We start from the raw sequence: 177,450 nt of genomic DNA on the forward strand, positions 1-177,450 counted from the left end.
GTACTGGATTATTGGGTTTGTGGTTATTCTCATTATACCAGATTTGGTGGTTTCCTTGTTGTATTTAACCATACTTTCAAAGACTTTCAAGGTTTCAACCTACCCGACAGGGTGGGAAAGTTGAGTTATTGAATTATTTCTTTTCTTTCCCTATTCTCCTAGTTTGAAGCATTTCTTCTAAGACCGCTTTTGTATTTTGTTCATCTCCGGCAGTGGCAAGAGAAGCTTCCTGATTCTGTTTCTCGATTTCTTCCAGCACTTCACTGCGCAGAATCTTGACATCCTTCGGTGCGTTGATACCAATGCGTACCTGATCACCGGAGACAGACACAATCGTGATTTCAATGTTATCGTTAATGATGATCTTTTCATCGATTTTCCTGGACAATACGAGCATTCAGCCAACAACCCCTTCCATGGTACCTTCATTACAATCAGTCTCGAGTTCAGAAAATAAAGGTTGTCTGGATAATAAGCTGTCCTTACTCAGGATAAACTGCGCGCCTTTACCGGTTCGGCGATTAATAACGATTGGCGCGCGCAGATTGATGGTTGTCTTTTGCATATCCTGTTGACACAGCGTCAGGATCGCCCAGACTTCGAGCTTGTCGTCCGGAGTAACTTCCAGAAGCTCTGCCTCTTCTTGCCCCAAATCAACGGTCGAAAGATAATCCGGAAAGAAAATTTGCGGTCTGACAATGATGAAACGGGCATGGACATCCTCGGCTGACAGCAATTGTGTTAGCAGGGAATTCTCTTCTTCCATCAGGTGGTATTGGAAATATCCTTCAAATCCCGGAATTCCTTTGGGAAAACGGATCAGCGTCCGGCTCATATCGTTCACTCCTTCATGATTTATCTGGCGTTCTTCATTACTTATTTTTTCACATCAAACATTTGACCAACGGCCTTAATCTTCAAGTAAGGCTCTTGTTCCCAATAGACTTTCATCAGCGGCAGGGAAAAATCCTCTATCCTGACGCCGCCCCAATCCTCGAGCTGTGTATCCGTTCCTCCGAGCTGCGCCCGAAGTTCTAAAGTCCCAGGCTGGCCGATCATTTGGATGGAGGGAAGCGGAACCACAGCGAGTTGTTTCTCCGGCGGTTCCATGGAGCGGATGACAATCTCGGGGATGGTCGCTTGATTGGAGGTATCGGCGAAAGCATAGCCTGTCTGAACCGTTCTCTCAAGATTCGCCAGATAGCTGCTTTCTGCTTCATCGGCAAACGCAAAGGCCCGGAATTCCGGACCGCCATAACCCAAAGACTGCCGTACGGCAGAAGTATCCACCTGCACATCCGGATAGGTGCGCTGCAGATCGATTTCCGCTTCTTTTTGCTGAACGGAGACTTCTGCTTTTCTGATATTCAAGTCGTAACTCGCTTTTTTCAGATCCAGCCCGAGCTGGGCAGGCTGCCGGTGAATCTGCAAATCAATCATTTCGGCACATCCTTACGTCACTTACCGCATGAAATCAACCAGGGAAGGCTGAATGATCTGAGCGCCGACCGACAAAGCCGCCTTGTAGGTATTATTAACCGAGTTGAATTCCATGATCGTTTCAGCCATATCGGCATCTTGAAGGTCGGAAAGGTTCTGCTTCAGGTTAATCGTATTATTGACAAGCTGATCGCTGATCGTGCTCATACGGTTGGTTCTGGCCCCTAATTCGGACCGCAGAGCCAGGAAGTTATCCAAATGGCCGTCGATCTCATCCAAAGCTTCATTGATCTGGGTCTCATTGCCGCTGCTAAGCGAGGTACTTAATTTGTTCAAGGTATTGAAAAAGGAAGAATTTTCTGTATTGTCGGCATTGTAGGTAATCCCAAAAAGTTTCGTTCCTTCAATAGCGACCCCAATATTTACATTGGGTCCAACCTCAAATTCAATCACTTTATCGTTTCCGTCCCATTGCGTCAAAGTAAAAGGTACGGTTGCACTGCCGGGAATCGGCGGCGTATCAATCTTGCTGCCGGAAAAAATATATTTCGAGTTCACCTGGCTGTTCGCCATGACCTGGAACTGCATATTAAGCTGATCGACTTCTTTGGCAATCTGGGAGCGGTCCGTATTGGAAAGGGAACCATTGGCACCCTGTACCGTCAGCTCCCTGATCCGCTGTAGCATGGCCGTCATACCGCTCAGTACACTTTCACTGGATTCCAGGTAGGAAGTCGCTTCACTGGCGTTATTCTTCCATTGTTCCATCGAGGATATCGTGCTGTTGATGCGAATGACAGTTTCTGTCCCTACAGGATCATCCGATGGTTTCGTAATTGTATTACCGCTAGAAAGCTGATTCTGCAGCAATACCATTTTCTTATTCGATTGCTCCAAATTTCTTAATAGATTATGCGATAGAATATTATTGCTCACCCGCATCTTTACTCACCTGCTCCTGAATTATTTGGTGGTTCCCATGGCAATAAGATTATCAAACATGCTGTCCAGCATGGTTACAAATCGGGCTGCTGAACTGTAAGTTTTTTGGTATTTGATGATGTTGGTCATTTCTTCATCAAGGGAAACGCCGGAAAGGATTTCTCTCTGGGTATACATCTGTTCCACAAGGACCGATTGTCCTTCCGTCATTCTTTCGGCCTGCTGCGCATTGACTCCCAGATCCGTGATCATCGCACCGTAGAAATCCCCGAAAGAAGTAGCGTCGACAGGATTTGCTCCATTTTGACCAAAGACATTCTGTCCGATAGCGGTCTTCAAACCCGTCCAGCTGTTGGCAAGCGAAGAAATCGCCAAGGCAACACTGCTGTCTCCGATTTCCAAAGGATTGGTTTTTATCCCGGTGGCAATTCGATTGTAATTAGCTTGCAGCACTGCATTAATTTCAATGTTGGCAGCCGTAATATCCGAGCCGTCGCTTGACGTAAAAAAGTCAATTCCCGTGGTCTCCAGCTCAAGCCCTTGGCCGGTGCGATGGAGAACATTAACGGCATTGGCGATGCCTTTCGCCAGGGTATCTAAGCGCGAGCGGACGCTTTCTATGTAATGATCGCGCATGTCCAGGTTGGCAGCAAGCTGCCCCATATTCGTACCGAGGTCTACCCAGTTGCTGGCGACGTTGGTCGAAAAGCCTAAGCTCGTCATGCTGTCATTTACCGTTAGGTCAAGGGTAAATGTGTCGCCATCGGCAGGTGCTCCGGCAACCGTTAAGGTGATTCCGGCCATAGAAAGGCCGGTAGTGGCGCCTGCAGGAATCCCATTATCCGATAATTCCCAGGTACTGGTCGTTCCATTATACGTAGCCGTCAGCGTATTCCCTTTACCTGTATACGTTCCCAAGGCCGTCATACTCGTTACAGATCCAGTATTGGCGGGATCAGCCGTCAGAGCGGCCGGATCATGAAATGAGCGGCCCAGGCTGCCGGTGACATTCTCCAACGCGATAAGCGAAGTGCCGCCGGACGTGCCCGAGGTAATGGTCAAATGCCCCCCGGTGTAGGCGATTGAGACATCGGGCTGTCCCGAAACATTGTTAATAGCGGTTTGCAAATTAGCGGCCAAATCTGTCAAGGTATAACCGGCTGTTCCGTCATAGGTTCCGCGTATACTTGACAGATCGACTGTATAGCTGGTTCCGTCAATATTGATTGCAATCTGGTCGCCATCGCTGATCGTTAGCGGCGTACCAATCGCTGAACCGGTATCAACCACTGCAGAAGCTGAATCAGCCCAGACGACCCTGCTGAATCCATCCACGGTCGGAGGCGGATTCTGAAGATAGCGTATCGCCTGAAAGTCAACCAAGACATTATTAGGATCGTTTTCATTGCCGATGATCACTTTATAATTATTGACCTGGCGGTCTGTAAAAGCAGGATCCCTCGATTCGATGACCCGTACCGGCACAATTTTTGATAGGTTATCGACAAGACTGTCCCGTTGATCTTTCAAATCATTGGGATTATCCCCTGCAACCTCGGAATTTTTAATCTGGATATTCAGCGATCGGATCTGCTCGGCAAGGGTATTAATTTGCGTTACTGCCGCTTTGACACTGCTGTCCAGATCATTCTGAGTTTCAGAAATCTGTATCTCCATATGGTGGAACGTATCCACCAGCGTCTTGGTCTGTTCAATTAAAGATGTGCGTACTCCGGCATTTTGCGGATTATTGGCCAATACGCTCCATGAATTCCAGAATTTGTTCATGTCGTTGCTAAGACTGTAGCTTGACGGCTCGTTCACCATACTTTCCACTAAGCTTAACGTGCTCTGCCTCCCCGACCAATATTCATATTTGGATGTTTCAGACCTGAACTGAAGATCCAAATATGAATCCCGGGCGCGGGTCACCGTATCCATGGCTGATCCCGTCCCCAATGTCAGAAATTTCCCTCCGGCCATAACGGTCAACGGGATTGCTGTCTTGAGATCCGCGATCTGACGGGAGTAACCGCTGGTACTCGCATTGGAAATATTATGTCCGGCAACGCCAAGGGCGGCCTGCTGGGAACTGAGTGTCCTGTTCGCTAATTCTAAGCCAAAAAAGGTTGAATACATAACGATTTCTCCTCTGCACTGTATTCAATCGCGTTTCATTTTACGGATATCTTACGGATAGCTAATTATCGTTAAGACCGTTAAACAACTTTAGCCGGCCAATCAGTTATTTTAAGTTAAATACTTTTATCGATGATTTTTACACCGGTTTGATGGCTCTTATTGGCTTTGTCACCGGGATTGCTGTAAGTCGCCTGTCGATCGTTCGTCAGCAGCCGGACCGTGAAATTAACAAGTTTGACAGCGTTCTCCAACAGTTGGGTATTCACTTCATGCAAACTCTTTAATTCACCGATAACGGACTCCAGTTCCAGTCTTACCGATTGTAAGGCCGGAAAACTGGAGGATAAATCCGCTAGGGTAATATCTTCAATGTTTTTGTTGGTTTCTCTGCCAAAAAAATCTGCCCAGTAAAGTCTTTCCTCTTCCAACTGTCCGACTTCGAGCAGAATTTTTTCTTCCTGAGCGGTGATGCTTTCTATTTTCTCAATCACATTGTCTACGAGCGCTTTCTGCTTTTCTTGTTCTAATTCGGTCAACTGGCGATAGAAAGCAATTTGCTGCCGTAGGTTATTTTCCAGACCTGCCACATATTCCGCCACTTATTTCCCCTCCATCCCGTTTGGAGAAAGAATTCCTTCGGCAATAGAAGCCGCATCAAGATTAAATTCACAATTTGCAATTTGTTCCGAAATTGCCGTGACCTTGTCTTCCCTGATGTCCGGCATATCTTTTATTTTTTGCAACAGCTTTTGAAAAACCTGCGCATTTTCGGATACGGCCAACTGATCCTGTTGCGAAACCGTATTGACCTTACTTATCTGAGATACCCGGGTAGCAGCCTGGACACTGCCAACGGGGGAAATCGAAGCACTATCTATTTTCATTACATTCACCAACCTGACTGTTTTATCTTTTTTTAATGATATACAGTTTTCTTATCGTCCAGCAGCTCAGCAATCTGAATACCTTTTAGGGTTGATTATGGTCAATTATCTCCGAGTAACTCTTAATATATCTAAATATCAAGCTATTATACCCAATAATAAAAATTGGTATAATCTTTCTCGTGTCATTATCCGGCAGAATGCTGTATAATATTGGTTGGCTTGATAAATGACGATCAAAAACCCTAATGTTTTCGGTTAAGAATTACGTTATTAATAGTATATAAACGTATATGAAGAATTATCTGCAAAGCAGTTATTAATGAAGATTGCACAGGAGGAACATCGGTCAATGGATATAACTACCATCTTGGGGCTTGTCCTGGGATTTTTCGGTATCTTATTCGGTTTTGTCTTAGAAGGCGGGCATCTTGGTTCTTTGTTTGCTGTATCTCCCATATTTATTGTTGTTTTCGGCACACTGGGCGCTACGGTAATCGGTATCCCTTTAGACGAGCTTAAGAAATTGCCCAAATGGTTAAAAATTGCTTTTATGAATCAATCCTTCGGTGTGGAGAAAGCCTATTTCACCCTAGTGCATTTTTCCGAGAAAGCCCGTCAGGAAGGACTTTTAAGCCTTGAGCAGGAATTGGAAACCGTCGATGACAAATTCACCAAACAGGGCATGCAGCTGGTTATTGACGGTACAGACCCGGAGATCACCAGAAGCATCCTGGAATCAAATATTGCTGTTTTGGAAAACAGACATAAGGTTGGGATCACCTTTTTCGAGTCTGCAGGCGGCTACAGCCCGACTTTGGGGATTATCGGAACAGTCATGGGGCTAGTTCACGTTCTTGGTAATCTGACGGACCCCGACAGTCTTTCCGGTTCGATTGCCGCAGCCTTTATTGCTACCCTCTACGGTGTTTGTCTGGCTAACCTGGTCTATCTGCCGATCGCAGCCAAGCTGAAAATAAAAAACCAAATGGAAGTGCAGACCATGGAAATGATTCTTGACGGGATTATTTCGATTCAATCCGGGGAGAACCCCGCGATCCTGAAAGAAAAACTCAAAACTCACCTCGGTTATATGCCCGAAAAAGAAACCAAATTTGAAGGTGCATTTGAAGCCAGTGAAGTGAATTATTAATAAAGTACTAAAAGCATTAGAACAGAAGCGGTGATAAAATGAGAAGGCATAAAACACAAGATGGCCACCCCCCTGGTCAGGAACGGTGGCTTGTCACCTACTCGGACCTCATTACGCTATTAATGATTTTTTTTATTGTGATGTATTCAATGAGTCAGGTTGACGCCAACAAATTCAGGGCAATGGCCCAATCCCTGAGCATAACGCTTGGCGGTGCGGCACCTTCTGCGGTTAACCTGTCGGAAACACAGGCCGGGGATTCTTTCATTGAAAGCGGGAGTACTGAAAGTTCAACTTCGACAGGCCAGGACGACCAGCAAGGAGTAGAGCAGGAGACCACCCCTTCAGAAGGAACTGGTCAAGGAGATACGGATTATCAGGAAAGCCTTACAATAGAGGGGATCAAAGCCAAATTGGACCAGTTTGCGAAAGAAAATGGAATTGAAAATAAACTCGTATCATCCATTGAGGAACGAGGCCTGGTCATCAGTATTCAGGACACCTTGCTGTTTAACAGCGGCTCGGCAGAAATATCAACGAATTCGCGGGCCATCCTGAAAAAAATCAGCACGGTCCTGTCCGCCTCACCGAATTATATAAAAGTGGAAGGACACACCTGCAACCTGCCAATCCATACCGCAGAATTTCGAAGCAATTGGGAACTGTCCGTACTCAGGGCGACCAATGTCGTCCATATTCTTGTCGATGACGGTGAGATCGATCCCCTTCGGCTGTCAGCAGCAGGGTACGGTGAATACCGCCCGATTGCCGATAACAGCACAGAACAGGGAAGAATCACCAACCGCAGAGTCGACCTGATTATCCTGCGTTCCAAGTATGATCTGCTCGAACCGGGCAGCAGCAGTAGCAATACGACCACAGGTGCCGACAGCAACGGAAACAGCAGCAACTAGCTGTTACAGGACTCCGAATCGTTCTACTAGCACACTTACCGCTTTAGTAAGCCAGGCTTTTGATGGCTCTATAGATAATATTGCACGTCATTTCCAGTTTCTCTTCGTTGACTGCGGATATTTTGTCTTCCGTCGTATGATTGTTCACCAGCCACTCCTTGCCCAGAATGGTTACCGCAGGAATGCCGGTGCCTGTAAAGGATATTTCATCGCTGTGATGGCTACCGCCAGAAACGTGCTCAAGGACCGCCCCATTTACTCTACCGGCTTCTTTCATGGTCTCAATCAAAGTCTGAGAGCTTTCACTGGCTGACCAGAGAATATACTCGCCCACGGCCCCATTGGCAACTGTATCAGCGTTAATCACAGCTATGATTTCGGAGAGCGGGATCAAAGGGTTCTGTACAAAATATTTGGAGCCCAGAAAGCCCATTTCCTCAGCACTCCAAAAAGCCACTGCAATATTGATTTTAGGCGCAAAACCGTCCTGTGCTTCCTTCACCAGTTGACGCATGACTTGAAGAATGCAGCCTACACCAGAAGCATTGTCATTCGCACCCGGATAGACTTCCCCGTTATAAATACCGAGATGGTCAAAATGGGCAGAGAGGATAAGTGTCTGTTCCGGGTTATTCCCGGTAATACCAGCTAAGATATTAGCCGCTGGGACCCGAAGTGTGTCCGTTTCATCCGGTCGAAAGAGCGCTCTGCCGTCAATCATCTTTTCTTTCATCGAAGGAATTGAAAAGAGCTGCCAGTAGTTGTCCGCGCTAAAAGACTCCAGCAGCAAGGCCTTGAATTGTTCTTCCAGGTAAACAAGCGCTTTGGTCTCTCCCGCAGTTCCCGCCCGGCGGCCTTCGAGATTGGCATGAGACAAGTACTGGACATCTTCGATGGCTTTTCTGGAAATCGCTTTGGTTGAAGGCACCCAAACAGTACCTTCGCCTGAAGCAAATTCAATACTGGAAGACGGAATTCCCAGAAGGCTTCCGAGTTTCTGCCCCCAGGCCCCAGGCAGGACCGTCCAGGGGATAACAAATGCCGCCATTCCGGCTGCAATTTTTAGAAAAGTCCGGCGTGATTTCATATTTTATAATCCTTTCACGGAGGGAGTAACATGTCACTAAAAATCAACAGTTCCACCCAAAAAAATAACTTTGGGATTGACCTTCATCAAACTTCAGAAAAAAAGGAAAGCAGCTTCAGCAATATTTTATCACATTCCCGTCAACTTCAAAGCCAGGAAATGCAACTTTTTCTGGAACGCCTTGAAAAGCAGGGGCAAAAGCTCTCCGAGAACAGATCGTTGGAAAATCTGACGGAATTTAAAACCATGGTCAAAAGTTTTCTTCAGTCAACCTTTGGAAAAAGCAGAAATATGCAGGAGGAAACCTTTTGGGATTACCGAGGTCAGCCGAAAGTCATGGCCAGGGTAACGAAGATCAACAAGGCACTGGAAGAATTGGGTGAACAAGTACTCTCTTCTCAGTCTGAACCTTTAAAAATCCTGGAAAAAATCCATGAGATTAAAGGACTTATTATCGATCTATTCACCTGATATTAAAAACGAGTTGGTCTTTACAATATTTTGAAAAGTATTTAAAATGTTGTACCAGCGAAAGGAGTAATAAAAAGAATGATGAACAGCACTGGCATGATTACGGATTATCCTAGATTCGTTAAATCCTTCCAAAATGTCAGCGGTCTTGACTTGAACTATTATAAAGAAAACCAGATGAAAAGGCGAATCCTGAACTTCATGAGCACCAGGGGGTACCAGGAAGATTATACGGACTTCCTGAAAGATCTCAGTCTTAAACCTGACCTCTACGATGCGTTTTTTAAACATCTAACCATCAATGTCACGCAGTTTTTCCGCGATGTCAAGCAATGGGATGTCTTTAGGGAAAAAATTATCCCCGACCTGTTAAAGACCAGATCTTCCTTAAAAATATGGAGCGCGGGCTGCTCAGCAGGCCAGGAAGCGTGCACCATGGCGATCGTCATGGCAGAATATTTTCCTGGAATAAACTTCAGTATCCTAGGAACAGATATTGACATCAACGTCTTAAAACAGGCCCAGTCGGGTATTTATGACGAGCGTGATTTTGCCAGCACTCCCCCCCATCTTCTCGATAAGTACTTCAACAAGTCTGAAAAGAAGTTCCAAATCAAAAACACGCTGACCAGGAATCTGACTTTCAAGGCGCAGAACCTGCTTACCGACAAGTTTGACCGAGGCTTTGATCTGATTGCCTGCCGCAATGTCGTCATCTATTTTACCGATGAAGCGAAGGATGTGCTGTACAAAAAATTTGCAGACTCGTTGAACCCGAAAGGGATACTTTTCACAGGCTGTACAGAGCATTTATTCGGCCAAAGCCAGCACGGCCTTAAATCCGTTTCCTCGTTCTTTTATCAGAAATTATAAAAAAGCTGCTCCCCTCTAAAATCTTACTAAACCTTAAACGAGAGCACAAACCGAATAAGATGCTGCTAATAGTTTACAAACTCTTGGCAGCATCTTTTTGAATTCATCCCAGCGGGTTTTTGCTGTCAGATTTATCCCACCAGGCTCGGTTGTCCCGATACCATTGAATCGTATCCCCAATTCCCTCGTTAAGATGATACCTGCATTGCCAACCCAGCTTTGTTTTCAGCTTCGTGCTATCCAGCGCGTATCTCCAGTCGTGTCCGGCCCTGTCGGCAACCTGAACCAGTGCATCCACCGGTTTACCCAGCATGTTCAGTATGGTCCGGGCCATCTCTAGGTTCGATGTTTCCTCCCCGCTCCCAATATTATACACCTCTCCTGGTTCCCCGTCCGAAAGTATCTCCGCAAGCGCCGCACAATGGTCCAGTACGTGGATCCATTCACGTTTATGCGACCCATCCCCATAGACAGTCAGCGGCATATTCTGTAAAACCTGAATAATACTATGCGGAATAAATTTTTCTTTATCCTGATTGGGTCCGTAGTTATTGCAGCACCGGGTCACGATCACCGGAAAACCGTAAGTTCTGGCAAAAGACCTGGCCATTAAATCAGCAGCTGCTTTGGAAGCCGAATATGGGCTGTTTGGACGAATCATGGAATGCTCCGAAAACTGTTCTGCCTCATTATCAAGACTTCCGTATACTTCATCGGTGGAAACCTGAATAAAGCGTTTTCCCGTAAAGCCGTTCTTCTCCCAATGTTCCTTGAAACAATGAAGCAGCGTTAAAGTCCCCATCAAATTGCTTCGGCCGAAAACCAGAGGATCGGTAATACTTCTGTCCACATGCGATTCGGCAGCAAAATTAATCACATCATCGGGGTCACATTCCTGAAGAATGCGTTTAACTTCTTTCGCAGTACTGATATCCCCTTGCGTAAAATAATACCTTGGATGAGCTGCCAGGTCTTGAAGATTTTCCACCTTTCCTGCGTAAGTCAGTTTATCAAAATTAATGACGATAACATCCTGATTGCGCTGCAAAATATATTTAATAAAATTGCTTCCGATAAAGCCTGCGCCACCGGTAACCATAAGAACTCTCATATTCTACACCTCAAATTATATTCTTTCGGCCAGCTCAACTGGCAAACTAGAGATCGATCTGACAGTGGTCCCCAAGAAAAAAAGTACTGGCTGAAGAGCTGTTTTCGGGGCTGCCTTGAATGGAAACCTGGTTTCCGATTAAGCTTCCGCTGATTTTCTTGGAGACATTGGCAAGTTGCGTATCCTCTAGGATAATACAATTTTCGATCTCACATTCTGTAATCCGGGTTCTCCTGCCCACTGTCGTATACGGTCCGATAAAGCTGTCCGTAATGATAGCATCATCGTCCAGATGAACTGGCCCCTGAATAATACTGTTCCGAATGGTCACATTGTTTCCCATTTGGATTTTTTGGGCCAGCGCTGCATCAAACATCAAGCGATTTGCTTCAAGAATGTCGTCTAATTTTCCGGTATCCTTCCACCATCCCCGGACCAGATCGCAAGTGACCCTGGCCCCGTTTTCCAATTGATTTTGGATTGCATCGGTAATCTCAAGTTCTCCCCGACGGGACGGTTTGATTTTGTCAATCGCTGCAAAAATGCTGTGGTCAAAGGCATAGACCCCTGTGATGATCAAGTTGCTGATATACTTCTCAGGCTTTTCGTAAAGCGCTGTTACAAATCCGTCTTTCACCACCGCAACCCCGAATTGGGAAGGATTGCTGACCGTATGAAGCAATACGCTGGTGTTGGCCTTTTGCTGGTAGAAATTTTGAATGAAGCTATCCAGCTCCATATTGAAGATGTTGTCTCCAAGGATCATCACAAAATCATCGCGGCCAAGAAAGTCGGCCGCAGTCCGAACAGCATGGGCAAGCCCCAGGGATTTATGCTGATGAATATAGGTGATTGCCGTGCCCCACGTTTCTCCGCTGCCGACCGTTTTTTTTACTTGTTCCTGCGTATCCCCAACGATAATTCCAATATCATGGATACCTGCCCTGGCTATCTTTTCAATAAGATAGATCAGAACTGGTTTGTTGACCAAGGGAAGAAGCTGTTTCGCCTTGGAATAGGTCAGCGGTCTGAGCCTTGTTCCGGTTCCTCCGCTTAAAATCAGAGCTTTCAAATTATTCTCCTGCCTTTAGCCGGTAAGATTTTCTATAAAGAGAGGGTTGTCTTTCTAATATAATATTGCGCAAGAACCGCAATGGTGTAACCACGGACAACTCCTCCCATATAATAAAGTGATAGTTGCCCTAACAGAACCTGAAGGGATGATCAAGTAAAAAGACGATTAAGTGGAGGGAGATATAGAAATGGTAGCGCCACTCCTAAGTTATGTAACCTTTAACCGCCTGGGCCAGACAATCAGGAGCCTTTCAAGTGTCCTTGAAACGCCGGAAAACTTTGAATTAGCAATCGTTGATAATAATTCCACAGATGGTACCTGGAAATATATCCAAAGTCTGAAGGACAGGCGGATCAAATTCAAAACAAGGCTCCCTGTCAATCTAGGACAGGTCTACGCCTCAAATCTAAATCTGTCCAAGAGAAGAGATGATCAATATTTTATTGCTGTCGATCAGGATGTTGTGATTGAAAGCAAAAATTGGCTGACCTACATCCTAAGGGTGTTTAAAAATACTCCGAATATCGGTTTACTCAGTATTCATGCCGGGTTTCCGCCCCGAAATATGCCTCCGACTACCCCAGTCATCAAAAATGATTTGGTTTATCTGGAATTAACCAAGAACAGGTCTGATTATTCGCAGGATTATATGCCCGGTAGCATCCTGGCCTTGAGCCCTGATCTTATCTCTAAAATTGGCTTTTGGAGTGAAGAAAATAATTTTGGCAGCAGGGAGTTGTTTCTAAGGGCTAATCATTTTACAGCGTTTAAAACAGGAATTCTGATGAACGTGAACATTTCTATCCCGCAACAAATAGTTTGCGGCAAATGTCCCGGTCAATCCTTCTGCCGTCTGTCAAAAAACGGAGAGACCAAAACCGGAGAAACCTGTTTTACCATCTACGAGAAATTAAACCAGAATAAATTATTCCGAGAACAATACCACTGGAAATTTGACGAAACAGTTAAGGATCTGCAGAGCGGTGCCCGTTCCCCATACTGCACTTCATTATTCAGTTGTAACTCCACTGCGGAGGAAACCTACAATCTTGACTGGGCAACCGAAAACTTTCAATTCTATGCATCCAAAGCCAACTGAATATTTGCCAGGGGAGAAAAAAATGATAAACAATGATGGTTTTTCTGAACCGGTCTATGTTACCGAACCTTTGCTGCCAGACTTGGCGGAGACTTACAGCATGCTCGAAATAATATGGCAAAGCAGGCAGCTCAGCAATAACGGAAAGATGGTCCAAGAACTGGAAAGAAAACTGGCTGCTTTCCTGGGCACCCGATATTTATCGGTTTTTGCAAATGGCACGAATGCCTTGCAAATTGCATGCAAAACCCTGGATCTGTCCGGGGAAGTCATCACCACCCCGTTTACCTTTGCCGCTACGGCCAACGCGCTGGCCTGGAATCATCTTACGCCGGTCTTCTGCGACATTGAAGAAGCCACGTTCAATATTGATGCCGACCGTATCGAGTCCCTGATTACGAATAAAACCACTGCCATCCTGCCGGTACACGTTTTCGGCCATCCGTGCGAGGTCGAAAAGATTGACCGGATTGCAGCAAGGCATAACCTGAAAGTACTTTATGACGGGGCCCACGCTTTTGGTGTGAAAATAAAGGATAAACCGGTCGGCTCCTATGGAGATATCACCATGTTCAGCTTTCATGCCACCAAAATCTTTCACACCGTCGAAGGCGGTGCACTTATCTTTCGGGATCAGGACCTCCAGCAGAAAGCCAAGTGTTTGAGAAATTTTGGTCTAAAAGAAGACTACAGTGTGGACGAACCGGGTATAAACGGCAAACTGAACGAATTGCAGGCTGCTGTCGGCATTTTGCTCTTAAAAGAAGTGGAAGCTGAAATAGCCCAAAGGAAATATCTTACCAACCTGTACCGGCAAGTGCTGGCTGATGTCCCTGGGATAACCGTCTCCCAGGAGGCTGAAGAAATTACAGCCAATTATCCGTATTTTGTTATCCGGGTTGATCCGACCGCATACGGTATCTCCCGGGACGAGCTCTATAGCCGATTGTTAAGCTTCAATATTTTTTGCCGAAAATATTTTTACCCGCTCTGCAGCAATTTTAAGTGTTTTAAAGGTCTTCCTTCCTCCTCCGCAGACAATCTACCCACAGCCAACAAAGTCGCAGAAAGTGTTCTGGCTCTGCCGCTTCACGGCAGAATGTCAGCGTCCGACGTTCAAAAAATAGGCGGCATCATCAGGGAAATAAAAATTAAAAATAAAAAGCAAATCAACGAAATTTTCAATTGAATTGGGCGTGTGATCATTGGCTATAAAAGATCTCATCATTTTTGGAGCCGGCGGCTTTGGCCGGGAAGCTACCGAGCTCGTTGAAGATATCAATACAGAAAAAAAGCAGTGGAACCTGTTGGGCTATATCGACCAAACTCCGGCCAAACAAGGAAAGGTTATTAATGACTATCCTGTTCTGGGCAACCTGGACTGGCTCGAAAAAAACACAGGGCACCCTCTCTGGATTGTATGTGCGATCGCGAGACCGACGGATAAATACCGTCTGATCGCCAGCCTGTCCTGTTTTCAGCTATATTTTGCCAACCTGATTCATCCCGCTGCCCGAATAAGCCACTCCGTTCAATTGGGCTGCGGCAATATCATCTGCTGGAACAGTTTTCTGTCGACGGATGTCAGGATAGGTAGTCACGTAGCCTTAAATCCGGGCTGCAGGATTGGCCACGATACGGCTGTCCGGGATTACTCCTCTTTATACTGGGACGTCACCCTGGCCGGAAACGTGCAGGTCCATGAAGGTTGTGAAATCGGTTCCAAAACTGTGGTGATCCCCGAAAAAGAGATTGGCAGGTGGAGCATCATCGGGGCTGGTGCTGCCGTCACTCGCAACATCCCGGAATACTGCACGGCCGTCGGTGTCCCTGCCCGACCGGTTAAACATTTAAAAGAATTGGTTGAAACCCATTCCCCTAAAGGACTGATGATATGAAGGAACTTTCTTCTATTTTGATCAAAACTGCGATACAGCTTGTTCTTGAAGCCATTAATCAGGCTCAAGCCTCTGCCCTGCAAAAACGCGTCAGCCCCTTCCCTGTTCAGGAAGCCGCTGACACCCCTACTGCGGAAATTTCTCAACAAGCGGTTCCAAAAAACATTGACTGGGAAGAATTAGACGACGCCACCATCCTTCAACAGATTCTAGATCCTGGGATCCTGGAAGAAATCATTGAACCTTCTGTACAGAACCCGACAGACAGCACCTCCCCTCCTCCTTTTATCAGCTATGTTACCTTCAACCGTCTCGGGCTTACCATGCAGAACCTAAACAAGATTTTGGATTCAGACGAAGATTTTGAAATGCATATCATCGACTGCAACTCCAAAGATGATACCTGGAATTATATCAAAAGCCTTCAGGACAAAAGAATTAAATCCAAAACACGCTTGAAGGTTAACCGGGGGCCGATCTATGTCCTGAACTACAACCTCAGAAAGAGAAAGCCCAACCAGTATTTCTTCACGATTGACAGCGATGTCTATATCAAGACCAAAAACTGGCTGACCAGGTATATGGAAATATTTGAAGCTTTTCCGGAAGTGGGTCTCTTAGGAACCATGCGGGATAACCCTTATCCGAGATTTCTCCCTCCCGTCATTCCTCAGGTCAAGAATGATCTATCCTATCTTCAGCTGAGAAATGCCGGCATTGATGTAATCATGGATTTTATTCCGGGATGTCTTCAGGGGTTACGGCCTGAGCTCATTGACCGGATCGGTTATTGGAATGAGGAATGCGGGTATGGCGATGCTGAATTATCACCAAGGATTGTGCATTATACTCCTTTCAAAGTCGGCTTTGTCACGACCGTGGAAATTGATATGACCCAGTTCATCGGCTGTGACAAGTGTCAGGCCCAAAGCCTCTGCACGCTGAACAGAAGCATAAAAACCTGCTTTATGCTGGCCAAGCAAGCCAACAGTAACGAAAGCTTTGCCAAAAAGGCCAAATGGAAATACCTCGAAATATTTCAAGAGCTAGCCGATGGAAAAAGAACAGCCTATTGCACTTCACTTTTGGACCCTGCATCCCGGGAAGGGAATTTGTACCATGATGCCTGGGCACTCGAGAATTTTGAATATTATTTGAGAAGATCGAACTGATCTTTACAAAATATGAACGGAGATGCTATACTTCTTTTCTGGACACAATCCAGTTGATCAGGATTTTTCAGATTTGCAAATAAAATATAATATGATTTTTAATGTGTTGGGGCAAACTTCACGAAAGTGAAGGACGCTAAAGTTATGGGTCTAAATCAGGGAATTTGAAATGCATGCAATACAAAATGAATGGAATCCAAATGCATTTCCAGGATATTCTGACAGGATTGCCAGACTACAAGGATTTTGAACTTCTCAGGGAAGAGCAGTTCCTTTTATGGATCTGCTCTTTTTTATTTCAACTATTTTGGTATATTCTAACCGGTTAGGCCAATAAAAATTGACCACACTAATGATGGAGGTGCACGATTCATGACCTTGATTCTGACCCTTGTTATTTTTGTAGCTACGTATGCACTGATCGTAACGGAGAAAATCCCGCGGGCTGTCGCCGCGGCCCTCGGTGCCTGTCTCCTGATTCTTTTGGGTGTATTCCCGCAGGAAACTGCTGTGGAACACATCGACTGGAATACGCTGGGCTTACTTATCGGCATGATGATCATTGTCGATCTGACCAGACGTTCCGGTGTCTTCGGCTTTCTGGCTATTTGGGTCGCCAAGAAAGTCAAAGGCAATCCAATCAGACTGCTGATCTCTTTGGCTATACTGACTGCCGTTTTATCGGCTTTTCTGGATAACGTGACGACTGTTTTGCTGGTCGTTCCGGTTTCCATTGTGATTGCCGAAACCTTGAAATTAAACCCAATACCTTTTTTGATTACCCAGATTCTAGCCAGCAACATCGGGGGAACCGCGACCCTGATCGGTGATCCGCCGAATATCATGATTGCCGGACCGGCAGAGCTTACTTTTATGGATTTCATGGTGAACCTGGCACCTGTGACGATTGTGATCTTGGCTGTTACCCTATTGGGCTTTTATTTTCTTTATCGCCAAAAGCTAAAGACCGATAAGGAATCCATCGCCCTGCTGCTGTCGCAAAATGAATACGACTATATTAAAGACTGGGCCCAGCTCAAAAGAAGCCTGGCCGTGCTCGCTCTGACCATTGTCGGTTTTATGCTGCACGCCGTCATCCATGTTGAGACCGCTACGATTGCGCTGGCCGGAGGCATGCTGCTCATGGTGCTGAGCCGTGAGGAACCGGAAGAGGTATTTCTGGCGATTGAATGGCCGACGATCTTCTTCTTTACCGGATTATTCGTTTTAGTCGGAGGATTGGTCGAAGTTGGCGTCCTGGACAAGGTTGCTGAATGGAGCCTTGGGCTTACCGGCGGTGTGCCGGTCGTCATGGCGATGCTGATTGTCTGGCTTTCCGCTATTTTTTCAGCTTTCGTCGATAATATTCCGTTCGTGGCCACCATGATTCCGTTGATTCAAAAAATCGGGGTCCTCGGCGGGCTGACCCCAGAACAGCTCCAGCCGCTCTGGTGGTCTCTGGCTCTGGGCGCCTGCCTGGGCGGAAACGGTACCATTGTCGGTGCCTCGGCCAACGTCATTGTCTCAGGGATTGCCGAAAAAAACGGCTATACGATCAGCTACAAAAAATACTTCCTGATCGGATTTCCGTTCATGATTCTATCCATTGTGATCGCCTCGGCGTATATTTTGCTGCGGTACTATTAGATTCTTTCTCTCTCTTCAAAATGAGTATGAAGCAATCTATGGGCAGTGTCACTGAAAGGCTGGCCCAGATATTCCTGATAAAGTTTCTGGATTTCTGAATTCTCATGAGATTTTCTGATCTTTTTATTTTTATCTTCCTGATAGATCGCTTCCTGACGCTTGCGGACAATTTCAAAATTGCCGTGATGGTAGGGCTGCCCACCTCCGGCAACACAGCCTCCGGGACAAGCCATAATTTCAATGGCTTCGTATTGATTCTTACCGTCCCTGATTTCCTCAAGCAGAGTCCGGGCGTTTCCGAGCCCGCTGGCAATGCCTATCCGTAGCATCTTGTCGCCAATTTGAACTGTGGCCTTTCGCAAGCCTCCATCTCCCCGGAGCTGCTCGAACTCAACTTTCTGTAATTCTTTACCGGTCAGCCACTCATAAGCTGTCCGGAGCGCAGCTTCGATAACCCCGCCGCTGGTTCCGAAGATCACTGAGGCACCTGTGGTTTCACCCAATGGTCTGTCATATTCACTCGAAGGCAGATTGATAAAATCCAGACCGGCTTCTTTGATCATTAGGCCAAGTTCCCGGGTCGTGACGACAATATCGACGTTATTATGCTCATCCTTAGTTAGTTCCGGACGCTTGGCCTCGGCTTTCTTGGCAATACAGGGCATGACGGAGACCACTACAATATTGTCCGGGTCAATGCCATTCTTCTCGGCATAATAAGTTTTAACGATTGTACCAAACATAATATGCGGTGACTTGCAGGTGGAAGGCACTTCCAACAATTCAGGGAACTGATGCTCAATAAATTTGACCCAGGCCGGACAGCAGCTCGTGAGTATCGGAAGTGTTTTATTGTTCTGCAGACGGTAGATCAGTTCTGAGGCTTCTTCCATAATTGTCAAGTCCGCTCCAAAATCCGTATCGAAAACTGCGTTAAATCCGATACGCTTTAAGGCGGTTACAAGCTGGCCGGTTGCAATCGTCCCCGGTTCCATATCAAATATTTCTCCGATGGCTACGCGGATAGCCGGAGCAGTTTGGACAATCACATATTTATCCGGATCATTTAAAGCTTCCCATACTTTATCGGTATGATTAATTTCCGTAAGCGCTGCTGTAGGGCATACCTGAACACATTGCCCGCAGTAAGTACAAGAAGACTCTACCATCGGAATATTAAAGGCAGGGCCAACAAAGGCTTCAAATCCGCGGCCGATCCCTGACAGGATACCGCAGGTTTGGACCTTATTGCACATCGTTTCACAACGCCGGCAGTAAATGCACTTGTTGGCGTCTTTGACGATCGCCTCACTGGATACGTCCTTCGGATAATTCATCCGTTCACCTTCCCAGCGGATATGCCGGACCCCTAATTCTGCGGCTAAGGCCTGAAGCTCACATTCTCCGTTTTTGGGACAGGTAAAGCATTCATTGGGATGATTCGATAACAGGAGTTCAACCGCCATTCTTCTGGCTGTAATTGCTGTAAGCGTATGCGTGAGTACTTCCATTCCATCCGTAATGGTGGTTACGCACGCCGGGACAAGTTTATTCCGGTTTGTCTTCTCATCGATTAGCTCAACCATGCAGACCCTGCAGGAAGCCGTCTGATTGACCATTTTGATATCATGCAAATCCAGATGACATAAAGTTGGAATCCGAACTCTTGCTTTATGGGCGGCTTCCAAAATGGTGATGCCTTCAGGGACCCGTAGATATTGATGATTAATTTTAAAATCAATCATTTTTTTAGCAGGATGCGTTTGTTGAACGTCGGTCATGGTTAGCCTCCTTATGATTTCAGACCAATTTTATTCTTTGCTTGATAATGGCCTTCCCCTCGAGGATGGTCAATGTCTTTGATCAGGGCCAGGTATTCGTCCCAAAAATATTTCATGGTACTGATGACCGGGCTGGGCGCAGTCTGACCAAGCCCGCAGAGCGAACTACCTTTAACCATGTAAGCGAGCTGTTTGATGGCATCTAAATCCGCCATCGTTCCTTTGCGGCGGGTAATTAGATTCAGCTTTTCATATAACCGCTTGGTACCGATCCGGCAGGGGGTGCAGCGGCCACAGGATTCATCCATCGTAAACTCCAGGTAAAACTTAGCGATATTGACCATATTATCGGTTTCATCCATGATGATCATGCCCCCTGATCCCATCATGGACCCGATACTGAGCAGGTTATCATAGTCTAAAGGAATGTCCAGGTGTTTCTCCGGGATCACGCCTCCGGACGGTCCCCCTGTTTGAACGGCTTTGAATTTGTGGCCGTTGGGGATACCTCCGCCAATTTGAAAGATAATTTCTCGTAAGGTTGTTCCCATGGGGACTTCGACCAGGCCAACATTTTTGACTTTACCGACCAGCGCAAAAACCTTGGTCCCTTTACTTTTCTCAGTGCCAATGGAAGCGAACCAATTGCTCCCTTTAAGGATAATCGGAGAAATATTGGCAAACGTCTCCACATTGTTTACACAGGTCGGACAGCCCCAATATCCTTCTTCCGCAGGATAAGGCGGTTTAAAATTTGGCTCACCGCGTTTTCCTTCACAGGAGTTAATGAGCGCTGTTTCTTCCCCGCAGACAAAAGCCCCCGCTCCATATTTCAACTGGATATCAAAGGAAAAAGACGTGTTGAAAATATTTTCTCCCAGAAAGCCCAATTCTCGAGCCTGCCGCAAAGCAGTTTGCAGTCTGAAAATTGCCAGCGGGTATTCGGCTCGGATGTAAATGAATCCGTTGGTGGCGCCAATTGCATAGCCGCCGATCACCATGGCCTCTAAAACGGAATGAGGATCGCCCTCCAGGATGCTCCGGTCCATGAAAGCCCCCGGGTCACCTTCGTCTGCATTGCAAATGATATATTTGTCCTTGCTTTTTTGATTTTTTGTAATTTCCCATTTCTGACCTGTGGGGAATCCCCCCCCGCCACGGCCCCGCAGCCCGGATTTTTTTATTTCGTCTATGACCTGATCCTGGGACATCGTTGTCAGTACCCTTCCCAAGGCTTCATAGCCTCCGACTTCAATATAATCCGAGATATTTTCCGGGTTAATCAGCCCGCAATTGCGCAGGGCGATCCGGTACTGTTTCGGATTTTTTGTTGTTTCTGACATCATAGCCTCCAAACAAATTACGTACTTTGTGATCTGCGCCCGATTCTACACCCGGTCAAACTTCATTTCTAATGAGAGATTTTCAACTGCTTTCCCGTTTTTAATATGCTGCTCAATAATTTCCTGGACCTTGTCTTTGGTTACATTACCATAGAGAACCGGTTGTTCGCCCGGTTTATTTACCTGAACAGTTGGTTCCGAGTGACAACAGCCAATACAGCCGACCGGAACAACTTGGGCATTCGTTATGTTCTGGGCAGTGATTTCATCCGAAAAAGCATTGTAGGTCTCCCTTGAACCTGATGAGATGCCGCAGGTACCCATCCCCACAAGAATTTTGATTTGTTCTTCCGGCGTTTGTCCGCCTTGTTTTCTATTTACATTCTTTTGATATTCTTCTTTGATTTTTTTTAATTCCTCCAGCGAACCAATCTTCATACCAGTATCTCCTTCCGACGGTATGATTCGAGGATGGTATCCAGGTCCTCTTCTCTCACCCTGCCAAATACTTTATCATCAATCATCATAACGGGAGCCATGCCGCAAGTGCCGATGCAGCGGACATCTTTCAGTCCGAAAAGACCGTCAGGTGTGATTTCATTGGATTCAATGCCAAGCTTTTCTTTCAGTCTTTCCATAATTTTATCCGACCCTTTGACAAAGCAAGCAGTCCCCATACAGATACTGATCGTATGTTTTCCCCTTGGCTTGGTTGTGAAGTAGGAATAAAAGCTGACGACCCCAAATACTTCTGCTCCCGGAATTCCTAATTTTCGGGCAATAAAAAGTTGTACATCCCTCGGTAAATAGCCAAAAATATTCTGGGCCTTATGTAAGATTTCAATCAGAGCGCTTTTCGTTGTTGGCAAACTCTTAATAAAAGCTTCCAGTTCCTCAAATTTTTCTCTGGGCAGATTTTCATTGGTTGGTTCCATAACATCGATTGCCTGTGGCTTGGTCATAGCAAGTACACAATCCTTTCCGAAAACAACAATAATTTTTCATGGCAAAGAGCTATTCAGTAATAGTTTGGAAAAATAGCATAGATTTATTCAGACAAGAGCTCGGGCATAAAATAATGCAATGAACTTTTGCATGTTCATTGCATTTCTGGTTAGCCGTTATCTTGTTTTCTTCATTATTCATATCGTCATTCTCAAATTATTTACATTATAATAGAACGTATTACTCATATACTATCCATATTCCGTCTATTTTCCATTATACTGACACAGCGGATAGAAAGATCTGCTCTCCAAAGATCATTACAGTAAATATCCCAAGGGACAGAAACGGTCCGTAAGGGATCTCAGATTTCAGGGATCTCTTACGCACTGTGATCAGTAACACCGCAGTAAGACCTGCATACAACGAACCAAGGAACAAAGCCAGAAGCACCGGCGGGCCCATAAAAAGCCCTGCTGCAGCCATCAGCTTGATATCTCCTCCGCCTAGCCCATCGGGGAAAAATAAGCTCAGAAAAAAAAGCGGTACGGAAGCCGCAAAAAAACCAATAACCCAAGTATACCACGCAGCTCCAAAACACACGCTCTGATAGACGCCGTGCAAAACACTCAAGCCCAGCAGAAAAACGACCAGCTTATCCGGAATCACCTTTTTCTGCCAGTCAATAAACGACACGACGATCAGCACAGACAAAAGCATTACCAGAAAAACACTTTCCAGGCTCAGTCCATAGGTAAACCAGACAATCAGGTACAAGACCCCGTTCAGCAGTTCGACTGCGGGATAGATCGGCGAGATCGGGCCCCGGCAGTTTTTGCAGCGTCCCCGCAGAAAGAGGTAGCTGAAAACAGGGATGTTCAGATACCACGGAATCAGCGTATCACAGTGCGGGCAATAGGATCTCCCGCCAACAACGCTTTTCCCGATCGGAATCCGGTAAATGCACACATTCAGGAAACTGCCGATGACCAACCCATACAGTAGGACGATGACAGAGATCATAATATTTTCGATCAAGACAGTACCACCTTTTTAATGTTGGAATTAATTAAAGGCCTAATGCGGATAAATAATCTCAGCCGCAATCCAGAAGATAATCAGCAATCCTACGAGTATTGGCAGAAATATCAGGATCGCCTTTTCCTTTTTGCCAATGATTGCCGCAATTCCGGCAATAAAGCCTGCTAATCCCAATGCAGCTACTGCAAACGTCGGAAAAGGCAGTGCGCCCATCATTTTCAGCACGATCAATACAATAAAAGCAATACTCAGTCCAGCCGACCATCGGCCGGAACGGGATTGGGGCCATAACTTTGCCTTCATATAATCATCCCTTCCTGTCACTTAACACCTTCAACCTTATTATTGTATATACTCAAAAATTATTTTGATCGTTTCTATCATTGATAAATAGGCTGCGCAGCAAAAGAAATAGAATTCACTGAGATATTTAGCTAAAAAACACGTCCACAGCGACGCCGCAAAAACTCAGAATATAATACACGCCGATCAGAATCACCAGAAAAACCAGAACCGACCGCTCTTTCTTCCTGATAACAGCTTTCAGTCCAATAATGGCCGCTGCAATGCCTGCGGCAAAGATCAGAACGGTAATGACAACCTGCAGGGGATTATGCGAGATCAGTTCTAAGCCGGAGTACCCTTCCTTGTATGGAAGTACGGAACCCACGACAAACAAAATCCAGCTGACAATCACCAGGATGAAGGATTTTCTGCCGGACTTGCTTTTGGGTAAAATCGTGATTCTCATGACATTCACCCCTTTTTATAAAGAAAACTTGGCTGGTGCCAAGTCTTTGGCGGCTGCTTAGTTGCACTTAGATATACCAGAAAATAATTATACTTTCTGATATACCCATAAAACCGACCTTGTTAAGCGTTTAGACTGGTTGTTTCAATATTAATATGCCATGGCTTACTGATATGCCTATAGGCTTATCAGTTTCTATTCCCACTCAATCGTTCCGGGGGGTTTAGAGGTAATGTCATAAACCACGCGGTTCACACCGTGGACTTCATTGACGATCCTGTTTGAGATGACTTCGAGCAGTTCGTACGGCAGCTTTGCCCAGTCGGCCGTCATCGCATCGTCACTCGTGACCGCCCTTAAGACGATGGGATAACCGTACGTGCGTCCATCTCCCATCACGCCGACACTACGGATAGAGGGCAACACCGCAAAGTATTGCCATACCTCCATGTGGAGTCCGGCTTTAATAATCTCTTCCCTGACAATTGCATCCGCTTCTCTTAAATAATCCAGCTTTTCCGGCGTGATTTCGCCGATGATACGGATTGCAAGCCCCGGTCCTGGGAATGGCTGGCGCCAGACAATCTCTTCCGGCAAGCCAAGTTCCAGTCCGACTTCCCGGACTTCATCCTTGAAAAGCATCCGTAAAGGTTCGATCAGTTCAAACTGCATATCTTCAGGCAGCCCGCCAACATTGTGGTGCGTTTTAATGGTTTCAGCTGTTTCGGTGCCGCTTTCTACAATATCCGGATAAAGCGTACCCTGTACCAGAAAATCAATCTGGCCTAACTTACGGGCTTCATCTTCGAACAGCCTGATGAATTCATTGCCAATCCGTTTGCGTTTTTCTTCCGGTTCGGAAATTCCTTTCACCTTAGCCATAAAACGTTCCGAAGCATCGACAAAATCCAGATTCAGGTGAAACTTTCCAATAAACGTATCCTTGACCTGCTCCGATTCATTCTTGCGCATAAATCCATGATCGACATAAATACAGGTTAGCTGATCCCCGATCGCTCTATAAACAAGTACTGCGGCGACAGAAGAATCGACCCCGCCGCTTAACGCGCATAAGACCTTTTTATCTCCGACTCTCTTCCTGATCTCCTGTACCTGGGATTCAATAAAGGATTCCATGGTCCAGTTGCCTTGGCAGCCGCATACCCTGTACAGGAAGTTTTCAAGCATTGCCTGTCCTTCCGGGGTATGTTTGACTTCCGGATGAAATTGAACGCCATAAAAGTTCTTTTCCGGACAGTAGATTCCCGCAACCGGCGTATTGGCAGTAAAGGCAGCCCGGATGAAACCGGCAGGCAGTTCCAGCACTGAGTCCCCATGACTCATCCAACACTGACGAGCACCTTTGAGTCCGTGCCAGACCCCTTCATTATATTCAATCGTGATTTCTGTTTTCCCATATTCATGGGCCTGCGGTCTCTCCACACGTCCGCCTAGCTGTACGGTCATCAGCTGCATGCCATAACAGATACCGAGGATCGGTACCCCCAGTTCATAGATTGCCTGGTCAATGAAAGGCGCGCCCTCCTGATTGACACTGGCAGGACCTCCCGAGAAAATGATTCCTTTCGGGGCCATGGCTTTAATCTTCTCTACAGGGGTCTTATATGAAATCATCTCTGAATATACTTTTGCTTCTCTGACCCGGCGCGCAATCAGCTGATTATACTGTCCACCAAAGTCAAGAACCAACACCAGTTCACGTTCCACTTGCATCATCCTTTCAACATTTCAGTACTGAGACTTATGATATGATTTTCTTAACTGGCAGTAAAATGGAGTAATCTCTTTTGATATCATTTCTCATAAACCTCGGGCTTCAAAACGCCAATATACGTGAGGTTCCTGTACATTTCGTCATAATCAAGCCCATAGCCGACTGCAAACTCATTTGGTATCACAAAGCCATTGTAATCAGGCTGAATATCGACCTGTCTCCGCTCCGGCTTGTCCAGAAGCGTGACAATCTTCAGGCTTAAGGGTTGTCTCCCGAGAAGGTTTTCCTTCAAGTATTTCAGCGTAAGCCCTGTATCAACAATATCCTCAACAATCAGGACGTGTTTGTCTTCGACACTGGTTTCCAGATCCTTCAGTAGTCTGACGGCTCCTGAAGAACGGTTGGAGCTCCCATAGCTTGAAACGGCCATAAAATCATATCTCAACGGAATTCTTATTTGCCGGATCAAATCTGCAAAAAAAGGCACAGCCCCTTTAAAAATACCAATGGTCAGAAGATCCTTGCCAAAATATTCGTTGGTAATCTGTTCACCCAGTTCGGCCACCCTTTTTTTTAGCTGTTCCTCGGTTATCAGCACCTTCGCAATCTTTCTTTCCATTCCTACCACTCCATTAAGCTATTACCACTGAATTATATCACAAGTTGAACAGGATAAAAAAGAAGATACTGCAAAAACTGCATTCGAACAGCGTTTTTGCAGTACCTTCTTTTATGAAGCCAGACATTTACTCTGCCGTTTCAGGCGGCTGGATTGAAATCTTTCTTCCGATATCCTTAAATTCCAGGATCAGGGTCATCGGTTCTCCGGTTTCTTTGTTTTGCGCTCTCACTTCAACCTGCGTTACAGTTTTGGTGCTTCTGGTGATATAGAGCGTGTACTCAAAACCGGTCCATAGAGTTTCCATCATCTGATTCTGTACACTTGGTTTTAGCGTGCATACCCAGCATTTCTTGCTGTTTAGTTCTTTCTCTCCTTTAAGCATCACCTCACCGATCTCTTTCAACTGCAGACTGGCCAAAGGGTTAAGCTCCACCAGAAAGACTTTTTGGGCAACTGATACATCGCTGAATTTTACCCACGCTTTGCTGAAAGGGTCCTTGTTGTAGAGAACATCACCCACCTTAATCATTTCAACTTTGCTTCCCGCCAGCTGACCCTGAATCTGAATGTTTTCACCGCTCTTATAGCCGGTAATCCTCGTCAGTAACCGCGCTTTGCCATCCACTGTCTGCTGCTGCGTTAAAGCATAAGAAAATGAATTGGCTTTGTTCAGGTTTTCCAGGCCCAAGATAACCAGCTGCTGCGGATCGGGCTGACGCATTATGGTAATCATTCCTCCAATGACGAACAAAAAAATGATGATGGAACCGACAATGATTTTCTTTTTCATACCTTGCCCTCCTGGCGGAGTTCTTACTTAATATTATGACCGGCTAAATCAAGGTATTACTGGTAATTCCTGTTTGGGCTGAATTATCGATTATACGATTGCCTATTGGCAAATCCGAAATCAATGGATCAAAAGCCGGGAGTCGCCATATCCACACCGGAAATTCGATGTCGGTGGCCGTTGTCTACGGTCGTGTAGAAATCCCAATTATGCGCATGCCATCCATTCTTCAGCGGAATTGAAGGGCTCGAAACAGCTTTGTAGTAATGCGTATGTCCATGCTCATACAAAACGAAATTTTCTGAATGATGAACATGACTATCACCGGTTGAAATAGCTATTCCCGAAATATCCAAGCATTGATGAGAATGCCCGTAATCGCAGGATGTATGCGTTGAACTTCCATGATTATGGTTTGGCGGGCTTTTCGCAGTTTGCACCATAAAAGATAACCTCCTCTTTCTATAAAATATTTTCAGAGGAGATTTTTTGAGCATATTCTATTCTTCCATCTTTAACCAAATAAGTATTTAAGGTGCCATCCCGCTTTTTATATGACTAAATTAGTAGGCCAAGTTCCTCTGCAAAGTTTTTTTGCGAGGAAAGATATTTGGCCATTCCTAACCTGTCCCCGAAAACAACGGAGATACCCAAAGACGTTCACCGAACTCTCTAAAAAGACCATCCATCTCGGACAGTCTACTTAATTCTTAAGACAAACATTTTAAGTCTAAACTTGTATAACTAGCATATATACTACTACAAATATATTTAGAATAATAAATTTCCAAAGGTAAAGCAACCAATTCTTCTTGAGAGGAGGAATTGGACTATGACAAAACTCTATCAGACAATGATGATCATTTTTGGTTCCTGTTCCCTTCTTGTAAGCCTGATCGCTTTGATTATCCAAATAATTAAACTATGTATTTAATTAAAAACTTGCCTAGATCTAGCCTTATGTGTAAAAAGTAGCCGCCTACAAATTGAACTACTTTTTACACCAAGCAATATGGTTGCTTTGCCCATCTATAAGGGAAATTCCTTATAGATTTTTTGTTCACAATTTTATTTTATGAGATTGATTAACCATTTATGATAAGACAAAAAAAAGAAAGAGGCTTCCCAAAAGTTCAGCAAACTAATGAGAAACCTCTAACCGAAGGATTTATTATAACCCCTATACCAGGAGATTATTTTTATCACCTTCACGCTACCCCGTAGGGGATATTTTTTATCAGCGCATGATATATCAATGGGTTTGGTCTTTTCCTACATCATGCCGCCCATTCCGCCCATGCCACCCATGCCGCCCATGGCAGCTGCTGGATTTTCTTTCTCAGGCAGGTCGCAAACGAGGCACTCTGTGGTTAAGAGCATAGCGGAGATCGAAGCTGCGTGCTGCAGAGCCGAACGGGTTACTTTCGCCGGGTCAACGATACCGGCTGCAATCATATCCTCATAAACTTCAGTCATCGCGTTGAAGCCTACGCCTCTAGAGCTGTTGCGGACTTTTTCCACAACGACGGAACCTTCGAGACCAGCATTATTAGCAATCTGTCTGACAGGCTCTTCCAGTGCTTTACGGATAATAGCCACTCCGGTTTTCTGATCGCCGGATACGTCAACGTTATCAAGTGCAGCAATTGCATCAAGATAAGTTGTGCCGCCACCGGCAACAATGCCTTCTTCGACTGCGGCGCGAGTAGCTGCCAGAGCGTCCTCAATGCGCAGTTTCTTTTCTTTCATTTCAGTTTCGGTAGCTGCTCCAACCTGGATGACGGCAACGCCGCCGGCCAGTTTAGCCAGACGTTCCTGGAGTTTTTCTTTGTCATAGTCGGAGGTTGTTTCTTCAATCATTTTCTTGATGGATTCAACACGGGCACTGATAGCCTGTTGGTCGCCGTTGCCATCAACGATGGTCGTTTCTTCCTTGGTTATTTTGACCTGTCGGCAGCGTCCGAGCATATCCAGCGAAGTATTTTCCAGTTTGAGGCCGAGGTCTTCAGTGATGACCTGTCCGCCGGTCAGAACAGCAATGTCTTCGAGCATCGCTTTGCGGCGGTCTCCAAAACCGGGAGCCTTAACGCCTACGGCCGTAAAGGTTCCGCGGAGTTTATTGACAATCAGGGTAGCCATAGCTTCGCCTTCCAGATCTTCAGCGATGATCAGGAGCGGTCTGCCAGCCTGAACTACTTTTTCCAGAACAGGAAGGATATCTGCAATCGCACTGATCTTCTTGTCGGTGATCAGAATGAATGGATCGTTTAAGATAGCTTCCATTTTATCGGTATCGGTGATCATATAGGCGGAAACATACCCACGGTCAAACTGCATTCCTTCAACAACTTCCAGTTCAGTGGTCATGCCTTTGGCTTCTTCAACAGTGATAACACCGTCTTTGCCGACCTTTTCCATAGCCTCGGCAATCAGACTGCCGATCGTTGTATCAGAAGCGGAAATCGAAGCAACCTGAGCTATGGCTTCTTTGCTTTCTACAGTCTTGGCATTTGCTTTAACGTCAGCAACAATCGCTTCTACAGCTTTTTCAATACCGCGTTTGATTTCCATCGGATTAGCGCCGGCAGCAACGTTCTTCAGACCTTCACGAATAATGGCCTGAGCCAGAACGGTCGCTGTGGTCGTGCCGTCACCGGCTACATCGTTTGTCTTGGTAGCAACTTCTTTTACAAGCTGTGCTCCCATATTTTCAAACGGGTCTTCCAGATCAATATCTCTGGCGATCGTCACACCATCATTGGTGATTAGCGGGGAACCAAATTTTTTATCCAAAACAACATTGCGGCCTTTGGGTCCCAATGTAACGCGGACAGCTTCCGCAAGCTTATTGACACCACGCTCCATGGCATGGCGGGCATCTTCGTTAAAAATGATTTGTTTAGCCACCTAAATGTTCCTCCTTTAATTCTATCAAAAAATACTTTGGAATGTTATCTGATAAGTAATACTGGGCTGTTACTTAACCAATGACTGCCTGAATATCGGCTTCTCTTAAAATCAAATATTCGTTTCCGTCATATTTAACTTCTGTGCCGGCATATTTAGAATAAATCACGCGGTCGCCGACGTTAACTTCCATTGGGATTCTTTCCCCTTTTTCAACTTTTCCAGGACCTACGGCAATCACTTCGCCTTCCTGAGGCTTTTCTTTTGCGGTGTCGGGCATAATGATCCCGCTCTTAGTTCTTTCCTCAGACGGGACCGCTTTAATAATTACCCTGTCAGCCAACGGTTTGAGTTTCATAAAATAATTTCCCTCCTTGAAACCTTTATATTTTTATATTTCGCTTTATTGTTAGCACTCAATCAAGATGAGTGCTAATACCTAGGTATAATAATATGCAACGTCTGGTAGTATTGCAACCCCATCCACGCATAACTACGGACGATTAGAATTGATTATCACTTATTTTCTTCATCAATCTTTAAATTGCTATAACGCTTAATAAATACGTTATATAGAATAACCGTAATTTTCCTTATTTATTCATTACTGTTAGCAGATTTTAATCAAGAAAATTTTCTCCGGTACGGATCCGGCGAAAGTCCTCAACAGCGGTCACCCAGATGACGCCGTCGCCAAATTTACCGGTTAGGGCATTCTCCCTGATGGTTTCCTGAACGCTTTCACTTTCCGAATCATTGACAATGATTTCGAGTTTGACTTTGGGCAGCAGCCGGACGGATACTTCCGTTCCGCGGTAAACCTCGGTGATATTCCCTTTCTGCCTTCCCCAGCCAAGTACCTGAGATACGGTAATCCCGCTGATTCCCAAATTACTAAGCGCCTTTTCCACTTGGTCAAGTTTATTGCTGCGAATTACTGCCTCAATCTTTTTCATTCCAGCCTCCCCAAAGCATTATTGGATTTTTTGTAAAATGAGTTCCCACTCCTGAGGCGTATTGACATTCAGGAAACTTTCCTCGATCATTTCCTTCAGCATGCTGCCTTCCATCTCCTCAGAAATATTCACGATCTTATGCCTGCATTCATCAGCAATATCAAATAGACGCAGTTTGTCCTCTTTAATCCGTTTCTCGACAACTTTAAGCACTTTTTTGTGGTAAAAGGCGTGCAGCGGATGTAGTCTGTCCCGAACATACGGGAGAACCAACTTATAATCCTCAATCCGTTCATAAATATAGGCAATGGCTTCACTGTTTAAGAACGGCATATCACAGGCAGCCACGAAGACATAGTCATACTTAGCCACCGGAAGGACGGAATACAGCCCGCCCATCGGCCCTTTACCTTTGATTTGGTCGGCAACCGCCTGATAACCGTATCCAGAATATTGTTCAGGCTCCCTGCAGCTGATAAGGACTTCACTACAGATACTGTCCAGCACTTCCAGATTTCTTTCCAGAAGCGGTTTTCCGCCTATCTCAAGGAATGCCTTGTTCTGGCCCATTCTTTTGCTTTCTCCTCCGGCAAATAGCACTCCTGTGATCTCCAGCTTTTTCTTTTCCACGCCCATCTACCTTCAAACATATTCAGACGTTACTATTTAGACGTGCCCTGCGAAATACCTTCTAATACTTGTAAACCCTAAAATAATTATAATGGTATATCAGGTACTAAGTCTGTACTTAATAATCTACCATATTTTCAGTGGAAATTACATAAATTATTTTCCTCAATAAAGCTGGAAGATCTTAAAAATTAACTATTTTATGTCTTAGAAAAATAGATTCAAGTTTGATTCCTCAGACTTGGCAAGCATTGTGGCAACACCGCCGATTTCTACGCCATCGATCAGTTCTTCCTTCTTGATGCCCATCACATCCATCGACATGGAGCAGGCTACGATCTTAATACCCATTTTCATCGCATTGTGCAGCAGTTCTTCTAAACTATCAACATTTTTCTTTTTCATGACATACTTGATCATTCTCGCACCCATACCACCCATATTCATATTGGAGATAGGCAGTTTTCTTGGTCCGCGGGGCATCATGATGCCAAAGGCTTTCTCCAGGGAATCCTTGCTTACCTTAGGCGCGTCATGTTTCTTAAGAATATTCAGCCCCCAAAATGTGAAAAACATCGTCACTTCTTTACCCATGGATGCCGCACCGGTTGCAATGATAAATGAGGCCAAGGCTTTATCCATATTCTGCTCGAATACAATCAGCGTCGCGCTCTTGGGTTTTTCCTCCACCACAACGTTTACCTGCGGCTGGTCGGCGGGCTTCACGCTTCCTTTGCGCAGATAGGCTTTCAGATAATCCCCGTTTAATTCTGTTTTAAGCAGCGTATTGCCGGTCTTGCTGCACCAGGCCTCAATATCCCTCGCAAAGCCGGGATCCGTAACCAAGATTTCCAGGACCTGGCCTCCTTCTAGGAGTTTCATATTTTCAAATACCTGTTTGATCGGTCCAGGACACTGTAGACCACAACAGTCGATCACTTTATCCGCTGCGATTTTGGCCTCCGGGGATTCGGTAAAAGCTTTTCCGGTATCATCAACTTTTACCGCTCCTTTATCCTTCTTTTCAACCGCCCAGTAAACACTGGTATACGTCCGGAAACCTCCGTCAAGGTTGATCGGGTCATAACCATGCTGTTGAAGGATCCTAGCCGCAATATATCCCCTAAGGCCAATCTGGCACGTCAGGTAAACCGGCTTATCTTTCGGCAACTCCCCAAGCCTCTTTCTGAGCTCCGGAAGCGGGATATTGATTGACCCGTTGATCTTGCCCAGTTCTACTTCTTCAGGTTGCCTGACGTCAACCAAAATGTTTCCAGCAGCGACAATATCGTCGATTTCATGGTATTGAACAGTCTTGACCATATGATCCAGCAAATTGGCCGCGGCATACCCAATCATATTGACCGGGTCTTTCCCTGAGGAATAAGGCGGTGCATAGGCCAATTCCAGATCCTGAAGGTCATAAACCGTTAAATTGCCTTTGATAGCCGTTGCAATTACATCAATTCTCTTTTCTGCACCCTTGCGCCCGACGGCCTGCGCACCAAGTATTTTGCCGTCTTCAGTAAAGACCATCTTCATATCGAGCACTGTCGAACCTGGATAGTATCCGGCATGGGAATTGGGGTGAATATGAATGACCCTATACGGTATTCCCATTTTAGCTGCTGTTTTTTCATTGATGCCCGTGGAAGCGGCCGTCAAATCAAATACTTTGGCAACAGAAGTTCCTAGAGTCCCCCGGTAAGGCTTACGGTTGCCATACAAATTGTCGGCCAGAAGCCTGCCCTGTCTGTTTGCCGGCCAGGCCAGAGGTATGTTTGTCGGAAGTCCTGTGACATAGTTTTTTACTTCAATCGCATCACCGATTGCATAGATGTTTTCATCACTGGTCTGCAGATATCCATTGACCCGGATAGCTCCTCTTTCGCCGGTCTCCAGGCCGGCCTGAACAGCGAGCATGTTTTCCGGACGAACGCCGATAGCCATCACGATCATATCTGCTTCAATCTCCTGGCTGCTCTGAAGATAGACCTTTGATCCTTCAAGCTTCACGACACTGTCCTTAAGAATCATCCTGACACCTTTTTCGCGGAGATGGGTGTGCAGAAGACTCGCTATTTCATAATCCAGTGAGGGCTGTACCTGATCGGTAGCTTCAACCAGATAGACATCAAGGTTACGTTCTTTCAGGTTTTCGGCCATTTCCAGGCCGATAAATCCGCCGCCTACAACGACCGCTGTTTTGGCCTGATTTTGATCAATATAACTGTCAATGGCTTCGGCATCGGGAATTGTTCGAAGCGAGAATACCCTCGGGTTTCCGGTGCTGCCCTCAATCCCCGGAACGATAGGACTCGCTCCGGGCGAAAGAATTAGAATATCATAGCTTTCCTCATAGACGACACCCGTGTCGAGGTTTTTTACCTGGATCTTTTTATCCTGCCGATTAATCGCGATTACTTCTGATTTTGTCCGGATGTCCAGATTGAATCTGTTTGTCATTCCTTTAACGGTCTGGACAAGAAGTTTATCCCGTCCTTTAATCACGCCTCCAATAAAATAGGGCAGTCCGCAATTCGCAAAAGAAATATGTTCCCCTCTTTCGAATATAACAATTTCCGATTTTTCATCGAGTCTTCTTAATCTTGCAGCAGTGGTTGCTCCTCCAGCCACCCCACCGACAATCACAATTTTTTTACGCATTAGATAACGACCTCCTCGACCCTATATTATTTTCAATAATTTATTTTTTAGTTTAATTGGCTTAATATTCAAATTCAAATATTTAGCATCATTCGAAAAACATCAGATGGATCAGCTTTTTCACTAGCGGATTCTGAACCGAGTAAAAAACCTCGAGTCCTTCGCGTCTACCCCTTATGATCCCCTTATTTCTCAACGCAGATAGGTGCTGAGAAATTGTCGACTGCGGAATACTCAGACAATTCTGCATGCTCATTACATTGTTTTCCCCATTTTCCATCAGGCCTTTGACAATGCAAAGCCGGACAGGGTGGGAAAGTACTTTTAATATATCCGCCTTTTCTTCGAAATAAACCAGATTATCCTTATAAGTCAACAAGCAAATCCCCTCCATATTCTTATATTTGAATATTAAGATATATAAATATATTTGTCAATTCTATCATTACCGTTATTCATTCTTTTCTTTCCTCTATCCGTAAATTCTATTTTTGTGATGCTAAAAAACCGCACCTCCTACTGAAGATGCGGGGCGAATCATCATAAACGGGTCTGCTTCCCTATCCGAAACAGCTTATTCCTATGCAGCCTGCGCCAGCGTGAGTTCCAATCACAGGGCCCAGCGAAAATACCACAATTTCTTTTGGCACATATTCTTTGAGAATGATCTGTCTAAATTCCTCCAGACTCTCAGGTGCTGCAGCCTGCGCAATACAAATTCTCTTATTATTTAAATCCACATGGTTGTTTTTTAGGTTCTCCAGAATCCAAAAGAAGGCTTTCTTTCTTCCTCTGGCTTTTCCTACGACAATGACCGCTCCGTCTTTGATAGAAATAATTGGCTTTATACCCAGGATACTGCCGGCAAATGCACTGGTCGCTGATAGTCTTCCGCCTTTTTTCAGATTCTCTAGATTGTCAATAACGCCATAGAATTGAACCTGATCTTTCAGAATCTCAATTGTTTGAACAATATCCTCCGCACTTTTACCTGCAGCAGCCATCTCGGCTGCCTCAACGACCAATAGTCCAAGTCCGAAAGTAGCGCTATTAGAGTCGATTACATAGATTCTGCCCTTATTTATGATCTCCCTGGCCATTACAGCGGAATTATACGTTCCGCTCAGCTTGGAAGAAATAAAAATACCGATGATTTCATCGCCTTGGTCTACATGTTTGGTAAATTCCTCGACAAACTCACCCGGATTCACCTGGGCTGTCGTCGGTAGTTCTTTATGTCTTGCCATTTTGGCATAAAACTCTTCGTTGGTAATATCAACGCCGTCTCTATATTCCTCTTCCCCAAACAGGACTTTCAACGACACGACAATAATGTTATATTTCTCTATCAAATAGCCGGGGAGATCACTTGTACTGTCCGTAATAATTCTAACTGACATTCTTTCCAACCTCCCGTGTCTGTGCAGCTTGCTCTGTTATTTTTCTCTTTTTTTCAAATTGTACTTGACCTTAAAATACCCGTTAATATTTTCGAGAGCCGAGACAAGTACTTCCATTTCCTCATCCGAAAGTCGGGAAATGGTTGTTTGGATCATTTCATCATGAAACCCGGCGTGATGCTTATAAGCCTGTACACCTTTGTCGGTAAGAGAAACTAGCACAATCCGTCGGTCATCATCACTTCTGATCCGGTTCACATAGCCTTTCTGCACAAGGTTGTTAACCGAAAAGGTAAGAGTCCCGATCGTAATATCCAAGTCTCTGGCTACAGAAGACATGTTGCGCTTTGTGAGGCCAATTGCTTCAATTACATGTATTTCTGTAATAGAGAGGTCGCTAAATTCATTCTCCTTAAGGGACAGTTCTTCGATTTGGAGAATGTCGTTGAATAGTTTTACCAGGAGTTCATTTAAAGTCCCATAAAGATTATTCATAAAGCACCACTTACCATCATACTTCTTTGTTTTGACGCTCAAACTAAATTAGTTTTACTATATGTCAGGCCAATGTTTTTGTCAATTCGAAATATATTTTTTAGAAATAATTTTTAAAAAATACCATAAAACCCCTTGGATTATGAACATACCTCAGACAAGCCGAATAATATAAAAAGACAAGTCGATGCTGTGACACAAGAAGAAAGGGGACCATACAATGCTTCAACAGGTTATCCGTACGCAGGAAGTAGATTCGTCAGAGTCTTTCCCTGTCCTCAGATTGATTGGTGCAATTGCTGCCGCTGGTCTGGGGTTATTTTTAGTTGCCTGGCCTTCAATCGTTAACCCAATCGCGATTCTGGCCGGTCTGATCTTGCTGCTTCTCGGAGTCGTCATTTTCCGTTTGAGTTTCTAAAGGGATATGCAGTTTGCGGCTGTCCAAATATTTTTGGGGCAGCCCATGTTCCTCTTATCTTATTAAAGCCCTCTGGGCCCTATCTTCATCTTAAGAGGAGGAATTTCAATGTCATTGCTTTTTGATCAACGGTTGGGCGGCTGTTGCTGTAATCGTTACCCTTTCCCCCCTGGACCACCTTTGCCCCCTATTCCGCCTGTTCCGCCACATCCACCTGTTCCACCGATTCCGCCAGTCCCCCCACCGCCTGTTATTGGTTTTATCCCGGGATTGATAGCCGGAGTTGTTTTAGCAAGTTTATTCCTTATTATTAACTTTTTTATCTTTTCTCCGGTATTAATCATCGCCTTTGTCATCTTGCTTATTGCATTGATCATTTTAGCCCTCAGATAAGCGCAGTTTCGGAATAGGGAACACAAACAGCAACGTCTGGTCTTACGGAGGATTCCTTGCCAGGAACCCTCCTCTTTTAATATACACAAACCATGCCAAAGAAAGTCCATTTCAAAAAGCGCCGGATTTGCGAGCAATTCAATAAATGCCGGTTCATTCGCGGCAGTCAAAAAACTCTGGTATGTACGTCAGGTACAAAACCAGAGTTTGAATAACTGCGCTAGAACTTTACTTGAAGTGTTTCGAGAACCTGATTAATCGGATTAATAATTGTACTTTGATTTGAGCCGGCAAATAGCAGACCTACAGCCCTGTTTCTGTGATCCACAACCAAGGATCCACTGTCGCCCGGTTCAGACATTTTGGAAGCAATGATCTGTTTTTCAAATAACAGAATTCTACCTTCTCCATAATTGACTTTTACTGTTGAATTAATTGCTCTGATTTTGCCAATCGTTAGTCCTGTAGTTCTCCCTGATTTTTTTACCGTCATGCCGGATGCGGCCTCAGTCACACCCGTAACTTTACCGATCTCCAATATTTCCGGACTCACAGCGGCGGCACTTACCGGTTTGGCCACAGCGCAGTCCACGCAATTCGGATTAGGGTAAACATTTAATGCCGCATACCTTGCAAGATAACCGATAGCCTCATTTGAACCATCTATTCCTGCCGGTTGAGTAATTAGATCGTTGATTGAGGCCCGGGCATTGCTCATCATCGATGTGTTCGCCAAGACATGATTATTGGATAAGATCAGGGGCTGGCTGCTTTTTTGATCATAGACTAACGCTCCAAAGGTTCCGGCTCTTCCCTGATAATGACCAATACTGACACCCGGGACTGCAGGTCTGATCAAAGAAGTCCTGCTGACCGCCGAAGAACCTCCCCGTTCTTTAATTAGCCATCTCCAGAGGCTCAGGAAGTCACCAGCATTTATTCTTTCTTTGGTTGTAGCTCTTGCATTAAAATTGGAGGTCAGGTTTTTGTGCAGGGTTTTGGGGAAATTTTTCGCGGGATTCCCCACGAGGTTTCGAAGGAAAACAATGAACCCTTGTGCTGCTGCGCGCCTGCCACTGGCTTCATTGTGAGCAAAAATTTCCCCAATTTCGATGACATCGGTGAGTATATTGTTAATCAAATTTGGTACACATTCATTGTCCCTGAGTTCCGAGCGGGGAATCTTTTTCTCGACAAAAACAAGTAATGCTTCCGTTCCCGTCGGATGACCATTGGTTTCTTTAATCCCGTTACCAAAGCCTATGACTCCGGGCATTGCCAACATTTCTTGCAGCTGATCGTTCATTGGACACCTTTCCTTTTTTCCATATCCTATGAGAAAAAAGGACAATCGGTGACAGGCTTCCGTTACTTCTCAACAATCTCTGAACTCAATCTTGCATAACGGGCTGCAAGCTGTTCTGTCAGATTACTGCCCAGGATTTCTGTGATCAATGGGTTGACCAGGTTTAACAAATAGATCTTGGTCTTTTTGATGACAAGGTTTGGATCACGGAATTCTTTTTCTATCAGGCAGTTCTCCGTCAAAAGGTACTGGATAAAATCTTTGACTTCAGAGGCCGTTCTTCCTAGCTTGGTACTTAAATACGACCGAGCCCTGGTGGAAGCAACATAGGGCAGTCTCATCTGCATCTCAGCAATTAATTCGATTCCTATCGGAAAATCATCAACCGGCATATACTTGGCAGAATCCTTATTGAGAAGATTAAAGAAAACATCCAGACTTTCACAGTAAGGAATCAGCAAGTGATTGATTTTGTCTTTAACACCGATGATTCGGACTTCTTTCCCCCAGGCACGGATTCTTCGGATAATAGGCAGGAAATCGCCATCACTTGTAAATAAAAGAAATAGTTCTGCAGATTTCGGTCTGGTCACCAGAATTTCCTGAACCTCCAGCATCAGTTCCGTATCCGCCGCATTTGCACGGATTTCGGTGTTCACATAGTTATTTTTCCCATAGACATGACGCGTGAAGATGTTTTTCTTTTCAAAGGCAGTTTGGGTCCTCCAGAATTCTTCCTTGTCAAAATTCGCATACAAATAGACGGCTTTTAGATCCACTCCAATATGATCCGCATAGTCCTCCAGGAGCTGAATAAACTCCTCGGGCATCAGCCTGTAGCCGTATTCGTGAAGGCCTTCCCAGATATTTTCGTAATCAACAAATGCTATTGCCTTCAATGAAGATACCCCTTTTGCTCATTGTTCCTCTATCAATATATGTCTGCCTCGGACAAGGAGTGACAGGCTTATGTTTATCAAAAGTCTATGATTTTCTTTCTAGAAAAAATAAAGTCTTCCCTCAGATTTAAACTCTGAAGGAAGACTTTTTTAGTCGGTGACAAATTTTTGTATTTTTTGCCTTTCAAGCATATTCTTTAAATTTACCTTGATGATACAATAATTAGCAACTGCCCGTATTGTTTTACTTCGAAATTCTAACTGCACACACCTTGTATTCGTACGTACCCGAGACCTTATCGCAAGCTGCGTTCGTCAGAACGTTGACCGGGGAGTCCACATAGTGGAACGTCATGAAGATCATTCCGGGCGGAACTTTGTCCGTTACCCTGACCTTTGTATCCACTTCACCCCGGCGTGAGGAGACCCTGACCTTCTCACCGTCACAGACATTTAGGTTCCTGGCATCTTCAGGGTTGACCTCGGCGAATTCTTCTGCCGAATAAGCACTTAACACGTCTGAATAGCGCGTCGAGATGTTATAGTGGCTCAGTTTGCGTCCGGTACTGAGCAGGAAAGGATAATCCTTATCCGGCAGCTCATCCGAAACTCTGGCTTCAATTGGCATAAACAGCCCATTGCCCCGCGTGCAGCCATCCATATGCAGGATTGGAGTACCCGGATGAGTCTCACAGGTAACCGGCCACTGCAGGCCATGCGTTCCGAGACGTTCGTGCGAAATACCCGCGTACTGCGGTGCCAGTGAAGAAACCTCATTCATGATATCTGCCGTCGAATGATAGTTGAAATCAGAACCCATTCTATTGGCAATGGCACTGATAATCTGCCAGTCTGGTTTGGCGCCTTCAGCAGGCTCAACCGCTTTATTGACCATTTGCACGCGGCGTTCGGTATTCGTAAATGTTCCGGTTTTTTCCGCGTAGCTCACGCCGGGAAGCACGACATCGGCCAGTTTGGCTGTCTCGGTAAGGAAGATATCCTGGACAACCAGAAAGTCAAGTGCCTGTAGTCCCTTGCGTACATGGTGGGCATCCGCATCCGTTGAAACCGGGTCCTCACCCATGATATACATTGCTTTCAGCTTCCCTTTAAGAGAGGCTTCAAACATATCCGGGATCATGTACCCTTTGTTCGGGTTTAAAGGTACTCCCCAGACCTTTTCAAATTTGTCTCTTGCTTTTTCGTCTTCCACTTTCTGATATCCCGGGAAGAAGTTCGGCAGCGCGCCCATATCACAGGCTCCCTGGACATTGTTTTGTCCCCGCAGCGGATTGACGCCGGAATTTTCTTTGCCAAGATTGCCGGTCAGCATGGCAAGGTTGGCCAGGGACATCACATTGTCCGTACCGGTGATATGCTCGGTAATGCCCAGTGTATAGAAGATCTGGGCACTTTCGGCTGTAGCATAGATCTCCGCAGCCTGATAAAGAAGTTCCTCCTGAACCCCGGTAACCCTGCTGACATACTCGGGCGTATATTTGGGAAGGATCACCTTCAGTCCTTCATATCCTTCCGTTCTTTTTTCAATAAAGGAACGATCTTCCCATCCCTGATTCAGAATGATATGCATCAGCCCGTTGACCAGCGTGATGTCTGTTCCGGGCCGCAGCCGCATCCAGACTTCGGCGAACCCGGTCAGCTCGATTCCCCTCGGATCGGCCACAATCAGTCTGCAGCCGTTGCGTACTGCCTGCTTAATCTTGCCGCCGATGACGGGATGAGCTTCAGTCGTATTGGAACCGATCACAAAAATAACCTTAGAATGCGGTATTTCACCAATTGAGTTCGTCATAGCTCCCGAGCCAAATGAAGTGGCCAGACCGGCCACAGAGGGAGCGTGTCAGGTCCGGGCGCAATGATCGATGTTATTAGTTCCGATCACTGCGCGCATCAGTTTTTGCATCAGGTAATTGTCTTCATTGATACAGCGTGCTGAGCTTAAAGCACCCAGCGAATCAGGGCCATTTTCGGCCTTGATTGCCGTGAATTTCTCTGCGATAAGATCAAGGGCTTCATCCCAGTCCGCTTCGACCAGTTCACCGTCTTTTCTGATCAACGGAGCTTGCAGGCGGTTCGGACTGTGGATCGTATCATATCCAAACCGTCCTTTCACACACAGTGCCCTGCCATTAACCGGTGCATCGGAACTGGAGGTTACTCCGATCACTTTGCCGTCCTTGACGTTCAGGTCAAAATTGCAACCTGTTCCGCAGTAAGGACACGTGGTCCGAACTTTTTTGATTTCCCAGGGACGTCCTTTGCCGATCATTTGTTTTTCAGTCAGTGCGCCAACCGGACAAACGGCCAGACATGAGCCGCAGAATACACAATCCGAGTCACCGTACGGCAGGTTAAAAGCAGGTGAGACCTGAGTTTCAAAACCGCGTTTGGAATAGTCTAGAACATTATTGACCTGAATCTCGGCACAAGCCCTTACGCATTTGCCGCATAAAATGCATTTATTCATATCCCGAAAAATGAACGGATTGCTGTCGTCCGGGTCAGAGCAGCGTTTCTCTCCCTGAAAAGTATTTCCTTTAACCTGATATTCATAAGCATAACGGGAAAGATCGCAGTTGCCCATCTTTTCGCAGGTTAGGCAGTCAATATCATGGTTCGCTAAAATCAATTCCAGGATAGTTCTGCGGGCTTCCCTAATTTCCGGTGTTGAAGTCCTTACGACCATCCCCTGTTGTACTTCCATCGTACATGCTGTAGCCAGGTTTCGCATGCCTTCTACTTCGACCATGCACAACCTGCAAGCGCCCCAGTTGGTCAGTTCGGGAGCATGGCACAGTGTCGGAACAGAAATCCCGTTTTTCCGGCAAGCTTCCAAAATCGTAGATTTTGCTGAGGCCAATACAGTTTTTCCGTCAATTTGGAGTTGAACCTTTTCCACACTCTCACTCCTTTTTCACTTTTCATCCAAGCAAACAATACAAATCACTCGACATTCAAATAAACGAATACCAGATCAGCCATTCTTAGGCTTATCTGGATAGCCATTTGAAATACTAAGCTAAGCTAATTGCATTAAATTTGCATTTTTTCAGACAAGCCCCGCATTTAATGCATTTCTGCGTATCGATCACATAGGGTGTCTCTTTATCCCCGGTGATGCAGCCGACCGGACAAACTTTGGAACATTGCCCGCAGCGCTTGCATTTTTCATTGTCGACCGTATATTCCATCAGCGCGGTACAGGCATGTGCCGGACACCGTTTCTCAAAGATATGGGCTTCATATTCGTGACGGAAATAGCGCAGTGTCGCGAGCAGCGGATTCGGGGCTGTCTGACCAAGACCACACAGTGATGTCCGTTTGATAACTTTGGCCAGATTTTCCAGCGTATTCAGGTCCTCAGCTTGCCCCTCACCCTTGGTGATCCGAACCAAGATTTCCAGAAGCCGCTTCGTTCCTTCCCGGCAGGGTGTACACTTGCCGCAGGATTCCTTCTGGGTAAAGCTTAAGAAAAAACGGGCAATATCGACCATACATGTTGTATTATCAAGGATAACCAGTCCGCCTGAGCCAACCATTGCTCCTGCGGCGGTCAGATTATCATAGTCGACTTCAATATCCAGCATTTCCTCGGGCAGACAGCCTCCGGAGGGCCCCCCGATCTGAACAGCCTTAAATTGGTTCCCGTCCTTGATCCCGCCACCGATATCAAAGATGATGTCCCTCAGCGTGATCCCCATCGGCACTTCCACCAGGCCGGTGTTATTGACCTTGCCGGTCAGAGCAAATATCTTGGTGCCTTTGCTTTTTTCAGTGCCGAATTGCGTATACCAGTCTGTGCCATTCCGTAAAATATACGGTACATTGGCCCAAGTCTCGACGTTGTTGATATTGGTCGGTTTCCCCCAGAGACCTTTGACGGCAGGGTAAGGAGGCCTGACCGTCGGCATCCCGCGCTTGCCTTCGATGGAAACAATCAGGGCCGTCTCCTCGCCGCAGACAAAAGCGCCTGCACCGGCTTTGATCTTTAGTTTGAAGTTAAATCCGGAATTCAGGATGTTATTGCCCAGTAATCCGTTTTCCTCAGCCTGGGCAATCGCGGTTTTAAGCCTGTCGATCGCGAGCGGATACTCGGCCCGGCAGTAGATATAACCCTCGTCAGCGCCAATCGCGTAAGCTCCGATCAGCATTCCTTCAATCACCGCATGCGGGTCTCCTTCAAGAACGCCCCTGTCCATGAACGCACCGGGGTCTCCCTCATCGGCGTTGCAGATCACATATTTTTTGGTGCCCTCTGACTGGCGGCATAGACTCCATTTAAGCCCTGTCGGAAAACCTGCACCTCCGCGGCCTCTCAATCCTGATTTTTTGACTTCCTCCACAACCTCGTCCGGGCTCATGGTTTGAATCGCTTTGGCCAAACCCTTGTAGCCGTCTTTAGCGAGATAATGGCTGATTTCCTCCGGGTCGATCTTGCCGCAGTTATCAAGGATGATCCGTTTCTGTTTGGCAAATAAATTCACGGTCTCAAAATTTGCCGCGAGTTTCCCCGATACCGGATCCTCGTAAAGAAGTCTTTCAACTTTTTCATCACGTATAATATCTTTTTCGATGATTTCGGAAATGTCCTCCGCTTTAACCTTCGTATAAAAAGTCTTGTCCGGTTCAATGATCACGGTTGGCCCTTGTTCGCAAAAACCATGACAGCCCGTAGAGCGGACGTCAGCCGTATGAATGCCCCTTTCAGCCAATCCTTCCCTGAGTAGATCGATTAATGTCTGGGAACCCGAAGAAAAGCATCCTGTTCCATTGCAGACCAGAACCTGCTTATTTTTTCTGTCTGGTTCCAGGATCAAAGACATCAGTTTCTGCCTCTGCTGTTTGCAGGAAACATCGTCATGGCACAACGGCCCTTCCGCCCTGCATTGAACATAATCGGAACAGGGAGTGGATGCTGTATGATGACATTTTTCACAACACGGGTTCGCTAAAACCTTCATCGTTTCCCCTCCCTTATTTAAATCTTTTCAGAATATCCGACACCAGGCCGGAATTCATATTCCCAAAAACCTGACCGTTGATGGTCATGACAGGAGCCAGGCCACAGGCTCCAATACAAGCAACGGTTTCCAACGTGAATCTTTGATCAGCGGTAGTCTCTCCGGCAACAATTGCGAGTTCACGTTCAATCTCAGAAAGTACTTTCTGAGCGCCCCTGACGTGACAGGCCGTTCCCATACAAACCCGGATCAAATTACGGCCTGTTGGTTTCAGTCTGAACTGAGCATAGAAAGTAACGACGCCAAATACTTTTGCCTCAGGAATCTTCAGTCCTTTGGCAATGGCCCGCATGACGGCCTCAGGAAGATAACCATACACTTCCTGAGCTTCCTGGAGAACCGGAATAAGAGCACCATCATGACCCTGATAAGCAGAGAGGATCTCATTCAGCCTGTGTTGGTTGGAATCAGCAAATACTGCCTCTTGTTTGGAGTCACAACACTTACACATATTCACTCTCCTTAAATTGTCATAATCTTCGCAAATATGATTATGGAACATAGATTACACCATTTTCTGTAAGCAGTAAAGACATTTTAAAATCGTGATCGTCTGCTGCAATTTTTTCAACCAGCTGACAATCGTACGCCAAACCGACGATGCAGACGTCTTTCCTTAATTGAGGCAGAAAACGGTCATAAAAGCCTTTGCCAAAACCAATCCTTTCGCCTTGCCTGTCGAATACGACACCCGGAACTAGAATCAGATCAATTTCTTCTGGGGATACCGGATGCAAGCGGTCGGGACGCGGCTCTCTGATCCCAAAATTCCCTGACTGCACATCATTTTTAACATTTCTGATCTCACACGGAATGATGGTTTCCCCCTGACATAACGGAATGATCAGCTTTTTTCGTGCTTTGAGCGTTTCTTCGGCAACCTCGGTAGTTTCTGCTTCATCCCAATAATTTAAGTACATCATAATTATCTCAGCGTTCTGATAATCTGGCAAAGACATTATATTCCTCTGAATCCGATCATTTTTTTGCCTACGTTCATCAGCTGTCATGACCCTCCTGATTTGAAGAACTTTTTTTCGAAATAAATCTTTTTCTTTTTCGTTCACGTTCTGCTTCCTCCTGGTCATATGTCTGCATTATAGAGCAAAATTAATCAAATTTTCGACATTAATCACTTCTAAAATTGCAATTTCCTAACAATGATGTTCGTTTAGCATTTTTCTCCTAAGAAATTATCCCCATCCGCAGTAGCCAAAGAACAAGTTTTTTCATGGTTTATCCACATTATCCACAATCGTTGTGGATAAATATTGCATCCTATGTTTTTCTAATACCTATTCTTTTTTGTCGATTTTTTTACCATAATAAATAAAAAATATAAAGTTTTTGATAATTTTGATAATTATTAATGAATAATTGAATATAAACTGATGTAACTGCGTCCTCCAATTTTACAGATTTAAGCCAGGAACTGCATTTAACTTCCATGAAGCATAATCATCATTCATAAAGCGATAATAACCGGCCAGTGCAATCATCGCACCATTGTCGGTACAGTATATCGGCGAAGGATAAACAAAAGAGATCCCGCGGTGATCCAGTTCCTGCTGCAGCGCTTGCCGCAAATTGCTGTTTGCTGCAACCCCGCCGGCCAGGGCCAAGGTCTTAACCGGATATTTTTCCAAGGCCCGGAGGGTTTTCTGCACAAGCACCTCCACAACGGCAGCCTGGAAAGAAGCTGCCAGGTCGGCAGTATTCAAAACTTCGCCCTTCATCCGGGCACTGTTTAAGGTATTAAGAACTGAGGACTTTAACCCGCTGAAACTAAAATCAAAGCTCCCGGTCTCCAGCATCGCTCTGGGAAAATCAAAAGCTGCTGCGTTTCCTTCGAAAGCAGCTTTCTGGATATTCGGACCGCCCGGATATCCAAATCCGAGCGCCCGGGCTACTTTGTCAAAGGCTTCCCCGGCAGCATCATCCCTGGTTCTGCCGATCACTTCATAGTCTAGATGCCCCCTAAAAATAATCAGATTGGTATGTCCGCCGGATGCCAAAAGCGCCAGCAGCGGGAAACGTAAGTCCGGATGCTCCAAGAAATTGGCATAAACATGCCCCTCCAGATGGTTGACGCCGATTAAAGGAATGTCTGCTGCATAGGCCATGGCTTTGGCAGCAGATACTCCCACCAGGAGAGACCCTACCAGCCCCGGGCCGTACGTCACTGCAACCGCAGAAAGATCTTTGAATCCCATACCTGCTTGTCCGAGGGCCTCTGCAACTACCTGGCTGATATGCAGACAGTGTTCCCGTGATGCTATTTCCGGGACAACGCCGCCATACTTTTGATGGGTCCCAATCTGAGATGAGATGATGTGGCTTTTTAAATCCGTGCCGTTGGCTAGGACTGCCGCCGACGTCTCATCACAACTCGTTTCAATACCTAAAATTATTACATTCTTGTTATTGTCCACAATACTCCTCCAACGAGACCAGTTAAGTTCTACTAGAGACTGGCCCACATAATCAGTGCATCCTCCTGGTTGTCGGAATAGTACCCTTTGCGTACTCCGGCGGCCTTAAAACCTAATTTCTCATACAGATTCCGCGCCGCCTGATTGGATACCCGGACTTCCAGTGTAAACCGCAGCACGCCTTTGGCAATCATCTGATAAATCACGTTTTTCATAAGGTATTCACCCCAGCCCTTACCGCGGCATCCTGGCCAGATTGCAACATTTGTAATATGGCCCTCTCCCATGACGATCCAAAGCCCTATATAGCCAATAACCTTGTGATCCAGCTCTAGGCAAAAATAATTGGCTAAAACATTATTTTTCAGTTCTGATGTAAAGGACTCCGTTGTCCATGGCGTGGCAAACGATACTTCCTCAATCGCCACAATGGATGGGATATCCTCAAGCTGCATAGGACGAACGATAACCTCCGCCTCAGGTTCCCTATTCTGTTCGGCCTGACCTCTTTTTAACATTTTTATCACCTGAATATCAGTATTCTTTTTAATGATGGTTCAGAATTATAGTATGTTGAGAATACCAATATGACTACTGCATTATACCTTGTTTCTTAAGATAATTGGTTTCAGCTTCTGAGAGACGAATATAAATGGGTTCCAGGGCCTGAAAATTCCCGTCAAAGCATCTTGCCTTCCACTGTTCCCAAACCTCACATGCTGCATAGGCTCCTCTGGGCAGGTACTGGTATTCGGACAGCAGAACGGCCTGGCTGCCGAGTTGTTCCTCCAGAAATTGTCTGGCTCCGGTAACCGCATCCCCAACAAAAAAACAAGGTTTTTGAAGTTCCTTCAACTTCACTGTGAGCGCCTCCGGCGTAACAGCCTTCGGCCCGTCCAGGCACTCTCTACCTTCCCGCCAAATATAGCGGGCATAATACCATTCATTTTTACGGGCGTCAAGGATCACAACGGTTTCTTCCGGCCTGCCCTTTCCGGCCCAGGCTAGCGTATCCAACGAAGTAATTCCGACCAAAGGGATATTAAGGACCTGTGCAAGTCCCTGGGCTGTGGCGATTCCGATCCTGATGCCGGTAAATGACCCCGGACCCCGAACTGCTCCGATAAAATCAAGATCCATGGGTTTCCAGTCGGCAGCATTCAGCAGCTGATCCAGCATCGGGATTAGTCTTTCAGAATGGGTTTTTCCAGTGTTCAGAAATCCCTCTCCGACCAGCCTGCCATCCTGACCCAGGGCCAGTGCAGTCATCTTTGTCGTTGTATCGATTGTCAGATATTTCATAAGCCTCACTGCTCTTAATTATTTTTTCTTAGGACCACAGATTTATTCTAAAGCTTTTTAGCAAGTATGATGTCAAAAATTGAGCATAATTAAACGGGTTTGGTCACCGCTTCCCTGAATTCTGATTTCGAGTCTGTCTTCCGGCAGTAAATCCACAATGATTTCCGGCCATTCCAGCAAACAGACACAGTCATCCCGGAAATAATCGGCAACACCAATGATTTCTGCTTCTTCCGGGTAGCGGAGCCTGTATAAATCCATATGAATTAGTTTCAGTCCATCAATTTTAGTGCTATATTCCTGAATCAGGGTAAATGTCGGACTTGTCATGGTGTCTGTAACCCCGAGTCCTTCACCGAGCCCTTTGGCCAGGACGGTTTTGCCCGAGCCCAGATCTCCATAAAGACAGATGACCGTGCCTTCCCGGATACTTTGTCCGAGCTGTTTCCCGAGAAGAAAGGTCTCCTCAGAACTTCCCGATTCAATCAGCCGTTCCATATTTTCACGCTCCCGTCTCACTCGGGCTTTACGATCAGACCGTTGATCAGTACTGTATGGGGCGTGGCCTCAAAATTGAGCGGTTTGCCCTCCCATACGACAATATCTGCATCTTTTCCTACTTCCAAAGATCCGACTCTGTCAGCTACTCCGAGTATTTCAGCCGGCCAGATCGTGATTGCTTTCAGCGCGTCTTCTTCCTCAAGTCCGTTGCGGACAGCCATCGCTGCACACAGCGGCAGATGCTCGATAGGGGTGACGGAATGATCAGTGATGATCGCTATTTTAAGTCCCGCTTTGTTCAATACTCCCGGCGTGCTGAATGTTTTATCTTTAAGCTCTACTTTAGCCCTGTTTGTGAAAGAAGGACCGACAGCCGCTGGATAGCCATACTGCTGAAGAACATCGGCAATTTTATGCCCTTCAGTACAGTGATCCAGAACAAGGTCCACGTCAAACTCGCGGGCTATACGGATAGCAGTCATGATATCATCTGTCCTGTGGGCATGCGCTCTGAGCGGTATTTTTTTGTCCAGTACAAGATTGATGGTTTCGAGTCCAAGGTCCCGTTCAGGAAGTTTGTCCAAATCCTTTTGGCCTTGTTCCAGTTTCTCCCGATAGTTTTGAGCATCTACCAACGCCTGCCGGAGCAAGGCTGCGGTTCCCATCCGCGTCATCGGCATTTTTTTCTGTTCTCCGTATACAAATTTGGGGTTTTCACCGAACGCAATCTTGAGTCCTGCAGGATCTCTCAGAATCATTTCTTCGACCACACGGCCCGCCGTTTTGACAACAACACCTGTACCCCCAATGACATTTGCGCTTCCGGGGCAGGTAAACGCAGCGGTGACTCCTCCGAGCCGTGCATCCCTGAAGCCTTCATCTTCAGGATGGATTCCGTCAATCGCGCGAAGTTCCGGGGTCAGGGGATCCGTCATTTCATTCAGATCGTCACCTTCATGCTGATAGATTTCTTCTCCAATCCCGACGTGGCAGTGCGCATCAATGAAACCAGGCAAAACCCATTTTCCCCTGGCAGACACAATATGTACCGGCTCTTCTGTACTTAGGCCGAACATTTCTCTGAACGCACTTTCTTCGTCTTCATCTACCTCCGCAGCCGAATGCTTCATAATTTTTGCGATTTTACTGTCTTTGACCAAAATACTCCCTGTAAATTCGGGTTCTCCGGTCATCGGCTTGATATTTCCGCCGGCAATAATGATCTGTTGATTGCTCATATGAAATATTTCCTCACTTTAAGGTATTATCGTATCAAATACATTTATAATGGCTATTTAAACGCCTTCACGCTTCCTGTGCCGTCGTCCATGCTGCGCTCACAGTGTGGCCGCCAGACTGATTTATAGAGTTTTTTTCAGAAGATCTGCATGCCTGAATGTTACTCTTTGTATCAAGTTATTTCAAGAATGATTTATTAAATATCCTTCATCGAGAGGCTGACTCGACCTCTGGCGTGATCGATACTGAGGACTCTGACCTTCACGATATCGCCGACCGAGATAACTTCCATCGGATGTCTGACATAACTGTTGCTGAGTTCCGAGATATGAACCAATCCGTCATTCTTGACGCCAATATCGACGAATGCGCCAAAGTCAACAATGTTCCTGACCGTCCCTTCCAGACTTATTCCTACCTGCAGGTCCTCCAATTTGGTGATATCCCGACGCAGCAGTGGGCGCGGCAGGTCCTCACGCGGATCCCTCCCGGGTCTCAGCAAAGCCTCAAGAATATCTTTAACGGTCGGTACGCCTGCCTGAAGTTCTGCAGCCAACCCCTCAGCGCTGAAACCTCCCAGCGCAGCGCGCACCTGCTCCGGATTCGTTTTGAGGTCCATCGCTGTCAAATTGGCTTTCTTCAGGATTGCCGAGGCGACATCATAAGACTCTGGATGAACCGGTGTGTTCTCCAGACAATTATTTCCATCCGGCAGTCGGATAAAACCAGCACATTGAATATAGGTCTGCTCCCCGAGCCGGGATACCTTCTTCAGTTCTTCCCTGCAACGAAATTTGCCGTTCTTCTCCCTGTAGGAAACAATATTTTTGGCGACTGTATAATTCAATCCGGAGACAAATTTCAGAATAGACGGAGAAGCCGTATTTAAGTTGACTCCGACTGTATTGACGCAGGATTCGACGACACCACCCAGCGAGCTTTCCAAAACCTTAGGCTGGATATCGTGCTGGTACTGACCAACACCGATTGCTTTCGGTTCAATCTTGACAAGCTCAGCCAAAGGATCCTGCAGTCTGCGGGCGATGGATACCGCGCTTCTCAGCGAAAGATCAAAATCCGGGAATTCCTCTTTGGCCAGTGGCGAAGCCGAATAAACCGAAGCCCCTGCCTCGCTGACAATAATATATTCCAACGGACGTCCGCTTTCCCGGATGAATTCGGTGACGAGCTCCTCCGTTTCGCGGGAAGCTGTTCCATTGCCGATTGCAATAATCTGGACGCCATACTGCTCCACCACTTTGGCAATGAGCTGTTTGGCTTCTTGCTTTTTATTGTGTGGAGGGTTTGGATAGATCACCCCTACCTCTCCAAGTTTTCCTGTATCATCGATCAGCGCCCACTTGCAGCCTGTCCTGTAACCGGGATCGAGCCCCATGATCACTTTATCTCTTACCGGCGGCTGCAGCAGAAGCTGCCGCAAGTTGGCGGAAAACACCTTGACAGCTTGTTCTCCTGCCCTGCTGGTAATCTCGGCCCGGATCTCCCTTTCAATCGATGGGTAGATCAGCCGCTTATAGCTATCCTGCAAGGCCTCTTTCATCAACTCCTGGCAGGGGCCTCCCTGCAGGTATTTCTTTTCCAGTAATTGCAGAATCTTATCCGCTTCAATCTCAAGCCCTACGGAAAGGAATTCTTCCTTTTCTCCTCTGTTCAAAGCCAGAACCCGGTGCGGCGGAATTTTACGGACAGGTTCCTTATATTCATAGTACATCTCATACGGCGAACGCTCTTCTTTTTTCGCTTTAGCTGTAATTTCTGCCCATTCATAGATCCTGGCCCGAACTAGTTTTCTTGTTTCCGCATCATCGGAAACGTTCTCGGCAATTATATCCCGGGCTCCGCTCAAGGCCTCAGCAGCATCATGGACATTCAAATCGGGATTAAGATACTTAGCGGCCTCTTCCTGCAGGCTTCCTTTGGCAGGCTGGTTAAATAACCAATCCGCCAGAGGCTCCAGGCCCTTTTCTCTGGCTATCGAGGCTCTGGTTCTTTTTTTCTGCTTGTACGGCCGGTACAAGTCTTCGACTTCCTGCAGTTTGGCGGCAGCTTCTATTTTGGATCTTAAACCGTCATCTAGCTTGCCCTGTTCGTTAATCAAGCGGATGACTTCCTCTTTTCTGAGCTCCAGGTTCCGGATATATTCCAGCCGATCTGCCATGGTTCTGAGTACAGTTTCATCCAATTCTCCGGTTGCTTCTTTGCGGTAGCGTGCAATAAACGGAATGGTATTCCCCTGGTCCAGGAGCTTTACCGTTTCCCCGACCTGCCAGGTTTTCAATCCTAACTCCCTCGAAATGACGCTAATAAAGTCCATTATTTTTTTCCTCCAATCATGGGAACATGGGGACGTTTCTTTTGCCCCCTCGAGGGGATAAAAGAAACGTCCCCATGTCTCCCCTCCGTATAAAAAACAGCGTCAGGTGTTAGAAGCCTGTACGCTGCGTTATTCCGTACTATGTAATTTGGCCTCATCCATTGAAATCCTTCAGATCTCCGTCAGCCCAAGGCTTATTTCAATAGCTTCATCAACCCTGAGCATTACTTCCTCGTCGAGCACTGCGACTTTTTCCTTCAACCGGCTCTTATCGATCGTTCTGATTTGTTCAGTCAAAATAACAGAATCTCTTTCCAAACCGCTTCGTTTAGCTTTGACTTCCACATGGGTCGGCAGTTTGGCTTTTGAAATCTGGGATGTAATTGCTGCGATAATTGTTGTCGGGCTATACTGGTTTCCAATATCATTCTGAATAACCAAGACCGGCCTGGTGCCGCCTTGTTCAGAACCTACAACGGGGTTTAGTTCCGCATAAAAAATCTCCCCGCGTTTAATACTCATACCCGACACTCCAAGCTAGTTTCCCTTCATAACGCATGGTTGCCTCTTCTTCAGCCTGGCATAAATCTACTGCCATCGACAGGTTGATTTGAGCCATTTCAACATATCCCTGCCGCATCTGCTCTCGTATTCCTGCTTTTCGCCGTTCAATCAATACACTGTAAACAGCTTCTTTGATAAAATCACTCCGGTTTAACTTCTCTGACGATACGATTTCGTCTACTTCCTCAATAATGCTTTCCGGCAAACATACAACAATACGCCTAGTCTCTGCCAAGCAAGGCACCCCCTTCATGGCCACGGAAGGCCCCATTAAGCAATCCTATTTTATTATAGCGACTCACCCTCTAAAGTGTCAACGAAGACACGGCCGGGTACAAGTAATATTCAATAATTCTTCCTGGTTTTAATCATGTAATTTTTTCCTGTTTTGATCCTATTTGGGTCCTGCCCTGAATCCTGCTGTAAGAAAACGCTCAATAACCGCATGATGCGCTGCTTTTTCCAGAGAATCTCCCAGGATTTCCAGCTGATAAGCCGGATTCTTTCTTTTTGTCGCCAGTCCCAGCAACAGGTCGGTAATATGGGGATTTTTCGGCAGCAACGGTCCATGGAGATAAGTCCCGAAAACATTTTTATACCATACACCCTCCTGTAAATCCTCTCCGTTATTGCCATAACCCCTCAGCGCTCTTCCCAAGGAATTCAGCTCTGATCCAAGATAGGTCTTCCCAGAATGGTTCTCAAATCCGACCATGGTATTGAACACCTCAACGCCATCGGTCTGCCGGAGAATGTTTCCCGACACGGAACTCAGAAGTTCAGGTGCCATTTCAACAATGACATTGCCAATCAGTCGTTTGTTTCCGGCAATGGTATAGAAGTCCAGGATACCCAGGCCCGGAATTTTTTTTCCGTCTCCGGTCTGATAATACAGCCCCAAAAGCTGGTAACCGCCGCAAATGGTCAGCATGACAAGTCCATCGTCGATCGCTGCTTTAAGTTCTGAGGATCTGGTGCTCAAATCCTGAACCAAAAGGCTTTGCTCCCGGTCTGAACCGCCCCCCAGAAAAAGAATATCCGCCTCGGAGAAATCCATTTCTTCCCCCAAAGATATTCTGCGTATCTCGACATCAATGCCGCGCCACCTGCATCTGGCAGCCAGCGCCAGAACATTTCCCCTGTCGCCGTATAAATCAAGCAAATCCGGATAAAGATGAAAAATGGTGAGCTTCATATATTTACCACCTTACGCTGTTTTTCTCCGGTTTTTCTTCTCACCAGAATATCCCGCATCGGGAAAAGGGCAGTGTAGGTTGGCAAAATAAATACGGCTTCTCCATCTGCTATGCTTGCAGCCGCCTCAACCGCTGACACCGTGTTGGCGCTTGGCTGTTCCAGCATCTCCACCGCTTTTTCCAGAGAATGTTCCATTGTAATTCTGTCTTCCTTAATTCCGGCATACTTCAGCCGCAAAGCCATGTCCTCAGCTCTTAAACCGGAGCATATGATTTGTTTCACGTCATCCTGACGCGAAGTCAAAATTTCAAAGTCGACATCCCATAACCAAGATATATCCCGGCCATCGGCCGCTAGATCGTTAATCGCAATCAGCAAGCGGACAGACCGAGGCAGTTCTGCAATGGTATGGATGACCTGATTAAAACCTGTTGGATTTTTCACCAGGGTCAACGTTGCCTCACATCCGGGAAGCGAAAACTGTTCCATTCGCCCGGCATCGGAAACATACCGGTTCAGTCCGGCACCAATATCCTCTCTGGATATCTGCAGACGGTCCGCAGCACAGAAAGCTGCCAGCGCGTTATACAGATTATAATACCCTTGCAAAGGTACCTGATAGACGCGGTCGTCATGGTCATCATCTATCCTGAACGAGATCTCCCTGCTTTCCACTTTGACTTCTTTCGCTTCAATATAAGGATCAGGCCGGCTGAAACCGCAGCCAGGGCACCTATAGTACCCTAACTGACCGTAATGAAACAGCGTGTAAGACAATTCCTGACCGCAGTGCGAACAGTATCGCCCTTCCCGCGTTTCCGTGCTGTCGGCAGAGCTTGTGGGCAGTGTACTTACCCCAAAGTAAAATACACCTTTCCGGTCGGTTCCGATCTGAGCAACTAGCGGATCATCCGCATTCAGCACCAGTTCTGTTGCGGCAGGCAGCGACTCTTTTACCAGCTTGATCGTCGTATCCAATTCGCCATACCTATCCAACTGATCCCGAAAGAAATTCGTAATCACAGCAAGCCGTGGAGTCAGCTGCCTGCATAGCCCCGGCAGTGTAGCTTCATCCACTTCGAGCAGCAGGACAGAAGCTTGTGGCATGCCGGCAAATGTAGTATTCTGCAGCAATGCTCCTGTAATCCCCGTAAGCATATTGGCCCCTTCCCGGTTAAAAGCAATCTTTTTTCCGGCTGTCTTCAGGATAGAAGCGAGTAGGTTGTTCGTTGTCGTTTTGCCGTTGGTTCCCGTAATAATCACTGCGCCTTCCGGAAAACTGGAAGCCAAGAGGCCAATAATATTGGGGCAAATCTTAAGCGCAATAAATCCAGGGAACGTTGTGCCTTTCTTCCCCAAAAGCCGCATCAATATCAATACGATTTTTCCTGTCCAAAGCGCCAGGTAGAAACGGATTTTCATCAGGAGCTGCTCCTTATTTTTTAGTTGTTGTAACAACATACTTCTTTGTTATTTCCAAACATTCTTAAACATCCTTATTAATATAACCTAACTTACACCTAAAATAAACAGCAACTTAAGGGTTTACTTGTTTTCCAAGAATATTTGACTGGTGCCAAGCTTTTAGCGGCAGGCCCTTCTCGACAAAAGCTGTCCTGGAATCTATAATATTTTTAAAGATAAAAAGCAGGGAGCAAGCAATCCTATGATCATTCCCTATCAGGGCGTTAGGCCGTCGGTGGCAGAAACTGTCTATGTGGCGGACGGCGCAAAAATCATTGGCAACGTAACCATCGGGGACCACGCAAGTATCTGGTTCAATTGTGTTCTGCGCGGAGATATTGCCCCGATTACCATCGGTCAAAGAACAAACATTCAGGACTTAAGTGTTATCCATGTGAATACCGATCTGCCGACACTTATTGAAGATGAGGTTTCTGTCTGGCCATGGTTGTATCCTCCACAGTTGTACGATTCGTAAAGGCTTTCTGATCGGGATGGGTGCAATCATCATGAACGAAGCTGTCATTGGTGAAAATTCGATTGTGGGCGCTGGCTCCCTGGTCCCGGATAGAAAGATATTCCCTTCAAACTCTCTGATCCTTGGCTCTCCCGCCAGGGTAATCAGAGAAATTACGCCGGAAGAATTGATATACATTCGCCAAATAGCAGAGAGGTACGTGGCCAAAGGCCAGGAATATCTTGTTCAAGGATACTCGATATCATCACTGTCTTTTCCCTCTGAATTTTGGTGATTTAAAAAAGATAGTTGAAATACTTTATCAACTATCTTTTTCATTTAGTTTGTTTGTAAAATATGGTTTACTGTTCCACGATCTCAATGCTGTCCCCTGGTTTAATCCATCCCGGCGACAAGACTTTGGTAAAAATTCCTTCACGCGGCATCACGCAGTCCCCGGCAAGCCGTTTGATGGCGCATCCGCTGTTATGGCATTGTTTGCCTATCTGGGTCACTTCCATCAGCGTCTCACCGATTTTAAGCTTTGTACCAATGGGAAGCTCATACAGAATAATGCCTTCGGTCGTGAGGTTTTCCGCAAATCTACCGTTATCCAGCCCGGTGAGTCCGGCCTGTCTTAATTTTTCAACACTTTCTGTCCCAAGCAAGCTGACCTGTCTGTGCCAGTTGGCAGCATGCGCATCCCCTACTAAACCATGATCCACTTTAAAATAGCCTTTTTCAATTTCTTGCTTCGGAACCCCTGTTGTTTCACTAATATTGACAGCAATTATTTTCGGCATTCGGGTACCCCTTCCTTTAAGACAAATATTTCTCAACGATAAGATCCGCTACAGCTTGATAATCGTTGATATCGATCACCGGAACCGGAACTGCAAGATCATTGATATCAGTGATAACGCCAATTAAATTCTCCAAAGGTGAAACAATATCGGTACCTACTTCTCTTCGTACAACTTCAAACCGTGGTCTTTGGGACATTTTGAACCCTTCGACCAGGATGATATCGACGCCTTCAATCATTGCAATCACATCTTCAATATCTTTCTTCATCTCGGTTTTCTGAATGACAGCATATTGGTCGGGCCCGATAATCGCCGTAGATCTTGCACCGGCCTCAGCAAATCGCCAGCTGTCTTTACCTGGTTTATCAATATCGAAACGGTGGGCGTCGCTCTTGATCACGCCGACCCTAAAACCGCATTCCGTCATTTCCCTGATTAGTTTTTCCAAGAAAGTTGTCTTTCCGGTGCCTGATTTCGCGGCAACGAAACATATGACTGGAACATCATTCACAGTGTTCTCCTCCTGGCTGTTTTGTTTGTCAAGATATTTCTGTTAAGATTCCTTTTTTATCACGGTGACTTCATCGCCGACTTTCACTTTTCCACCCTTGACTGCTTTGCCGAAGCGGCCTTCTCTGCTGACAATGTATGGACGTCCGTACTCTTTATGCTCCTTGCCGACCTTGACGATATAAATTTCAGATTCGCCAATTTTGACGGTCGTTCCAGCCATAAGGTCATCAAGTTCGATCCCGGAAATTGTAAAGTTCTCGGTATAACCTGCTGTCATGACTTCTTCTCTTTTATGCTCAGGAACCTTGATCAGTGCTTCTTCCGGGAATATGCTGACCTGGCGTTCCCAGTCCCCGGCGTGGGCATCTCCTTCCAGTCCCCAGTTTTCAAGTACATTGACTTCGGGTATGCTTGTTTTCACAATTCCACGTACATCACTGATATTGATGGACAATACTTTTCCAACCATTATTTCTCCACTTCCCGTTTAAAAAAGTCTTATTTTATTGGCTGTGCGCACTCTCCGGCAGTCCCCTTTAAAATTTCTATGCCGTGCTCCAGGGACTGCAGAACAACTGTCAGACATTCTTTAACACCTTTTGGGCTTCCCGGTAAATTGATAATCACAGTTTTGCCTCTGATTCCGGCGGCTGCTCTGGAAAGCATCGCTCTTGGCGTGACCTTCAGACTCTCTAGTCTCATCGCCTCGGGAATTCCCGGAGTAAGCCTTTCGACGACAGCCAACGTAGCTTCCGGGGTCACATCCCTCGGTGAGAACCCGGTTCCTCCGGTCGTGAATATCACATCAACTTTATGTTCATCGGCATATTCAATTAACTTGGCCTCAATGATCTTCTGTTCATCCGGAACAATTTCCAGAATTTTAACTTCCCAGCCGAGCTCTTCGACCATATTTTTAATGACCTGTCCGCTTAAGTCCTCGCGTTCTCCTCTGGACCCTTTGTCACTCGCTGTGATAACGCCTACAGTGATCATCGTTCTTCACCTCTCCGAAGAGTTTTTTTGAATAGTACGTCCGTCATTTTTGTTCTGGATATCTTGTTCATTTCTTGTTCGTAATTTGTTATTTATGAGTCTCTCGGATATTTTATTTTGTTTTATCCGCTCGGATATAATTGCCGCTTTTGCCGCCGGATTTACTGACCAGACAGATATCCCCGATCACCATATCCTTTTCTGCAGCCTTGCACATGTCATAGATGGTAAGCGCTGCGACAGAAACTCCCGTAAGTGCTTCCATTTCGACGCCGGTCTGGCCGGAGTTATTAACTGTTACCTGAATTTCAATCTTGCTTTCCTGGTCGTTGATTTTAAAAGAAACATCTATTCCCGACAACAGCAACGGGTGGCACATCGGAATAATATCAGAAGTTTTTTTGGCACCCATGATACCTGCAACCTGCGACACCGCCAGCACATCCCCTTTAGCCATGAGTCCCTCCTTGACTAGCGTCAGGGTTTCAGGCTTCATCCGGATCTCGCCGCGTGCTACCGCCACGCGAGTGGTTTCAGCCTTCGTGCTTACGTCAACCATTCTGGCCCGTCCCTCTTCATTGAAATGTGTCAGTTCATTCATGTTATTTTTCACCCGCCTATTTCATGCATATTTCTTATTACCGGCTCAAAGTCACTGTTCTGGATACAATGCCGGGTAGGTTTTGCCATGATTCCATCCATCAGAAACTTCTCAAGTCCGTTTTCACCATAATTTCGGATATCGATCTCGATATTGGAATGAAGACATGGTTTCAGTTTGCCGTCGGGCGTAATCCTGATCCGGTTACAGTAATTACAGAAATGACTGCTTAACGAGCTGATCAGACCAACCTTGCCTTTGCTATTCGGAAGTTTGTAGAGACGTGCTACGCTGCCATGTCCTTTAAATGGCATCGGGATCAACGTCGGTACTCTTTTTAGTATTTCTTCGTTGGACAAGAAATGCTCCCGGCCCCATGCTCCAGCTTCCCCAATCGGCATAAGCTCAATAAAACGAACTTCGATATCATCATCCATCGTCATCGCGACAAAATCTTCGATTTCATTGTCGTTGAATCCGCCAATAAGAACGACATTAATCTTTAATGGGAATAGTTTTGCTTCTTTTGCCGCCCTGACCCCTTCCAGAACATCCTGAACATTACCGCAGCGGGTAATTTCCTTATATTTGGCCGGATCCATGCTGTCAATACTAATATTTACCCGCGTCAGCCCAGCTTTTTTCAGGTCATCCGCATATTTTTCCAGAAGCAGCCCGTTGGTCGTGAGTCCCAGTTCCTTAAGTCCTTTGTTTTTCAGCAAGGCAATATTTTGGACCAGATCCAGGATCCCTCTCCTTACCAACGGCTCTCCGCCAGTGAGCCTGATCTTGGTGATCCCGAGTTTAACGGCTGTCTCAGCAATTTTCTCCATAGTTTCCAGGCTTAAGATATCGCAGCGTTCTTTTTTCTCAATACCTTTTTCCGGCATACAGTACGTACATTTTAAATTGCATAAATCCGTTACAGATATTCTTAAATAATTGATATCCCTGCCATATGCATCGATCATTATTCCAACTCCCCACTTACACTCGTATACCCGTACACTGAATGAAAATTTTTATCTGCAGAAATAGCAGCTTGGATATTGACACATCTGACAGTTCAAACATAAACCGCCTTCCCCCATGCGGATAAAATCATTTTTGTTCAGTGTCTCTCCAGCAAAGATCTTCGGGAGTACCGCATCCAGGACAGTGGTCTTGTAATAGGCGGCCGCTCCAGGTACGCCTAAGATAGGTATCCCATTCAAATAAGCCAGCATAAACATATTGCCGGGCTGAACAGGAACACCATATGTTACAACATCTGCACCGGTACTCCTGATCGCCCCAGGAGTAAGATCATCGGGATCTACGGACATCCCCCCGGTCATAATAATCATGTCGGCTTTTTGCTCCATATAACCTGTGATCTTCGCTTGAATCAATTCCAATTCATCAGGGCAATATTCCAGACCGATGATTTCCGCGCCAAAATACTCAAGTTTCTTCCTGATCACAGGCCCAAATTTATCTTTGATCCTTCCCTTATACACTTCACTTCCGGTAATTACAATCCCAACCCTGAGCTTTATATACGGCTCAACATGAAATACCGGACCATAAAGGGTGCATAATTCTTCTACTTTGCGAATATTTTCTTCTTTGGTAACAAGCGGTATAATCCTGGTTGCTGCAACTTTCTGATTAACTTCAACCTTGAAATTATTCGGTAAGGACGGTATCGTAACATGTTCGATCGAATTGATTTCGTGCAGCAATGAGCTTTTGATCCTCAGCAAACCTTTTTGAGTCGAAATCAACGTAGTTTTACCTTCCTGAGGTTCCGAAAAACTGATGTTCTGACCCATGACAGCTTGTGCCATTCTGATCGCCGCATCGTCTTCATGGATTTCATCGGCATTTTCTTCCCAGACGTAGATGTGCTCTTTACCAAGACTCAACAGTTCCTCGATATCTTCCTGCTTGATCACATAATTTCTTTTAAAAGCGGGGCCTTTAAATTCCCCAGGAATCACTTTCGTTATATCGTGGCAAATGGTCATGCCGACTGCATCCTGGACTGCTATTTTTTTCACTTTTATTCATCTCCTTAGGCCATAAAATCGTATAACAGCTTCTTATTTGATTCCCATTCTTATTAAATTCCAACTTTTTCATTTTGCTTCTATTCAATGATATAAGCGGTTAATTTTTCACCGGCTTTGACTGGTCCGCTCTTTTCCGGAATTTCCGCCAGGATATCACAGCCGAGCATGGAGCGCAGTACACCATTGCCTTGTTCTCCGGTCGATTCCATGATGACCATGCTATTCTCGTAAAGCATTCTGCCGCGTAAAAATCTTCGGCGAGGACTTGGTTTTCGGAAATCTTTCTTCAGGGTCACTTCGATCTTTCGATAACAATAATCCTTTCTGCCGGTCATTTTTTTAATGTAGGGGACAGTCATCAGCTGAAAAGTTACCATTGCTGCGGCCGGATTGCCTGACAGGCCGATCAGCATCTTCCCGTCCTTCACTGCGGCCAGACACGGTGAGCCCGGTTTAATCTCAATTTTCCAGAAAAGTGTTTCGGCACCAAGATAATCGGCTGCATGCCGGATCACGTCATAGTCTCCCACCGATACGCCTCCGGTCGTCAGTACCAAGTCGGCCTGCTTCCAAGCCTCTTCGACCAGGACCGCAACATCTTCTTTCTTGTCTTTGCATATCCCCATCACGACAGGCTCTACACCAAGTGAACGGAGATAGCCTTGGAGTGTATAGCTGTTGCTGTTTCGGATTTTACCAGGAGCTAGAGGCTCCGTTACATCACGCAGTTCGTCTCCGGTAGAGATAATCGCAATTTTTGGACGTTTATAAACCAGTACTTCCGCAATACCGAGGGAGGCCATCAGCCCCATCAGCGGTGCCGTAACAACGGTTCCCTCAGCCGCTATCAGATCACCTACGGCAATATCTTCACCCGCAGGCACGATATCTTCACCGTGCATGAAGGCCTTTGAAACAGATATCTTGCTACCCTGAACTTCTACCTCTTCAAATTTGACAACTGCATCCGCGCCTTCAGGGATCGGAGCTCCTGTCAAAATTTTAATTGCCTGACCCTTGCTGACAGCGTTTTGGGCCGTATAACCTGCCGGCACTTCTTCAATCACCTCAAAGGTGACCGGATTAGCTTCGCTGGCTCCCGCAGTATCTTCGGCCCTGAAAACAAAACCGTCATAAGGTGAACGCGAAAACGGCGGAATGTTTTCCCTGGCAACAATATCCTCTGCCAGTATCCTGTCGAGGGTATCCGCTAAATGATTATTCTCCTTTTCGGTCAAAGGACAATAATCAAATATCAAACTTTGGGCTTCTTCCAACGAAATATTTTTTTGCATGCATATCCTCCTTATTAATCACAAAAATCCTGCACGGACATGCAGGATAAAGATTTTTGGCTCGGCAAACAAACCAATTCTTTTCACATCTCCTTCGCAATACAGCAAGTAACAGAATTTCTTCTACTACTCCGTGGACTTTGTCCAGACCTTGCATCCATAGCCGCATTGCAACTTTAGGATCCAAGGCTCGGAGAAAAATATTCTAATGTTGTGATCCGCCGACTCCTTTGCTTATATTCGCTTCAGCAATTGAAGGGGGTACCCTACTAGGTGAACACTCCTAGTAGGGTTATATAAAGGGAAGGAACACACCCAAGGGTAATGGCATGGTAAGATAAGATTATACTTATCTTACTCGTTCCTTATTCAATAATCAATCCAAAATATGTGCCAGTTTCAAATTTACTTCGTTTAACAGCGTTAATAACCCTGCAAGCCTTGAGAAATGCCCATCATGTTATCACCAAAGCATTTTTTGTTTCGTTAAGCAATGATATCATTTGTTAAAAAATGAGTCATAAAAATTCTCAAAACAGGAATTTGTTGTTCATCTATTGCCTCCAGATTTAGAAATTAGCTGGAATAGACAGATTATCCAGCAATTCTCAGACTAAAAAATTACCGGTTCCCATCCCCTGACTTCGAAATTATGGTATACTATACTGCATATTATTCAATTTTGAGGTGAAACTGTCGATGGACGAAAAGAAACTATCCAGTCAGGTTGTAAAACGTTTGCCCAGATATTACCGGTATCTTTCAACACTGCTGCAATTGGGAATCAGCAGGATTTCCTCTAAAGATTTGGGCAACCGAATGGGTCTGACCTCTTCTCAGGTAAGACAGGACTTTTTCTGTTTTGGCGGCAACGGCTTACAGGGATATGGTTATGATGTCGGTTTTCTGCATCAGGAAATACACAAACTGCTTGGACTGCAGCATTCTCATACCATGATCATTATAGGGGCCGGAAGTTTGGGCCATGCTTTGGCCAAACACGCGAATTTTGAAAAAAGCGGGTTTAAACTTGCCGGGATCTTTGATGTCAAACCTGAACTGATCGGCGAAAAAATCCGAAACGTTGAGGTCCAGCCCATGGATGACCTGCCGGATTATTTGAGCAAAAATCCTGTGGATATTGCGGTTTTGACTGTGCCGGAAAATTGTGCCGGTGAGGTCGCCAGGTTAGTTACTGATTTAGGCGTTAAAGCTTTATGGAATTTCTCTCCGGTCGAACTGATGATGCCGGAAGATATCATTGTGGAAAATACCCATATGATTGACTGTCTGATGGTGCTCGGATACAACCTTCAGGAGAGGCCGCTGAGGGAAGAGTCGCTGAAAGAAAAACCATAAACAGCAATTATTGTTGAATAGATCATAAAGCAATCAACAATTAGGCGAACAAATAGGCATATAAAACTAGAATAATCAATTCAAGAAAAATAACAATAGCCCTGCTAATCTCCCTGTTAAAACTGAACCGGGAGATTTCTTATTTATTGTTTATTGTTAAATAATTAACAGCATTGTTAAATATATTTATAACTTTGCTAACAATGTCTATTATTTTGCATCGTTATTCTGTTATTTTGTCAAATAAATAACTATTCTTGATTTGCATTTTGCCCCATATTACACTGAAGCAAGCACAGGTAAACTTTCCTGCAGAAAGGTTACAGAAAGGCAGTGTGATCAAATGACGGCAATCAAAGAAGTTGTCAACCGGTTTGGAAAAAAAGAAGCCTTGTTGCTTCAAGTAATTTTAGCCGTTCAGGATGCCGACCCCCAGAATCATCTGAGTGAAGAAGCCGTAAATGAGATTTCCCGGGAAATGAATATCTCCCGAAGCAGAGTTTATTCTACGGCATCTTTCTATAGTGAGATCTCCCTGAAACCACGGGGCATACACATTATCCGGATATGTACGAACGCGCCCTGTGAAAATGCCAACAAAGCTTCCATCCTCGCTGCAATTAAACAGGAACTCGGGATTAAGATCGGACAAACAACAGCGGACGGGCTTTTCTCTCTGGAAAGCGTCAATTGCCTTGGTGCCTGCTATATGTCTCCGGCCATCAAAATTGATGATGCGGTCTTCGGTGACCTGACTCCGGAAGCTGCGGTCGCCATTATCCGTAATTTGAGAAAGGAATATCAGAATGAATAAAATGCTTGATGACGATCAGATTTTTAATATTTCTCCGGGCAGGCATGTTGACTTGGACCATCATTGTCAAAACGGTGGATATTCCGCGTTAGCCAAAGCCCTGGCCCAGGGTCCTGAAACTTCCCTGAAAGAAATATCGAATGCCGGACTGCGCGGCAGGGGCGGAGCTGCTTTCCCTACTGCTGAAAAAATAAAAATGCTTCGAGCCAACACGGAAAAACTGCGTTATATCATTTGCAATGCCGACGAAGGTGAACCAGGCACCTTTAAGGACCGGTTCATTATGACCCATATCCCTTTCCAACTGTTGGAAGGCATCACCATCGCGGCGTTTATGGCCGGAGCTTCCGAAGGCTATATCTACGTGCGGCACGAGTATCCTGAAGCACAGAAAATCCTGCGCGAAAGCATCGAAGAAGCCGAGCGCCGCGGGTTCCTTGGAGACAATATTCTTGGCAGCGGTTTCAGCTTGTCTTTAAAACTATTTTCCGGTGCCGGAAGCTATCTTTGCGGTGAGGAAACCGCGTTAATTTCCTCCATCGAGGGCAAAAAAGGCCGTCCGCGTCTGAAACCCCCTTACCCGACCCAAGCCGGTCTCTGGCAAAAACCCACGTTGATCAACAATGTTGAAACGCTTGCCAATATCCCCAAAATCATTGAAAAAAGTGCATCTTGGTACCGTTCTTTTGGTACACCGGACAGTCCCGGAACCAAGTTGATTTCGCTTTCCGGCGATGTCCAAAACCGTGGTTTATTTGAAGTACCATTCGGAATGACCTTCGCTCAAATTATCAACGAATATGGCGGCGGAGCAAAGACCGGGAAAGCCATAAAAGCGGTAAACATTGGCGGCGCTTCCGGCGTTCTGATACCGCCGGAAATGCTTTTTACCCCGCTGGAATATCTGGCCTGTGCCAAAACCGGGATTACGATCGGATCAGGGGCTATCTTTGTTTTGGACGACACCCGTTCGATCTTGTCAAACGTTCAAAACCGTCTGCGCTTCTTTCTGCATGAAAGCTGCGGCAAATGCACGCCCTGCCGGGAAGGTCTGCGTCAGGCCAATCTGATCCTTGACAGGCTGCTCGCCGGAGAAGCCGTGCGTCAGGATGTTAGCACGCTGGAGCGTTATACCCGGGCGATTCAGGAAGCTTCCTTCTGCGGTCTCGGCCAAGCAGCCGGCAACAGCCTTCGTTCCTCCCTGGCCTATTACCGGGATGAATATCTTGCTTCCTGCCGTGATAACAAACCATCATTCATTGAGGAGGAGACCGCCTGATGCAAACTATCAATATTACGCTAAACGGTAAGGTAACGGCAGTTGCACCTGAAATCACTATTTTAGAGGCAGCCAGACAACAGGGCATTGATCTTCCAACCCTTTGCCATCATCCTGATCAGCGCGTCAAGGCAAATTGCCGGATTTGTGTGGTCGAGATAGAAGGCGTAAAAAACCTTGTGCCTTCCTGTTCCACTAGGGTAACAGCCGGAATGAACATCACGACGAATTCTCCGAGAGTCAGAGAGACCGTCCGCACGATTCTGGAATTAATTTTTGCTGACCATCCGCAGGAATGTCTGACCTGTATCCGCAACGGCAACTGTGAGCTCAGACAAATCGCCGCCAAATTCGGAGTCAGGGATATCCAAGGAGAAAAAAGAAAACACAGTTTCTCTCAGGATTTCTCAACTCCCTCGCTGGTCAGAAATCCGGATAAATGCATCAAATGTGGCCGATGTGCGGAAGCCTGCCACTATATTCAGAACGTTGGAATCCTCTATAGTCATAACCGCAGTACGGAAATCAGCATTTCACCGGAATACGGCAAACAGTTGGCTGATGTCGCCTGTGTGCTGTGCGGACAGTGTGCTTTGGTTTGTCCGGTAGGTGCAATTCATGAAAGAGATGATACAGACCGCGTCTGGGAAGCTCTCGCCGATCCCCAAAAACATGTCGTCGTTCAGGTCGCTCCGGCCGTCCGGGTATCCCTAGCCGAGGAATTTGGATTCCCATCAGGCGAAATCGCGACAGGAAAACTCGTTTCTGCTTTGCGCAGTCTGGGATTTGACCGGGTTTTTGATACAGACTTCTCAGCAGATCTGACCATCATGGAAGAAGGCCATGAATTACTGGACCGGATAGCAAACGGCGGTATCCTGCCGATGATTACTTCCTGCAGTCCCGGCTGGATCAAATATATGGAACATTACTATCCGGAATTAATTCCGCATCTGTCGACCTGCAAATCTCCCCAACAAATGTTTGGGGCCCTGGCCAAAACGTACTATGCTCAGACCAGCGGCCTTGAAGCCAAGGATATCATTGTCGTTTCCGTAATGCCCTGTACCGCTAAAAAATTTGAAGCCGAGCGCCCGGAAATGAATGCAAGCGGCAGCCAGGATGTAGATATCGTCCTCACGACCCGTGAACTTGGCAGAATGCTGCAGCACGAGGGAATTGATTTCCGGATGCTCCCTGAAGCTGAATTTGATTCGCCCCTCGGCATATCAACAGGTGCAGCCGCTATTTTCGGAGCAACCGGTGGGGTTATGGAAGCAGCCCTGCGTACCGTATATGAAGTTGTTACAGGTAGAACCCTGACTGACTTAAACTTTACAGCCGTGCGCGGAATGGTCGGCGTAAAAGAAGCTTCGGTTGATCTTGCCGGAACGGAAGTAAAAGCGGGGATTGCCCACGGACTTGCCAACGCCAAAAAAATCCTGGAAATGATCAAAGCCGGCCAGGCCGATTATACATTCATCGAGGTCATGTGCTGTCCCGGAGGGTGTATCGGCGGAGGAGGCCAGCCTTACGGCACGACCAATGAGATCAGAGCCAGACGGATCGAAGCCCTGTACCAGGTCGATGAAAATATGCCGCTACGCAAGTCACATGAAAATCCGGCAGTACAGGAACTCTATCATGACTTTCTGCTTGAGCCCCTCGGAGAATTATCCCACAAGCTTTTGCACACCCAATATTGTAACCGCAGTTAGCGCAGTGACGCCAAAGCAAAAGCAACTCGTCCATGAACACCCTTTTCTGGAATATACCTTCCCCTTGAACACTCCTTCCAATGGACACTCTTTATCTAAATATACCTTCTCTGAACACACCTCACCTGAATGACCTAGTCCAATATAACGCGAAGGAACCGTGGATGTTATTAAATACCCGCGGTTCCTTTGCATTATGTTGACTAATCTTCCACTCAAATATAGTTCAAAATCATCAATGCCACTTGAATCTCGTGCCCCGTAAGTTTAGGCGATAATGCTTTGGACAATTAATATCTTTTACGGTGTAAATTTGTAGGTATCCCCATACTCTGACGGTACTTGTTGACAGTTCTCCGGGAGATCCTCATCCCTTTGTTCACAAGCATCATCATAATATCCTGGTCGCTCAGTGGTTGGTTCGGGTCTTCTTTATTAATAATATCCTGGATCAAGTGTTTGACACTTTTGGAACTTATTTTGTCGCAGTCATAAGAACCCACACCGGAGTTAAAGAAATACTTCAAAGCAAACAGTCCGCGCGGCGTCTGGACGTATTTGTTGCAGGTGACCCGGCTTACCGTAGATTCATGGATGCCGACCAGGTCCGCAACCTGACTCATGGTCAAGGGCTTCAGATATTCAATGCCATTGTCAAAAAATTCTCTTTGAATATCAACAATGCTTTGCACAACTTTGTAAATGTTTAGTCTTCTTTGTTCAATTCCGCGGATGAGTCCTAAGGCGGAATCAAACTTTTCTTCAAGATATTTTTTTACATCATCGGATAACGCATTCGAATTACGGAGAATATCCACATACGTCTGATTGATTCTCAAATAGTTAAAATCAAAGTCGTTTACAATAACCATATAATCGTTCTGGTCTCTCATAATCGTAACATCAGGCCAGATAAAAGGATTTCTTTCAGCGCCAAACTGCAGTCCGGGTTTGGGATCAAGCATCCTGATAAGATCATAGACTTCTTGGACCTGCTTCGTAGACACGGAGAGGGTATTGGCTATTTTCATTATTTTTTTGTCGGCAAGCTCCTGGAAGTAGTTTTGAATAACCTGTTCCGCAAGCTCACTATCCTTGCCGTTTGCTCTCATTTGCAGAAGCATGCATTCCTGAAGATTTCGGGCACCTACGCCGGTAGGATAGAAAGTATGAATGACCTTTAGGACCTCTTCCACTCTCTCAACGGCAACATTCAATTTTTGGCTGACATATTCCAGTTCTGTTGTAAAATAGCCGTTCCGATCAATACTTCCTATCAGAAAGTTTCCAATGATAATATCCGCAGGATTTTTGATCTCTAAATTCAATTGTAATTCAAGCTGCTCATATAAACTTGGCCGATCAGACAGATATTGTTCGTATCCGGTGTCATTTTCATTCTTCTCATTCCAGATATGACCCATATTGCTGTCGCTGCTGAAATGTTCAATCAGGTCGTCCATATTAACCCGGGTTGCAGTTTTGCTGACAACCTCATTGTTTTCAGCAACGGGTTCATCTTCGTCCAGAAAAGGATTCTCTTCTATTTTTTTTGTGATATACTCGCTTAGTTCCAGAGTCGACATCTGCAATACAGAAATTGCCTGACGCAGTTCAGTGGTCATGAACAATCTCTGTTGCTGTTCAAGAAATATATCTTGGCGTATCTGCCTCATATTTTCCTTCCACCTTCTGAATCAAACTAAAATACTATACAGATTCCCGGACAGACGGCATTTTCATATTCTTTTCACATTAAAACCGGGATTTACTCGGGTATGATACATCCACTTGACCCTTACGGCAAGATTCATGCCAAACGATATCTACGTTCAAGTATACAACTTATTTAAAATACTTTCTATTATTGTTTTTTAATTTTTTTATGTAAATTATTCTTCATTTTCCAACCAAATTCAACGCTTTGCACATTCGTTCCAAGGATTATTTATTTCAATTATTTATTTCCTGTTACTTCTTCCACTAAAGTCTTGAAAAATAACTCCATAAATCTGACCCTTTTTCTGGCGATTGCTTTCGCTTCTTCCGTATAGAGCCTATCCGGTATTTTTCTTAATTTAAGCTCAAATTCCAGGTTGGTCGTATGTTTGGAAGCATCTTTAATCCTGCCGTTCTCACCGATATTTTCCTTCAGATATTCTTCGACAGAAACCTCATGATATAGTCTTTCCCCGTGCTGGCCAGCAAGCATGAAAGAGCGGGCAATCCCAGTTGCTCCGATGATATCAAGTTTGTCGGCATCAAAGAGGATTTTGGCTTCGATGCTCTCCGGCTGATGTCCTGTTCTGAACCGATGCGCTAAAATACAGTGTGTGATCTCCTGTCTCAAATCCGGATCATAATTTAGGTCTTGAAGGATCTTCTCGGCCATTTCCGCACCCAATACGGCATGGTCGATCTCTCCGGAATTATCTTCATCCTCTTTGGCTCTGGCAATATCATGAAGCAGGACAGCCGGAATCAATACTTCCGTATCGACATCCTCCCGCTGCCCGGCCAGAATCAAACAAAGATGATAGACCCGCATAACATGATCCAGATCGTGGGCCGCATAAGACAGCTCTTTCTCTACAATATCCTGCAGAACCCGATACCGTTTTTCCATCGATATATTCTATGCCTCCCTGTCCCAATAAATCATTGTATTCGTCTGCGGCGCATTCAAAATCGAAAAAAATATTGCCAAGAATCAGTTGGCATATCTACTATATTTCGAGCAGCTCAAAACCTGTCGTAGGATCAATTTTTCTAGAGCCCTCACTTGTATTCAGTTCAATCATGACAACCTCGCCGATTTGCCAGATATCGACCCCTTCACGTACACAGCCTGCTACTGTTTTTCCCTCTCTGCCAAAAGCGGCGTGCATGTGCAAGACCGGTTTCCCTTGTTCGTTTCGGAACAAAGTTCCTACTCCCAGTGTTTCGCTGGTGCCTTGAAGCTCTGTCATCATCTTGCGGGGTTTAAGGGCCTGTCCGTCTTCAGGTCCTACGACGACCTTACTGCCCTTGTCCGCCCCTCCCAAAAAATGAACCAGTGCGGAATTGATCTGATGTTTTTCGGCAAAATCCTGAATAATGGCTGGGATTTTTTCTCCTTGTTCCAATCTCAGAATGAATATTCTCCCCAGTGTCGCTTCTAAATATTTCAATGCTGTCCCCTTCTTTCTATGGCCTGTAATCATTCCGGGTTGCCAGTGACTTGCAATAAACGCTTTTAAATGAAGGCGTGAAAATCTTCATATCATTATAACATAGAGAAATGCCAGTCTTCAGAAGCGTTTCTTTTATAACCACTTAGAAAACAATTTGTTTGACTTAATCACTTAAGTGTCTTATAATTTAGTTAAGTATTTAGTTAATTAAAAATACCCGGAGGATATATGGAGCAAATTGTGCAGGTATTCAAAGCGCTTTCTGACGAAACAAGACTGCAGATCTTGCTTATCTTATCCAGAAGAAGCATCTGTGCTAAAGGAATTGCAAGACATCTTCAAATTTCCGAAGCAGCCGTGTCCCAACATATTAAAATTTTAAAGGAAGCCGGCCTTCTGATTGGCGAGAAAACAGGCTACTTCGTACAATACAATTTGCAGCAATCTGTTTTTGAAGATCTGATCGGATTCATTGAGCAGATATCAGGCACCCACACCTCGGGTCACTATAAAGATGTTTTCAGCGTCCCATTCAATTGTCAATATGCTTGCAAGGCCCAGCGTGAAAAGTGCTGTGAGCGTTCAAGCAATGAATAAACCGAGAAAAGGAGCTTAAACATGAAAATTTGTATCCCTGTAAAAGAAGACAAAGGACTTGAGAGTATCCCCTATGATCATTTTGGCTCAGCCCCATTTTTTCTGATCTACGACCTGGATAAAGAAGAGATGAAAGTCATCGACAACGGAGACTCTCATCATGAGCACGGGATGTGCCAGCCTTTGAAGGCATTGGGTGGAGAACAGGTGGACGCGATTCTGGTTGGCGGAATCGGTGCAGGCGCCCTAATGAAACTCAATGCGCAAGGGGTGCGTGCTTTTCGGGTTGATAATGCCACCGTTTCGGGTAACATCCAGCTCTTCCTGGATAACCAGCTTCCGGAATTCTCTGCCATGAACAGCTGCAGCCATCACGGATGCCACTAACCTTGATAGATATTTTCTAGCCCTAAGGGGGAAAAACAACCCCGAAGGGCTACTTTTTTATCTTGTCAGCCATCAAATTCTATTTAAAGAAACATACCGCTTTTTGTTTCCCGACATCAGCAATAATCTCCAGGGCTTTATGCATTCCTTTATTGACATCATATACTTTAATGATTTCTCCAAGGGAGGCGCTCAGTGGTAGCAGCTCAGGAAGCAAATTTTGAAAGTGGTTTAATAGTTTTGTCTGAAGGACTCCTCCCCTGCCTTCCGGAAAAAGCGCCACATAAAAGATATCACTTTCAATGAGATCCTGAAAGAAATGGGTTCCGTAAGATATCTCCGGGGTGAACCCGCCCTCTTTAACTGCAATTTCACCAAGGACAGTGATATTATTAATTTCGGAAAAATAAACAGGCACGCCGAGCGAAGGCGTACTGGTACCCCATCGTCCGGGGCCGAGCAGCAGCACGGTCATGTTTTCTTTCTCAATCTGGCTGTTCAATTTGCCGATACATCTGGCTACCCTGTATTTTTCGAGGTCACTTAGCCTGCTGTAGGTTTCAGGCTCGACATAAATGATTCGCTGAATACCATAATGGATATTCCCGCCCATGAAAGTATTATGGCTTTGAAAGAATGTTTTTTGGAAATCAATATGTTTCGGGAACACCACCTTACTTTTGAGACCTTTTGCGGGCAGCGGCCTGCACTGCAGGAGATTGATCTGATAATGATCCAAATCTTTAAAATTAACGGTAAATTCAATGTCCACCGGATATGCGTAGAATTTCTCCAGGCATTTAAGCATTTTTTGAATGACCCCGACAAAAGTGGAATCGGACAGAAATTGATCAAAATTAATAATCCAGGCCTGCCGGCCTTGCTGGCCTATTTCTTTCATCATTTTTTCTGCAGTATAGTCTCTCTGCGCGAAATAATGCAGTTTGGGATCGTCAATTTCGTTTAAAAGATCGTTAAACGCGATACCAATCATGCTGTTTTTGGTTACCATCAGCGCATCAATGTTTCTTTGGGCATATTGCCTGTAATCATCAAAATCCGTTAAAGGTGATGACAAAGGTTCATCAATCGCTATAATTCTGGCATAGTCACCTGCCGTACGGTTTACAGCCCGAGTGCCTAGACCTACAACTACCCGCAACATGCCCGCTTTCGGAGACATTTTCTCATCCCAGACATAGATATTGTTTGAGTAGCCGACCCCAGCAAGATCCGGGAAAAAATATTCCTTACGATAAGAACCCGATACGCGTTGAACAAGCAAAGCCATCTGCTCATCCTGGTCGGCTATTCCTCGTTTCAAACGATACATCAGCGCGTCGTCGCTCATCGTGCTGGCAAAGACTTGTTTCACAGCGTTTTCAAATTCAAGATAGCGATGTTCGAGCGTACCTTGGTTCGTACAAAAAACACTTTCATATTTTCCAGCAAAAGAATTACCAAATCCATCTTCCAAAAGGCTGCTGGAGCGGACAATGATCGGTGATTGTCCAAAGTACTCCAGGACCCGCAAAAAATGGTTTTTGACATTCTCCGGAAAAACACCGCTGAGTATTTTGCTTTTAATGACTCTGGCCAGAGAAAAATATTTTTCAGGTTTTCTCTGCTCCATTCTAAGTTTCCAGAGACCATTTTTAACAAGATAAGTGTAAAAGACATCAGAGCCAATGTAGAACGAATCATGGGGTTCCAGAATTTTTTTATAATCAAAATTTTCATCTTCAAGTAAAATTTTTCTGGCCAGAAGCATTCCGACCGCTTTGCCGCCGATAAATCCCGATCCAATTAAACTTGACTTGATCTGAAGCAAATCTTCCAGAGTAAAGACCTTCGTCAGCAACTCAAGGAATCTTTCATCGCGACTTAAAACCATCCGGCAGAGCTTTTCTACCAGGTTTTTTTCCTCAGCAGACGGTATACGACTGAATTTTACCTTTTCATAGGTGTCTGACGCTTTCAAAAACATCCGGTCCCAATAATCCAAATGCCTTCGCGGAGCATCAAACACATTCAGGGACATATCTGCAAACAGCTTTGAAGCATCGCTGCTGCTTGTTAACGGAATAAAATCCTGCGCCTGTTTGATATGCGGCAGAAACATCGTCGGTGAATACCTGTCGATCACTTTGACCGGATGGATATAGGTCTGTCCCCTGACATTATAGATATTCATCAATACCTGGGTCGTTTCCCGAATTGCGGAAATCGTCTCATACGAATTCATATTTTTATAAATTGCAAAGAAAGCCACCGTTTTCAGTTCATATAAATACGGACAGGTGATCTGAAAAAAGTTGCCGATCATAAGATCCGTTGCCCAGGTGTACAAAAGATCGGACAGACAATCAAAAACGTAAAAAGCCTCTTCTCCCTCAGCTGCAATAATCTGGTGGACCTGCGTGGAAAAAGCTTCAAAACCGTGTTCGGCGTCAATATGATACACTTTAACATTTTCATTGTCATCAATAATTGGAGAATGACGCGCAAACCGCATATAAATCACTTTTCTGCCCTCGTCCAGACTCGTTCTGACAAAAGGCAGCACAAAGGATTCATAATCTGCGATATTGTCAACCTGCAGAACAACATTATCGCCAATCCTGAGATGGTCGATGATCTCATCGAGCCCCGGCAGGCCGGATCTTATTTTCTTACGCTGATCCATTACACATCATTCCTTACGCCAATTTAGCTATCATTTTATCCTTAAAATTAATAATTGCTGACACTCAAATCTATATGTGCAAGCAGCCAATAACCGATACGCAAAAACCAAGCAATGAATCCTAGCATCTATCCATTACTTGGCTTTACTATTCGGTATGATAAAGCATAACGGTGGATGCCGTGTAATATCATGTTATCACATCCGGCATGAACATTGCACTCTGTTTATCATAACAAGTGGCTAGATAATTATACTTTTTCCCATCAAATATTTGTCCACTTCTCTAGCTGCCAGCTTTCCTTCCTGGAAAGCCCAGACAACCAGACTCTGACCTCTGCGCATGTCGCCAGCAGCAAAAACTCTGTCAACATTCGTCTCAAAAAACGCATATTCCGCTTTGACATTGCTGCGAGCATCCCGCTCCAGCTTAAGCTCTGTGGGGATATTGTCTTCAGGCCCTAAAAAGCCCATGGCCAGCAGGATCAGGTCCGCTTCCCATACCTTTTCACTTCCGGGAGTCACCTGTGGAACCATTCTGCCGGCAGCATCTTTGACCCAGGTAAGGTTGACTGTATGAACTTCCTTGACCTCACCGTTCTCATTGCCCACAATCTTTGTGGTGGAAATGCAATAATTCCTCGGATCCTTGCCATAAAGACAGATTGCTTCTTCCTGTCCGTAATCCACTTTCAGTTTTTTCGGCCATTCCGGCCAGGGGTTCTCAGCCTCAATACGATGGGCAGGTGGCTCAGGCAGAATTTCAAACTGGAAAACGCTTTTGCAGCCATGCCGGATTGCCGTGGCCACACAGTCCGTCCCGGTATCCCCGCCGCCAATGATAATGACATTCTTACCCTTGGCACTAATAAAACTCTCATCCTTTAAGTTGGAATTCAATAAACTTTTGGTGGTCGCTTTTAGGAAGTCTACGGCATAATAAACCCCTTTCAGATCTTTGCCTTCCACATCCAGCCCCCGGGGCTTGGTAGCTCCTGTGCACAGCACAACGGCATCATAGTTGTCTACGAGCTCTTGGGCCTTCATATATTTGCCGACTTCGGTATTCAGAACAAATTCTATCCCGGATGCCTTCAGTACATCAAGCCGTCTTTCAATAAATCGTTTATCAAGCTTCATGTTGGGGATCCCGTACATCAAAAGTCCCCCAGCCCGGTCATCCCGCTCATACACCGTGACCTCATGGCCGACGGCATTCAGATAATAGGCCGCAGACAGTCCGGACGGGCCCGAACCGACAACAGCGACTTTCTTGCCGGTGGCTTTGGCCTTCTTAGGATTTACCCATCCTTCGGCAAACGCTTTCTCGATAATCTCATATTCAATGCTGTTAATAGTCACAGCGTCCATGATATAGCCTTCGGTACAAGCCCCTTCACAAGGTGCAGGGCAAACCCTTGAGGTGAATTCCGGGAACGGCGTCGTTCTGGTCAGCCGCTTGTATGCTTCCCGCCACTGTCCCTTATAGACGAGCTCATTCCATTCTGGAATCAAATTGTGCAGCGGGCAACCTGAAGCGGCGCCGTTCAAGAGCACACCGCCGTGGCAGAAAGGTACACCGCAGTCCATGCAGCGCGCGCCCTGCGTTCGGACAATCTCAGGATCCTGGGGAATCTTGACTTCATTGTAGTCTTTGATCCGCTCTTCAGGCTTTCTTTTCTTCGGATCGATTCTGTTATACTCTAAAAATCCTGTTGCTTTTCCCATGATCAGACCTTCCCTTCAAAGGCAGCCGTCAGGGCTTCTTCACCGCTTAAGCCAGCCTTGTGAGCTCTATCGATATTTTCCATCATCTTTTTATAATCCCTGGGTATGATCTTCGTAAATCTTGGCGCGTAATCTGTCCAATCATCCAGTACTTTCCGGCCTAGGGGGCTTCCCGTGTGCGCTACATGTTTACGGATCATTTCCCTGATTTCTTTCAGTTCCTTTTCCGAAGCAATTTTTTCCATAAGAATCAGGGACTTGTTGCAGTATATTTCCTCAAAATCAAGGATATAGGCAACACCACCGGACATACCCGCAGCAAAGTTTCGTCCTGTCTTACCCAGGATCACAACTTTTCCTCCGGTCATATATTCACAGCCATGGTCGCCGACACCTTCAACAACCGCATTGACGCCGCTGTTTCGGACACAGAATCTTTCACCGGCGATTCCGTTGATATAGGCTTCACCCGAAGTTGCACCGTAGAAGGCGACATTGCCGATCAGAATATTTTTTGCTGGTTCAAAATCCGAAGTTTTTGGCGGATAGACTATGATTTTACCACCCGAAAGGCCTTTGCCAATATAGTCATTAGCATCACCCTCAAGTTCCAAGGACATGCCCTTGGGTGCGAACGCACCAAAGCTTTGACCAGCAGAACCAACAAAAGTCAGCTTAATGGTATCCTCCGGAAGCCCCACTTCCCCGAAACGCTTGGTTATTTCACTGCCGACAATGGTTCCAACCACACGATCCACATTGTTGATCTTCAGTTTGGCCCGGATTGATTTTTTGTGTTCCAGGGCCGGTTTGCACATTCTTAAGAGCTTGCGCATATCCAGGGATTCTTCCAGTCCATGGTTTTGCTGCTGTGACTTAAATCTGCCGACATCTGCACCGGCATAGGGCTGATACAGAACCTGGGAAAGATCAACCTTGGCTGCTTTCCAATTCTTAATATTTTCTTTGTGTTTGAGCCTGTCTGTACGTCCAACCATTTCATTAATGGTCCTGAAGCCAAGTTTTGCCATGATCTCCCGCATTTCCTGTGCAATAAACAACATAAAATTCTCAACATGCTCAGGTTTGCCGGCAAAATTCTTACGGAGCTCTTCATTCTGGGTTGCAATACCTACAGGGCATGTATTCAGATTGCAGACGCGCATCATCACACAGCCCAAGGAAATGAGTGGGGTGGTGGCAAATCCATATTCCTCAGCGCCTAAAAGTGCAGCGATGACAACATCTCTGCCTGACAGAAGCTTACCGTCTGTTTCCAGGACGACTCTGTCTCTTAAGCGATTAAGCACAAGGGTCTGATGGGTTTCGGCAAGTCCTAATTCCCACGGCAATCCTGTATTTTTAATGCTTGTTCGCGGTGAAGCACCTGTACCGCCATCATAGCCGCTGATCAGAATAACGTCGGCCTTGCCCTTGGCCACACCGGCCGCGATCGTACCGACACCCACTTCAGAAACAAGCTTAACATTGATTCGGGCATCACGGTTGGCATTTTTAAGGTCATGGATCAGTTCCGCCAGATCTTCGATTGAATAGATATCATGGTGCGGCGGGGGTGAAATTAATTCGACACCTGGTGTTGAGTGTCTAACTTTGGCAATTGCCGGAAAAACCTTCCGGCCTGGAAGCTGCCCGCCTTCTCCAGGCTTGGCCCCTTGCGCCATTTTGATCTGTATTTCCGAGGCATTTACCAGAAAGCTGCTGGTAACACCAAAGCGACCTGAAGCAACCTGCTTGATGGCACTGATTAGACTGTCGCCGTTAGGCAGCTTTCTAAATCTTTCAGGATCCTCGCCGCCTTCACCGCTGTTACTTTTGCCGCCCAAACGGTTCATGGCAATAGCCATACATTCGTGAGCTTCCTTACTGATCGAGCCATAGGACATCGCCCCGGTCTTAAATCTTTTGACGATAGACTCGACCGGTTCGACTTCTTCGATAGGAATCGTATCTCCGGCGCTTATTTTGAAATCCAGCAGCTGCCTGAGTGTATAGATCTCCTCGTCATTAATTTTTCTGGAGTAATCTTTGAAAAGATTGTAATTGCCTTCCCGGCAGGCGCGCTGGAGCAAGTAAATTGTTTCCGGGTTGTAGAGATGAATCTCCCCGTTATCTTTACATTGGTAGAAACCGCCGATTTCCAGTGTATCTGTGTAGAGTGCATTCTCATCAAAAGCGCTTTCATGCCGCATTTGATTTTCCATCGTAATTTCTTCCAGACCGATTCCTTCCAAGCGGGATGGCGTCTGAGTAAAGTAGCGGTCAATCAGATCTCTTTTCAGTCCGACAGCTTCAAATATCTGGGCACCGTGGTAGCTGCGCATCGTCGAAATACCCATTTTCGTAAGCACCTTTAAGATGCCTTTGATCGAGGCTTTAATATAGTTCTTTTTGGCCTCCTGATAACTTAGGCCATTCGTCATTCCTTTGGCCGCGAGGTCTCTGATCGTTTCGTAAGCAATATAGGGGTTGATCGCGGTAACACCGTACCCGATCAAGGCACAGAAATGGTGTACCTCCCTGGCTTCTCCGGTCTCCAGAACAATACCCACACTCGTCCGGATTTCACGGCGTATCAAATGGTGATGCAGCCCTGAAGATGCCAGAAGAGCGGGGATAGCAGCAAATTCTTTATTAACGCCCCTATCCGAAAGAACAAGAATATTTGCGCCATCAGCAATTGCTTTATCTGCTTCCCGGGATATTTTGTCTAAAGCTCTTTCCATTGCTCTAAGGCCGCCAGCTGCCTTGTAAAGAATGGAAATCCTGGCTGTCTTGAACTTCCCGTTATTTAATTTCATAATGGTATCCAACTGAGTATTGGTGAGGATAGGTGACTCCAGATACACTGCGGAACTATGCGTCCGGTCCGGATCCAGAAGGTTTCCCGCATTCCCCAGGAGCATTGTACTGGAGGTAATGATTTCCTCACGGATGCCATCAATTGGGGGATTCGTCACCTGGGCAAAAAGCTGCTTGAAATAATGGTACAGCATTTGAGGTTTGTCTGAAAGTACTGCCAGCGGTGAATCCATGCCCATCGATCCGACAGGGTCAAGGCCATCAGTCGCCATCGGCAGAATCATTTTATTGATATCCTCATGGGTATAGCCAAATGCTTTCTGCTGGGAGATAATATCTTCCAGCATCGGTGCTTCCAATTCGTCGTCAGCAGGGAGATCACTTAAATAGACAATATGCTTCTTATTCCACTCTTCATACGGATGCATCAGGGAAACATTCTTTTTGATTTCCTCATCAGAAATGATCCTTTGTGCTTCCGTATCGATCAGGAGCATTTTACCCGGTTCCAAACGGCCTTTATACTTGACATTTTCAGGTTTGATGTCGAGAACCCCCACCTCGGAGGCGAGGATGACTTTATCATCTTTGGTGACATAATAACGTGATGGTCTGAGTCCGTTCCTGTCCAGTACGCCACCGATAACTGTTCCGTCCGTAAATCCCATGGCAGCTGGTCCGTCCCAGGGCTCCATGATAAAATTATTAAACTCATAAAAGTCCTTTTTTTCTTTGGACATCAGATCATTCTTTTCCCATGGCTCAGGAATCATCATCATGACAGCATGAGGAAGCGATCTGCCGGTAAGATGGATAAACTCAAGACTGTTGTCAAACATGGCCGAATCGCTGCCTGACTCGTCAACAATCGGATATACCTTGGAAATATCATCAAACAACGGTGAATCAATGCATTTTTGCCTGGCCTTCATCCAGTTCACGTTTCCTCTGATGGTATTGATTTCCCCATTATGGACAATATATCGGTTCGGGTGCGCCCGCTCCCAACTCGGAAAGGTATTGGTGCTGAACCTGGAATGAACCATGGCCAGTGCTGAAACAAAATCTAGATCGGAAAGATCCAGATAAAAGTTTCTGAGCTGTTCGGCTGTAAGCATACCTTTATAGACAATGGTTTTGCTGGAAAGGCTGGCAACATAGAAGGAGCCGCCCTTGTCTTCACACATTGGGATGATCAGTTTTTCTGCTCTTTTCCGAATGACATAGAGCTTTCTTTCAAAATCCATATCATCGGTCAGATCAGGGCTTCTTCCGATAAAAACCTGTATAAACCGGGGCATAACAGCTTTGGCACTATGGCCGACCGTCGATTTGTCGATCGGGACTTCCCGCCACCCAAGAATCTTCTGTCCTTCCTCACGAACAATCTTTTCAAAAGAGTCCATCTGGGTAACCCGAAAATCTTCATATTTGTGCGCAAAAATCATTCCTACACCATATTTGCCCTTTTCCGGCAAATTAAAGCCGAGAACATCACATTCCCGTTTAAAGAAGTCATGGGGTATTTGCACCAGAATGCCAGCGCCGTCACCCGTATTCTCATCCGCACCACTGGCGCCTCTGTGGTTTAAGTTTTCCAGAACGGTTAAAGCTTCCTCGACAATGTCGTGCGATTTTTCACCTTTGATATTCACGACAAATCCCATACCGCAGGCATCATGCTCAAAGGCCGGATCGTAAAGACCCTGTTTTTTTGGCAATTGATTGTATTTCATATTACACACCCTTTGTTGGAGTTTACATCTATAGTTTCTTTACGATTTTACCAAAAATCCATCAACAACATAACTGTTTTAACTAAAAAATATTGTATTCATTTTAATTTTCTTTGTATTTTCTAGTTTTTTGTATAATTTTAATGCCAATGTTTAAATATTTAGATTTAATATTATAAATTCATTATTTTGCATCACTAATATCTTATAATGAATACAGTATATTGTTTGTTTTGTTATGTTCAAACGCAAATTAATATTGTAGAATACGGTTATTGATAAAAAACATTATTTTTTTCTGGAGGGTAAAAATATGTCTTATGTCCAACAAGTCATGGAACAGGCTATCAAAAGAAGCCCGAACGAGCCCGAGTTCCACCAGGCACTCAAGGAAGTGCTGGAATCTTTGGAACCGGTAATTGCCAAACATCCCGAATATGAAAAAGCTGGTATCCTCGAGCGGCTCGTCGAGCCCGAACGCGTGATCATGTTCAGAGTTCCCTGGGTCGATGACAAAGGAAATGTTCAGGTTAACCGTGGTTTCCGAGTTCAATTCAACAGCGCCATCGGTCCTTACAAAGGCGGCCTGCGTTTACACCCGTCTGTTAACCTTGGCATCATCAAATTTTTAGGTTTTGAGCAGATCTTCAAAAACTCCCTGACCGGACTTCCGATTGGCGGCGGCAAGGGCGGCAGCGACTTCGATCCCAAAGGCAAATCCGATAACGAAATCATGAAATTCTGCCAGAGCTTCATGACCGAACTTTGCAAACATATTGGTGCAGACACTGATGTTCCTGCCGGTGATATCGGTGTTGGCGGCAGAGAAATCGGTTACATGTTCGGCCAGTATAAGAGAGTCAGAAATCTCTTTGAAGGCGTACTAACTGGAAAAGGCCTGACTTATGGCGGAAGCTTAGTTCGTACCGAAGCAACCGGCTATGGTCTGGTTTATCTGATGGACGAAGCAATTAAAGACATCGGCAAATCCTTTAAAGGTGCTACCGTTGTTATCTCCGGTTCAGGCAACGTTTCGATTTATGCAGCCGAAAAAGCCATGCAGCTGGGTGCCAATGTTGTTGCCCTGAGCGATTCCAACGGCTACATCTACGACAAAAACGGTATTGACCTGAAGACCGTTAAGCAGCTCAAAGAAATTGAAAGAAGAAGAATCAAAGATTATCTGGAATTCCACCCGAAAGCCGAATACAAAGAAGGCTTCGAAGGCATCTGGACCATTCCTTGCGATATCGCTCTTCCCTGCGCTACGCAGAACGAATTGAACGAAGAATCCGCCAAGGCTCTGGTTGCCAATAAATGCTTTGCTGTCGGTGAAGGTGCGAATATGCCTTCTACTCCGGAAGCAGTCAAAGTATTCCATGCCAATAAAATCATCTTTGCTCCTGGTAAAGCTGCCAATGCCGGCGGTGTTGCAACCTCCGCTCTGGAAATGTCCCAGAATAGCATGCGTTACTCCTGGACTTTCGAAGAAGTTGACGCCAAACTTAAAGACATCATGGTCAACATCTATCGCAATGCCAGCTCAGCTGCCAAAGAATACGGCTGTGAAGGCAACCTGGTCGTCGGTGCTAACATTGCAGGCTTCCTGAAAGTTGCTAACACCATGATGGCTCACGGCGTAATCTAAGCCGGAGCTGCCTAATCCGATTCGTGATTCCATTGATACTCACGACATAGTCTTGATACCACTAAAATTAAAAAGACCTCTTGGAGACTGAGTATGTTCAAAACAGCTCGCATCCAAAAGGTCTTTTTTATTAATGTTTTCCAAATACTATTTGCTCTCAACCATCACCCTTGGTACTCTCTTGGAAATACCGCACAGGATCTCATAGCTAATCGTTCCGCATTGTTCAGCAATCCGATCTGCGGAAATAAACAGGTCACCGTTTCTGCCGAGCAGAACGGCTTCATCCCCTTCTTGGATCTCTTCAATTTCTGTTACATCAACCATGATCTGATCCATGCATATTTTGCCGATGATCCTGGCTTTCTTTCCCTTCAGCAAGACCTCACCGCCGTTGGACAGAGAACGGCGCAGACCATCGCCGTAACCGATCGGCAGCGTTGCGACTTTTATGGGCCTGTTGGCAATAAACGTCCTTCCATAGCCAACACTCTCGCCCTTTTCGATGGTCTTCAGCTGGGAAATGCGGGTTTTTAAAGACATGACCGGTTCAAAGCCGGCTTCCTGTCCGGCGTGGTCCATCGGTAAAAGTCCGTACAATATGATTCCTGAACGGCAAAGTTCGTAATGACTTTCGGGAATTTGCATGATTGCAGCAGAGTTTGCGGCATGACGGATCGGAATTTTTATTCCTGCCGCGCATAACTTTTCATATAAGTCATCAAAGATCTTCAGCTGCTGCTTCGCATAAGACAAATCAGTGCTGTCGGCCGTGGCCAGATGGGTATAAATCCCCTCCAGATAAAGGCCAGGAAGCTTTGCAATTTTTTGAATATTTTCGAGTGCATTTTCGCGGAACCCTGTCCTACCCATTCCCGTATCCACTTTGATATGGAGTCTCGCTGTTTTATTCAGCTTCAACGCTGCCGCTGAAAGCGCTTCAGCCTGTTCGATCTGAAATATTTCGGGAATGATCTCTTCTTTGACCAGTATTTCTGAATACTTCGACAATGTAGGTCCAATAACCATAAGGGCAATATCCGGGAATTCCCTTCTGAGCTCCAAAGCTTCTTCCAGGATAGCAACCCCGAATCTGGTAATCCCTTCTTCCTTTAGAGTCCGAACAACCTCCACTGCACCGTGTCCGTAGGCATCTGCCTTGACTATGGGCATTATTTCACTGCCGGCGTACTGCTGTATCCTTTTTAAATTGCGTCTTAAAGCCCCCAAATCAACTTCTGCCCAAACCGGACGAAAAATATTCATTCTAAAAATCTCCTAACTGCTCTATCTCTTTTCTGACCCTTGGGAGGCAATCAGCTACCTCCGAAGCTGTGAAACCTGATAAACCAAACTGATCTTTTAAAACATCTCCGGCCTTGCCGTGAAGATAAACCCCCATGCAAGCTGCACCTAACGGAGGGACACCCTGGGCAATCCAGGACATAATACTTCCGGTCAGCACATCCCCTGTGCCGCCTGTGCCAAGTCCTGCATTACCCGTCGGATTCAAAAAAACTCTGCCGTCCGGCGAAGCAACGACCGAACCTGCGCCTTTCAAAACAACAATGGCACCCCATTCCAGGGCTTTGGCCAGCGCTATCTTCAAGCGGTTTTCCTGAACCTCGTCAATTGAACAGCCGCATATGCGAGCCATTTCCCCAGGATGAGGCGTCAGAATAAGATTGCCTCTTCCTTTCCTTAAGCTGAGTACATCCGGTTCCCGGGAAATCAGATTCAACGCGTCTGCATCCAGAACTACCGGTACATCGGTCTCTATCAGTATATTTTTTATGACATTAAGAAATGACTCCGTCTGCCTGAGTCCGGGACCTACTGCACAAGCGTCAGCTCCTTGTAACCGCTCCTGAATGACCGACCAGGCATTGACGCTTAACATTTCATAATCCTTTGCTGGCCAGACCGTAGCTTCAATGACTCCCAAATCTACCGTCTCAGCAATCGCTTCAGGGGTAACGATCTGAAGAAGCCCTGCCCCGCAGCGCAGAGCTGACTTTCCTGCCAGGATGACAGCCCCGCTCATTCCAAGCGATCCCCCAATCAGAACCGCCCGGCCATGCGTACCTTTATGGCCCAGTATGTGTCTTGCTGGAATCAAAGGCCGGATGACTTCATCCGTCAATAGATAGGCAAAGATTTTTTCTTCGCCTATCACTTTTTCGGGAATTGAAATTTGGTCAATGACCAGCCTTCCTGTATAGATTAATCCTTCTCCGAGAAAATGTCCAAGCTTTGGCAAGCCAAAGGTAACTGTCACATCTCCCTGGACTGCAATCGTATGTACTTTCCCCGTATCTGCTTCCAGACCGCTGGGAATATCGACACAAACCACCGGCAGATCGGCTTTGTTTAAGTCTTCAATGAAACCTGCCAGGGATTCCGGAATTTCTCCTTTAAAGCCTATTCCATACAACGCATCAACAGCAACCTGAGACTGCATCAGGGCAAGCTTGAATAGACGAAGCTGTTTTTCGTCTTCGACAGGAATGATCTTTTCTCCCATCTTCTGAAACAACTCATAATTCAGTTTGGCATCCCCTTGAAGCTCAGCAGGATTTCCGAAAAGAAAAACGGTCACTTCCATCCCTAATACACAGAGATGCCTGGCCACTGCCAGACCGTCACCGCCATTATTGCCTTTTCCGGCAAGAATAACTGCTCTCAAACCGCGAAGCGACTTTTTTTCATCCTTCAGCAGAATAATCTTTATTTCCCTTACTACTGCCAACGCTGCATTCTCCATAAGAATTGACCCGGGGATTCCAAAATGATTGATTGCGTTGGAATCAATGCTGCGCATTTGTCCGGCACTTACAATACGCATTTTTTTCTATCCTCCTCGGAAAAAACTTTTCCTACTTATTCATAATGAACACCGCCAAGTACCATGTCAACCCTAAAATGCCCGCCCGTTGCTGTCACCGTTCGTTACTGTCTAATATTTTGGATACCAACGATATCTATTCCAGAATAACAGATGCTATGGCCGTATCTTTACTGTGAGAGAGGCTTATTCGGACTCTCTCTGCTCCTCTCGACCGCGCTGCAGTCTGTGCTCTTTCACTCAAATATACGATTGGTTCTCCCACTTCATTCCGCAGGATCTCAATATCATGCCAACTTAGACCGCTGAGCCCCGTCCCCAGTGCTTTAAGTACCGCTTCTTTGCCTGCAAACCTGGCAGCCAGAGAAGATATATGTTTTTTTGATAGTTCAGCCAGCTCCCTGTCGGTAAACAGTCTGGCAACCAGTTTTGAATGTCTCCGGCAGGCCTGTTCAAATCTGGCTATTTCAACAATATCTATACCTGGATACAAATGAAGTTCCCCGTTTCTTCGTAAAATCAATTACCATTTCTGGCCCTGGTACTAGACATAGGGTCCTGAATCCAGGGTTCGGCAGAAGGCTGCTGCGGACTGGTCTGTTTGTATGGAAGCCTCATTTCTACAGTCGTCCCCTCACCTATTTTGCTTTCAATGTTTAATCCGTATTCTGAACCATATAAACCCTTCAGGCGGGCATGGACATTGGCGAGCCCTACACCGTTGCCTGAGCCTACACCGGGCAGCAGGACATCTTTCAGCCGATCCTCTTCAATCCCCATTCCGTTATCAATGACTTCTACAAAAAGTTCGCTTTTACCATCTTCCAGCCCGAGTTCCCTGACCCGGATCGTTACAACACCATTCAGCATGATCATGGGGGTAATCCCATGTTTGACCGCATTTTCAACTAGAGGCTGAATACTCAGTCTTGGCACCTCGGCATCCATCAGTTCCTTGGGAATTTCCAGCTTAATCTTCAGCTTTTTCCCAAAACGAGCTTTTTCCAGCACAAAATAATTATTAACGAATTCCATCTCTTCCCGAAGAGAAATGAGTGCACCTTTAGATTTTAAAGACTTACGGAAAAATTCGGCCAGATGGATCAGAAGTCTTCTGGCCCGGTTCGGGTTGGTTCGGCTGGTGGCAATAATTGTATTCAGAACATTAAAAAAGAAATGCGGATTGATCTGAGCCTGAAGAGCATCGAGTCTGGCTTCCATCGTCAGATTGGTCTGATGGTCCAGTTCAGCTACTTCCACCTGAAGGCTTAAAATCTGGCCCATGCCAAGTGCAAGCCTGATCAGGTCAGGAGAAATCTTTCCGCCCTTCGTTTCATACAGCTTAAATGTTCCGACAACATTTCCTTTGCAGGAAAGCGGAACAATGACTGCCGCAGCCAAAGGACAGTCACACGTGTCCGACATCGGGCAGTTTAACTCTTCCTGCGTCTGAACAACTTTATATTTTGCAGTCTGTATGACTTCTCTAGTCGCTGCCGTCAGGATCTTATCACCGGGATGGTGCCTGTCGCAGCCTGCCCCAAGATAGGCGAGCTGTTTCTCACAATCGGTGATCGAGACTGCGGCCACCTGAGCAATCCCCTGAATGATTTTGGCAATAGCTTCGGCGTTTTGTTTATTCAGACCGCCGCGCAGGTAAGGAAGTGTTTCGTTAGCGATCTTTACACTCAGGTCTGCCCTGCTTAACGTATGCAGCGGTACGGCCTTTTTCTCTAAATTTTTCATATACCAGAAGAAATATCCGGCATCAATCACCATAAAAGCGGCCAATAGAAAAGTATTCTGCAAATAAAGACCCAGAGCGATTTCAAGGGCGATGACCGGAACAAGGATTACATTCATATTTTTCATCGTCACACCTCCCTAAGAAATTATTTCAATAAGCTCCGGACTTTTTTATTGCCATTCTCCGAGCTGACTACGAGAAGAATATCTCCTTCTTCGAGCAGGAAGTCGGCTTCAGGAGAAAAATTCTCATTGCCGTTTCTGACAACCCCTACGACTGTTGCTCCAGTTTCTTCTCTGACTTTAAGCTCTCTCAGGGAACAGCCGATTGCGGATGATTCCGGCTGGATTTTAAGTTCTTCAACGTCATTCCAGCGAGAGATATATCGGTCGGCATAGGTCGAAACTTTCTGAAGCAGCACATCGATTTGCCCGTCAATTTCCTTTCTCTGCTCCATCAGGCTTTTCAACTCGTCAATAAAAGCTTGAACCTCATTTTTTTGGTCAAAAGACTTTAAAAATTTTTCGGCCTCTATCCTGGAGTTCACAATGATGCCAATACCCGGTTTTACTCTGACGACTCCTTCATTTTGCAGAATAGCAATTGCCCGACGGATCGTCTCCGGAGAAACATTGAATCTTCCTGCCAGGGTCGACCTTCCGTGGATTTTATCCCCTTCACGGAACTCGCCGAGAACGACGGCATGCGCGATCTCATTCGCGATTTCCTGATATTTGGCCTGTTCCAAGATATAATCCCTTTCTTTCTTTGCTGATTTCAGATACCTAGTACCATGTCAATCAACCCGTATCTTCTATTATGCACGCATTAAATTTTTGCCTTTTATGTAATTCTACCCTAGGGAGTAGGGGAAGACAATCTTTTCAATAAAAAAATACCATTCCCAGGTAATATTGGAATAGTGCCATGCCCTCAAATTTTTTTCATTATTTGACGTGAACAGACATTTTAACCCTCTTGACTGCCAACAACTTACAATGTTATGATTGGTTGGCAGTATATTTTTTTTAGCATTGCTATTTTGTATATCTGCAGATTTTTCTGTAATTAGCAATTGAAAAGGGGGGCAAAATATGGCAATCGAGCTATATAGACCGCATCGTGATTATCGCTATTTTTCTATTAAACGTGCCGAAGAATTAAAGCAGCGGATCGAACCCTATCTTCAAAAAGCTAATCAGATACCTGCCGGACTTAATCTGACAGATTTATATTCTGCCCAGAAGGAAAGGATCCTCCAATACTTCGGGGCAACCCAGGAAATTTGGGATGACTGGCGGTGGCAGATGAGCCACAGGATCACGGATGTCAACACGCTGGATTCTCTTTTTCCATTAACTGATTCTCAAAAAAACGAGATCTCTACAGTCGGCCGGATATACCGCTGGGCTGTATCACCGTATTACCTCAGTTTAATGGATTTTAGCAACCCTAAAGACCCTATCCTTCTGCAGGGAATACCCAAAATAGAAGAGCTGTTTGATAAAAGCGGAGAAGAAGATCCAATGGGAGAAGCCTTAACCTCCCCTGCTCCTTGTATCACCAGACGCTATCCGGACCGCTTGATCATTAATGTTACCAACATGTGCGGCATGTACTGCCGTCACTGCCAGCGCCGGCGTAATATCGGCGAAATAGACGGACACAAGGAAAAAGAAGACCTGAAAGCCGCCCTGGATTATATCCGTAAGAACCCAGAAATCCGGGATGTGCTGATCACAGGTGGGGATGCGTTTCTTTTAAGTGACCAGACCATCGAATGGCTGCTTGCTGAGCTTCATAGTATTCCGCATGTTGAAATCAAACGTCTTGGAACCAGGGTCCCTGTAACCCTGCCGATGCGGGTTACCGATGAACTTCTAGCCATACTTGCCAAATATCCGCCAATCTATATCAATACCCAATTTAATCATCCGAAAGAAGTAACCCTGGAAGCCAAAAAGGCTGCAGATAGGCTTGTTTCAGCCGGTGTTGTGCTTGGGAATCAGGCCGTACTGCTCAAAGGCATCAATACAGACCCCGATGTCATGAAGAAAATGAATCAGGAATTACTGAAAATCCGTGTCCGTCCCTACTATATCTTTCACGCCAAAAACGTCAAAGGCACCCGGCATTTTATTCCGTCCATTCAGGAAGGTCTAGCCGTGATGGAAGCGCTCAGAGGCTTCACCTCCGGTCTGGCCGTTCCAACCTATATTATCAATGCACCAAAAGGAGGCGGCAAAACCCCGCTTCTCCCCCAATATCTTCTTTCCCTCGATGAACACCGGGCTGTTTTGAAGACGTGGGAAGGGAAAATTGTTTATTATGAGAATCATTACGCTGATGAAGGCTAAGTTTGATTGCATGCCTTAGTCATATAGAAGTCAGTAAAATCACTCTCTCAAGTAAAATCCCGTTAACCGCATTTACCAGGTTAACGGGATTTTGGCGTTATAATGAATTCCTTGAAAGCTTCCTCTTCGTTCCATCTCTTGGTCGATGCCGTTTAAGACCTCCCATTTACGTCGGGTCCACATTGGGGCAATGACATCATTGAGAGGTCCGTCGCCCATAAGTCTGTGGATGATCATATTGGGAGGAAGAATCTCCAGGATATTGGCTACGAGATCTATATATTGTTCCATTGAAAGCAGTTGAAGACTCCCCTGGCTGTAGAGATCCGCAAGCGGAGTCCCTCTTAAAATATGAAGCGAATGAATCTTTATACCCTGTATCGGGATTTGACTGATCACCTGTGCTGTCCTGAACATTTCCTCCCGGGTTTCACAGGGAAGCCCCATGATGATATGGGTACAGACCTGGATATTCCTTTGTCTGAGCTTATTCACACCCTCCAGGAAACAGTCAAAATCATGTCCCCTGTTCAGCCAGTCCAGTGTTTTGTTATGAACAGACTGCACACCCAGTTCTACCCATAGATAGGTCTGTTTATTCAGGTCTTCCAGAACATCAAGGATCGCTTCGTTCAGACAGTCCGGTCTGGTCGAAACGGATATGCCGACGACATCTTCCAGCGCTAACGCTTCCTGGTACAAATTTTCCAGATAATCTTCAGGACCATACGTCGCAGAAAACGATTGAAAATAAGCAATATATTTCGCTTTTGGCCATTTTTTCAAAGTCCTCTCCCGAACCTGGTTAAACTGTTCGCGAATGGACAGCCCTCTTTGCCCTGCAAAATCTCCGGAACCTTTTTCACTGCAAAATATACAGCCTCCATCACTTATCGTCCCATCCCGGTTCGGGCAGCTGAGACCTGCATCCAAAGATACTTTGATGACTTTTTCACCAAAAAATCCGCGGAAATGTTCATTTAATGTATAATAGCGTTTGTTCATGTTCAACCCCGGTTTCAACGTGCAATATCGTATCTCTTTTGCTAGGTCATGTGTTAAATAAGTCTCTGCATCATAGACTTGTCTTGTGTCATAGATACTTCTTTGTCTTTTCCTGTATCCTATTATAGCTTTAGTTGGTCTGAAACAAAACAACAATGGCGAAGAAACCTGTAATTTCTCCATATAAAGCCAGAAACCGGAATCAAATGTATTTCCAGCCTAGCGGTGGCATACATCTGGATTCCGGTCTCATTATCTTCATAAGATTACATCTGCATATCATACTTTAGGTCTGCACTTATACCGCAATCTTGTTGCTTCTATAAATTATAGATCGAATTTGCTGTTAATCCTTCAAAATCGGGATAAGCACTTTCTCCGTGTTGGGTTGTATCAAGACCGCTGACCTGTTCAGCGTCTGTAGCTGTGAGCGGAGTGATTGCTCCGATGACTTTCAGTAGGATAAACGTTACCAGACCTGCGTATATATACGTTGCCAGTACTGCGATGAGCTGTATGCCGACTTGATGGAACTCACCAGAGTAGAACAGGCCGTCTTTACCGAGAGGGTTAACTGCGGTTGTGCAGAAGATGCCTGTCGCCAGAGCTCCCCAGGTTCCGCCGATTCCGTGGATGCCAAAGGCATCCAGCGCGTCGTCATAACCAAGCTTATCTTTAAGGATTGCAACTGCAAAGTAGCATAATCCGCCGGCTACAAGGCCAATTACCATTGCGGAGGCATTTGTTACATAGGCACAAGCAGGTGTTATGGCTACCAGTCCGGCAACAGCTCCGGAAATTGCACCCAGGACAGTGGGCTTTCCACGGTGCAGTTTTTCTGCAACGACCCAGCCCAAAAGCCCTAAGGCAGCTGCAATAAATGTGGTCACAAAAGCGATTACTGCAATTCCGTCAGCCGCCAGTTCACTGCCTGCATTAAAGCCAAACCAGCCAAACCATAGCAGGGTTCCGCCCAGAATCACGTAAGGAATATTATGCGGAATAGTCGGATCTGTAGACTTATTGATGCGTTTTCCGATCACAAGTGCTGCGATCAGACCGGAGAAACCTGAACTGATATGAACGACAGTACCGCCGGCAAAATCAAGTGCACCTAAATTTCCAAGCCAGCCGCCCCCCCATACCCAGTGCGCGATCGGAACGTACACCAGTAAACTCCAGAAACTCATCAACAAAACAAATGCGGGAAAACGCAAGCGTTCGGCTGTTGCCCCAGTCATCAAGGCCGGTGTCAGGATCGCGAACATCATCTGAAAAACCATAAAAAGCAGATGCGGAATCGTAGCGCCTTCAGTTCGCGGCTCCAGCCCTACGCCATTCAACATCAGATGGTCGAGCCCGCCAATGACTGAACCGATATCCGGTCCAAAAGCAAGCGAATAACCTAAAACTACCCAGATAAGTGTTACAACACCCATTGCTATAATACTTTGCATCATCATGGATAAAACATGACGTTTTTTAACCAGTCCTCCGTAAAAAAAGGCCAGACCGGGTGTCATTAACATAACAAGTGCGGTGGAAATAATCATAAACCCAATATCCCCAGTTGTGTAATTCATTTTCTTCTCCTCCTTAGTTTCTTGATGTTTCTTAGGTTTTATAGATAGTCTGATACAAGTCTTTAGCCACGCGCCGATTGACTAATAAAAAAAGCCTCAAAAAAGTATTGCACTTTTTTGAGGCCCCGTTGCCTGATTGACTTGCGTATAACAAACGATCTATCTGTACTATATTACCCGGTAAACAATCTGTAAAGAGGTTTTTCGTTTAAATAATGTATACATTCCTGTATACATTATTTAATATTACGCATATCCGGTTAATCCTAAACCTGTCATTGGTCATAAGAGTCCAACTCCCCAAATTTCTTGACCGCATCGGCATTTCCCTTCTGTGGTTTTAACGGTGACCTGCATGTCTCTGGTAATAACCTCCTGACCGCATTGCGGACAATAGGTTGTGTTGCCTCCTGCCATATTTCCAAGGTACACATACGGTAGGCAATCTTTGGCCAACCCCCATAGTTTCTTCAGCTTCTTTTCATCTGTTGCCGGTATTTTGCTTTTATGCATTGGATGATATTTGCTCAAATGCCACGCCAGCGGAACATTTAAGCCGGACAGCCATTTGGCCAGCGCCTTAATTTCCTGCGGATTGTCATTCAAGCTGGGGATAATAAGCGTTGTGATCTCGGTATGAACATTTGATACCAGCGTTTCAACTGTTTTTAGCACCCACTCCAGTTTCCCACCGGTGTATTTCTCGTAGAATTCAGGGGTAAACCCTTTGATATCAATATTGACCGCATCGATGTAAGGGATTAGATATTCGAGGTATTTCTGTTCGATAATCCCATTGGATACCAGAACGACCTTTCCTCCCCGTTCTTTGACCAGCGGAGCTGTCTCCATGATCATTTCGTACCAGACCAGAGGCTCCGTATACGTAAAGCAAATTCCGACGGACTGGTCTTCCCCGGCCATTTCTGTCAGCCGCTTCGGGGAAATCCGGCGTCCCTGCTCATATTTCTGAGAGATCTCATGGTTCTGGCAGAAGAAGCAGTGCAGGTTGCAGCCATAGCTGCCGACTGAGAATATCCAGCTTCCCGGATAGAAATGATAAAGCGGTTTCTTCTCCACAGGATCAAGATGGAACGCAGCGACTTCAGCGAAAGTCAGCGGTATGATTTCACCGTTCCGACACCCTCTGACCTTACAGAATCCTGACTGGCCTTCTTTGAGTTTGCAGTGATGCGGACATAGGGGACATTCAGAAAATCCTGCCATATGCTTCATCCCTCTTTCCTGTTATTCAAAAAAACGTTCGACTTCAAAACGCCAGAGCTCGACTTCCTCCCCCGGATCAATACCAGCTTTCTGTTTGGCTATTCCGACCTGTTCTTCAACCGTATCAATCCCTTCGAGATGCGGCAGCAACAGCCCGACCTTTCCACCCCGGCGTACGACTACCCCGTAACGCTGAGGATCCAGTTCTTCAGGCCCAGTAATCTTCTCCGTGTCTCCAAGAACATCGACAGATACAGATATTAAGGGCAGTTCTTCCGGTTGGACCGGCCAAAAGCGCGGATCCTGGGTACCTGCTGCTATGGCGTTATGTCTAATCTCTGAAGCTAGGTCTTCTCTTACCGGTTGGATCGTGCCAATGCAACCCCGCAAAGTCCCATCCTTTTTAAGGGAAACAAAGCAGCCTTTCTTTTCTTTCAGTAGAGTGTCTCCAGGAATATTTAACCTGTCAAAAGGCTGGGATGTAAGATAGTAAGTCAGGCATTCCCTGGCATAACCCGCAATCGGTGAAGAACGAAATATCTCAGCAATGAGATAACCTACACCAAACGGTCCTTCATAGGAGAGAACCTTAATCGCGCCTTCTCTCGCCCCGAGTGCAAACAGCAGGGAATGATAGCCGCACTGACCTGCTTCATCCAAAAGACTAGCGGGAATCCCCCTGAGCAGTGTTGTATCTCTTTTCAATCCTTTGACTATAAGCTGGTCCAGTTTGGGGCCTGAAGGGTGGAATCCATAAGGTCCGTCTTCTTTGAGCCGGTGGGAAAGGTCACCGCTTGCAATCAAGGCGCAGCGTTCAGCTGCATCATTTAAAATTTGGCCAACTTTTTTTCCGTAATGTTCCGGACGGCTCATCGGCATGCTTAAGATAACAATCTTCCCGGACCATCCGGCTTGATGGAGGAAGTAAAGCGGAATGAGTGAACCATGATCAAGCTCTGCCCGGACAGGAATAGCATCAGGAATCTTTTCCCTGATGGTCTCCGCGAGTTGCTGATCTGTTTCAAAGCTTAAGCTAACCTGTCCTGCCCCAAAACGGCTGAAACTCCCGGAGAGAGAGTCACCGTCTAAGATTACCAAACCCTGCTCGGCCAGCTGCGCATGAGGAGATACAATCAGAACCGTCTGCGTATTCATCCTGATGACTTGCTGAACAAGCGTCCTATAAGCCTCTGCTGTTTGCTGACAACCCTTTTCTTCACCATGCCCGACCTCAGGCACAAGAATCGGAGGATGAGGAACAAATCCTACATAGACAAGACTCATAGCAATACCTCCTTAGTTTCTGGTATATTGAGAATTAAAAATTCATTTTATCCTATGATTAATTTTTTTATATATTTTCTTTTTATATGCACATTTATCCTGCCAGTGCATCTGTTTGGATTAGATTAATCTGCTTTCTACTGCTATTTCTACCAGCTTAATAATTATGACGCGATTCGCAGTGCTGGTTAGACTTCCTCGTCCTTTGGTCCCCAAATCGCATTGATGTTTTTTCTTAGAACCAGCAGGGCTGCCGTTTCAGCCAGTGCTGACTCTTTCCTCTGGAGTTCCTTCTTAACCTGCTTTAACTCTTTTTCTATTTCTTTTTCCCGACGTTGTGAAGTGGCTAGTTCCTGAGCCACACCGCCATTAGCCTGCATACAGTTGCCCTGCCAAGACTTGACCTGCTCAACAGGCAAACCTTTCTTACGACAGGTATTCTGCTTTTTCGATCTCACTAGAGTGGATGTCTCAACCACGATGAGAAATTTGTCGCGTGTGCTCTATTGCTCAATTCGCCGTTCACCAGAAGGCGCTGCAAATCCCTTCCCTCGTATTTCCCTCCGCCACAACTTCAAAGTCCCCTCTGGAACGCCTATCTTCTGCTGAATCAGACTAAGAGACTGGTCGTTTGGCGGTAACATCTTCGCAATAATAGAACTTTTTAACTCTTTTGGATATCTCATGTCGTTTTCCCTCCTGTGTTCCTTCAGGGATACTTTTCATAAGTCTCTACGTCAACTATCGTAACACAGGAGGATAATCTTAAAAGATAGGATAGATTAACTTGCCAAATTGATTTTTAGCAAATAGTCTATTGTTTTTTTTCGTAAATACGATGCCAGTAAAAAATTGATGTCCATAAACTCTTCGGGGAGTTGACCGTTTTGTCGGCTTTCGTTAATTCGCTTTTCAAGATATTTGATTTCATCCGGAGTAAGATTTATCTCTTCTTTCTCAATAACAGAATTTATCATAAGTTCCCAGAGAATCCTTCTGGATGCCTCTTCCTTACATTCGGCCAGCAATTGGTCTGCGGTTATTTTTCTATGGATCAAATATTCCATAAGTTCCATATCATCAACTATTTTGAGTTCTTCAGTAAATTTCTTATATAAATCTTCAGCAGCTGAATCCAATTCTTCTTCATCAAATTCATACTTACATTGTTTAACTAAAGCTTGAAAAATCAAGAGAATATTTGCCTCCCGTTCCTTCCCCTCTTTTTCGTGAGTGATTTTTAGGGCAAGCATATTTTTTAAGTCTTCCAGGTTTTTTAGATCAGGTTCAACTTTCCTAATTAATTCTTCAGTCAATTCTGGTTTCTTCACCACAAAAACGCTCTTAATCTTAACGGTAAATGTAAACTCGCTTCCCCACCAACGCTGAAATTCTAAGGCATCGGGCTGAATAACAGTCTCAAAGGTCACTGTGTCGCCCATTTTCTTCCCTAGGAGATTTGCACTAACTTCTCGAAATACACCTTCACTGCCGACTATTAATTTTGTATCGATGTTTCTTATAACCGGTACTGTTGCATCCTTTTCATAACCGTCAATATCCACGATTACATAATCGTTTGTTTTAATAGGCTCATTTCTTTTTTCTTCTTCAATTTCATCAAAAGAGCCTATGATATAATCTAAGGCTTGCTGAATCTCCTCTTCTTGGACTGTTGTATCAAAACGCTTGACATTTAGACCCTTATATTGTCCAAGTTCGAACTGTTTCATTATCACGATTCCTCCCTCGTTATGTCTATTTGATACGCTACTTTCTCAGGAAAATTTCAACGGTCAGCCCTCAGGATTCCTACTGACTGAAGCATTACAACAAAATGGGCGACTGCGAAAATAAGGATCAAGAGTGTGAAGACCAGGTCTCTTGTTCTTCCTTTTTTTTGCGTTTCAATCGATCTACTCTCTGTTTCCATATTCTTACCTCCTCATTTCGCCAACGGTTAAGCAAATTGTAAATAAATCCTACCGGACAGAAGAATTTACAATAAAAACGGCTAATAAATAAGCTCATAAACAAGAAGATCGGTAACATCAACCACATTAACCATACCGATTTGAACAGGAAGAGCGCGCCAAAAGGCTGGTAATCCAATGTCCCATAGTCACCCAGTAATGTGCCCAGCAGAAGTGCAACCCATAAAATGGTCGGAGCTACCAGCCTGAGTATTTTAATAGTCTTCTGGGAAATATTCAGAGATTTGAACCCTGCAGCCTTGTTAAGAATCTCCTGTACTGCTCCAAAAGGACAAATCCAAGCGCAATACAGATTTTTTCCCAAAAGGATAATAAATCCGAGAGACCCGGCCATAAGCACATACCATTTCAGGTTAGTTATCCTGGGAATCTGCAACGTAATTGCTGAAAGAAGCAAGCTGCCTGTCACAAACTGATTAACGAGAAAACCAAGCACCACGACACTAACCAGCAGGAATGCCAGACGTATTTTTACGAGCTTCTTGATAAAGGCTGAGGCAAACGCAATTAAAAACATCGCAATCATGGCCATATCCTTCCAGCTAAGCTGGAATAAATCGTAAGGGTTGGCCCATTGGGTGTTAAAAAATTGCCCTGATAAATAAGAATTCCCTTTGTTCACAGCCTCAGCCACAGCATGTGACGACACTGTTGAACCTGTTACCCGGTCAATATAATTATTTGTTTTTATACTACCCAGATATCCCGAATATCCATATGCTCCTCCCAAATAAATAGGCTCCTTGATTGCAAGACCTTGAAAGCCGTCAAAATACTTTTGGTCTGTGAGCCTTTCAAAAAAAACCGGAGTCTCTCCCTGTTTAGTAATAATAACTTTCTCTATAAGGCCCTTTTCGTTGACGATAGTCATAGCCTCAACTTTGGATTGATATCCTATAGCCGAATCACATACTGCATAGAAACGTCCCTGTGCCGTATCGATTTTATAGGCATGCTGATTCCCCATCATTTTTTCTATGGATATAACGCCGAGAACATTTTTTTGGATGATTCCCTTGTAATCAACCGATTGAGGAGCCCAGAACACACCATATAAAATAGCTATTATGGCAGTGAGAAGTAAAGAAAATTGATAATAGTATTCCCATCCTCTTCTATTTTCCAACTCTGCTTTATTTTTCTTTGTTTTCACAGCTTATGAACCTCTTAAAAAATTATGAAGATTATAGAGATGAGCCAGTAAGTATCTGAAGAGACACTTACTGGCCTCATTAACCCTATGGCTTGATACTCTAATTGCTAAGCAGAAATAGAATCCGAACTTTCTCTGATTTTTTTTGCCGGATGGTTAGCCAGCCTGTAAGTAATAATCGCAGGAATAAGTGCCGTGCCTCCGAAGAAGATAAATCCCATGCCAATAGCTTGGTATTCACGCTCCGAAAAGCTGGAATATCCCCAGGCCAAAGCAAATATAAAGAAAAAGTTGGCGAGGAACCCGCAGATTTGAAGAGGTATGGTATCTTTGCCCTTCCCTTTCAGATACCGCCAGATTCCGTATTGGATAAGCAATGCAATCATACCCAGTGCCATCCAAATCAGCACATCATATATATTCATAATACCTTTCACTCCTTATAATAATTTTCTCCTTATGATTAATATATTTGACATTGAAATCACTATTGTTTTATAGACTCAGGATTATTCCAGAAGTCTGTGACCATGTTCTGAACATAACCCGATTCAAGTCTTTCCTCAGGGTTTACAGGCCCGTTATAGCCGAACCATTCATCAAACTTGCGGGCTGCATCCTGAAGCAATGGTATTCGAGTGGCTATTCTGGCCACATCGTGGTTCCAGGTCTCGACTTTGTTCCACGAACATACAGCTACACAATTTGAGCAGGGACTACCGTTATAGGCCCAGAAAGAGCCGCAACGGTTGGAATCAAGATGCCATTTTTCAGTATATGGATTTTCGGCTACCTCACAATCCTCTGGCTGCAGAACCTTAGGGTCTTTCTCATGGGAGATGGCCTGGGCGGGGCAGGCATCCGCACATTTTTTGCACAGGCGGCAGAACTCGCGTACCCCGAATTTTCTCGGCTTGTCCGGAGCAAGTTCCAGGTCGGTGTAGACTTTGGCGATGCGATGTCTCGGACCGAATTTCTGGGTAATTAAAAGTCCGTTTCTGCCTGCTTCTCCAAGCCCGGCCTGAACGGCCATAGGAACATTTATTCCGGTATCGTTTCCGCACGGCGCTGCATAATAGCCAAGCTTCCTCAGAAAAACCGCGATTTTGTAAGCTACTTCTGCCATATTGGAGTAACTTTTCCCCAACGTGGCACTGGAAATGACTGACGGTGAGGTGCGTATAGCTTCGTAATCCTCTTCAAGAACGAAGACAATCACACTTTTTGGTTTGAAACCTGCATACTTCTCCCAATCAGGTTCAAATTTTGCATGTCCGAAAACTTCTACTCCCCCGCCTGACAGCACCTTTGGCAAATCCCATGGCATTAATTTGGTTCTGCCGTTGGGCATTTTACAAGGTTTTAGAATCTTCCTGCCCCAGGTAGAATAGGTCCAACGCTCGTCATAGGGTGCGATGCCGGCCAGATCGGCTCCCAGGAAACAGGCTGCCTTTTTAACCATTTTACTGGCTTCTTCCTTTGATTTGAATTTCCACTGTTGGCCTTGTTGTCGCACACTTTCAACATCGATATTGTCCCAGTTGTACAAACCGGGTACCATGACAGGCTCATTAGCTATTTCATTGGTCATAGGATTTATGGGATAAGGCGTGATTACACTTCCCGGACCACCACCTGCTGCGTTAAATCCGGAATAATCAACTTCTACAGCCCAGGCGCCGGCGTTCAAGGCCTCATCCAACCCGGTCCAGCCTGTTTCATTATGGCGCTGGGTTAACATGGCACCCAAATGTTGACTATAGAAAAGAACGCTTGTTTCTGTATTTGTCGCTGGACGCCCTTTGATCCCAAGTCTTTCCGCATTCAGCGTGGGCAGGTCTTTCCCCGTATCTTTCTTGCCTGTGATTTTGGAAACATCGTCGTAATGAAACTTAATAGGAGTCTTGTTTGCTTCCGGGTCGAAAGCCTTTTCATAGAAGTTCTTCAGACAATTGAAACGTTGGTACTTTGCATCCACCTTGTATGGAAATTCTGAGGTTTCCGTGATCGGAGCCACGATGTCCGCAGCATCAGCCACCAAGGGGCTAACCATCCCCTTCACCGCAGATGCCGAGGCTACAGCAGCTGCAGCTGCTCCAAGCATCGAGGCTTTTAAAAAATTCCTCCTGTTGATTTCTCCCATTCGAATCTTCCTCCTTAATAATAATTGCACGTGCCTAATAATTATTATAAAACTACTCTATTAATTTTGATGTGCAGGGATATACAATATATGAGCACACCAACAGATGGCTTGTAAAGAAATTGGCATATCGGTACGAACATTGCAACGTTAGTGTAAGAATGGGGCACCTGAAGCAGATCGGAGACCCTTGGCAAAGCGCTCTGAACCAGCGAATAAACTTACGGAAGCAGAATGCAAGGAGATTCTAGAATTAGTCAACTAACCTGAATTTCAAAGTTTACCACCCAGTCAGATTGTCCCGATGCTTGCGGACCAAGGTATCTACATCGCCTCCGAATCAACCTTCTATCGAGTCATGCATGAAGCAGGTGAACAGAATCATCGTGGACGTTGTAAGGCACCCTCCAGCAGACCTAAATCCACGCATTGTGCGACCGAACCTAATCGTGTACGGTCTTGGGATATTACATATTTGCCAGGCCCTGTTAGAGGAATCTACTTCTATTTATATCTCATCCTGGACATCTTTAGCCGAGACATTGTCGGATGGGAAGTCTGGATCGAAGAAAGTGCGGAACATGCCAGTCAACTCATTCGGTGGGCAGTCATGGCTCAGAATATAACCCGACAAGAAGAACCTTTGGTCTTGCATTCTGATAATGGTAGCCCGATGAAAGGCGAATCCATGCTGGAAATGCTCTATCAATTGGGTATTACATCGTCTAGGAGTCGCCCGAGGGTTAGTAGATTCATCAAAAGAATGCCTCAGCTGCCAGAATAATGGAAGCCATTCATGAGCCATTAGGGTTGGTTCAGGGAGAATACCCTAACAATGTCGTAACTCCTACACAAGTCTCCCAGGCTTACCTTGATCTAGCTAAGATTCTGAAGCTCCTTAAAACCAATATTACTTTGACAAAGTTCCGCTCATGTACCAAGCTGGATCTGACGATAAACCTGAAATAATAGGACATTTTAAAATCGCCGAAACGCTTGTATTTCAAACGTTCCGGCGATTTTCGACCTCCTTTCTCCTAAAGTCAGGAGGATAAAGATGAATCTAAAATAGATGCATCTTAAAGTTTGATTTGATCAAAGTAATGAGTTAAGTGTCAGGGTGCCACGCGGGATACCGCAGGCTTAAGGCCGAGGATATGCGCGCTGGCATCCCAGTGACACGAGCAAATAAGTAAGCTGGAGGACCGAAGGGACTTTTTGATCCGCAGATAACAAAAGTTCCTTCGGGCAAGCGCCGAGCGTCCGGTCTTATTTCGTTGGTTCCTTGTAGTAGTCACCATCGCCAGTGTCGGTAGCAAGTGGAAGTTCATGAGGTAACGTCGTGATTAACTCATTTAGTACTAAAGTAATTTTGTTCAAATGCGTAAACTACCGTTATCTATTCCAGAGGGAGCAGTATTTATATTTTACTGCTCCCCTCCCCATAAAATCCTATTAATAAAAAAATTAGTATTTATACTATTTTTGATTAGCAATTATCTCAACTTTCGGTCGCGACCGAGCGTAGGTCGTGTTTTTATATTCGCACAACTAGGGTTCGAAAGTTGAGTCATTATAATTTACTAAAGATATTAATATTATTCAGAATATAATTCAGGACGAATTATGGTTTTGAAATCTTTGCAAAAGTATATATAGTGTTCCATCACTTTAATTAATCCTTTCTTTTTTAAATCAGTTAAATGTAATGTAACATATTCTCTGGTGGTACCAATAATATCTGCAATATCTTGATGTGTGAATTTATATTTAGCACGATACCATCCGTTTTCTTCAACTTGAAATGGGTCATTAAGATTACGAAGAAATAATATTAGTCTCTGTTTTGGACAGTAAGAAGACGAACTTTCCAAGCGTTCTAGTAATGTAAAAACAATGTCACCTAAGGATTCCATGAAAGCTAAGGATAACGTAGGATCGCCTATTATCCCTTCCAGTGCTTGTTCTTTAGTTATATAAATTATTGTTGTATCTTCATATGCATAAGCCTCGTAAGGTGAACTAGTAATTCTCCTAATAACATCAATAACGCTAGTTGCTCCTCCAGGTCCTATAATTACTTGAGTTCTTTGCTTGCCGTTCAGAGTTAAGAAACGAATTCCAAGCAGCCCTTCTTCTACACCATAGACAGCAGTTAATTCTTGTCCATATTTTATGAATAGTTCCCCTTTTTTAATGGTTATACGTTGATTAAATTTTTGCATAAAGTCGATAATTTTCTTATTTGTATTTAGCCAAGGATAATTTAAAAATTTAGTCAAAGTATAAATATCTTCCGACATAGACAATATCCCCCTTACAAAATAATAAATTTAATTTTAAGGAGTTCTTATAGCAACTAACTGCAAATATTATCTAAATAAGGATAATATGTTAAATATATTTCAAGAATATGCTTTATTTTCCAAGTCGAAAAAAAAATGTAACAAAAAATAACTTAAATAAATAATATCATATTTGTGAGATTGTGCAATATTGACCTTTTCTCGATAAAACAGACACTCCAGAGTTAGTTTTTCTAATGAATTCTCAGAATTCCTCAATATTTCAATTTGGTAGCAGGAGACCGCCCTCGCCGGGTGGCATAAGGCCATTGTCATGGCCTTAGAACAAGAGGGTCTTAGTGTATCCTGGCTGTCAAGGGTCTTCGGCTTCGCCCCCGATGAACGAGCGTTGCTCGCCCTTAACAACGGCCAAACGACTTCGCTAAGCGACTCTTCGTTGATATTCATAGTATCTCTTTAAGAATTCAACTGGTGTTATGTTGCCCAATGCTTGGTGTCTTCGCTTTCGATTGTAGAAGCCTTCTATATACCAGAATATATCATTTCTTGCTTCTTTCAGGTCCTTGTACTTCCTGTGATGCAGCCTTTCTGATTTGATGGTACTGAAAAAGGTTTCTGCACAGGCGTTGTCGTAACAATTGCCTTTTCCGCTCATACAGCGGATAATTATTATCCGATTATATTTTGTATACATCAGAATAAACACTTGTTATTTCTAAAAAAGTGTGTTAACTTTTTGATATATTTTTATAGGTAAATTAAGCAAAGATGCTTATTCCTCGACCAAACGCTTTGAGGGTTAAGTTTGTTTTTGCTTTTTTTGCTTTTTGTGGTTATTTATCTATGTACCATTATTTAATATCTAAATCTGAAGGGAGATTTCGAAACAATGGATATCTTTGCAATGAACGTTTTTAACGATGCCGTCATGAGGGAACGGCTGCCCAAAGCAACTTACAAAGCTTTGAAGAAAACAATTGAGGACGGGAAAGCGCTGGATCCCGATGTCGCAGAAGTCGTTGCGAATGCAATGAAAGACTGGGCGATTGAAAAAGGGGCTACCCACTATACCCACTGGTTCCAGCCGATGACAGGACTCACTGCGGAGAAGCATGACTCGTTTATTTCTCCGACTGCCGACGGCAAAGTCATTATGGAATTTTCCGGCAAAGAACTGATCAAAGGCGAACCCGACGCATCTTCTTTCCCAAGCGGTGGCATTAGAGCCACGTTTGAGGCCAGAGGCTATACTGCCTGGGACTGCACCTCTCCGGCTTTTGCCAGAGAAGAAAAAAACGGCAACGTCACGCTGACGATTCCCACAGTATTCTATTCGTATACCGGTGAAGTTCTCGACAAAAAAATTCCGCTTTTGCGTTCTATGGAAGCACTCTCCAAACAAGCAGTAAGACTGTTAAGATTATTTGGCAATACGACAGCAACCCGTGTCATTTCTACGGTCGGACCCGAGCAGGAATACTTTCTGATTGATAAAAGTTTTTTTGATGCCAGAATGGATTTAGTCCTTACCGGCAGAACACTCTTTGGTGCTCCTCCGGCTAAGGGCCAGGAAATGGAAGACCACTACTTCGGCAGCATCAAAGAACGCATCGCCGCCTTTATGAAAGAATTGAATGAAGAACTCTGGAAGTTAGGTGTTTTGGCTAAAACGCAGCACAACGAAGTTGCTCCTGGTCAGTTTGAAATTGCCCCCATTTTCTCGACAACCAATGTTGCTACCGACCATAATCAACTGATCATGGATACTTTGAAAAAGGTTGCCTTGCATCATGATCTGGTCTGCCTGCTGCATGAGAAACCGTTTGCAGGCGTCAATGGTTCCGGGAAACACAATAACTGGTCCATGAGCACCAATGATGGACAGAATCTGCTTGATCCGGGAAATACCCCGCACGATAATGCTCAGTTCTTAACTTTCCTTTGTGCTGTCATTAAAGCTGTGGATGAATACTCCGAACTGCTCAGAGTCTCCGCCGCCAACCCTGGAAACGATCACCGTCTCGGTGCGAATGAGGCTCCCCCGGCGATCATTTCCATGTTCCTCGGCGACATGCTTTCGGATATTGTCGAACAAATCCAAAACAATGGCGGTGCTGTATCATCCAAACCAAACGGCACTTTGACAGTCGGCGTGTCCACGCTTCCGGAAATCCCGAAGGATAACTCAGACCGCAACCGGACTTCACCGTTTGCCTTTACCGGAAATAAATTTGAGTTCCGTATGGTTCCTTCCAGTGCATCCATCGCCGGCCCGAACATGGTCCTGAATACGATTGTCGCTGAAAGTATTTGCCAGATTGCCGATAAGCTTGAAAAGGCTGCCGATTTTAACAGCGAACTGCAGGCCCTCTTGAAAGAAATTCTGGTCAAACACAATCGTATCATCTTCAATGGCAACAACTATTCCGAAGACTGGGTCACTGAAGCAGAAAAACGTGGTCTGCCAAACATCAAATCCATGGTGGAAGCTTTGGAGCACTTCATTGATGAGAAGAATGTCAATGCGTTTGAAAAACACGGTGTATTGAGCAAACAGGAAGTTCATTCCCGTTACGAGATTTTGCTGGAGCAATACAGCAAAACGATCAATATCGAAGCCAAAACGATGATTGATATGGCTAACAGACTTATTCTTCCCGCAGCTGCAAAATATGCAACTGACCTGGCCGGTTCCGTGCAAAGCGTTAAAGCTGCTGTAGCTGCTGCGGATACCTCGGCTCAGGAAGAAGTCATTAAAGAAGTATCTTCGGCTTTAGGTTCCTTTAAAGCCAAAACTGTGGCTTTGGAAAAAGCTGTCTTGGGTGCGGCTGATGTTGAAGATGCCCATGCCAACGCGGTTTACTACCGTGATATCGTCTTTGTCGCAATGAATGAATTGAGGATCTATGGGGATAAGCTTGAAACACTTGTTGACGCGGAGCTTTGGCCGCTGCCAACTTATGTGGAAATGCTATTCATCATTTAATCCATACCCTTCAGAATAAAATAGCAGAGGAGAGGGCACCAGCCCTCTCCTCTGCTATTTTATTACATTCTCATCGTCATTTCTCTATCCCTCATCAGCTTTGCAGGCCATTTACTGTTTTGAGTTCTTATCGCCTGCCGGCCCAAAATCCTCCGCGGAAATTCTTAGGCTCCTGGAAAAATATAAACGCACTTGGGCAGGAATCATTAACAATATTCAAAAGTTCTTTTTGCCGATTTCTTTTGGCCAGAACCAACATCAGGAGGCGTTTCCCGTCGCGGCCTTCCCCGGTCCAGGTCGTAACGCCAAATCCTTTCTTACGCAATAATTTGGGAAGCGTCTCATCGAGCGAATCAACAATGACCTCGGCAGTCATGTACCCGAGAGCAAGTCTTTCCTCGATCCTGCTTCCCAGATACACTCCGATACCATAGCCGATGCAATATGCTGCGATGTTCCAGTAGCTGTCCAGGTTTTTCAGAATAATAGACAATCCGGCAATGTACACGAGCACTTCGACCATGGACAGTATGGAAGCATACTCCTTTAAGCCCTTGATCACAAGGATAAACCGTACCGTTGTCAGTGATACGTACGTAATATTAATAGCCATGATCATCAGAGCAAACAGGACTACTTGGCTCATTCTTATCACCAATCTTCTTTTTTCGGCTGGATCATTCTTTGATATTATTATGATCCATTTTAGCGTAATTCTACTATGCTGTTCCAAATCTTTCTGAATTGCTGTCTCACTCACATTGCCGATTATCTCCTGCGTATTACAAAAATACCTGTATATGTAAAGAAATGAATAAAATATGCTAAGGAACGCACAATAATGACGAACTGGCAAAAGACTGGCTTTTTTTCATTCAGCAAGCCAATATTCTATATCGGGAGGGGAAAATATTGAAAAAGGGCAGCTATTATGACTGGGCCCGCCAGAAAGGAATATCCCGGCGGGACTTTTTAAGGTTCTGTGCCATGACTGCAGCAATGCTGGGACTCGATGCAACCGCTGTCCCCAGAATTGTGGAAGCTTTGGAAAACAAGTCACGCCCACCTGTCATTTATCTAAATCTGCAGGAATGCACCTGCTGCGGCGAGTCTTTCATCAGGTCCGCCCACCCTTTGTTTTCGGACCTGATCTTCAATATGATTTCCCTTGATTATATGGAGACGCTGCAGGCCGCAGCCGGAACACAGGCAGAGTCTGTCCGTCTAAAAACAATGCAGGAACATTACGGGGAATATATTCTGGTAGTCGAAGGCAGTGCCACACTGGCAGAGGGCGGCATTTACTGTACCATCGGCGGAATGACTGCCAACCAGCTCCTGAAGGAATGTGCAGGCGGAGCAGCTGCCGTGATAGCGTATGGCTCCTGTGCGACCAACGCCTGTGTCCAGGGGGCACACCCCAATCCAACACAGGCTGTACCGATTCGGAGAATTGTCAAGAACAAGCCTGTCATTGACGTTCCCGGATGTCCGCCCATTGCTGAAGTCATCACCGGTACAATCGTTCATTACCTGACATTTGGGAAAATCCCGGAATTAACGAGCCTGGGCCGTCCTAAAGCCTTTTACTCCAAACGTGTCCATGATGGCTGCACCCGCCGGGCCTTTTTTGATGCCGGCCAGTTTGTGGAGCGCTTCGATGACGAAGGTGCCAGAAAAGGATGGTGCTTGTATAAAGTTGGCTGCAAAGGCCCAGTTGCTTATAATGCCTGCGCCGTAACGGAATGGAATGACGGAGTCAGCTTTCCTGTTAAATCAGGACACCCTTGTATGGCCTGTTCCGAGAATAATTGGTATGATTCCAGCACGCCTTTTTATACTCACCTGGCTGAGATCCCCAATGAGGCCATCGGCGGCAACCCTGACCATATCGGTCTTGCCGCTTTAGGTGTAGCCGGTCTGGGTGTTGTTGCCCATGGGGGAATTACGGCCGCTGCTAAAGGGCGTGGGAAAAAGAACCACCCGGCCGGAAGTACGGATACTGAACAAAAAAGACAAGTAACTAAGAAGACAAATCATAAAGAAGACTAATGCAGAAAGGTTTTGAATCTCAATGACAACAAGAATTGTTGTGGATCCTGTCACCCGGATCGAAGGTCATTTACGCATTGAAGCCATTGTTGACGGTACAAAGATCAGTGATGCCGTCAGCTCAGGAACAACATTTAGAGGAATTGAGAAGATTGTCGAAAACAGGGATCCACGTGATGTCTGGGCGTTCGTCCAACGGATTTGCGGTGTTTGCACGCACATCCATGCGATTGCTTCCGTGCGGGCAGTGGAAGATGCCTTGGATTATCCGATCCCCAAAAATGCCAATTACATACGCAATATCATGACGCTGACCCAATTTACCCAGGATCATGTGATTCATTTTTATCATTTGCATGGTTTTGACTGGATTGATGTCTTAAGCGCATTAAAGGCTGATCCTAAAGCAACAAGCAGTCTGGCCATGTCCATCTCCTCGTGGCCTAATTCTTCGGAGGGTTACTTCAGGGATGTGCAAAACAAAGTTAAGAATATTGTCCAAAGCGGCCAGCTTGGTATTTTTGCCAATGCTTACTGGGGTCATCCCGCTTATCGCTTGCCTCCGGAAGCCAATCTAATGGGAGTCGCGCATTACCTGGAAGCATTAAGTTGGCAAAAAGAAATTGCTAAAGTCCATACCGTGTTCGGAGGGAAAAACCCGCACCCGAACTATCTGGTCGGCGGGCATGCTTCGAGCATCAACCTTGATGATGTCCATGTTCTGAATATGGAACGCCTGAATCTTGTGAAAACGAAGATCGATGAAGCCCAAACGTTTGTCAACCAGGTCCTTATTCCAGATATTCTAGCCATTGCTGGCTTTTACAAAAAAGACCTTTGGGGAGGCGGAATCGGCAACTTCCTGGCCTACGGTGGTGTACCGCTCGTCGATATCCACGAGCCGGACAGTTATCTGTTCCCTCGCGGGATTGTCCTGAACAGAGATTTAAGCAAAGTCTATGATCTTGATCTAAAGGATCCAAGCCATATTCAGGAATTTGTATCTCACTCGTGGTATCAATACGCGGATAAGGATTCCGGGCTTCACCCCTGGCAGGGGCGGACGGATCCAGCATATGACGGGCCCAAACCACCTTATCACAATTTGGATGAATCAAAAAAATACAGCTGGATCAAAACACCGCGCTGGCAGGGCCATGCGATGGAAGTCGGCCCGCTGTCCCGCTTCGTGGTTGCTTATGCCAAGGGCAATAAGGAAATCAAGGAAATGGTCGACAGCTCCCTGCGGAAACTGGACCTTCCGCTCAACGCTTTGTTTTCAACGCTCGGACGAACGCTGGCCAGAGCACTGGAAGCAAAATTTTGCGTCGATCAACTTGCCGGTTTTTATGCGGACCTAATCGCTAATATTAAAGCCGGTGACACACAAACCTTCAATCCTGAAAAATGGGAACCGAGCCGCTGGCCGGCAGAAGCGCAGGGTGTCGGCTGGGCTGAGGCCCCGCGAGGAGCCCTGGCTCACTGGATTAAAATCCGCGGCGGCAAGGTAGAAAGCTATCAGGCGGTTGTGCCGACAACCTGGAATGCCTCACCGCGGGATGCTACAGGACAAAAAGGTCCTTATGAGGCGTCGCTGCTCGACACACCGGTCGCTGCTACCGACCAGCCCCTGGAACTGCTCCGGACCATTCACTCATTTGACCCCTGCATCGCCTGCGCGGCACACCTGATAACACCACAAGGAAAACTATTGCTAGAGAAAATCTAGGGGCCACAATATCTGCGTGCCATGGTGACGCTAGCATATATTCTAAGTGATATGGAGGGATTACGATTGGCCTTATCCAAAGAAAAGAAAAGTTCCGCTCCGATGCCGCAGCGCAGACCGGTATACGTCTGGCAATTTCCTGTCCGGATGTTTCACTGGATAAATGCAGCCGCTGTCACCGTACTCTTTCTTACAGGTCTGTATATTGGAAATCCTGTCTTTATAACCGCCGGAGAAGCTTTCCAGCAGTTTTTAATGGGATCAGTTCGCTACTGGCATGGAATAGCCGCTTTTATCTTTACGGCCAATCTGTTATTCCGCCTCTATTGGTTCTGGGCAGGCAATGCGTATGCCAAGATACGTTTCTGGCAGAAGGCTTTTTGGCAGGACCTCAAGTCAACAGTCCGCTACTATTTATTTATGAGAGGAGAACATCAGGGACATCTCGGGCATAATGCCCTGGCCCAGCTATCTTATCTTCTTTTCATCTGGATCGGAAGTTTTTTCATGATTATAACCGGTTTTGCTATGCGGATAGGCACTAATACGGATGGTATATCCGGAAAGTTGTTTTCCTGGGTCATTCCGGCTTTTCACAACGAAAATTTGGTCAGGATGAGTCATCATCTTGTCGCTTGGGGCTATGTGGTTTTTTTGTTGATTCACCTCTACCTTGTATTCAGACAGGATCTTCTGGATGATGATGCTACTACCTCATCCATGATCAATGGGTATAAATATGAATTGCCCTCTACTATCGGCGCTGAAGAAGTCCATACCCCTGAATATGTTGTACTCCAGAAGGGGGATTAACTTGAATTTCGAGCCCAAACAGGTCTTTTATGAACCCGAAGCCCTGAATTATCCACTTGGGAAGAAGCTTGTTGATTATTTTCGGCAAATCAAGATTCCGGTCAAAGCAACAAGTTCTCACAACAGAATAACCGGTCTGAGCGGAGATACTGCTGCCAAAACCTATTTTGAAGCCAAAAAAACATTGGTGATCGGTGTTAAACGCGGAAAAACGTTTCAAACCTGCAAACCCTCAGCTCATTATCAGCTGCCGCTGACCACAAGCTGTCCCGGGATGTGCGAATATTGTTATTTAGCCACGACGCTGGGTGCAAGACCGTACATCCGCATCTATGTTAATATAAATGAACTGCTTGAAAAAGCCCAAACTTTAATCCAGGAACGTTTACCCGAGATCACTTATTTCGAAGGAGCCGCAGTGTCCGACCCAATCCCGATGGAACAATATACAGGCAGTCTGAGAAAAAGCATTGAATTTTTTGGAAGGCAGCCTCAAGGCCGGTTCCGCTTTGTCACAAAATTCACTGACGTTGATAGCCTTTTGAATCTGGAACATCACGGTCATACCCGGTTTCGTTTCAGCCTGAATTGCGAGGAAATCATCAGAAATTATGAGCATGGGACACCATCCGCTGAAAATAGAATAAAGGCAGCCGGAAAAGTACTTCGCGCCGGCTACCCTTTGGGTTTTATTATTGCCCCGATTATCAGATTTGAGAACTGGATGGATCAATACGAAAAGCTCTTTGCTGACCTGGCAGAGCAGTTAAAAGCCGCTTCTCCGGCAAACTTTTCTCCTGCAGCGCTTACTTTTGAATTTATCACACATCGTTTTTCTTCCCGAGCCAAGTCCAATATTTTAAATATCTATCCGCAGACAAGCCTACCGATGGATGAAGCTTCGCGCAAATTTAAATTCGGGCAGTTCGGCTACGGAAAATATGTCTACCCACCCGTTGAAATGGAGGAAATAAAGACTTCCTTTCTGGCGTTTATGAACCGTCATTTCCCGGGAGCAAAAGCCAAATACTTTATTTAGCTTTTCGGCTATTGTACCGTCCATGGCACTCATCGTTCCTTGCCAGTATGCTGGTATTCGGCATACCATCTTTTAATGGCCTGCTTGCTTTGCTCGCTCGGGTAATAATTCTTGTTTTCATCATCTTTGCCCACAGCAAAAACAGAAAAACCAAGATGCCAGGTTTCTTTTTCAAACACTTGCTGATAAGCCAGAAAGCAATTTGCCTGCTCCTGGTTATTGATAATGTCCGACGGCAAAGGGTTCCAGGGATGAACTGCGGCACCGCTTCTTTTTGGGAAACCCAATTCACCAAAGAATACAGGTTTGTTCCATTTTGCAGACAGCTGCTTTAATTCATCATAGATATTCTGGTTTCGGTCAAAAATCCGGGTCTTATAGATCGAGCTTACAAGGTTATCTACCGTATTGGTCTCCTGGTCGGTCAATTCAAAATAAGCTGCTACAGAGATAAAATCCACTTTTCCAAGAACCGGATTATTTAATTTGGCAATGTAGGTATCGTACGCCAAATTCTGCCCGGCATTCCATTCAGCTGTATACCACCAGTTTGTCCGGTAAGTCATTTTGCCCTGGTATCCGGCCCTGACAAAATCCGCGACATCGGTCCAATAACCGCATTGATCCTCGAATTGATCAAAGTTGGAACCGATACATAGGGCGTAGACTTTATTCGGCTTAGCCACATCACGGATGAGTTCGGCAAGGACGACCTGTTTCCAGTTCCAGAACCATTGATTGATATTATCCGGCTTGAGATCCGTCTCATATTTCTCACCGTTTTGAATATACGGATAAGGTTCCAGGATGACGTTAATTCCTTTATATCTTAAGCGTTTAATCAGCCAGACCGCTTTCTTTTCGCTTTCCGCATTGATACTCATCGTACTGGCTGTCAACGACGGAATATCAATTTGAACAGGGACATTCAGGGTATTCAGCCCAAGACTGTCTATATCGCTCAGAGCCTGTTCAATTGTATAATCTACAGACAGGTTTGCCGATTTTATCTTTTCCCCCCATGGGGTAATAATCCTGTTCTTTTCGTATTGGTAGCCAATATAGACAATATCCACCAGAACCAGTTTAATGATTAGCAACACCACAATAATGACACCTAATACAATCAGCGGGGTTTTATTTCTTTTGAGCGTATTCAGCAAATTGTTCAATATTCTGACCCTTCCTAAGAATAGTACATGTTAAATAGATTGATGATTAGAAGCGTAAAGATGAAAAGCTTATACTTTCTAAATACTAAGAAAGACTGTCCGCGGAAGAATCTTTGAGCAGAAAATTGTAATTCTGTCTGAGGTATTCCGTCACCTTTTGGGCAATGACCTTATGCCCGTCTTCATTCGGATGGATCCCATCAATACAAAGCAATTGAGTAAAATCCGGTGTCTTCAGAAAAGCACCTCTTACATCGATCCATTTTGTCTTGGTTTCCTCTGCAATGTTCACAATCATGGAGTTGTAGCGTTCCTGCCACCAGTATATCTTTGTAACGCTTCCAAGCCAAATCAATATATTTTTCCCTATCTCATTACTGTTTTTGCTAATCCACTTGAAATACCGATCCGCGTCAAGCGGGGGAAGCGTCATCAACACCGGGATAATATTATTGTTTTTAAGCGAAATAATGGTATCTGTGAGCATTTTCCCGAAAGCGTTGAAATCCGTTTTGGGTTCATGCTCTGCCATTGGATCACTCGCAATCTGCATCCAGTCAAAGTCACAGTCATTGCCTCCAAATTCGATCAGTACAATATCCGGACGCGTTTTGGAGACATCCCGATTAAGGCGTTCAATGCCTTTTTTTATGGTATTACCAAATTTCGCAGCATTATAAACCATGCCCTTCAGGCTGTTCTGGACCAGAGAAACATAGTTTCTGTCCAATAACGAATATTTCCCCTGATCCTCGTTATAGATCACGCCTTTGGAAATGGAGTCTCCTACAATCAGAAATGTATAATTTTCTTTCAGTTCAGACTGATTGTTATCCATCAATTCACACCTTTCACAACGACTTGCTTAAAACTTCATAGGTATTACTTCAAAATTTTATAAGTATTTCAAAATTGCTTTCCAATGTGTCAGCTTTTCCTCAAATTTCATCGTATTGGCCGGACTGGTTGAGGGCAATAGCAGATAGGCAATGGAAGCAGACTCCAGACGGATTTTCCTCTTATATATATTAAAGCCCTTTGCTCCGTTAAATGCAAGTAATTCCAGATGTGGGTACTGAATAAATAAATTTTGAAAATCATTGACCTGTTCATTGACTATATTGCTATCGAGGCTGCCTTCTCTGGAGCAGCTACGAATGACATCCCAAAGGGCAATTTTTCTGTCCAAAAGAAATTGTTTCCTGCTATCATAATCATCCATGGCATCCGCGGCATTAGACCATCCACGGGCATCGTCAAAAAGCGCATACATAATCCGCCAAAAGTGATTGTAAGGATGGGCATAATATTTCTGCTCCCTCAACGATTGCACTCCCGGCATCGAGCCGAGGATCAATACCCGGGACTCCTGATTAATGATCGGTTCAAATGAATAGATGATTTCCATTTCCATATCAGTCCAAACTCCATTGTCTTGGATAAAAGAGTGATGGCGGCAGCTTGGTACGCTTATCCCCCTTCGCCGTATTCAGCTGGGCTTGGGTCAGAAAAATGCTTTGGCTTAAATCAGTACCGCTGAGATCGGCATCGCGCAAATCCGCCCCGATCAAATCAGCTCCGCCCAGATCGGTCCCGCTGAGGTCTGCGGCAATCAGACAGGCTCCTCTAAGGTTAGCCCCTCTGAGATCCGTTTTCCGGAGATCTGCAGCAATCAGACTGCTCCTGCGCTTAAAGGTCTTCCGAATCCCGGCCTGAATATTCCGCTCCTGACAAACAGAAACACGGACCAGTTCACTTGTTTGAAGCAGCAGGGTATTTACTCCGGTACGATATAAGGGCACATCCATTTTCAGAAGCTCACCCGGGCTGAGCAGTGTCAGCCGTTCCGTCTCTTCCCGCAGGGTACGAAGCGCCTCATGAACTGAATGAGCCGGCTGTAATGTCTCTGCTTCTGTCAAATACCAGAGCATCTCCTGAAGCTGCCGAATGACAAGGAAAACCTCAAACATTTGCTCCCGGAATTCCGGTGATCGCCGCCAGTCTCTGCCACCGTAACTGAGCTTGGATACTTTTGGCCCTGCGCCAAAACAATCAAATGCCATGCAGCCTTTCAGGCCCAGTCCCTGAAGATCTTGATATATACTGCAGCGAAAATTTTCCTGCAGCTTCCGACAAGGCTGACCGGCCTCTTTATCGTTTGGAAAGCCTTCCGAAGCTGAAAAATACAGCGCGGTGCAGCACAATCCGAAGCAGTTCTCGCAGTCAGCTCTCAGACTGCATCTTTGCTCAGTAAAAATGTCTATTGGTTCACGAATTCCAGACAATGTTTGATCCTCCAAAACAAAGAACATTTGATTTACCCCAGAAATGATGCTTGAATAGCTTGTCTAATCCTTTTTCGCCTTTCTAAGAACCAGTTGAATATTCAGGCGATCGGCTTCCGCTTTCAGCAAGCGGACGGCTTCTTCAGCACTGCCCTTGCAGTTGGTCTGATCCATATGATGGATCTTATCCATCATATTGTTCAAGACGGAAAGCGGCAGCAGGTTGACCGCCAGACAATAAAATCCCTTTAATTTGCCGTCATTGTAATTCGCGATTAGTTCGCCTAAAATTTTGTGTTTTTCCGTCAGTCCTTCAAGATAATTTTGAAGGTCCATTTTAGCCTTGGCTTGGTCCTGCAACACATTTTGATAGGATATAAAAGAATCGCCCTCGCTTGGAGCCTGATACCTCTCACATGGATAGACACTGCATTCAAAACAGTATTCAACATTTTCATGCTTTTTATTACAGGTAATTACGGCACAGGAAGGATGCTTCAAAAAAAAGTCCGGACCCCCGCAGCCGGGGCACTTTGAAGAACCGTCCGTATGAAAACGCGGACAAAGACAGCAATTCAATCCGCATAATGAAAAGTCGGCGCATTTCCGCCTGTATTCTTTACTTACCATTGATTTGACCATTGCATACATCTCCTGATAGCAATGTTTGATAAAAATCAGAGTTCAACCCGTGCAGAACAGTTCTCCGCAACTCTGTACTTCACGATCTTGCTTATTAACGCATACGGAATAGGCTTATTTAACGGGAATTGTACCGATCCACACGCGTATAAACATCATTAATTAGTTATACGAATTTAAGCGGATTCCTCTGCTAAACCAAGAAACATTGATCATTTGGCGCCAAAATAAAGAATATTTTTTCGAATAACCCCTGTAGAACCTGAAAGGGATGTGCTACAATAGTTCTGTGACCGAAATATCAATCGAATAGGGATACAGGAGCAACGACAATGGCAAACTTGGTGAAAGCCAGGGACGCAAAGCTATGGGTCTTCCAGAATAATTCTGATGACTGCCAGGCTACCGAATCCGCTCAGGTTTGTTTTGAATGTCGCCATGCAATCTGCTGGTGATTTTTTTGTTGCTTCAGCCAGCACTGATTTATCGGAAAGGAAGATTACAATTGCGTCAGGTAAGTGTAAACCGGCTTCAAAAGGGAGACGTGTTGGGACGAACCATTTTCTCGCATAACGGCCGTTCATTGCTTGGGAAAGGAATCACGCTGACCCAGCCATATATCGACCGGTTAAAAGAACTGGGCATTAGTATTGTCTATGTGGACGATGACGAAACGAAGGATATCGTTATTGAGGATGTTATTTCCGAGGAAAACAGGCGGGAGGCAATGAACTCCATTGAACATTCAGCGGAAGCGGTACGAATCGGTAAAGATCTCAATGGTTTTCAGGTAAAAAAGACAGTAAACAACATCATCGGGGACGTCCTGTTTCAAGAAAAGATATTTCTGAGCCTGACAGATATGCGGAGCTATGACAATCAAGTTTATGCGCATTCAGTCAGTGTTTGTGTCCTTGCGACCATTTTGGGCAAAGCTTTGGGACTGGATAAAGATACCCTGGAGGCACTGGCGGTAGGGGCTTTGCTTCACGATATCGGGACTGTCAAGCTGCCAAAAGAGCTTGTCGCCAAACGTGAGGCCTTTACTCCGAAGGAAAATGACCTATATAAGACGCACACTGTACATGGATTTGAAATACTTCGGAACAAACCGGAATTGAACTTATTGAGTGCGCATATTGCTTTGCAGCATCACGAATGGTTGAACGGAAACGGCTATCCCCGGAAGCTGTCCGGCCGGCACCTCCATATCCTGGCTCAAATCGTCGGGCTGGCCGACTTCTATGATAATCTGGTCAATGATGGCCCGGGCCACTCCCGGATCGTCCCGCATGAAGCCTGTGAAATTGTAATGGGATGTGCAAACAAACTATTCTCCCAGCAGTTGGTTGTAACGTTCTTAAAGCATGTTGCAGCCTATCCGACCGGCTGTACCGTTAAGCTCAATACAGGTGAAGTTGGGATTGTGGTTGACCAGAATAAAAGTTTGCCGATGCGCCCGATTATCAGGATATTAATCGCTGACAAAGGGTTGGCCCATGTCCGGGCTAAGGAATATAACCTTGTCGAAGATCTTACAACCTTTATTGTTTCCATTGTCGAGTGAAGCTGATCCATTTCTTGAAAAAAAACGCCGGCTCAAATGTTTTTTGAGCCGGCTAATCTATTATTTCGGAAGTTTTCCAAACACCTTCAATACGGACCGGTGGAATGAATGAGGAAACGATGGTTCTGCAAACATTAGGACGCATTGGTCATGGATGACGTTTATCTGATTTTCCGTACAATAGTCTATAGCCTCTTTAGATTCAGCCCCCTGCTGAATCCAGATATGCTTGACTCCAGCTTCTACCGCGTCCCTAACGACCTTATTGGTTTGGTCAGGAGGGACGACGATCACTGCGCCGTCGGCTTTCTGCGGTAAAGACTGAAGGTTCTCATAGCAGATCTCGCCGTCAATACTGTCCATATTGGGATTTACGGCAAAAACATTATACCCTCTCTTCTTTAACGTTCTATACAGCCTACGCGAGAACTTCTTTTCGGATCTGGATACCCCGACCACCGCTAAAGTACGCAGGTCTAGAAAATCATTGACTGAGCTCATTGTCGTCAAAAAAATGACCCCCTTTATTAAATTATTGTTTACTTTCTTGGTGATGTGGCTAATTCCTTCTTCCAATATTTATTTTCTGTGAAAACTATTTTCAGTTCCCTATCGCATTAATAAACAGGCTCTTATTTCCTTGCTAATATTCATGATGAACAGGCGTCATCACTACATGTAAAAGCTTGCAATAATCTGGGCGGCCGGCAAAAACAGCACTTGCCCCAATAATGTGCCAATTAGTTTTGTAGCAATAAGCATAATGACCAATGCTTTCACATCAGCATACGGCCTTATTCCTTTCAATGCCTGGTCTGTAATAATTGCCGATTTTGGGTCGATAAAAAAAGTGAGTAGAATACTTGCCATGCCATTAATGATTCCTGATGAAGCTGCTGCTGCTAGTGCTGCTTGCTCCGGAACCAGAAGAGCTGAGTAATTAGCGGCAAGGACCCCAATGGTATATATACCTGTAACCAAAACATTGGTAACAAGTAACCTTTTGGGTATCTCTCTATACCTTAGTCTTTCCAGCATTGTCTTCGAAGGCCGTACAGCACTTTTTACAATTCGCTTGATATTATTTGCCTGCAGGGCCTCGACAACTAAGGAAGGTACAGAACCGGCTAATTCTAAACGTTTGACAGCAACTTCAAATATCTTTAAAAATGTAGGTATGAGCAGGATTCCAAATAGGGTCCCCGCTGTCGCAGCAAAAATAACCGACCGCAAATCACTGATCGGGTTCAGTCCTTGCGCTATACTTAAACCAACAATGCTTGCAATTAACGGTCCCTGAAACATGTTGGCTGTCCGTGAAACAAGAACAAACATGTTGAAAAGTGAAAAAGATAAAGCAACCTGTCCGCTCTTTACGGAATTCAAGCGTACAGAGTAGGCCAGGGTATCGACAATATGAATGACAACTGTAAGAATCATTAATTCTATTAGCATCTTTTCCATTTACTGCAATCCATACGTTTTCAAAAGAATTAATATTGTATGATTGGTCATTTTATTCGTCAGCAGTTGCTTGAATTTTACTGAATTCGTTTTGCCTTCAAATCTTAGCTTTTCTAATCCCATAGAGATTTCACTTTGTTTGAATATCAAATCATCATAAAAATTTTCGAACTTTGCCAGTTTATTAATGGCTTCCCCAGAATAACCATTTGCATCATGCTGTATTTGAAAATCGTCCACAATAAAAAGACCATTGCTTTCTAATGCTTTTGTTAATCTTTCCATGTGATTACTCCTTGTATAAATATTTACATGGCTATGATTGTTATTTCTGGGTATTTTGACAAATTCCTTCTTGACTCAATCTTGACTCAATTTTTTGTAAAGTCCAATGCAGATTGTACATCTGTTAAGTAACCCTCCACCTCATTCAAATAAGCAGCTGCCGTTTAGGAAAAGCTTGATATGCACTTCACACCCATTTTTTCCATATCCTTTAGAAGACGATTCGGTTCAGCCAAGTGCCCCATCATCCAAAGTCCAGGCTTACGGGCAGAGCCATCCAAGTATTGCAATAAAGTTGCAACAACAGGGATAGCTGTTAATTCGTAACCATCGGGATGAGAAACGCTGACGTGGGGTTGAATCATCTGTCCATCCTTAGATCCAGATGCCCTAACCAGAAGTTCAACCCGATATGGCGGTTTGTGAAAAGTGCCCATGCTCCACCATAAAAGCTTACCAATGGATCTGACAGCGTTTGGCATGATCTTTAGCCACATCCAGACGATTGACATCGTTACCCAGTCTGTCACCCAGTGTGACTCCGATATATAAAAGCCAAGATTCTTGAGCGAGGGGTACAACTCCGGCAGCGGCTGCAATTCCTCAAAGAACATCGAATAGCACCGTTTCAATCCGATGTCGCTCCCAAAATCTATTTTACGTATTTCATACGAGCTTTTTTTCGTCCATTGTCCATTCTTATAGACCTGAGCCTGATATTCCTTGAAACACTCAACCAATTCGTCAACTGCTTCGGTATAAGGAAGATCTTTCCCCATATTAAGATAGCCAGCTGTTATGGCGCTTTCAATCGAGTCCATATGGGTGGCCACGTAACGAACCAGTGCGGAAGGGAGCCCAGGATGAAACCCGGCCTCCGTGATAAAAGTTCTTCCAGCGCTTTTGATTTCTGTAGCAAGGGACTGCAAATAAGCAAATTTCTTAGAGCCAAGCTGCACATCGAGATAATCAATTCCAGCCTGAAGCGCAGCCTGGGCCACGATTTCGGTATAGGCAGTCGTGGGGGCTGCGACCACAACGATAGACTGGTCTTTAAACGCTGTTCGTAAGGATTCCGCTTCTGATGCGTTTGCATAAACAGCCGATGCACGTAAACCGGGGTACTGTTGATTCAGCTCATCAACAAATACCTGCGCCTTGTCGGGGTATCGTGTCCCAATTGTAACGGTAGCTTCGGAATACTCCAATAAATGACGCGATATCAATCTACCAGTTTGACCTGTCCCACCTAGGATAAGAATTTTAGACATCATTTTCTCTTCCTTTCTTTTGGCCTGTACTTTCTATTCCCAATCTTATTCAAAAAAAGATTGTAAAAATTTTCAAATGGTAAATACTACTCTTCAACATCATTTACAAAAGGAAGTGCGGAGTATGAAATACGATAAACCTACATTAGCTATACTTATGGGAGCTTTATCTACTATTCCTCATGAAATAATTACAAGAGTCCTAGCGACTTTTGGATTTGCCAAATATAGTGTATATCAGCTTACCAGTTTTATGATAACACTGGATAGACCTAATGTTCTTTTAGGAGCGCTGTGTTCTATCATATTAGGTGGTGTAATATCTCTTATTTTTTACTACGCACTCAAATTATTAGATTTTGACTATTTAATGATCAAAAGTATTGGGTTTAGCTTATTCAATTGGTTAATGTTAGAAGTCATTTTCATGTGGCTTATTGAAGGACGTGGGCTTATTCCACATAGACCTATAAATGACTATTATTCTGAAATGTTCGGTACAATTGCGTTTGGGATTTCGTTAGGGCTACTGTTTCGAAATTATTTATTCAAAGATTATAAGAAAATCTGACCTTCCCCAGCAAGGACTTTCACCTTGCAAGAAGTACCAAGCTTTGCTTGGCGCACTAACGTCTCGCCGGTTCCCGCCGCGCCCTGACTGCATCCATCATTCTCCAAGTGGCGGAAACCGGGTGTCATCGGAAGTCGGCAAATTTACACATTCACTCAAATGACAACTCCATACACGCACTTCCCTGTCCTACTTTTCATAACTTATAAAGGAGGTGGGGAAATGTCTACTGAAATACAACAATCAAGTCCAGTTACTCGTTGTGTGACTCGGATTGGAAGTGTTGAAGATTATTTAAGAGCTGTAGATTATGCATTCCAAAAGATCTGCCCTGCGGGGGGTAGATGTGAATTATGGTACCGTGGTCAAAACCAACCGGCAAACCAAAACGTATTCAATTTAGAACCCAGCATCACACGAAGAGGGCGCAATCCCCAAATGGAAATTATCTATCTATCTAAGTTCAAATCCTATGCTATTCCTTTCGTACAGGAACTGCCCTCTTTTCCCATTCCGAATGGTCCGGCAGCTTATTGGCACTGGCTCTTTATGATGCAGCATTACGGAGTACCAACCCGACTATTGGATTGGAGCCGAGATGCGCTTACTGCCCTTTTCTTTGCATTGGATGGTCGGGGTGCTAACGATGTTGGCAAAGATGCCGCAGTTTGGATTCTAAATCCCGTTCTGCTCAATGAAGCATTCTCATTTCATAGCTTTGTTAAAGCTGGCTATATTCCCAATGTAGATGAAAAGATCGTTGATCTCTACTTTGGGCCAAATACTGAAATCCTTGCCAATAAGAAGCCTGCCGCCGTCATCGGCCCCTTGAACAATCCACACATTGTCGCTCAAAAAGGAGTTTTCACTGTATTCCCCCATGATAAAGAGATTATCCCATTGAATCTCTTCCCAGACGCATCGGACTATCTCCTTGAGATCTGTGTCGCTGCCGAGAAAATTCCATTAATCACTTCTCAACTTGAGCATTATGGTGTGACACGCTTTACCCTCTATCCGGATATCACTGAGGTTACTCGTCAAATTAACCTTGAAGTCCAAGAGGAAGGTCAGTTGCCTTCTATCACCAGTTCCATTATTCCGATGTAAAATATTAAAAGTATTTTCATATTTGCTAAGCTACCATGTTCGACAGTTGGTTTATGTCGCTTACTTCTGTCTTCTTCATTCTTATCATTTTCCTCGATTTCCTTAAGGTACTCATCTATCTGCTTCTCAATTTCTTTTATCCTTGCTGCCGCTTTTTCTTTTACGACATTTTGTTTCTTAGAATTTACTGCTTAAAATTTACTTCCGTCTACTGATACCAGTTCTCCGCCAAACAAACAGAGCAGCGTGAACTCTTTATTTCTTCTTTGTTGTCTTTCCTGAAATTCACTATGGTTTTATGATCCGATCTTAGACTTTTTATTATAATCATCTATGGTTTCCGTAAATAGTGTTATTTGTCCACGGTTTATTCCGCTTTTATATCGCATAATTATTCTCCTCATAACCAATTACCCTACTAAATTATACCATATCTATCCATCATTTTCTGTGTTTTTACACAGTCTGTGGATGGCGTCTCCTTCTTATACCAAAAACATTTTTATTCATACGTAAAGTCTATAGGGCTTAACTTAATTAGTAATTGATAAAATTCTCTTTTTCTGAACAGACTATATTTGTATCATTCTGTTAGAAAAGAGGTACTACTTTGAAAAAATATAATGATACTATCACTATAGGAACAATCAGCGGAATAATTGCAGCGATTGTCATGACTTCAATAGACTGGATACTTCTTTTATCTGGTATTCAATTTACGCCACCTTGGGTAGTAGCTGGAAACATTTTGCTAAATACTGACGTTCTATATACCCCAGTTGGAATTCTAATAGGTTACATCGTTCAGTTTCTTCTTGGATCTGGATTAGGCGTTATTGTTGCTATTGTTCTCAGATTAACTGGCAAAGACTATTATTTAATTAAAGGTTTAGGCGTATCCTCACTTTTTTATATTGGTAATACTGGAATAATGCAAACACTAGTAAACATAGCACCTTGGATGCGGAGTGAGATTAGTTCAACATTAATGGCACTTATTAACTTCATTGTTCTTGGTGTATTAAGTTCATCAATCATAGCTAAATACTATGAATTTAATAATAAACCAAATTTTCAAAGATAAACTGCTTAGCTAATATTGGCAAAGTGTCGCTAAAACACAGTGTTAGGCAATGGCTTTGTCCCAAAAGAAAACCTCAGGAAATTATGTATTCTCCCAAGGTTACAGCCATTTGTTGATCAGCCGCAAGAATGCTGTGTCTTTGACTGCCGGGATTCCCAGCGGTCTGGTGCCTTCTCCTTTTGGTAAGGAGTTGGCGATTCTACCACCTTTCATGGATAGCGTAGGTCTCAACCTTCATATTCGTCTTGACAACAGGCGGCCACTCTTTGAGCCTTTCGACCATATTTTCTGCAAGCCGGCTCGCGTCTTTATTGCATTTTTCCTTCACCGCCGGATCAAGTCTGGCCAGTTGTCCGAGCGCTGTCAGCAGTTCGTAGAACGTATCGGCGATCGTTTTGCAGCAAGTGGCGCATTTTTCTTCATACTCCGTGGTAAAGGTTGAGGGGGCTGCAGTTTTTGGCGCACTTTTTGGTTTGTCGGTTTTTTTGACGGTTATATATTCTATTTTGATATCCTGAGGATTATTTGGTATTGGCGTGACTTGAGCCTGCACTTTCTCCGGAGCGGTTTGGTTCAGTTCTTTGAGAGTCTGATCAAGCTCCCGGGAAGTCATATCTTTAACATTATGCTGCAGGATAAATTTCTCCCGCTCATCTTCCGGAATCCCCAGAAGGAGGAGAGCCTGGTAGTAGGTTAAATTCGTCAGCGCTGACGAATTTGAGCTGCCACCGTCACCGATGGAAGCGAACAGTTTATCTCCATATTCTTCAAAGAGCTGCATTAGTCTGTTGGCTGTGCGCTGGGAATAGCTCACCGATTCGATCAACCATTTTCCCCATTCTCCATACGGAAGCAGGGCTTTGGCCTCCTTCAGGTGCTTGCCAACCTCAATGGCATTGGTAAGCATAATTTTACAAGTCTGTTGTTTGATTCTATTAATCTCAGCCGCAATAACAACCGGCGTACGTTCAGTGATTTGTTCATTCATTTTTATTCCCGCCTTTTTGGTAGCTTTAATTACAGCATACGCAGACGGGCTTCAGATGGTGAATGCTTGTCTATGAACCTATCAAATCACCTTTCAAAGTTGAGATGCTTTAGGATGAGGCTTATTACACAATATAAGGAAAATACGTCTTATCTGGCTCTTGCATATGCCTATCACAATTATGATATAATGTTAATATATATAATGATAAAGGAGAATGCTTATGCCTACTATAAAACCTATTTCTGATCTAAGAAATAATTTCAACCAAATATCTGAAATCTGCCACAAAGATGGTGAACCAGTTTTCATAACTAAGAATGGTCAAGGAGATCTTGTTGTTATGAGTATGGCCCTATATGAAAAACAACAAACTCTATTAGAGCTCTATCAAAAACTAGGTGAAGCCGAAGCGCAAAGTAATTCAGGAATAGAGAGAATCTCACACAAAGACTTTATGAAAACTTTGAGGGATAAGATCAATGGATAAGGAATATCATGTTGAATATCTTCCAATTGCCCAAGAAGATTTGACCAGCATTATTGAGTATATCCAGATGGATGATCCCTCCGCTGCACTATCCTTCCTAGACGAAGTCGATCAAACAATTTCTAAGCTTGAAGCTTTTCCATATATTGGGTCTGTGCCCAAAGACATGCGCCTTATGCATCTAAACTACCGCATTTTAGTAATAGGAAATTACCTTGTTTTCTATGTTGTACTTGATGAAATAATTGAAATCCGGAGAATCCTTCACGGGAAAAGACAGTATAGCTTCTTGATATAGCCCCGAAAGCCAGATTTTAGAGTCACGTCCCGCGAATTGCCGATGTGTCATGACCGCATGCATCTATGTAAAGTTGCGAGAACTGCGTGTTATGTAAAGTTGGACGACCTAAAATTCGGAGCCGACCACGGACAGACCGTGTAAAAACTCATCCTTAATTTACAGTTATAAAATTAATTTACCAATAATTGCTCTTGTTGTACTACAAATATAAAAATACAAAGGTCTTCTGTCCCATTTAAATTTGCTCGTCGAAGATTACTATTGCAAAAATTTACATGTCTTAGGTCACATCCTCCAAGGTCAACGTTTTCAAGGTTGGAATCACAAATCGAAGCCCTTTTCAAAATGGTTTCATAAAATCTTGTAGTCCCTAGATGTGTATTACAAAGGTTTGCTTTTGTTAAATCTGCCTCAGATAAATCTGTCATAAAAAGATCCGTATTACTGAAATTAACATTCTTCAAATCTCGCATACGCAAATTAGCGCTACTTAAATCAGGTATAATACTGGGATTCTGATTTCTCCAATTATTCCATGCATTTATTCCTTGTTCTAAGATATCTAACTGCATTGGATTAGCCATATAAAAATCCTCACTTGTATAATTTATGATTCTATTCTTTCTACCAACTCGTTCATCGTATAATGTACAAATTGTTTTCCGAGATCGGTCAGCACGTATTGTTTTGTCCCTTCGAAAGCAGATTCCATCGTTTGTGCATTTTTTTGTCTTTGGTTCTTTGCTGCTCTCTTCTTAAGAAACCGTCCATCTCCTGTGGTTGAACGAGCCTGTCTAACGACGCCGCCAGTACTAAGCTCTCGAATAACATATTTAAACAGATCAGCTTCTGCTGAATCATCTCTAGGTAATTCTTCACCGTACATTTCCGCCCATATGTCATATCTTGTAAATCCAGGATTAACAAAAATTATACGTATAACCATAAAATGCAACTCATTATATAACCTAATCCATTCTATAAATAATCTGACAACATCGTCGGAACACAAACGAGTTCCAGCAGCATTTGAAAGTAAATTTGCGACATACTTACGTTTTTCATGAGTATCTGCGTCATCCCACACTTTAAAGGATTTACGAACAAGTTTTAAATAATCTTCACTTGTGACTCTCTCTTCAATTTCATCTCCAATGGAATTAAATCGGGTATCAATCTCTGACAATGTTATTAGTAATCCACGAATCTTATTTTCGTGTTCTTCAAGCCATTTCGTTTGTAAATAATTAGTTTTCATTGATCCTTCATCAGTTTTTAATGTTGCCATTGTGCTAAAAAAAGCTCCAACCCACGGAATACTCCCAAGAGCTGCAAGAATAACTTTTTCAATAATTCTTCTTTGCGTTGTGGGTGAATATTTAATCTAACTCTTCGTTAATGCTGGAAGCTATACTCTCTTCTACATCAGACATTTTCTTGCCTCCTTACGTATTTAATTAACTTCAAAGTAATGCTTGATTTATCCGCGCCAGGACGGCGCGGCGTTCCTGCGACCAATTTCATTTAACGTCCCGTGAATTCCCGAAGCGTCTTACATCATTCATATATTCTAAGTTTTGGGAATTCGCTGTTAGCCGAAGTTTCCCATGCTCCATAGAACAACATAAGCTATATTTCCATATATTTATTAAAAATTCCTTTATTCGTTATGCGTATAACTTATACACATACATCTGGAGTTTATTTTAAGAAAAAATACTGACATAAAGAAGGAGTATCAGTACGCTGTGCCGAATATGTTTCTTAGAAACATATTCGGCACAGCGTACTGAAGCAAAAATAATTTGCAATAAATACAAATCCCCAAAAACAAAATGAAGGAAATTTAATGGTTCATAGCGAATAGGTTATATAACCTATTCGCTATGAAGTGAAAATGATAATAATATTAAATAAATACAGTATTATCCTTTCTATATTGGAAAAACTATGCATATAGTATTGAAACAATATTTGGAAGGTGATATTATATGAAGACAGATAGGCGTTTTATGCGAAGGAGTGATAGTATGGCGCAAGCATTTGAAGCAACACCATCCATTAAAGGATTTGAAGCAACAAAGTTGATCAGATCAGTGATGAATAGTAAGACAGATGTACGCAAAGTTGAAAAATTAGATAGATTGTATACTAGAATCAATTCTTATAAGAAAAAGTAATGGATATATTAAATGAAATTAAAGTAGAACGCCTATCCCCTTATCATAATATAGGGGATTTTTATTGCGAAGAACCAAGTTTAAATAATTTCTTACAAAAAGAAGCTTTAGAGCATCAGAAACAGAGAATTTCTTTTACCACCGTATACTTACATAATGATATTATCGCAGGATATATTACTTTAGCGACAGATTCAATTGTATTAGAATTAGATAATGCTGCTGAAATCAAAGATTTAGACACACGATTTCCTCAATTACCTGCTTTAAAACTTTGCAGGATCGCACGTGATTTAAGATACAAAGGTAAAGCACTTGGTGTATATATGCTAGAAGATACCATTGCATATGGACACTCATTAAATAGTCCTGACAATGTAATGGGCGCTGGATGTAGGTTTATTACTGCTGATATTAGGAATCCTTCATTGATATATAACTTCTATGTACCAAATGGGTTCGAACCTCATTCTGATGGTAGCGGAGGTACCTTTCATTATAGATATGATTTAGGTTCTTTACCGTCAGAATCACATGACTCCATAGAATCAGATGTGGCTATTAACGAATAAACAGTCTTATAATTAAAAGACCTCTCTCGCAGAGGTCTTTTCTCATTTCTCCAACCAACCTCCCAACCAACAAAACAAAGCTACAAAGGAATACAGAGGAATGGGAAATTTCGGCTAACGTCTTTTTCCCGAACTAGGTTCGTATTATATCTGAATATGGAGGTATTTACGAACCTAGTTCGGGAATATTTCCTTTAGCTGTTATTCCAGCTTTCTCCAATGCTGTCAAGAGGACTTTTGATTTTACCAAGATCTTTTATGCTAACATGAGTATATATTTCCGTTGTTTTTGAACTGCTGTGTCCAAGTAATTCCTGGATATACCTTAAATCTATGCCCGCCTCAAGTAGATGGGTGGCAAAGGAGTGTCTTAAGGAGTGTACGGATACCCTTTTATCTATAGATGCATACTTACAGGCATTGACAAATATTTTTTGAATAGTCCTTTCTGAGATATGTGCACCTTTTTCTTCCCCGGGAAACAACCAATCATCCAATTTATACTGTGCTGCGTAGTATTTTCTTAAGATTTCTAAGGCCCCACTTGATAATATGGTATACCGATCTTTCCTGCCTTTCCCTTGCCTGAGATGGATAAGCATTCTGTTGCTGTCAATGTCGTTTACCTTTAGGGAAGATACTTCACTTACTCTTAGTCCAGCAGAATAAACAAGTGTAAGAATAGCCTTATGTTTAAGATTCCTCGAGGCCATAAGAATACGTTCAATTTCTAGCTGGCTTAAAATATCTGGTAGTTTTTTTTCTTTTTTTGGTCTGGGTAATTTACTGTTTGTTTCTTTGTTCAAAATACAACGAAATAGAAATTTAATAGAGCTAACTGCTTGATTTGCATAGGCATGGGAACATTTCTGTTTTTCCAAAAGATACAGCAAATAATCTTTGATATCTTGATCCGTAATGTTCTCCGGATCTTTATAAATAAAAAACAAAAAACGTTGTCAACATAAACACTCGTAGTATTATGACTATAGCCCTGGATTTTCAGTTCTTTTTGCATACGATCAAAAATATGGTTTTCAATAATAGTATCTATTCCTAATCTCTTAGGGATTTTGGAATTGATAATAATTTCATTCGGAAATAGCTTAAATAAATTAATAATGGTTTCTTTGGAATAAGGCACAATCCAGTGCTTCTTTTCAGAATCCCATATTCGGCCTTGAATCGTTCTAATCTTTTCAACCCGTTCAGCCGAATATTCAAAAGAAACATACAGCTCTCGTGAATTTTCCTTCATATGTTTACTAATATCTGTATTAATAGCTGGATATATGTTTGCGATTATGTCTGTGTTTAATTCTGGGTTCACATCCAGATTTGCATTTGCAGTTACATAGACAGCCATTTTTCTCCTCACTCTTACAAGAAGGTAAATATTTTTCAAAAAAATACCATTCTTTACTATTTTAGTATTCCATGGAGATATGGTCAACATTTTTTGCAGCAGCAAGACAAATATTCAAAAGCATTTCTGACAAGAATGAAAATTAAGGATGATCTCTGTTCAATACAGGAATCATCCTTAATCTTTAATTCTTTATTTCAAGCCGCGGACTGGGCAGTTTAGCTTCTCTCCCATTTCTTTAAGCCAGGAATCCGGGTATGCTTCATAGGTTTTTCCATCGAGGACTCCCTGGGGGGGCTGGCGAAATTGCTGGAGCACCCAGCTGGTCTCCTGGCCAAGAAGCTTACGGATCACGGTTAAATCCTCAAAAGGATGCCAGACCGGCAGCACTGTTGTCCTGAATTCATATGGGATTCCGCTGTTTTTGATCCATTCGACCGTTTCGGATATCTTGTCGCCACTGTTCCTGCATCCGGTCAGCTCCGGATATTTTTCCGGAGTGCATTTGATATCCATCGCAATATAGTCTAAGCAAGGCGCAACTTCCTGCAGTTTTTCAAGGCTGCTGCCGTTCGTATCCAGCTTCACTTTAAAGCCTAGTTCCCAGATTTCCCTAGCCAAAGGCACAAGGTCCGTAGATAAAAGCGGCTCCCCGCCCGTTAGACATACTCCGTCCAATAGCCCTTTTCTGGTCTTCATAAATTCTATGACAGCGGAAGGAGAAGTCTGCGACGGCTTCTCCTTCACATCGACCAGGGCAGGGTTCTGGCAGTAACCGCACTGGAAATTGCATCCCCCAAAAAAGACGGTTGCGACAATATGACCGGGATAATCTACCAGAGAAAAAGGTTCAATATCCATCAGCATAATCTTTTATCCATCCCTTTTTATGCCATTCCTGCAAAGTTCGCATTATTGACTTGGGTTGTTATTTCGCTACGCCGTCAAACAGACTTGGCGTGACGCCCGTAACACGATATTTAACAGTTTCTTGTTTCTCTTCCTGTTTGCCGGGGTTCATGGCGGAGATCGGTCTATAGAAGCCGGTGACCCTCGTCATGACTAAGGTTTCCCTGCCGCACTCGGGGCAGTTAAAATGTTCACCTTTGATATATTTGTGGTCTTCGCAGATGCTGAAGGTCGGAGTCAGCGTGAAATACGGCAGCTGGAAGTTCTCAAATACCCTGCGTACGACAGCCTTGGCGACGGCAAGATCATCGAGACTTTCAGCCAGATAACCGTGAAGCACGGTCCCTCCGGTATAAAGCGTCTGCAGGTCATCCTGAAGCTCCACGGCGCGGAACAGGTCGCTGGTATAGCCCACAGGCAGGTGAGTGGAGTTCGTGTAATAGGGTTCATTGTCACCGGCCGTAATCATATCGGGATAATGCTTTTTGTTGATTTTGGCTAGACGGTAGCTCGTACCTTCCGCGGGCGTTGCCTCAAGGTTATAGAGGTCTCCGTCTTGCTCCTGGAATTCCTGGATGCGGTCTCTCATATAGTTCAATGTTTCCTTGGCAAAATTCTGTCCGAAAACAGTGGTGATGTCATCGGCGTCCGAAGTAAAATTACGGATCGCTTCATTCATGCCGACCAGACCGATCGTCGAGAAGTGGTTCGTCCAGTACTTGCCGAAACGTTTTTTAATATCTCTCAGATAAAATTTGGTATAGGGGTACAAGCCATTGTCCGTCAGGATCTCCAGCGTTTTGCGTTTGGTCTGCAGCGAGGACCGGGCGATGTTCATGTGGTTATCAATCAGTGTGATGAACTGATCCCAGTTGCCTTTAGCCAGATAGCCGTACAACGGCAGGTTCAGGGTTACAACTCCAATGCTTCCTGTGAGCGGATTGGCTCCGAACAGGCCACCTCCGCGTTTTCTGAGTTCCCTGTTGTCCAGACGCAGACGGCAGCACATGCTTCTGGCGTCCTCCGGATTCATATCGGAGTTGATAAAGTTCGCAAAATACGGGATTCCGTATTTATCGGTCATTTTGAAGATCGCTCTCGATACTTCACTGTTCCAGTCAAAGCCCTTCGTGATGTTATACGTCGGGATCGGGAAGCTAAAAATATTGCCGTCAGCATCACCTTCGAGCATGACCTCGCAGAACGCCATATTGATGATATCCATCTCAGCTTGATATTCCCGGTACGGCGTATCCAGGAATTTGCCGTCAACGACAGCGGGTTCATCTTTGATGGCTGATTCGGCCGCCCGCACATCGAGCGTAATATTAAAGAATGGAGACTGGAAACCTACCCTGGTCGGGACATTGACATTGAAAATAAATTCCTGAATCCCCTGTTTGACTTGTTTATAATCAAGGTTATCCACTCTGACGAACGGAGCAAGATAGGTATCAAAGCTGGAGAGTGCCTGAGCACCGGCAGCTTCTCCCTGTAAGGTATAAACAAAATTAACGATCTGTCCGAGTGCGGAACGAAAGTGTTTGGCCGGTCTGGAGGTCGTTTTGCCTTCCGCGCCCCTAAAACCTACCAGAAGCAGGTCTTTGAGATCCCAGCCGACGCAATATGGAGCAAGATCTCCCATGTCATGATTATGCAAAGCACCGGAATCGTGCGCTTTGCCGACTTCAGACGGAAGCAGGGACTGCCAGAAAGCATTGGTCGCTTTGCTGGTTACAAACCGGTTAAGCCCCTGAACCGAAAATCCCATATTGGAATTCTCTTTGATTTCCCAGGTTCCCAGCCCCAGGTAATCAGAGAATAATTGATTGTTATCGTTTTTGGCGCTTTCCTGATTTCGAATGATTTCATGCTGGAAGCGGTATCTTATATATGCTCTGGCGACATTGGTATTTCCTGTCTGCATCAGGACATCTTCGACTTTGTCCTGAATCTGCTCGATTTGGAAGCCTTCATTCTTACTGTAAGCAGCTTCTAATTCCGAGAATACCCTGTCGGTAACGATCTTCGCCCAGTTGGTGACATTGGGGGTTTCGGTAGCGATAAAAGCCTTTTCTACCGCCTTGCGAATCTTCTCCTGATTAAAAATTTCTCTTCTTCCATCCCTTTTCACAACGTACATGGCTTAGTCCTCCTGCTCCCATATATATTTATTTGCATGGATATCCTGTCTTTATCGCAAGGATCTCAATTGGGGGACTGTTTTATTTGCGACGCTTTACCAGTCCGTTCAACTCTTCCATAAACTTCTGAATATCCTTGAACTGCCTGTAAACAGAAGCAAAGCGAATATACGCAATTTCATCTGCTGCAAACAGTTTTTTCATGACGGCCTCACCGATCAATTCGCTCGGCACTTCGCGGTCGTTGATATCACGCATTTCTCTTTCGATATCAGTGACCATTGTTTCCAGCTGCTCAGTGGACACGGGACGCTTTTCACAGGCCTTGTTCAATCCGGACAATAGTTTGTGACGGGAAAAGGGCTCTCTTCTGCCATCCTTTTTCACGACAATCAGCTGAAAATCCTCGTAGCGCTCATACGTCGTAAAACGCTTTGTGCAGACATCGCATTCCCGCCTGCGTCGGATAGCAGTACCTTCCTCAATTTGTCTGGAATCCAGCACCTTCGTGTCGTCACTCTGGCAAAAAGGACAGCGCAATACCCTCATCCTTCCTATATCTTGTATATTCCTTATTTTATCAATACTATATATAGTAAGCAATAGCCTTTTATTGGCGTTTTTATGCATCTAAGGCCTTCTATATGGATTATTTTACGTTTTGCTTGCGATTTTAGTTCTTGAAGATTTCATGCAAAACATTACTTAAGTCCCAAATCATTGCAAAATAAATAAATCAAGACAAACACACTTCCGTCAAAAAAACATATCCTTTTATTGTAAATATATTCCATTATAACCATAAGGAGGAATCCCCATGAGTATTGGTCAACCCTCCTATCTTCTGCAAAAAGTTGCACCGATTGTACTGAGGGAACTTCAGCCATACATCGCCGGTAAAGTTGGTCCCCTCGTTGCTGAAAAAATTGGCATGCCCATTGCCAGGAAAGTCGGACTTCCACTTGCTAAAAGAATAGGTATTCCTATGGCCCGTAAAACCGGTACCTTTTTATTGAACCGGGTCGGCTATCCGCTTATTAATAAAGTCATTTTTAAAGGAAATCCCCCTTCATTCCTCTTGCCCGGAAATCCCCAGGCAAACAGTGGCACAGGAATAAAGACAATGGTGACAGAAGCAGGATCAGGAAATGGTACCGGTACTGGAATAAGCACCGGTCCAGGTACAGTTATTAATACAAGTAAAGGTATAAAAAGGACAAAAAGAACAGAAACAGGAATAGAATCTGAAGCAGGTGTACGCGGGAGAAAACAAACCAAAGCAGAAAAAAAAATTGAAAAGCAAAACAGAAAGCGTCAAAAAACACGGAGAGGCTTGTTTAGCTTTGGTAAAAATCTTCAGTCCTTCCCGACTGGAATCCGTCCGCAGAACCAAATAGTCCCCGGGCCGATAGTTCCTTCTCCTAACCAGGAAGCACCGAGTACCTTCGTCCAGCCTGTTGTTCAAAATCCAACTGTCCAAAATTCTTATGAACTATTTGATCAAAATCAGAATTATGCTTCAAGTCTATTTAGCAGAAGAAGGCAAAACTATGGTTTTTGAAAAATTCGAATACAAACAATAAGATTCTATAAAAATTGGTTAACGATACAAAAACGCATAAAATCCCGCCTCAGTCTCGAGACGGGATTTCATGGCGTTTATTGCAGAGATCAACGGTTAATATTAAATATTTTAGCCTCGGGATGAGAAAAAACAACAGCGCTAACAGACGCTTCGGGGTCCATCATGAAATTCTCTGTCAGCGTTATTCCAATCTCCTCCGGTTTCAGCAGTCTGAATAGCTTAGCCTGTTCTTCCAGTGCAGGGTAGATCGGGTAGCCCGGAGAAACCCGGATGCCATTGTCAATCCCCCAGATTTTACGCACTTTCTCATGCATGATGTCAGCAAATGCTTCAGCCAGCTCCAGGGCCAGAACCTGAAGAAGAAAAGACTTCAGGTATTCACCCTTGTCCCGGTAATTCTCGGCCTTTTCTTTAATCCCCAGGCCCGTGGTCAGCGCGAACATTCCAAGATAATCATACGCCTGCTCCTGTCCAACATGCTTGTTCCGGGGGCGGACATAGTCAGCCAGACAAAGGCCATTATCTTTTTGCTGACGCGGAAAACTGAGTTCTTCAAGGACAATATTTGAATCCATAATAGCGACCGTATTTCCGTTCGCACAGGCCGGATAAAACGCAAATACCCCATTGACCGTAATCAGCTTGTGTTCTTGGATCTCTTCCAGGAAATCCTGAACAAATATCTGGATTTTGGCTGATTTATCTTGAGAAACATCTGCGGAATCCAGCAGGAGACTTTCCGCTGCCTTGATTTCTTCCTGGGAAGAGTGGCGCAGTTTGTTTTTGACACCGAGATAACGCCTCAGGATAAAAGGCAGATCCAAGTTCGGGATAATCTCCGCCAGCGGATAATCCAGAAGGACCTCCCGTGCTGTATGCTGCGGGCGGCAGGTAGGTCCGTCAAAGCTGACCGGCGAAAATTTATTTTCGATGTGGTTGTCAGAAATACTGCCGGAGATACTGTCTGGGATGTTACCGGAAATCGTACCAGCATTACCGGCCTGATCATTATTTTTAGCTGCGTTATAGCTTCCGGAATCATTGGCTGACTTTCTTTTCAGACCATTCAGGAGATTCAGGCCATCCATAGCGTCGCGCGCATACAGGACCGGTCCGCCGTATTGCGGAGCGATCTTTTCTTCGGTATATTTTCGGGATAGAGCCGCGCCTCCGAGAATCAGCGGGGTATTGATTCCGGCTGCCTGCAGGTCCTGGGCCGTCAGCAGCATTTGCTGAACTGATTTGACCAGAAGTCCGGATAACCCGATCGCATCAGGGGCCTCTTTCCTAGCCGCTTCAATCAGCTGTTCAGAACTGACTTTGACGCCAAGGTTAATCACCTTATAACCGTTATTGGACAGGATGATTTCCACAAGATTCTTACCGATATCATGGACATCGCCCTTGACCGTCGCGAGCAGGATCTTCCCTTTGACCGCCTCTTCGGCTTTTTCCATATAGGCCTCTAGGATGGTCACCGCTGCCTTCATGACTTCGGCACTCTGCAGAACTTCAGCCACGATCAGTTGGTTCCTGTTAAAGAGGCTGCCGACTTCCTCCATCCCCTTCATCAACGGGCCGTTAATAATTTCGAGCGGCCGGTATTTCGTCAGGGCCTCGTACAGATCGTTTTCCAGGCCCTCCTTGGAGCCTTCAACAATCGTTCCTGCCAGCCGTTCCTCAACGGAAAGCCTGGACGTCTGTTTTTGTTCCGTGACCTTTTTCTCTCTGTAAAAATCGGTAAAGGCTTTTAAGGTCTGGTCATTCGTATTTAAGAGTAGGTCTTCGGCCAGTTTTTTCTCTTCATGCGGAATCGTCGCATAACGTTCTAGTTTTTCGGAATTAACAATCGCGTAGTCCAGCCCGGCTACGGTATTCAGATAGACGAATACGGCATTCAGCACTTCCCGGCCTGCCGCAGGCAGACCGAAGGAGACATTGCTGATCCCAAGAATCGTCTTGCATTCCGGATATTTGGCCTTAATCAGGCGCAGGCCTTCAATGGTCTCAACTGCGGAACCGAGATACTTAGCATCCCCGGTCCCTACCGGGAATGTCAGCGGATCAAAGATAATATCGGCAGCCGAAAGACCATATTCATACACCAGCAGATCGTAAGAGCGTCCGGCCACTTCGAGCTTGCGCTCCCGGGTCAGGGCCATACCCTGTTCATCGATTAATCCGACCACGACTGCAGCCCCGAACTTTCGGATCAGCGGAACAACATCATCGAAGCGTTCCCGTCCATTTTCAAGGTTGATCGAATTGATAATTGCTTTGCCCTGGATCAGCCGGAGTCCAGCTTCCAAAACCGCAGGATCGGTCGTATCCAGCATCAGCGGCACTTTGACTTTATTAACAACATGGGGTAGAAAACTGACCATATCCTCCAGTTCGTCCCGGTCGGGATTAGCCACACAGACATCTATGATCTGAGCACCCTTCTTGACCTGGTTTCGGGCAATCTCGGAACCTTCTTCATAATATTCACCGGCGATCAGTTCCTTAAATTTGCGGGAACCGATCACATTGGTCCGCTCGCCGACCAGAAGCGGGCGGTTGTCTTCTTCGGGCCAGACCGGTTCAAGCCCGGTGATGCTGCTCCGTTCCGCTGCCATTGTCCGTCTTGGAGCATACTTGGCCAGGGCTGCGGCCAGCGCTTCGATATGGCGGTCCGTCGTCCCGCAGCAGCCGCCGGCGATGTTCAGCCAGCCTTTGGCTGCGTAAGCGGCCATCTTTCCGGCAAACTCTTCCGGAGTTTCCCGATAACCGCCTTCTTCATCCGGTAGCCCAGCGTTCGGGTAACAGCTCACGGCACAAGCGGCAATTCCCTCCAATGTTCTAAGGTGATCGTTCATCAGTTCTGCGCCGGTACCGCAGTTCATGCCGACGGCAACCGGCTTCAGGTGCTGTATCGAAATATATAAGGCTTCAATATTCTGCCCTGCGAGCATCGTACCCGAGGGTTCAATCGTCACGGAAACGACCAGCGGCACTTTCCACCCAAGTTCAGCAAAGGCACGCTGGATTCCGAGTCCTGCCGCCTTGATATTCAGCGTATCCTGACAAGTTTCGACGATCAACAGATCGACGCCTCCCTTAATAAGGCCAAGAGTTTGGCGGTAATAAGCCTCTTCGAGGTCAGTAAAAGCAATACCGCCTCCAAAGGCCAGCATCTTGGTCGTCGGACCCATGGATCCAGCTACAAACCGCGGTTTTTCCGCTGTGGCCCATTTGTCGGCCGCTTCGCGGGCCAGCCGTGCCGCAGCCTCGTTGATTTCCATATCCCTGTCCCTGAGATGATATTCCCCAAGGACAATATTTGTACCTCCGAAGGTATTGGTTTCAATGATATCCGCACCGGCTTTCAGATAGGCCTCATGAATATCACGCACGATATGAGGACGGGTGAGCGTCAGGATTTCGTTGCAGCCTTCCTGCTCAGGCCCTCCAAAATCTTCAGCAGACAGATTCTTCTGCTGAAGCATGGTCCCCATTGCTCCGTCCAGAATCAGAATTTTTCTCGCAAGCAATTCATTAAAAATCTGTTGTTTCATGGTCTCACCACTTCTTTGCAAACTTTTCCTCCAAGCTTTCCTTGGGTTTATCATATTATTTTACCATGATTATACGATTCATCCAATCTATACATTTCGTATTTCCTGCGTAATCATTTTTGTATATTCTAAGCAGCATATCCGGATATTCTGAGCTGCAGAAAATTCTTGTTAAAATTGCTCAAACCGTTAAAATAGTAATATATGGCGATATTCAGACAAATATGACTGTATTCAGTTTCCTTTCAGAATAATCGTGTATTTTAAAGACACAGGAGGAATAAACGAATGGCCAATAAATTCAGAATACTTGTCGTGGATGACGACGCTTCAATCCGCCAGATGCTCAGCCTGGGGCTGAAGCAGGAGGGTTACGATATCGGAACAGCGGACAATGGAAAAAAGGCACTGGAAATAATCCCTGTCTTTGAACCTCATGTCATCATCCTTGACATTATGATGCCGGTCATGGACGGATATGAACTATGTGAATCCATCCCGGAAATATCCGGTGCTTCCATGATTATGCTGACTGCCAAGGATACATCCAAAGACATTGTCAAAGGACTGCGCCTCGGAGCCCATGACTATCTGGTCAAACCTTTTCACTTTGACGAGCTGCTGGCCCGGATCGAGGTTCAGCTGCGTAACCGTTTCCCGGATCTATCCGGCAAAAGAACCATTGGCCGGTTTACGATCGATGAACTGAAAAAGTCAATCCTGCTCGATGATCAGCCTCTGCAGCTTTCTCCTACTGAATATAAACTGCTGTCCTATCTATTATGGAACAGCAACCAAACGTTGAGTAAAGAACAAATCCTGATTCACATCTGGGGTTACGATTTTGAAGGAGAGGACAATATCGTCGAGGTATATATCCGCTATCTTCGAGAGAAACTTGGGGATCTGGACCATACAATTATTAAAACCGTCAGGGGCCTCGGTTACCACCTGCAGACGGAGCAGCAGTAACCGGCAGTCTGCACGAGATATCAAATATCAAGCATTTTACACAGGAATATCATGACGCATTGAATGTTTAACATTTCAATTGTTGTGCTTTAAGTATGATCACATTAGGGAGATCATCATGAAAATTCATCCTCTGGAAAAATTGAATATTTGGCGGCAATCCCTTGTAGGGCAGCTCCTGCTGCGTTTCTGGGTGTGCCATATCATTTTTTTTACGTTAATTGGGGCTATTCAGTATACTTCCTTGAAAAATTCCCTGTATCAGAGCGTGGAGCAGAACCTGCTTTCAGACTATTACGCCATACGGAACAGTATGGGGAGCTGGCTTTCGAGCAGTGAGTTTCCTCCGGGAAGATTCTCCGAACTCCGCCCGGGAAATTTTGTGGCGTTTTATACCAGCGACCATCAACTTAAATCGATTGTTTACAGCTACGGCAAAGCGAACAGCACGGTCCCTAATCTCAGCCGCAGCCAACTGCAGTTTGATCTTGCTGAGAAGGCGAGATCCGGCGGATGTTTTATTTTTGAGGATACCGACGAACAGCAGTATATGCTGATGGTGGCCCCGGTCGTAACGAACCAGCTTTCGGTAAACAGTCTCCCCCTGGAACAAAACAACGATATTCAGCCCTATGCGGGCTATGCTTTGATCGGTCAGCCGCTGGCTGAGCAGGACCTGATCTTGAGCCGAAATCTCAGAGGGTATACTTTTAACGCGATCATCATTATTCTGCTCAGTACATTTTTTACGGCGCTGGTTTTGCAGAAACCATTGGAACCGCTTCTGAACATTTCCTATACGGCCCGCAAGATTGCCGCCGGCCGCTATGACCTGCGCCTTCCGTATATGAATAAAACCGCTTCGGAAATTCAGCAGCTTCGGGAAGCTTTAAACCATATGCTCGGACAGATGGAAAATGCTCTAAATACGGAAAGATCGGCTAAAAACCGAATGGCCCGGTTTATTGCCGATGCTTCTCATGAACTCAGGACTCCGCTGACCTCGATCAGAGGCTTCCTGGAAATACTTCAGCGGACGGGTATGACAGATAAAGAAACTTTAGATGCTGCCCATCAGACTATGCTGATCGAGACAGAAAGACTGATCAGGCTTACCGAAGGTCTTCTGACCTTAAATCGGATTGCCCAAGAAGAAATAAACAGCGATCATTCCGAAGAGCTCAATTCCGGACTGCACGATGTGCTTCCTGAACTTATGCCGCTTTTGGCCCCGCTGCTTAAAGACCGTACTTTCAGATTCAACGGCCAGGATTTCCGGACAATTGACGATTTCGTCTCGGAAGTCCTGGATACGTCGCAAGTGCTTCCATTAAAACCTGATGAACTGAAACAGATTCTGTACAATCTTGTTAATAACGCTATTCAACATACACTTTCCGGCGGAACGATTGATATCCTCGCCAAATCAGAGAATTCCCGTTTTATTCTATCCGTCAAGGATAACGGTGAAGGAATCCCGGCTGAAGACGTTCCTCATATTTTTGAAAGATTTTTCCAGGGAGACCGTTCCCGTTCCCATGGAAAAGGCCAAGGATCGGGACTCGGCCTGGCAATCGTATCGGAACTGGTGTACCTTCGCGGAGGAGAAATACGGGTCGAAAGCACCCCTGGAGAAGGAACGTCCTTTACGATTTTTTTCCCGCTGGTTCTCGTGAAAAACGATAGCTTGATGACACAAAGTAATTGATGCCACAGATAATTCTATGACAGGATTAATGCCAGAATGAAGCCGAGCATGATGCCGACATTGGCATATTCACTGTGGGAATGGTGGCTTTTCGGAATCAGTTCGTCACTGCTGATATAGATCATTGCTCCGGCCGCAAACGCCAGAAAGAAAGCGATGATAAGCGGAGAGATCAGGCCAAGAATCATTCCCAGCCCGGTACCGAGCAGCGTTGACATACCGGTCATGGTCGTGATCAGGACGACCCTCGATTTACGGACGTTGGCGAGACACAGCGGCATCGCCACACAAAGACCTTCAGCAATATTATGAAGACCGATTGTTAAGGCTGTCATGATACCCATGTGATACGATACTTCGCTGGTCGCGCCGATCGCGATCCCTTCGGGAAGATTATGCAGTGTAATTCCGAGCGCGATAAAATACCCCATCTTGGCATAGTTACTCAAATCCGCTTCAACCTTGTGAATGTGCGGCATTGAAATATCCACCAGAAACAAGAACAGAGCCCCGGCTGCAAAACCGGCAATACAAATGATACTGTTGCTCATGTCCAAGCTGGTCGGAATCAGACTTAAGGCAGATATCCCGATCATGATTCCTGACGCAAATCCGAGCGATATTGAAAGTATCTTGTTCGTGATATTTTTTATCGAGATAGAGATGACAGCGCCAAGCCCGGTAACCAGACCTGCTATCAACCCGTAGAGTAGAATGGTAATAATAATCACTCCGGTATTATTTCTTCACAACCGCTCTTTCCAGGATGTTGTAGAGTCTGCTGACCATACTCCTGGGATCGACGATCAGCCCGGCGGCAATCTGGGAGTTTTCCAGAATCTGTTCTGCCGCTGCCGCAGCAAATGTGTCGCCCGACTTGCGCAGCTCATTGATTCCTTGAATGACCGGATGCTGGCTGTTAATCTCCAAAATCCCCGCTGGGATACCTTCCATATCCTTATTCATGATTTGCATCATTTTCTGCATGCTATGCGTTCCGTATGAGCTGAGCACAACAGCGGGACTGTCCACGAGACGTTTGGAAGCACGCACCTCGGTTACCCTGTCCCCAAGAGTTTCTTTGAACCAATCCAATAAGGCCTTCACTTCATCCTCGGGAATATCACTTTCGGCATTACTGGGCTGCTCAGCATCTAAATCCGGCAGATCCTGACTGTCCTGTTCGGCCGCAACAATCTTCTTCTCTTTGAACTCTGGAAGCCCGCTTAAGATGTAGTCATCAATCGGTTCATACGTATAAAGCACTTCAATGCCCTTGTCCTTAAAGATCTCAAGATACGGCCCGGATTCAATCACTTTACGGTTGGAGCCGCTGACATAATAGATCGCTTTTTGTTCCTCTCTCATTCTTCCGACGTAGCCTTCCAGTGAAATCAGCTCACCTTCAGCCGTCATGTTGGATTCAAAGCGCAGGAGCCTGACCAGTGCGTCCTTGTGGGCATAGTCCGAAGCTGCTCCTTCTTTGATAAACCTGCTGAATTTTTCCCAAAATTGATTATATTTGGCCGGATCATCTTTGGCTTGTTCTTCGAGATACTTTAAAAATCTGCCAGTGACTACCTTGTTCAGTTTGGCGACAAGCGCATTGTCCTGAAGGGTCTCCCTGGAAATGTTCAGGGGAAGGTCATCACTGTCAATGACGCCGCGTACAAACCGCATCCACTCCGGCACGATGGCTTCGGATTTTTCCTGAATCAGGACTTTTTTGCAGAATAGGTTAACGCCTCTCTCCATTTTACTGAAGCCGAACCGCTCATAATTTTCTCCGGGCACAAACAGCAGTGCTTTAATGGAAAGCGGTGCATCGGAGGAAAAGTGCATTCTGTAGAATGGCTCGTCAAAAGCATTGTCAATATATTTATAGAATTCCGTATATTCCTGCTCACTGATTTCAGATGCGTTTTTCGTCCATATTGCTTCGACGGTATTGACCTTTTCACCGTTGACTTTCACTGGATAAGGGACAAAACTCGAATACTGTTTGATAATCCTGTTGATTTCGTCAGCTTTGCTGAAATTATAGGCATTTTCTTTTAACTGGAGAACGATCCTGGTCCCATAATTGCTTTGGTCACCCGGTTCTATTAAATAGCTTCCTGCTCCGTTTGAAGACCAGATCCAGCTTTCAGAGTCCGGTCTGAAAGAGCGGGTATAAAGTGTTACTTTCTCCGCAACCATAAACGCCGAATAAAATCCGACGCCGAACTGTCCAATCAGGCTTAAATCGGTATTGCTTCCGGATCCGGCCTTCCTGACCTCTGTCAGCTGTCTGATAAATTCCTTGGATCCTGAATGGGCGATCGTACCCAGATTTTCAATTAGTTCTTCTTTGGTCATTCCGATCCCATTATCGGTAATGGTAAGCGTGTGCTTTTCTTCATCCGTTTCGATGGAAATTTCCAGCGGCTGTTCGGATTCGCTTATCTCATTTTCGGTGAGCCTGCAGTAGCGCAGTTTCTCCGTAGCGTCAGCTGCATTGGATATTAATTCTCTTAAGAAGATCTCTCGCTCCGTATAGAGAGAATTAATAACAATATCCAGCAGCTGGGTGATTTCTGTCTGAAACTCCCTAGTTTCAACATTGTTATTCATCATTACCAACCCTCCCAATCATTTCATATGGCTGTGCTTTGGTCGAATCAAAAATCGACCATCATATTATACCATGGAATGGAAAAAAATCTAACATTCAAATACTTGTTCCTTCAAATACTTGTTCCTCTGACTTTTTATCACTGAAACCAAAAAAAATATTCCAGTATTCAGGATGGTGTTCTAATTTTTGGAATAAAATGATACGTATATAAAGGACTTTTTACGAGTCATCACGAAAAATAATATAACGAAATATCGTTTAACAAAATATCATTTTTGAAGATTTATTCGCTAATAGAGTTGCCATCATTCTTATGGAATGATTAAATCTTTAAATTCCATTATCCGAATACAAAAGAAGGTATAGGAGGAAAATATCATGAGATTGACGCGACGGTATCTTGCGCTTTTGCTCGTTTTGCTGCTTCTTTGCGTTGGGGCTTTATCCGGCTGCGGCGGGAAAGAAGAATCAGCTGCCCAAAATGAAGCAACCTCGGCTCCGACAGAAACAGAAACGCAAACTTTACCTGATGATAATGAAATTGTATCCGGTCTGATCGGAAAAGGACAGCTGGTCAAAGAGATGACCTATGATTATGTGATTGTTGGCGGCGGAGCATCTTCGGAAAGCAAAGTCTGGCTCAAGGATCAGAAAATGAAAATGGAGGGCACCTTTAACGGCCCAAAGATGACTTTTATTTTTGATAAGTCCAAGAAGGAGTTTACTACTTATATCTCGGGTCAGAACAGCGCCATGAGAATGACGTTAAGTGAATATAACGGTCCGGACATCACCACCCCTGTTGATTATGTCAGTGGTCTCGTTGAATCTAAGTATACAATAGGCGGGACTGAAACGGTCAATGGCATGGAGTGCAAAGTCCTTACTTTCACCAGCGAAGGATCAACTGTCAAGGAATGGATCAGCACCGAGTACGGCATTGTTGTGAAGGCCCAATATGAGGCAGGGGGCGAGATGACCACTATGGAATTCAAAAACCTGCAAATTGGAACAGGTGCCGTACCCGCTGGGACTTTCGACCTGCCGTCAGGAATGGAAGTGGTCGACATTAACGGCATGATGAATCTCGACAGCAATAAATAACAGATCATAGTAGATGAATGGTTTTTTCATATTTCCAACTGCTAGGGTGAACTCCTAAACAAGCGTAACTTTAAATCTAGAAGATACTGTTAATTGTTTTATACTGTTGGCAGTATTTTTTAAACTTTCCAAAAGCACCCTCCCCTTTGCCGTGAGCGTCCACAAGATTGCTCCCGCTTCTCCGTTTCCTTTGCTGCAGCAGCCCCCGCACCCCTTACATGGTTCATTGACGCAGGCTACATTATCCGCAGTCAGGTATCCAAGTCGTTGCAGGTCATTCAGCATCTGTTTGATCATCTCTGGATCGAGGTCTAATCTTTTTGCCAGCGAAGAAAAGGAGTTTGCTTGTTTATCGGCAATTTCTGTTAACAAATTGATCAGCATCGCAATACCTCCTGCCTATTCTTCAGATGAACAACGAACCGAGCTGAAAGATCAGCACCGCCGCGATCCAGCCAATGATCAGTGAGTAGAGAACAGAAAACAGTGTCCATTTAACAGAATTAGTCTCCTTTTTAATTATTCCGATTGTCGCTGCACAGGGTGAATAAAGTAGGGTCATTACCATAAAGGCATAGGCGGAGAGCGGCGTAAAATGCTGTGCTAAGACTGTTCCGAGCATTCCTTCGCCTGTCCCGTAAACCAACCCGAACGTCGCAATAATTGCTTCCTTGGCACCGATCCCGACAAGAAGTGCTACAGAAGCCTGCCAGCTGCCAAAACCAGCCGGGGATAATACAGGTGCGATGACTGCGCCTAATTTTCCAAGGAGACTTTCGGTACTGCCTGGTTCAACGCCGACTGGGAAAACAGAAAGTATCCAGATCAGAACGACGATCCCGAGGATCACAGTCCCTGCTTTTCTGACAAACGACTCCGTTTTTTCCCACATGTGCTGTATCAGGCTCTTCAGCGTTGGCAGACGATAAGGCGGAAGTTCCATAACAAAGTAGGATTTTTTCTGTTTGAACAGTGTTTCACTCAGGATTTTCCCCGCGGCAACAGCAACCATGATCCCTAAAAGGTACAGTGAAAAAATGACCAATCCTGCCAACGGTATGATGCCGATTGTTTTGCCCCTGAAGAATGCCCCGGCAAACAGCGCATAGACTGGAAGCCTAGCACTGCAGGAAATAAACGGACTGATTAAAATGCCGATCATGCGGTCTTTCCGGCTGTCCAAGGTTCGGGTGGACATGATTCCGGCCATATTGCAGCCGCTGCCGACAATCATTGCAACGGCCGTTTTTCCGTGCAGCCCGACAGCATTCATCAGCCGGTCCATAACATAGGCTGCCCTGGCCATATAACCGCTGTCTTCGAGAAAAGAAATCAAGAAATACATGGTAAACATCATCGGGACAAATACGAGTACAGAACCCACCCCGCCGATCAGGGCATCGCTGACAAAGGACTTAGCCAGGACCGGAGCGTTTACCAGCAAGCCGGAAACATACCGCCCCAGGATCCCGAAGGCGCTGTCCACATAGCCCCCAAGAACATTATTGCCGAGACCCATTGTGATCTGATACAGCAAAAACATGATTACAAAGAACAAAGGAATCCCGATCCATTTATTTGTCACGACCCTGTCAATCATTTCTGTCAGATCTCTTTGCGAAGGCGTTTCCCTACGGACACAATCCTTAATGATTTGGCCGATAAAGATATAACGCTGGTCTGCCAGATAGATTCCGGGTTCAAGACCAAAACGGCTGGTTATTCTGTCTTTTTCCTTGTCAGCCAGTTTTTCCAGGGTAGGACAACCTGCTATTTGCGTTTGAGCAAAAGCCTCATCCTCCAGCAGCCTGACAGCCACCAAGTTCGCCGATTCTTTACCAGCAATACCTTCTTCGACCAGGGCCTCAGCCAAAGCTCCAGATTCCCGGTTCATCGTTTGCCAATAGTCTGGCTGGACGGGCCGGCCTGGTTTTACTTTCATTGCCGCTGAAGTCTCCAGCAGCTCCCAAATCCCTTTGTTCTTCGTTGCCACTGTAGTGACAACCGATAGGCCAAGAGCATCTCTAAGTTTCGCTGTATTGATGAAAATATTCTTTTTCACTGCTTCATCTGTCATATTTAAAGCAATGATTACATTTGTATCCATCTCAATCAGCTGTAACGTGAAATAAAGATTCCTCTCCAGATTTGCTGAGTCAATCACGTTCACAACAACATCGGGTTTTTCCTGCAAAATATAGTTTACCGCAACCATTTCATCTTCCGAACTGGCGGAAAGACTATACGCCCCGGGTAAGTCAATTACGCTGATCTCATTCCCGTTGAAACTGACCGTACCTTCTTTTTTCTCAACGGTTACTCCCGGCCAATTGCCAACATGCTGCCTCGCGCCTGTCAACGCATTAAAAATGCTTGTTTTCCCGCAGTTTGGGTTTCCAACGAGAGCTATCGTAAAATTCTTTTCCATCTGTTATCCTTCCCCTGAAACACTTGCGATTAAGCATTTCGTACAATATTTGTTTCAATATTTATTGCTGTCTATTCCTGTTTTAACAAGGTATCATTTGCGGTGCTTATCATTCATAATCAAAGACTATATATGATAGTGATTATGATTATCATTTAATGGCCAAAAGTAGGGAGGCAGATTGCTATTATCTGTTTCAAATCTTCTCAACCTGAATTTTCCTGGCGTCGCTTTTACGGATAGCCAGATGATATCCTCTCAGATTAATCTTCATAGGGTCCCCCAACGGAGCTTGGCCGTCAACTTTAAATTCTGTCCCTTTGACCAGGCCCATATCTGTCAGTTTTTTTCTTAATACAGCATCCATGTGTATATTGACAATTCTGGCATTCGAGTTTACGGGTATCTTGTCCATTGTAAGGAAGGTAGCGTCCATTGCAGTCTCCTTATGAATTTTAACAATTTTATATTTTGTTCAAATTGTTATGACAATTTTGATAATGATTATCGAATTCATATTATTAATATAATGTTTATTGCTCAAAATGTCAATTCGTATCTTCCTATTCAAGTATTCAAGTATTCAAGTATTGAGCTTTTTTCCTGAGCTTTTATTGAAATATGCCGGAATGAAATGCTATACTTAAATAACTCTTTTTTCAGGGAGTATTTAACTTTGCAGGAGGCTGATCTTCCTTTGAGTTATTCCGTCTATCTGGTGATTGGTTTAGGCGGTGCACTTGGAGCTATTGCCCGCTATGTGCTCTCCACCTGGATTTATCAAAAATATTTTTATACTTTTCCCTGGGGGACCTTCGTCGTCAATATGCTGGGGTGTTTTGTGCTGGGTATTGTCTATGTACTAGGAGTCGAAAATCTGGTGACCAGCCCGAATACCCGTTTATTTATATCTGTGGGTTTTCTGGGTGCGTTTACAACCTTTTCTACGCTGAGCCTTGAAACCCTGAATCTTATTAAGAGCGGAGAGATTATTGTAGCTGTGCTGAACGGTCTGGGAAGCATGCTCGTCGGACTGATTGCCGTCTGGCTTGGAATGAGCCTGACTCAGCTATTAATAAAATAAAGGAAGGGATCTCGATGGTAAAAATATCTGGTCAGGCTAGAAGAATCCGTATCTATATTGGAGAAGCCAGTAAATATAAAGGAGTATCCCTTTATCACACAATTGTCTTAAAGGCCAAAGAGCTGGGCCTGGCTGGTGCGACTGTCTTCAGGGGAATTGAAGGATTCGGCGCCAATACGAGAATAAAAACGTCAAGAATACTGGACCTTTCCAATGACCTTCCGATTGTTATTGAAGTGATAGACAGCGCCGAATATCTGCAGGACTTTCTGCTTTTTTTGGACGAGGTCGTGAACGAAGGATTAATAACCATAGAAGATTTGGAAGTAATGAAATATTTGCCAAAAAAATAAAGCCGTCTTAGCGGCTTTATTGATTTTGATCCAGCAGCAGGAGATACCGGGCATAACGGGATTCCGGCAGCTCTTTTCGGCCTGAAGAATAGAAAGTGACCTGACCATGACCGTCCTCAGCAAAAAGTTTTCTTTCAGTCAGGATTTTTTTCAGATAATTGACGGTTCCGGTACTTCCATCAATAATGTGCGTATCAGCAGGAAACAGTTCCTGCAGAATCCGCTTAAAATATGGAAAGTGTGTGCATCCTAAAACGACAGTACCATACTCGGTCAAATTATGAATGCCAAGTTTGCGATTCAGGTATTTCTGGATTTCATCTTTGTCAAAATAAAAATTCTCAGCATATTCAACAAGCTCCGGAAATGCTTTGCCATCTACAAGATGGTCCTGATCCAGTCTGGTGACTAGATTTTGATACTTTTCTTCGCGAAGTGTGAGCGGGGTGGCCATGACCAGTATTCTCTTGCAACCATTATTTTCGACAGCTGGTTTTACTGCCGGTTCCATGCCAAGGATTGGAAAATCATATCTTTGGCGAAGCTCATTGATGGCAATACTCGTCGCCGTATTGCAGGCGACTACCAGAACTTTTATCCCTTCAGCAGCCATGAAATCAACAGCATCCAAAACCAGTTTCAGGACTTCTTCCTTGCTTTTGGTCCCATAAGGCACATGATCAATATCCGCGTAATAAATAAAATCCTCCCGGGGCAGCTGCTTTATCGCTTCATGCAGTACGGTGATTCCACCGACCCCGGAGTCAAAGAAGCCTATGCGCATTTTTTTCAACTCACAAACTTTGTTTTTTCTTAATAAATTATAACCTATATCTTGTTAATCTTACAAAGAATATTATCACCATTTTCGTCTTGTTTTTAAAAGAATTTGTTTAAAAATTTTTGTTCAAAAAATATTCGAACTGTCTATAGAAAAAGCTAAAAAATATGTATAATAAAGTAGTTACTTGAGAGAAAAAGGCTTAAAAATAATATTTGGTATAGGTGCAAGAAAATGAATATAAAACCTATCAATAAAAAATTAAAATTATATGGTTTTAACAACCTGACGAAAACGTTGAGTTTTAATTTCTATGATATCTGCTATGCTTTATCGCAGGATCAACATAAGAAATACATTGAGTACATTGATGAAGAATACAATGCCGACAGGCTGGTTAAAATTCTGACTTCTGTCGCTGAGATCATTGAAGCCAATATTCTGAATATCGCCAATCAGGATTACGATCCTCAGGGTGCCAGTGTCACCATGCTGGTCGCTGAAAATCAGATTATGGTCCGTGAACCGATGGAAATTCTTGAAAACGAAGCCCCGGGTCCTGATTCGCAGTCATTGGTCGGTCATCTGGATAAAAGTCATATTACAGTGCATACGTATCCGGAAAACCACCCTGACAAGGGGATTAGTACGTTCCGGGCCGATATTGACGTCTCCACCTGCGGCCAGATTTCGCCGCTAAAGGCTTTAAACTACTTGATTACAAGCTTTGAACCGGATATTGCGATTATCGATTACCGTGTCCGGGGCTTTACACGGGATGTTAACGGTAGAAAATATTTTATTGATCATAAGATTAATTCCATTCAGAATTTTATTTCGGAAGAAACCAGAAACCGATATCAGCTGATCGATGTTAATGTCTATCAGGATAATATTTTTCACACCAAGATGCTTTTAAGAGAGTTTGATCTTGATCATTATCTGTTCGGAGCTGAAAAAGAAGAGATATCCTCCAGCAAAAGAAGAAGGGTCAAACAAAGAATCAAACATGAGATGCAGGAGATTTTTTCCGGGAGAAATGTTTTCTAAATGCTTTATGAATCTTAGAAAAGGCGGTGTCGCAAACTACGAAAAAAGTAGTTAGTCGACACCGTCTTTTCCTTGTCTGTTAGCTTAGTTTGGAGACGGCATCAGCATACGCATGGGCGCTGGCATCGATGACGTCGGTACTTACTCCCTTGCCGACATAATAATTTCCGTCGGCAAAAATTTTAACAGTTGCATTCCCCAACGCCTCTTTACCGCGGCTTACAGATTTGATACTGTAATCTTCGAGCCGGACTTCCTTACCGGTAATCCTATCAATTGCTTTAAACACCGCATCGACAGGACCGTTTCCGATCGCGGCATCGGTTATCTCCGTGCCCTGTATTTCCAGGGTAACAGCAGCGGTGGCCGACTGCTTCCCTGATGTAGCTACGGATATATTCTTGACCTTGATCCCGTTTTGCTCGGGTATTCCCGTTCCCATCAGAACATGAAGATCTTCATCATAGATCTCCTGTTTCTTATCAGCCAACAATAAAAATTCTTCGTAAAGGGTATTCATCTGGCTATCTTCCGGCTTATATCCGAGTTCTTCCAGCCTGTGTTTCAGCGCATGCCTTCCTGATCTGGCACTCAGGACAATCTGGTTCCTCGGTACGCCGATGATCTCCGGATCAATAATTTCATAGGTCTGTTTCTCTTTCAGGATACCATCTTGATGAATGCCGGAAGCATGCATGAACGCATTTGTCCCAACTATCGCCTTATGGCTCGGTACAGGAACCCCTGTGATTGAGGAAACCAGTCTGCTGGTCGCGGCAATTTCCCGGGGGTTTACAGCCAAATCGATGCCGTAGCGATCTTTCTGGGTATACATCGCCATAATGACTTCTTCTAAAGCAGTATTGCCGGCTCTTTCACCTATCCCGTTGATAGTGCCTTCCACTTGATCGGCCCCGGCCATAACGCCAGCTAGGGTGTTTGCTGTGGCCATTCCAAGATCATTATGACAATGGACACTTATTTTCACCCGGTCAATATTAGGGACATTCGTTTTGATATAGGAGACCAGTTCGCCGAATTCCCAAGGAGTCGCGTATCCCACAGTGTCCGGGATATTTACGACTGTTGCTCCGGCTGTAATTACGCGCTCAAATATCTTAGCCAGAAAATCATAATCACTCCGAAAAGCGTCTTCAGCATAAAACTCGACATCGTTCAGATATTTTTTGGCATGTCTGACAGCTTCTTCAGCCTTTTGGACCACCTGTTCCGGTTTTAGCCTGAGTTTTTTCTCCATATGAATCGGGGAAACGGCGATTCCGGTATGAATTCTAGGGTTCTCAGCTTCTTTGAGGGCCTCGGCACAAAGGTCAATATCTTTTTTCACGCAACGGGTCAGTCCACACACTGTGATTCCCTTAACTTCCCTGCCAATGATTTTCACAGATTCGAAGTCCCCGGGAGATGAAGCCGGAAAGCCCGCCTCCAAAATGTCTACGCCGAGTGTAGCCAGCTGCTTGGCAATCTCTAGTTTTTCCCGGACATTTAACGTGATCCCGAGAGATTGTTCACCATCCCTTAACGTGGTGTCAAACAAATATAATCTGCGCATTCTAATACCTCCTCATTATAGTTTGTCGCTCCCTGCCATTTGTTGAATCGCGTCATTCGTCCATTCTTGGACATCAAAAAGCCCTCGTCTCAATTAATGAGACGAAGGCCAATTCGCGGTACCACTCATGTTAACGGCACATGCCGTTCACTCTACAGGATGCGGGAAAACAGTGAAACCATCTTCCGATATCCCCTTCCTTTTAACGGTGGAAGACTCCGTCCGGTCCTACTGCCTGAATGGTTTCAGCCGGCAACTCAAGGGGGAGTTCAGTCTTTCGTCTTGACCGCTTTTCACCAGCCTGCGGCTCTCTGCACAAATACTCCGGACTTATTATTCCCTGTCATCATCTTTTCATATATTTCTATTCACTATATCAGTCCAATAACTTCTTTGTCAATACCTTTATTCACCGAGACTGTGCATTCTCCACTCACATTCTTTTTCTAACCGCCTAAAGTAATATCCTGCGTATTATACCACTTCAGAGCATCATAGAAATGCTCCTCCTTAAAATCAGGCCAGTAATCATCGAGTACATAGAAATCCGCATAAACACTTTGTGCAGGCAGGAAACCGCTGAGTCGGCGTCTTCCTCCCCAGCGGATCAGCAAATCAACTCTGGAAATATCATTTGATTTTAACTCTTTAATAACCTTTCTCTTATTCTTTTCGGCAGTACGAAGATTTCCCAGATCCCATTCCCAGCCGTAATTGACGAGAAAATTCACTCTAATGCCGCCTTTGCCGACTTTTGTCCGACGCGTATATGGCAGCAGCGCTTTGGGGAACATCTTAGATTCTGTATCGCCAATCACTAACAAGGACACGTCCTCGCTCGCAATCATACCAATTGCATCAATGCAGGCCTGCACAAAAGCTTTCTTCTGAGTAGCTGGTCTTTTGGTATTATCCACTGTAAAACCATAATAGGTCAGTTCTTTGACGCCGGCTCCCCTGCATAATTTCAGAAGTTTAAGTCCCGGGTCCAGACCTTCCCGGTAGCCCATCTCCTTTGGTAATCCATTGTTGTCTGCCCATCGCCGGTTGCCATCTGGGATAACCCCAATATGATTGGGAATTCTCATTCTGGATACTCCTTTACACTATGCCGATAATGTTCGATATTCTCTACAGGTTTACCATTATTGTTTCCAATTATCGTAGATTATTACAAATTATTTTCAGCTAATAAAAAGAAATCTTTGCTGACGCCACGCCTTGGCGTCAACCATAGCTGCATTTAGTAGAAAGTAGTATTTCTACTTTTTGATATACTAAAATGACTGAGTCGAAATTCTCCATCTCGACTCAGCCTTAATATTTTTCTGGTTTCTCAATTTCTTAAATTTTTGCTGTTATGGCCAGGTTTACCTGCTGCTAGCTCTGAGCCATCCGGCCGGTTCTCTGTCTCCGGATATCGTATAGGTACCATCTTTGTAAACAAGACTGTATTTTTCCCTGGGAACCTCTGAGTTCTGCTGAATGACTTCAATCCATTCGTCAGCCACTCCGCAGATAATTGCAACGTGACCGTAAGACCCCTCATTGAAGACCAGCAGGTCTCCTTCCCGGGGTTTTTCATTCCCTCCGTTAACGTACTGAACAAGACCTCTCTGTTCATTCAGTTTTCCCTGTGCCAGCATCGGATTAAAGAAATATTTGGCGTTTCCAGCGCCGTCAGGCATCTCATGATGATAGATTTCATAATAGAATCGTTTTACAAATTCTACGCACTGCCACTTGTAGCCGTAATAATAACCATCTTTACTATAACTTAAGCCGTGACTGGACATATAATCCGCGCCATTGGAATAGACTGCCACACCTTTGTATTCATCGATTTTCATACCGGCTGCAACGTCAGCCTGCCGGATGAGACGCGCAGTGTCCGCTGCTTCACTGGAATGATCAGCCGTTTGGGCACCGTAGCTTGAGTCTGTCTGAGAATGATCGAGTGCATTGCCGGAAACTATTTTGGATCCCGTTACGACTGCTAAGGCAAATACGATGATTAAGATGGCGAGCAACGGTGTCTTGTTTCGTCTGCGATAGTATCGTCTGGATTTCCTCATCGGGTCTGCTCCTTCATGATGTGTTTTATACTCGTCCACATGAAATTATATATTTCTCTGCCTATTTAAGCAAGTCTAGCCCATAAAATGCTGATTGCAGAATGCTGTTGAAACAGCTCCAATAAAATATGGACAAAATCTGATTACAGAATAAATAAAATAAAAATCAGGAAAAATAAATTAATTTGAAAAAAAGTTTAAACGTATTATAATGTTAAAGGTTAAGTCCTCTTCACATGCAGGACGATTGGCAAGTATTACTTCTTTAAGATTTCGATATGCAAATACCAATATTCTTATTTATGTTCTTACTTGTTAAGGAGAAAGAATTAGATTACGACAGGAGAAATTGAATGTACGCTGACCATTTAAGAAATTTGGCAATTATTGCCCACGTCGATCATGGCAAGACAAGTCTCGTCGATGTCATGCTCAGACAAAGCGGAGCGTTTCGCTCCAATGAACAAGTCGAAGAAAGAGTCATGGACTCCAATGATCTGGAGAAGGAACGCGGAATTACCATTCTGGCTAAGAATACTTCCGTAAACTGGCAGGGTGTCAAGATCAATATTGTCGATACCCCTGGACATGCCGATTTTGGTGGAGAAGTCGAACGCGTCCTGAAAATGGTCGACGGTGTGCTTCTGGTTGTTGATGCGTTTGAAGGCCCGATGCCTCAGACCAAATTTGTGCTTCGTAAGGCTTTGGAATTGGATTTGAAACCCATCGTCGTCATTAACAAAGTCGACCGGCCTGAAGCGCGTCCCTACGAAGTTGTCGATGAAGTTCTGGAGCTGTTTATGCAGCTGGGTGCGAGTGATGAACAACTTGATTTCCCAATTGTGTATACTTCGGCCCGTCAGGGAAATGCCGGTTATGAGCCTGGAGAAATGACTGAAGACTTGATCCCGTTATTTGAAACGATCTTAAAAGAAATTCCGCCCCCGGAATGCGATCCTGAAAGTCCGCTGCAAATGCTGGCAACAACACTCGACTATAACGATTACCTTGGCAAGATTGCTATCGGGCGTGTCTTTCGGGGCAAGCTGACTGCTAATACTCAAGTCGCTGTGATTAAAAGAGACGGATCGATCGAGAAAGTCAAAGTCGGTAAAGTATTTACCTTCCAGAACTTAGGCCGGGTTGATGTACTTGAAGCAAATGCCGGAGACATCGTAGCTATCAGCGGCATTCCCAATATCAATATCGGAGAAACCATAGCTGATCCGTTGAATCCGGAACCTCTTCCGATGATTGAAATTGACGAACCTACCCTGACCATGCTTTTCATGGTCAATACAGGTCCTTTTGCCGGAACAGAAGGAAAACATATCACGTCCCGCAAGCTCAGGGAAAGACTGTTTAAAGAGATTGAAACAAATGTTAGTCTCCGCGTGGAAGAAACTGAAAACATGGACTGTTTTCAGGTATCAGGACGCGGAGAACTGCACCTGTCCATCCTGATTGAAAATATGCGAAGAGAAGGCTTCGAACTGATGGTCTCGAAACCGGAAGTCATTCTGAAGGAGATTGACGGTGTCAAATGCGAGCCATTTGAGCATCTGACTTGTGATATTCCTGATTCGTGCACCGGCACCGTGATTGAAATGCTTGGCACCCGTAAAGCTGAGATGCAGAACATGGTCAACATGTCCGGTGGAGTTACACGCCTGGAGTTTTTGATTCCGGCACGCGGATTGATCGGCTTCAGGGGGGACTATCTTACCGAAACCCGCGGGGAAGGAATCATGGCTCATGTCTTCCATTCCTATCAACCGTATAAGGGAGATATTCAAGGGCGCAACCGGGGAGTCCTGGTCGCTTCAGATCCGGGAGAATCCACCGCTTATGCGTTGTTTCAGCTGCAGGACCGCGGCAGAATGTTTATTGATCCCGGAACCAAAGTCTATGAAGGTATGATTGTCGGTCAAAGCAACCGCGAACAGGATATTGATATCAACATTGCCCGCAAAAAGCAGTTGACCAACATGCGCTCCAGCGGAGCCGATGAAAGCCTGAGACTGGAACCGGCCAAATTGCTCGGTCTGGAAGAAGCCCTGGAATATATCAATGATGATGAATATGTAGAAATTACACCCATCAACGTTCGCCTGCGCAAAAGATTTTTAGACAAAAACACCCGCACCCGTTATGAAAAACAAAAAAATATGAGCGGAATCTAATCCTCAAATCAGAACACCTGATAACGAAAAAGCCTGAGCGAGAATCCTAAATCCCTTTCCGGATGATTCTTGCATCAGGCTTTTTTGTTTTTTAATTTTTAACCTGGTCATCATTAACCAGGCACATATTATTTCATTTTACCATAATATGGAATGTAAAAGGACAAATTTTAAAAAATCAGGTGATCTATAATGGTTTTTGAGCTTCTGCTAGCTTTAAGCCTTCGTTTTTTTCTATTTGACTTTGTCTTATTTAAAAAGATCAGAGATGCCCTTAGGCAGAAAGGCTATTTTTTTCGCAAGCTGTTTGGCTGCCCGTTCTGCCAGGGCTTCTGGTGCGGTTTAGCTATTTTCTTATATTACCATTCACTTCAGCCTGACTTGCAGCAGTTCATTGCATTCTTGGGCTTCGGTTTTGTCTCTGCTTACCTGGGTCTTATCTCTGCCGTCCTCATTGACCCTCTTATTCAAAGGTATGAGCGGAATACCGGTATACCGCTTCAGTAGAGCAGAAAATCAATAATAAGAGAGAATAATTATCATTGAAACGAAGGTAACAAGAAGAGAAAAAGAGGGGATAAATCCCCCCTACGTTTTCCCTGTTATTCTTTGCTAAAGGTCGCACAGTCGGTCTGTTCGGAGTTGCCTGCATTCCGAGGCTGCACTTCGATTTTTTCAGCTGTGCAGTGATCCCCATTCATATAATAATAACAGGTATTGACCATACATCTAATTCCAGTGTTAGGTCCTTGCATCTTCTTGGCTTTCATCGCAAAAATACCTCCGTTTTAATATTTTCGTTTTATTATGGACCGCTGAAAAGAAAATATTCTGTGGCCGGAAAGGTAAATTCTGTGCTTAATTTTTATGTAAAAAAACCTGACATTTCATCAGGTTAATTGATCCGACTTGCTTTGGGCAATCAGCTGATATTTTTGTTCCCGGGTTAATTGTTTGATACTGTATTCCCTTTGAAATGCTTCCGGTTTGGATGCCACCTGTTCCAGATATTTGAGGACAACAGGAAACCGTGACCGGGTATATTTTGCACCCTTACCCCTGTTATGGGCTGTCAGCCTCTTCTCTATGTCCACAGTCCAACCCGTATACAGTGTCCCATCTTTGCATTCTACAATATAAACATAAAACAATCCGGAAGCCCCCAAAAAGAAAAAGATACGCATGCTATATAAAGCTTCAAAATTTAAGCTTAACAAAACAGTTAAGTTGATTTAATCTGGCTCAGTTGGCTCAGCAACTTAGAACTCAGTCCGACTCAGCCAATTGTCCAAGGTCGAAAGGCGTCTGCTGGTATACATAGTAGTTCAGCCAATTTAAAAGCAGTAAATTGGCATGTCCTCTCCAGGTGACCTGAGGCATTCCCTTCGGATCATCATTAGGAAAGTAATTATTGGGGACTGCGATATCCAGGCCTTTATTCACATCCCGATCATACTCGGTTTTCAGCGTAAGCGCATCATACTCGGGATGTCCGGTAACAAAAAGATGTCGGCCATGCTTCCCGGCGACCATATAGACACCAGCGTCATCCGATGTTGCCAGGACTTCCAGTTCCGGATGCTTTTCAATGTCTTCGATCCGGACTTCCGTATGTCGGGAGTGCGGTGCATTGAATACTTCGTCAAACCCCCGCAGAAAATTATTGTTGTTGTTATGATTGATAATCTTATGGTTGAATATCCCAAACATTTTACTGTCAAGCGGATATTTCGGAATCCCATAATGATAGTATAATCCCGCCTGGGCTCCCCAGCAGACATGTATGGTTGAATAAACGTTGGTAAGGCTCCACTTCATGATCTGTTTGAGTTCATCCCAGTAGTCTACATCTTCAAATTCCAGATTTTCGACCGGTGCACCGGTGATAATCAGACCATCAAATTTTTGATCTTTCACTTCATCAAAAGAGCTGTAGAACCTGCTTAAATGCTCTTCCGAAGTATTTGCAGGCTTATGCGTCCAAGTGTAGAGCAGTGTTATCTCTATTTGCAGAGGTGAGTTGCTCATCAAGCGCAAATACTGCGTTTCGGTAACGATTTTGGTAGGCATTAAATTAAGCAGTGCTATTCTTAAAGGACGAATATCCTGGTGCTGTGCCCGGTCTTCACCCATAATAAATATATTTTCATTCTCCAGGATTTCTTTTGCCGGTAAATCGTCCGGAATTTTGATCGGCATTAGCTTTCCTCCTCAAGTTCAGTGTCAACAGTATTTGCTCAATTGCATGCTCCAATAGAACAGTATAACCTATTTTCACTGAGAATACCATATTTTCAAAAGGCCTGTCTCATAATGAAAAACTGGCATTCCATTTAAGACAGACGGTTTTTAAAATCCTCATAGCCGAAGCTACGGACAGTCTGAATGGTACCGTCAGCCTTGTTCAGGACAATATCCGGCAGCCGTATCCCATTGAATGTATTGTTTTTGACCATGGAGTAAATCGCCATATCACAGAAGACAAGACGGTCTCCGGGATTTAAGGCCCGATCAAATGAATAATCCCCAATGATATCGCCGGCCAGGCAGGTTGGCCCCCCAAGACGGTACGTAGTTTTCTTTTCTCCGGGCTGCCCTGAGCCAACTATCCGGGGACGGTACGGAACTTCCAGTACATCCGGCATATGACAAGCAGCTGAGGCATCCAGGATAGCAATGTTCATACCGTTAAGCAGCGTATCCAGCACGGATGAGACCAGAAAACCGGCATTCAGCGCGATCGCTTCGCCAGGTTCCAGGTACACGGTAATGCCATAGGTTTCCCGCAGACGCTTGATGGTCCGAATCAGAAGCTCCCGATCGTAATCTTCACGTGTAATGTGGTGCCCCCCACCAAGATTCAGCCATTTCATCCCAGGCAAGAACTGACTAAACGACTTCTCAAAGGCTTCAACCGTTGTCACCAGCGCATCGGCATTTTGTTCGCACAACGTATGCAGATGCAGTCCGGAAAGGCCTTTGAGCCGATCCTGCTTAAAGTTTGCCCTGGTCACACCGAGTCTGGAATAGGGTCCGCACGGATCATACATGCCATGACCTTCCTGGGTGGAACATTCCGGGTTGATCCGCAGGCCGCATTCTGCCCCTGCGGCAAGCGCCAGCTTACCAAACTTATCCCACTGAGAAAAGCTATTGAATATGATATGATCAGATACAGTCAAGATCTCATCGAATTCATCCTCCCGGTAAGCCGGGCTGAAAATATGCACTTCTTTGCCAAATTTTTCGCGGCCAAGCTTCGCCTCGTACAAACCGCTGGCTGTTGTTCCGCACAAATATTGGGCAATCAAAGGGTATACCCCGAACATTGAAAATGCCTTCTGGGCGAGCAGAATTTTTGCTCCGCTCTGTTCCTGAACGTCTTGTAAAATTTCTAAATTTGATATTAACAGATTTTCATCAACCACATAGCTCGGAGTTGGAACACGGTCAAACCAGTTCTCCGCATTTTCTGTTTCTACAGCCTTCTGTTCAGTATTCTGTTCTCTTGCGTACAGATCCATTATTGCGTTTCCCATCAGGGTACCAGCGCCGGATTGAAGTCTTCTTCCCAGGGCAGACCCCATTTATTGAGTGCTTCCATAAAAGGATCGGGATCAAACTCTTCCATATTATAAACACCAGGTTTCGCCCAGGTACCATTCATAACCAACATCGCCCCGATCATCGCCGGCACGCCGGTGGTATAGCTGATGGCTTGGCTTCCTACTTCTCGATAGCACTCCTCATGATCGCAGATGTTATACAGATAGTAGGTTTTTTCCTTGCCGTCTTTAATTCCCTTGAAAATGCAGCCAATATTGGTTTTGCCCTTGGTACGCGGACCAAGGGAAGCCGGATCCGGCAGGACAGCTTTTAAGAACTGCAAAGGGATGATTTCCATTCCATTATAATTAATAGGCTCAATGCTCGTCATACCAACGTTCTCGAGACATTTCAGATGTGTCAGGTAGCTTTGTCCGAAAGTCATAAAGAAACGGATGCGTTTGATGCCTTTAATATTCAGCGCCAGACTTTCCAATTCCTCGTGGTGCAGCAGGTACATATCCTTGACGCCGACACCCTTGAAATTGTACGCTCTTTTGATCTCCATCGGCTCAGTTTCTGCCCAGTGGCCGTTTTCCCAGTAGCTGCCTTTAGCCGTGACTTCCCGGATATTAATCTCAGGGTTGAAGTTTGTTGCAAATGGATAGCCATGGTCGCCGCCATTACAGTCGAGAATGTCAATCTCATGAATCTCATCGAAGTGGTGCTTCAGGGCGTAGGCACTGAATACCCCGGTAACCCCCGGATCAAAACCTGAACCGAGCAAGGCGGTTATCCCTGCTTCTTTAAATTTCTCCCGATAGGCCCACTGCCATTTATATTCAAAGTGGGCAGTCTCCTCAGGCTCATAATTGGCGGTATCTACATAACTGGTCTTTGTGGCCAGACAGGCATCCATAATATGCAGGTCCTGATACGGTAATGCCAGATTCAGCACAACATCAGGCTTTTCTTTGTTGATCAGCGCGATCAGTTCTTCCACGTTGTCAGCATCCACCTGGGCTGTTGTGATTTTTGTTTTACCTCTGCCCAGTTTTTCCGCTAAAGCATCGCATTTTGATTTCGTACGGCTGGCAATACACAGTTCACCAAAAGCCTCTGAATTCTGGCAGATTTTGTGGATTGCCACACCGGCGACGCCGCCGCAGCCGATAACGAGTACTTTTCCCATAGTAATTCCTCCAATCGCTAAAATGATTTTTGCCCAACTCAAAAAACTTGTACCAAAATAAAAAACACTTAGAAGCGGTACTGCAAAACAGGGCAGTACACCACACCTAAGCGCGACGATCATGAAAAACTTGTTTATTTGGCTCTATTTACGTCAAGGGCGAAGACCCTTTCCATTTAGAGTTATTTATTCAGCTTTCGAGGTTTCAGAGTCTATATAGCAAGGAATTACTTTTACTACTCTTATTGATCGTTTCACAAGTGTGATGTGCAGCGGATTTGCACACGGCTATGAATTAGCCAACTCATAACGCTTCGAGCCGCCCCGGCTCAATCAATAAGGCAACAAAGTTGCCAACTTCGGCTTTTGACCCGGCTGTCCGTATGGCCTTGGTCCTCTATAGCTTCTGCAGAGAACGGTCAAAAAATTCTTTGCTGAAAAGGCTCTACTGCCTCTTTTCGCAACTGAAATTATATCTAATATTTCAAGATATTTCAATAGTTTTTATAAATTAGTTTTAATAAGCTTCATTTTCATTTTTTTATTGTTTTCTTTTAAGACCTTACTTTTGAATTTCACGTACTTCTCTCATAGCGGTAAAACCTTTGGATTGTAAAGCTGATCGGATAGCACCGCCGCCCAGGACATGATCTCCGTCATAAAACACGACCGCCTGCCCGGGAGTTACCGCTCGCTGTTTTTCTGTGAAGGCCACCTCGGCTGTTCCATCGTGCAACAAATTGACCGCTGCAGAGACTTTTGGTGCATTGTATCTGATCTTAACCGATATGTTTTGTAGGAGTTCAGGAGACACAGAGGAAATCAAATGCACATTTTCTGCAAGCAGACCTGAGCTGAATAGTTCTTCTTTTCTTCCGACCCGGACTGTATTGGTTTCAGCATCGATCGCTGTCACGTAAACAGGGAAACCGAGGGCGAGTCCGAGTCCCTTATGCTGTCCAACCGTATAGTGGTAAATCCCTTTATGCTGCCCAATCAAATTCCCCTCAGCATCAATAATATTGCCTTGTCCAATATCCTGAAGTTGACGGTACATCTCAATAAAATCCCCCGCTGTCCCTTCAACAAAACAGATATCCTGGCTTTCCGCTTTTTGCGCGACAGCAAGCCCTTCCCTGCTGGCAATCTGCCTGACATCCGCTTTGCAGTATTTTCCCAGCGGAAAAAGTGTATGGGTAAGCTGATCCTGGGTCAGATGGTAGAGTGCATAGCTCTGGTCTTTCGTTTCGTCGATCCCGGTCTTTAACACCCACTGCTGTGTTTTGTCGTCGTATTCTTTCCTTACATAGTGACCGGTTGCAATGAAATCTGCACCCAGACCACGGGCTTTCCGCAGCAAAGCATCAAATTTCAAATGCCTGTTGCATTCGATGCATGGGTTGGGCGTTCTGCCCCGGAGGTATTCATTGCAGAAATGGTCAATCACCTTGTCTTCAAACTCCTGCCTGAAATTCATCACGTAATACGGAATTTCAAGCTTCCAGGCTACCCTGCGGGCATCGTTAACTGCCTCCAGACTGCAGCATGCCTTGGCCTTGTCCTCGGATTGCGGCCAGATCTGCATGGTGATACCGATAACACGGTAGCCCTCCCGTTTTAACAACAAAGCGGCGACGGAGCTGTCCACTCCGCCGCTCATGGCAACAACCACAGTTTTCTTCATAACATTCTCCTGCCGTTGTTATTCTCTCAAAACTTATATTTTAAATTCACTGATTAGTCTATTTTGGAAAAAGCCTGTTCTAAATCAGCAATGATGTCATCAGCATCTTCGATCCCAATCGATAACCGAATCATATCGGGTGATACCCCTGCAGCCAGCTGTTCTTCCTCGGAGAGTTGGGCATGCGTTGTGCTGGCAGGATGAATCACGAGGGACTTGGCATCCGCCACATTGGCGAGCAGAGAAAATAATCCAAGATTGTTGATCAGTTTAACTCCCGCTTCCGCATCACCTTTAATGCCGAACGTAAATATCGATCCAGGGCCTTGCGGAAAATATTTTAACGATAAATCAAAGTATTTATTTCCTTTTAAACCTGGATAATTCACCCACGAAACCTTGGAATGGTTTTTTAAATAATCAACAACCTTCCAGGTATTTGCCACGTGCTGTTTGACACGTAAAGACAGTGTTTCAAGGCCCTGAATAAACAGGAAAGAATTAAACGGGCTCAGGGCCGCACCGGTATCTCTTAAGAGCTGCACTCTGGCTTTCAGAATATAGGCTGGTGCACCCAATGTTGCATAGACCAGTCCGTGATAACTCTGATCCGGCTCTGTAAATCCAGGGAACTTGCCGCTTGCAGCCCAGTCAAATTTTCCGCCGTCAATGATCAGCCCGCCGATGGTGGTACCATGACCGCCAATAAACTTGGTTGCCGAATGAACCACAATATCTGCTCCGTATTCAATAGGTTTCAGAAGATAAGGCGTTGCAAACGTATTGTCAATAATAAGCGGTATCCCGTTATCGTGTGCCACTTTGGCAACGGCTTCAATATCGACGATATTGATCCCCGGATTACCGATTGATTCTACATAGATGGCTTTGGTCTTCTCTGTGATTGCTTTCTTAAAATTTGCGGGATCATCGGGGTTCACAAAATGGGTCTTGATCCCCAGCTTCGGAAGCGTAATTGCGAAAAGATTATGTGTTCCGCCATACAGCGTGCTGGCAGCGACAATCTCATCTCCGGCCCCGGCAATGTTTAGAATGGAATAGGTGATGGCAGCCGAACCTGACCCTACGGCAAGCGCCCCAACGCCGCCTTCAAGCGCAGCGATTCTCTGTTCCAGAACATCGGATGTCGGGTTCATAATCCGGGTATAAATGTTGCCGGGTTCTGCCAGAGAAAACAAATCAGCGGCATGCTTGGCATCGTTAAATACATATGATGTGGTCTGATAAATCGGGACGGCTCTGGATCCGGTAGTCGGATCAGGGACCTGTCCGGCATGGATCTGCAATGTATCAAATTTCCAATTTTCTTTGTTCATATCAACATCTCCTCATTATGTTTTTATAATTATTTTCTTAATTTATGTTTTAAACTTAATATCACCAGCCGCGTTCCTGCATTCGTTCACTGGCATTGATTGAAGAAATCTCCAATCCCGGCATCGCTTCACCTAAATTCCGGGATACTTCGGTTAAGACCTCAGGCTCGTTATAGTGGGTTGTTGCCAGAACAATGGCCTTAGCCCGTGCCCTCGGATTCGATGACTTGAAGATTCCGGAGCCTACGAAGACCCCATCTACACCCAACTGCATCATCAAAGCGGCATCCGCTGGGGTTGCAATTCCGCCTGCGGCAAAATTCACTACTGGCAGCTTCCCGTTTTTGGCGACGGACAACACTAGGTCATAAGGTGCTCCCATCTCTTTGGCCGCAGTTATTACCTCTTCTTTCGGCATTGTTTTCAGTCTTCTGATTTCACTCAGTACCGTCCGCATATGCCTTACTGCTTCAACGATATTCCCCGTTCCTGGCTCTCCTTTAGTCCTGATCATCGCTGCGCCTTCTCCGATCCGGCGCAAAGCCTCTCCAAGATTGCGGGCTCCGCATACGAAAGGTACTGCAAAGGCCTGCTTATCAATGTGATAAAGATCATCCGCCGGGGTAAGGACTTCACTCTCGTCGATATAGTCTACGCCCAGACTTTCCAACACCTGTGCCTCGACAAAATGCCCAATCCTCACTTTGGCCATAACCGGAATCGTAACCGCTTCCATAATCTTTAGAATGATTGTTGGATCAGCCATTCGGGCCACCCCTCCGGCTGCCCGGATATCTGCCGGAACGCGTTCCAAGGCCATAACTGCGCATGCGCCTGCTTCTTCAGCAATCTTGGCCTGATCCGGAGTTGTCACATCCATGATCACTCCGCCTTTCAGCATCTCCGCTAATCCTGTTTTCAGTTTCCATGTTCCTTTTTCTGTCTTGCTCATCATGGCCTCCGTATTGATTAAATATTTCTTATTTCGACTGCACTTAACTCTCCTGAAACATTAGCGTACTCAGGTAACGTTCACCGGTGTCAGGAAGGACAACAACAATCCTTTTTCCTTCATTTTCCGGACGTTTAGCAACCTCCAGGGCTGCATAGACTGCGGCACCGGATGAGATCCCCACCAGGAGCCCTTCCTCCCTGGCCAGTCTGCGCCCTGTTTCAAAAGCCTGATCATTTGTTACTTTATAAATTTCATCGACAAGCTTTAGATTAAGGACTTGTGGAATAAACCCTGCCCCAATTCCCTGAATCTTGTGCGGTCCAGGCTTCCCACCGGATAAAACAGGAGAATCATTCGGTTCCACCGCAATGATTTTAACATCAGGTTTCCGTGATTTAAGAATTTCACCAACCCCTGTAATCGTCCCGCCTGTTCCTACGCCGCCTACAAAAATATCGACCTTCCCGTCTGTATCACTCCAAATCTCTTCAGCGGTTGTGTTACGGTGAATTTCCGGATTGGCGAGATTTTCGAACTGTTGGGGGATAAAAGAATTTGGCACCTCCTCCGCCAGCTCCAGCGCTTTTTTTATAGCCCCGTTCATTCCATCAGCCCCAGGGGTCAATACAAGTTCAGCACCATAAGCTTTAAGCAAGCTACGTCTTTCAACACTCATTGTATCCGGCATCGTCAGAATTAATCGGTATCCTCTGGCTGCTGTAACAAAGGCCAGTCCAATTCCAGTGTTTCCACTCGTTGGTTCAATGATCACCGAATCTTTATTAATCAGCCCTTTTCCCTCAGCCGTTTTGATCATATTCAGGGCAATTCTGTCTTTGACGCTTCCACCTGGGTTGAAGGATTCCAGTTTAGCCACAATCTCCGATTTTATCCCCACCGTTATTTTATTTAATTTTACCAATGGAGTACCACCAATTAAGTCTGTTAACTCTTCATAGATTTTACTCATCTAAACACGCCCCTTCTAAATATCACAATGTCTATAGTCTTTGTAGTGTTTAAAGATATAGTAGTAGGGTTTTAAGCATTTGTCAATACTATTCTGACTAATTTATCTGTTATTCCTATGGACTTTATAGTTTTCCATAGAGAAAAATTGACCTTATGCTGCCAGGTAACGGGCATATAAAAAACCCCATGGTTTTTCCAAACAACCATGGGGCAAGATTAAAATACACAGTATTAAATGCAATAATTGTCAAAGGAATTATTGTTCATTTTTTTATATTCCTCCATCAGGTCCGCCAAAGTATAAGAATCCAGTACCTTTACCATTGCATTTTTCAGATCGTCCCATACCATTTTGGTTACGCACAATTCAGCTCTGGAACAGGCACCCGGATTATTGTCATTGACGCAGTCGACGGGAGATATCGGGCCTTCCAGTGCTCTGATCGTATCACCGACCGTAATACTTTCAGGCTCTCTGCCTAAAATATATCCTCCCTGGAATCCGCGGATGCTTTTGATGAGCGCGTTCTGTTTCAGTGTAATGAGCAGCTGTTCCAAATAGCGTTCAGATAAATCCTGGCGCTCGGAAATACTATGAATGGTTACCGGTCCTGCGTGCTCATTCAGGGCCACGTCAAGAATCGCACGTAAACCATATCTTCCTTTTGTTGATATTTTCAAGTCGACCCTCTTTCCTTTCTTCAGATTTTATCGCTTCGTTAATAATCTAACTCATAATCGCTAATATCTATAGTTTTGTATGCCTTACAATCGTATAAATTGCACTCAGCCAGTGCCCTTTAGCTATTTTTAAGTCTCCAGGTCCAGTTCGTTTGTCAGTTCCATCTTATCTTTTTGCGTTTCCTGCCCCTTAAAGATCAGATCCGGATTTTTGATGATTACCCTGGTTCCAGGCGGGACAGATTGGGTAATAAACACGTTACTGCCAATAACTGAACCTTTTCCGATGATCGTTTCCCCGCCAAATATTGAGGCTCCGGAATAGACAGTCACATCATCTTCAATTGTCGGATGGCGCTTTTGGCTGCGAAGGCTTTGCCCGCCTCTGGTGGATAAGGCTCCCAGCGTTACACCCTGATAGATCTTAACATTATCGCCAATAATAGTAGTTTCGCCAATAACGACGCCCGTACCATGGTCAATAAAAAAATATTTACCGATTTTGGCCCCTGCATGAATATCAATTCCTGTCTCGTTATGAGCAAATTCAGTCATTATCCTCGGGATCAACGGAACAGAGAGAAGGTAAAGCTCGTGCGCCAGCCGGTAAATACTGACTGCCAAAAGACCTGGATATGCAAAGATTACAAGTGCTTTATCATCAGCAGCCGGGTCTCCGTCAAAAGCAGCCTGTACATCCAGGGCTAGGTATTCCCTTATTTCGGGGATTTTGCTCAAGAAATGTGAACATATTTCTTCTGTCCTTTCACTGATTTCCATCTCATCGCAAGATGCCGTATTGTCATGTTGATGTCTGAGCGCATGGGTCACCTGTTGATTTAGTTTTTCGTTGATCTCAATTAGCAAGTTCCCAATATGATATTCCAAGGTGCTTTCAGTCAGGTTTTGCTTGCCAAAATACCCCGGGAATAAAAGCTGCCGCAAGAGATAAATAATCTCGATGATAACATCCCTGTTCGGAAGCTGACAGGACAACTGGTTGTAGGGATTGGGTTGTTCCTGATAGCTGGAGACAATACTCGAAACAAGTTGATTCATTCGTGTGTTACCATTTTCCCTCATAATGATTCCCCCGAATATTTAAATTTACATAAGCAGATGGTCTTAGCCGTTTGTGTTAATCTTTTCATTCATGCTGCCGCTACGGTAACCCTTCAGGTCAAGTGTTGTATAAGTAAATCCAATATCAGCAAATGTCTTATAGATCTTCTGTGCTAAATTCGGTTGGACTATCTTTGTATTCTCCTGCGGGGATACCTCGATCCGGGCAATATCACCATGGTGGCGCACTCTGACTTGACGGAACCCCAAATCGTGCAAATACTGTTCTGCCAAATCAATCATCTTTAGTTTCTTTTCGTTGATTTCTTCACCATAGGGAATTCTGGAAGACAAACAGGCAAATGAGGGTTTATCCCAGGTTGCCAAGCCATATTCTTTGGAGAGAAGGCGTATTTCCTCTTTCGTCAGCCCCGCCTGGAGCAGCGGGCTCTGTATACCCAGCTCTTCTAAAGCCTGCCTTCCCGGACGATAATCGCTTAAATCATCCGCATTGGATCCTTCCACGATATATTTTGCGCCGTATTCAGCCGCGATCCCCAATATTTTGCTGAACAATTGTTTTTTACAGAGATAACAGCGGTTAAAAGGATTTTTGCCGAATTCAGGATCATCCAGCTCTTCGGATTCAATCAGCAAATGACTAATCCCTTCCTGCCGGCAAAACTGCACAGCTTCCCGAAGCTCTCTCTCCGGGAAAGCAAAAGACTTGGCCGTGACGGCAATCGCATTTTTGCCAAGAACGTCTCCGGAAACTTTCACTAAGAAAGTACTGTCCACCCCTCCGGAAAATGCAATCATTACCCTATCCATATTCTTGAGTTCTTGTTTCAGCAGAACAAGTTTATCTTTGTAATCCATTGATCAGCCTCTTTTTGTATATCTGAATGTTTATTAAGCTGTATGATATTCTTTTCAGCTTAATATACCATAATTTCTATGGTTTTAATAGGATCAGATGATAGATTCAAAAAACACTGCCAAACGCAGCAAGCTGAAAAAAGAGCCCGATTAACGGGCTCTTCCAGGGAGTTTACCGTCTTCCCCAAGACTAAATTATGCAGCCTTCTTTGCAATGAGCGGTTTCACGCAACATCCAATGTTTTGTAAACATTTGTGTACACCTCCTCTCACCGGAAAATTCCTAAGGCATCATATTCATCTCAAAACAATTTTGATTAAGAACTCTTTTCACCGCTTTGAGAAATATCCACGCGTTCTCGTAAACCTCTTCTTGCTTTTCTTCCGGGATTTCCGCCGATAGTTTTCTTAAAAAGAAATCCACGCGTTTCCATAAATCGGCCTTCGTTTTCTGACCTTCGCCTGTCAGGATCAGGTTTATGGCCCTGCAGTCAATTTCAGACCTTTGCTTGATAATCAGCCCCTGCTGGACAAGGGGTTCAATCAGTCTCGTCGAGGTACTTTTTTCGACGCCAAGTAATGGGTGCAAATCCGAAAGCTGCATTGTGCCATAGCTTCCTACAAGGTCCAAAATATAAAACTGGGTAAACGTGACACCCCCGCCAAGGATCGCATCCTGCTGGCAGCATCTGGACGTTTTAGTCATTTCAGCAAGCAGACAAAGCAATTGACGGTTGTTTTTCATCGGTACCTCTCCTTAGTTGTATAATACAACTACTTATTCTTGTTCGTCAAGTCATTTTTGACTCCATATTCACCGTGAAACCAACAATTTTCAATCATCATTCCCAAAATAGGGTTATTTTAATCCCGATTAAAATTTTTCTTAATAATATCCTTAACGACTTCCCCTGCCATCAGCAGACCAGCCATCGACGGAACGTAAGATATACTGCCAGGGATCTGACGTTTCAGGGAACAGTGGGCATCACCACTGGGGCAAATACAATTGGACTCGCAGCTCGTTTCCTGTTCCAAAGGCTTCAAAGTAGGTTCCGGAGAAAAGACGACTTTGAACCCCTGCGTAATACCTTCCCGTTTCAGGAGTTTGCGTACTGCTTTGGCTAAAGGGCAGCCGCTTGTTTTGGATATATCGGCGACGCGAAAACTGAGTGCATCCAGACGGTTGCCGGCTCCCATACACGAGATGAGCGGAATCCCTCTCCGGTGACATTCTTTGGCCAGACTTACTTTGCTTTTTACCGTATCGATTGCATCAACCACATAATCCGGTTTCTCGGCAAAGAAAACTTCAGCTCCTTCCTCTTGATAAAAGAACTGGAAGGTTTCTATTTTTGCGTTGGGGTTGATATCCAGTATCCTTTGTTTCATTACCTCAACCTTGGCTTTGCCAATCGTCGAGTGCAGGGCATGAAGCTGCCGGTTAATGTTTGTCAGGCAAATCTCATCAAAATCGACAAGTTTAAAGAAACCTATACCAGCTCTGGCCAGGGCTTCGGCCGTATAGGAGCCGACCCCGCCCAAACCGAAAATAGTCACTTTGCTGCTCTGAAGTTTTGACAGGCCTTCCTGACCAATCAACAATGCCGTACGGGAAAACTGATTTTGCATTATAAAACCTCGATTCCTACGACTCCGTAACCGGCATCCTCAATCGCGAATTGAATTGCTTCATCTTTGATGTCACTTAATGATTCCAGTATGGCCGTCTTGGACTCCAAATTAACATTGACCTCTGTTACACCTTCAAATTCACTTAAGGCCTCTTTTACATGACTGACACAGTGGCTGCAGCTCATACCTTCGATTGCAATTTTCTTTTTCATATTTTACACTCCTCATAGATTAATTGAGTTATCTTACCGGCCTGAACCGTTTTAGCCTCAGTGCATTCAGCAATACCGATACCGAACTGAAGCTCATGACAGCGGCGGCAATGGCCGGATTCAGCAGGGGGCCTCCAAAGATATACAGGATTCCCATCGCAATAGGGATACCAAGGATATTGTAACCAAATGCCCAAAATAGATTTTGCTTAATATTTCTGATTGTATTTTTGCTTAACTGGATCGCAGCCGGAACATCGAGCAGGTCGCTTCGCATCAGAATAATATCCGCGGATTCCATCGCAACGTCCGTGCCTGAACCGATAGCTATCCCGATATCTGCCTGGGCGAGGGCCGGAGCGTCGTTGATGCCGTCACCAACCATGGCGACCTTCCTGCCTTCCTGTTGGAGCTTCTTCACTTCGTTTGCCTTATCCTGAGGCAGGACTTCAGCCAGCGTTCTGTCGATCCCAACAAGTTTCGCGATGGCCTCGGCCGTTCTTCTGTTGTCACCGGTAATCATGGCAACTTCGATACCCATGTTATGGAGGACCTCAATCGCCCTGCTGCTGTTTTCCTTTATCGTATCGGCTACGGCGATAATCCCCGCAATGGTGTTGTCAATCGCAATATACATTGGGGTCTTGCCTTCTCCGGCCAATTGATGCGAGACTTCTTCGAAGTGGCTAAGGACTATTTCTCTTTCATCTGTCAATTTTTTGTTGCCAAGCAGCACATTCCGGCCTTCGATCTGAACTTCAATCCCCTGACCGGGAATTGCTCTAAATGTATCAGGTTTCTTAAAAGTCAGACCTTTGTCCTCAGCTTCCTTAACAATTGCTTCTCCAAGCGGGTGCTCCGATCCTTTTTCGGCTGAGGCGGCAAGCTGCAGAAGATCGTTTTGACTGATCCCATCAGCAGTAATAACGTCTGTGACTTTGGGTTTCCCTTCCGTGATCGTACCGGTCTTATCAAAAACGATGGTATTAATTTTATGTGTAGTTTCTAACGCCACCCCGCTCTTGATCAAAACCCCGTATTCGGCGCCTTTACCTGTTCCGACCATGATCGCGGTAGGTGTGGCCAGCCCCAGGGCACAGGGGCAAGCAATAACAAGTACAGAGATAAAGATGGTCAGCACGAAAACTGTAGACTGCCCTCCGATAAAATACCAGCCTAAAGCTGAAAGAAGAGCAATCCCCATCACCGCCGGCACAAAGTAACCGGAAACCACATCGGCCAGCTTGGCAATCGGCGCTTTGGAACCCTGTGCTTCCTCAACTAATTTGATGATCTGCGCAAGGACCGTGTCCTTCCCGACTTTGGTCGCTACATATTTGATGATCCCGTTTTTATTAATACTGGCCCCGATGATTGCATCACCTGGATTCTTTTCCACCGGTATGCTTTCACCGGTAAGCATTGATTCATCCACGGAAGTAGTCCCTTCAACGACATTACCGTCAACAGACATTTTTTCTCCCGGTTTCACAAAGATAATATCACCGGCCTCAACCTCTTCGATCGGGATCTCAATTTCTTTTCCATCCCGGATAATGATGGCCGTCTTTGGTGTAAGCCCCATCAACTTTTTAATCGCTTCCGAGGTTTTGCCCTTCGTCACGGATTCCAGGTATTTCCCCAACGTAATCAGCGTCAGAATTACCCCCGCCGCTTCAAAGTACAGATGATTGGCGTATTCCGCATTTCCTGTGATAATCCGGGAAACTGCAAACACCCCATAAAGGAATCCTGCCGAAGTGCCGATCGCAATCAGGGAGTCCATATTCGGGTTTCCCTTGAACAACGTTTTAAAGCCAACTGTAAAAAATTTATAGCCTGCGACGATCACAGGCAGGATAAGAATCAGCTGAACCAGCGCGAAATTCAAAGGATTCATCATCGGATCAATGATCTTCGGCAAATGAAAGCCAATCGCGCTGCCAAACATATGCCCCATCGTGACGATCAGCAGCGGAACAGTAAAGATTGCGGACAGGACAAACTTCTGCCAGAGAACCATTCTTTCTCTTTCTTTTCTCACCTTATCTTCATCAATCTTTGTGTCTTCTTCCAAAGCCCTGTATCCGGCTTTTTCAACCGCCTTTTTGAAATCTGAAACGCGTAGTGTGGAAGGATCATAACGGATGCTTAGTCTCTCTGTAGCCAGGTTGACACTGGCCTCTTCAACTCCGTGCAGTTTCCGTACTGCCCTTTCAACAGCCTTTGCACAGGCTGCGCAGGTCATGCCTTCTATTTTCAGCGATTTTTTCGCCATCGTGTTCCCTCCTTTCAGCTTGGCTTTCTTTCATTCGCTCCAAATAATTTTGTTAAACACAGTCTATTTATTTGTTACCTTAGCTAATATCGGATAATCTTGTCAATTTTTCCCCCTGCCATTGCCTTGTTTTTAATTGTATCAGATTTCAATTGACGGTTCAAAAACAAACCCACTTTCCCCTGCGATGATTCATGTTCGCAGGAGAAAGTGGGTTTCATTAATTAGCAGCACTCGAAGAGGATTTGCTATTCTACAACATTTCCAAAAAGGCATCGACTCTGAGTTTGATTTGCTGGCGGTCAGCATCACTGTAGTCTGTTTCAATCTGCAGAAGCGGGATATTATGATTTTTTTTCAGATGTTCCTTGATCGAGTAAGACTCAATATTGTACGTATGACAGGCTTGCAATGTGATATCCACAACCCCGTCCACGTTGTATTCCTGAACCAGTCTGCTCAGCAGTTTAAAGCGGCCGGTATTCGGGGAACTGCAGGAGCACGGGATCTTGCTGTATTTTTCAGCCAGGGCTTCAAACGGATCCATTTCCTCGGAAACAAGATCAACCAGACCTTTAATGCCGCTGCAGGATTCCTGCAGCACAATTGCTCCGCCTGCTTCTTCAATAACCTGCATGACTTTTTCCTGTCCGGTACCCGTCGGACAGCCTGTGATGAGTATCCGTTTGCTGGAAGGCTGGGAAGCACCTTCACCTTTTGCTGTCATTTCTTTAAGTTCAGCAATCAGTTCCTTGACCTTGGCGGTGTATTCATCGCGTTTGAACTGGAAGCTTCTTCCCCACAGCACTTTCAGCAGGTCTGTACCTGAAATCGGAGTCGGATGCAATTTATTGAGACTAACCAGTTCCATTAAAAGCTTTCTTTCCTCGTTGTAGGTCCTGATGACCTCAGCGAGCTTCTCGTTGCTGATCTTGACATCTAAATTCTTTTCAAAATAATCCTTGGCTCGGTAAATTTGTTTGACCCAATGGGCCTGTCTGTCTTCCAGATTGGAGCTGTTCGGAATATCCAGCACGATCATCGGCTTATGCTCCGCCAGCAGCTCGTACATCTTTTTCTTGCCGTCACAGGTCGTTTCGGCCAGGACAATGTCTGCAAAATGAAAAAAGGGACATTTACCGCTTACAGCAAAGCCATAACTGGATTTGACCAGCGGACAGAGATTACGCGGCAGTACTTTTTCCGCCTCGGCTATTGGTTCCTGTTTGGTCGCACAAAGCCCTACGGGCACTGCCCCTGCAGCCTCGATGAGTTCTATCGGGGAAAACACACAATAATACCCTACTACATTTCTGCCTTGTTCCTTGGCCTCCTTGGCCATGACCATCCCGCTAGGGATCAGCTGGTCGAAGTAAGCCATTGTTTGAGCTCTCATTTTTCTTGTTCCTCCTCTTTTATAATTCATACCCCAGGATTGCAGCTCCCAGAGCCCCTACAGCCTGAGGACACGGCGGCACAGCCAGCCTGCATCCTATTTCCTGACTAAGCAGGTCTTTAAGCACCTGGTTCTGAGCTACCCCGCCGCAAAAAGCAACGGTATCCTGAAAATGGATCTTCCCAGCCATCACGCTGATGCGTTTCGCGATGGACTTTAACAAACCGGCGACAATACTTTCGACAGTAATGCCCTGCGCCAGCAAGCCGATGATTTCTGATTCGGCAAATACTGCGCACATACTGTTGATGTCAGCCGGGTCGGCATCTTCGGCGAGGGCGGATAACTGCGAAACCTCCAGGCCCAGTGTTTGGGCGGTTACTTGCAGGAACCTTCCAGTTCCGGCCGCGCATTTGTCGTTCAGCACAAAGTCTTCAACTTTGCCCTTTTCGCCAAAACCGATCACCTTGCTGTCCTGACCGCCAATATCAATCAACCCGCAGGCTTCCGGCAGCAGATAATGTACACCGCGGGCATGGCAGGTAATTTCACTGAACGTTTTATCAAACATTCCCTGTTGAATACGGCCATAGCCTGTACCGACAAGCAAACTAATATCATCACGGGTCAGTCCCTGCGGCTTCAGCAGGCGCTCCAGAACCTCCTGCCCTGCCTGGGAAGGGCTCCAGCCAGTCGGAATAATTTTTGAATCAACCTGTTCTCCATTAAAAAGAACTGCTTTGGTTGATACGGATCCGATGTCGATACCCACTGTCCATTTCATCTCGGGCCTCCAGCATACCTTTTCAATAATTGATTAAGCATTAATTCCCTCTGCTTCAAGCTTTCAAATTACTTTATTATAGCAAGCGTCAGATCTTTCTTGAAATACTTTTTATCTTCAAATAGGATTGCTATCTATCGATAATAACGATAATATAAAATCATTAACGTTAACGGACTAACGGATAAAGCAAAGACTAACAGCCTATCCTATCTGAGGGAGTGAATATCATGTTGTTGCATCAATTGGAGATTTTTACACAAGTAGCGGAAAAAAACAGCTTTTCTAAGGCTGCCCAAAGTCTTTTTTTAAGCCAGTCGACGGTCAGTACGCATATAAGCAATCTGGAGCACTACTTTGGTCAAAAACTGTTTGACCGGCTTGGAAAGGAAATTGTCTTAACACCTTTTGGGGAGAAATTATATCCATGGGCGAGGGAAATACTCAATGTAAAAGACAGGGCACTATGGGAAATGAAAGGCTGGACTGCAAAAATTGACGGTCATCTGCATATTGCTGCCAGCAGCGTTCCGGCTAAATATGCAATTCCGACTTTATTGGCCAAATTCTTAGGGGAGTATAAAGGAATTCAATTTGTCCTTAACCAGAGCGGTTCGGAAATTGTTGCAGCCAAGCTGTTGAACGGGGATGCCGAAATTGGTGTGCTGGGTAAACAATACCACGAGGATCAGTTGACTTTTATTCCTTTTCTGCAAGAAAAGCTGGTCTTAATCACACCCAGCAGCATTCATTTAAACAATCATATTTCCATTACTGAACTGGTGGATTACCCTTTTGTTTTTCGTAAGTCAGATTCGGGCACCCAGGCAAATGTCGTTCAAATGCTGCATACATCAGGTATTACGCTTTCCGACTTGCAGGTTGTCGGCTACTGCGACAACCTCGAAGCTCTTAAAGAGAGTGTCAGGGAAGGGATTGGCATCTCAATCATTTCAGGCATAGCCGCTCTGGATTATGTCAAAAGCAGACAGATCAATGCCTATGAACTTGCCGAACTGCCCGAAAAAAGAATGTTCTATTTTGCCCACCATAAAAAAAGAACCCTGTCTCCCTGGGCAGAAACTTTTATTCACTTCTGCCTGGAATCAGCCGGTCTTGTTTCGAATCAATATGCATCTTTGCCTGACTAACTTGACATTTTAGACTGCATAAAAATTTATGACCCTAGAAACCATCTATCACTTCTAAAAAATATAAACGGGATGTAATCTAACCCATCCAAGCGTAACATGGATGTAAAGCACGTCTATTAGCGCCAGGAGGGCGCTAATAGACGAAGAGCGGTTAGATTACGTCCCGTATATATACATAATACTTTATGGCTCACTCAGATTTTATCGAGTGCCTGCTTCAGATCGGCAATAATGTCTTCGGCATCCTCAATACCGATGGACAGTCTGATCATATCCGGCGTCACGCCGGAAGCAAGCTGTTCTTGCTCAGATAGCTGGGCATGAGTCGTGCTGGCCGGATGAATGACAAGAGATTTAGCATCGGCGACATTCGCGAGCAAAGAGAACAGCTCCAGGTTATTGATAAACCTTTTGCCTTCTTTGATGCCGCCCTTAATCCCAAAAGTAAAAATCGAACCGCTTCCTTTCGGAAAGTATTTTTTGGCTAGCGCATGGTATTTGTTTTCTTCAAGTTCCGGGTAATTGACCCAGGAGACACGCGGATGACCCTGGAGGAAATCAACGACTTTCCTGGTGTTCTCCACATGCTGTCTGACCCGGAGAGACAGAGTCTCAAGTCCCTGAAGCAAAAGGAACGAATTAAACGGGCTGATCGTTGCTCCCGTGTCCCGGATCAGCTGCAGCCGGATTTTGGAAATATAGGCCAACGGTCCAAGTGCTTCAAAGTATTTTAGACCATGATAGCTCGGATCAGGTTCGGTCATCCCCGGAAATTCGCCGCTTGCCGACCAGTCAAATTTTCCGGAATCAATGATCAGTCCTCCGATTGTCGTGCCATGTCCGCCGATAAACTTCGTTGCGGAATGCACAACAATATCCGCGCCGAATTCAATCGGCTTGAGAAGGTAAGGTGATGCAAATGTGCTATCAATAATCAGCGGGATACCATTTTCATGCGCGATTTGGGCCACAGCCTCAATATCGATAATGTTGATGCCCGGATTACCAAGGGCTTCTATATAGATAGCTTTTGTTTTTTTCGTGATGGCAGCCCGGAAGTTTTCCGGCTCATCGGGATTCACAAACGTGGTTTTTAAACCAAGTCTGGCCAACGTCGTCGAAAACAAATTATACGTTCCGCCATACAACGTATTCGCAGATACAATCTCATCGCCAGCACCGGCAATATTTAAGATGGCATACGTGACAGCGGCCGATCCGGATGCTGTTGCAATCGCGGCAGCTCCGCCCTCCAACGCTGCAATCCTCTTTTCCAGGACATCCGTCGTCGGATTCATCATCCGGGTATAGATATTGCCGGATTCCTCCAGGCTGAATAATTTAGCCGCATGATCCGTATCCTTAAATTCATACGAAGTCGTCTGATAAATTGGTACTGCTCTGGAACCTGTTGTCGGATCAGGCACCTGACCGGCATGTACTTGCAAAGTATCAAATTTCCAGTTATTTTTGCTCATATTGTTTCCCCTCTTAAATATTTTTAAATGTTCATATGTTCATATGTTTCTGGGTTCGCAATTATATTTATTTATCCTGAAACATTTCAGTACTTATATACCTTTCACCGGTATCCGGAAGAATGACCACAATCATTTTTCCTTCATTTTCTGGACGTTTGGCAACTTCCAGGGCGGCAAAAGCGGCTGCACCGGCGGAAATCCCGACCAGCATTCCCTCTTTTTTCACCAGTTCTCTTCCCGTCTGATACGCTTCCTGATCCGTCACCTGGAATATTTCATCAATGAGGTCAATGTTTAAAACTCCGGGAACAAACCCTGCTCCGATTCCCTGAAGGTTGTGGGAACCCGGCCTGCCCCCTGAGAGGACCGGAGAGCCTTGAGGTTCCACTGCGATCACCTTTAGTTCAGGTTTACGCACCTTCAGAACTTCTCCTATACCTGTAAGCGTGCCTCCTGTTCCAACTCCGGCAACCAGAATGTCTATTTCGCCATCTGTATCGGCCCAGATTTCCTCAGCCGTCGTCTCCCGATGGATTTGAGGGTTGGCCTGATTTTCAAACTGCTGGGGAATAAAGGATCCTGGGATTTCCCGGGCCAACTCCGCTGCTTTTTTAATTGAACCTGTCATCCCTTCCGAACCTGGCGTCAGGATGACTTCAGCACCGTAAGCCTGAAGCAGCTTCCGCCTCTCTACACTCATTGTTTCCGGCATGGTCAGGATCAGCCGGTACCCTTTGGCCGCTGCAACAAAAGCCAGGCCAATGCCGGTATTACCGCTGGTCGGTTCAATGATCACCGAATCCTTTGTCATGAGGCCTTTTTTCTCGGCATCCAGAATCATATTCAAAGCGATCCTGTCCTTGATGCTACCACCAGGATTGAACGATTCAATCTTCGCAATTACCTCCGCATTGATTCCGGCAGAGATATGATGAAGTCTTACCAGCGGTGTACCGCCAATAAGCTCCGTCAAACCGTCATATATTTTTCCCATTTTATGCACCATCCTTACCCAGCTGACAATATTTCATATGTCTGCGAACACTTTCGGTATGCTTCTCTACCACCCTCGAGATGATCCGCCGCCCCCGGAAGAACCGCCTCCGAACCCGCCACCACCAAAACCACCGCCGGAAGATCCGCCTCCAAATCCGCCTCCGAATCCCCCCCCGAAAGGACCACGGAAATTGCCGCTCCGCTTGCCTTTGTTACGGCTGTTAAAGTAAATAATGATAACGAGCACAACAATGATGATGATCCAGTCATAATCAAATCCTGATGATTCTTCAGCTGCTAATTCCTCCGATGCCCCCAGATCATCAATACCATATTCCTGGCAGACCTCAGCGACCAGGAGATTAAATACCAGATAGACGCCGCCGTCGTAATCCCCATCCTGGAAATACGGTGTAGACTGGTCCAGAAAACGACCGGCCTTGGCATCATTAATCCTACCTTCCAGACCATAGCCCACTTCTATTCTGCGCTCCCGGTCATCTTTGCTGATCAGGAACAATACACCGTTGTTTTTTTCCTGATCTCCAATGCCCCAGACCCGAAACAGTTTATTGGCATACTCCTCAACCGTGCTGCCTTCCAGGGAATCAACCGTCACAACGGCGATCTGGGCCGAGGTTTTTTCATCCAGAGCAGCGGCAATTCTAAGAATTTCCTGTTTTGTTGTATCTGACAGCATACCGGCATAATCCTGTACATAGATATCCGTTGCCGGCTTGACCGGCAGCGTCACTGCCAGCAGAGAAGGGCAAACCCCTGCCGTCAGCAAAAATACAGCCAGGAATACGAAAAGCAGTTTCTTTGCCATTCCTGTCCTCCTACTCGCCAAATTTTACTACCGGAGCCTTTTCTGCTCCTTCCTCGGCTTCGTAGTAAGTGTAGCTTTCAAAATTAAACATCCCTGCAATAATATTTCTCGGGAAACGCTTAATAGAAGTATTAAACGTTTGAACAGCCTCATTATAATCCTGACGGGCAATTGCCAAGCGGTTCTCAGTCCCGGCCAGTTCATCCTGCAGGGCAATGAAGTTCTGGTTTGCTTTCAGATCCGGATAATTCTCAACGATCACCAGTAATCTGGACAAAGCACTGCTCAGCTCATCGTCCGCTGCTACTTTTTCATTGATTGTCTGGGCTCCGGCCAGTTTCGAACGCGCATCCGCGATAGCGGTAAATACTTCATTTTCATGCGCAGCATATCCCTTGACTGTTGCAACAAGATTTGGAATCAGGTCCATTCTGCGCTGCAGCTGGTTCTCGACCTGGCTCCACTTACTTTTTACATTTTCATCAGCAGTCACCAGACTGTTATAGCTGCCGATCAAAGAACCTCCAATTATCATAATCAGAATCAGGATAATTCCCAATACAATAGCTGTCTTTTTCATTTTTCTCCCCCATTCAGTAATTTTCTTTTTGATCTTAGGAACATCTTAACATAATTTTAGAAACATCTTAAATCCTTTTTTGTCCTTTTTACCTTTTGGATAAAGAAACAAGACGACCGGTATCATAGACAAGATAATTTTTAAGCATAATGAACATATATTGGATCTGGATATATCTACCAATATAAAAAGAGGTGAACAGCGAGGCCACTGAAAAAGTGGTACCTGAACCTCAAAAGCAAAAGAGCTGGAATTACGAAGAAAGAAGTAATTCCAGCTCTTTTTTGATACAATTAAATAGAGAAAAAACTTCAGCGCAGGTAATCATAT

General features: G+C 45.0%; 167 protein-coding genes, 2 pseudogenes, 3 riboswitches and 1 other annotated feature. Of the genes and pseudogenes, 43 read left to right on the top strand and 126 right to left on the bottom strand.

All coding sequences use genetic code 11. From position 1 onward, the window contains the following. Positions 1 to 133 precede the first annotated feature (133 nt). From csrA to flgM, 7 genes are all read right to left on the bottom strand, one after another. Entirely contained in the window at positions 134 to 397 is a 264-nt protein-coding gene (gene csrA, locus A7D23_RS00980) for a carbon storage regulator CsrA (protein WP_019225332.1), read from the bottom strand. Beyond that, positions 398 to 835, bottom strand: a complete 438-nt coding sequence (locus tag A7D23_RS00985) for a flagellar assembly protein FliW (protein WP_019225331.1) — start codon at positions 833 to 835, stop codon at positions 398 to 400. A 41-nt stretch (positions 836 to 876) separates the two neighbouring features. Further along, positions 877 to 1,440: a DUF6470 family protein gene (locus A7D23_RS00990; RefSeq protein ID WP_019225330.1), complete on the bottom strand. Its 564-nt coding sequence runs from the start codon at positions 1,438 to 1,440 to the stop codon at positions 877 to 879. Between the two features lie 21 nt (positions 1,441 to 1,461). After that, complete coding sequence (gene flgL, locus A7D23_RS00995) at positions 1,462 to 2,382, bottom strand: flagellar hook-associated protein FlgL (RefSeq protein ID WP_019225329.1); 921 nt, start codon at positions 2,380 to 2,382, stop codon at positions 1,462 to 1,464. A 21-nt stretch (positions 2,383 to 2,403) separates the two neighbouring features. Further along, positions 2,404 to 4,521 carry a flagellar hook-associated protein FlgK gene (gene flgK / locus A7D23_RS01000; RefSeq protein ID WP_019225328.1) on the bottom strand — a complete coding sequence of 706 codons (2,118 nt, stop codon included), beginning with the start codon at positions 4,519 to 4,521 and terminating at the stop codon, positions 2,404 to 2,406. 116 nt (positions 4,522 to 4,637) lie between these two features. Beyond that, entirely contained in the window at positions 4,638 to 5,123 is a 486-nt protein-coding gene (locus A7D23_RS01005; RefSeq protein WP_019225327.1) for a flagellar protein FlgN, read from the bottom strand. Next, a complete protein-coding gene (flgM, locus tag A7D23_RS01010; protein WP_019225326.1) occupies positions 5,124 to 5,408 on the bottom strand; it encodes a flagellar biosynthesis anti-sigma factor FlgM in 285 nt (94 codons plus the stop codon). A gap of 352 nt (positions 5,409 to 5,760) precedes the next feature. On the opposite strand from flgM, the gene A7D23_RS01015 reads away from it, so the two are divergent. Both A7D23_RS01015 and A7D23_RS01020 read left to right on the top strand, forming a co-directional pair. Then, the gene (locus A7D23_RS01015) at positions 5,761 to 6,561 is read left to right on the top strand and encodes a flagellar motor protein (protein WP_015045321.1); all 801 of its coding nucleotides are present in this window, start codon (positions 5,761 to 5,763) and stop codon (positions 6,559 to 6,561) included. Positions 6,562 to 6,599: 38 nt separating this feature from the next. Beyond that, a complete protein-coding gene (locus A7D23_RS01020) occupies positions 6,600 to 7,475 on the top strand; it encodes a flagellar motor protein MotB (RefSeq protein WP_019225325.1) in 876 nt (291 codons plus the stop codon). 43 nt (positions 7,476 to 7,518) lie between these two features. Here A7D23_RS01020 and A7D23_RS01025 read toward each other — a convergent pair whose 3' ends face one another. Beyond that, positions 7,519 to 8,562 carry a M20/M25/M40 family metallo-hydrolase gene (locus A7D23_RS01025; RefSeq protein ID WP_019225324.1) on the bottom strand — a complete coding sequence of 348 codons (1,044 nt, stop codon included), beginning with the start codon at positions 8,560 to 8,562 and terminating at the stop codon, positions 7,519 to 7,521. Between the two features lie 30 nt (positions 8,563 to 8,592). On the opposite strand from A7D23_RS01025, the gene A7D23_RS01030 reads away from it, so the two are divergent. Together A7D23_RS01030 and A7D23_RS01035 are read left to right on the top strand one after the other, a co-directional pair. Next, complete coding sequence (locus tag A7D23_RS01030; protein ID WP_019225323.1) at positions 8,593 to 9,033, top strand: YaaR family protein; 441 nt, start codon at positions 8,593 to 8,595, stop codon at positions 9,031 to 9,033. 78 nt (positions 9,034 to 9,111) lie between these two features. Beyond that, positions 9,112 to 9,906, top strand: coding sequence for a protein-glutamate O-methyltransferase CheR (locus tag A7D23_RS01035; RefSeq protein WP_015043640.1), 795 nt, complete (start codon positions 9,112 to 9,114; stop codon positions 9,904 to 9,906). A 103-nt stretch (positions 9,907 to 10,009) separates the two neighbouring features. On the opposite strand, the gene rfbB is transcribed toward A7D23_RS01035, so the two are convergent. Continuing rightward, positions 10,010 to 11,017, bottom strand: a complete 1,008-nt coding sequence (rfbB, locus tag A7D23_RS01040) for a dTDP-glucose 4,6-dehydratase (RefSeq protein ID WP_019225322.1) — start codon at positions 11,015 to 11,017, stop codon at positions 10,010 to 10,012. 46 nt (positions 11,018 to 11,063) lie between these two features. Beyond that, the gene (locus A7D23_RS01045) at positions 11,064 to 12,089 is read right to left on the bottom strand and encodes a glucose-1-phosphate thymidylyltransferase (RefSeq protein ID WP_019225321.1); all 1,026 of its coding nucleotides are present in this window, start codon (positions 12,087 to 12,089) and stop codon (positions 11,064 to 11,066) included. A gap of 190 nt (positions 12,090 to 12,279) precedes the next feature. Here A7D23_RS01045 and A7D23_RS01050 point away from each other — a divergent pair, with 190 nt between their 5' ends. From A7D23_RS01050 to A7D23_RS01070, 5 genes are all read left to right on the top strand, one after another. After that, positions 12,280 to 13,191: a glycosyltransferase family A protein gene (locus A7D23_RS01050; RefSeq protein WP_019225320.1), complete on the top strand. Its 912-nt coding sequence runs from the start codon at positions 12,280 to 12,282 to the stop codon at positions 13,189 to 13,191. 25 nt (positions 13,192 to 13,216) lie between these two features. Beyond that, positions 13,217 to 14,380 carry a DegT/DnrJ/EryC1/StrS family aminotransferase gene (locus tag A7D23_RS01055; RefSeq protein WP_176714379.1) on the top strand — a complete coding sequence of 388 codons (1,164 nt, stop codon included), beginning with the start codon at positions 13,217 to 13,219 and terminating at the stop codon, positions 14,378 to 14,380. Between the two features lie 16 nt (positions 14,381 to 14,396). After that, positions 14,397 to 15,089: an acetyltransferase gene (locus A7D23_RS01060; protein WP_019225318.1), complete on the top strand. Its 693-nt coding sequence runs from the start codon at positions 14,397 to 14,399 to the stop codon at positions 15,087 to 15,089. Beyond that, positions 15,086 to 16,261 (top strand): glycosyltransferase, encoded by a 1,176-nt coding sequence (locus A7D23_RS01065; RefSeq protein WP_019225317.1) that lies wholly within the window; start codon positions 15,086 to 15,088, stop codon positions 16,259 to 16,261. The genes A7D23_RS01060 and A7D23_RS01065 overlap by 4 nt, the downstream gene beginning before the upstream one ends. Positions 16,262 to 16,361: 100 nt before the next feature. Further along, positions 16,362 to 16,504: riboswitch (cyclic di-GMP riboswitch) on the top strand. A 129-nt stretch (positions 16,505 to 16,633) separates the two neighbouring features. Next, complete coding sequence (locus A7D23_RS01070; RefSeq protein ID WP_068882901.1) at positions 16,634 to 17,908, top strand: ArsB/NhaD family transporter; 1,275 nt, start codon at positions 16,634 to 16,636, stop codon at positions 17,906 to 17,908. Here A7D23_RS01070 and A7D23_RS01075 read toward each other — a convergent pair. The 19 genes from A7D23_RS01075 to A7D23_RS01165 form a co-directional block, all read right to left on the bottom strand. After that, positions 17,905 to 19,689, bottom strand: a complete 1,785-nt coding sequence (locus A7D23_RS01075) for an NADH-dependent [FeFe] hydrogenase, group A6 (RefSeq protein ID WP_068882903.1) — start codon at positions 19,687 to 19,689, stop codon at positions 17,905 to 17,907. The two genes, A7D23_RS01070 and A7D23_RS01075, sit on opposite strands and share 4 nt — an antisense overlap. A gap of 11 nt (positions 19,690 to 19,700) precedes the next feature. Further along, complete coding sequence (locus tag A7D23_RS01080; RefSeq protein ID WP_068882905.1) at positions 19,701 to 21,032, bottom strand: NADH-quinone oxidoreductase subunit F; 1,332 nt, start codon at positions 21,030 to 21,032, stop codon at positions 19,701 to 19,703. 45 nt (positions 21,033 to 21,077) lie between these two features. Continuing rightward, positions 21,078 to 21,470 carry a (2Fe-2S) ferredoxin domain-containing protein gene (locus tag A7D23_RS16310; protein WP_068882907.1) on the bottom strand — a complete coding sequence of 131 codons (393 nt, stop codon included), beginning with the start codon at positions 21,468 to 21,470 and terminating at the stop codon, positions 21,078 to 21,080. Beyond that, a complete protein-coding gene (locus A7D23_RS01090) occupies positions 21,467 to 21,994 on the bottom strand; it encodes an NAD(P)H-dependent oxidoreductase subunit E (protein ID WP_068882909.1) in 528 nt (175 codons plus the stop codon). Before A7D23_RS01090 ends, A7D23_RS16310 begins: the two co-directional genes overlap by 4 nt. Positions 21,995 to 22,253: 259 nt before the next feature. Next, on the bottom strand, positions 22,254 to 23,015 hold the full coding sequence (locus A7D23_RS01095) for an A24 family peptidase (protein WP_068882911.1): 762 nt from the start codon (positions 23,013 to 23,015) through the stop codon (positions 22,254 to 22,256). 39 nt (positions 23,016 to 23,054) lie between these two features. Continuing rightward, complete coding sequence (locus tag A7D23_RS01100; protein WP_068882913.1) at positions 23,055 to 23,321, bottom strand: hypothetical protein; 267 nt, start codon at positions 23,319 to 23,321, stop codon at positions 23,055 to 23,057. A 127-nt stretch (positions 23,322 to 23,448) separates the two neighbouring features. Further along, the gene (locus A7D23_RS01105; protein ID WP_068882915.1) at positions 23,449 to 23,769 is read right to left on the bottom strand and encodes a hypothetical protein; all 321 of its coding nucleotides are present in this window, start codon (positions 23,767 to 23,769) and stop codon (positions 23,449 to 23,451) included. 195 nt (positions 23,770 to 23,964) lie between these two features. After that, the gene (gene guaA, locus A7D23_RS01110) at positions 23,965 to 25,497 is read right to left on the bottom strand and encodes a glutamine-hydrolyzing GMP synthase (RefSeq protein WP_068882917.1); all 1,533 of its coding nucleotides are present in this window, start codon (positions 25,495 to 25,497) and stop codon (positions 23,965 to 23,967) included. Positions 25,498 to 25,583: 86 nt separating this feature from the next. After that, positions 25,584 to 26,123 carry a hypoxanthine phosphoribosyltransferase gene (gene hpt / locus A7D23_RS01115; RefSeq protein WP_068882919.1) on the bottom strand — a complete coding sequence of 180 codons (540 nt, stop codon included), beginning with the start codon at positions 26,121 to 26,123 and terminating at the stop codon, positions 25,584 to 25,586. Positions 26,124 to 26,250: 127 nt separating this feature from the next. Continuing rightward, positions 26,251 to 26,916, bottom strand: a complete 666-nt coding sequence (locus A7D23_RS01120) for a hypothetical protein (RefSeq protein ID WP_019225301.1) — start codon at positions 26,914 to 26,916, stop codon at positions 26,251 to 26,253. 128 nt (positions 26,917 to 27,044) lie between these two features. Next, a complete protein-coding gene (locus A7D23_RS01125; RefSeq protein ID WP_019225300.1) occupies positions 27,045 to 27,359 on the bottom strand; it encodes a YmaF family protein in 315 nt (104 codons plus the stop codon). 829 nt (positions 27,360 to 28,188) lie between these two features. Next, positions 28,189 to 29,823 (bottom strand): chaperonin GroEL, encoded by a 1,635-nt coding sequence (gene groL, locus A7D23_RS01130; RefSeq protein WP_019225298.1) that lies wholly within the window; start codon positions 29,821 to 29,823, stop codon positions 28,189 to 28,191. A gap of 73 nt (positions 29,824 to 29,896) precedes the next feature. Beyond that, positions 29,897 to 30,181 (bottom strand): co-chaperone GroES, encoded by a 285-nt coding sequence (gene groES / locus A7D23_RS01135; RefSeq protein ID WP_015043663.1) that lies wholly within the window; start codon positions 30,179 to 30,181, stop codon positions 29,897 to 29,899. A 262-nt stretch (positions 30,182 to 30,443) separates the two neighbouring features. After that, complete coding sequence (locus A7D23_RS01140; RefSeq protein ID WP_019225297.1) at positions 30,444 to 30,779, bottom strand: P-II family nitrogen regulator; 336 nt, start codon at positions 30,777 to 30,779, stop codon at positions 30,444 to 30,446. A gap of 18 nt (positions 30,780 to 30,797) precedes the next feature. Beyond that, positions 30,798 to 31,409, bottom strand: coding sequence for a molybdenum cofactor guanylyltransferase (locus A7D23_RS01145; protein ID WP_025206041.1), 612 nt, complete (start codon positions 31,407 to 31,409; stop codon positions 30,798 to 30,800). A 207-nt stretch (positions 31,410 to 31,616) separates the two neighbouring features. Then, a complete protein-coding gene (locus A7D23_RS01150; protein WP_019225295.1) occupies positions 31,617 to 34,076 on the bottom strand; it encodes a CoA-disulfide reductase in 2,460 nt (819 codons plus the stop codon). 88 nt (positions 34,077 to 34,164) lie between these two features. Next, a complete protein-coding gene (locus tag A7D23_RS01155) occupies positions 34,165 to 34,455 on the bottom strand; it encodes a metalloregulator ArsR/SmtB family transcription factor (RefSeq protein WP_019225294.1) in 291 nt (96 codons plus the stop codon). A 181-nt stretch (positions 34,456 to 34,636) separates the two neighbouring features. Beyond that, entirely contained in the window at positions 34,637 to 35,476 is an 840-nt protein-coding gene (locus A7D23_RS01160; protein WP_019225293.1) for a DegV family protein, read from the bottom strand. Between the two features lie 36 nt (positions 35,477 to 35,512). Then, complete coding sequence (locus A7D23_RS01165; RefSeq protein WP_025206042.1) at positions 35,513 to 35,971, bottom strand: winged helix DNA-binding protein; 459 nt, start codon at positions 35,969 to 35,971, stop codon at positions 35,513 to 35,515. 220 nt (positions 35,972 to 36,191) lie between these two features. Here A7D23_RS01165 and A7D23_RS01170 point away from each other — a divergent pair, with 220 nt between their 5' ends. Beyond that, the gene (locus A7D23_RS01170; protein WP_015043670.1) at positions 36,192 to 36,389 is read left to right on the top strand and encodes a hypothetical protein; all 198 of its coding nucleotides are present in this window, start codon (positions 36,192 to 36,194) and stop codon (positions 36,387 to 36,389) included. Between the two features lie 155 nt (positions 36,390 to 36,544). Here A7D23_RS01170 and A7D23_RS01175 read toward each other — a convergent pair whose 3' ends face one another. From A7D23_RS01175 to A7D23_RS01260, 17 genes are all read right to left on the bottom strand, one after another. Then, a complete protein-coding gene (locus A7D23_RS01175) occupies positions 36,545 to 36,766 on the bottom strand; it encodes a hypothetical protein (protein ID WP_025206043.1) in 222 nt (73 codons plus the stop codon). A gap of 236 nt (positions 36,767 to 37,002) precedes the next feature. Beyond that, positions 37,003 to 38,088 carry a hypothetical protein gene (locus tag A7D23_RS01180; RefSeq protein WP_019225290.1) on the bottom strand — a complete coding sequence of 362 codons (1,086 nt, stop codon included), beginning with the start codon at positions 38,086 to 38,088 and terminating at the stop codon, positions 37,003 to 37,005. A 62-nt stretch (positions 38,089 to 38,150) separates the two neighbouring features. Then, positions 38,151 to 38,987, bottom strand: a complete 837-nt coding sequence (locus A7D23_RS01185; RefSeq protein WP_019225289.1) for an NYN domain-containing protein — start codon at positions 38,985 to 38,987, stop codon at positions 38,151 to 38,153. A gap of 244 nt (positions 38,988 to 39,231) precedes the next feature. After that, positions 39,232 to 41,907 carry a formate dehydrogenase subunit alpha gene (fdhF, locus tag A7D23_RS15450; RefSeq protein ID WP_083221838.1) on the bottom strand — a complete coding sequence of 892 codons (2,676 nt, stop codon included), beginning with the start codon at positions 41,905 to 41,907 and terminating at the stop codon, positions 39,232 to 39,234. 115 nt (positions 41,908 to 42,022) lie between these two features. Further along, positions 42,023 to 43,969, bottom strand: coding sequence for an NADH-quinone oxidoreductase subunit NuoF (gene nuoF, locus A7D23_RS01200; RefSeq protein ID WP_019225288.1), 1,947 nt, complete (start codon positions 43,967 to 43,969; stop codon positions 42,023 to 42,025). A 13-nt stretch (positions 43,970 to 43,982) separates the two neighbouring features. Further along, on the bottom strand, positions 43,983 to 44,480 hold the full coding sequence (gene nuoE, locus A7D23_RS01205) for an NADH-quinone oxidoreductase subunit NuoE (protein WP_019225287.1): 498 nt from the start codon (positions 44,478 to 44,480) through the stop codon (positions 43,983 to 43,985). A gap of 40 nt (positions 44,481 to 44,520) precedes the next feature. Further along, positions 44,521 to 45,096, bottom strand: coding sequence for a 5-formyltetrahydrofolate cyclo-ligase (locus tag A7D23_RS01210; RefSeq protein WP_019225286.1), 576 nt, complete (start codon positions 45,094 to 45,096; stop codon positions 44,521 to 44,523). A gap of 345 nt (positions 45,097 to 45,441) precedes the next feature. Then, positions 45,442 to 46,461, bottom strand: coding sequence for a tRNA (adenosine(37)-N6)-threonylcarbamoyltransferase complex transferase subunit TsaD (gene tsaD, locus A7D23_RS01215; RefSeq protein WP_019225285.1), 1,020 nt, complete (start codon positions 46,459 to 46,461; stop codon positions 45,442 to 45,444). A gap of 32 nt (positions 46,462 to 46,493) precedes the next feature. After that, positions 46,494 to 46,979 carry a ribosomal protein S18-alanine N-acetyltransferase gene (gene rimI, locus A7D23_RS01220; protein WP_019225284.1) on the bottom strand — a complete coding sequence of 162 codons (486 nt, stop codon included), beginning with the start codon at positions 46,977 to 46,979 and terminating at the stop codon, positions 46,494 to 46,496. A 73-nt stretch (positions 46,980 to 47,052) separates the two neighbouring features. Then, a complete protein-coding gene (gene tsaB, locus A7D23_RS01225; RefSeq protein ID WP_019225283.1) occupies positions 47,053 to 47,763 on the bottom strand; it encodes a tRNA (adenosine(37)-N6)-threonylcarbamoyltransferase complex dimerization subunit type 1 TsaB in 711 nt (236 codons plus the stop codon). 72 nt (positions 47,764 to 47,835) lie between these two features. After that, positions 47,836 to 48,261 carry a tRNA (adenosine(37)-N6)-threonylcarbamoyltransferase complex ATPase subunit type 1 TsaE gene (tsaE, locus tag A7D23_RS01230; protein WP_019225282.1) on the bottom strand — a complete coding sequence of 142 codons (426 nt, stop codon included), beginning with the start codon at positions 48,259 to 48,261 and terminating at the stop codon, positions 47,836 to 47,838. A gap of 17 nt (positions 48,262 to 48,278) precedes the next feature. After that, a complete protein-coding gene (locus A7D23_RS01235) occupies positions 48,279 to 49,502 on the bottom strand; it encodes an amidohydrolase (RefSeq protein ID WP_019225281.1) in 1,224 nt (407 codons plus the stop codon). A 197-nt stretch (positions 49,503 to 49,699) separates the two neighbouring features. Continuing rightward, entirely contained in the window at positions 49,700 to 51,838 is a 2,139-nt protein-coding gene (locus A7D23_RS01240; protein WP_019225280.1) for a Tex family protein, read from the bottom strand. A 171-nt stretch (positions 51,839 to 52,009) separates the two neighbouring features. Beyond that, positions 52,010 to 52,360 (bottom strand): type II toxin-antitoxin system PemK/MazF family toxin, encoded by a 351-nt coding sequence (locus A7D23_RS01245; RefSeq protein WP_015043684.1) that lies wholly within the window; start codon positions 52,358 to 52,360, stop codon positions 52,010 to 52,012. Next, the gene (locus A7D23_RS01250) at positions 52,350 to 52,637 is read right to left on the bottom strand and encodes a ribbon-helix-helix protein, CopG family (protein ID WP_019225279.1); all 288 of its coding nucleotides are present in this window, start codon (positions 52,635 to 52,637) and stop codon (positions 52,350 to 52,352) included. The genes A7D23_RS01245 and A7D23_RS01250 overlap by 11 nt, the downstream gene beginning before the upstream one ends. Before the next feature lie 159 nt (positions 52,638 to 52,796). Then, positions 52,797 to 53,597: a glutamine amidotransferase gene (locus A7D23_RS01255; protein WP_019225278.1), complete on the bottom strand. Its 801-nt coding sequence runs from the start codon at positions 53,595 to 53,597 to the stop codon at positions 52,797 to 52,799. Next, positions 53,594 to 55,021: a Mur ligase family protein gene (locus tag A7D23_RS01260; RefSeq protein WP_019225277.1), complete on the bottom strand. Its 1,428-nt coding sequence runs from the start codon at positions 55,019 to 55,021 to the stop codon at positions 53,594 to 53,596. Before A7D23_RS01260 ends, A7D23_RS01255 begins: the two co-directional genes overlap by 4 nt. 244 nt (positions 55,022 to 55,265) lie before the next feature. Here A7D23_RS01260 and A7D23_RS01265 point away from each other — a divergent pair. Continuing rightward, positions 55,266 to 55,815 (top strand): annotated as a pseudogene (locus A7D23_RS01265) (gamma carbonic anhydrase family protein). Between the two features lie 67 nt (positions 55,816 to 55,882). On the opposite strand, the gene A7D23_RS01270 reads toward A7D23_RS01265, so the two are convergent. The 8 genes from A7D23_RS01270 to glp form a co-directional block, all read right to left on the bottom strand. Then, positions 55,883 to 56,323: an MOSC domain-containing protein gene (locus tag A7D23_RS01270; RefSeq protein ID WP_025206049.1), complete on the bottom strand. Its 441-nt coding sequence runs from the start codon at positions 56,321 to 56,323 to the stop codon at positions 55,883 to 55,885. A gap of 16 nt (positions 56,324 to 56,339) precedes the next feature. Further along, positions 56,340 to 56,837 (bottom strand): molybdopterin-guanine dinucleotide biosynthesis protein B, encoded by a 498-nt coding sequence (gene mobB / locus A7D23_RS01275; RefSeq protein ID WP_025206050.1) that lies wholly within the window; start codon positions 56,835 to 56,837, stop codon positions 56,340 to 56,342. Positions 56,838 to 56,879: 42 nt separating this feature from the next. Further along, positions 56,880 to 57,308 (bottom strand): sulfurase, encoded by a 429-nt coding sequence (locus tag A7D23_RS01280; protein ID WP_025206051.1) that lies wholly within the window; start codon positions 57,306 to 57,308, stop codon positions 56,880 to 56,882. A gap of 29 nt (positions 57,309 to 57,337) precedes the next feature. Beyond that, on the bottom strand, positions 57,338 to 57,835 hold the full coding sequence (locus tag A7D23_RS01285; protein ID WP_025206052.1) for a MogA/MoaB family molybdenum cofactor biosynthesis protein: 498 nt from the start codon (positions 57,833 to 57,835) through the stop codon (positions 57,338 to 57,340). A gap of 112 nt (positions 57,836 to 57,947) precedes the next feature. Next, positions 57,948 to 58,436 (bottom strand): cyclic pyranopterin monophosphate synthase MoaC, encoded by a 489-nt coding sequence (gene moaC / locus A7D23_RS01290; protein ID WP_025206053.1) that lies wholly within the window; start codon positions 58,434 to 58,436, stop codon positions 57,948 to 57,950. An 8-nt stretch (positions 58,437 to 58,444) separates the two neighbouring features. Continuing rightward, positions 58,445 to 59,407: a GTP 3',8-cyclase MoaA gene (gene moaA / locus A7D23_RS01295; RefSeq protein ID WP_025206054.1), complete on the bottom strand. Its 963-nt coding sequence runs from the start codon at positions 59,405 to 59,407 to the stop codon at positions 58,445 to 58,447. 51 nt (positions 59,408 to 59,458) lie between these two features. Beyond that, positions 59,459 to 60,478, bottom strand: a complete 1,020-nt coding sequence (locus A7D23_RS01300) for a molybdopterin-binding protein (RefSeq protein ID WP_025206055.1) — start codon at positions 60,476 to 60,478, stop codon at positions 59,459 to 59,461. A gap of 89 nt (positions 60,479 to 60,567) precedes the next feature. Beyond that, entirely contained in the window at positions 60,568 to 61,785 is a 1,218-nt protein-coding gene (gene glp, locus A7D23_RS01305) for a gephyrin-like molybdotransferase Glp (RefSeq protein WP_025206056.1), read from the bottom strand. Positions 61,786 to 61,858: 73 nt separating this feature from the next. Continuing rightward, a riboswitch (molybdenum cofactor riboswitch) is annotated at positions 61,859 to 61,993 on the bottom strand. Positions 61,994 to 62,484: 491 nt separating this feature from the next. Here glp and A7D23_RS01310 point away from each other — a divergent pair. From A7D23_RS01310 to A7D23_RS01325, 4 genes are all read left to right on the top strand, one after another. After that, positions 62,485 to 63,144 (top strand): redox-sensing transcriptional repressor Rex, encoded by a 660-nt coding sequence (locus A7D23_RS01310; RefSeq protein WP_019225267.1) that lies wholly within the window; start codon positions 62,485 to 62,487, stop codon positions 63,142 to 63,144. 343 nt (positions 63,145 to 63,487) lie between these two features. Then, positions 63,488 to 63,958 (top strand): NAD(P)H-dependent oxidoreductase subunit E, encoded by a 471-nt coding sequence (locus tag A7D23_RS01315; protein WP_019225266.1) that lies wholly within the window; start codon positions 63,488 to 63,490, stop codon positions 63,956 to 63,958. Further along, positions 63,951 to 65,237 (top strand): NADH-ubiquinone oxidoreductase-F iron-sulfur binding region domain-containing protein, encoded by a 1,287-nt coding sequence (locus tag A7D23_RS01320; protein WP_242836951.1) that lies wholly within the window; start codon positions 63,951 to 63,953, stop codon positions 65,235 to 65,237. The genes A7D23_RS01315 and A7D23_RS01320 overlap by 8 nt, the downstream gene beginning before the upstream one ends. Further along, on the top strand, positions 65,237 to 66,955 hold the full coding sequence (locus A7D23_RS01325; protein ID WP_025206060.1) for an NADH-dependent [FeFe] hydrogenase, group A6: 1,719 nt from the start codon (positions 65,237 to 65,239) through the stop codon (positions 66,953 to 66,955). The genes A7D23_RS01320 and A7D23_RS01325 overlap by 1 nt, the downstream gene beginning before the upstream one ends. A gap of 290 nt (positions 66,956 to 67,245) precedes the next feature. Here A7D23_RS01325 and rpoN read toward each other — a convergent pair whose 3' ends face one another. The 3 genes from rpoN to A7D23_RS01340 form a co-directional block, all read right to left on the bottom strand. Beyond that, the gene (rpoN, locus tag A7D23_RS01330; RefSeq protein WP_025206061.1) at positions 67,246 to 68,631 is read right to left on the bottom strand and encodes an RNA polymerase factor sigma-54; all 1,386 of its coding nucleotides are present in this window, start codon (positions 68,629 to 68,631) and stop codon (positions 67,246 to 67,248) included. Between the two features lie 281 nt (positions 68,632 to 68,912). Beyond that, positions 68,913 to 69,581 (bottom strand): HD domain-containing protein, encoded by a 669-nt coding sequence (locus A7D23_RS01335; RefSeq protein ID WP_025206062.1) that lies wholly within the window; start codon positions 69,579 to 69,581, stop codon positions 68,913 to 68,915. A 100-nt stretch (positions 69,582 to 69,681) separates the two neighbouring features. Beyond that, the gene (locus A7D23_RS01340) at positions 69,682 to 70,125 is read right to left on the bottom strand and encodes a PPC domain-containing DNA-binding protein (RefSeq protein WP_025206063.1); all 444 of its coding nucleotides are present in this window, start codon (positions 70,123 to 70,125) and stop codon (positions 69,682 to 69,684) included. Positions 70,126 to 70,356: 231 nt separating this feature from the next. Between A7D23_RS01340 and A7D23_RS01345 the strand changes: the two genes are divergently transcribed. Next, entirely contained in the window at positions 70,357 to 70,725 is a 369-nt protein-coding gene (locus A7D23_RS01345) for a metalloregulator ArsR/SmtB family transcription factor (RefSeq protein ID WP_068882920.1), read from the top strand. Between the two features lie 21 nt (positions 70,726 to 70,746). Then, on the top strand, positions 70,747 to 71,112 hold the full coding sequence (locus tag A7D23_RS01350) for a NifB/NifX family molybdenum-iron cluster-binding protein (RefSeq protein ID WP_019225259.1): 366 nt from the start codon (positions 70,747 to 70,749) through the stop codon (positions 71,110 to 71,112). Between the two features lie 79 nt (positions 71,113 to 71,191). Here A7D23_RS01350 and A7D23_RS01355 read toward each other — a convergent pair whose 3' ends face one another. The 3 genes from A7D23_RS01355 to gltB all read right to left on the bottom strand — a co-directional run bounded on the left by A7D23_RS01355 (position 71,192) and on the right by gltB (position 80,085). Beyond that, a complete protein-coding gene (locus A7D23_RS01355; protein WP_068882922.1) occupies positions 71,192 to 73,798 on the bottom strand; it encodes a PEP/pyruvate-binding domain-containing protein in 2,607 nt (868 codons plus the stop codon). A 243-nt stretch (positions 73,799 to 74,041) separates the two neighbouring features. Then, on the bottom strand, positions 74,042 to 75,526 hold the full coding sequence (locus A7D23_RS01360) for a glutamate synthase subunit beta (protein ID WP_019225257.1): 1,485 nt from the start codon (positions 75,524 to 75,526) through the stop codon (positions 74,042 to 74,044). Positions 75,527 to 75,528: 2 nt separating this feature from the next. Beyond that, entirely contained in the window at positions 75,529 to 80,085 is a 4,557-nt protein-coding gene (gene gltB / locus A7D23_RS01365) for a glutamate synthase large subunit (RefSeq protein WP_019225256.1), read from the bottom strand. 313 nt (positions 80,086 to 80,398) lie between these two features. Here gltB and gdhA point away from each other — a divergent pair, with 313 nt between their 5' ends. Further along, positions 80,399 to 81,733 (top strand): NADP-specific glutamate dehydrogenase, encoded by a 1,335-nt coding sequence (gdhA, locus tag A7D23_RS01370; RefSeq protein ID WP_019225255.1) that lies wholly within the window; start codon positions 80,399 to 80,401, stop codon positions 81,731 to 81,733. A gap of 147 nt (positions 81,734 to 81,880) precedes the next feature. On the opposite strand, the gene alr is transcribed toward gdhA, so the two are convergent. The 5 genes from alr to A7D23_RS01395 form a co-directional block, all read right to left on the bottom strand. Beyond that, positions 81,881 to 82,999 carry an alanine racemase gene (alr, locus tag A7D23_RS01375; RefSeq protein ID WP_068882924.1) on the bottom strand — a complete coding sequence of 373 codons (1,119 nt, stop codon included), beginning with the start codon at positions 82,997 to 82,999 and terminating at the stop codon, positions 81,881 to 81,883. 1 nt (position 83,000) lies between these two features. Further along, the gene (locus tag A7D23_RS01380) at positions 83,001 to 84,578 is read right to left on the bottom strand and encodes a bifunctional ADP-dependent NAD(P)H-hydrate dehydratase/NAD(P)H-hydrate epimerase (protein ID WP_019225253.1); all 1,578 of its coding nucleotides are present in this window, start codon (positions 84,576 to 84,578) and stop codon (positions 83,001 to 83,003) included. Positions 84,579 to 84,714: 136 nt separating this feature from the next. Further along, positions 84,715 to 85,071, bottom strand: coding sequence for a holo-ACP synthase (locus A7D23_RS01385; RefSeq protein WP_015043710.1), 357 nt, complete (start codon positions 85,069 to 85,071; stop codon positions 84,715 to 84,717). 26 nt (positions 85,072 to 85,097) lie between these two features. Further along, a complete protein-coding gene (locus tag A7D23_RS01390; protein ID WP_015043711.1) occupies positions 85,098 to 86,450 on the bottom strand; it encodes a histidine kinase in 1,353 nt (450 codons plus the stop codon). A gap of 20 nt (positions 86,451 to 86,470) precedes the next feature. Further along, complete coding sequence (locus A7D23_RS01395; RefSeq protein ID WP_015043712.1) at positions 86,471 to 87,073, bottom strand: TrkA C-terminal domain-containing protein; 603 nt, start codon at positions 87,071 to 87,073, stop codon at positions 86,471 to 86,473. A gap of 346 nt (positions 87,074 to 87,419) precedes the next feature. On the opposite strand from A7D23_RS01395, the gene eam reads away from it, so the two are divergent. Next, positions 87,420 to 88,682 carry a glutamate 2,3-aminomutase gene (eam, locus tag A7D23_RS01400; RefSeq protein WP_068882926.1) on the top strand — a complete coding sequence of 421 codons (1,263 nt, stop codon included), beginning with the start codon at positions 87,420 to 87,422 and terminating at the stop codon, positions 88,680 to 88,682. Between the two features lie 72 nt (positions 88,683 to 88,754). Here the strand turns inward: eam and A7D23_RS01405 are convergent, their stop codons facing one another. The 9 genes from A7D23_RS01405 to A7D23_RS01445 form a co-directional block, all read right to left on the bottom strand. Next, entirely contained in the window at positions 88,755 to 89,687 is a 933-nt protein-coding gene (locus A7D23_RS01405; protein ID WP_015043714.1) for a TIGR01212 family radical SAM protein, read from the bottom strand. Positions 89,688 to 90,007: 320 nt separating this feature from the next. Continuing rightward, positions 90,008 to 91,270 (bottom strand): ammonium transporter, encoded by a 1,263-nt coding sequence (locus A7D23_RS01410; protein WP_015043715.1) that lies wholly within the window; start codon positions 91,268 to 91,270, stop codon positions 90,008 to 90,010. A gap of 282 nt (positions 91,271 to 91,552) precedes the next feature. Continuing rightward, positions 91,553 to 92,497, bottom strand: coding sequence for an AmmeMemoRadiSam system radical SAM enzyme (amrS, locus tag A7D23_RS01415; protein ID WP_019225249.1), 945 nt, complete (start codon positions 92,495 to 92,497; stop codon positions 91,553 to 91,555). A 21-nt stretch (positions 92,498 to 92,518) separates the two neighbouring features. Further along, positions 92,519 to 93,781 carry an AmmeMemoRadiSam system protein A gene (gene amrA / locus A7D23_RS01420; RefSeq protein WP_025206071.1) on the bottom strand — a complete coding sequence of 421 codons (1,263 nt, stop codon included), beginning with the start codon at positions 93,779 to 93,781 and terminating at the stop codon, positions 92,519 to 92,521. 188 nt (positions 93,782 to 93,969) lie between these two features. Then, on the bottom strand, positions 93,970 to 94,239 hold the full coding sequence (locus tag A7D23_RS15455) for a transposase (protein WP_141690620.1): 270 nt from the start codon (positions 94,237 to 94,239) through the stop codon (positions 93,970 to 93,972). A 324-nt stretch (positions 94,240 to 94,563) separates the two neighbouring features. Then, positions 94,564 to 95,514 (bottom strand): trigger factor, encoded by a 951-nt coding sequence (locus A7D23_RS01430; protein WP_015261906.1) that lies wholly within the window; start codon positions 95,512 to 95,514, stop codon positions 94,564 to 94,566. A 127-nt stretch (positions 95,515 to 95,641) separates the two neighbouring features. Then, positions 95,642 to 96,928 carry a 4Fe-4S binding protein gene (locus A7D23_RS01435; protein WP_015043728.1) on the bottom strand — a complete coding sequence of 429 codons (1,287 nt, stop codon included), beginning with the start codon at positions 96,926 to 96,928 and terminating at the stop codon, positions 95,642 to 95,644. A 107-nt stretch (positions 96,929 to 97,035) separates the two neighbouring features. Further along, a complete protein-coding gene (locus A7D23_RS01440) occupies positions 97,036 to 97,353 on the bottom strand; it encodes a hypothetical protein (RefSeq protein ID WP_015043729.1) in 318 nt (105 codons plus the stop codon). A 62-nt stretch (positions 97,354 to 97,415) separates the two neighbouring features. After that, positions 97,416 to 99,071 (bottom strand): reductive dehalogenase, encoded by a 1,656-nt coding sequence (locus tag A7D23_RS01445; protein WP_068882928.1) that lies wholly within the window; start codon positions 99,069 to 99,071, stop codon positions 97,416 to 97,418. Positions 99,072 to 99,854: 783 nt separating this feature from the next. Between A7D23_RS01445 and A7D23_RS16255 the strand changes: the two genes are divergently transcribed. Beyond that, a complete protein-coding gene (locus A7D23_RS16255; RefSeq protein WP_015043731.1) occupies positions 99,855 to 100,040 on the top strand; it encodes a hypothetical protein in 186 nt (61 codons plus the stop codon). Between the two features lie 629 nt (positions 100,041 to 100,669). Here A7D23_RS16255 and A7D23_RS01455 read toward each other — a convergent pair. Beyond that, positions 100,670 to 101,374 carry a Crp/Fnr family transcriptional regulator gene (locus A7D23_RS01455; RefSeq protein WP_242871480.1) on the bottom strand — a complete coding sequence of 235 codons (705 nt, stop codon included), beginning with the start codon at positions 101,372 to 101,374 and terminating at the stop codon, positions 100,670 to 100,672. 424 nt (positions 101,375 to 101,798) lie between these two features. Next, a pseudogene (locus A7D23_RS15475) lies at positions 101,799 to 102,044 on the bottom strand (integrase core domain-containing protein); the annotation flags it as partial. A 222-nt stretch (positions 102,045 to 102,266) separates the two neighbouring features. Here A7D23_RS15475 and A7D23_RS01465 point away from each other — a divergent pair. Next, entirely contained in the window at positions 102,267 to 104,363 is a 2,097-nt protein-coding gene (locus A7D23_RS01465) for a glutamine synthetase III (RefSeq protein WP_068882930.1), read from the top strand. Positions 104,364 to 104,490: 127 nt separating this feature from the next. Here the strand turns inward: A7D23_RS01465 and A7D23_RS01470 are convergent, their stop codons facing one another. Continuing rightward, positions 104,491 to 105,009 (bottom strand): DUF2179 domain-containing protein, encoded by a 519-nt coding sequence (locus tag A7D23_RS01470; RefSeq protein ID WP_025206078.1) that lies wholly within the window; start codon positions 105,007 to 105,009, stop codon positions 104,491 to 104,493. Between the two features lie 266 nt (positions 105,010 to 105,275). On the opposite strand from A7D23_RS01470, the gene A7D23_RS01475 reads away from it, so the two are divergent. From A7D23_RS01475 to splB, 4 genes are all read left to right on the top strand, one after another. Next, entirely contained in the window at positions 105,276 to 106,415 is a 1,140-nt protein-coding gene (locus tag A7D23_RS01475) for a hydrogenase small subunit (RefSeq protein ID WP_068882932.1), read from the top strand. Positions 106,416 to 106,437: 22 nt separating this feature from the next. Further along, positions 106,438 to 108,144: a nickel-dependent hydrogenase large subunit gene (locus A7D23_RS01480; RefSeq protein WP_015043738.1), complete on the top strand. Its 1,707-nt coding sequence runs from the start codon at positions 106,438 to 106,440 to the stop codon at positions 108,142 to 108,144. Positions 108,145 to 108,210: 66 nt separating this feature from the next. Further along, positions 108,211 to 108,957: a Ni/Fe-hydrogenase, b-type cytochrome subunit gene (cybH, locus tag A7D23_RS01485; protein ID WP_068882934.1), complete on the top strand. Its 747-nt coding sequence runs from the start codon at positions 108,211 to 108,213 to the stop codon at positions 108,955 to 108,957. Further along, a complete protein-coding gene (gene splB / locus A7D23_RS01490; protein ID WP_176714377.1) occupies positions 108,932 to 109,996 on the top strand; it encodes a spore photoproduct lyase in 1,065 nt (354 codons plus the stop codon). The genes cybH and splB overlap by 26 nt, the downstream gene beginning before the upstream one ends. A gap of 29 nt (positions 109,997 to 110,025) precedes the next feature. Here splB and A7D23_RS01495 read toward each other — a convergent pair whose 3' ends face one another. The 5 genes from A7D23_RS01495 to A7D23_RS01515 all read right to left on the bottom strand — a co-directional run bounded on the left by A7D23_RS01495 (position 110,026) and on the right by A7D23_RS01515 (position 114,095). Then, a complete protein-coding gene (locus A7D23_RS01495; RefSeq protein WP_015043741.1) occupies positions 110,026 to 111,168 on the bottom strand; it encodes a hypothetical protein in 1,143 nt (380 codons plus the stop codon). A gap of 85 nt (positions 111,169 to 111,253) precedes the next feature. Continuing rightward, the gene (locus A7D23_RS01500) at positions 111,254 to 112,006 is read right to left on the bottom strand and encodes an SGNH/GDSL hydrolase family protein (RefSeq protein WP_015043742.1); all 753 of its coding nucleotides are present in this window, start codon (positions 112,004 to 112,006) and stop codon (positions 111,254 to 111,256) included. A 57-nt stretch (positions 112,007 to 112,063) separates the two neighbouring features. Further along, entirely contained in the window at positions 112,064 to 112,582 is a 519-nt protein-coding gene (locus A7D23_RS01505; protein WP_068882936.1) for a DNA-deoxyinosine glycosylase, read from the bottom strand. A 1-nt stretch (position 112,583) separates the two neighbouring features. Further along, positions 112,584 to 113,453: a pentapeptide repeat-containing protein gene (locus tag A7D23_RS01510; protein ID WP_068882938.1), complete on the bottom strand. Its 870-nt coding sequence runs from the start codon at positions 113,451 to 113,453 to the stop codon at positions 112,584 to 112,586. A gap of 63 nt (positions 113,454 to 113,516) precedes the next feature. Then, positions 113,517 to 114,095, bottom strand: a complete 579-nt coding sequence (locus A7D23_RS01515) for a DUF3795 domain-containing protein (RefSeq protein ID WP_068882940.1) — start codon at positions 114,093 to 114,095, stop codon at positions 113,517 to 113,519. Between the two features lie 324 nt (positions 114,096 to 114,419). Further along, positions 114,420 to 114,505: riboswitch (cyclic di-GMP riboswitch) on the top strand. A 95-nt stretch (positions 114,506 to 114,600) separates the two neighbouring features. Here A7D23_RS01515 and A7D23_RS01520 point away from each other — a divergent pair. Further along, a complete protein-coding gene (locus A7D23_RS01520) occupies positions 114,601 to 115,662 on the top strand; it encodes an HD domain-containing phosphohydrolase (RefSeq protein ID WP_019226046.1) in 1,062 nt (353 codons plus the stop codon). A 60-nt stretch (positions 115,663 to 115,722) separates the two neighbouring features. Here the strand turns inward: A7D23_RS01520 and A7D23_RS01525 are convergent, their stop codons facing one another. The 4 genes from A7D23_RS01525 to A7D23_RS01540 all read right to left on the bottom strand — a co-directional run bounded on the left by A7D23_RS01525 (position 115,723) and on the right by A7D23_RS01540 (position 118,685). Continuing rightward, positions 115,723 to 116,163 carry a CoA-binding protein gene (locus A7D23_RS01525; protein ID WP_083221840.1) on the bottom strand — a complete coding sequence of 147 codons (441 nt, stop codon included), beginning with the start codon at positions 116,161 to 116,163 and terminating at the stop codon, positions 115,723 to 115,725. Between the two features lie 171 nt (positions 116,164 to 116,334). Then, the gene (locus tag A7D23_RS01530; RefSeq protein WP_025206087.1) at positions 116,335 to 117,126 is read right to left on the bottom strand and encodes a lipid II flippase Amj family protein; all 792 of its coding nucleotides are present in this window, start codon (positions 117,124 to 117,126) and stop codon (positions 116,335 to 116,337) included. Beyond that, on the bottom strand, positions 117,127 to 117,411 hold the full coding sequence (locus A7D23_RS01535; protein ID WP_019226043.1) for a hypothetical protein: 285 nt from the start codon (positions 117,409 to 117,411) through the stop codon (positions 117,127 to 117,129). A gap of 164 nt (positions 117,412 to 117,575) precedes the next feature. Then, positions 117,576 to 118,685 (bottom strand): saccharopine dehydrogenase NADP-binding domain-containing protein, encoded by a 1,110-nt coding sequence (locus tag A7D23_RS01540; protein WP_034362138.1) that lies wholly within the window; start codon positions 118,683 to 118,685, stop codon positions 117,576 to 117,578. A gap of 121 nt (positions 118,686 to 118,806) precedes the next feature. Here A7D23_RS01540 and A7D23_RS01545 point away from each other — a divergent pair, with 121 nt between their 5' ends. The 3 genes from A7D23_RS01545 to A7D23_RS01555 all read left to right on the top strand — a co-directional run bounded on the left by A7D23_RS01545 (position 118,807) and on the right by A7D23_RS01555 (position 121,447). Further along, a complete protein-coding gene (locus A7D23_RS01545; RefSeq protein ID WP_019226041.1) occupies positions 118,807 to 119,253 on the top strand; it encodes a hypothetical protein in 447 nt (148 codons plus the stop codon). A 222-nt stretch (positions 119,254 to 119,475) separates the two neighbouring features. Beyond that, positions 119,476 to 120,363 carry an FRG domain-containing protein gene (locus A7D23_RS01550; RefSeq protein ID WP_019226040.1) on the top strand — a complete coding sequence of 296 codons (888 nt, stop codon included), beginning with the start codon at positions 119,476 to 119,478 and terminating at the stop codon, positions 120,361 to 120,363. A 610-nt stretch (positions 120,364 to 120,973) separates the two neighbouring features. Further along, complete coding sequence (locus A7D23_RS01555; protein ID WP_019226039.1) at positions 120,974 to 121,447, top strand: hypothetical protein; 474 nt, start codon at positions 120,974 to 120,976, stop codon at positions 121,445 to 121,447. Between the two features lie 199 nt (positions 121,448 to 121,646). Here the strand turns inward: A7D23_RS01555 and A7D23_RS01560 are convergent, their stop codons facing one another. Then, positions 121,647 to 122,435, bottom strand: coding sequence for a DUF3102 domain-containing protein (locus A7D23_RS01560; protein WP_019226037.1), 789 nt, complete (start codon positions 122,433 to 122,435; stop codon positions 121,647 to 121,649). 223 nt (positions 122,436 to 122,658) lie between these two features. Between A7D23_RS01560 and A7D23_RS01565 the strand changes: the two genes are divergently transcribed. Continuing rightward, the gene (locus A7D23_RS01565; RefSeq protein WP_019226036.1) at positions 122,659 to 122,925 is read left to right on the top strand and encodes a type II toxin-antitoxin system prevent-host-death family antitoxin; all 267 of its coding nucleotides are present in this window, start codon (positions 122,659 to 122,661) and stop codon (positions 122,923 to 122,925) included. After that, complete coding sequence (locus A7D23_RS01570) at positions 122,918 to 123,223, top strand: type II toxin-antitoxin system RelE/ParE family toxin (RefSeq protein WP_019226035.1); 306 nt, start codon at positions 122,918 to 122,920, stop codon at positions 123,221 to 123,223. The genes A7D23_RS01565 and A7D23_RS01570 overlap by 8 nt, the downstream gene beginning before the upstream one ends. Positions 123,224 to 123,396: 173 nt before the next feature. Here the strand turns inward: A7D23_RS01570 and A7D23_RS01575 are convergent, their stop codons facing one another. Both A7D23_RS01575 and A7D23_RS01580 read right to left on the bottom strand, forming a co-directional pair. Then, on the bottom strand, positions 123,397 to 123,810 hold the full coding sequence (locus A7D23_RS01575; protein ID WP_019226034.1) for a pentapeptide repeat-containing protein: 414 nt from the start codon (positions 123,808 to 123,810) through the stop codon (positions 123,397 to 123,399). A 23-nt stretch (positions 123,811 to 123,833) separates the two neighbouring features. After that, positions 123,834 to 124,514: a hypothetical protein gene (locus tag A7D23_RS01580; RefSeq protein WP_019226033.1), complete on the bottom strand. Its 681-nt coding sequence runs from the start codon at positions 124,512 to 124,514 to the stop codon at positions 123,834 to 123,836. 742 nt (positions 124,515 to 125,256) lie between these two features. Between A7D23_RS01580 and A7D23_RS15925 the strand changes: the two genes are divergently transcribed. Together A7D23_RS15925 and A7D23_RS01585 are read left to right on the top strand one after the other, a co-directional pair. Then, positions 125,257 to 125,406, top strand: coding sequence for a hypothetical protein (locus A7D23_RS15925; RefSeq protein WP_019226032.1), 150 nt, complete (start codon positions 125,257 to 125,259; stop codon positions 125,404 to 125,406). Next, a complete protein-coding gene (locus A7D23_RS01585) occupies positions 125,406 to 125,978 on the top strand; it encodes a hypothetical protein (protein ID WP_025206091.1) in 573 nt (190 codons plus the stop codon). Before A7D23_RS15925 ends, A7D23_RS01585 begins: the two co-directional genes overlap by 1 nt. A 194-nt stretch (positions 125,979 to 126,172) precedes the next feature. Here A7D23_RS01585 and A7D23_RS01590 read toward each other — a convergent pair whose 3' ends face one another. The 5 genes from A7D23_RS01590 to nrdR form a co-directional block, all read right to left on the bottom strand. Then, positions 126,173 to 126,898, bottom strand: a complete 726-nt coding sequence (locus A7D23_RS01590; RefSeq protein ID WP_242871481.1) for a tyrosine-type recombinase/integrase — start codon at positions 126,896 to 126,898, stop codon at positions 126,173 to 126,175. Beyond that, positions 126,781 to 127,344, bottom strand: coding sequence for a hypothetical protein (locus tag A7D23_RS16315; protein WP_019226029.1), 564 nt, complete (start codon positions 127,342 to 127,344; stop codon positions 126,781 to 126,783). Before A7D23_RS16315 ends, A7D23_RS01590 begins: the two co-directional genes overlap by 118 nt. Before the next feature lie 192 nt (positions 127,345 to 127,536). Beyond that, positions 127,537 to 128,211, bottom strand: a complete 675-nt coding sequence (locus A7D23_RS01595) for an anaerobic ribonucleoside-triphosphate reductase activating protein (RefSeq protein ID WP_019226028.1) — start codon at positions 128,209 to 128,211, stop codon at positions 127,537 to 127,539. A 61-nt stretch (positions 128,212 to 128,272) separates the two neighbouring features. Further along, positions 128,273 to 130,396 carry a ribonucleoside triphosphate reductase gene (locus A7D23_RS01600; RefSeq protein ID WP_019226027.1) on the bottom strand — a complete coding sequence of 708 codons (2,124 nt, stop codon included), beginning with the start codon at positions 130,394 to 130,396 and terminating at the stop codon, positions 128,273 to 128,275. A gap of 82 nt (positions 130,397 to 130,478) precedes the next feature. Then, positions 130,479 to 130,937, bottom strand: a complete 459-nt coding sequence (gene nrdR, locus A7D23_RS01605) for a transcriptional regulator NrdR (RefSeq protein WP_025206092.1) — start codon at positions 130,935 to 130,937, stop codon at positions 130,479 to 130,481. A 277-nt stretch (positions 130,938 to 131,214) separates the two neighbouring features. On the opposite strand from nrdR, the gene A7D23_RS01610 reads away from it, so the two are divergent. Continuing rightward, entirely contained in the window at positions 131,215 to 131,958 is a 744-nt protein-coding gene (locus tag A7D23_RS01610; RefSeq protein ID WP_019226024.1) for a hypothetical protein, read from the top strand. Positions 131,959 to 132,068: 110 nt separating this feature from the next. Here the strand turns inward: A7D23_RS01610 and metH are convergent, their stop codons facing one another. Beyond that, positions 132,069 to 135,560, bottom strand: coding sequence for a methionine synthase (gene metH / locus A7D23_RS01615; RefSeq protein WP_019226023.1), 3,492 nt, complete (start codon positions 135,558 to 135,560; stop codon positions 132,069 to 132,071). A 267-nt stretch (positions 135,561 to 135,827) separates the two neighbouring features. Here metH and A7D23_RS01620 point away from each other — a divergent pair, with 267 nt between their 5' ends. Both A7D23_RS01620 and A7D23_RS01625 read left to right on the top strand, forming a co-directional pair. After that, positions 135,828 to 136,511 (top strand): response regulator transcription factor, encoded by a 684-nt coding sequence (locus A7D23_RS01620; protein WP_019226022.1) that lies wholly within the window; start codon positions 135,828 to 135,830, stop codon positions 136,509 to 136,511. 118 nt (positions 136,512 to 136,629) lie between these two features. Beyond that, positions 136,630 to 138,219: a HAMP domain-containing sensor histidine kinase gene (locus A7D23_RS01625; protein WP_019226021.1), complete on the top strand. Its 1,590-nt coding sequence runs from the start codon at positions 136,630 to 136,632 to the stop codon at positions 138,217 to 138,219. Positions 138,220 to 138,233: 14 nt separating this feature from the next. Here the strand turns inward: A7D23_RS01625 and A7D23_RS01630 are convergent, their stop codons facing one another. Next, positions 138,234 to 138,950: a ZIP family metal transporter gene (locus tag A7D23_RS01630; protein WP_015043774.1), complete on the bottom strand. Its 717-nt coding sequence runs from the start codon at positions 138,948 to 138,950 to the stop codon at positions 138,234 to 138,236. 7 nt (positions 138,951 to 138,957) lie between these two features. Then, entirely contained in the window at positions 138,958 to 140,835 is a 1,878-nt protein-coding gene (gene htpG, locus A7D23_RS01635) for a molecular chaperone HtpG (protein ID WP_019226020.1), read from the bottom strand. Positions 140,836 to 141,214: 379 nt separating this feature from the next. Between htpG and A7D23_RS01640 the strand changes: the two genes are divergently transcribed. Continuing rightward, positions 141,215 to 141,940 (top strand): hypothetical protein, encoded by a 726-nt coding sequence (locus A7D23_RS01640; protein ID WP_019226019.1) that lies wholly within the window; start codon positions 141,215 to 141,217, stop codon positions 141,938 to 141,940. A 54-nt stretch (positions 141,941 to 141,994) separates the two neighbouring features. Here the strand turns inward: A7D23_RS01640 and A7D23_RS01645 are convergent, their stop codons facing one another. The 3 genes from A7D23_RS01645 to A7D23_RS01655 form a co-directional block, all read right to left on the bottom strand. After that, entirely contained in the window at positions 141,995 to 142,324 is a 330-nt protein-coding gene (locus A7D23_RS01645) for a FeoC-like transcriptional regulator (RefSeq protein WP_019226018.1), read from the bottom strand. Positions 142,325 to 142,346: 22 nt separating this feature from the next. Beyond that, complete coding sequence (gene feoB, locus A7D23_RS01650; RefSeq protein ID WP_019226017.1) at positions 142,347 to 144,368, bottom strand: ferrous iron transport protein B; 2,022 nt, start codon at positions 144,366 to 144,368, stop codon at positions 142,347 to 142,349. A 196-nt stretch (positions 144,369 to 144,564) separates the two neighbouring features. Further along, complete coding sequence (locus A7D23_RS01655) at positions 144,565 to 144,804, bottom strand: FeoA family protein (protein WP_015043780.1); 240 nt, start codon at positions 144,802 to 144,804, stop codon at positions 144,565 to 144,567. Positions 144,805 to 145,044: 240 nt separating this feature from the next. On the opposite strand from A7D23_RS01655, the gene crcB reads away from it, so the two are divergent. After that, positions 145,045 to 145,452, top strand: coding sequence for a fluoride efflux transporter CrcB (gene crcB / locus A7D23_RS01660; RefSeq protein ID WP_019226016.1), 408 nt, complete (start codon positions 145,045 to 145,047; stop codon positions 145,450 to 145,452). 14 nt (positions 145,453 to 145,466) lie between these two features. Beyond that, positions 145,467 to 145,805 (top strand): DUF190 domain-containing protein, encoded by a 339-nt coding sequence (locus A7D23_RS01665; RefSeq protein WP_015043783.1) that lies wholly within the window; start codon positions 145,467 to 145,469, stop codon positions 145,803 to 145,805. A gap of 16 nt (positions 145,806 to 145,821) precedes the next feature. Here the strand turns inward: A7D23_RS01665 and murI are convergent, their stop codons facing one another. Next, positions 145,822 to 146,589 (bottom strand): glutamate racemase, encoded by a 768-nt coding sequence (gene murI, locus A7D23_RS01670; protein ID WP_019226015.1) that lies wholly within the window; start codon positions 146,587 to 146,589, stop codon positions 145,822 to 145,824. Between the two features lie 231 nt (positions 146,590 to 146,820). On the opposite strand from murI, the gene speD reads away from it, so the two are divergent. Beyond that, on the top strand, positions 146,821 to 147,636 hold the full coding sequence (gene speD / locus A7D23_RS01675; RefSeq protein ID WP_019226014.1) for an adenosylmethionine decarboxylase: 816 nt from the start codon (positions 146,821 to 146,823) through the stop codon (positions 147,634 to 147,636). Between the two features lie 79 nt (positions 147,637 to 147,715). Here the strand turns inward: speD and A7D23_RS01680 are convergent, their stop codons facing one another. From A7D23_RS01680 to A7D23_RS01690, 3 genes are all read right to left on the bottom strand, one after another. After that, positions 147,716 to 149,209 (bottom strand): 2-isopropylmalate synthase, encoded by a 1,494-nt coding sequence (locus tag A7D23_RS01680; protein ID WP_019226013.1) that lies wholly within the window; start codon positions 149,207 to 149,209, stop codon positions 147,716 to 147,718. 94 nt (positions 149,210 to 149,303) lie between these two features. Beyond that, positions 149,304 to 149,565, bottom strand: a binding site (T-box leader). A 90-nt stretch (positions 149,566 to 149,655) separates the two neighbouring features. Next, positions 149,656 to 150,297, bottom strand: coding sequence for a polyprenyl diphosphate synthase (gene uppS / locus A7D23_RS01685; protein WP_015043787.1), 642 nt, complete (start codon positions 150,295 to 150,297; stop codon positions 149,656 to 149,658). A gap of 282 nt (positions 150,298 to 150,579) precedes the next feature. Then, positions 150,580 to 151,284 (bottom strand): CHAP domain-containing protein, encoded by a 705-nt coding sequence (locus A7D23_RS01690; protein WP_019226012.1) that lies wholly within the window; start codon positions 151,282 to 151,284, stop codon positions 150,580 to 150,582. Positions 151,285 to 151,637: 353 nt separating this feature from the next. On the opposite strand from A7D23_RS01690, the gene typA reads away from it, so the two are divergent. Together typA and A7D23_RS01700 are read left to right on the top strand one after the other, a co-directional pair. Next, the gene (gene typA, locus A7D23_RS01695; RefSeq protein WP_019226011.1) at positions 151,638 to 153,467 is read left to right on the top strand and encodes a translational GTPase TypA; all 1,830 of its coding nucleotides are present in this window, start codon (positions 151,638 to 151,640) and stop codon (positions 153,465 to 153,467) included. 192 nt (positions 153,468 to 153,659) lie between these two features. Beyond that, entirely contained in the window at positions 153,660 to 153,974 is a 315-nt protein-coding gene (locus A7D23_RS01700; RefSeq protein WP_019226010.1) for a hypothetical protein, read from the top strand. Between the two features lie 95 nt (positions 153,975 to 154,069). On the opposite strand, the gene A7D23_RS01705 is transcribed toward A7D23_RS01700, so the two are convergent. The 18 genes from A7D23_RS01705 to A7D23_RS01790 all read right to left on the bottom strand — a co-directional run bounded on the left by A7D23_RS01705 (position 154,070) and on the right by A7D23_RS01790 (position 172,080). After that, a complete protein-coding gene (locus A7D23_RS01705) occupies positions 154,070 to 154,237 on the bottom strand; it encodes a DUF1540 domain-containing protein (protein WP_019226009.1) in 168 nt (55 codons plus the stop codon). A gap of 120 nt (positions 154,238 to 154,357) precedes the next feature. Next, positions 154,358 to 154,618 (bottom strand): GIY-YIG nuclease family protein, encoded by a 261-nt coding sequence (locus A7D23_RS01710; protein ID WP_019226008.1) that lies wholly within the window; start codon positions 154,616 to 154,618, stop codon positions 154,358 to 154,360. Positions 154,619 to 154,733: 115 nt separating this feature from the next. Then, entirely contained in the window at positions 154,734 to 155,666 is a 933-nt protein-coding gene (metA, locus tag A7D23_RS01715; protein WP_019226007.1) for a homoserine O-succinyltransferase, read from the bottom strand. A gap of 134 nt (positions 155,667 to 155,800) precedes the next feature. Then, a complete protein-coding gene (gene nspC, locus A7D23_RS01720; RefSeq protein ID WP_015043794.1) occupies positions 155,801 to 156,991 on the bottom strand; it encodes a carboxynorspermidine decarboxylase in 1,191 nt (396 codons plus the stop codon). Between the two features lie 14 nt (positions 156,992 to 157,005). Then, on the bottom strand, positions 157,006 to 158,205 hold the full coding sequence (locus tag A7D23_RS01725) for a saccharopine dehydrogenase family protein (RefSeq protein ID WP_015043795.1): 1,200 nt from the start codon (positions 158,203 to 158,205) through the stop codon (positions 157,006 to 157,008). A 562-nt stretch (positions 158,206 to 158,767) separates the two neighbouring features. Beyond that, a complete protein-coding gene (gene mnmA, locus A7D23_RS01730) occupies positions 158,768 to 159,889 on the bottom strand; it encodes a tRNA 2-thiouridine(34) synthase MnmA (RefSeq protein ID WP_019226005.1) in 1,122 nt (373 codons plus the stop codon). A 53-nt stretch (positions 159,890 to 159,942) separates the two neighbouring features. Beyond that, a complete protein-coding gene (locus A7D23_RS01735; RefSeq protein WP_019226004.1) occupies positions 159,943 to 161,226 on the bottom strand; it encodes an O-acetylhomoserine aminocarboxypropyltransferase/cysteine synthase family protein in 1,284 nt (427 codons plus the stop codon). A gap of 61 nt (positions 161,227 to 161,287) precedes the next feature. Next, positions 161,288 to 162,178 (bottom strand): pyridoxal 5'-phosphate synthase lyase subunit PdxS, encoded by an 891-nt coding sequence (pdxS, locus tag A7D23_RS01740; protein WP_019226003.1) that lies wholly within the window; start codon positions 162,176 to 162,178, stop codon positions 161,288 to 161,290. A gap of 43 nt (positions 162,179 to 162,221) precedes the next feature. Next, on the bottom strand, positions 162,222 to 163,151 hold the full coding sequence (gene cysK / locus A7D23_RS01745; RefSeq protein WP_025206108.1) for a cysteine synthase A: 930 nt from the start codon (positions 163,149 to 163,151) through the stop codon (positions 162,222 to 162,224). A 233-nt stretch (positions 163,152 to 163,384) separates the two neighbouring features. After that, positions 163,385 to 163,834, bottom strand: coding sequence for an Rrf2 family transcriptional regulator (locus A7D23_RS01750; RefSeq protein WP_019226001.1), 450 nt, complete (start codon positions 163,832 to 163,834; stop codon positions 163,385 to 163,387). Between the two features lie 129 nt (positions 163,835 to 163,963). After that, entirely contained in the window at positions 163,964 to 164,917 is a 954-nt protein-coding gene (gene epsC / locus A7D23_RS01755; RefSeq protein WP_019226000.1) for a serine O-acetyltransferase EpsC, read from the bottom strand. Between the two features lie 42 nt (positions 164,918 to 164,959). Then, a complete protein-coding gene (gene larE, locus A7D23_RS01760) occupies positions 164,960 to 165,775 on the bottom strand; it encodes an ATP-dependent sacrificial sulfur transferase LarE (protein WP_019225999.1) in 816 nt (271 codons plus the stop codon). A 283-nt stretch (positions 165,776 to 166,058) separates the two neighbouring features. Next, positions 166,059 to 166,520, bottom strand: coding sequence for a MarR family transcriptional regulator (locus A7D23_RS01765; protein ID WP_019225998.1), 462 nt, complete (start codon positions 166,518 to 166,520; stop codon positions 166,059 to 166,061). Between the two features lie 119 nt (positions 166,521 to 166,639). Continuing rightward, positions 166,640 to 167,407, bottom strand: a complete 768-nt coding sequence (locus tag A7D23_RS01770) for a tRNA threonylcarbamoyladenosine dehydratase (RefSeq protein WP_019225997.1) — start codon at positions 167,405 to 167,407, stop codon at positions 166,640 to 166,642. Then, positions 167,407 to 167,622, bottom strand: coding sequence for a heavy metal-associated domain-containing protein (locus tag A7D23_RS01775; protein WP_019225996.1), 216 nt, complete (start codon positions 167,620 to 167,622; stop codon positions 167,407 to 167,409). Before A7D23_RS01775 ends, A7D23_RS01770 begins: the two co-directional genes overlap by 1 nt. A 28-nt stretch (positions 167,623 to 167,650) precedes the next feature. Further along, positions 167,651 to 169,900 (bottom strand): heavy metal translocating P-type ATPase, encoded by a 2,250-nt coding sequence (locus A7D23_RS01780; RefSeq protein ID WP_025206109.1) that lies wholly within the window; start codon positions 169,898 to 169,900, stop codon positions 167,651 to 167,653. 253 nt (positions 169,901 to 170,153) lie between these two features. Beyond that, positions 170,154 to 171,296: a double-cubane-cluster-containing anaerobic reductase gene (locus A7D23_RS01785; RefSeq protein ID WP_019225994.1), complete on the bottom strand. Its 1,143-nt coding sequence runs from the start codon at positions 171,294 to 171,296 to the stop codon at positions 170,154 to 170,156. 19 nt (positions 171,297 to 171,315) lie between these two features. Continuing rightward, a complete protein-coding gene (locus A7D23_RS01790) occupies positions 171,316 to 172,080 on the bottom strand; it encodes an acyl-CoA dehydratase activase (protein ID WP_019225993.1) in 765 nt (254 codons plus the stop codon). Between the two features lie 230 nt (positions 172,081 to 172,310). Between A7D23_RS01790 and A7D23_RS01795 the strand changes: the two genes are divergently transcribed. Then, positions 172,311 to 173,231, top strand: a complete 921-nt coding sequence (locus A7D23_RS01795) for a selenium metabolism-associated LysR family transcriptional regulator (RefSeq protein ID WP_019225992.1) — start codon at positions 172,311 to 172,313, stop codon at positions 173,229 to 173,231. Between the two features lie 197 nt (positions 173,232 to 173,428). Here the strand turns inward: A7D23_RS01795 and A7D23_RS01800 are convergent, their stop codons facing one another. The 4 genes from A7D23_RS01800 to A7D23_RS01815 all read right to left on the bottom strand — a co-directional run bounded on the left by A7D23_RS01800 (position 173,429) and on the right by A7D23_RS01815 (position 177,120). After that, positions 173,429 to 174,712 (bottom strand): homocysteine synthase, encoded by a 1,284-nt coding sequence (locus tag A7D23_RS01800; RefSeq protein WP_019225991.1) that lies wholly within the window; start codon positions 174,710 to 174,712, stop codon positions 173,429 to 173,431. A 67-nt stretch (positions 174,713 to 174,779) separates the two neighbouring features. Beyond that, the gene (gene cysK / locus A7D23_RS01805; RefSeq protein ID WP_019225990.1) at positions 174,780 to 175,709 is read right to left on the bottom strand and encodes a cysteine synthase A; all 930 of its coding nucleotides are present in this window, start codon (positions 175,707 to 175,709) and stop codon (positions 174,780 to 174,782) included. 66 nt (positions 175,710 to 175,775) lie between these two features. Then, positions 175,776 to 176,540, bottom strand: coding sequence for a TPM domain-containing protein (locus tag A7D23_RS01810; protein WP_019225989.1), 765 nt, complete (start codon positions 176,538 to 176,540; stop codon positions 175,776 to 175,778). 10 nt (positions 176,541 to 176,550) lie between these two features. Then, positions 176,551 to 177,120 (bottom strand): LemA family protein, encoded by a 570-nt coding sequence (locus tag A7D23_RS01815; protein ID WP_019225988.1) that lies wholly within the window; start codon positions 177,118 to 177,120, stop codon positions 176,551 to 176,553. Positions 177,121 to 177,450: the final 330 nt, after the last annotated feature.

The organism is Dehalobacter sp. TeCB1 (assembly GCF_001707455.1).
Taxonomy (GTDB): domain Bacteria; phylum Bacillota; class Desulfitobacteriia; order Desulfitobacteriales; family Syntrophobotulaceae; genus Dehalobacter; species Dehalobacter restrictus.

What these genes read in the sequence shown, in the direction of transcription:
- csrA (WP_019225332.1), bottom strand. Translation starts at nt 397, where the DNA reads ATGCTCGTATTGTCCAGGAAAATCGATGAAAAGATCATCATTAACGAT.
- A7D23_RS00985 (WP_019225331.1), bottom strand. Translation starts at nt 835, where the DNA reads ATGAGCCGGACGCTGATCCGTTTTCCCAAAGGAATTCCGGGATTTGAA.
- A7D23_RS00990 (WP_019225330.1), bottom strand. Translation starts at nt 1,440, where the DNA reads ATGATTGATTTGCAGATTCACCGGCAGCCTGCCCAGCTCGGGCTGGAT.
- flgL (WP_019225329.1), bottom strand. Translation starts at nt 2,382, where the DNA reads ATGCGGGTGAGCAATAATATTCTATCGCATAATCTATTAAGAAATTTG.
- flgK (WP_019225328.1), bottom strand. Translation starts at nt 4,521, where the DNA reads ATGTATTCAACCTTTTTTGGCTTAGAATTAGCGAACAGGACACTCAGT.
- flgM (WP_019225326.1), bottom strand. Translation starts at nt 5,408, where the DNA reads ATGAAAATAGATAGTGCTTCGATTTCCCCCGTTGGCAGTGTCCAGGCT.
- A7D23_RS01015 (WP_015045321.1), top strand. Translation starts at nt 5,761, where the DNA reads ATGGATATAACTACCATCTTGGGGCTTGTCCTGGGATTTTTCGGTATC.
- A7D23_RS01020 (WP_019225325.1), top strand. Translation starts at nt 6,600, where the DNA reads ATGAGAAGGCATAAAACACAAGATGGCCACCCCCCTGGTCAGGAACGG.
- A7D23_RS01025 (WP_019225324.1), bottom strand. Translation starts at nt 8,562, where the DNA reads ATGAAATCACGCCGGACTTTTCTAAAAATTGCAGCCGGAATGGCGGCA.
- A7D23_RS01030 (WP_019225323.1), top strand. Translation starts at nt 8,593, where the DNA reads ATGTCACTAAAAATCAACAGTTCCACCCAAAAAAATAACTTTGGGATT.
- A7D23_RS01035 (WP_015043640.1), top strand. Translation starts at nt 9,112, where the DNA reads ATGATGAACAGCACTGGCATGATTACGGATTATCCTAGATTCGTTAAA.
- rfbB (WP_019225322.1), bottom strand. Translation starts at nt 11,017, where the DNA reads ATGAGAGTTCTTATGGTTACCGGTGGCGCAGGCTTTATCGGAAGCAAT.
- A7D23_RS01050 (WP_019225320.1), top strand. Translation starts at nt 12,280, where the DNA reads ATGGTAGCGCCACTCCTAAGTTATGTAACCTTTAACCGCCTGGGCCAG.
- A7D23_RS01065 (WP_019225317.1), top strand. Translation starts at nt 15,086, where the DNA reads ATGAAGGAACTTTCTTCTATTTTGATCAAAACTGCGATACAGCTTGTT.
- A7D23_RS01070 (WP_068882901.1), top strand. Translation starts at nt 16,634, where the DNA reads ATGACCTTGATTCTGACCCTTGTTATTTTTGTAGCTACGTATGCACTG.
- A7D23_RS01075 (WP_068882903.1), bottom strand. Translation starts at nt 19,689, where the DNA reads ATGACCGACGTTCAACAAACGCATCCTGCTAAAAAAATGATTGATTTT.
- A7D23_RS01080 (WP_068882905.1), bottom strand. Translation starts at nt 21,032, where the DNA reads ATGTCAGAAACAACAAAAAATCCGAAACAGTACCGGATCGCCCTGCGC.
- A7D23_RS16310 (WP_068882907.1), bottom strand. Translation starts at nt 21,470, where the DNA reads ATGAAGATTGGTTCGCTGGAGGAATTAAAAAAAATCAAAGAAGAATAT.
- A7D23_RS01090 (WP_068882909.1), bottom strand. Translation starts at nt 21,994, where the DNA reads ATGACCAAGCCACAGGCAATCGATGTTATGGAACCAACCAATGAAAAT.
- A7D23_RS01100 (WP_068882913.1), bottom strand. Translation starts at nt 23,321, where the DNA reads ATGAAGGCAAAGTTATGGCCCCAATCCCGTTCCGGCCGATGGTCGGCT.
- A7D23_RS01105 (WP_068882915.1), bottom strand. Translation starts at nt 23,769, where the DNA reads ATGAGAATCACGATTTTACCCAAAAGCAAGTCCGGCAGAAAATCCTTC.
- hpt (WP_068882919.1), bottom strand. Translation starts at nt 26,123, where the DNA reads ATGGAAAGAAAGATTGCGAAGGTGCTGATAACCGAGGAACAGCTAAAA.
- A7D23_RS01120 (WP_019225301.1), bottom strand. Translation starts at nt 26,916, where the DNA reads ATGAAAAAGAAAATCATTGTCGGTTCCATCATCATTTTTTTGTTCGTC.
- A7D23_RS01125 (WP_019225300.1), bottom strand. Translation starts at nt 27,359, where the DNA reads ATGGTGCAAACTGCGAAAAGCCCGCCAAACCATAATCATGGAAGTTCA.
- groES (WP_015043663.1), bottom strand. Translation starts at nt 30,181, where the DNA reads ATGAAACTCAAACCGTTGGCTGACAGGGTAATTATTAAAGCGGTCCCG.
- A7D23_RS01140 (WP_019225297.1), bottom strand. Translation starts at nt 30,779, where the DNA reads ATGAAAAAGATTGAGGCAGTAATTCGCAGCAATAAACTTGACCAAGTG.
- A7D23_RS01150 (WP_019225295.1), bottom strand. Translation starts at nt 34,076, where the DNA reads ATGCGTAAAAAAATTGTGATTGTCGGTGGGGTGGCTGGAGGAGCAACC.
- A7D23_RS01160 (WP_019225293.1), bottom strand. Translation starts at nt 35,476, where the DNA reads ATGTCAGTTAGAATTATTACGGACAGTACAAGTGATCTCCCCGGCTAT.
- A7D23_RS01165 (WP_025206042.1), bottom strand. Translation starts at nt 35,971, where the DNA reads ATGAATAATCTTTATGGGACTTTAAATGAACTCCTGGTAAAACTATTC.
- A7D23_RS01170 (WP_015043670.1), top strand. Translation starts at nt 36,192, where the DNA reads ATGCTTCAACAGGTTATCCGTACGCAGGAAGTAGATTCGTCAGAGTCT.
- A7D23_RS01175 (WP_025206043.1), bottom strand. Translation starts at nt 36,766, where the DNA reads ATGATCAATGCAATAAGCAAGATGACAAAGGCGATGATTAATACCGGA.
- A7D23_RS01180 (WP_019225290.1), bottom strand. Translation starts at nt 38,088, where the DNA reads ATGAACGATCAGCTGCAAGAAATGTTGGCAATGCCCGGAGTCATAGGC.
- nuoF (WP_019225288.1), bottom strand. Translation starts at nt 43,969, where the DNA reads ATGAAGGTTTTAGCGAACCCGTGTTGTGAAAAATGTCATCATACAGCA.
- nuoE (WP_019225287.1), bottom strand. Translation starts at nt 44,480, where the DNA reads ATGTGTAAGTGTTGTGACTCCAAACAAGAGGCAGTATTTGCTGATTCC.
- rimI (WP_019225284.1), bottom strand. Translation starts at nt 46,979, where the DNA reads ATGTTAAAAAGAGGTCAGGCCGAACAGAATAGGGAACCTGAGGCGGAG.
- tsaB (WP_019225283.1), bottom strand. Translation starts at nt 47,763, where the DNA reads ATGAAATATCTGACAATCGATACAACGACAAAGATGACTGCACTGGCC.
- tsaE (WP_019225282.1), bottom strand. Translation starts at nt 48,261, where the DNA reads ATGGAACGGCTGATTGAATCGGGAAGTTCTGAGGAGACCTTTCTTCTC.
- A7D23_RS01235 (WP_019225281.1), bottom strand. Translation starts at nt 49,502, where the DNA reads ATGAGCAATCAACAGATCATTATTGCCGGCGGAAATATCAAGCCGATG.
- A7D23_RS01240 (WP_019225280.1), bottom strand. Translation starts at nt 51,838, where the DNA reads ATGGACTTTATTAGCGTCATTTCGAGGGAGTTAGGATTGAAAACCTGG.
- A7D23_RS01245 (WP_015043684.1), bottom strand. Translation starts at nt 52,360, where the DNA reads ATGAGTATTAAACGCGGGGAGATTTTTTATGCGGAACTAAACCCCGTT.
- A7D23_RS01255 (WP_019225278.1), bottom strand. Translation starts at nt 53,597, where the DNA reads ATGAAGCTCACCATTTTTCATCTTTATCCGGATTTGCTTGATTTATAC.
- A7D23_RS01260 (WP_019225277.1), bottom strand. Translation starts at nt 55,021, where the DNA reads ATGAAAATCCGTTTCTACCTGGCGCTTTGGACAGGAAAAATCGTATTG.
- A7D23_RS01270 (WP_025206049.1), bottom strand. Translation starts at nt 56,323, where the DNA reads ATGCCGAAAATAATTGCTGTCAATATTAGTGAAACAACAGGGGTTCCG.
- A7D23_RS01280 (WP_025206051.1), bottom strand. Translation starts at nt 57,308, where the DNA reads ATGGTTGGAAAAGTATTGTCCATCAATATCAGTGATGTACGTGGAATT.
- A7D23_RS01285 (WP_025206052.1), bottom strand. Translation starts at nt 57,835, where the DNA reads ATGATCACTGTAGGCGTTATCACAGCGAGTGACAAAGGGTCCAGAGGA.
- moaC (WP_025206053.1), bottom strand. Translation starts at nt 58,436, where the DNA reads ATGAATGAACTGACACATTTCAATGAAGAGGGACGGGCCAGAATGGTT.
- moaA (WP_025206054.1), bottom strand. Translation starts at nt 59,407, where the DNA reads ATGATCGATGCATATGGCAGGGATATCAATTATTTAAGAATATCTGTA.
- glp (WP_025206056.1), bottom strand. Translation starts at nt 61,785, where the DNA reads ATGCAAAAAAATATTTCGTTGGAAGAAGCCCAAAGTTTGATATTTGAT.
- A7D23_RS01310 (WP_019225267.1), top strand. Translation starts at nt 62,485, where the DNA reads ATGGACGAAAAGAAACTATCCAGTCAGGTTGTAAAACGTTTGCCCAGA.
- A7D23_RS01315 (WP_019225266.1), top strand. Translation starts at nt 63,488, where the DNA reads ATGACGGCAATCAAAGAAGTTGTCAACCGGTTTGGAAAAAAAGAAGCC.
- A7D23_RS01320 (WP_242836951.1), top strand. Translation starts at nt 63,951, where the DNA reads ATGAATAAAATGCTTGATGACGATCAGATTTTTAATATTTCTCCGGGC.
- A7D23_RS01325 (WP_025206060.1), top strand. Translation starts at nt 65,237, where the DNA reads ATGCAAACTATCAATATTACGCTAAACGGTAAGGTAACGGCAGTTGCA.
- rpoN (WP_025206061.1), bottom strand. Translation starts at nt 68,631, where the DNA reads ATGAGGCAGATACGCCAAGATATATTTCTTGAACAGCAACAGAGATTG.
- A7D23_RS01335 (WP_025206062.1), bottom strand. Translation starts at nt 69,581, where the DNA reads ATGGAAAAACGGTATCGGGTTCTGCAGGATATTGTAGAGAAAGAGCTG.
- A7D23_RS01345 (WP_068882920.1), top strand. Translation starts at nt 70,357, where the DNA reads ATGGAGCAAATTGTGCAGGTATTCAAAGCGCTTTCTGACGAAACAAGA.
- A7D23_RS01350 (WP_019225259.1), top strand. Translation starts at nt 70,747, where the DNA reads ATGAAAATTTGTATCCCTGTAAAAGAAGACAAAGGACTTGAGAGTATC.
- A7D23_RS01355 (WP_068882922.1), bottom strand. Translation starts at nt 73,798, where the DNA reads ATGGATCAGCGTAAGAAAATAAGATCCGGCCTGCCGGGGCTCGATGAG.
- A7D23_RS01360 (WP_019225257.1), bottom strand. Translation starts at nt 75,526, where the DNA reads ATGGGAAAAGCAACAGGATTTTTAGAGTATAACAGAATCGATCCGAAG.
- gltB (WP_019225256.1), bottom strand. Translation starts at nt 80,085, where the DNA reads ATGAAATACAATCAATTGCCAAAAAAACAGGGTCTTTACGATCCGGCC.
- gdhA (WP_019225255.1), top strand. Translation starts at nt 80,399, where the DNA reads ATGTCTTATGTCCAACAAGTCATGGAACAGGCTATCAAAAGAAGCCCG.
- alr (WP_068882924.1), bottom strand. Translation starts at nt 82,999, where the DNA reads ATGAATATTTTTCGTCCGGTTTGGGCAGAAGTTGATTTGGGGGCTTTA.
- A7D23_RS01380 (WP_019225253.1), bottom strand. Translation starts at nt 84,578, where the DNA reads ATGCGTATTGTAAGTGCCGGACAAATGCGCAGCATTGATTCCAACGCA.
- A7D23_RS01390 (WP_015043711.1), bottom strand. Translation starts at nt 86,450, where the DNA reads ATGAAAAATATGAATGTAATCCTTGTTCCGGTCATCGCCCTTGAAATC.
- eam (WP_068882926.1), top strand. Translation starts at nt 87,420, where the DNA reads ATGGCAATCGAGCTATATAGACCGCATCGTGATTATCGCTATTTTTCT.
- A7D23_RS01405 (WP_015043714.1), bottom strand. Translation starts at nt 89,687, where the DNA reads ATGAACAAACGCTATTATACATTAAATGAACATTTCCGCGGATTTTTT.
- A7D23_RS01410 (WP_015043715.1), bottom strand. Translation starts at nt 91,270, where the DNA reads ATGAATTACACAACTGGGGATATTGGGTTTATGATTATTTCCACCGCA.
- amrS (WP_019225249.1), bottom strand. Translation starts at nt 92,497, where the DNA reads ATGGCAGGATTTTCTGAATGTCCCCTATGTCCGCATCACTGCAAACTC.
- amrA (WP_025206071.1), bottom strand. Translation starts at nt 93,781, where the DNA reads ATGAGTCTTGTCTATGTAGGATTTGTTCCTCATCCTCCGATTCTTGTG.
- A7D23_RS01430 (WP_015261906.1), bottom strand. Translation starts at nt 95,514, where the DNA reads ATGAAACAGTTCGAACTTGGACAATATAAGGGTCTAAATGTCAAGCGT.
- A7D23_RS01440 (WP_015043729.1), bottom strand. Translation starts at nt 97,353, where the DNA reads ATGAATATATATGATGTGCTGATTTGGATGGCACTGGGTATGATTGCA.
- A7D23_RS01445 (WP_068882928.1), bottom strand. Translation starts at nt 99,071, where the DNA reads ATGGGAGAAATCAACAGGAGGAATTTTTTAAAAGCCTCGATGCTTGGA.
- A7D23_RS16255 (WP_015043731.1), top strand. Translation starts at nt 99,855, where the DNA reads ATGGAAGCCATTCATGAGCCATTAGGGTTGGTTCAGGGAGAATACCCT.
- A7D23_RS01455 (WP_242871480.1), bottom strand. Translation starts at nt 101,374, where the DNA reads ATGTCGGAAGATATTTATACTTTGACTAAATTTTTAAATTATCCTTGG.
- A7D23_RS01465 (WP_068882930.1), top strand. Translation starts at nt 102,267, where the DNA reads ATGGATATCTTTGCAATGAACGTTTTTAACGATGCCGTCATGAGGGAA.
- A7D23_RS01470 (WP_025206078.1), bottom strand. Translation starts at nt 105,009, where the DNA reads ATGAGCCAAGTAGTCCTGTTTGCTCTGATGATCATGGCTATTAATATT.
- A7D23_RS01480 (WP_015043738.1), top strand. Translation starts at nt 106,438, where the DNA reads ATGACAACAAGAATTGTTGTGGATCCTGTCACCCGGATCGAAGGTCAT.
- splB (WP_176714377.1), top strand. Translation starts at nt 108,932, where the DNA reads ATGTTGTACTCCAGAAGGGGGATTAACTTGAATTTCGAGCCCAAACAG.
- A7D23_RS01500 (WP_015043742.1), bottom strand. Translation starts at nt 112,006, where the DNA reads ATGGATAACAATCAGTCTGAACTGAAAGAAAATTATACATTTCTGATT.
- A7D23_RS01505 (WP_068882936.1), bottom strand. Translation starts at nt 112,582, where the DNA reads ATGGAAATGGAAATCATCTATTCATTTGAACCGATCATTAATCAGGAG.
- A7D23_RS01515 (WP_068882940.1), bottom strand. Translation starts at nt 114,095, where the DNA reads ATGGTCAAATCAATGGTAAGTAAAGAATACAGGCGGAAATGCGCCGAC.
- A7D23_RS01525 (WP_083221840.1), bottom strand. Translation starts at nt 116,163, where the DNA reads ATGAGCTCAGTCAATGATTTTCTAGACCTGCGTACTTTAGCGGTGGTC.
- A7D23_RS01530 (WP_025206087.1), bottom strand. Translation starts at nt 117,126, where the DNA reads ATGGAAAAGATGCTAATAGAATTAATGATTCTTACAGTTGTCATTCAT.
- A7D23_RS01535 (WP_019226043.1), bottom strand. Translation starts at nt 117,411, where the DNA reads ATGGAAAGATTAACAAAAGCATTAGAAAGCAATGGTCTTTTTATTGTG.
- A7D23_RS01540 (WP_034362138.1), bottom strand. Translation starts at nt 118,685, where the DNA reads ATGATGTCTAAAATTCTTATCCTAGGTGGGACAGGTCAAACTGGTAGA.
- A7D23_RS01545 (WP_019226041.1), top strand. Translation starts at nt 118,807, where the DNA reads ATGAAATACGATAAACCTACATTAGCTATACTTATGGGAGCTTTATCT.
- A7D23_RS01550 (WP_019226040.1), top strand. Translation starts at nt 119,476, where the DNA reads ATGTCTACTGAAATACAACAATCAAGTCCAGTTACTCGTTGTGTGACT.
- A7D23_RS01560 (WP_019226037.1), bottom strand. Translation starts at nt 122,435, where the DNA reads ATGAATGAACAAATCACTGAACGTACGCCGGTTGTTATTGCGGCTGAG.
- A7D23_RS01565 (WP_019226036.1), top strand. Translation starts at nt 122,659, where the DNA reads ATGCCTACTATAAAACCTATTTCTGATCTAAGAAATAATTTCAACCAA.
- A7D23_RS01570 (WP_019226035.1), top strand. Translation starts at nt 122,918, where the DNA reads ATGGATAAGGAATATCATGTTGAATATCTTCCAATTGCCCAAGAAGAT.
- A7D23_RS01575 (WP_019226034.1), bottom strand. Translation starts at nt 123,810, where the DNA reads ATGGCTAATCCAATGCAGTTAGATATCTTAGAACAAGGAATAAATGCA.
- A7D23_RS01580 (WP_019226033.1), bottom strand. Translation starts at nt 124,514, where the DNA reads ATGGCAACATTAAAAACTGATGAAGGATCAATGAAAACTAATTATTTA.
- A7D23_RS15925 (WP_019226032.1), top strand. Translation starts at nt 125,257, where the DNA reads ATGGCGCAAGCATTTGAAGCAACACCATCCATTAAAGGATTTGAAGCA.
- A7D23_RS01585 (WP_025206091.1), top strand. Translation starts at nt 125,406, where the DNA reads ATGGATATATTAAATGAAATTAAAGTAGAACGCCTATCCCCTTATCAT.
- A7D23_RS16315 (WP_019226029.1), bottom strand. Translation starts at nt 127,344, where the DNA reads ATGGCTGTCTATGTAACTGCAAATGCAAATCTGGATGTGAACCCAGAA.
- A7D23_RS01595 (WP_019226028.1), bottom strand. Translation starts at nt 128,211, where the DNA reads ATGCTGATGGATATTGAACCTTTTTCTCTGGTAGATTATCCCGGTCAT.
- A7D23_RS01600 (WP_019226027.1), bottom strand. Translation starts at nt 130,396, where the DNA reads ATGTACGTTGTGAAAAGGGATGGAAGAAGAGAAATTTTTAATCAGGAG.
- A7D23_RS01610 (WP_019226024.1), top strand. Translation starts at nt 131,215, where the DNA reads ATGAGTATTGGTCAACCCTCCTATCTTCTGCAAAAAGTTGCACCGATT.
- A7D23_RS01620 (WP_019226022.1), top strand. Translation starts at nt 135,828, where the DNA reads ATGGCCAATAAATTCAGAATACTTGTCGTGGATGACGACGCTTCAATC.
- A7D23_RS01625 (WP_019226021.1), top strand. Translation starts at nt 136,630, where the DNA reads ATGAAAATTCATCCTCTGGAAAAATTGAATATTTGGCGGCAATCCCTT.
- htpG (WP_019226020.1), bottom strand. Translation starts at nt 140,835, where the DNA reads ATGATGAATAACAATGTTGAAACTAGGGAGTTTCAGACAGAAATCACC.
- A7D23_RS01640 (WP_019226019.1), top strand. Translation starts at nt 141,215, where the DNA reads ATGAGATTGACGCGACGGTATCTTGCGCTTTTGCTCGTTTTGCTGCTT.
- A7D23_RS01645 (WP_019226018.1), bottom strand. Translation starts at nt 142,324, where the DNA reads ATGCTGATCAATTTGTTAACAGAAATTGCCGATAAACAAGCAAACTCC.
- feoB (WP_019226017.1), bottom strand. Translation starts at nt 144,368, where the DNA reads ATGGAAAAGAATTTTACGATAGCTCTCGTTGGAAACCCAAACTGCGGG.
- A7D23_RS01655 (WP_015043780.1), bottom strand. Translation starts at nt 144,804, where the DNA reads ATGGACGCTACCTTCCTTACAATGGACAAGATACCCGTAAACTCGAAT.
- A7D23_RS01665 (WP_015043783.1), top strand. Translation starts at nt 145,467, where the DNA reads ATGGTAAAAATATCTGGTCAGGCTAGAAGAATCCGTATCTATATTGGA.
- murI (WP_019226015.1), bottom strand. Translation starts at nt 146,589, where the DNA reads ATGCGCATAGGCTTCTTTGACTCCGGGGTCGGTGGAATCACCGTACTG.
- speD (WP_019226014.1), top strand. Translation starts at nt 146,821, where the DNA reads ATGAATATAAAACCTATCAATAAAAAATTAAAATTATATGGTTTTAAC.
- A7D23_RS01680 (WP_019226013.1), bottom strand. Translation starts at nt 149,209, where the DNA reads ATGCGCAGATTATATTTGTTTGACACCACGTTAAGGGATGGTGAACAA.
- uppS (WP_015043787.1), bottom strand. Translation starts at nt 150,297, where the DNA reads ATGAGAATTCCCAATCATATTGGGGTTATCCCAGATGGCAACCGGCGA.
- A7D23_RS01690 (WP_019226012.1), bottom strand. Translation starts at nt 151,284, where the DNA reads ATGAGGAAATCCAGACGATACTATCGCAGACGAAACAAGACACCGTTG.
- typA (WP_019226011.1), top strand. Translation starts at nt 151,638, where the DNA reads ATGTACGCTGACCATTTAAGAAATTTGGCAATTATTGCCCACGTCGAT.
- A7D23_RS01700 (WP_019226010.1), top strand. Translation starts at nt 153,660, where the DNA reads ATGGTTTTTGAGCTTCTGCTAGCTTTAAGCCTTCGTTTTTTTCTATTT.
- A7D23_RS01705 (WP_019226009.1), bottom strand. Translation starts at nt 154,237, where the DNA reads ATGAAAGCCAAGAAGATGCAAGGACCTAACACTGGAATTAGATGTATG.
- metA (WP_019226007.1), bottom strand. Translation starts at nt 155,666, where the DNA reads ATGCCGATCAAAATTCCGGACGATTTACCGGCAAAAGAAATCCTGGAG.
- nspC (WP_015043794.1), bottom strand. Translation starts at nt 156,991, where the DNA reads ATGGATCTGTACGCAAGAGAACAGAATACTGAACAGAAGGCTGTAGAA.
- A7D23_RS01725 (WP_015043795.1), bottom strand. Translation starts at nt 158,205, where the DNA reads ATGGGAAAAGTACTCGTTATCGGCTGCGGCGGCGTCGCCGGTGTGGCA.
- mnmA (WP_019226005.1), bottom strand. Translation starts at nt 159,889, where the DNA reads ATGAAGAAAACTGTGGTTGTTGCCATGAGCGGCGGAGTGGACAGCTCC.
- A7D23_RS01735 (WP_019226004.1), bottom strand. Translation starts at nt 161,226, where the DNA reads ATGAACAAAGAAAATTGGAAATTTGATACATTGCAGATCCATGCCGGA.
- pdxS (WP_019226003.1), bottom strand. Translation starts at nt 162,178, where the DNA reads ATGAGCAAGACAGAAAAAGGAACATGGAAACTGAAAACAGGATTAGCG.
- cysK (WP_025206108.1), bottom strand. Translation starts at nt 163,151, where the DNA reads ATGAGTAAAATCTATGAAGAGTTAACAGACTTAATTGGTGGTACTCCA.
- epsC (WP_019226000.1), bottom strand. Translation starts at nt 164,917, where the DNA reads ATGAGGGAAAATGGTAACACACGAATGAATCAACTTGTTTCGAGTATT.
- larE (WP_019225999.1), bottom strand. Translation starts at nt 165,775, where the DNA reads ATGGATTACAAAGATAAACTTGTTCTGCTGAAACAAGAACTCAAGAAT.
- A7D23_RS01765 (WP_019225998.1), bottom strand. Translation starts at nt 166,520, where the DNA reads ATGAAAAACAACCGTCAATTGCTTTGTCTGCTTGCTGAAATGACTAAA.
- A7D23_RS01770 (WP_019225997.1), bottom strand. Translation starts at nt 167,407, where the DNA reads ATGCAAAATCAGTTTTCCCGTACGGCATTGTTGATTGGTCAGGAAGGC.
- A7D23_RS01775 (WP_019225996.1), bottom strand. Translation starts at nt 167,622, where the DNA reads ATGAAAAAGAAAATTGCAATCGAAGGTATGAGCTGCAGCCACTGTGTC.
- A7D23_RS01780 (WP_025206109.1), bottom strand. Translation starts at nt 169,900, where the DNA reads ATGGCGAAAAAATCGCTGAAAATAGAAGGCATGACCTGCGCAGCCTGT.
- A7D23_RS01785 (WP_019225994.1), bottom strand. Translation starts at nt 171,296, where the DNA reads ATGAGAGCTCAAACAATGGCTTACTTCGACCAGCTGATCCCTAGCGGG.
- A7D23_RS01790 (WP_019225993.1), bottom strand. Translation starts at nt 172,080, where the DNA reads ATGAAATGGACAGTGGGTATCGACATCGGATCCGTATCAACCAAAGCA.
- A7D23_RS01795 (WP_019225992.1), top strand. Translation starts at nt 172,311, where the DNA reads ATGTTGTTGCATCAATTGGAGATTTTTACACAAGTAGCGGAAAAAAAC.
- A7D23_RS01800 (WP_019225991.1), bottom strand. Translation starts at nt 174,712, where the DNA reads ATGAGCAAAAATAACTGGAAATTTGATACTTTGCAAGTACATGCCGGT.
- cysK (WP_019225990.1), bottom strand. Translation starts at nt 175,709, where the DNA reads ATGGGAAAAATATATGACGGTTTGACGGAGCTTATTGGCGGTACACCG.
- A7D23_RS01810 (WP_019225989.1), bottom strand. Translation starts at nt 176,540, where the DNA reads ATGGCAAAGAAACTGCTTTTCGTATTCCTGGCTGTATTTTTGCTGACG.
- A7D23_RS01815 (WP_019225988.1), bottom strand. Translation starts at nt 177,120, where the DNA reads ATGAAAAAGACAGCTATTGTATTGGGAATTATCCTGATTCTGATTATG.